Source organism: Mycobacterium hubeiense (genome assembly GCF_002838065.1).
GTDB classification, from domain to species: domain Bacteria; phylum Actinomycetota; class Actinomycetes; order Mycobacteriales; family Mycobacteriaceae; genus Mycobacterium; species Mycobacterium hubeiense.
This window is the reverse complement of record NZ_PIZU01000003.1, coordinates 1-225056: the sequence shown is the minus strand read 5'-3', so window position 1 is coordinate 225056 and position 225056 is coordinate 1. Positions and strand designations below refer to the sequence as shown.

At 66.7% G+C, this 225056-nt stretch carries 237 protein-coding genes, 1 tRNA gene and 7 pseudogenes (1 of these 245 running past the window's edge); 120 read left to right on the top strand and 125 right to left on the bottom strand.

What is annotated here, in order from left to right:
* Together CWS39_RS04435 and mhuD are read right to left on the bottom strand one after the other, a co-directional pair.
* Positions 1–1290 carry the 5' portion of a serine hydrolase gene (locus CWS39_RS04435; protein ID WP_199177953.1) on the bottom strand. The gene continues 66 nt to the left of window position 1, outside the view, so only the first 1290 of its 1356 coding nucleotides appear in the window; the start codon lies at positions 1288–1290; its stop codon lies off the left edge, out of view.
* The gene (gene mhuD / locus CWS39_RS04430; protein ID WP_102141682.1) at positions 1265–1582 is read right to left on the bottom strand and encodes a mycobilin-forming heme oxygenase MhuD; all 318 of its coding nucleotides are present in this window, start codon (positions 1580–1582) and stop codon (positions 1265–1267) included. The genes CWS39_RS04435 and mhuD overlap by 26 nt, the downstream gene beginning before the upstream one ends.
* Positions 1583–1704: 122 nt before the next feature.
* Here mhuD and CWS39_RS04425 point away from each other — a divergent pair, with 122 nt between their 5' ends.
* Positions 1705–2475: an alpha/beta fold hydrolase gene (locus CWS39_RS04425; protein ID WP_102141681.1), complete on the top strand. Its 771-nt coding sequence runs from the start codon at positions 1705–1707 to the stop codon at positions 2473–2475.
* Here CWS39_RS04425 and CWS39_RS04420 read toward each other — a convergent pair.
* Positions 2449–2697: a hypothetical protein gene (locus CWS39_RS04420; RefSeq protein WP_102141680.1), complete on the bottom strand. Its 249-nt coding sequence runs from the start codon at positions 2695–2697 to the stop codon at positions 2449–2451. The genes CWS39_RS04425 and CWS39_RS04420 overlap by 27 nt on opposite strands.
* Before the next feature lie 71 nt (positions 2698–2768).
* Between CWS39_RS04420 and CWS39_RS04415 the strand changes: the two genes are divergently transcribed.
* Entirely contained in the window at positions 2769–3773 is a 1005-nt protein-coding gene (locus CWS39_RS04415) for a GlxA family transcriptional regulator (RefSeq protein ID WP_102141679.1), read from the top strand.
* Positions 3774–3873: 100 nt separating this feature from the next.
* Here CWS39_RS04415 and CWS39_RS04410 read toward each other — a convergent pair whose 3' ends face one another.
* Positions 3874–4779 carry an HhH-GPD family protein gene (locus CWS39_RS04410; protein WP_431306082.1) on the bottom strand — a complete coding sequence of 302 codons (906 nt, stop codon included), beginning with the start codon at positions 4777–4779 and terminating at the stop codon, positions 3874–3876.
* On the opposite strand from CWS39_RS04410, the gene CWS39_RS04405 reads away from it, so the two are divergent.
* Positions 4778–5398: a carbonic anhydrase gene (locus CWS39_RS04405; RefSeq protein ID WP_102141678.1), complete on the top strand. Its 621-nt coding sequence runs from the start codon at positions 4778–4780 to the stop codon at positions 5396–5398. The genes CWS39_RS04410 and CWS39_RS04405 overlap by 2 nt on opposite strands.
* 60 nt (positions 5399–5458) lie before the next feature.
* Positions 5459–6232, top strand: coding sequence for a hypothetical protein (locus CWS39_RS04400; RefSeq protein WP_199177952.1), 774 nt, complete (start codon positions 5459–5461; stop codon positions 6230–6232).
* 58 nt (positions 6233–6290) lie between these two features.
* Here CWS39_RS04400 and disA read toward each other — a convergent pair whose 3' ends face one another.
* From disA to CWS39_RS04385, 3 genes are read right to left on the bottom strand one after another with little or no spacing between them, the layout of a single operon-like run.
* Positions 6291–7370, bottom strand: a complete 1080-nt coding sequence (gene disA / locus CWS39_RS04395; RefSeq protein ID WP_199177964.1) for a DNA integrity scanning diadenylate cyclase DisA — start codon at positions 7368–7370, stop codon at positions 6291–6293.
* 29 nt (positions 7371–7399) lie between these two features.
* Positions 7400–8827, bottom strand: a complete 1428-nt coding sequence (radA, locus tag CWS39_RS04390) for a DNA repair protein RadA (RefSeq protein ID WP_102141676.1) — start codon at positions 8825–8827, stop codon at positions 7400–7402.
* Positions 8828–8860: 33 nt separating this feature from the next.
* On the bottom strand, positions 8861–9457 hold the full coding sequence (locus CWS39_RS04385) for a copper chaperone PCu(A)C domain-containing protein (protein ID WP_102141675.1): 597 nt from the start codon (positions 9455–9457) through the stop codon (positions 8861–8863).
* Between the two features lie 284 nt (positions 9458–9741).
* On the opposite strand from CWS39_RS04385, the gene carD reads away from it, so the two are divergent.
* The 9 genes and pseudogenes from carD to CWS39_RS29445 all read left to right on the top strand — a co-directional run bounded on the left by carD (position 9742) and on the right by CWS39_RS29445 (position 16466).
* The gene (gene carD, locus CWS39_RS04380; RefSeq protein WP_003921720.1) at positions 9742–10230 is read left to right on the top strand and encodes an RNA polymerase-binding transcription factor CarD; all 489 of its coding nucleotides are present in this window, start codon (positions 9742–9744) and stop codon (positions 10228–10230) included.
* On the top strand, positions 10230–10703 hold the full coding sequence (ispF, locus tag CWS39_RS04375; protein WP_102141674.1) for a 2-C-methyl-D-erythritol 2,4-cyclodiphosphate synthase: 474 nt from the start codon (positions 10230–10232) through the stop codon (positions 10701–10703). Before carD ends, ispF begins: the two co-directional genes overlap by 1 nt.
* A 34-nt stretch (positions 10704–10737) precedes the next feature.
* Positions 10738–12129 (top strand): cysteine--tRNA ligase, encoded by a 1392-nt coding sequence (gene cysS / locus CWS39_RS04370; RefSeq protein WP_102141673.1) that lies wholly within the window; start codon positions 10738–10740, stop codon positions 12127–12129.
* Positions 12130–13074: a 23S rRNA (guanosine(2251)-2'-O)-methyltransferase RlmB gene (gene rlmB / locus CWS39_RS04365; protein WP_102141672.1), complete on the top strand. Its 945-nt coding sequence runs from the start codon at positions 12130–12132 to the stop codon at positions 13072–13074.
* Positions 13075–13149: 75 nt separating this feature from the next.
* Positions 13150–13368 (top strand): annotated as a pseudogene (locus CWS39_RS30250) (hypothetical protein); the annotation flags it as partial.
* Positions 13369–13377: 9 nt separating this feature from the next.
* Complete coding sequence (locus tag CWS39_RS04355; protein ID WP_102141671.1) at positions 13378–14523, top strand: flavin-containing monooxygenase; 1146 nt, start codon at positions 13378–13380, stop codon at positions 14521–14523.
* Complete coding sequence (locus CWS39_RS04350) at positions 14490–14780, top strand: hypothetical protein (protein WP_102141670.1); 291 nt, start codon at positions 14490–14492, stop codon at positions 14778–14780. Before CWS39_RS04355 ends, CWS39_RS04350 begins: the two co-directional genes overlap by 34 nt.
* 45 nt (positions 14781–14825) lie before the next feature.
* Positions 14826–15497, top strand: a complete 672-nt coding sequence (locus CWS39_RS29450; RefSeq protein ID WP_233213353.1) for a hypothetical protein — start codon at positions 14826–14828, stop codon at positions 15495–15497.
* Between the two features lie 45 nt (positions 15498–15542).
* The gene (locus tag CWS39_RS29445; RefSeq protein ID WP_233213352.1) at positions 15543–16466 is read left to right on the top strand and encodes a helix-turn-helix transcriptional regulator; all 924 of its coding nucleotides are present in this window, start codon (positions 15543–15545) and stop codon (positions 16464–16466) included.
* Position 16467: 1 nt separating this feature from the next.
* On the opposite strand, the gene CWS39_RS04340 is transcribed toward CWS39_RS29445, so the two are convergent.
* Genes CWS39_RS04340 through mrf form a run of 3 tightly spaced genes read right to left on the bottom strand, consistent with a single transcriptional unit; the run spans position 16468 to position 18825 of the window.
* Positions 16468–17391, bottom strand: coding sequence for an MBL fold metallo-hydrolase (locus tag CWS39_RS04340; protein ID WP_102141669.1), 924 nt, complete (start codon positions 17389–17391; stop codon positions 16468–16470).
* Positions 17392–17401: 10 nt separating this feature from the next.
* Complete coding sequence (locus CWS39_RS04335; RefSeq protein WP_102141668.1) at positions 17402–17650, bottom strand: type B 50S ribosomal protein L31; 249 nt, start codon at positions 17648–17650, stop codon at positions 17402–17404.
* Positions 17647–18825: a ribosome hibernation factor-recruiting GTPase MRF gene (mrf, locus tag CWS39_RS04330; protein WP_102141742.1), complete on the bottom strand. Its 1179-nt coding sequence runs from the start codon at positions 18823–18825 to the stop codon at positions 17647–17649. The genes CWS39_RS04335 and mrf overlap by 4 nt, the downstream gene beginning before the upstream one ends.
* 65 nt (positions 18826–18890) lie before the next feature.
* Here mrf and rpmB point away from each other — a divergent pair, with 65 nt between their 5' ends.
* From rpmB to CWS39_RS04305, 5 genes are read left to right on the top strand one after another with little or no spacing between them, the layout of a single operon-like run.
* Positions 18891–19127 carry a 50S ribosomal protein L28 gene (rpmB, locus tag CWS39_RS04325; RefSeq protein WP_102141667.1) on the top strand — a complete coding sequence of 79 codons (237 nt, stop codon included), beginning with the start codon at positions 18891–18893 and terminating at the stop codon, positions 19125–19127.
* Entirely contained in the window at positions 19127–19291 is a 165-nt protein-coding gene (gene rpmG / locus CWS39_RS04320; protein WP_059101657.1) for a 50S ribosomal protein L33, read from the top strand. The genes rpmB and rpmG overlap by 1 nt, the downstream gene beginning before the upstream one ends.
* Positions 19291–19593: a hypothetical protein gene (locus tag CWS39_RS04315; protein WP_102141666.1), complete on the top strand. Its 303-nt coding sequence runs from the start codon at positions 19291–19293 to the stop codon at positions 19591–19593. Before rpmG ends, CWS39_RS04315 begins: the two co-directional genes overlap by 1 nt.
* On the top strand, positions 19590–19844 hold the full coding sequence (gene rpsR, locus CWS39_RS04310) for a 30S ribosomal protein S18 (RefSeq protein WP_102141665.1): 255 nt from the start codon (positions 19590–19592) through the stop codon (positions 19842–19844). The genes CWS39_RS04315 and rpsR overlap by 4 nt, the downstream gene beginning before the upstream one ends.
* Positions 19844–20104 (top strand): WhiB family transcriptional regulator, encoded by a 261-nt coding sequence (locus tag CWS39_RS04305; RefSeq protein WP_102141664.1) that lies wholly within the window; start codon positions 19844–19846, stop codon positions 20102–20104. Before rpsR ends, CWS39_RS04305 begins: the two co-directional genes overlap by 1 nt.
* Here CWS39_RS04305 and CWS39_RS04300 read toward each other — a convergent pair.
* Complete coding sequence (locus tag CWS39_RS04300; protein ID WP_233213351.1) at positions 20094–20918, bottom strand: CobW family GTP-binding protein; 825 nt, start codon at positions 20916–20918, stop codon at positions 20094–20096. The genes CWS39_RS04305 and CWS39_RS04300 overlap by 11 nt on opposite strands.
* A 3-nt stretch (positions 20919–20921) precedes the next feature.
* Between CWS39_RS04300 and CWS39_RS04295 the strand changes: the two genes are divergently transcribed.
* Genes CWS39_RS04295 through CWS39_RS04285 form a run of 3 tightly spaced genes read left to right on the top strand, consistent with a single transcriptional unit; the run spans position 20922 to position 23163 of the window.
* The gene (locus CWS39_RS04295) at positions 20922–21320 is read left to right on the top strand and encodes an ATP-binding cassette domain-containing protein (RefSeq protein ID WP_199177967.1); all 399 of its coding nucleotides are present in this window, start codon (positions 20922–20924) and stop codon (positions 21318–21320) included.
* Complete coding sequence (locus tag CWS39_RS04290; RefSeq protein ID WP_102141662.1) at positions 21317–22438, top strand: ABC transporter substrate-binding protein; 1122 nt, start codon at positions 21317–21319, stop codon at positions 22436–22438. The genes CWS39_RS04295 and CWS39_RS04290 overlap by 4 nt, the downstream gene beginning before the upstream one ends.
* Positions 22438–23163 (top strand): (2Fe-2S)-binding protein, encoded by a 726-nt coding sequence (locus tag CWS39_RS04285; protein WP_102141661.1) that lies wholly within the window; start codon positions 22438–22440, stop codon positions 23161–23163. Before CWS39_RS04290 ends, CWS39_RS04285 begins: the two co-directional genes overlap by 1 nt.
* Here the strand turns inward: CWS39_RS04285 and CWS39_RS04280 are convergent.
* The 4 genes and pseudogenes from CWS39_RS04280 to bluB all read right to left on the bottom strand — a co-directional run bounded on the left by CWS39_RS04280 (position 23157) and on the right by bluB (position 26309).
* A pseudogene (locus CWS39_RS04280) lies at positions 23157–23869 on the bottom strand (TIGR03943 family putative permease subunit). The gene CWS39_RS04285 and the pseudogene CWS39_RS04280 overlap by 7 nt on opposite strands.
* Positions 23866–24864, bottom strand: a complete 999-nt coding sequence (locus CWS39_RS04275; protein WP_233213350.1) for a permease — start codon at positions 24862–24864, stop codon at positions 23866–23868. Before CWS39_RS04275 ends, CWS39_RS04280 begins: the two are co-directional and overlap by 4 nt.
* Positions 24865–24893: 29 nt before the next feature.
* Positions 24894–25652 (bottom strand): LamB/YcsF family protein, encoded by a 759-nt coding sequence (locus tag CWS39_RS04270; protein ID WP_102141660.1) that lies wholly within the window; start codon positions 25650–25652, stop codon positions 24894–24896.
* Between the two features lie 9 nt (positions 25653–25661).
* Positions 25662–26309, bottom strand: coding sequence for a 5,6-dimethylbenzimidazole synthase (bluB, locus tag CWS39_RS04265; protein ID WP_102141659.1), 648 nt, complete (start codon positions 26307–26309; stop codon positions 25662–25664).
* 14 nt (positions 26310–26323) lie between these two features.
* Here bluB and CWS39_RS04260 point away from each other — a divergent pair, with 14 nt between their 5' ends.
* Positions 26324–27121 carry a sulfurtransferase gene (locus CWS39_RS04260; protein WP_102141658.1) on the top strand — a complete coding sequence of 266 codons (798 nt, stop codon included), beginning with the start codon at positions 26324–26326 and terminating at the stop codon, positions 27119–27121.
* 55 nt (positions 27122–27176) lie between these two features.
* Here CWS39_RS04260 and CWS39_RS04255 read toward each other — a convergent pair whose 3' ends face one another.
* Genes CWS39_RS04255 through CWS39_RS04245 form a run of 3 tightly spaced genes read right to left on the bottom strand, consistent with a single transcriptional unit; the run spans position 27177 to position 29706 of the window.
* Positions 27177–28031, bottom strand: a complete 855-nt coding sequence (locus CWS39_RS04255) for a metal ABC transporter permease (protein WP_102141657.1) — start codon at positions 28029–28031, stop codon at positions 27177–27179.
* On the bottom strand, positions 28024–28812 hold the full coding sequence (locus tag CWS39_RS04250; protein ID WP_102141656.1) for a metal ABC transporter ATP-binding protein: 789 nt from the start codon (positions 28810–28812) through the stop codon (positions 28024–28026). The genes CWS39_RS04255 and CWS39_RS04250 overlap by 8 nt, the downstream gene beginning before the upstream one ends.
* A 3-nt stretch (positions 28813–28815) precedes the next feature.
* Positions 28816–29706 carry a metal ABC transporter solute-binding protein, Zn/Mn family gene (locus CWS39_RS04245; protein ID WP_102141655.1) on the bottom strand — a complete coding sequence of 297 codons (891 nt, stop codon included), beginning with the start codon at positions 29704–29706 and terminating at the stop codon, positions 28816–28818.
* An 87-nt stretch (positions 29707–29793) separates the two neighbouring features.
* Between CWS39_RS04245 and CWS39_RS04240 the strand changes: the two genes are divergently transcribed.
* The gene (locus CWS39_RS04240) at positions 29794–30894 is read left to right on the top strand and encodes an Rv3575c family transcriptional regulator (protein WP_102141654.1); all 1101 of its coding nucleotides are present in this window, start codon (positions 29794–29796) and stop codon (positions 30892–30894) included.
* A gap of 49 nt (positions 30895–30943) precedes the next feature.
* Here CWS39_RS04240 and CWS39_RS04235 read toward each other — a convergent pair whose 3' ends face one another.
* From CWS39_RS04235 to kstR, 3 genes are read right to left on the bottom strand one after another with little or no spacing between them, the layout of a single operon-like run.
* Positions 30944–31876: an aminoglycoside phosphotransferase/kinase family protein gene (locus CWS39_RS04235; protein ID WP_102141653.1), complete on the bottom strand. Its 933-nt coding sequence runs from the start codon at positions 31874–31876 to the stop codon at positions 30944–30946.
* Entirely contained in the window at positions 31873–34413 is a 2541-nt protein-coding gene (gene otsB, locus CWS39_RS04230; protein ID WP_102141652.1) for a trehalose-phosphatase, read from the bottom strand. The genes CWS39_RS04235 and otsB overlap by 4 nt, the downstream gene beginning before the upstream one ends.
* Positions 34414–34416: 3 nt before the next feature.
* On the bottom strand, positions 34417–35022 hold the full coding sequence (kstR, locus tag CWS39_RS04225; RefSeq protein WP_199177950.1) for a cholesterol catabolism transcriptional regulator KstR: 606 nt from the start codon (positions 35020–35022) through the stop codon (positions 34417–34419).
* Between the two features lie 276 nt (positions 35023–35298).
* Between kstR and CWS39_RS04220 the strand changes: the two genes are divergently transcribed.
* The gene (locus CWS39_RS04220; RefSeq protein WP_102141650.1) at positions 35299–37416 is read left to right on the top strand and encodes an acyl-CoA dehydrogenase family protein; all 2118 of its coding nucleotides are present in this window, start codon (positions 35299–35301) and stop codon (positions 37414–37416) included.
* Here the strand turns inward: CWS39_RS04220 and CWS39_RS04215 are convergent.
* The 7 genes and pseudogenes from CWS39_RS04215 to CWS39_RS04185 form a co-directional block, all read right to left on the bottom strand.
* Entirely contained in the window at positions 37413–38264 is an 852-nt protein-coding gene (locus tag CWS39_RS04215) for an FAD binding domain-containing protein (RefSeq protein WP_102141649.1), read from the bottom strand. The genes CWS39_RS04220 and CWS39_RS04215 overlap by 4 nt on opposite strands.
* Positions 38261–40643 (bottom strand): annotated as a pseudogene (locus CWS39_RS04210) (xanthine dehydrogenase family protein molybdopterin-binding subunit). Before CWS39_RS04210 ends, CWS39_RS04215 begins: the two are co-directional and overlap by 4 nt.
* Complete coding sequence (locus tag CWS39_RS04205; RefSeq protein WP_102141648.1) at positions 40640–41116, bottom strand: (2Fe-2S)-binding protein; 477 nt, start codon at positions 41114–41116, stop codon at positions 40640–40642. The pseudogene CWS39_RS04210 and the gene CWS39_RS04205 overlap by 4 nt, the downstream one beginning before the upstream one ends.
* A 54-nt stretch (positions 41117–41170) precedes the next feature.
* Complete coding sequence (locus tag CWS39_RS04200) at positions 41171–42268, bottom strand: vWA domain-containing protein (RefSeq protein ID WP_102141647.1); 1098 nt, start codon at positions 42266–42268, stop codon at positions 41171–41173.
* Between the two features lies 1 nt (position 42269).
* Positions 42270–43157, bottom strand: coding sequence for an AAA family ATPase (locus tag CWS39_RS04195; RefSeq protein WP_102141646.1), 888 nt, complete (start codon positions 43155–43157; stop codon positions 42270–42272).
* Positions 43158–43177: 20 nt separating this feature from the next.
* Positions 43178–43747, bottom strand: coding sequence for a hypothetical protein (locus tag CWS39_RS04190; RefSeq protein WP_102141645.1), 570 nt, complete (start codon positions 43745–43747; stop codon positions 43178–43180).
* A gap of 21 nt (positions 43748–43768) precedes the next feature.
* Positions 43769–44827, bottom strand: a complete 1059-nt coding sequence (locus CWS39_RS04185) for a ferredoxin--NADP reductase (RefSeq protein WP_102141644.1) — start codon at positions 44825–44827, stop codon at positions 43769–43771.
* A gap of 153 nt (positions 44828–44980) precedes the next feature.
* Here CWS39_RS04185 and hsaA point away from each other — a divergent pair, with 153 nt between their 5' ends.
* The 4 genes from hsaA to hsaB are packed head-to-tail and all read left to right on the top strand — an operon-like array spanning position 44981 to position 48503.
* On the top strand, positions 44981–46165 hold the full coding sequence (hsaA, locus tag CWS39_RS04180) for a 3-hydroxy-9,10-secoandrosta-1,3,5(10)-triene-9,17-dione monooxygenase oxygenase subunit (protein WP_102141643.1): 1185 nt from the start codon (positions 44981–44983) through the stop codon (positions 46163–46165).
* Positions 46166–47038 (top strand): 4,5:9,10-diseco-3-hydroxy-5,9,17-trioxoandrosta-1(10),2-diene-4-oate hydrolase, encoded by an 873-nt coding sequence (hsaD, locus tag CWS39_RS04175; RefSeq protein ID WP_102141642.1) that lies wholly within the window; start codon positions 46166–46168, stop codon positions 47036–47038.
* Positions 47035–47940, top strand: coding sequence for an iron-dependent extradiol dioxygenase HsaC (gene hsaC / locus CWS39_RS04170; protein WP_102141641.1), 906 nt, complete (start codon positions 47035–47037; stop codon positions 47938–47940). The genes hsaD and hsaC overlap by 4 nt, the downstream gene beginning before the upstream one ends.
* Complete coding sequence (gene hsaB / locus CWS39_RS04165; protein WP_102141640.1) at positions 47937–48503, top strand: 3-hydroxy-9,10-secoandrosta-1,3,5(10)-triene-9,17-dione monooxygenase reductase subunit; 567 nt, start codon at positions 47937–47939, stop codon at positions 48501–48503. The genes hsaC and hsaB overlap by 4 nt, the downstream gene beginning before the upstream one ends.
* 79 nt (positions 48504–48582) lie before the next feature.
* On the opposite strand, the gene CWS39_RS04160 is transcribed toward hsaB, so the two are convergent.
* Genes CWS39_RS04160 through CWS39_RS04150 form a run of 3 tightly spaced genes read right to left on the bottom strand, consistent with a single transcriptional unit; the run spans position 48583 to position 50046 of the window.
* The gene (locus tag CWS39_RS04160) at positions 48583–49356 is read right to left on the bottom strand and encodes an alpha/beta fold hydrolase (protein WP_102141639.1); all 774 of its coding nucleotides are present in this window, start codon (positions 49354–49356) and stop codon (positions 48583–48585) included.
* Positions 49357–49382: 26 nt separating this feature from the next.
* Positions 49383–49811, bottom strand: a complete 429-nt coding sequence (locus tag CWS39_RS04155) for a type II toxin-antitoxin system VapC family toxin (protein ID WP_102141638.1) — start codon at positions 49809–49811, stop codon at positions 49383–49385.
* Positions 49798–50046, bottom strand: coding sequence for a type II toxin-antitoxin system VapB family antitoxin (locus CWS39_RS04150; protein ID WP_102141637.1), 249 nt, complete (start codon positions 50044–50046; stop codon positions 49798–49800). Before CWS39_RS04150 ends, CWS39_RS04155 begins: the two co-directional genes overlap by 14 nt.
* A 314-nt stretch (positions 50047–50360) precedes the next feature.
* Between CWS39_RS04150 and CWS39_RS04140 the strand changes: the two genes are divergently transcribed.
* On the top strand, positions 50361–50555 hold the full coding sequence (locus CWS39_RS04140; RefSeq protein WP_102141636.1) for a hypothetical protein: 195 nt from the start codon (positions 50361–50363) through the stop codon (positions 50553–50555).
* 5 nt (positions 50556–50560) lie between these two features.
* On the opposite strand, the gene CWS39_RS04135 is transcribed toward CWS39_RS04140, so the two are convergent.
* Positions 50561–51514, bottom strand: a complete 954-nt coding sequence (locus CWS39_RS04135; RefSeq protein ID WP_102141635.1) for a LysR family transcriptional regulator — start codon at positions 51512–51514, stop codon at positions 50561–50563.
* 96 nt (positions 51515–51610) lie between these two features.
* Between CWS39_RS04135 and CWS39_RS04130 the strand changes: the two genes are divergently transcribed.
* From CWS39_RS04130 to CWS39_RS04120, 3 genes are read left to right on the top strand one after another with little or no spacing between them, the layout of a single operon-like run.
* Positions 51611–52987 (top strand): MFS transporter, encoded by a 1377-nt coding sequence (locus CWS39_RS04130; RefSeq protein ID WP_102141634.1) that lies wholly within the window; start codon positions 51611–51613, stop codon positions 52985–52987.
* Positions 52984–53730, top strand: a complete 747-nt coding sequence (locus tag CWS39_RS04125; RefSeq protein ID WP_102141633.1) for a 3-hydroxybutyrate dehydrogenase — start codon at positions 52984–52986, stop codon at positions 53728–53730. The genes CWS39_RS04130 and CWS39_RS04125 overlap by 4 nt, the downstream gene beginning before the upstream one ends.
* Positions 53727–55619, top strand: coding sequence for an acetoacetate--CoA ligase (locus tag CWS39_RS04120; protein WP_102141739.1), 1893 nt, complete (start codon positions 53727–53729; stop codon positions 55617–55619). The genes CWS39_RS04125 and CWS39_RS04120 overlap by 4 nt, the downstream gene beginning before the upstream one ends.
* Here CWS39_RS04120 and CWS39_RS04115 read toward each other — a convergent pair.
* The 5 genes from CWS39_RS04115 to fadD3 form a co-directional block, all read right to left on the bottom strand.
* The gene (locus tag CWS39_RS04115; RefSeq protein ID WP_102141632.1) at positions 55616–56770 is read right to left on the bottom strand and encodes a pyridoxal phosphate-dependent aminotransferase; all 1155 of its coding nucleotides are present in this window, start codon (positions 56768–56770) and stop codon (positions 55616–55618) included. The genes CWS39_RS04120 and CWS39_RS04115 overlap by 4 nt on opposite strands.
* 149 nt (positions 56771–56919) lie before the next feature.
* On the bottom strand, positions 56920–57861 hold the full coding sequence (ipdE2, locus tag CWS39_RS04110; RefSeq protein WP_102141631.1) for an acyl-CoA dehydrogenase IpdE2: 942 nt from the start codon (positions 57859–57861) through the stop codon (positions 56920–56922).
* Positions 57858–58823, bottom strand: coding sequence for an acyl-CoA dehydrogenase family protein (locus CWS39_RS04105; protein WP_102141630.1), 966 nt, complete (start codon positions 58821–58823; stop codon positions 57858–57860). Before CWS39_RS04105 ends, ipdE2 begins: the two co-directional genes overlap by 4 nt.
* The gene (locus CWS39_RS04100; protein WP_102141629.1) at positions 58820–59953 is read right to left on the bottom strand and encodes an acyl-CoA dehydrogenase family protein; all 1134 of its coding nucleotides are present in this window, start codon (positions 59951–59953) and stop codon (positions 58820–58822) included. Before CWS39_RS04100 ends, CWS39_RS04105 begins: the two co-directional genes overlap by 4 nt.
* Positions 59953–61473 (bottom strand): 3-((3aS,4S,7aS)-7a-methyl-1,5-dioxo-octahydro-1H-inden-4-yl)propanoate--CoA ligase FadD3, encoded by a 1521-nt coding sequence (gene fadD3, locus CWS39_RS04095; protein WP_102141628.1) that lies wholly within the window; start codon positions 61471–61473, stop codon positions 59953–59955. The genes CWS39_RS04100 and fadD3 overlap by 1 nt, the downstream gene beginning before the upstream one ends.
* 114 nt (positions 61474–61587) lie before the next feature.
* Here fadD3 and ipdE1 point away from each other — a divergent pair, with 114 nt between their 5' ends.
* From ipdE1 to fadA6, 4 genes are read left to right on the top strand one after another with little or no spacing between them, the layout of a single operon-like run.
* Entirely contained in the window at positions 61588–62736 is a 1149-nt protein-coding gene (gene ipdE1, locus CWS39_RS04090; protein WP_102141627.1) for an acyl-CoA dehydrogenase IpdE1, read from the top strand.
* The gene (ipdF, locus tag CWS39_RS04085) at positions 62736–63524 is read left to right on the top strand and encodes a (5R,7aS)-5-hydroxy-7a-methyl-1-oxo-2,3,5,6,7,7a-hexahydro-1H-indene-carboxyl-CoA reductase (protein WP_102141626.1); all 789 of its coding nucleotides are present in this window, start codon (positions 62736–62738) and stop codon (positions 63522–63524) included. Before ipdE1 ends, ipdF begins: the two co-directional genes overlap by 1 nt.
* Positions 63521–64129 carry a TetR family transcriptional regulator KstR2 gene (gene kstR2 / locus CWS39_RS04080; protein WP_102141625.1) on the top strand — a complete coding sequence of 203 codons (609 nt, stop codon included), beginning with the start codon at positions 63521–63523 and terminating at the stop codon, positions 64127–64129. Before ipdF ends, kstR2 begins: the two co-directional genes overlap by 4 nt.
* Entirely contained in the window at positions 64122–65270 is a 1149-nt protein-coding gene (fadA6, locus tag CWS39_RS04075; protein ID WP_102141624.1) for a steroid 3-ketoacyl-CoA thiolase FadA6, read from the top strand. The genes kstR2 and fadA6 overlap by 8 nt, the downstream gene beginning before the upstream one ends.
* 21 nt (positions 65271–65291) lie before the next feature.
* Here the strand turns inward: fadA6 and CWS39_RS04070 are convergent, their stop codons facing one another.
* The 6 genes from CWS39_RS04070 to echA20 form a co-directional block, all read right to left on the bottom strand.
* Positions 65292–66029 carry a hypothetical protein gene (locus tag CWS39_RS04070; RefSeq protein WP_102141623.1) on the bottom strand — a complete coding sequence of 246 codons (738 nt, stop codon included), beginning with the start codon at positions 66027–66029 and terminating at the stop codon, positions 65292–65294.
* Positions 66026–66667, bottom strand: coding sequence for a SatD family protein (locus CWS39_RS04065; protein WP_102141622.1), 642 nt, complete (start codon positions 66665–66667; stop codon positions 66026–66028). Before CWS39_RS04065 ends, CWS39_RS04070 begins: the two co-directional genes overlap by 4 nt.
* Before the next feature lie 135 nt (positions 66668–66802).
* Positions 66803–67864, bottom strand: a complete 1062-nt coding sequence (ipdC, locus tag CWS39_RS04060; RefSeq protein WP_102141621.1) for a (3aS,4S,5R,7aS)-5-hydroxy-7a-methyl-1-oxo-octahydro-1H-indene-4-carboxyl-CoA dehydrogenase — start codon at positions 67862–67864, stop codon at positions 66803–66805.
* A 2-nt stretch (positions 67865–67866) separates the two neighbouring features.
* Positions 67867–68616, bottom strand: coding sequence for a cholesterol ring-cleaving hydrolase subunit IpdB (ipdB, locus tag CWS39_RS04055; protein ID WP_102141620.1), 750 nt, complete (start codon positions 68614–68616; stop codon positions 67867–67869).
* A complete protein-coding gene (ipdA, locus tag CWS39_RS04050; protein ID WP_102141619.1) occupies positions 68613–69491 on the bottom strand; it encodes a cholesterol ring-cleaving hydrolase subunit IpdA in 879 nt (292 codons plus the stop codon). Before ipdA ends, ipdB begins: the two co-directional genes overlap by 4 nt.
* Positions 69488–70243: a (7aS)-7a-methyl-1,5-dioxo-2,3,5,6,7,7a-hexahydro-1H-indene-carboxyl-CoA hydrolase gene (gene echA20, locus CWS39_RS04045; protein WP_102141618.1), complete on the bottom strand. Its 756-nt coding sequence runs from the start codon at positions 70241–70243 to the stop codon at positions 69488–69490. The genes ipdA and echA20 overlap by 4 nt, the downstream gene beginning before the upstream one ends.
* A gap of 53 nt (positions 70244–70296) precedes the next feature.
* Here echA20 and CWS39_RS04040 point away from each other — a divergent pair, with 53 nt between their 5' ends.
* From CWS39_RS04040 to CWS39_RS04025, 4 genes are all read left to right on the top strand, one after another.
* Positions 70297–71061 (top strand): SDR family oxidoreductase, encoded by a 765-nt coding sequence (locus tag CWS39_RS04040; protein ID WP_102141617.1) that lies wholly within the window; start codon positions 70297–70299, stop codon positions 71059–71061.
* A gap of 13 nt (positions 71062–71074) precedes the next feature.
* Positions 71075–71980: an SDR family oxidoreductase gene (locus tag CWS39_RS04035; protein ID WP_102141616.1), complete on the top strand. Its 906-nt coding sequence runs from the start codon at positions 71075–71077 to the stop codon at positions 71978–71980.
* Between the two features lie 73 nt (positions 71981–72053).
* Positions 72054–73058: a TAXI family TRAP transporter solute-binding subunit gene (locus CWS39_RS04030; protein WP_102141615.1), complete on the top strand. Its 1005-nt coding sequence runs from the start codon at positions 72054–72056 to the stop codon at positions 73056–73058.
* Positions 73055–75061 (top strand): TRAP transporter permease, encoded by a 2007-nt coding sequence (locus CWS39_RS04025; protein ID WP_102141614.1) that lies wholly within the window; start codon positions 73055–73057, stop codon positions 75059–75061. The genes CWS39_RS04030 and CWS39_RS04025 overlap by 4 nt, the downstream gene beginning before the upstream one ends.
* Here the strand turns inward: CWS39_RS04025 and CWS39_RS04020 are convergent.
* The 6 genes from CWS39_RS04020 to CWS39_RS03995 form a co-directional block, all read right to left on the bottom strand.
* The gene (locus CWS39_RS04020; RefSeq protein WP_102141613.1) at positions 75005–75472 is read right to left on the bottom strand and encodes an SRPBCC family protein; all 468 of its coding nucleotides are present in this window, start codon (positions 75470–75472) and stop codon (positions 75005–75007) included. The genes CWS39_RS04025 and CWS39_RS04020 overlap by 57 nt on opposite strands.
* Positions 75469–75789: an ArsR/SmtB family transcription factor gene (locus CWS39_RS04015; protein WP_102141612.1), complete on the bottom strand. Its 321-nt coding sequence runs from the start codon at positions 75787–75789 to the stop codon at positions 75469–75471. Before CWS39_RS04015 ends, CWS39_RS04020 begins: the two co-directional genes overlap by 4 nt.
* 107 nt (positions 75790–75896) lie before the next feature.
* Complete coding sequence (locus CWS39_RS04010; protein ID WP_102141611.1) at positions 75897–77252, bottom strand: histidine phosphatase family protein; 1356 nt, start codon at positions 77250–77252, stop codon at positions 75897–75899.
* A 180-nt stretch (positions 77253–77432) separates the two neighbouring features.
* Positions 77433–77891, bottom strand: coding sequence for a nitroreductase family deazaflavin-dependent oxidoreductase (locus CWS39_RS04005; RefSeq protein WP_102141610.1), 459 nt, complete (start codon positions 77889–77891; stop codon positions 77433–77435).
* 9 nt (positions 77892–77900) lie between these two features.
* Positions 77901–78278 carry a DUF8021 domain-containing protein gene (locus CWS39_RS04000; RefSeq protein WP_102141609.1) on the bottom strand — a complete coding sequence of 126 codons (378 nt, stop codon included), beginning with the start codon at positions 78276–78278 and terminating at the stop codon, positions 77901–77903.
* Positions 78279–79442 (bottom strand): steroid 3-ketoacyl-CoA thiolase, encoded by a 1164-nt coding sequence (locus tag CWS39_RS03995; RefSeq protein ID WP_102141608.1) that lies wholly within the window; start codon positions 79440–79442, stop codon positions 78279–78281.
* 127 nt (positions 79443–79569) lie between these two features.
* Here CWS39_RS03995 and CWS39_RS03990 point away from each other — a divergent pair, with 127 nt between their 5' ends.
* From CWS39_RS03990 to CWS39_RS03955, 8 genes are all read left to right on the top strand, one after another.
* A complete protein-coding gene (locus tag CWS39_RS03990) occupies positions 79570–80844 on the top strand; it encodes a cytochrome P450 (RefSeq protein ID WP_102141607.1) in 1275 nt (424 codons plus the stop codon).
* The gene (locus CWS39_RS03985) at positions 80844–81857 is read left to right on the top strand and encodes an acyl-CoA dehydrogenase family protein (protein ID WP_102141606.1); all 1014 of its coding nucleotides are present in this window, start codon (positions 80844–80846) and stop codon (positions 81855–81857) included. Before CWS39_RS03990 ends, CWS39_RS03985 begins: the two co-directional genes overlap by 1 nt.
* Positions 81842–83005 (top strand): acyl-CoA dehydrogenase FadE29, encoded by a 1164-nt coding sequence (gene fadE29, locus CWS39_RS03980; protein ID WP_102141605.1) that lies wholly within the window; start codon positions 81842–81844, stop codon positions 83003–83005. Before CWS39_RS03985 ends, fadE29 begins: the two co-directional genes overlap by 16 nt.
* A gap of 28 nt (positions 83006–83033) precedes the next feature.
* Positions 83034–83972 (top strand): bifunctional MaoC family dehydratase N-terminal/OB-fold nucleic acid binding domain-containing protein, encoded by a 939-nt coding sequence (locus CWS39_RS03975; protein ID WP_102141604.1) that lies wholly within the window; start codon positions 83034–83036, stop codon positions 83970–83972.
* A gap of 8 nt (positions 83973–83980) precedes the next feature.
* Positions 83981–84382 (top strand): MaoC family dehydratase, encoded by a 402-nt coding sequence (locus tag CWS39_RS03970; RefSeq protein WP_102141738.1) that lies wholly within the window; start codon positions 83981–83983, stop codon positions 84380–84382.
* Complete coding sequence (locus CWS39_RS03965; RefSeq protein WP_102141603.1) at positions 84382–85542, top strand: lipid-transfer protein; 1161 nt, start codon at positions 84382–84384, stop codon at positions 85540–85542. Before CWS39_RS03970 ends, CWS39_RS03965 begins: the two co-directional genes overlap by 1 nt.
* A gap of 71 nt (positions 85543–85613) precedes the next feature.
* Positions 85614–86750 carry a hypothetical protein gene (locus tag CWS39_RS03960; RefSeq protein WP_102141602.1) on the top strand — a complete coding sequence of 379 codons (1137 nt, stop codon included), beginning with the start codon at positions 85614–85616 and terminating at the stop codon, positions 86748–86750.
* Between the two features lie 14 nt (positions 86751–86764).
* On the top strand, positions 86765–87478 hold the full coding sequence (locus tag CWS39_RS03955) for a PE domain-containing protein (protein ID WP_102141601.1): 714 nt from the start codon (positions 86765–86767) through the stop codon (positions 87476–87478).
* Between the two features lie 6 nt (positions 87479–87484).
* Here CWS39_RS03955 and CWS39_RS03950 read toward each other — a convergent pair whose 3' ends face one another.
* Both CWS39_RS03950 and kstD read right to left on the bottom strand, forming a co-directional pair.
* The gene (locus tag CWS39_RS03950) at positions 87485–88345 is read right to left on the bottom strand and encodes a MaoC family dehydratase (RefSeq protein ID WP_102141600.1); all 861 of its coding nucleotides are present in this window, start codon (positions 88343–88345) and stop codon (positions 87485–87487) included.
* Between the two features lie 2 nt (positions 88346–88347).
* Complete coding sequence (kstD, locus tag CWS39_RS03945) at positions 88348–90030, bottom strand: 3-oxosteroid 1-dehydrogenase (RefSeq protein ID WP_102141737.1); 1683 nt, start codon at positions 90028–90030, stop codon at positions 88348–88350.
* 73 nt (positions 90031–90103) lie between these two features.
* Here kstD and CWS39_RS03940 point away from each other — a divergent pair, with 73 nt between their 5' ends.
* The 3 genes from CWS39_RS03940 to dmpG are packed head-to-tail and all read left to right on the top strand — an operon-like array spanning position 90104 to position 92910.
* Positions 90104–90889 (top strand): 2-keto-4-pentenoate hydratase, encoded by a 786-nt coding sequence (locus CWS39_RS03940; protein ID WP_102141599.1) that lies wholly within the window; start codon positions 90104–90106, stop codon positions 90887–90889.
* A gap of 12 nt (positions 90890–90901) precedes the next feature.
* Entirely contained in the window at positions 90902–91861 is a 960-nt protein-coding gene (locus tag CWS39_RS03935; RefSeq protein ID WP_102141598.1) for an acetaldehyde dehydrogenase (acetylating), read from the top strand.
* Positions 91858–92910 carry a 4-hydroxy-2-oxovalerate aldolase gene (gene dmpG / locus CWS39_RS03930; RefSeq protein WP_102141597.1) on the top strand — a complete coding sequence of 351 codons (1053 nt, stop codon included), beginning with the start codon at positions 91858–91860 and terminating at the stop codon, positions 92908–92910. Before CWS39_RS03935 ends, dmpG begins: the two co-directional genes overlap by 4 nt.
* 71 nt (positions 92911–92981) lie before the next feature.
* Here the strand turns inward: dmpG and CWS39_RS03925 are convergent, their stop codons facing one another.
* The 3 genes from CWS39_RS03925 to CWS39_RS03915 form a co-directional block, all read right to left on the bottom strand.
* A complete protein-coding gene (locus CWS39_RS03925; RefSeq protein WP_142386803.1) occupies positions 92982–93386 on the bottom strand; it encodes a hypothetical protein in 405 nt (134 codons plus the stop codon).
* Positions 93387–93500: 114 nt separating this feature from the next.
* Positions 93501–96611, bottom strand: coding sequence for a BTAD domain-containing putative transcriptional regulator (locus tag CWS39_RS03920; RefSeq protein WP_102141595.1), 3111 nt, complete (start codon positions 96609–96611; stop codon positions 93501–93503).
* A gap of 207 nt (positions 96612–96818) precedes the next feature.
* Entirely contained in the window at positions 96819–97751 is a 933-nt protein-coding gene (locus CWS39_RS03915; protein ID WP_102141594.1) for an IclR family transcriptional regulator, read from the bottom strand.
* A 139-nt stretch (positions 97752–97890) separates the two neighbouring features.
* Between CWS39_RS03915 and CWS39_RS03910 the strand changes: the two genes are divergently transcribed.
* From CWS39_RS03910 to CWS39_RS03900, 3 genes are read left to right on the top strand one after another with little or no spacing between them, the layout of a single operon-like run.
* Positions 97891–99018: a hypothetical protein gene (locus CWS39_RS03910; RefSeq protein WP_102141736.1), complete on the top strand. Its 1128-nt coding sequence runs from the start codon at positions 97891–97893 to the stop codon at positions 99016–99018.
* Positions 99019–99020: 2 nt separating this feature from the next.
* On the top strand, positions 99021–99794 hold the full coding sequence (locus tag CWS39_RS03905; protein ID WP_102141593.1) for an SDR family oxidoreductase: 774 nt from the start codon (positions 99021–99023) through the stop codon (positions 99792–99794).
* The gene (locus CWS39_RS03900; protein ID WP_102141592.1) at positions 99791–100933 is read left to right on the top strand and encodes a sulfotransferase family protein; all 1143 of its coding nucleotides are present in this window, start codon (positions 99791–99793) and stop codon (positions 100931–100933) included. The genes CWS39_RS03905 and CWS39_RS03900 overlap by 4 nt, the downstream gene beginning before the upstream one ends.
* 21 nt (positions 100934–100954) lie before the next feature.
* Here CWS39_RS03900 and CWS39_RS03895 read toward each other — a convergent pair whose 3' ends face one another.
* Positions 100955–101413 carry a hypothetical protein gene (locus CWS39_RS03895; RefSeq protein WP_102141591.1) on the bottom strand — a complete coding sequence of 153 codons (459 nt, stop codon included), beginning with the start codon at positions 101411–101413 and terminating at the stop codon, positions 100955–100957.
* Positions 101410–102552: a 3-ketosteroid-9-alpha-monooxygenase, oxygenase component gene (locus CWS39_RS03890; protein WP_102141590.1), complete on the bottom strand. Its 1143-nt coding sequence runs from the start codon at positions 102550–102552 to the stop codon at positions 101410–101412. The genes CWS39_RS03895 and CWS39_RS03890 overlap by 4 nt, the downstream gene beginning before the upstream one ends.
* A 131-nt stretch (positions 102553–102683) precedes the next feature.
* On the opposite strand from CWS39_RS03890, the pseudogene CWS39_RS03885 reads away from it, so the two are divergent.
* Positions 102684–103209, top strand: a pseudogene (locus CWS39_RS03885) (gamma carbonic anhydrase family protein).
* Positions 103206–104186, top strand: coding sequence for an MOSC domain-containing protein (locus CWS39_RS03880; protein ID WP_199177949.1), 981 nt, complete (start codon positions 103206–103208; stop codon positions 104184–104186). The pseudogene CWS39_RS03885 and the gene CWS39_RS03880 overlap by 4 nt, the downstream one beginning before the upstream one ends.
* A 24-nt stretch (positions 104187–104210) precedes the next feature.
* On the opposite strand, the gene CWS39_RS03875 is transcribed toward CWS39_RS03880, so the two are convergent.
* The 12 genes from CWS39_RS03875 to CWS39_RS03825 form a co-directional block, all read right to left on the bottom strand.
* Positions 104211–105710 (bottom strand): aldehyde dehydrogenase family protein, encoded by a 1500-nt coding sequence (locus tag CWS39_RS03875; RefSeq protein ID WP_102141589.1) that lies wholly within the window; start codon positions 105708–105710, stop codon positions 104211–104213.
* Positions 105707–107185, bottom strand: coding sequence for a long-chain-fatty-acid--CoA ligase (locus tag CWS39_RS03870; protein WP_102141588.1), 1479 nt, complete (start codon positions 107183–107185; stop codon positions 105707–105709). The genes CWS39_RS03875 and CWS39_RS03870 overlap by 4 nt, the downstream gene beginning before the upstream one ends.
* Entirely contained in the window at positions 107182–108666 is a 1485-nt protein-coding gene (locus CWS39_RS03865) for a WS/DGAT/MGAT family O-acyltransferase (RefSeq protein WP_102141587.1), read from the bottom strand. Before CWS39_RS03865 ends, CWS39_RS03870 begins: the two co-directional genes overlap by 4 nt.
* Before the next feature lie 6 nt (positions 108667–108672).
* Entirely contained in the window at positions 108673–109497 is an 825-nt protein-coding gene (locus CWS39_RS03860; RefSeq protein ID WP_102141734.1) for a lysophospholipid acyltransferase family protein, read from the bottom strand.
* A gap of 241 nt (positions 109498–109738) precedes the next feature.
* The gene (locus tag CWS39_RS30140) at positions 109739–110890 is read right to left on the bottom strand and encodes a PucR family transcriptional regulator (RefSeq protein WP_102141586.1); all 1152 of its coding nucleotides are present in this window, start codon (positions 110888–110890) and stop codon (positions 109739–109741) included.
* A 16-nt stretch (positions 110891–110906) separates the two neighbouring features.
* A complete protein-coding gene (locus tag CWS39_RS29435) occupies positions 110907–111647 on the bottom strand; it encodes a GMC family oxidoreductase (protein ID WP_233213348.1) in 741 nt (246 codons plus the stop codon).
* A 16-nt stretch (positions 111648–111663) separates the two neighbouring features.
* Positions 111664–111786, bottom strand: a complete 123-nt coding sequence (locus tag CWS39_RS29985) for a hypothetical protein (protein ID WP_255412952.1) — start codon at positions 111784–111786, stop codon at positions 111664–111666.
* A gap of 141 nt (positions 111787–111927) precedes the next feature.
* Positions 111928–112332 (bottom strand): nuclear transport factor 2 family protein, encoded by a 405-nt coding sequence (locus tag CWS39_RS03845; protein WP_102141585.1) that lies wholly within the window; start codon positions 112330–112332, stop codon positions 111928–111930.
* Positions 112329–113207 (bottom strand): TIGR03619 family F420-dependent LLM class oxidoreductase, encoded by an 879-nt coding sequence (locus CWS39_RS03840; protein WP_102141584.1) that lies wholly within the window; start codon positions 113205–113207, stop codon positions 112329–112331. The genes CWS39_RS03845 and CWS39_RS03840 overlap by 4 nt, the downstream gene beginning before the upstream one ends.
* Entirely contained in the window at positions 113204–114379 is a 1176-nt protein-coding gene (locus CWS39_RS03835) for a thiolase domain-containing protein (protein WP_102141583.1), read from the bottom strand. The genes CWS39_RS03840 and CWS39_RS03835 overlap by 4 nt, the downstream gene beginning before the upstream one ends.
* Complete coding sequence (locus tag CWS39_RS03830) at positions 114379–115434, bottom strand: thiolase domain-containing protein (protein ID WP_199177948.1); 1056 nt, start codon at positions 115432–115434, stop codon at positions 114379–114381. Before CWS39_RS03830 ends, CWS39_RS03835 begins: the two co-directional genes overlap by 1 nt.
* A gap of 9 nt (positions 115435–115443) precedes the next feature.
* Positions 115444–116436 carry a Zn-ribbon domain-containing OB-fold protein gene (locus CWS39_RS03825; RefSeq protein ID WP_102141581.1) on the bottom strand — a complete coding sequence of 331 codons (993 nt, stop codon included), beginning with the start codon at positions 116434–116436 and terminating at the stop codon, positions 115444–115446.
* 49 nt (positions 116437–116485) lie between these two features.
* On the opposite strand from CWS39_RS03825, the gene CWS39_RS03820 reads away from it, so the two are divergent.
* The 4 genes and pseudogenes from CWS39_RS03820 to CWS39_RS30440 all read left to right on the top strand — a co-directional run bounded on the left by CWS39_RS03820 (position 116486) and on the right by CWS39_RS30440 (position 119958).
* On the top strand, positions 116486–117517 hold the full coding sequence (locus CWS39_RS03820) for an LLM class F420-dependent oxidoreductase (protein WP_102141733.1): 1032 nt from the start codon (positions 116486–116488) through the stop codon (positions 117515–117517).
* A gap of 43 nt (positions 117518–117560) precedes the next feature.
* Positions 117561–118289 carry an acetoacetate decarboxylase family protein gene (locus CWS39_RS03815; protein ID WP_102141580.1) on the top strand — a complete coding sequence of 243 codons (729 nt, stop codon included), beginning with the start codon at positions 117561–117563 and terminating at the stop codon, positions 118287–118289.
* Positions 118286–119506 (top strand): cytochrome P450, encoded by a 1221-nt coding sequence (locus CWS39_RS03810; protein WP_102141579.1) that lies wholly within the window; start codon positions 118286–118288, stop codon positions 119504–119506. Before CWS39_RS03815 ends, CWS39_RS03810 begins: the two co-directional genes overlap by 4 nt.
* Before the next feature lie 117 nt (positions 119507–119623).
* Positions 119624–119958, top strand: a pseudogene (locus tag CWS39_RS30440) (hypothetical protein).
* On the opposite strand, the gene CWS39_RS03800 reads toward CWS39_RS30440, so the two are convergent.
* Entirely contained in the window at positions 119945–120745 is an 801-nt protein-coding gene (locus CWS39_RS03800; protein ID WP_102141578.1) for a crotonase/enoyl-CoA hydratase family protein, read from the bottom strand. The pseudogene CWS39_RS30440 and the gene CWS39_RS03800 sit on opposite strands and share 14 nt — an antisense overlap.
* A gap of 33 nt (positions 120746–120778) precedes the next feature.
* Between CWS39_RS03800 and CWS39_RS03795 the strand changes: the two genes are divergently transcribed.
* Together CWS39_RS03795 and CWS39_RS03790 are read left to right on the top strand one after the other, a co-directional pair.
* Entirely contained in the window at positions 120779–122467 is a 1689-nt protein-coding gene (locus tag CWS39_RS03795) for an acyl-CoA synthetase (RefSeq protein ID WP_199177947.1), read from the top strand.
* Entirely contained in the window at positions 122467–123588 is a 1122-nt protein-coding gene (locus tag CWS39_RS03790; RefSeq protein WP_102141576.1) for an NAD(P)H-dependent flavin oxidoreductase, read from the top strand. Before CWS39_RS03795 ends, CWS39_RS03790 begins: the two co-directional genes overlap by 1 nt.
* 30 nt (positions 123589–123618) lie before the next feature.
* On the opposite strand, the gene CWS39_RS03785 is transcribed toward CWS39_RS03790, so the two are convergent.
* Positions 123619–125172, bottom strand: coding sequence for a succinic semialdehyde dehydrogenase (locus CWS39_RS03785; RefSeq protein WP_102141575.1), 1554 nt, complete (start codon positions 125170–125172; stop codon positions 123619–123621).
* A 391-nt stretch (positions 125173–125563) separates the two neighbouring features.
* On the opposite strand from CWS39_RS03785, the gene CWS39_RS03780 reads away from it, so the two are divergent.
* Positions 125564–126013, top strand: a complete 450-nt coding sequence (locus tag CWS39_RS03780) for a DUF6036 family nucleotidyltransferase (RefSeq protein ID WP_102141574.1) — start codon at positions 125564–125566, stop codon at positions 126011–126013.
* A 73-nt stretch (positions 126014–126086) separates the two neighbouring features.
* Here the strand turns inward: CWS39_RS03780 and fadD17 are convergent, their stop codons facing one another.
* Genes fadD17 through CWS39_RS03765 form a run of 3 tightly spaced genes read right to left on the bottom strand, consistent with a single transcriptional unit; the run spans position 126087 to position 129909 of the window.
* Entirely contained in the window at positions 126087–127592 is a 1506-nt protein-coding gene (fadD17, locus tag CWS39_RS03775; RefSeq protein ID WP_102141573.1) for a long-chain-fatty-acid--CoA ligase FadD17, read from the bottom strand.
* Between the two features lie 40 nt (positions 127593–127632).
* Positions 127633–128718, bottom strand: coding sequence for an acyl-CoA dehydrogenase family protein (locus tag CWS39_RS03770; protein ID WP_102141572.1), 1086 nt, complete (start codon positions 128716–128718; stop codon positions 127633–127635).
* A gap of 9 nt (positions 128719–128727) precedes the next feature.
* Complete coding sequence (locus tag CWS39_RS03765) at positions 128728–129909, bottom strand: acyl-CoA dehydrogenase (RefSeq protein WP_102141571.1); 1182 nt, start codon at positions 129907–129909, stop codon at positions 128728–128730.
* Positions 129910–130064: 155 nt separating this feature from the next.
* On the opposite strand from CWS39_RS03765, the gene CWS39_RS03760 reads away from it, so the two are divergent.
* The 12 genes and pseudogenes from CWS39_RS03760 to CWS39_RS03705 all read left to right on the top strand — a co-directional run bounded on the left by CWS39_RS03760 (position 130065) and on the right by CWS39_RS03705 (position 141832).
* Positions 130065–130256, top strand: coding sequence for a ferredoxin (locus CWS39_RS03760; protein ID WP_102141570.1), 192 nt, complete (start codon positions 130065–130067; stop codon positions 130254–130256).
* A gap of 4 nt (positions 130257–130260) precedes the next feature.
* Positions 130261–131190, top strand: a complete 930-nt coding sequence (locus CWS39_RS03755) for a 3-oxoacyl-ACP reductase (protein ID WP_431306085.1) — start codon at positions 130261–130263, stop codon at positions 131188–131190.
* Between the two features lie 261 nt (positions 131191–131451).
* Positions 131452–132216, top strand: a complete 765-nt coding sequence (locus CWS39_RS03750) for an MlaE family ABC transporter permease (RefSeq protein WP_102141568.1) — start codon at positions 131452–131454, stop codon at positions 132214–132216.
* A 31-nt stretch (positions 132217–132247) separates the two neighbouring features.
* Positions 132248–133090, top strand: a complete 843-nt coding sequence (locus tag CWS39_RS03745) for an MlaE family ABC transporter permease (RefSeq protein WP_102141567.1) — start codon at positions 132248–132250, stop codon at positions 133088–133090.
* 10 nt (positions 133091–133100) lie between these two features.
* Positions 133101–134303, top strand: coding sequence for an MCE family protein (locus CWS39_RS03740; RefSeq protein ID WP_102141566.1), 1203 nt, complete (start codon positions 133101–133103; stop codon positions 134301–134303).
* Positions 134303–135337, top strand: coding sequence for an MCE family protein (locus CWS39_RS03735; RefSeq protein WP_102141565.1), 1035 nt, complete (start codon positions 134303–134305; stop codon positions 135335–135337). Before CWS39_RS03740 ends, CWS39_RS03735 begins: the two co-directional genes overlap by 1 nt.
* Positions 135330–136388 (top strand): MCE family protein, encoded by a 1059-nt coding sequence (locus CWS39_RS03730; protein ID WP_102141564.1) that lies wholly within the window; start codon positions 135330–135332, stop codon positions 136386–136388. The genes CWS39_RS03735 and CWS39_RS03730 overlap by 8 nt, the downstream gene beginning before the upstream one ends.
* A complete protein-coding gene (locus tag CWS39_RS03725) occupies positions 136385–137803 on the top strand; it encodes an MCE family protein (protein WP_102141563.1) in 1419 nt (472 codons plus the stop codon). Before CWS39_RS03730 ends, CWS39_RS03725 begins: the two co-directional genes overlap by 4 nt.
* Complete coding sequence (locus tag CWS39_RS03720; RefSeq protein WP_102141562.1) at positions 137803–138972, top strand: MCE family protein; 1170 nt, start codon at positions 137803–137805, stop codon at positions 138970–138972. Before CWS39_RS03725 ends, CWS39_RS03720 begins: the two co-directional genes overlap by 1 nt.
* Positions 138972–140645, top strand: coding sequence for a virulence factor Mce family protein (locus CWS39_RS03715; protein ID WP_102141561.1), 1674 nt, complete (start codon positions 138972–138974; stop codon positions 140643–140645). Before CWS39_RS03720 ends, CWS39_RS03715 begins: the two co-directional genes overlap by 1 nt.
* Positions 140645–141338, top strand: a pseudogene (locus tag CWS39_RS03710) (mammalian cell entry protein). The gene CWS39_RS03715 and the pseudogene CWS39_RS03710 overlap by 1 nt, the downstream one beginning before the upstream one ends.
* A complete protein-coding gene (locus CWS39_RS03705; RefSeq protein ID WP_102141560.1) occupies positions 141338–141832 on the top strand; it encodes a mammalian cell entry protein in 495 nt (164 codons plus the stop codon). Before CWS39_RS03710 ends, CWS39_RS03705 begins: the two are co-directional and overlap by 1 nt.
* Here CWS39_RS03705 and CWS39_RS03700 read toward each other — a convergent pair.
* The 4 genes from CWS39_RS03700 to CWS39_RS03685 form a co-directional block, all read right to left on the bottom strand.
* On the bottom strand, positions 141819–143279 hold the full coding sequence (locus tag CWS39_RS03700; protein WP_102141559.1) for an alpha,alpha-trehalose-phosphate synthase (UDP-forming): 1461 nt from the start codon (positions 143277–143279) through the stop codon (positions 141819–141821). The genes CWS39_RS03705 and CWS39_RS03700 overlap by 14 nt on opposite strands.
* Positions 143280–143444, bottom strand: coding sequence for a hypothetical protein (locus CWS39_RS03695; RefSeq protein ID WP_102141558.1), 165 nt, complete (start codon positions 143442–143444; stop codon positions 143280–143282).
* Positions 143445–143491: 47 nt separating this feature from the next.
* Positions 143492–143863 (bottom strand): intersectin-EH binding protein Ibp1, encoded by a 372-nt coding sequence (locus CWS39_RS03690; RefSeq protein WP_102141557.1) that lies wholly within the window; start codon positions 143861–143863, stop codon positions 143492–143494.
* 116 nt (positions 143864–143979) lie between these two features.
* Positions 143980–144342: an intersectin-EH binding protein Ibp1 gene (locus CWS39_RS03685; protein WP_102141556.1), complete on the bottom strand. Its 363-nt coding sequence runs from the start codon at positions 144340–144342 to the stop codon at positions 143980–143982.
* A gap of 150 nt (positions 144343–144492) precedes the next feature.
* Here CWS39_RS03685 and CWS39_RS03680 point away from each other — a divergent pair, with 150 nt between their 5' ends.
* From CWS39_RS03680 to CWS39_RS03670, 3 genes are all read left to right on the top strand, one after another.
* Positions 144493–145386, top strand: a complete 894-nt coding sequence (locus tag CWS39_RS03680; RefSeq protein WP_102141555.1) for an enoyl-CoA hydratase — start codon at positions 144493–144495, stop codon at positions 145384–145386.
* 2 nt (positions 145387–145388) lie between these two features.
* Positions 145389–146225, top strand: a complete 837-nt coding sequence (locus CWS39_RS03675) for an SDR family oxidoreductase (RefSeq protein ID WP_102141554.1) — start codon at positions 145389–145391, stop codon at positions 146223–146225.
* A gap of 126 nt (positions 146226–146351) precedes the next feature.
* Entirely contained in the window at positions 146352–146597 is a 246-nt protein-coding gene (locus CWS39_RS03670; protein ID WP_142386802.1) for a hypothetical protein, read from the top strand.
* A 66-nt stretch (positions 146598–146663) separates the two neighbouring features.
* On the opposite strand, the gene CWS39_RS03665 is transcribed toward CWS39_RS03670, so the two are convergent.
* The 9 genes and pseudogenes from CWS39_RS03665 to CWS39_RS03625 all read right to left on the bottom strand — a co-directional run bounded on the left by CWS39_RS03665 (position 146664) and on the right by CWS39_RS03625 (position 153853).
* Positions 146664–147140: a (2Fe-2S)-binding protein gene (locus CWS39_RS03665; protein ID WP_102141552.1), complete on the bottom strand. Its 477-nt coding sequence runs from the start codon at positions 147138–147140 to the stop codon at positions 146664–146666.
* Positions 147133–148008 (bottom strand): FAD binding domain-containing protein, encoded by an 876-nt coding sequence (locus CWS39_RS03660; RefSeq protein ID WP_102141551.1) that lies wholly within the window; start codon positions 148006–148008, stop codon positions 147133–147135. The genes CWS39_RS03665 and CWS39_RS03660 overlap by 8 nt, the downstream gene beginning before the upstream one ends.
* Positions 148005–148658 carry an SRPBCC family protein gene (locus CWS39_RS03655; protein WP_102141550.1) on the bottom strand — a complete coding sequence of 218 codons (654 nt, stop codon included), beginning with the start codon at positions 148656–148658 and terminating at the stop codon, positions 148005–148007. The genes CWS39_RS03660 and CWS39_RS03655 overlap by 4 nt, the downstream gene beginning before the upstream one ends.
* The gene (locus CWS39_RS03650; RefSeq protein ID WP_102141549.1) at positions 148658–150985 is read right to left on the bottom strand and encodes a xanthine dehydrogenase family protein molybdopterin-binding subunit; all 2328 of its coding nucleotides are present in this window, start codon (positions 150983–150985) and stop codon (positions 148658–148660) included. The genes CWS39_RS03655 and CWS39_RS03650 overlap by 1 nt, the downstream gene beginning before the upstream one ends.
* Before the next feature lie 127 nt (positions 150986–151112).
* Entirely contained in the window at positions 151113–151265 is a 153-nt protein-coding gene (locus CWS39_RS03645; protein ID WP_431306080.1) for a hypothetical protein, read from the bottom strand.
* Between the two features lie 62 nt (positions 151266–151327).
* Positions 151328–152401: pseudogene (gene arsB, locus CWS39_RS03640) on the bottom strand (ACR3 family arsenite efflux transporter); the annotation flags it as partial.
* Positions 152398–152772, bottom strand: coding sequence for an ArsR/SmtB family transcription factor (locus CWS39_RS03635; RefSeq protein ID WP_102141547.1), 375 nt, complete (start codon positions 152770–152772; stop codon positions 152398–152400). The pseudogene arsB and the gene CWS39_RS03635, both read right to left, overlap by 4 nt.
* Before the next feature lie 42 nt (positions 152773–152814).
* A complete protein-coding gene (locus tag CWS39_RS03630; RefSeq protein ID WP_102141546.1) occupies positions 152815–153327 on the bottom strand; it encodes a DinB family protein in 513 nt (170 codons plus the stop codon).
* Between the two features lie 58 nt (positions 153328–153385).
* Positions 153386–153853, bottom strand: coding sequence for an ArsI/CadI family heavy metal resistance metalloenzyme (locus CWS39_RS03625; RefSeq protein WP_102141545.1), 468 nt, complete (start codon positions 153851–153853; stop codon positions 153386–153388).
* A 101-nt stretch (positions 153854–153954) separates the two neighbouring features.
* On the opposite strand from CWS39_RS03625, the gene CWS39_RS03620 reads away from it, so the two are divergent.
* The 4 genes from CWS39_RS03620 to CWS39_RS03605 all read left to right on the top strand — a co-directional run bounded on the left by CWS39_RS03620 (position 153955) and on the right by CWS39_RS03605 (position 156149).
* On the top strand, positions 153955–154308 hold the full coding sequence (locus tag CWS39_RS03620) for an Rv2640c family ArsR-like transcriptional regulator (RefSeq protein ID WP_102141544.1): 354 nt from the start codon (positions 153955–153957) through the stop codon (positions 154306–154308).
* Positions 154308–154913, top strand: a complete 606-nt coding sequence (locus CWS39_RS03615; protein WP_102141543.1) for a M15 family metallopeptidase — start codon at positions 154308–154310, stop codon at positions 154911–154913. Before CWS39_RS03620 ends, CWS39_RS03615 begins: the two co-directional genes overlap by 1 nt.
* 25 nt (positions 154914–154938) lie before the next feature.
* Complete coding sequence (locus tag CWS39_RS03610) at positions 154939–155295, top strand: Fe-S protein (protein WP_102141542.1); 357 nt, start codon at positions 154939–154941, stop codon at positions 155293–155295.
* An 86-nt stretch (positions 155296–155381) separates the two neighbouring features.
* Positions 155382–156149 carry a cutinase family protein gene (locus CWS39_RS03605; RefSeq protein ID WP_102141541.1) on the top strand — a complete coding sequence of 256 codons (768 nt, stop codon included), beginning with the start codon at positions 155382–155384 and terminating at the stop codon, positions 156147–156149.
* Positions 156150–156161: 12 nt separating this feature from the next.
* On the opposite strand, the gene CWS39_RS03600 is transcribed toward CWS39_RS03605, so the two are convergent.
* From CWS39_RS03600 to CWS39_RS03590, 3 genes are all read right to left on the bottom strand, one after another.
* Positions 156162–156509, bottom strand: a complete 348-nt coding sequence (locus tag CWS39_RS03600; RefSeq protein WP_142386801.1) for a hemophore-related protein — start codon at positions 156507–156509, stop codon at positions 156162–156164.
* Positions 156510–156598: 89 nt separating this feature from the next.
* Positions 156599–156669: transfer RNA gene (locus tag CWS39_RS03595), tRNA-Thr, on the bottom strand.
* Between the two features lie 23 nt (positions 156670–156692).
* Positions 156693–157490, bottom strand: a complete 798-nt coding sequence (locus CWS39_RS03590) for a hypothetical protein (protein WP_102141539.1) — start codon at positions 157488–157490, stop codon at positions 156693–156695.
* A gap of 95 nt (positions 157491–157585) precedes the next feature.
* On the opposite strand from CWS39_RS03590, the gene CWS39_RS03585 reads away from it, so the two are divergent.
* Positions 157586–158305 carry a response regulator transcription factor gene (locus CWS39_RS03585; protein WP_102141732.1) on the top strand — a complete coding sequence of 240 codons (720 nt, stop codon included), beginning with the start codon at positions 157586–157588 and terminating at the stop codon, positions 158303–158305.
* 4 nt (positions 158306–158309) lie between these two features.
* A complete protein-coding gene (locus CWS39_RS03580) occupies positions 158310–159752 on the top strand; it encodes a sensor histidine kinase (RefSeq protein WP_233213347.1) in 1443 nt (480 codons plus the stop codon).
* Here the strand turns inward: CWS39_RS03580 and CWS39_RS03575 are convergent.
* The 12 genes from CWS39_RS03575 to CWS39_RS03520 form a co-directional block, all read right to left on the bottom strand.
* A complete protein-coding gene (locus CWS39_RS03575) occupies positions 159712–160128 on the bottom strand; it encodes an HIT family protein (protein ID WP_102141731.1) in 417 nt (138 codons plus the stop codon). The genes CWS39_RS03580 and CWS39_RS03575 overlap by 41 nt on opposite strands.
* 43 nt (positions 160129–160171) lie before the next feature.
* On the bottom strand, positions 160172–161017 hold the full coding sequence (locus CWS39_RS03570; protein WP_102141537.1) for an SDR family NAD(P)-dependent oxidoreductase: 846 nt from the start codon (positions 161015–161017) through the stop codon (positions 160172–160174).
* Between the two features lie 4 nt (positions 161018–161021).
* Positions 161022–161462, bottom strand: a complete 441-nt coding sequence (locus CWS39_RS03565; protein ID WP_102141536.1) for a nuclear transport factor 2 family protein — start codon at positions 161460–161462, stop codon at positions 161022–161024.
* Between the two features lie 12 nt (positions 161463–161474).
* Positions 161475–163472, bottom strand: coding sequence for an NAD(P)/FAD-dependent oxidoreductase (locus tag CWS39_RS03560; protein WP_102141535.1), 1998 nt, complete (start codon positions 163470–163472; stop codon positions 161475–161477).
* Positions 163469–164545, bottom strand: a complete 1077-nt coding sequence (locus CWS39_RS03555) for an NAD(P)H-dependent amine dehydrogenase family protein (protein WP_102141534.1) — start codon at positions 164543–164545, stop codon at positions 163469–163471. Before CWS39_RS03555 ends, CWS39_RS03560 begins: the two co-directional genes overlap by 4 nt.
* A 4-nt stretch (positions 164546–164549) precedes the next feature.
* Positions 164550–165677, bottom strand: coding sequence for an NDMA-dependent alcohol dehydrogenase (locus CWS39_RS03550; protein ID WP_102141533.1), 1128 nt, complete (start codon positions 165675–165677; stop codon positions 164550–164552).
* A gap of 69 nt (positions 165678–165746) precedes the next feature.
* Entirely contained in the window at positions 165747–166301 is a 555-nt protein-coding gene (locus CWS39_RS03545; RefSeq protein ID WP_102141532.1) for a Cif family virulence factor, read from the bottom strand.
* Positions 166301–166546 carry a ferredoxin gene (locus tag CWS39_RS03540; protein WP_102141531.1) on the bottom strand — a complete coding sequence of 82 codons (246 nt, stop codon included), beginning with the start codon at positions 166544–166546 and terminating at the stop codon, positions 166301–166303. The genes CWS39_RS03545 and CWS39_RS03540 overlap by 1 nt, the downstream gene beginning before the upstream one ends.
* A 12-nt stretch (positions 166547–166558) precedes the next feature.
* Entirely contained in the window at positions 166559–167911 is a 1353-nt protein-coding gene (locus CWS39_RS03535) for a cytochrome P450 (RefSeq protein ID WP_102141530.1), read from the bottom strand.
* The gene (locus CWS39_RS03530; protein WP_102141529.1) at positions 167908–168732 is read right to left on the bottom strand and encodes an SDR family oxidoreductase; all 825 of its coding nucleotides are present in this window, start codon (positions 168730–168732) and stop codon (positions 167908–167910) included. Before CWS39_RS03530 ends, CWS39_RS03535 begins: the two co-directional genes overlap by 4 nt.
* Positions 168732–169928, bottom strand: a complete 1197-nt coding sequence (locus CWS39_RS03525; protein ID WP_102141528.1) for a cytochrome P450 — start codon at positions 169926–169928, stop codon at positions 168732–168734. Before CWS39_RS03525 ends, CWS39_RS03530 begins: the two co-directional genes overlap by 1 nt.
* A 15-nt stretch (positions 169929–169943) precedes the next feature.
* Positions 169944–170549 carry a TetR family transcriptional regulator gene (locus tag CWS39_RS03520; protein WP_102141527.1) on the bottom strand — a complete coding sequence of 202 codons (606 nt, stop codon included), beginning with the start codon at positions 170547–170549 and terminating at the stop codon, positions 169944–169946.
* Positions 170550–170701: 152 nt separating this feature from the next.
* On the opposite strand from CWS39_RS03520, the gene CWS39_RS03515 reads away from it, so the two are divergent.
* The 5 genes from CWS39_RS03515 to CWS39_RS03495 are packed head-to-tail and all read left to right on the top strand — an operon-like array spanning position 170702 to position 175432.
* A complete protein-coding gene (locus CWS39_RS03515; protein ID WP_102141730.1) occupies positions 170702–172171 on the top strand; it encodes an aldehyde dehydrogenase in 1470 nt (489 codons plus the stop codon).
* A 10-nt stretch (positions 172172–172181) separates the two neighbouring features.
* Positions 172182–172934, top strand: a complete 753-nt coding sequence (locus CWS39_RS03510; protein WP_102141526.1) for an SDR family oxidoreductase — start codon at positions 172182–172184, stop codon at positions 172932–172934.
* Positions 172931–173785 carry an NAD(P)-dependent oxidoreductase gene (locus CWS39_RS03505; protein ID WP_102141525.1) on the top strand — a complete coding sequence of 285 codons (855 nt, stop codon included), beginning with the start codon at positions 172931–172933 and terminating at the stop codon, positions 173783–173785. Before CWS39_RS03510 ends, CWS39_RS03505 begins: the two co-directional genes overlap by 4 nt.
* A 2-nt stretch (positions 173786–173787) precedes the next feature.
* Positions 173788–174216 carry a carboxymuconolactone decarboxylase family protein gene (locus tag CWS39_RS03500; protein ID WP_102141524.1) on the top strand — a complete coding sequence of 143 codons (429 nt, stop codon included), beginning with the start codon at positions 173788–173790 and terminating at the stop codon, positions 174214–174216.
* Entirely contained in the window at positions 174206–175432 is a 1227-nt protein-coding gene (locus CWS39_RS03495) for a hypothetical protein (protein ID WP_102141523.1), read from the top strand. Before CWS39_RS03500 ends, CWS39_RS03495 begins: the two co-directional genes overlap by 11 nt.
* 110 nt (positions 175433–175542) lie before the next feature.
* On the opposite strand, the gene CWS39_RS03490 is transcribed toward CWS39_RS03495, so the two are convergent.
* Together CWS39_RS03490 and CWS39_RS03485 are read right to left on the bottom strand one after the other, a co-directional pair.
* Positions 175543–176157 carry a TetR/AcrR family transcriptional regulator gene (locus CWS39_RS03490; RefSeq protein WP_102141522.1) on the bottom strand — a complete coding sequence of 205 codons (615 nt, stop codon included), beginning with the start codon at positions 176155–176157 and terminating at the stop codon, positions 175543–175545.
* Positions 176158–176166: 9 nt separating this feature from the next.
* Positions 176167–177432, bottom strand: a complete 1266-nt coding sequence (locus CWS39_RS03485) for a cytochrome P450 (RefSeq protein WP_199177946.1) — start codon at positions 177430–177432, stop codon at positions 176167–176169.
* Between the two features lie 90 nt (positions 177433–177522).
* Between CWS39_RS03485 and purD the strand changes: the two genes are divergently transcribed.
* Positions 177523–178791 (top strand): phosphoribosylamine--glycine ligase, encoded by a 1269-nt coding sequence (gene purD / locus CWS39_RS03480; protein WP_102141521.1) that lies wholly within the window; start codon positions 177523–177525, stop codon positions 178789–178791.
* Here the strand turns inward: purD and CWS39_RS03475 are convergent.
* Positions 178788–179612 (bottom strand): alpha/beta hydrolase-fold protein, encoded by an 825-nt coding sequence (locus CWS39_RS03475; protein ID WP_199177959.1) that lies wholly within the window; start codon positions 179610–179612, stop codon positions 178788–178790. The genes purD and CWS39_RS03475 overlap by 4 nt on opposite strands.
* Before the next feature lie 91 nt (positions 179613–179703).
* Here CWS39_RS03475 and CWS39_RS03470 point away from each other — a divergent pair, with 91 nt between their 5' ends.
* Together CWS39_RS03470 and CWS39_RS03465 are read left to right on the top strand one after the other, a co-directional pair.
* Complete coding sequence (locus CWS39_RS03470) at positions 179704–180336, top strand: TetR/AcrR family transcriptional regulator (protein ID WP_199177945.1); 633 nt, start codon at positions 179704–179706, stop codon at positions 180334–180336.
* Between the two features lie 8 nt (positions 180337–180344).
* Entirely contained in the window at positions 180345–181769 is a 1425-nt protein-coding gene (locus CWS39_RS03465; protein WP_102141520.1) for an APC family permease, read from the top strand.
* On the opposite strand, the gene CWS39_RS03460 is transcribed toward CWS39_RS03465, so the two are convergent.
* Positions 181766–182620 (bottom strand): DUF429 domain-containing protein, encoded by an 855-nt coding sequence (locus CWS39_RS03460; protein WP_102141519.1) that lies wholly within the window; start codon positions 182618–182620, stop codon positions 181766–181768. The genes CWS39_RS03465 and CWS39_RS03460 overlap by 4 nt on opposite strands.
* Before the next feature lie 55 nt (positions 182621–182675).
* Here CWS39_RS03460 and purB point away from each other — a divergent pair, with 55 nt between their 5' ends.
* The 3 genes from purB to CWS39_RS03440 all read left to right on the top strand — a co-directional run bounded on the left by purB (position 182676) and on the right by CWS39_RS03440 (position 186281).
* Positions 182676–184094, top strand: coding sequence for an adenylosuccinate lyase (gene purB / locus CWS39_RS03455; RefSeq protein WP_102141518.1), 1419 nt, complete (start codon positions 182676–182678; stop codon positions 184092–184094).
* Positions 184091–185287 (top strand): cytochrome P450, encoded by a 1197-nt coding sequence (locus CWS39_RS03450; RefSeq protein ID WP_102141517.1) that lies wholly within the window; start codon positions 184091–184093, stop codon positions 185285–185287. The genes purB and CWS39_RS03450 overlap by 4 nt, the downstream gene beginning before the upstream one ends.
* A gap of 91 nt (positions 185288–185378) precedes the next feature.
* Positions 185379–186281 (top strand): tellurite resistance/C4-dicarboxylate transporter family protein, encoded by a 903-nt coding sequence (locus tag CWS39_RS03440; RefSeq protein WP_255412951.1) that lies wholly within the window; start codon positions 185379–185381, stop codon positions 186279–186281.
* Here CWS39_RS03440 and CWS39_RS03435 read toward each other — a convergent pair.
* Together CWS39_RS03435 and CWS39_RS03430 are read right to left on the bottom strand one after the other, a co-directional pair.
* Complete coding sequence (locus tag CWS39_RS03435; protein ID WP_102141516.1) at positions 186256–187116, bottom strand: type IV toxin-antitoxin system AbiEi family antitoxin domain-containing protein; 861 nt, start codon at positions 187114–187116, stop codon at positions 186256–186258. The two genes, CWS39_RS03440 and CWS39_RS03435, sit on opposite strands and share 26 nt — an antisense overlap.
* A 103-nt stretch (positions 187117–187219) precedes the next feature.
* A complete protein-coding gene (locus CWS39_RS03430) occupies positions 187220–187840 on the bottom strand; it encodes a hypothetical protein (RefSeq protein ID WP_102141515.1) in 621 nt (206 codons plus the stop codon).
* A 30-nt stretch (positions 187841–187870) separates the two neighbouring features.
* On the opposite strand from CWS39_RS03430, the gene CWS39_RS03425 reads away from it, so the two are divergent.
* The gene (locus CWS39_RS03425; RefSeq protein ID WP_102141514.1) at positions 187871–188764 is read left to right on the top strand and encodes a phosphoribosylaminoimidazolesuccinocarboxamide synthase; all 894 of its coding nucleotides are present in this window, start codon (positions 187871–187873) and stop codon (positions 188762–188764) included.
* Positions 188761–190860, top strand: coding sequence for a S9 family peptidase (locus CWS39_RS03420; protein ID WP_102141513.1), 2100 nt, complete (start codon positions 188761–188763; stop codon positions 190858–190860). The genes CWS39_RS03425 and CWS39_RS03420 overlap by 4 nt, the downstream gene beginning before the upstream one ends.
* Here the strand turns inward: CWS39_RS03420 and CWS39_RS03415 are convergent.
* Positions 190828–191283 (bottom strand): DoxX family protein, encoded by a 456-nt coding sequence (locus tag CWS39_RS03415; protein ID WP_102141512.1) that lies wholly within the window; start codon positions 191281–191283, stop codon positions 190828–190830. The genes CWS39_RS03420 and CWS39_RS03415 overlap by 33 nt on opposite strands.
* Before the next feature lie 82 nt (positions 191284–191365).
* Here CWS39_RS03415 and CWS39_RS03410 point away from each other — a divergent pair, with 82 nt between their 5' ends.
* Genes CWS39_RS03410 through CWS39_RS03395 form a run of 4 tightly spaced genes read left to right on the top strand, consistent with a single transcriptional unit; the run spans position 191366 to position 194851 of the window.
* Positions 191366–191926: a TetR/AcrR family transcriptional regulator gene (locus CWS39_RS03410; RefSeq protein ID WP_102141511.1), complete on the top strand. Its 561-nt coding sequence runs from the start codon at positions 191366–191368 to the stop codon at positions 191924–191926.
* 10 nt (positions 191927–191936) lie between these two features.
* Entirely contained in the window at positions 191937–192431 is a 495-nt protein-coding gene (locus CWS39_RS03405; RefSeq protein ID WP_102141510.1) for a glutathione peroxidase, read from the top strand.
* A gap of 56 nt (positions 192432–192487) precedes the next feature.
* Positions 192488–193192, top strand: a complete 705-nt coding sequence (locus CWS39_RS03400; RefSeq protein WP_102141725.1) for a DUF2334 domain-containing protein — start codon at positions 192488–192490, stop codon at positions 193190–193192.
* A 15-nt stretch (positions 193193–193207) separates the two neighbouring features.
* On the top strand, positions 193208–194851 hold the full coding sequence (locus CWS39_RS03395) for an FAD-binding dehydrogenase (protein WP_102141509.1): 1644 nt from the start codon (positions 193208–193210) through the stop codon (positions 194849–194851).
* Here the strand turns inward: CWS39_RS03395 and CWS39_RS03390 are convergent.
* A complete protein-coding gene (locus CWS39_RS03390) occupies positions 194848–195498 on the bottom strand; it encodes an MBL fold metallo-hydrolase (protein WP_102141508.1) in 651 nt (216 codons plus the stop codon). The two genes, CWS39_RS03395 and CWS39_RS03390, sit on opposite strands and share 4 nt — an antisense overlap.
* Here CWS39_RS03390 and CWS39_RS03385 point away from each other — a divergent pair.
* The 6 genes from CWS39_RS03385 to CWS39_RS03355 all read left to right on the top strand — a co-directional run bounded on the left by CWS39_RS03385 (position 195484) and on the right by CWS39_RS03355 (position 201001).
* Positions 195484–196197: an ATPase gene (locus tag CWS39_RS03385; protein WP_431306079.1), complete on the top strand. Its 714-nt coding sequence runs from the start codon at positions 195484–195486 to the stop codon at positions 196195–196197. The genes CWS39_RS03390 and CWS39_RS03385 overlap by 15 nt on opposite strands.
* A gap of 10 nt (positions 196198–196207) precedes the next feature.
* Positions 196208–196447 (top strand): phosphoribosylformylglycinamidine synthase subunit PurS, encoded by a 240-nt coding sequence (purS, locus tag CWS39_RS03380; protein WP_199177944.1) that lies wholly within the window; start codon positions 196208–196210, stop codon positions 196445–196447.
* The gene (gene purQ / locus CWS39_RS03375) at positions 196444–197118 is read left to right on the top strand and encodes a phosphoribosylformylglycinamidine synthase subunit PurQ (protein ID WP_102141505.1); all 675 of its coding nucleotides are present in this window, start codon (positions 196444–196446) and stop codon (positions 197116–197118) included. Before purS ends, purQ begins: the two co-directional genes overlap by 4 nt.
* A gap of 511 nt (positions 197119–197629) precedes the next feature.
* The gene (locus CWS39_RS03365) at positions 197630–198457 is read left to right on the top strand and encodes a hypothetical protein (RefSeq protein WP_142386800.1); all 828 of its coding nucleotides are present in this window, start codon (positions 197630–197632) and stop codon (positions 198455–198457) included.
* A gap of 577 nt (positions 198458–199034) precedes the next feature.
* Entirely contained in the window at positions 199035–199646 is a 612-nt protein-coding gene (locus CWS39_RS03360; RefSeq protein WP_102141502.1) for a hypothetical protein, read from the top strand.
* A 65-nt stretch (positions 199647–199711) separates the two neighbouring features.
* The gene (locus tag CWS39_RS03355; protein WP_233213346.1) at positions 199712–201001 is read left to right on the top strand and encodes a hypothetical protein; all 1290 of its coding nucleotides are present in this window, start codon (positions 199712–199714) and stop codon (positions 200999–201001) included.
* Between the two features lie 92 nt (positions 201002–201093).
* On the opposite strand, the gene CWS39_RS03350 is transcribed toward CWS39_RS03355, so the two are convergent.
* Both CWS39_RS03350 and CWS39_RS03345 read right to left on the bottom strand, forming a co-directional pair.
* Positions 201094–201891: a family 1 encapsulin nanocompartment shell protein gene (locus CWS39_RS03350; RefSeq protein ID WP_102141501.1), complete on the bottom strand. Its 798-nt coding sequence runs from the start codon at positions 201889–201891 to the stop codon at positions 201094–201096.
* Positions 201891–202958 carry a Dyp-type peroxidase gene (locus CWS39_RS03345; RefSeq protein ID WP_199177943.1) on the bottom strand — a complete coding sequence of 356 codons (1068 nt, stop codon included), beginning with the start codon at positions 202956–202958 and terminating at the stop codon, positions 201891–201893. Before CWS39_RS03345 ends, CWS39_RS03350 begins: the two co-directional genes overlap by 1 nt.
* On the opposite strand from CWS39_RS03345, the gene CWS39_RS03340 reads away from it, so the two are divergent.
* Positions 202957–204201 carry a M18 family aminopeptidase gene (locus CWS39_RS03340; RefSeq protein ID WP_102141723.1) on the top strand — a complete coding sequence of 415 codons (1245 nt, stop codon included), beginning with the start codon at positions 202957–202959 and terminating at the stop codon, positions 204199–204201. The genes CWS39_RS03345 and CWS39_RS03340 overlap by 2 nt on opposite strands.
* 14 nt (positions 204202–204215) lie before the next feature.
* Positions 204216–204566 (top strand): VOC family protein, encoded by a 351-nt coding sequence (locus tag CWS39_RS03335; RefSeq protein ID WP_102141499.1) that lies wholly within the window; start codon positions 204216–204218, stop codon positions 204564–204566.
* A gap of 3 nt (positions 204567–204569) precedes the next feature.
* Here CWS39_RS03335 and CWS39_RS03330 read toward each other — a convergent pair whose 3' ends face one another.
* Complete coding sequence (locus CWS39_RS03330; protein ID WP_102141498.1) at positions 204570–204803, bottom strand: hypothetical protein; 234 nt, start codon at positions 204801–204803, stop codon at positions 204570–204572.
* 101 nt (positions 204804–204904) lie between these two features.
* Between CWS39_RS03330 and purL the strand changes: the two genes are divergently transcribed.
* Positions 204905–207202, top strand: a complete 2298-nt coding sequence (gene purL / locus CWS39_RS03325) for a phosphoribosylformylglycinamidine synthase subunit PurL (RefSeq protein WP_102141497.1) — start codon at positions 204905–204907, stop codon at positions 207200–207202.
* Entirely contained in the window at positions 207199–208923 is a 1725-nt protein-coding gene (locus tag CWS39_RS03320; protein WP_102141496.1) for an alpha/beta hydrolase, read from the top strand. Before purL ends, CWS39_RS03320 begins: the two co-directional genes overlap by 4 nt.
* Positions 208924–208933: 10 nt before the next feature.
* Here the strand turns inward: CWS39_RS03320 and CWS39_RS03315 are convergent, their stop codons facing one another.
* Positions 208934–209356, bottom strand: coding sequence for a PPOX class F420-dependent oxidoreductase (locus CWS39_RS03315; RefSeq protein WP_102141495.1), 423 nt, complete (start codon positions 209354–209356; stop codon positions 208934–208936).
* Positions 209357–209413: 57 nt separating this feature from the next.
* Here CWS39_RS03315 and CWS39_RS03310 point away from each other — a divergent pair, with 57 nt between their 5' ends.
* The 3 genes from CWS39_RS03310 to purM all read left to right on the top strand — a co-directional run bounded on the left by CWS39_RS03310 (position 209414) and on the right by purM (position 212631).
* The gene (locus CWS39_RS03310) at positions 209414–209809 is read left to right on the top strand and encodes a sterol carrier family protein (protein ID WP_102141494.1); all 396 of its coding nucleotides are present in this window, start codon (positions 209414–209416) and stop codon (positions 209807–209809) included.
* Positions 209810–209988: 179 nt separating this feature from the next.
* Complete coding sequence (gene purF / locus CWS39_RS03305; protein WP_102141493.1) at positions 209989–211512, top strand: amidophosphoribosyltransferase; 1524 nt, start codon at positions 209989–209991, stop codon at positions 211510–211512.
* A gap of 45 nt (positions 211513–211557) precedes the next feature.
* Positions 211558–212631 carry a phosphoribosylformylglycinamidine cyclo-ligase gene (gene purM, locus CWS39_RS03300; RefSeq protein WP_102141492.1) on the top strand — a complete coding sequence of 358 codons (1074 nt, stop codon included), beginning with the start codon at positions 211558–211560 and terminating at the stop codon, positions 212629–212631.
* Between the two features lie 9 nt (positions 212632–212640).
* Here purM and CWS39_RS03295 read toward each other — a convergent pair whose 3' ends face one another.
* Together CWS39_RS03295 and ygfZ are read right to left on the bottom strand one after the other, a co-directional pair.
* Entirely contained in the window at positions 212641–212823 is a 183-nt protein-coding gene (locus tag CWS39_RS03295; protein ID WP_102141491.1) for a DUF3073 domain-containing protein, read from the bottom strand.
* Between the two features lie 133 nt (positions 212824–212956).
* Positions 212957–214024, bottom strand: a complete 1068-nt coding sequence (gene ygfZ, locus CWS39_RS03290) for a CAF17-like 4Fe-4S cluster assembly/insertion protein YgfZ (RefSeq protein WP_102141490.1) — start codon at positions 214022–214024, stop codon at positions 212957–212959.
* Between the two features lie 33 nt (positions 214025–214057).
* Here ygfZ and CWS39_RS03285 point away from each other — a divergent pair, with 33 nt between their 5' ends.
* Positions 214058–214924: an aminodeoxychorismate lyase gene (locus tag CWS39_RS03285; protein ID WP_102141489.1), complete on the top strand. Its 867-nt coding sequence runs from the start codon at positions 214058–214060 to the stop codon at positions 214922–214924.
* A gap of 264 nt (positions 214925–215188) precedes the next feature.
* Positions 215189–216040 carry an ABC transporter substrate-binding protein gene (locus tag CWS39_RS03280; protein WP_102141722.1) on the top strand — a complete coding sequence of 284 codons (852 nt, stop codon included), beginning with the start codon at positions 215189–215191 and terminating at the stop codon, positions 216038–216040.
* Here the strand turns inward: CWS39_RS03280 and CWS39_RS03275 are convergent.
* The 9 genes from CWS39_RS03275 to lmeA form a co-directional block, all read right to left on the bottom strand.
* A complete protein-coding gene (locus tag CWS39_RS03275; RefSeq protein WP_102141488.1) occupies positions 216037–216288 on the bottom strand; it encodes a hypothetical protein in 252 nt (83 codons plus the stop codon). The genes CWS39_RS03280 and CWS39_RS03275 overlap by 4 nt on opposite strands.
* Complete coding sequence (locus CWS39_RS03270; protein WP_102141487.1) at positions 216288–216917, bottom strand: heme-binding beta-barrel domain-containing protein; 630 nt, start codon at positions 216915–216917, stop codon at positions 216288–216290. Before CWS39_RS03270 ends, CWS39_RS03275 begins: the two co-directional genes overlap by 1 nt.
* A 141-nt stretch (positions 216918–217058) precedes the next feature.
* Positions 217059–217460: a DUF732 domain-containing protein gene (locus CWS39_RS03260; protein ID WP_102141485.1), complete on the bottom strand. Its 402-nt coding sequence runs from the start codon at positions 217458–217460 to the stop codon at positions 217059–217061.
* 51 nt (positions 217461–217511) lie between these two features.
* Positions 217512–217814, bottom strand: coding sequence for a DUF1416 domain-containing protein (locus CWS39_RS03255; protein ID WP_102141484.1), 303 nt, complete (start codon positions 217812–217814; stop codon positions 217512–217514).
* Between the two features lies 1 nt (position 217815).
* The gene (locus CWS39_RS03250; protein WP_102141483.1) at positions 217816–218649 is read right to left on the bottom strand and encodes a sulfurtransferase; all 834 of its coding nucleotides are present in this window, start codon (positions 218647–218649) and stop codon (positions 217816–217818) included.
* A complete protein-coding gene (locus CWS39_RS03245) occupies positions 218636–218848 on the bottom strand; it encodes a DUF4395 family protein (protein WP_431306078.1) in 213 nt (70 codons plus the stop codon). The genes CWS39_RS03250 and CWS39_RS03245 overlap by 14 nt, the downstream gene beginning before the upstream one ends.
* 89 nt (positions 218849–218937) lie before the next feature.
* Positions 218938–219054 carry an Ms5788A family Cys-rich leader peptide gene (locus CWS39_RS30240; protein WP_431306077.1) on the bottom strand — a complete coding sequence of 39 codons (117 nt, stop codon included), beginning with the start codon at positions 219052–219054 and terminating at the stop codon, positions 218938–218940.
* A gap of 5 nt (positions 219055–219059) precedes the next feature.
* A complete protein-coding gene (locus tag CWS39_RS03235; protein WP_102141481.1) occupies positions 219060–219482 on the bottom strand; it encodes a thioredoxin family protein in 423 nt (140 codons plus the stop codon).
* A complete protein-coding gene (gene lmeA / locus CWS39_RS03230; protein WP_158240317.1) occupies positions 219479–220294 on the bottom strand; it encodes a mannan chain length control protein LmeA in 816 nt (271 codons plus the stop codon). The genes CWS39_RS03235 and lmeA overlap by 4 nt, the downstream gene beginning before the upstream one ends.
* A gap of 185 nt (positions 220295–220479) precedes the next feature.
* Here lmeA and CWS39_RS03225 point away from each other — a divergent pair, with 185 nt between their 5' ends.
* Positions 220480–221259 carry a winged helix-turn-helix transcriptional regulator gene (locus tag CWS39_RS03225; RefSeq protein WP_199177958.1) on the top strand — a complete coding sequence of 260 codons (780 nt, stop codon included), beginning with the start codon at positions 220480–220482 and terminating at the stop codon, positions 221257–221259.
* Complete coding sequence (gene mshD / locus CWS39_RS03220; RefSeq protein ID WP_102141480.1) at positions 221256–222167, top strand: mycothiol synthase; 912 nt, start codon at positions 221256–221258, stop codon at positions 222165–222167. The genes CWS39_RS03225 and mshD overlap by 4 nt, the downstream gene beginning before the upstream one ends.
* Here the strand turns inward: mshD and CWS39_RS03215 are convergent.
* Positions 222159–222506 carry an ArsR/SmtB family transcription factor gene (locus tag CWS39_RS03215; RefSeq protein ID WP_102141719.1) on the bottom strand — a complete coding sequence of 116 codons (348 nt, stop codon included), beginning with the start codon at positions 222504–222506 and terminating at the stop codon, positions 222159–222161. The genes mshD and CWS39_RS03215 overlap by 9 nt on opposite strands.
* Before the next feature lie 86 nt (positions 222507–222592).
* On the opposite strand from CWS39_RS03215, the gene CWS39_RS03210 reads away from it, so the two are divergent.
* Both CWS39_RS03210 and CWS39_RS03205 read left to right on the top strand, forming a co-directional pair.
* Positions 222593–223876, top strand: a complete 1284-nt coding sequence (locus tag CWS39_RS03210) for an NAD(P)-binding domain-containing protein (protein WP_233213345.1) — start codon at positions 222593–222595, stop codon at positions 223874–223876.
* A partial coding sequence (locus CWS39_RS03205) for an MFS transporter (protein ID WP_102141478.1) occupies positions 223873–225056 on the top strand: 1184 nt, incomplete at its 3' end. The genes CWS39_RS03210 and CWS39_RS03205, both read left to right, overlap by 4 nt.

Here is a 225056-nt window from a genome sequence, read left to right as displayed (position 1 = left end):
GCTGCGGTAGCGCGGCCAATTCAACTGGAAGCTGACCACCCACGGCTGGCCGGTGTGGTCGACGGCGTACCAGCTGAACGTGAGGTCGCCGGGCAGGTTGCCGCCCTTGGCGCCGATGTAGGTCCACTTCGACGGGTCCAAATCGATCCCGGGCAGCGCGGACAAGATCTTCTTGACGGGCGCAGCCTCGCCCACGGCACCGGCCTGCAGCGCGGCGTGCACGCGGCAGATGTCGGCGGCGCTACCGTACCACTCGGCGCCGATATCGGAGGCCGGCGTGTGCGTGCGGTTCGGATCAGGTTCGTACGGACGGGAATTGGTCTGCTTGAGCAGCTGAGCGCGGCCTTCACGCGAGGCCTTCTGCCATTGCTCGCGCAGATTGGGTTTGCCCCAGCCGACCGAGAACAGTTCGTGCATGGTGGGAAACGGCGTCATGCTGGCCGGGTCGTGGTGTCCGGCGCTCACCAGCGCTTGTTCGACCGCGCGCGTGCCCAAGCGTGCGATCAGCAGATCGGTGGCCATGTTGTCGCTGGCCGAGATCATCTGCTGCGCGGCCTCGCGCACCGATACCTTTGCGCCCGAAGGTAATTCGTCGAGACCCGCCGAACCCACGGCTTTGGCACGGTCGGTGATGGTCAGCTGGTCGTCCCAGCTCACGGTGCCGGCCTTGACGGCGTCGGAAACCGCCAGCAGCACATAGAGTTTGAATATCGACGCCAGTGGCAGCGACAGCTCGGTGTTGGTGCCGGCGACCACTTCGCACTTGCCGTTGGTGACCTTGGACAGTTGATAGGAGTACCGCGCACCGGACTTGGTCAGCTCGGCGTCGATGTCGGACCACTTGTTGATGACCGGGGGCACCAGTGTGACGTCGAAGCGGTCGACCTCGCCGGCGTCGTTGGTGCGCAATTCAATGCGCTGCTTGACGCCGTACGACGTGAGCAGATGCACCGTCGCCTCGCCGGCACCGATGTCGACACCGGCGACGGTGAACGGCCGATCCCACCACATCCGGTCCATCGTCACGCCGACGTCTTCCACCGCATCCGGCGCCGCCAGCGTGCGGATGCCGACCTCGCCGATCGGCCAGTCGGAGTTGAGCATGTCGACGACCTGTTTGGCGCGCAGACCCTGCGGCGTGTTGGTGTCGATCTGGCCGGCGTGGGCGGCGTCGGCCACCTTGGGGCCGGTGTTCGTACAGCCGCAGGCGAAGGCGACGACGACGAGCGCGACCGCGGCCGTCAGCCTCCTCGCCCGGCCTGCGTCACGCCTTGGAGCCGGTCCCCGCAACGTCCAACACAACCTCGAACTCCAGCAGGGACGCTCCGGTGGCGACGGGGTTGGCCCGCTGTCCGGCGTGCGCCTCGATGGCCGGGCCGGTGGCCCAGGCCTGGAACGCCTCTTCGGACTCCCACTGCGTCACCACGAAATAGCGGTTTTCGCCTTTGACCGGTCGCAACAGCTGAAAGCCCAGGAAACCGGGCTGATTGTCCACGGCGTGCGCACGGTTGGCGAACCGCTTCTCCAGTTCCGGGCCGGCGTCGGGCGGGACCTCGATTGCGTTGATCTTCACGACGGGCATGCGGCCAGGCTACAGTCCTTCCCCGCGTCGCTTCGCTCCTGCCCGCCGGCCTGTCCTTCCCCGCGTCGCTTCGCTCCTGCCCGCCGGCCTGTCGGCCCGGTGCGCCCCGGCAAGATAACGGCATGGCCGCAGAACTCCTCACCCACCGCGGCGGCGCCGGCGAGCCGTTGGTGTTGGTCCACGGCCTGATGGGGCGGGGCAGCACCTGGTCACGCCAACTGCCGTGGCTGACCCGGCTGGGTGAGGTGTATACCTACGACGCGCCGTGGCACCGCGGTCGCGACGTCGCCGACCCCTTCCCGATCAGCACCGAGCGCTTCGTCACCGACCTCGGCGACGCAGTGGAGACGCTGGGAAGGCCCGCCGTACTCGTCGGGCACTCCATGGGCGCACTGCACGGCTGGTGCCTGGCCGCGTCGCGGCCCGAACTGGTCACGGGCCTGGTCGTGGAGGATATGGCACCGGACTTCCGCGGTCGCACCACCGGGCCGTGGGAGCCATGGCTGCATGCGCTGCCTCTCGAATTCCATTCCGCCCAACAGATTTACGACGAATTCGGACCTGTCGCGGGGCAGTATTTTCTGGAAGCCTTCGACCGGACGGCGACGGGCTGGCGGTTGCACGGCCACACCCGGGTCTGGATCGACATCGCCGCCGAGTGGGGCCGCCGGGACTACTGGCAGCAGTGGCAGGCGGCTCGAGTGCCGGCCCTGCTGATCGAGGCGGAAAATTCGGTCACTCCGCCCGGGCAGATGCGCCGAATGAATGAAATCGGCTACCGCACAACGTATCTGTATGTGCGTGGCGTCGGGCACCTGATCCACGACGAGGCGCCGCAGGTGTATCAGGCGGCGGTGGAGTCGTTCCTATCGACGCTCGCCGACCGCTCCTGAGGAAGGCCAGGCCGGCTGCTGCTCGAACCGTGTCCGGACGGCGTCGACGTCGTGCTCGACGCGGAACGCGTCACGGTCGTCGAAAAGCCCGCCGAACGGCGACCCGACCCGGAACTGCGCGAGGCGCAACTGCAGCGTGCCGGAACGGTGGGCGGCCCAGCTGAGCGCCGCTGCCACCGCGAAGGGGGCGATCAGGATCAAGAGTGCGAGTGCAGTGGTCATGGCAGTAATCCTTCGCCAAAAAAGATCCCGCCAACAGTGGCAGATGTGACACCTTACGTTAAAATGCTGCCATGGCAATCAAGAGCGTATCGGCCCTGGTGCTGGACGGTCTAGCGATTTTTGAGTTCGGCGTGATCTGCGAGGTCTTCGGCATCGACCGCTCCGCCGACGGCGTCCCCAACTTCGACTTCAAGGTCTGCGGACCGGAGCCGGGCCAGCCGGTGCAGACGTCGGTCGGCGCCACGTTGACCCCGGAGTACGGTCTGGATGATCTGGTGGGCGCAGACCTGGTCGCCATCCCGGCAATCGGCGGCTCCGACTACTTGCCCGAGGCGTTGAAGGCCGTGCGGGCAGCGGCCGAATCCGGGTCGATCATCTTGACGGTGTGCTCGGGGGCATTCGTGGCGGGGGCCGCGGGACTGCTGGACGGACGCGCATGCACCACGCACTGGATGCACGCCGAGGAGCTGGCGCGCAGATTTCCGACAGCCAAAGTCGACCGCAATGTGTTGTACGTCGACGACGGTGACCTGATCACCAGCGCAGGCACTGCCGCGGGCATCGACGCCTGCCTGCACCTGGTGCGCAGGGAGTTCGGCGCCGAGGTGACCAACAAGATCGCACGCAGGATGGTGGTGCCGCCGCAACGCGATGGCGGTCAACGGCAGTACATCGACCAGCCGATCCCGGTGCGCTGTTCGGAAAGCTTTGCGCCGCACCTCGACTGGATACTCAGCAATCTCGACAAGCCGCTCACGGTCGCGACCCTGGCCCGCCGGGTCAACATGTCGACGCGCACATTCGCCCGCCGGTTCGTCGAGGAGACCGGCCGCACACCGATGCAGTGGGTGACCGACCAACGGGTGCTATACGCCCGACGCTTGCTCGAGGAAACCGACCTCGACATTGACCGCATCGCCGACCGCTGCGGTTTCGGCACGGCGACACTGCTGCGCCATCACTTCCGGCGCATCATCGGGGTGACGCCATCGGATTACCGACGCCGGTTCTGTTGCAACGAGCCTGAGAAGAGGCGACGGCCTAAAGTCTTCGCCGAAACTGCGGTGAGAGCGTGAATTTCGACCGAAACACGATCTGTGCGCAGTCTCGGCGAGCTAGTCGCCTAGCGGCCCGCATCGTCGCCTTCGCCGTTGGATGCTCGGCTCCTCCTCGGGCCTAGCGGCCCGCATCGTCGCCTTCGCCGGCCAGCGCAAACCGCCCGTCCTCCGTCTGCTCCACCAGTCCGTCAGCCAGCAGCGAGCCCAGCGCCCGGTCGCGCTGTGCGGTGTCGGACAACCACGCGACGTCCAGCTCGGCTCGTGTGACAGGGGAGTCGCTGCCGCGCAACACATCCAGTAGACGGCCGCGTACTTGACGGTCCGTGCCGGCGTAGCGCTGCACCCGCCGAGCGGTGGCGGCCGCGGGCTGACCCGCGGCGCGCCACGCGCACACACTGAGCGGGCACACCCCGCACTTCGGCGACCGCGCGGTACACACCGTCGCACCCAGCTCCATCAGGGCAACCGAAAACCGCGGCGCCTCATCACCTTCCGGCAACATCGCGGCCACCTCTTCGAGGTCGCGCGAGCTCACGGGCGCATCGGCGATGCCGTGCACAGCCCGCACCACCACGCGGCGCACGTTGGTGTCGACGACCGGAACCCGTTGCCCGTAGGCAAAACACGCGACGGCGCGCGCCGTGTAGGCCCCGACTCCCGGCAGCGTCAGCAGCGTTTCCACATCCGACGGCACCACGCCGTCATATTCACTGGCGATCACGCCCGCGCACTCGTGCAATCGCTTGGCCCGTCGCGGATAGCCCAGTTTGCCCCAGGCGCGCAGCACGTCGGCTGCGCTGGCTGCCGCGGTCGCCGACGGCGTGGGCCACCGCGCGATCCAATCCGTCCAGATCGGTTCCACCCGCGCGACCGGGGTCTGCTGCAGCATGAACTCGCTGACCAGGATCTGCCAGGGCGTCACGCCCGGCCGCCGCCACGGCAGATCTCGCTTCGCGCGGTCGTACCAGCGCAGCAGTTCGCCCGATTCGATGCTCATGAGTCTCTCGGGCACAATGTCTGCCATGCCGAACACCAGTCCCGTGACCGCATGGAAGTCACTCAAGGAGGGTAACGACCGCTTCGTCGCGGGCGAGCCGCAGCATCCCAGCCAGGGCATCGCGGATCGGGCTCGCCTGGCCTCCGGACAAAAGCCCACCGCCGTGTTGTTCGGCTGCGCCGACAGCCGGGTGGCCGCCGAGATCATCTTCGATCAGGGCCTGGGCGACATGTTCGTGGTGCGCACCGCCGGCCACGTCATCGACTCGGCGGTGCTGGGCTCGATCGAATACGCCATCACCGTGCTCGACGTGCCGCTGATCGTGGTGTTGGGCCACGACAGCTGCGGTGCGGTGAAGGCGACCATCGATGCGCTCGATGACAACGTGGTACCCAGCGGGTACGTGCGCGACATCGTGGAACGGGTGACGCCGTCGATCCTGTTGGGCCGCAACTCCGGGCTCACCCGTGTCGACGAGTTCGAGGCACGCCACGTCAACGAGACCGTCGCACAACTGCGGACCCGCTCCGTGCCGGTGGCGCAGGGCATCGCGTCAGGCACGCTCGCGGTCGTCGGCGCGACCTACCATCTGGCCGACGGCCGGGTCGTGTTGCGGGACCATCTGGGCGATATCGGCGAAGGCTGAGTCGCGACACGCCGAGTCACCTCGGACGAGCCGGTGTGACCTGGGCTTACCGTGAAGGCCGTGTTGGATCTGGAACCGCATGGCCCGCTACCCGCGCAGATTTACTGGCGACGTAGGGCGCTGGCGGTCGGTATCGCCGTCGTTGTCATCGGTGTCATCGCCGCCGTAGTGCTCATGCTGGTCAACAGCGGATCCGGGGCGGAGACCAAGAACGCGGACAACGCCGCCACACCCGCCGCCGCGCCGACACCGCTGCCGGGAGAAAACCCCGAAGTCAAGACGCCTGTGGTGCCGCCGGCCCAGCAGGCTCCCGCGCCGACGCCCACTCCTACCGCGGCCGTCACCCCGCCGCCGGTGCTGCAGGAGGGCGACGACTGCCCGGACTCCACGCTCGCCGTCAAGGGCATCACCAGCCAGCCGCAGTACGTCGTCGGCGACCAGCCGAAGTTCACCATGGTCGTCACCAACATCGGGCTCGTCGCCTGCCAGCGCGATGTCGGCGCCGCGGTCCTGGCCGCCTACGTGTATTCCCTCGACAACACGCGGCTGTGGTCCAACCTGGACTGCGCACCGTCCAACGAGACGCTGGTCAAGACGTTCAACCCCGGCGAGCAGGTGACTACGGAGGTCACCTGGACCGGGATGGGATCGGCGCCGGGCTGCCCGCTGCCGCGTCAGCCGATCGGCCCGGGCACATACAACCTGATCGTGCAGTTGGGCAATCTGCGGTCGGCGCCCGTGCCGTTCATCCTCGCCGAGACGGCACCGCATGCCCAGACACCGCCGCCCACCGAGGGGGCGCCGCTGCCGGGGCCTGCCGAGGCCGGCAACTAAAGCGCCGACACTGCGTCTACGTCGGAAAGTTCGAGCGCCATAGACGCTGAGAGGACGCTTAGGCCAGGCGATCCGCGATCGTCGACTCGGCCAATTGCGACAGACCTTCCCGGATGTGGTGTGCCCACATCGAGCCGATACCCTCCACGGACTGCAGGTCGCTCGCGCTGGCCGCCAGCAGTCCCTGCAGCGACCCGAAGGATCGCACCAGCAGGTCGACGTGGGCGAACTGCAACCGCGGGATGCCCGCCATCGCGCGGTAGCCGCGTGAACTCATCGCCGAGTCTTGCGCCGCCAAAGTAGACGGATAGCCGAAAACCCTTGCCAGCGTGGTGAAGTCGAGCAGCTCGTTGTCGCTCAGCCCGTCGAGCTCGTCCAGCGTCGCGCTGACCTGCGCGGCGGTCGGCGGGTCGGGGTTGGCGTGGTAGTCCCGCACGATCAGCTCGCGCGCGGTGTCGTTGTCGCCGACGAGCTCCTCGAGCTGCAGTTTGAGCTGGCGCCCGTCGGTGCCCAGCTCCACCACGTCGGCGTCGATCTCCAGGCTGATCCTGCGCACCATCTCCAGCCGCTGCACCACCGTCATCACGTCGCGCAGCGTCACGAAGTCCTCGATCTCGGCGGCCGACAGCTGCCGGCTGACCTCGTCGAGGCGGCTCTTATAGCGCTCCAGCGTGGCGATGGTCTGGTTCGCCCGCGACAGGATGGTCGACGAATCGGGCACCACGTGCCGCTCGCCGGCGACGTACACGGTGACGATGTTCATCGAGTGGCTCACTGAGATCACCGGGTAGCCGGTCTGGATGGCGGTGCGCTCGGCGGAGCGGTGGCGGGTGCCGGATTCGTCGGTGGGAATCGACGGATCGGGCACCAGCTGCACGTTGGCCCGCAGGATTCTGCTGCCGTCGCTGGACAGCACCAGTGCGCCGTCCATCTTCGCCAGCTCGCGCAGCCGCGTCGGCGCGTACCGCACGTCGAGCGAGAAGCCGCCGTCGCAGATCGCCTCGACACTGTCGTCGTAGCCCAGCACGATCAACGCGCCGGTACGGCCGCGCAAGATGCGCTCCAGCCCGTCGCGCAGCGGGGTGCCGGGGGCCAGGCGTCCGAGAGTCTCACGCAGCGTCGGGCGGGCAAGGTGCACCACGTTGCGCCCGGACCTGCGGGTCCCCTTTACGGCCATCCCGCCTCCTCGGAGCCGCTCCTTGCGCAATCTTTGCTGATGTCCTTGAGTACCCGCAACGCCGCAACGATGTTGTCCGCGGTGACGGCCCGCAACCCGGCCGGCACCGATTTCACGCCGGGCGGCACAACTGCGCAGGTGAAACCCAGCCTGGCCGCCTCGGCCAGCCTGCGATCCATCCCGCTGACCCGCCTCAGATCGCCCGCGAGACCGACCTCGCCGATCGCCACCGCCGTGGTGGGCAGCGGCAAATCGGCGTACGCCGACGCGATCGCCAGGGCGACCGCCAGATCCGACGACGGATCGGTGAGCCGCATGCCGCCCACCGTCGACAGATAGATGTCGCACGGGGCGACCCGTAGCTTCGCGCGCTTCTCCAGCACCGCGGCGATCATCGCGGCACGCGCGGAATCGATGCCGCTGACCGCGCGCCGCGGCGTCGACACCGGCACCCCGATCAGCGCCTGCACCTCGCCGATCAGCGGCCGCTTGCCGTCGAGCGTCACGGTGACCGCAGTGCCCGACACCGGTTTGGGCCGCTGATCGAGGAACAACCCCGACGGGTCGGCGACACATTCGATTCCGTTGTCGTGCAACAGAAAACAACCCACTTCGTCTGCGGCGCCGAAGCGGTTCTTCACGCCACGGACCATCCGCAGCGCCGACGTCCGGTCGCCTTCGAAGTGCAACACCACGTCGACCAGATGCTCCAGTGAGCGCGGGCCCGCGATGGCGCCGTCCTTGGTGACGTGGCCGACGAGAATCATTGCGACGCCGGAGGTTTTCGCCGCCATCGTGAGCGCCGTGGTAACCGCCCGCACCTGAGTGACCCCGCCGGTGACGCCGTCAGTCTCCGTCGTGGACATGGTTTGCACGGAGTCGACGACCACCAGGCTGGGCCGCACTTCGTCGATATGTCCAAGTGCCACTTGAAGATCCGACTCCGCGGCCAGATACACCTCGTCGTGTGTGCAGCCGGTGCGTTCGGCCCGCAGCCTGATCTGCCCGGCCGATTCCTCACCCGACAGATACAGCGCGCGCCGCCCCGCCGCGGCCCAGCGGTGCGCAACCTCGAGCAGCAGCGTCGATTTGCCGACGCCGGGATCGCCGGCCAGCAGCGTCACCGAACCGGGGACCAACCCGCCGCCGAGCACCCGGTCGAGTTCGCTCACGCCGGTGTGGAAGTGACGGGTGGATCCGGGATCGATCGAACTGATCGGAACCGCCGGAGACGTCGGCGCCACCGCCCGCCGCGCCGATGCGCCGTTGACGGTGCTCAGCACCGCGACTTCGTCGACCGTGCCCCAGGTGCCGCAGTCGGGGCAGCGGCCGACCCATTTAGGGGTGACGTGGTGGCATTCCGAGCAGCGGTATTGCGAACGCGCCTTGGAATTGGGCCGGGCGCCACCTCGAGTCACGAAGTGACGGTATCCGCCGCCACCGACAGAAACTCAGTGATGGCCGCCTGTGTCGCCGCCGGATTCGCCGGATCCGCCGTACTCACCGTCGCGGCGCGGAGTTTCGCCCGCCGAGATAGGTACCCCGACCGTCGTCTCGCCGGCCTTCTCGAAGTTGAACGTGAATTCGTAGGTCAGCCCGTTGGTGATCGGCTTCGTCAGCGTCACCTGCGCCTCGGCCGCTTCGGCCGCCTCGACGCTTTCCAGCGGCTGGGTCTGACCGTCGGGGGCGCCGACGACGAGCACGCCGCCCGCCGGCACGGTGGTGTCGCCGGTCAATGACACCGTGCCGACGTCGGAGGTGATGGACACCAGCTTGTCGTCGACATCGGGGGAGTCGTTGGACGCCACGAACAGCAACTCGACGTCGGTGCCCGGCTCGATGTAGTCGGCGGTCTGGCTGCCGCGCAGGTGGATGTTCTGGATCGAGATCTTGCCCGCGGTCGCGCGGGTGCCGTTGACCGCCGGCTCCTGGGTGGCGGTTTGGGACACCTGCCCGGCGCCGCAGCCGGTGAGCGCGACGGCGGCTGCGAGCCCGCACGCGGCGAGCGACGAGGTGACGGCAGACCTGCGCAGTCCGAAGCGGTTCACTACAAGCCTCCTGCTCGGCGGACGAGACAGCCCCTCCCGGGTGACGGGCGGCGTCGCTGTGGTTCGACTATGCACAGTAGTAGGTCGGCGTTGACGGTGGTAGCACAGGGCTCGAAGGGGGTTGCGGGCCAACAACTAAGCACCCGGCCAACGCGTGCGCATTGCACGAAATGGCCACTCTGTCAACCCCCACTCTTCACCTGCGGTGCCCCTGACCTGCACCGTTGTTCCGCACCTGTCTGAGCGCCGTGTTAGCATTGAGTGGCGAAAGGGGCTCGAATCAGATGATTTTTAAGGTCGGAGACACCGTTGTCTATCCACACCACGGTGCTGCGTTGATCGAGGCGATCGAAACCCGGACCATCAAAGGCGAGCAGAAGGAATATCTCGTCTTGAAGGTCGCCCAGGGAGATCTCACCGTTCGAGTACCCGCCGAAAATGCAGAGTATGTCGGCGTGCGCGACGTGGTTGGGCAGGAGGGCCTGGACAAGGTCTTCCAGGTGCTTCGTGCCCCGCACACCGAGGAGCCGACCAACTGGTCGCGCCGCTACAAGGCCAACCTCGAGAAGCTGGCCTCGGGCGACGTGAACAAGGTCGCCGAGGTGGTTCGCGACCTGTGGCGTCGCGATCAGGAGCGCGGCCTGTCGGCGGGGGAGAAGCGGATGCTGGCCAAGGCGCGGCAGATCCTCGTCGGTGAGCTCGCGCTGGCGGAGAACACCGACGACGCCAAGGCTGAGACCATCCTCGACGAGGTGTTGGCCGCCGCCTCCTAGTGGCGCTGCCACGCGTCGGGCTCGGTACCGACGTCCATCCCATCCAGGCCGGCCGGCCGTGCTGGCTGCTGTGCCTGTTGTTTGCCGACGCCGACGGCTGCGCTGGCCATTCCGACGGTGACGTCGCGGCTCATGCGCTCTGCGACGCGTTGCTGAGCGCTGCGGGCCTCGGCGATATCGGCGACGTGTTCGGCACCGACAAACCCGAGTGGCGCGGCGTCAGCGGTGCCGACATGCTTCGCCATGTGCACAGCCTGCTGCGCGCCGAGGGCTATCACGTCGGCAACGCGGCGGTGCAGGTGATCGGCAACCGGCCCAAGATCGGCCCGCGCCGCGCCGAGGCCCAGCGGGTGCTTTCCGAACTGCTCGACGCGCCGGTGTCGGTGTCGGCCACCACCACCGACGGGCTGGGGCTGACCGGGCGCGGCGAGGGTTTGGCCGCCATCGCGACCGCGTTGGTGGTTAACGCTTAATAGGCCGGTAAGCTGGCGCGTCGTGACCGATAGCATGCGGCTTTACGACACCATGGCGGGCGCCGTGCGTGACTTCGTGCCGCTGCGCGACGGTCATGTGTCCATCTATCTCTGCGGCGCCACCGTGCAGGGCTTGCCGCACATCGGCCACGTCCGCAGCGGCGTGGCGTTCGACGTGCTGCGGCGGTGGCTGATGGCCAAGGGCTACGACGTCGCCTTCATCCGCAACGTCACCGACATCGACGACAAGATCCTCAACAAGGCCGCCGACGCGGGCCGGCCGTGGTGGGAGTGGGCCGCCACCTACGAGCGGGCGTTCACCGCCGCCTACGACGCGCTGGGTGTGCTGCCGCCGTCGGCCGAGCCACGGGCGACCGGGCACATCACGCAGATGGTGGAGCTCATCGAACGGCTGCTGGAGCGCGGCCACGCGTATACCGGTAACGGCGACGTGTACTTCGACGTGTTGAGCCTGCCTGAGTACGGCAAGCTCTCGGGCCACCGGATCGACGACGTCCATCAGGGTGAGGGCGTCGCGAAAGGCAAACGCGATCAACGCGATTTCACGCTGTGGAAGGGCGCCAAACCCGGCGAACCGTCCTGGCCGACGCCGTGGGGGCGGGGCCGCCCCGGCTGGCACACCGAATGCGTCGCGATGTGCGAGACCTACCTCGGCCCGGAGTTCGACATCCACGCCGGCGGAATGGATCTGGTGTTCCCGCACCACGAGAACGAGATCGCGCAGGCCGTCGCGGCAGGTGATCCGTTCGCCCGGTACTGGCTGCACAACGGCTGGGTGACCATGGGCGGCGAGAAGATGAGCAAGTCGCTGGGCAACGTGCTCGCCATTCCCGCTGTGCTGCAACGGGTTCGACCCGCCGAGCTGCGCTACTACCTGGGTAGCGCGCACTACCGGTCGATGCTGGAGTTCTCCGAGACGGCGCTGCAGGATGCCGTCAAGGCCTATTGCGGCATCGAGGAGTTCTTGCACCGGGTGCGTAACCGAGTGGGCGCGGTGGTGCCGGGCGAGTGGACGCCGCGGTTCGCCGCCGCGATGGACGACGACCTATCGGTGCCGATCGCACTCGCCGAGGTGCACGCCGCGCGCGCGGAGGGCAACCGGGCGCTCGACTCCGGCGACCACGAGGCGGCGATGGCGCAGGCGCGGGCGATCCGCGCAATGACGGGCATCCTCGGCTGCGATCCGCTCGACGAGCGGTGGGAGTCGCGCGACGAGACCTCGGCGGCGCTGGCGGCCGTCGACGTGCTGGTGCAGTGGGCGCTGGAAAGCCGTGCCGAGGCCCGGGCCCGGCGCGATTGGGCGACCGCCGACCAGATCCGCGACCGGCTCAAGGAAGCGGGCATCGAGGTCACCGACACCGCAGACGGACCGCAATGGTCGCTGATCGACGGGTCAGGCAAGTAGGTGGCCGGCAATTCGCGACGCCGCGGCGCGGTGCGCAAACCGGGGACGAAGAAGGGGCCGACGGTCGGCTCCGGCGGCGTGCGTCGGCGCGGGCTGGAGGGCCGAGGCGCCACACCGCCCGCGCACATGCGGCCGGGCCATCCCGCCGCCAAGCGCGCGGCCAAAGCCGCCAAGGCCGCCAAGGGCCGGGCCGCCAAGAAGACCGACGACACCGAAATCGTGCTCGGCCGCAACCCGGTGCTGGAATGCCTGCGCGCAGGGGTGCCCGCGACGGCGTTGTATGTCGCACTGGGCACCGAGGCGGACGAGCGCCTGACCGAATCCGTAAGGATCGCAGCCGATTCCGGCATCTCGATTCTCGAGGTGGCCCGTCACGACCTGGACCGGATGAGCGCCCACGGGTTGCATCAGGGCATCGCGCTGCAGGTGCCGCCGTACCGCTACGCCCACCCCGACGATCTGCTGGCGGCCGCCAACGAGGCCGCGGAGCCGGCGCTGCTGGTGGCGCTGGACAACATCTCCGACCCCCGCAACCTCGGCGCGATCGTGCGTTCGGTGGCGGCGTTCGCCGGTCACGGAGTGCTGATCCCGCAGCGACGCTCCGCATCGGTGACCGCGGTGGCGTGGCGCACCAGCGCGGGCGCGGCGGCCCGGGTGCCGGTGGCACGGGCAACGAATCTCAATCGCGCACTGAAGAATTGGGCTGACGCCGGTCTGCAGATCGTCGGGCTGGACGCCGACGGGGACACCACATTGGACGAGCTGGACGGGACCGGCCCGCTGGTGGTTGTCGTCGGCTCGGAGGGCAAGGGGCTCTCGCGGCTGGTGCGAGAGAACTGCGACGCGATCGTGTCGATTCCGATGGCCGGGCCGATGGAGTCACTCAATGCATCGGTGGCCGCCGGTGTGGTGCTGGCCGAAATCGCCCGCCAGCGCCGGGGTTAGCTTTCAGGGCGTTCAGAGCCGCTCGACCTTGCCGGCGTACGACGCCCCGGCCTCGATCAGCGTCGGGTCAACGTCGACTTTCCCTCGTGGATGACCGAATCCTTGGACCTCGAGGCGAAACGCCTGGGGGTCAGACGCCAATCAATCATCAAGGTCTGGATCGCCGAACGCCTCGAACAAGGACGCAATCCGGCGGCCAAAGAGCGGCGGGCACGTGGCTGCGGCAATTCACCCATGCCACACCATCGAAAATGGGTAATCCGCCCGACGCGGCTGATGGCCCCAGCTTCCTAGCCTTGCGGCATGACAGCACAGCACATCGAGACGCTGATCATCGGAGCCGGGCAGGCCGGCCTTTCCACCGGATACCACCTGCAGCGGTTCGACCGGCCGGTCCTGATCGTGGACGGGAACGAGCGGATCGGCGACAACTGGCGCCGGCACTACGACTCGCTGCGCCTCTACTCGCCGGCAAAATACGACGGGCTGCCGGGCATGGCGTTCCCGGCGCAGGATCGGTGGAGCTACCCCGGCCGCGACGATGTGGCCGAGTTCTTAGAGCGGTACGCGCTTCGTTGGAATCTGCCGGTTCGCATGAGCACCCGCGTCGACCGGTTGACGCCGCGGCCGGCCGGCGGCTACGCGGCGTTCATCGGCGACGACGTCATCACCTGCGACAACGTCGTCGTGGCAACCGGCACTTTCGGCCGCACGCCCAAAGTTCCCGACTTCGCCACCGAGCTGGATCCCGTTATCCGGCAACTACATTCGAGCGAGTATCGACGCCCTGAGCAACTACAGCCGGGCGCGGTGCTGGTAGTGGGCGCTTCTCATTCGGGCACCGACATCGCCTACGAGACCGCGCTGACACACCAGACCATTCTCTGTGGGCGCGACTGCGGTCAGATCCCGGTGCGATGGGACTCGCGACGGATCCGCATCGTATTGCCCGTCTTGATATTCGCGTGGCGCCACATCGTCACCAGACGGACGCCGATCGGCCGAAAGGCGATGCCGCACATCCGTTTCCACGGCGGACCGATGCTACGGGTCAAACGCCAGGATCTTGCGGCCCGTGGCGTGCGGCGCAACACCTCCCAGGTTTCCGGGGTGACCGGTGGCCAGCCGGTGCTTGCCGACGGCACCGCGCTTGACGTTCGAAATGTCATCTGGTGCACAGGGTTCAAACAGGTCTTCGACTGGATCGAGGTACCGGTCTTCGGTGCCGACGGGTGGCCGCGCGAGTACCGCGGGGTGTGCAACGAGGCGCCCGGGTTGTTCTTCTGCGGTTTGAGTTTCCAGTACGCGTTCAGCTCGATGATTTTCCCGGGCGTCGGCCGCGACGCGGAGTTTGTTGCACGCAAAATCGCATCGCGCACCGCGGCGCGGACGGGTGTCAAGGAAGCGGTCTCATCATGGACACCAACAAGATCCGGGCGGCGACCGTAGCCATAGCCCCGGTGGTGCTTGCCGCGGCATTACTGTGGCATCCGCCGATTCCAGGCCGACTGCCCGACGACGCTGCCGTCGCCGAGCACGTCGCCCACGATCCGACGCGATGGGGACTGGCGCATCTCGCGGCGGCCGTCGCCTCCGCGTTTCTCATCCTCGGGTTCATCGCGGTCCGCGGGTACCTGCGTGACGCGGGAGACGCGTGGGCGATGTGGAGCCAGCGCGGCCCAGATGACAGGTCGACAACGGCCTGAGATCTTCCACCTGCGCGTAATCTCCTTCTAGGGGTGATGCGCGCGGTGGGTGTCGTCGACGATTTGCTCCGGGCTCGCGAGGCGTACGAGCGTCGCGAGTGGGTGGCGGCCTACGAGGCCCTGTCCGGTCTTGGCGATGCCAGCCGGGATGCCGCCGCGCTGGACGGCGACGACTTTGCGCGCCTGGCGACGGCCGCATATCTGACTGGTCGAAAAGACGATTGCGTCCAGGCGTTGCAGCGCGCCTACCAGATCCATCTGGACGGCGGCGACGCCCTCGCGGCCGTTCGGTGCGGGTTCTGGCTCGCCCTGGTGCTATCGACCACCGGCGAACCGGCGGTCGCCGGCGGTTGGGTGGCCCGGGCACAGCGACTGCTCGACGACATTCCGGGCGACGTGGTCGAGCGCGGCTACATGCTCATCCACCTGATGTACAGGCATATTTTCGCCGGCGAGTACGCGCCCGCCCACCGGTGCGCCGTCGAGATCACCGAATACGGCCGACGCTTCGGTGATCCCGACCTGGTGGCGATGGGCATCTGCAGCCAGGGACGGCTCGCGATGTATGACGGGCGCGTTTCTGAGGGGCTGGTGCTCTTGGACGAGGCGATGGCATGCCTCGCAACCGGCGCCGTGTCGCCGATCTTCGCGGGCAACGTCTACTGCACAATGATCGAAGGCTGCCAGGAGGTTTCGGACTTCGGTCGGGCCGCCTAATGGACGACGGCGCTGACCAGGTGGTGCGATGAGCAGCCGAGTTTGGTGCCATTCACCGGGCAGTGCGCGGTGCACCGCGGCCAGATCATGCGGCTGCGGGGCGCATTCGACGAGGCGATCGAGGAGTTCACGAAGGCCGTCGAACGCTATGTCGAGGCGGATACCGTGCAGGCCGCCGGGCTCGCGGCGGCCGAACGCGGAGACGTGCTACGGATTCGTGGGTGGTTCGATGCGGCGGAGGCCGTGTACGAGCAGGCGCGTGGTTACGGTCATGAGCCGCAGCCGGGTCTGGCGCTGCTGTGGCTGGCCCGGGGTCGAGTTGCGGCGGCGGTCGCCGCCATCAAGCGACTCCTGGCCGAGCCCCGCGACGTCGTGCACCGTTCGCAGCTACTTCCGGCCGCAGTCGAGGTTTTGCTGGCCGCCGGCGAGACGGACTTGGCGGCCGACACCAGTGCCGAATTGTCGGAGATCGCAGGCGGTTTCGGCTGTGTCGCGTTACGGGCGATGGCGAACCGCGCGGCCGGACACGTTGCGCTGGCGCGCGGCGATCATGCCGGCGCCATCGGAGAACTCCGAGGTGCGGGTCGGCTTTGGCACGAGCTCGGCGCACCGTACGAGTCCGCCCGCTGCGCCCTGTTGCTCGGCCAGGCGCTACGCGGGCTCGGTGACGAAGATTCCGCGGTCGCAGAGCTGACCAACGCGCATCGGACCTTCGCCGCACTCGGCGCCATACCCGCGGAGCGGGAAGCCGCGGCGTTGCTGCACCCGTGTGCACCCGGCGGGCTGAGCGCCCGCGAGGTCGAGGTATTGCGATTGGTGGCCGCGGGCAAGACCAACTCGGAGATCGCAGCCGGCCTGTTGCTCAGCGAAAAGACCGTCGCCCGGCATCTGTCCAACATCTTCGCCAAGGTCGACGTCACCTCTCGGACCGCCGCTGCCGCGTACGCCTACGAGCACGGGTTGGTTTGACTCAACCGCGCCACGGGTCTTCGCGCTGCCACAGCGTCGGCAGGTGCAGCGCCACGCCGTCCTCGTCGGCCAGCCGGCTGAGCACCTCCATCGTGATGTCCAGGTCGTCGCCGGCGTAGGGCAGTGCCCGCAGCGGCTTGTGCAGCGGCCGGAAGAAGTCGTCCCAGTGAATGAGCACGACACGGCGGGCGCCGACCGCGCGCACGGTCTCTGTCCAGTAGTCGACGAGGTAGCGCTTCGCCTGCAGACCGAGTTGCCCGACGCCGAGATACACAACCTCGGCCCGCTGGCCGGCCAGCGCGCCTGGGACAAAACCTGCGCTGCCGACGATCAGCATCCGCTTTTCCGTAGGCCGGTGGCAGACGAGCGTCGACCAGGCCTCGCCACATTTGTAGGCCGACGCCTTCGCCGGCGGGACGACCGGCTCGGTGATGACGCCCGGAAAGCGGTCGGGCGGGCAATGTTCGGATTCGACGAGTGTGACGTCGTAGGCGCCGAGCGTGACCGGTTCGCCAGGTGTGGCGACGACGAGGCGATCCTCGGGCAGGCCGCCACCGCGGCCGATCTGCGACGCAGATTCTCCGCCAACGACTTTCGCGCCGGTGCCCTCGGCGACGACGACGGAGTCCATCGCGTGGTCGAAGTGCGTGTGCACCGGCAGCACGGCCTCCAACCGATCCACAGCGAGCCGCGACAGGCAGCCGTCGATTCGCGGCGCGGACGGCTTGAGCGGGCGCACCCCGACCGTCAAAAGGCCCGGCCGCGAGAAGAACCCGTCGGTCATCAGCGCCGACGAACCGTCGTCGATCAGCAGCGTGGTGACCCCGGCCCAGGTCACCGTCAACGGTGCGCCCGGTTCGGCGTTCGGCGCGTCGAAGTAGCCCGCATAGTCGGCCAAGTCCGGCCTGCCGAGCTTGAGGCGCATAGCGCCAACCTTAAGCGCGGTCTCCGTAGCGCCGCCGAAACTTCTCCACTTGCCCCGCCGAGTCGATGTGGCGTCGCGAACCGGTCCAGAACGGATGAGACGAGGCACTGATGCCGACAACGACGAGTGGATAGACGCGACCGTCCTCCCACTCGATCGTGCGCTGGCTCGTGATCGTCGAACGCGTCAGGAACGCCTCGCCGGTGGTGGCGTCCTGGAAAACCACGCCATGGTAGTCGGGGTGGATACCGGGTTTCATCGGTCCTCTTCCTGCTGTCCGATCGGGTGCGAGGCCATGTCATCCATGTCATCGCATGGGTCTTCATGCCAATCACCGAACGGATCGCTGTACGAGCGCCATTCGTGTGGCCGGGCTATTTCGTCGTCGGTCAGAAGCGCCTCACGCAGGCCCTCCACGATGTCTTCGGGTTCCGCACCGCACACCAGCACGGTCAACGACACGTGGCGATCGCCCACCTCGTCATCCCAGTCGGCCGCGGCCAGAGCGCGCCGTTGCGGATCGACATAGGCCAGCTCGCTGGAACTCATTGCGGCCAGCCACTTTCCGGCGTGCTCGGACCGCAGGCCACCGCCCGCCGACTCCACCCACATCGCGTCGTCGAACCGATTGGCGAGCCATAACCGGCCCCTGGCCCGCACCACGCCGTCGAGCAGGAGATCCAGCGCGGCGTGCAGTCGCCCGGGATGGAAAGGACGTCGGGCCGAAAACACGAGGAGGCCAACGTCGCCGTCCGGATACAGCGACGGCTCGCCGGCAAGCAACGGATCGTGCGGATTGTCGCTGCGGCCGCGGCGGCTGTCGGGTTCGAGATTGGCGAGTGCCATCTCGACACGAGCTGACCCGACCGTCAGCCGGGCCCGAGGTGCGAGGCGACGGAGCACCGCCAGCGTTCTCGGCTCCGGCTCGGTGAGCACCAGCGCGTCGGCGAACTCGGCCTGCCCGACGACCACCTGGGCGACCGTGCGCCCGTCGTCGAGTTCGTCGTCGCCTAGGGCTTGAGTCAGCCAGTGCGTCGGGTCGACGCACGTAACGACCGCCTCGATGTGCACGTCGCGCGCCGCCGGTCCGTCGATGTAGCCCGGCCCGACGCGCACCCGAACGTTGTTGATCGCCCAGCAGACCGGCTCGGGTTCGAGCCAGGGCATCAGGTGAATGACGACGCGACGGACATCGCTGCGACGGTGCAGCCGTCGCAACAGCACCAGCAGGTCGTCGCGCACGGTACAGGCGACGCAGCCCTTCTTGAGCTCCAGAGGCCACTCCGACGTCTCGCCTCGCGCAGTGACGCTGCGCAGGACCACCTGGCCGTCGAACCGGTGAGTGACGACCACCGTCCCCTGCCGTTCGGTCAGGACGTCGACGACGCCGCCGGTGTCGCCCTGGCCACACACGAGGACTACCGGAGTCCGCATGACCACCCCTCCTCCGAAATGAAAACGATTATCATTTTCATTAGCGTATGAACGGAAGGGGACCCATGACCGCACGCTGCCAGGTGACCGGCCGAGCGCCAGGCTTCGGCAACACGGTGTCGCACTCGCACAAGCGCACCCGCCGACGCTGGAACCCGAACATCCAGACCAAGACGTACTACCTGCCGTCCGAAGGCCGACGGGTCAAGCTGCGCGTCAGCGCCAAGGGCATCAAGGTCATCGACCGCGACGGGATCGAGGCCGTCGTCGCACAGATGCGTCGTCGTGGAGAGAAGATCTGATGGCGCGCAACGACATCCGGCCCATCGTGAAACTCCGATCAACGGCCGGGACCGGCTATACCTACGTCACACGTAAGAACCGGCGCAACGATCCGGATCGACTCGTTCTGCGAAAGTACGACCCAGTAGTGCGACGGCACGTCGATTTCCGCGAGGAGCGTTGATGGCCGTCGACGGTGGACTGGACACCACCCATCGCCAGGTGACGGCCTCGAACGGTGTTGAGGTAGATGAAGGCATCCGGGATCTCCTCGAGGCGTTGTGGTCGCGTGGCATGGCAACGGAGTTCTCCTGCCAGGGCGGCCCCGACGAGCTCGCCCACATCTGCTTCACTCGCGCCGCGGATGCACGCCGCTTCATGGAGGCACCTGGCGACTTCCTTGTCACGTTCGGCGAAACCCGTGCGTGGGTTGACTTCCCGGCGCACCAAATCGATCCACTCACAACCTATTGGGCGAAAACATGAGCAAGAAATCACGGACGCGTCGGCCGCCGTCGCCAGAGATCAAGAAGCAGAAGAAGAATCCGCTCACTGCACTGGGAGTGACGACCGTCGACTACAAAGACGTCCACCTTCTGCGCACGTTCATCTCGGAACGCGGCAAGATCCGCTCTCGGCGGGTCACCGGGCTGACCCCACAGCAGCAGCGGCAGGTTGCGTTGGCGATCAAGAACGCGCGGGAGATGGCGCTGTTGCCGTTCGTCGTATCGCGCTGATGCGGGCTCGCCGGGCACCACGCCCTGATGAATGGGAATGGCGTCTGCGCGCCCGCTGCCGTGGCCTGCCGACTGAGATCTTCTTTGCGTCGGAGGCCGAGAAAGGCAGGCGGAAGGCTGCGCGGGAGGAGCTCGCCAAGCGGATCTGTCGCGACTGTCTGGTCCGGCCGGAATGCCTGGCCTATGCGGTGCGATCGGGTGAGGCGTATGGGATCTGGGGTGAAACCACCCCGCGAGAACGGAACCGCATCAGAAGCTGAGGCGCCGATACCGCTGCAGCCGGCGCACTGCGCCGGCGGGCGCAGGCCCGTCGTGAGGGCGCAACGCAGCGTCAAGCTTGTCGCGCACGTCGTCGGTGTCGAGGTGCATGCCGATGGCGACGAGACAGTTCGGTGAGGCTGTCGGGGGAGCGGTCGCGATATGGATTGACGGGCCAACCAGATTCACGAGATAGTTCCGCACGGCGTTGCGATACCGCACGGCAACGGTTCCCTTGAGCCGGTAAAGCCCAGACGGCGGATTCTCGAGCAGGTCAACAAGTCTGCCCGGATCGATACAACCGGTACTGGTCACCGTGACCGAGTCGGCGTGGGCATGGTTGTCGTTCGCATGCGCATTCGGGGCGGCGTCCGTCGTCGCGTCAAAGAACAGTTCCCGCAACGAGAGTTGGCCTGGCTCATTGTCAGTCTCGGATCGGTCGAACAGCAATGCGGGATCGATTCGCCCGCCGACCGTACCGACGATATGGGCGTGCGGGTTCCGTTCGTGGACCCGTTGTCGGACGCGTTCGAGCGTCGCAGCGCGGTCGGCGTCCGGTATCAGGTCGAGCTTGTTGACGACGACCAAGGACGCCGCGCCGTAGCGTGCCGGCGGCGTCGAGCCGCGGTCCACGACGTCGAAGTGGGTGACGGCGTCGAGCACATCCACCACCCCACCCGGCCGCACACCTGCGACGCCGCTGAAGCGGATCAGTCGGCCGAGTGCGACCGGGTCGGCCAAGCCGCTGGCCTCGACGATGATGGCGTCGAGGTCGAGCCGTGAGTTTGGTCCACGCTGTCCGGCGGGGAGAAGCAACGGGTGCTGTTGGCCCGTGCGCTGGCCCAAGACGGGCAGGTGCTCGTGCTCGACGAACCGACCAACCATCTCGACGTCCGCCACCAGTTCGGACTGCTGCGCCTGGTCCGTCGGCTCGGGGTCACGACGCTGGCCGCGTTGCACGATCTGAACCTCGCCGCCGAATTCTGCGACGAGGTCGTCGTGCTGAAGGACGGGGCGGTCGTCGCCGCAGGCCGCCCGGCCGACGTGCTCGTCGACGAGGTCGTGCGTCCGGTGTTCGGCGTGCGCGTCGACCAGGTTTCCCACCCGCGCACTGGCGACCTGCGTCTACTGCTGTCCTCACCGGACGAGATCCACTTCACCGGAGCGCCATTCGGCGACGACCCATCCACCACCTCGAACCAGGAGCACTGTGCATGATTCGCACCTCGGCCGCCGCGTTGCTCGCCGCAGTCCTCGCCATCGGCGGCTGCGCCTCTGACGGATCGGACCCCCAGGACGCGGCGGCGGAAACAAACCGTCGCAGCGCCACCGCCGTCGCCGACCTGCCTTCTGTCACATCGGATTTCAGCTGGCCGCCCGCCGACACCCCGCCCGGGCATTACCCGGTGACGGTGTCGTCCTGCGGTAAGCCGGTGACCTTCGACAAGGCGCCGGAACGCGCGGTCGTCAACGACGACAACATGATTGAGCTGATGTTCGCACTCGGTCTCACGGATCGGATGGCCGGCTACGCCGCGGCTGGGGAGCGGCTGCGGCTGGCGGCGTTCACCGACGACTATGCAGCGGTGAAATCCCTTGGGCCGGATTACTTCACGCTGGAACCTCTGCTTGGGCTGCAGCCCGACTTCGTCTTCGCCGGCTGGAATTACGGCTTCGATGCCGCCGGCATCAACCCAGACAGCCTGGCCGAGTTGGGGATCCCCAGCTACGTGCTGTCCGAGTCCTGCCGCCGCGTGGACGACACGCTGGCCCCGGCCACCATCGAGGAGTGGTTCGGTGATGTGCGCGCGATCGCCGACATCTTCGGCGTGCCCGAAAGGGCCGAGGCCCTCATCGCACACTGGCAGCAGCGGTTGGACCGCGTCGCTGACCGCATTCCCGCGGACGCGGAGGCGGTGCCGGTCTTCTGTTGGGATTGGGGTACCGACACTCTCGGCACCGGAGCGGGGCTGACCATCGTCCCGGAGCTGTACCGGCGCGCCGGCGCAGTCAACGTGTTCACCGACCTGAAGGAAATGTGGGAGGACGTCTCCTTCGAGGCCTTCGTCGAGCGCGCGCCGGAACTGATCGTGGTCACCGACTACGGCCGCGGGCCCACGGGGCAGCAGAAGATCGACACTCTCAAGGCGATGGACGGGATCGACACGGTCCCGGCCGTGCGCAACAACCGATTCCTGATCCTGCCGCAGGAGGCGGTCAACCCGGGCATCCGCATCGTCGACGGCATCGAGGCACTCGCTGCGGAGCTGCACCCGCAGCACTTCGGTGACCTTGTCGACACTCCCGGCTTCGGGCTGGCACCGACGGAGGGCTGATGCGTACCGAAGCCGACCCGCAGCCTCTCTCGGCAGATCGCCACCGCGTGGAGGCGGCGCTGGCGGTCGCCGCCGAGGTTGGCCCATTCTTCGCGCAACACCGCGATGCATCGGCAGTTCCCCTGTCCCCTGAACAGTTGTACGAACCGCGTCGGCTCAACTCGGTGCTGGACGCGATCGGCCACCAGCTCGGCACCCGCGAAGGTCGAGTCGCGGCTTTCACATTGCAATACGGTGTCGCCGCGCGATGCTGGTCGCTGATCTTGGGTGCATGGCAGTGCGGGCGTGTGATCATCGATATGCGCGGGCTCGGCTTTGTCGTCGCCGCCCCCGGGACGGTCGAACTGACACTCACCGATGTGCGCGCGTGGGACAGCGCCTCCCTGACTGCCGACGAGGTGGCCGAGCTCATCGCTGACACCGTGACCGGCCACGTATTGGCCGATCTGCACACGGCACTGCGCACCGTTCTGCGTGTTGCCGATGGTCTGCTGTGGGGGAACGCGGCCTCGGCGTTGGTCTCCGCTACTCGCACGCTCTATGCCAGACAACCGAGCGAGGAGCTCACCGCGGTGACGACAGCGATCCTGTCCCGGGCACCGCTTGCTGACCGGCTCGTCCGAACGTCGGGCGGAAGTGTTCTGCGTCGAAGCTGCTGCCTGTGGTATCGCACGCGGCACAGGGACAACTGTGGGGACTGCCCACTGTCGGCAGCTCGTCAGTAGGCGTAGGGGTTGGCGGGGGGATCGATGCGCGACTCGCTGAAGACTTCCATGACAGGAATGGCGCCGCCACGCGACCAATCTTGTCCTGCAGGGACTTTGCCCTCGACACGCAGCCAGGTGTTGTGAGGATAGTTCGCAATCTTCGGCGCGGCGGGTCCGCTGAGCCGGATGCGCGCGAGAGTCGCGTCGGCCGCGCAGCAGATGATGACCACGCGCGCCAGGTCGGTGCGCCCGTCGGCCTTGTATGTGAACCCCGTTACGGTGATCAACCTGCCGTCGAGGGTGCGCGCCGAATCCCGCGCGATCCGTACCAACACTTCGGGCAACGGCACTGACGGGGCTCGCTCGTCGGGCAGCGGCGGGAACGGACGCCGTAGCACCTCTGTCGATACCTCGACGACCGACGGCGCGGCAGCTTCCGGAGCGATGGCAGGGGGAACGATGAAGCCGAGCACTGCGATTGGCACGACGAGCAGCCAGGCCGCTCGATGGGCGTGGCCGTCATCGTGTGATGCGTGAGCTGATCCCTGCCGGATATCCCGAACGATCGAAACCAATGCCAGCACGATCAGCAGGATCGCCGAGCCCGCAAGCCACGGCAGCAGCGTCGGCTTGACGTACCTCGTGTAGGACCCGGTGGTGCCGTGATGATCGCGGTGATGATGCCGACCAGCAGCAGAATGGCGTTCTCTGTCTCCCGAGTCATTGCGAGCCCACCATCAACAGCCCGACGCCGGTAGCGACGAGCGTCGCCACCACGAATGTGGCCGGCGCGAACCGTACAGCGAAGGCGCGACCGAACATGCCGGCTTGCATCGCGAACAATTTGAGATCGACCGCCGGGCCGACGACCAGGAAGACCAAACGCGGGAGCAGCGGAAGCATCGTCATACTGGCGGCAACGAAGGCGTCGGCTTCCGAACACAGCGACAACACCACCGCGAGCAGCGCCATCGTCAGAATGCCGAGCACGATCTGACCGGCGAGATGTTCGTAGACCCACGGCGGGACGATGACGCGGAGCGCGCCCGCGGCGGCCGCTCCGATCACGAGATATGAAGCGGCCTGCAGGAAGTCGTGCCGGGCGGCCTCGGTGAAGACTGTCCACCGCGATCCCTCGCCATGGTGTGGCTGCGGCAGACGGCGGGTGATCCACTCGGCGCGGCCGAACTTCGCCCATGCGGCGCCCATGATCACCGCGGTCAACAGCGACGCCGCACACCGTGCCGCCACCATCTGCGGCTGACCGGGAAACGCGACAGCTGTTGCCACGAGTACCACCGGGTTGATCGCGGGCGCCGCCAGCATGAACGTCAGCGCGGCCGCCCCGATCGCGCCGTCTCCATACAGCCGTCGTGCGACCGGTACGGAGCCGCATTCGCAGCCGGGCAGGGCCGCCCCGCCGACGCCCGCGGTGAGGATCGCCGCACTCGGCCGTTTCGGCAACCACCGCGCCAGTCTCTCGGTGGACACGAATGTCGCGACCAGGCCGCTGATGACGACCCCGAGCGCCAGAAACGGGATGGCCTGCACAAAGATGCCGGAAAACACCGTCGCGGCCGTCGCGAGATCCTGCTGCCCGATCACGGAGCGACGCAACGCCTCGCCCGATAACGCCAGCACGACGACCCCGATGACCAGGATCTGCATCGAGCCCAGCCGCCAGCGCGCTGTCTGCTGGTTCACGGCCACGTCGGCCATTCTGCCTCAGCGACGCGCGCTGGGCCCCGCTACGCGAACGCCTTCAGTTCGACGCCTTCGGACACCAGCCGGTCGCGCACCGCATGCGCGATCTGCACCGCACCCGGCGTATCGCCGTGCACGCAAATGGATTCCACGGTAATCAGGATCGGTGAGCCGTCCACTGCGAACACCCGTCCGGACTTGACCATCGACGCCACCCGGTCGGCGATGTCGGCAACGTTGTGCAACACCGCATTCCGCTCCCGACGCGAAACCAGTTGCCCGTCAGGACGATACGCGCGGTCAGCGAATGCCTCCGGTACGGTGCGCAGACCCAGCCGCTGTGCCTCCGCGAAGAACTTCGAGCCCGACAGTCCCAACACCGGAAGCGATGGGTCAACAGCGTGTACGGCCTCGGCGACGGCGCGGGCCTGTGCGTCGTGGTTGACGATCGTGTTGTACAGCGCGCCATGAGGTTTGACATAACTAACCGTCGACCCCGCGGCGTGCGCCAGCGCCTGCAACGCACCGATCTGGTACATCACGTCGGCGGACAGGTCCTCCGCCGTCACATCGATGAAGCGGCGGCCGAACCCGGCCAGGTCCCGGTACGAGACTTGCGCACCGATCCTGACGCCGCGCGCCGCCGCAGCCTTGCACGTCCGCAACAGCAGCGCCGGGTCGCCGGCGTGGAAACCGCACGCCACGTTTGCGCTGGTGACCACCTCGAGCATGGCCTCGTCGTCACCGAGCCGCCACACCCCGAAGCTTTCGCCGAGGTCGGCGTTGAGGTCGACGCTCACCACGGGCCCAGCCTATGAGGCCCATCCGTTTTCGGAGACAAACTCGTCCAACGGCCGCCCGAGGGCCCACCGATCCAATTCGAGCTGCGGGCGGTCCGGAAACTCGGGCACCGGACCCAGACAAAGGATCGCGACGGCCTCCGCGTCCGCCGGCAGCCCGAGCAGCTCACCGAGTGCGCGCGGATCGAAAATCGACACCCAGCCCATGCCCAGCCCTTCGGCACGCGCGGCCAGCCAGAGGTTCTGAATCGCGCACGACACCGACGCCAGATCCATCTGCGGTAGCGTGCGACGACCGAACACGTGCGCCTGCCGCCCCTCGCCGAGCGCCACCACGAACAATTCCGCGCATTCGAGGATGCCCTCGACCTTGAGCGCCAGGAACTCGTCGCACCGCCGCCCCAGCGCGTCCGCGGTGCGCAACCGTTCCTCGTCGACCAGCGCGTGGATGCGGTGCCGCAATGTGGTGTCGGTGATCCGGATGAACCGCCACGGCTGCATCAATCCGACGCTCGGAGCGGCGTGCGCGGCCTGCAGCAGCCGGGCCAGCACGTCGTTGGGCACCTTTGCGCCCTGCACGAAACGGCGCATGTCGCGTCGCTCGGCGATCGCCCGGTACACCGCCCGCCGCTCCGCATCGCTGAACGCATGCTCCGTCATGGCACCATCATGTCGTGGCGTGCGCGGACGTCTTGATCAGCCCAGCGGAACTGGCCCAGCGCCTCGATACCGGCTTGCCGGTGACGATCCTCGACGTGCGCTGGCAGCTGACCGAGCCCGACGGCCGCGCCGCGTATGAAGCCGGTCACCTGCCCGGCGCGGTGTACGTGTCGCTGGAGGACGAGCTGACCGACCACAGCGTGACCGGGCGAGGGCGTCATCCGCTGCCGTCAGGCATGAGCGTGCAGGCTGCCGCGCGACGGTGGGGCGTGCGGCGCGGCGTGCCGACCGTGGTGTACGACGACTGGAACCGGGCCGGGTCGGCGCGCGCGTGGTGGGTGCTGACCGCCGCCGGCATTCCCGATGTGCGCATCCTCGACGGCGGGCTGAGCGCATGGACCGGAACGCTCGAAACGGGCACTGTCACAACGGAACCCGGCGACATCGCGGTCGTCCACGACGACCTGTATCACGGCGCACTGCCCGTCTTGACGGCTGAGCAGGCGGCGTCTGGGCCACTGCTCGATGCGCGGGCGCCCGAGCGGTTCCGCGGTGAGGTCGAACCCATCGACCCGGTCGCCGGGCACATCCCTGGTGCCAGGAACCTGCCGAGCACCAGCGTGCTCGACAACGGCCGATTCCGGCCCGACCTCGAGGTCGACGGCCCCGTCGGCGTCTACTGCGGATCTGGCGTCACCGCGTCGGTCGTCGTCGCCGCACTCGCCGCGCAGGGTGTGGACGCCGCGGTGTATCCGGGCTCGTGGTCGGAATGGTGCTCTGACCCGACGCGTCCCGTGGCTCGCGGCGCCTAAAGCCCTCCGAAAATGAACTTATGTGCGAGATTTCGCAGAAATATCGAACACAAGCTCAGTTTCGGCGCGCAGACTGGATCGCCCAGCACACCAGGAAGATCGCGAACGAAATCGTCGTGACGAACACCGACACCGGAACGCCCGGCGCAAGCGACAGCACGATGCCGCCCACCGCCGAAATCTCGGCGAACACCACCGACGCCGTGATCGTGCCGACCGGTGAGGCGAACACCCGCACCGCCGCCGCGGCCGGGGTGATCAGCAGCGACATCACCAACAGCGCTCCCACGATCTGCACGCCCTGCGCGGCGACGACCCCGACCAGCGCGGCGAACACGATACCCAGCGCACGCACCGGAACACCGCGGCCTGCGGCCACCTCGGGGTCGACGGTCGCGAACAACAGCGGGCGATACGACACCGCCAACACAGCCACCACCGCCACGACCACCACGGCCAGCAGCGCCAGCCCGGTATAGCCCACGCCCACGATCTGCCCGGTCAGCAACGCGAAACTGGTACCGGTACGGCCGGGGTAGAGATGGATGAACAACACCGCCAGGCCGAGCCCGAATGCCAGCACCACGCCGATTGCCGAATCCCGTTCGCGCGCACGCTGACCCAGCACACCGAACAGCACCGCCGCCAGCGCGCAGCCGACCAACGCGCCGACGCCGACGTTGAATCCGGCCAGCAGCGCGAAAGCCGCTCCCGTCAAGGACAATTCGCTGGACCCGTGCACCGCGAACGACATCTGCCGCATCACGATGAACGGCCCGATCAGCCCGGCCACCAACGCCAGCAGCGCGGCGGCGAGCAATGCCTGCTGCACAAAGTCCCGGCGCAGCAGGTCGGCGGTGATGTCGAAGGCGAACAGATTGGCGAAAAGCTCACTCAGGCGCTCAGTCATGGGAGTGCCCGCTCGCGTGACCGGAGTGGTCGACATGTTCACCGACGACGACGTACTGCTCGCCGACCTTCACCACCGCGATGTCGGTGCCGTACAGCTCCGACAGCGTCGCCGACGTCATCACGTCCTCGACGCTGCCCAGCCGGAAGCGCCCGTCGACCAGGTAGAGCACCCGATCCACATACGGCAGAACGGGATTGATCTCATGGGTGACGAACAGCACCGCGGTACCGGCCTCGCGGCGGCGTGCATTGATCAGCGCGGCCACCAGCCGCGCGTTTGCCGGGTCGAGGTTCAACAGCGGCTCGTCGCACAGCAACAGCGCCGGGTCGGTGGCCAGCGCCTGGGCGATCCGCATCCGTTGCAGTTCGCCGCCGGACATCACGCCGACCGACACGTCGGCCAGCGCGCCGCCGTTGACCTGTCCCAGCGCCCGTTGCACCGCGGCGCGTTTGGCCGAACGGCCGCGGACCGTCGCCATCCCCCAGCGGTGCCCGTCGAAGCCCAACCCGACCAGGTCCCGTCCGCGCAGCGACAACCCCCGGTCCACGCCGCGATGCTGCGGAATGTATCCGACCTGTCCGTCGACGCTCACGTCGCCGGCGCTCAGCGGCAACTGGCCGAGCAGCACCTTGAGCAGTGAGGTCTTGCCGGTTCCGTTGGGCCCCAACACCGCAACGAAGTCACCGGCACGTACCGTCAGGTCGAGGCCGTCCCACAGCACCCGGTCGCCGAAGGCCAGCCGGGCGCCGGACAACGAGACGACTTCGCGGCGCGACACGGCTTATCGCGCGGTCTGCAGCGCGCCGGCCAACTGCTCGACGGTCTGCCGCTGCCAGCCCAGGTAGTCGGTGCCCTCGGGCAGGGTTTCGGACACCACGACCACCGGAACCGACGCGCGACGTGCGGCGTCGGAGATCTGCTTGGTCGCCGGGGTCTCGGTCTGCGGATTGAACAGCAGCGCCGCGACCTGACGCGAGTTGATGAGGTCGAGCATGGCGGCCACGTCGGCGGGCGAAGGGTCGTCACCCTCCTCGACCGCGGAGGCGAAGCCCGGAGGGGTGCGGTCGGTCAGCCCGGCGTTGCGTACCAGGTAGAACGCCACGGGTTCGGTGGCGACGACGGCCGCGCCGGGGCGCTGCTTGGCGATGGACCGTTCTGACTCCAGCAGGGCGTCGGCCTGCCGGCCGAATGCGGCCGCGTTGGCGCGGTAGTCATCGGCGTGCGCTTCGTCGACGCCGGCCAGCTGATCGGCGATGCGGGTGGCGACGGCCTTGGCGGCAGCGGGGTCGTAGAAGACGTGTTCGTTGGCCGGGTCACCGGCGTTCACCAGGGCATACGCGTCGACGGACGCGATGTCGGGGTGGTTGGCCAGCACGTCTTCGACCCAGTGGTCGTAGCCGCCGCCGTTGTAGACGACGAGTGACGCGTCGGTGATGGCCGCAGCGTCGGCGGGGCTGGCCTCGAAGGAATGCGGGTCGGCGGCGGGGCCGGACAGGATCGACTTCACCGTCGCGTGATCGCCCACGACGGCGCCGGCGACACTGCCCCACACGTCGGTGGATGCGACCACCGTGACGGTGTTCTCATGCGCGTGTTCGTGCGGAGGCTGGGCGCAGCCGGCGATCCCCAGCGCAAGCACCGCAATGCCGACAGTTGTCTTGACCGTGCGCATCGTCCACCCTTCTTACAAATGAAAACCGTTTCCAATAACTGTAGCCGACGGCCGGTGTGGCGTGCCAATCCGCTAACCTCACAGAGCATGTCCAGGAGTCCCGCACCCCGGCGGCGGGCGACACTGGCTTCGTTGGCGGCCGAGTTGAAGGTGTCGCGCACCACGATTTCCAACGCCTACAACAGGCCCGACCAGCTGTCGGCGGATCTGCGGGAACGTGTGCTGGCCACGGCCAAGCGGATGGGCTATCCCGGCCCGGATCCGGTGGCCCGTTCGCTGCGCACCCGCAAGGCCGGTGCCGTCGGCCTGATGATCACCGAACCGCTCAACTATTCGTTCAGTGACCCGGCGGCATTGGATTTTGTTGCCGGACTGGCGGAATCGTGCGAGGAGGCCGGGCAAGGGCTGTTACTGGTGGCGATCGGGCCGAATCGCAGCGTCACGGACGGGTCGGCCGCCGTGCTCGCGGCAGGCGTGGACGGTTTCGTGGTGTACTCCGCGTCGGACGACGACCCGTATCTGCCGGTGGTGCTTCAGCGACATCTCCCGGTGGTCGTCGTCGATCAGCCCAAAGACGTGCCCGGCACGTCGCGGGTATGCATCGACGACCGTGACGGCATGCGCCGCCTGGCGGAATACGTTGTCGGCCTTGGCCATCGGGACATCGGCCTGCTCACCATGCGGCTGGGGCGGGAACGCCCGCGCGGCAGTCCGGCGCCCTCGGTGGCCGATCCGGAGCGCGTCGCGTCGCCGCATTTCCATGTGCAGCGCGAGCGCATCGGCGGTGTGTGCGACGCGATGACCGCTGCGGGCCTTGACCCGAAATCCCTGACCGTGGTGGAGAGCTACGAACACGTGCCGACCTCCGGCGGGGCGGCCGCCGAAGTCGCGTTGGCCGCCAACCCGCGCATCACCGCGCTGATGTGCACGGCGGACCTGCTGGCCCTTTCGGCGATGGACTACCTGCGCGGGCGCGGCATCTATGTCCCCGGGCAGATGACGGTGACGGGGTTCGATGGCATTCCGGAGGCGCTGCGTCGAGGATTGGCGACGGTGGTGCAGCCCAGTCTGAAGAAGGGTCGGCGCGCGGGCGAGCTGCTGCACAACCCGCCGCGGTCGGGTCTGCCGGTGATCGAGGTGCTCGACACCGACGTGGTCCGCGGCCGCACAGCGGGCCCACCCGTATAGGCGATTTCGGCGCGCTCAGTCGCGCTCACCGTGACCCAGCGCGCCGAAATCACTGGCGTGCACGCCATTCGTCGAGCGCCGGTGCCACCGACTCGACGAGCATCGAGAGCTGAGGCGCCATCGACAGACACGCGACCACCGCGAGATATCCGGCCGACTCCATGACCCGCAGCACCCGCTCGTCCAGCGGGCGCAGTCCCAACCGCGGGGCGGCTTCGTTGTAGGCCGCCTGCCCCTCGGCGCCCACCAGCGCCAGATCCGCTTCGACGGGCCCGAGGGTGACGAGCTCGAAGTCTGACCAGAGCTCGCCGTCGGTCGTGACGATGATGTTGTAGTAGGGCGCGTCGCCGTGGATTGGCTGGATGTTCGCGTCGGGGAACGCGGCCTCGAAAGCGGCGCGCGACGATATCAGCGGACCGATGAGCTGCCATTCCCGTTGGGCGCGTTGCAGATCGGCGGCATCGAGCAGGTCGGGGCGGTGTTCCAACTGCGCGAGCGCGTCCGGGACGAAATTGAACTGCGTCAGGAACTCCAGCTCGCCGGGGTAATCGCGCAGAGCGGCGTGCAGCCGCGCGGTCAGCTCGAACGGCCGCCGCGGCTCGGTGTCGGGCACCTGCTCGACGAGCTGCCAGAATGTCATCGAAAACCCGTCGCGGCGAACGGGTTCCCGCGGCACAAGCGGGCTTGGCGGCACCACCGGATGCCCACGGTCGGCCAGCCACCCCGTGGCCGCGAGTTCCCGCCGCTGCTGCGCCGTCTGGGCCTGCGGGTCGGCGGCCAACGACTGCGGCAACACCGTCGGCACGCGCACGACAACCGGCGAGGGCGCCAAATGGACGATCACCGAGAACACGTCGTACAGCACGCGCGGCTCGCAAACACGCAGCCCGAGATCTGTGCCGGCGGCGGTCGCGGCGGCAACCGCGCGATTTCGGCGCGCCTGGTCGCGCTGAGCGCGACCAGCCACGCCGAAATCACTCATCGGTCGAGCAGCTGCGCGCAGCGGAGCAGTCCGATGTGACTGTAGGCCTGCGGGTGATTGCCCAGTGCGCGTTCGGCGACCGGGTCGTACTCTTCGGACAGCAGCCCCGTCGGCCCCGCCGCGCTGACCAGCCGGTCGAACAGCGCCTGCGCCTGCGACCGCTGGTCGGTGAGCAGATACGCCTCCACCAACCACGCCGCACAGAGGTGAAACCCGCCCTCGGTACCGGGCAGCCCGTCGTCGCGGCGATAGCGGTAAACGGTTGCGCCGCTGCGCAGTTCGGCCTCAGTTGCGATGACCGTGGCAACGAACCGGGGGTCCGACGGGTCGATCAGGCCGGACAATCCGGTGTGCAGTGTCGCCGCGTCCAGGTCGGTGCCGTCGTAGGCGGCGGTGAACGACTTCACCTCGTCGTTCCAGCCGCGCTCGCAGACCTGCGCGGCGATGGTGTCGCGCAGCGTCGCCCAGCCCGCCGGCGCCTCGCGCCCGAACTCGGTGGCCAGCTTCAGCGCGCGGTCCACCGTCAACCAGCACATCACCTTGGAGTACACGTGATGCCGTGGGGCGCCGCGAATCTCCCAGATGCCATTATCCGGTTCCTGCCAACGGCTTTCGACGGCAAACACCATCTCGCAGACCAGGTTCCAGTCCGCATCGGTGAGCGGCTGTTCGACGCCCCGGCGCTCGCGGCTATGCACCAGGTCAGAGATCAGCTGCACCACCGGCCCGAACACGTCGAGCTGCACCTGGATGTTGGCCGCGTTGCCGACCCGCACAGGCCGCGACCCGGCGTATCCCGGCAGCGAGTCGATGACCGCCTCGGGTCCGAGCAGCGTGCCCGCCAATGTGTACAGCGGATGCAGCCGCTCGGGGCCGTGCATCGTCTCGATCACGCCGTGCAGCCAGTTCAGATACCCCTCGGCCTCGGTGAGCGAGCCCAGCGACACCAGCGCAGAAGCGGTCAGCGCGGCATCGCGGACCCAACAGTAGCGGTAATCCCAATTGCGCACGCCGCCAATCTCTTCAGGCAGGGATGTGGTGGCCGCGGCCATGATCGCCCCGGTGTCCGCGTGCACCAGACCGCGCAGCGTCAACGCCGAACGCTTCATCAGATCGGGTTTGATCGACGGCAGCGTCAGGGTCTTCACCCAGTCGCTCCAGTAACTCTCGGCGCGGGCGCGACGGGACTCGTCGTCGACTGGGCTCTCGGAAAGATCTTCGGTGCCGCAGCGCAATTCGAGTACAACAGGTCCCGATGACGGGTCGATGACCGCACGCGCCGTTTCGTGGATGCCGTCGGGGACGATCTCCCACTGGACGCCTGGCGCCCGCAGGACGAAAGGCTCGTTGGTGGCGAACACGCGCAGCCCGCCGTCGTCGACCTTCAGGTGCACCGGCGCCTGGGCGAACTCCGGACGCGGCGCGAACGACACCACGGCCTTGGCCTGACCGCCGATCGTCCGGATCAGGTCGGTGCGCCCGGCGCCGACATCGTGTGACAGATAGTCGGTCACAACCAAACTGGCCCAACGGGTTTCGACGGACATTGTGCCGTCGACATAGCGCTGGGACAGCGGCAGCGCCGCACGCTGCGGGCCGATCGAGAAGTGTCCGGAGTTCGCATCGCCGAGCAGTCGGGAGAACACCGCAGCGGAATCACCGGTCGGATGGCACATCCACACCACATCGGCGTCGGGGGTGAGCAGCGCGACCGTGCGGGTGTTCGACAACATGGTCAGCCGCTCGATCGGCGTCGAATGCCCGCCCAGCAGCCACGTCCGTCGCGCCTCGAGCAGGAAGTTCAATGCGTCGGCGACGTCCTCGGGGCAGTCGACGCGATATTCGGCCAGCGTTTCGCCGGGGCCGACCTTGATACCGATGTCGGGTCCGTGCAGGCGGCGGAACGCCTTCTCGTCGGTGACGTCGTCGCCCAGGAACACCGCCGCCGAGGCGCCCTGCTGGTGGCGCAGGATGTCCAGCGCCTGACCCTTGTCGGTCTGGATCACCGCGACCTCCAGCACCGCCTTGCCCTCGGTGATCTGGGCGTCCCAGGCGGCTGCGGCGCTGCGCGCCTTCTTCAGCGCCCCGTCGGCGTCGGCCGGGTCGGCGTTGCGGACGTGCAACGCGATGCTGGCGGGTTTGATCTCGATCGCGACACCCGGGTATTCGGCGGCGATCGCGCTGAGCGTGTCCTTGATCCGGCGCAGCAGTGCCTTGGCCGCATCATCGATCGCGTGCACGAAGCCGGTGTCGAACTCGGACCCGTGGCTGCCGACGAGATGCACTTCGGCGGGCATGCGCGACAGCGTGGCCAGGTCCCGCAACGCGCGCCCGGAGATCAGCGCCGCTGCGGTCGAGGGCAGGCCGGCCAGCTCGCGCAGGGCGGCCGCGGATTCGGTGAGCGGGCGGGCGTCGTCGGGGTTCGCGACGATGGGCGCCAAGGTGCCGTCGTAGTCGCACGCCACCAGCAGCCGCGGAACACGCGCGACGGTGCCGAGCGCGCGCTTCAGCTCAAGGGGTAGCTCTCTTGAAGCCACCCGCTAAATCTTAGGGTGCTCCCCATCCCCGATGAGCAAACGGACCGCGAGGTCCAGTCGCTTGCTGACGTCGGTTGCCGACGCTCGGCGGGTTAGCCAGGCCAACAGGTTGGACAGCCAGACATCCGAGATCACGCGGGCGATGTGGTACTGATCCTCGGTCGGTTCGCCGTCACTCATCGCACGCGCGAACATCGAATCCATCAACTTGCCGACGTGATCAACCTCACCGGCGGCCGAGGCGTCGGCGAACACGAACGCGCGTGTCATGGCCTCGGTGAGCAGGGGATTGCGCTGCATGGCCCGGTTGAGCTTGCCGACCATGAAGCTGAGCCGCTGGTACGGGGTGCCGCCGGTCAGCGAGGCCCGGTCGGTCTTGGCGTCGATGCGCTCGAACTCACGGCCCAGCGCCGAGACCAGCAGGTGCACCTTCGACGGGAAGTACCGGTACAGCGTGCCCACCGCAACATCGGCGCGTTCGGCGACCGCTCTCATCTGGACGGCTTCATAGCCGCCCTTGGAGGCAATGGCCAGCGTGGCGTCCAGAATTCGCTTGCGCCGCTCACGCTGCGCTTCGGAACCGAGCTCAGACTCGGCCAGTACGGCCACGTTCATCACCTCACGTGGTCGTGACTCCGACCCCTGGTTGGGGGTCGCGTGTGCTGGCTGTGACATGCCGGACATGCGGCGGGCAGCTCCTTCATCTCGGGCTCTAGAGGCAAAACGATACGCATGCCGATCCCTATTTTCTCACCTCCGTGCCCTGGTGACACCGAACGTGTCCTGCTGCGATGGCGGTCGACTTGACGGTCGAACACTGGCACCATTAGAACACGTTCTAGTGAGAAGTATGCCCTTCTCGCCCGAAGCCGAGGGAGGCCGGAGATGTCTGGCGCGTCAGCGACCATCACTGACGAGCAGTTTGCTGCGCGCGAACTGGTCTCGAGCTGGGCGGAGGGCTCCGGTGCGCTGGCGGCCGTCCGCAACGTCGAGCAGGGCGATCCCGCCGCCTGGCGCGCACCCTACGCCGGTCTGGCCGAACTAGGGACCTTCGGCGTCGCGGTTCCCGAGGACCTGGGCGCCGGCGGCACGGTGGCCGACCTGTGCGCCATGGTCGACGAGGCCGCCGCGGCGCTGGTCCCCGGCCCGGTGGCGACGACGGCGTTGGCCACCCTGGTGATCACCGATGACTCCGATGCTGGCGTGCTCGAGGCGCTGATCTCGGGGGAGCGCACGGCGGGCGTCGCGCTGGCCGCCGACCTGACCTATCGGGACGGCGTGGTGTCGGGCACCGCCGAGTACGTGTTGGGCGCCGACACCGCCGGGGTGCTGCTGCTGCGCACCGGCGATGAGGTCTTGCTGGTCGACGCTGCCGCCGAAGGGGTTTCGGTGCAACCGCTCAAGGCCACCGACTTCTCCCGCCCGCTGGCCCGCGTCGAACTGACATCGGCACCGGCACAGGTGCTGCCGGTCTCCGGGCAGCGGTTCGACGATCTGGCCGCGACGGTGCAGGCGGCCGAGGCGGCCGGACTGGCCCGCTGGATGCTGCGTACCGCAACGGAATACGCCAAGGTGCGGGAGCAGTTCGGCAAGCCGATCGGCAGCTTCCAGGCCATCAAGCACATGTGCGCCGAGATGCTGTTGCGCTCGGAGCAGGCCTCGGTGGCCGCGGCCGACGCCGCCCGGGCGGCTGAAGAGTCCGACGAGCAGCTGTCGATCGCGGCGGCGGTCGCGGCCGCCACCGGCATCGCCGCCGCCAAGGCCAACGCCAAGGACTGCATCCAGGTGCTCGGCGGCATCGGCATCACCTGGGAGCATGACGCGCACCTGTATCTGCGTCGGGCATACGGCATTTCACACTTTCTCGGAGGTTCGTACCGCTGGCTGCGCCGCGTAGCCACGCTGACCCAGGCCGGGGTGCGGCGCGAGCTGCGCATCGACCTGGAATCGGTGGAGCATCTGCGCCCCGAGATCGCCGCTGCGGCCGCCGAGATCGCCGCGCTGCCCGTCGAGAAGCGCCAGATCGGGTTGGCGGAGGCGGGTCTGCAGGCACCGCACTGGCCGAAACCGTTCGGCCGCAACGCCTCTCCGGCCGAACAGCTGCTGATCGACCAAGAGCTGGCCGCCGCGGGAGTGGAGCGGCCCGACCTGGTGATCGGATGGTGGGCAGCGCCGACCATCCTCGAACACGGCAGCCCCGAGCAGATCGAGCGGTTCGTACCGCCGACGCTGCGCGGTGAATTGATCTGGTGCCAACTGTTTTCCGAGCCCGGCGCAGGCTCCGACCTGGCGTCGCTGCGCACCAAGGCAGTTCGTGTCGACGGCGGCTGGCGGCTCACCGGGCAGAAGGTGTGGACGTCGGCGGCGCACAAGGCGCACTGGGGTGTATGCCTTGCCCGCACCGACCCGGATGCGCCAAAGCACAAGGGCATCACGTACTTCCTCGTCGACATGAAATCGCCGGGCATCGAGATTCGCCCGCTGCGCGAGATCACCGGTGACGACCTGTTCAACGAGGTGTTCTTCGACGACGTGTTCGTGCCCGACGAGATGGTCGTCGGCCAGGTCAACGACGGTTGGCGGCTGGCCCGCACCACGTTGGCCAACGAGCGGGTCGCGATGGCGCACGGCACCGCGCTCGGCAACCCGATGGAAGAGCTGCTGCGTACGGTGACTGAACTCGACCTCGACCCGGCGCTGCAAGACCGGCTCGGCGAACTGATCGTGTCCGCGCAAGTGGGTTCGCTGCTCGACCAGCGGATCGCGCAGTTGGCCGTCGGGGGACAGGATCCGGGCGCGGAATCGTCTGCCCGCAAGCTGATCGGCGTGCGCTACCGGCAGGCGCTGTCGGAGTTCCGGATGGAGCTGTCCGAGGGCGGCGGCGTGGTCGAGAACAAGACCGTGCACGACTTCCTCAACACGCGATGCCTGACCATCGCCGGCGGCACCGAGCAGATCCTGCTGACGCTGGCCGGCGAACGCCTGCTCGGCCTGCCGCGCTAGGACGCCGCGGCCATCACTGCGCGGCGCGTCAGCACCTTGGCCAGGTGTATCCGGTACTCTGCGTCGGCGTTGTCATCGCTGATCGGATTGGTGCCCTCCGCGGCATGCTCGGCCGCCGCGCGGATCACATCCGACGACGCTTCTTGACCGGTCAGCGCTTCCTCCACGGCGCGGGCCCGCACCGGCACCGACGCCATATTCGTCAACGCGATACGCGCCTGCCGGATCATTGTGCCGTCCATCTCGACCGTGGCCGCCGCGGCGACGATCGACCAGGCCTGCGCAACCCGATTGAACTTCTCGTAGCGCGCACCCCAGCCGGTGTGTTTGGGAATCCGCGCCTCCACGAGCACCTCATCGGGCTGCAGCGCGGTGGTGAAGTAGTCGACGAAGAACTCCGCGACCGGAATCGTCCGGCGACCCGCCGGCCCGACGGCCGTCAGCGTCGCCTCCAATGCCAGCACCGGCGCACACAAGTCACCGGCCGGATCGGCGTGCGCCAACGCGCCGCCCAGCGTGCCGCGGTGCCGGATCTGCGGGTCGGCGACGGTTCGGGTCGCCTCGATCAGCAGCAGTGCGTGCTCGTGCACCAAGGGATTTCGCAGCAGATCGTAATAGGTGGCCATGGCGCCGACGACGAGATCGTCGCCGTCCTCGCGGATTTCGCGCAACTCCGCGATGCGCGTGAGGTCGATCAGCGCCGTCGGCGCGGCGAGCCGCAGCCGCAGCATCGGCATCAGACTCTGCCCGCCGGCGATGACCTTCGCGTCCTCTCCGGCATCCGCCAGAGCCCGCACCGCGTCGTCGACCGTGGTCGGGGCGACATAGTCGAATGCTGCCGGGATCACTGCGCACCTCCGCGGGCCGATTGGATGGCTCGCCAGACCCTCATTGGCGTACACGGCATTTCAATGTCGCGTACCCCGAGATGGCGCACCGCATCCAGCACCGCGTTGACCACCGCCGGGGTGGAAGCGATGGTGCCGGCCTCGCCAACGCCCTTGACGCCCAACGGGTTGTCGGTGGCCGGAGTCTCCGTGCGCCCCGTCACAAAGGACGGCAGGTCGACCGCCGACGGCAACAGGTAGGAGGCGAACGACCCGGACAGCAGCGTGCCGGACTCGTCGTGCACGGCCTCCTCGTACAGCGCCTGCGCGATGCCCTGCGCCAACCCGCCGTGCACCTGTCCGTCCACGATCATCGGGTTGACCACGTGGCCGACGTCGTCGACACACACATACGAGCGAATCCGTCTGCCCCGTCTCGGTGTCGACTTCGGCGGCGCACAGGTGGGTGCCGTGTGGGAACGAGAAGTTCTCCGGATCGTAGGTCGCCTCCGCATCGAGGTTGGGTTCGACGCCGTCGGGCAGATCGTGCGCGGCGAACACGGCCTGCGTCACATCTGCGAGCCCGACGGCCTTCTCTGTTCCCTTTACCCGAAATCGCCCTTCGCTGAACTCGAGATCGTCCTCGGCGCACTCCATGAGATGCGCCGCAAACGGTTTCGCCTTCGCGACTACCTTCTCGGCGGCCTTGACCACCGCGATGCCGCCGACCGCCAGCGACCGTGACCCGTAGGTGTCCAGACCCTTGGGCGAACTCTGAGTGTCACCGTGCAGCACCTCGACGTCTTCGAACGGCACCCCGAGCGTGTCGGCGACAATCTGACTCCACGCCGTCACGTGCCCCTGCCCGTGCGGCGACGAGCCGGTGACCACCTCGACCTTGCCGGTGGGCAGCATCCGGATCGCCGCATGCTCCCAACCGCCCGCGCCGTAGGACAGCGAACCGAGCACCCGCGACGGCGCCAGCCCGCACATCTCGGTGAACGTCGATACCCCGATGCCCAGTTGCACCGGATCGTCGCTTCTGCGTCGCGACGCCTGTTCGCGACGCAGGCCGTCGTAGTCGAACAACTCCCGCGCCTTCGCGGTGGCGGCCTCGTAATTACCCGAGTCGTAGGTCAGGCCCGCGACGGTGTCGAACGGAAACTCTTCGTGCGCAATCCAATTGCGCTCGCGCAGCTCCAACGGGTCCACCGCCAGTTCGGCGGCCAGTTCGTCCATCATCCGCTCGATGGCGAAGGTGGCCTCCGGGCGTCCGGCACCGCGATAGGCGTCGGTGGGCGTCTTGTTGGTGAAGACGTTGGTGCAGCTGAAGTGATACGACGGGAATTTGTAGATGCCGTTGAACATGAACGCGCCCAGGATCGGCACTCCGGGCGTGACCAGTCGTAGGTAGGCGCCCATATCGGCGAGCAGCTCGACCTTCAGACCGGTGACGGTGCCGTCGCGACGGGCGGCCAGCGTCAGTTTCTGGATCTGGTCGCGGCCGTGATGGGCGGCGAGCATCGACTCGCTGCGGGTTTCGGTGTACTTGACCGGCTTGCCGAGTCGCCGCGCGACCAGCAGGGTGATCACCTCCTCCGGCGTCACCTGCAGCTTGCCGCCGAAGCCGCCGCCGACGTCCGGGGCGATGACGCGCAGCTTGTGTTCGGGGATCTCCAGCGTCGTCGCCAGCATCAGCCGCAGGATGTGCGGGATCTGGGTGGCCGACCACATGGTGAGCTGCGGGCCCGTCGGGTCCACCACCACCGAGCGCGGCTCCATAAACGCCGGAATCAGCCGCTGTTGCCGGAAGGTGCGCTCCACCAACACTTCTGCGTCACGGATGGCCGCTTCGACATCGCCCCCGGTGCCGGCCTCGGCCGAATCGAAGGTCCAGGTGGCGCTGACGTTGGTACCGAGGTCGGGATGGACCAGGTCGGCGTCGTCGGCGGCCGCGGCTGCGAGGTCGAGGACGATCGGCAGATCCTCGTAGTCGATGTCGATCGCCTCGAGCGCGTCGTAGGCCTCGTACGCGCTGCGGGCCACCACGACGGCGACGGCCTCGCCGGCGAAGTTGACGGTGTCCACCGCCAGCGAGGGGGCGGTCGGCGCCTGCATGTCTTCGGTGATGGGCCACGCGCACGGCAGGCTGCCCTGCTCGTCGGCAAAGTCGGCACCGGTGAACACCGCCACCACGCCGGGCATATCGCGCGCGGCGCTGACGTCGATGCCGGTGATGCGCGCGTGCGCCAGCGGGCTGCGCAGGATCGCCAGGTGTTGCATGCCGGGCAGCACCAAGTTGTCGGTCCACCGGGTGCGCCCGGTGATGAGGTGTTCGTCTTCCTTGCGCCGACGCGCCTTACCGATCTCGCGTTCTGGGCTGGCGACGGGCGCGGTCATCGGGCACCGCCCGCGCGCAGCCGCTGCGCCGCATCCTGCACGGCAGTCACGATGTTCTGGTAGCCGGTGCAGCGGCACAGATTGCCTTCCAGCCCGTGCCGCACGGTGTCGTCGTCCGGATCGGGTTCTTCGGCGAGCAGGTCGAGCGTCTGCATGATCATTCCGGGTGTGCAGAACCCGCACTGCAAACCGTGTTTGTCGCGGAACGCCTCCTGGATGGGGTGCAGCGTGCCGTTCGCCGAGAGCCCTTCGACGGTGAGGACCTCGCAGCCGTCGGCCTGAACGGCCAGTACAGAGCAGGACTTGACGCTGTGCCCGTCGAGGTGGACGGTGCACGCGCCGCAATTGCTGGTGTCGCAGCCGACGACGGTGCCGACTTTGCCGAGCCGGTCGCGCAGGTAGTGCACGAGCAGCAGGCGCGGCTCGACGTCGTCGGTATACGAGGTCCCATCGACGGTGAGGTTGATGCGCATGGTCCTACTCTGGCGTGTGCGACGGGCACTGACCGGCGAAATGGTGAAACCGGTTCAGACTGTACGCATCTGGGCCAGCAGTTCCTGCAGCGTGGCCAGGCTGTGGCCGGCCAGCAGACCGTCGAGGTACGGCAGCGCAGCGGCGATCCCGGACTGCACCGGTTCGTATCCCTTCCCACCGGCATGCGGGTTGACCCACAACACCGCGTGGGCGAGGCGGCGCAGCTGGGCCATCTGCTCGGCGAGCAACGCCGGGTCGCCGCGCTCCCAGCCGTCGGAGAAGATCACCACGACGGCACCGCGGGCCAGGCCGCGACGGCCCCAGTGGTCCAGGAATGCGCGCAGCGTCTCACCGAGCCGGGTGCCGCCGGCCCAGTCGGGCACCGTGCGGCCGGCGGCGGCCAGTGCCAACTCGGGATCGCGGCCCCGCAGCGCTCGTGACAGCCGCGTCAGCCGCGTCCCCAGCGAGAACACCTCGGTGCCCAGCGGATTGCTGCGTGCGACGATGTGGGCGAACCGCAGCAGCGCATCGGCGTACGGGCTCATCGATCCGGACACGTCCAGCAGCAACACCACTCGGCGGGGCCGGGTCGCCTTGCGGTGGTGGCGGGGTTGTACCGGTTCGCCACCCGCGGCCAGCATGCTGCGCACGGTGCGGCGCGGGTCGACGGGGCCGCGGCGCGACGGACGCAGTCGCATGGCCGGGCGTGTCGGCGGGTGGGGTCGCAGTGCCGCGACGAGCTCGGCCAGATGCGCACGTTCGGCCGCGGTGAGGTCGGCGATGTCTTTGTGGCGCAGGATCTCGGTGTCGTCGGCCGCGACCCGCAGCAGGGGCGCATCACCGTCGGCCCGGGTGTCGCTGGACGGCTCCAGTGCGGCGATGCGGCCCTGGCGTGGTTGTGTGTGCGGCGTGGTCTGCACCAATGCCGTTGAGCCGAACCAGTTCTCGAACACCTGGTCGTAGTACGGAATGTCGTCGGGCGCGCGGCAAAGGGTGGCGCGGCCGACCCAGTACACCTGCCTCGGATCGGCGAGTTCGACGAGTTGGAGTGCCCGGGTGAAGGTTTCGACGCCATCGGAGGTGACGGGCAGGCCCGCGGCGGCCAACGCGTGCGCGAATCCGGCGACGCCGACCTCAGGCCCGGTGGACATCTCAGCCCGCCAGCAGGCGGTCCAGTCCGCTACGGGTCACCCGGTCGAGATCCTCGCGGTACTTGAGCACCGCGCCGAGCGTGGCCGCGGCCGTCTGCGCGTCGAGCACGTCGCGGTCGAGTTCGGCCAGAGCGCGGGCCCAGTCCAGCGATTCGGCCACGCCCGGCGGCTTGAGCAGTTCCATTTCCCGCAGGGCGCGCACGGCGTGTGCGACCTGGTTAGCCAGCGTCACTCCGATACCCGGGATGCGGCGGCGCAGGATCGCGACCTCGCGTGCCAGATCGGGATGTTCGAGCCAGTGGTAGAGGCAGCGACGTTTGAGCGCGTCGTGCACGTCACGCGTGCGGTTGGACGTCACCACCACCAGTGGGGGTGTGGTGGCGCGCACTTCACCGAGTTCGGGGATGGTGACGGCGTTCTCGTCGAGCACCTGCAGCAGGAACGCCTCGAATTCGTCGTCGGCGCGGTCGATTTCGTCGACAAGCAACACGCACGGTGCTTCGGTGAGGGCCCGCAGCAACGGACGCTCCAACAGGAACCGCCGGGTGTAGAGGGAGCGTTCGGCGGCGTCGGGCTCGAGATGTCCGTCGCTGGCGGCCTCCAACGTCCGCAGATGCAGCAGTTGGCGCGGGAAGTCCCAGTCGTAGAGCGCCTGTGCGGCGTCGATGCCTTCGTGGCACTGCAGCCGGATCAACGGCAGTCCGAACGCCTCGGCCAGCGCCGCCGCCAGCGACGTCTTACCGGTGCCGGGTTCACCCTCGCAGAACAGCGGACGCCCCATCCGCAGAGCCAGGAACGCGGCCGTGGCCACGCCGTCATCGGCGAGGTAACCGGTGGCCTCGAGTGCTTGCGCCAGTTCGGCCGGCGAGCCGACGGTGGGCGTGCTCACGTCCTCGAGCCTAGGCCCAGCTAGTTGAATGTGGTCTGCGCGCAGGCCTCCGGCGAGGTCAGGTTCACGCCGCCGTACACCACCTGGATATGCGAGCATGCGAAAAAGGCTGCGCGGGTGTCCGGTTGCCCCGTGCCCCAGTCGACGGGCATCGACTCGCCGTCGACCGTGAAACGCTCGATCGGCCCGCCACCGAAATAGGTGACCGAGATCTGGACGGCTGCGGGCTCTTTGAGCATCCGCGACAGCACATTGTTGTGATTGGCGCCCTTGGTCTCACGCGGCACACCGGCCGGCGCGCTGTAGGAGGCTTCCTGCCACACGTCGCGGTCGTTGCTGCGCAGTGTGATGGTCTGCCGCGCCCAGGTGTCGCCGGGAAAACCGGTAGGGCCGTTGGGAGTCAGCAAGTTGGCGCTGGTTTTGAAGTAGCACCTGGCGCCCGCGCAGTCGGCGGTGACGTGCATCTCGATCTGGGTGGCCGGATCGACCGCGATCGAGGAATTGGCCGAGTTGGACGCGGCGGTTGCCGGGGCGGGATGCACGAGCGCCGCGGACAGCACTGCCGCAGACGCTGCTAGGAGCCTGTTCATCGCAAGAAAGGTATCCGCTCGCTATTCGTCGTAGGTGACTTCGACCGAATCGGACCGCGGGCGCGCCTGGCAACCAAGGATCAGGCCCTCGTCGAGGTCGGATTGCTCGAGCACGTCGTTGACTTCCATCTCGACCTCGCCGCTCTTTTTGAGCACCGCGCAGGCCCCGCAGTGGCCCTCGCGGCAGGAGAACGGCGCGTCGAGACCCTTGTCGAGCAGCACGTCGAGCAGCTTGGCGTTGCGCGGCCAGCGGATCTCGTGGGTCTTCCCGTCGAGCGTGACCACGGCCGTGGCCGGGCCTTCGTCGCTGTCGTCCTCCTCGATCACCACCGCCGCGAACGGATCGGACTCCAGCGATTTGAACACTTCGATGTGGATGCGCTCCGGGGGCACACCCGAACTTTGAAGCGCCTCTTCGGCGGCGGCCATGAACGGCCCTGGGCCGCAGATGTATCCGTCGTGTCCGGTGTACGGCGCCGCGAGTCCGGCCAGCGCCGCCGCGCTCGGCAGCCCCTGCACCGTCTCCAGCCAGTGCACGACGGTGAGCCGGTCGGGGTATTTGGCGGCCAGCTCGCGCAGCGCCTCGGCGAAGATGATCGAGTTCTCGTCGCGGTTGGCGTAGATCAGCACCACCTTGCCGCTGCCCTCGGCCAGCGCCGACTTGCAGATCGCCATCATCGGGGTGATGCCGCTGCCGGCCGCCAGCAGCAGAAAGTCGGCATCCAGGTTCTTGGGCACGAAGGTGCCCGACGGGGCCAGCACGTGGATCTTCATGCCGACGTGCGCGTGGTCGCACAGCCAGTTGGAGGCATACCCGTCGGCGGTGCGCTTGACGGTGACGGTCATCGGGTCGCCGGTGAACGGTGAGCTGCACAGCGAGTAGCAGCGGGCCACCGATCCGGTGCGGTCGCTGGGCACGCGCAGTGTGAGGAACTGGCCGGGCGAGTACTGGAGTCGTTCGGCGGGGATGTCGGCGTCCTCGGGCACGCTGAACACCAGGGACCGAGCGTCGGCGGTCTCTTCGACGACGTCGGCCACCTGCAGTTCCAGCACGTGGCTGCCGAGCGGCTCGTCGGTCACGAGGTGCCCTTCCTGTCGTTTTACCCGGGTATAACTAGAACAGGTTACAGAAATGCACTTGCCCTGGTCCAGCCGCCGCAGGCATGGGCTGCTCGACTTAAATCGTAACGTGTTCTAATCTTGCGCTAAGCCCACACCCTTGGAGGGAAAGCAGTGACGTCCATTCAACAACGCGACGCGCAGTCTGTCTTAGCCGCCATCGACGACCTTCTGCCGAAGCTGCGGCAGCGGGCCCAGGAGACCGAGGATCTGCGGCGTCTGCCGGACGCCACCGTCAGCGAACTCCAGGAGATCGGGTTCTTCCGGCTGCTGCAGCCCGAGCAGTGGGGCGGCCTGCAGTGCGACCCGACGATCTTCTACGAGGCCGTCCGGCGGCTGGCCAGCGCATGCGGCTCCACCGGCTGGGTGAGCTCGATCGTCGGCGTGCACAACTGGCATCTCGCGCTGTTCGACCAGCAGGCCCAGGAAGAGGTCTGGGGCGAGGACACCAACGTGCGGATCTCCTCGTCGTACGCCCCGATGGGCGCCGGTGAGGTGGTCGACGGCGGCTACCTGGTGAACGGGTCGTGGAACTGGTCCTCCGGCTGCGATCACGCCACGTGGACGTTCGTCGGCGGCCCGGTGATCAAGGACGGCCGGCCGGTGGACTTCGGCAGCTTCCTGATCCCGCGCACCGAGTACGAGATCGACGACGTGTGGCACGTGGTCGGACTGCGTGGCACCGGCAGTAACACGCTGGTGGTCAAGGACGTGTTTGTGCCGCGGCACCGCTTTCTGTCGTACAAGTCGATGAACGACCACACCGCCGGCGGGCTGCAAACCAACACCGCGCCGGTGTACAAGATGCCCTGGGGCACAGTGCATCCGACGACGATTTCGGCGCCGATCGTGGGCATGGCCTACGGCGCGTACCAGGCGCACGTGGAGCACCAGGGCAAGCGGGTGCGCGCCGCGTTCGCCGGCGAGAAGGCCAAGGACGATCCTTTCGCCAAGGTCCGCATCGCCGAGGCGGCCAGCGATATCGACGCCGCGTGGCGTCAGCTGATCGGCAATGTCGCCGAGGAGTATGCGCTGCTGTCCGACGGCAAGGAGATCCCGTTCGACCTGCGCACCCGGGCCCGTCGCGATCAGGTGCGGGCCACCGGCCGCGCCATCGCCTCCATCGACCGGCTGTTCGAGGCGTCGGGCGCCACGGCGCTGGCCAACAGTGCGCCGATCCAACGCTTTTGGCGCGATGCGCACGCCGGACGGGTGCACGCTGCCAACGACCCGGAGCGGGCGTACCTGATCTTCGGCAACAACGAGTTCGGTTTGCCGCCGCAGGACACGATGGTCTAGATGACTGCCGTCGAAGAGATCACCTTCGAATCCACCTCGCGGTATGCGCAGGTCCGCGATGACATGCGGCTGCACTATCACGAGGCCGGCGATCCCAGCGCGCAGACCATCGTGCTGTTGCACGGCGGCGGACCCGGAGCGTCGAGCTGGTCGAATTTCGGCCGCAATATCACGGTCCTGGCGCAGCACTTTCACGTGCTGGCCGTCGACCAGCCCGGGTACGGACACTCCTCCAAGCACACCGAGCACGAGCAGTACAACCGCTACAGCGCCAAGGCGTTGCTCGGACTGTTCGACCATCTCGGCTTGCAGGGTCGCATTCCGCTGCTGGGCAATTCGCTGGGCGGCGGCACCGCGGTGCGTTTCGCGCTGGATTACCCCGACCGCGCGGGCAAGCTCGTGCTGATGGGACCGGGTGGGCTTTCGGTGAATCTCTTCGCGCCGGATCCAACCGAGGGCGTAAAGCTGCTGGGCAAGTTCACCGCCGAGCCGACGCGCGAGAACATGGAGAAGTTCCTGCGCATCATGGTCTACGACCAGAAGCTGGTGACTCCGGAGTTGGTCGAGGAGCGGTTCGCGATCGCCAGCCAGCCCGAATCGCTGGCCGCGGCCCGTGCCATGGGAAAGTCGTTCGCCGGCCCAGACTTTGAGCTCGGGATGATGTGGCGCGAGGTGTACAAGCTGCGTCAGCCGGTGCTGCTGATCTGGGGTCGCGAAGACCGGGTCAACCCGCTCGACGGGGCACTGGTTGCGGTGAAGCAGATTCCGCGGGTACAACTCCACGTCTTCGGGCAGTGTGGACATTGGGCTCAAGTGGAGAAGTTCGACGAGTTCAACAAGCTCACGATCAATTTCCTAGGAGGCGGGTCATGAGCATCCGGTCACTGGGCTACCTGCGCATCGAGGCCACCGACGTCGGCGCCTGGCGCGAATACGGGTTGAAGGTCCTCGGCATGGTCGAGGGCAAGGGCACCACTGAGGGTGCGCTGTATCTGCGGATGGACGACTTCCCGGCCCGGCTTGTGATCGTCCCCGGCGAGCATGACCGGCTTCAAGTGTCGGGCTGGGAGACCGCGAACGCCGAAGAGCTGCAGGACATTCGCAAGCGCCTCGAGGCGGAGGGCACCCCGTACAAGGAGGCCACCGCCACAGAGTTGGCCGACCGCCGGGTCGACGAGATGATCATCTTCGACGACCCCTCGGGCAACACCCTCGAGGTGTTCCATGGTGCGGCGCTGGAGCATCGCCGGGTGGTGAGCCCGTACGGGCACAAGTTCGTCACCGAGGAGCAGGGCCTGGGGCACGTTGTGCTGACCACCCGTGATGACGCTGAATCGCTGCACTTCTACCGCGACGTACTGGGATTCAAGCTGCGCGATTCCATGCGGCTGCCTCCGCAGCTTGTCGGCCGGCCCGCCGACGGCCCGCCGGCGTGGCTGCGCTTCTTCGGCGTCAACCCGCGCCATCACAGCCTGGCGTTCATGCCCGGCGAAACCCCCAGCGGCATCGTGCATCTCATGATCGAGGTGGAGAACAGCGACGACGTGGGGCTGTGCCTGGACCGGGCGCTGCGCCGCAAGGTGCCGATGTCGGCCACGCTGGGCCGGCACGTCAACGACAAGATGCTGTCGTTCTACATGAAGACCCCCGGCGGATTCGACATCGAATTCGGTTGTGAGGGACTGCAGGTCGACGACCACGACTGGATCGCCAGGGAATCGACCGCGGTCAGCCTGTGGGGTCACGACTTTTCCATCGGGTTCCAGAACAAGTGACGACCGCAGAAATCGATCCGCGCACATTCCGAAATGTGCTCGGGCAGTTCTGCACCGGGATCACGGTGATCACCACCGTGCACGAGGGCGCACCCGTCGGGTTCGCCTGCCAGTCGTTTGCGGCGCTGTCGCTCGAGCCGCCGCTGGTGCTGTTCTGCCCCACCAAGGTGTCGCGGTCCTGGCAGGCCATCGAGGCCAGTGGCAAGTTCTGCGTGAACGTGCTGCACGAGAAGCAGAAGGATGTCTCGGCGCGCTTCGGCTCGAAGGAGCCCGACAAGTTCGCCGGAATTGACTGGAGCCCTTCGAAGCTCGGATCGCCGGTGATTGACGGGTCGCTGGCCCACATCGACTGCACGGTGCATTCGGTGCATGACGGTGGCGACCATTTTGTGGTGTTCGGCGCGGTGCACTCGCTGTCGGAGGTGCCGAAGCGAAAGCCGCGGCCGCTGCTGTTCTATCGCGGTGAGTACACCGGCATCGAGCCGGACAAGAACAGTCCCGCGCAGTGGCGCGACGATCTGGAGGCGTTCCTCACCGCCACCACGCCCGACACCTGGCTGTAGCTCCGCCGCTCGACTGTGCGGTTTCGTACGCGAAGCGCCGCGGGATGCGTATGAGATCGCACTCTCGTGACGACATTGCTCACCCCTCGACTTGTTCGCCGATGAACTCGATGATGGCCGCGGCGACCTCGCGGTGCAGGGTGTCGTTGAGAATGTCGTGGCGACCGCGAGGGAATTCCTTGAGCTGCAACGCATCTATCTGCTCGGCGTAGGCGCGCACCGCACTGATCGGCGCGATGGGATCCGCACCGCCGTGTACCGCGAGTGTTGGCACAGTCAGCTTCGGAAGTTCGGAACCGAACCGGTCCCACGCCTTGTCGAGCTCACGCGCCAACGGGGCGCCGTCAGCATCCACGAATGCCAACGGATCATTCTCCAGCATGTCGAGGTAAAACGGATCCTTTGACAGCCAGCCCGGTTCAAGTTCGAAAGATGTGTCGGCGTCGAGCATTTCGGGTGTCGGAACTACAGGTGCGCCCGATATGACGCCGGCCCGATACCGGTCGGACCGTTCGAGAAGCCGGAAGAGGGTGACCACGGCGCCGAACGAATGGCCTTGCGCGATCAACGGCACACCGGCGTGCTCGCGCTCGACAAGGTCGGTCAACTGATCGGCCAACGCCGAGCTGTCGTCGATAGAACCGAAGTCGCCGCGCGGACCCGGACTGAGGCCGTGGCCGAACTGGTCGACGGCCCACAGGTCGATACCGGCCGCGTTGAGCGCGAAGCCGTAGCGGTGGTAGACGCCGGTGTGCTCGCCAAAACCGTGCAGGAAGACGACGGCGGCACGCGGTTCGGCGGTGGCCCAGTGCCGGTAGTACGCCTTGCCCCGCGGGTGATCGATGAATGGCATGCCACGACGCTATGCGACTTGTGGCGTCAGTCGAACGGAAGCCGCCAGCGCAGACCGGGAAATCTGGCAAACGACCGGTCCGTGGTGATCCATGTCGCGCCGTTTTCCATAGCGAGTGCGGCGTGGAACGCGTCTGGCACCGTGTTGGCCTTCGCTCCGACTTCGGCACAAAGGGACTCGAAGATGGCCCAGTGTCGTGGCCCGGGGCGCAACGGGACAGCGGCGGGCGCCGACCGAAGCGCGCTGCATGCCTCAAGCGCCTGCGCCGTCGTACTCGGTTGGCGAAACACCCGATGGTTCGTGATGAGCCGAATAGCCGCCGACAGCACGAGTTCGCTCATCCCGACGGGTTCGTCGCCACGCAGCACTGCCTCGACCCAATCGCGATAGCGCTCGTGCTCAGGGCTGTCCTCGCGAATGGCGTAGACACAGACGTTGACATCAAGGACCAGCATTGTCGCCCAGCAACTCGGCCAGAGCTTCTTTGTCCTCTAGATCGACGCCGGGCTGTAGACCGCCGCTGCCATGCGTTGGCAGGCGAAACTCGCCACGACCGCGCTCCTCTGCGTCGCGCCGCAGCATTGCGCGCAAGGCGTCCTCCATCACCGACCCGAGCGACCTCGATGTCCGGGCGGCGACGACCTTGGCCTCAGCCAACAGGCTGTCGTCGATGTTGACCGTCGTGCGCATGGAAGCATCATATCATCAGCAACACGCATCATGATGCTAGCTGTCGGTGCGCCTTGGTATGTTCGCTTGTATGTTCGAATCAATTGTCGCACCGTCGGCGTGCTCATCACCTGGCAGCAAAAGAACAATGCGGACCGTCGGTCGGAGTGGTGGCGACGCGCCGCCTGGGCGGTAGAACGAAGCCTCGGTGATGACGATGTGGAAGCCGAGCTGGGATGGAAGCTTCGGGGCGCTCGTGGAGTCTAGGCTCGTAACAAAGGGTGACTTCGGTGTCCTGCAGGTGATCGCCGGGTACGTGGCACTTAATGACATGAGTGACGACCAAGGAGGGCATCGTGGTGGAGGAAGCCAAGAAGACGAAACCACGTAGCCTCCGAGTGCGCATTGCTGCCGCGCAGTTCGCGGTCAAGGCGAGCAAGGTAACCGGCATCCCTGTCGATCCCAGGGTGAAGGAACTTGCGGAGCTCGAAGTGACGGCTACCGGGATCGTCGATCCTCGGCACCACTGACAGACTTAACGCACCCCGAGCAGCACGTCGCGCTGGTCGAGCATGCGGGCCTGGATGGCGTCGACGACGGCGGCCACCTCGGGCCGGCGCAGAGTCTCGGCCCGCGCGACCAGCCAGTACGTCAACCGCACCGCCACGCTGTCGGCCAGCACGCGCACCAGATCCGCGTGCCGGTCGGCCATGAAGCACGGCAGCAACCCGAGGCCGGCGGCGGCGCGCGTCGCTTCGACGTGCACGAAAACGTTGGTGGAGGACACCGATTCGCGCATCGCAGGCGCGAAACTCGTCGCCAGATCGAGGTCGTCAACCTGCAGCATGGAATCGATGAAATACACCAACGGAAAACGGGCCAGGTCGTCGACGGAGGCCGGCGTGCCGTGCTCGGATAGGTAGTCGCGGGCGCCGTAGAGCCCTAGGCAATAGTCGCCGAGACGGATCGCCTTCGCGCGGTGGACTTTTGGCTCACCGACTACTACCTCGATGTCAAGACCGGAGCGCTGCTGGGAGGCGCGACGGGTGGCGGCAACGATCTCCACGGCGACGTTCGGATGATGCCGCTGCACCTGGGCGGCGGCGGGTGCCGCGATGTACGCGCTGAATCCGTCGGTCGCCGAGATCCTCACCACGCCTTCGAGTGCGCGTTCGCCTGCCGGGTCGACGGTCAATGACCGCACTGCCGATTCGACCGCCTCGGCCGCCGCCAACGCCTCACGCCCGAGGTCGGTGAGCTCCCAGCCGCCGGCCCCTCGGGCCAGCACCCGGCCGCCGATCGACTCCTCCAGCGCGGCGATGCGACGCGAAATCGTCGTGTGGTTGATCCCGAGCTCCTCCGCCGCCGTCACGTACCGACCCGAACGTCCGACCGCCAGCAAAACCAGCAGGTCGTCCGCACTCGGCCGCTTGCCGGGTAACAGGCTCATGTCTGCATTTTCGCAGACGCCAAGTGCACGTTTGGCCATTGCGGGTACTCGCGCGTGCATGAATACTCACAACCACCTGTGGGCGCTGCCACAATCACGCGGCCCATATGGCCGCCGTCATGTTAGGAGTAGCCGATGACCACGAGCAGCGAGCCTCAGCCCGCGGCGAGTGAGCCCGGCGCCATCCCGACCGGGCTCAAACGGGTTGTCGTCGCGTCGATGGCCGGCACCGTCGTCGAGTGGTACGAGTTCTTCCTCTACGGCACCGCCGCCACGCTGGTCTTCAGCAAGGTCTTCTTCGCGGAGAGCACCAGCGAACTCGACGCCATCCTGGCGGCATTCCTCACCTACGCGGTGGGCTTCGCCGCGCGCCCGCTCGGCGGTGTGGTGTTCGGCCACTTCGGGGACAAGTACGGCCGCAAGAAGCTGCTGCAATTCAGCCTGCTGCTCGTCGGCGCCGTGACCTTCCTCATGGGCTGCCTTCCGACGTTCAACCAGATCGGCTATTGGGCACCGGCGCTGCTCGTGGTGTTGCGGTTCCTGCAAGGTTTCGCCGTCGGCGGCGAGTGGGGCGGCGCGGTTCTCCTTGTCGCCGAACACAGTCCGAACCGCAGTCGCGCCTTCTGGTCGAGCTGGCCGCAGGCCGCCGTCCCCGTCGGCAACATGCTCGCCACGGTCGTGTTGTTGGCATTGACCGCGACGTTGTCGGAGTCGGCGTTTCTGTCGTGGGGCTGGCGAGTCGCGTTCTGGCTGTCGGCCGTGGTGGTGTTGATCGGCTACTACATCCGCACCAAGGTCAGCGACGCGCCGATCTTCCTCGCGGTGCAAGAAGAGGTCGAACGGGTCAAAGCCGTGTCCTACGGCGTCGTCGAGGTGCTGAAGCGTTATCCCCGCGGCGTTTTCACCGCGATGGGTCTGCGCTTCGCCGAGAACATTATGTACTACCTGGTGGTCACCTTCTCCATCACGTACCTCAAGGTCCACGTCGGCGCCGACACCAGCGACATCCTCTGGTACCTGATGGCCGCACACGCTGTGCACTTCCTGGTCATCCCACAAGTGGGCCGCCTCGCCGACCGCGTCGGGCGTCGGCCCGTGTACATCGTCGGTGCGATCGCGGCGGGCACCTGGGGCTTCTTTGCCTTCCCGATGATGGACACCGCCAACTACGCGTTGGTGATGGGCGCGGTGATCATCGGCTTGGTGATCCACGCGATCATGTACGCTCCGCAGCCGGCGATCATGGCCGAGATGTTCCCGACGCGCATGCGCTATTCCGGTGTGTCCCTTGGCTATCAGGTCACCTCGATCGTCGCTGGATCGCTGGCGCCGATCACCGCGGTGCGCCTACTCGATGTGTTCGATTCGTCGGTGCCGATCGCGCTGTACCTTGCCGGCGCCGCGGTCGTCACGCTCATCGCGGCGCTGGTCATGCGGGAGACCAAGGGCATCGACCTGGCCACGGTCGACCAGGCCGACCGCGAGGATCTCGCGAGGGCCGGCGTGGCATGACGGAGCTGAGCGGACGCACCGCCCTGGTCACGGGTGGAGCGAGTGGAATCGGCGCGGCCTGCGCCCGTGAGCTCGCAGCCCGTGGTGCCACGGTCACCGTCGCCGACGTCGACGAGGTGGCAGCCAAGACGGTGGCCGACGACATCGGCGGAAAGGCTTGGGCGGTCGACCTTCTCGATGTCTCTGCGCTGGAAGATCTGACACTCGAGGCCGACATCCTGGTCAACAACGCGGGCGTGCAGAGCATCAACGCAATCGAAACATTTCCGCCGGAGAAGTTTCGCGCGATGATGGCGCTGATGGTCGAGGCGCCGTTCCTGCTGATCCGCGCGGCGCTGCCGCACATGTACGCCCACGCGTTCGGCCGGGTCATCAACATCTCGTCGGTACATGGTCTGCGCGCATCGGAGTTCAAGGTGGCCTACGTGACGGCCAAACACGCGTTGGAGGGTCTGTCCAAGGTGACCGCACTGGAGGGCGGGCCGCACGGGGTGACCAGCAACTGCGTGAATCCCGGCTATGTGCGCACACCGCTGGTCACCAAGCAGATCGCCGACCAGGCGCGCACGCACAACATTCCCGAGGACGAAGTGGTGGGGGAAATCCTGTTGAAGGAGAGCGCAATCAAACGGCTGGTGGAACCGGAAGAGGTTGCCGCACTGGTAAGTTGGTTGGCATCGCCGAGTGCCGGGATGGTGACGGGCGCCTCGTACACCATGGACGGGGGATGGAGCGCCCGATGACCGAACCTCAATGGGTGCCGACGGAGCAGGACATCGCCCAGGCCCGGGTCACCGATTTCGCGCGCTTCGTGCAGTCGCGCACCGGCCTCGCGATGCCGGATTACCAGACGCTGTGGCAGTGGTCGGTGGACGATCTGGCCGGCTTCTGGGGTGCGCTGTGGGACTACTTCGAACTCGGTGAGCAACCCGCAGAAGTCCTGGCGAGCGCCGACATGCCGGGGGCACGATGGTTCCCCGGCGCGCGGCTGAACTACGTCGAGCAGGTGGTGCGCAATGCGCGCTCGGATCGGCCGGCGATTCTCTACGTCGCCGAGGACGGGCCGATCACCGAGGTGTCGTGGGCCGAGTTACTTGGCCGGACTGCAGCTTTCGCCCACAGGCTGCGCTCGCTGGGGGTAGGTGCGGGCGACCGGGTGGTCGGCTACCTGCCGAATATTCCTCAGGCAGTCATCGCGTTTCTGGCCACGGCCAGCATAGGGGCGATCTGGAGCGCCTGCGGCCAGGACTACTCCGCGAAAGCCGCGCTGGATCGGCTCGGACAGCTGGAGCCGACGGTGCTGGTCACCGCCGACGGATATCGATTCGGCGGCAAGAAACACGATAAGCGCGACGAAATCCAGGCGCTGCAAGCCGGTTTACCGACGCTGCGAGCCACGATCATGGCCTCGGAGCTCGGTGCGATCGAGGACCGCGAGCTCGATATCGAGCCGGCCGGCTTCGACCATCCACTGTGGATTCTCTACTCCTCGGGCACCACGGGCCTGCCCAAGGGCATCATGCACGGGCACGGCGGTGTCCTGCTGGAGCACCTGAAAGCGATTGCACTGCAGTCCGATATCGGGCAAGACGACACCTTCTTCTGGTACACCAGCCCGAGCTGGATGATGTGGAACTTCCAGGTCGCCGGGTTGTTGGTGGGAGCGACGATCGTCTGTTACGACGGCAGTCCGACATATCCCAAGCCGGATGCGTTGTGGGACATCGCCGCTCGCACCCAAGCCACTATCCTTGGTACCAGTCCCGGCTATGTGCTGGCCTGCGCCAAGGCAGGGGTGGTGCCGTGCAAAGAGCACGAGTTGTCGGCGCTACGCACGGTCGGCATCACCGGGTCGTCATTGCCGCCGTCGTCGTCGCTCTGGCTCCGCGACAACGTCGGCGAACGCGTCCAGGTCGCCTCGATCAGCGGTGGCACCGACGTGGTGTCGGCATTCATCGGCGGTGTACGCACCGTACCGGTGTGGCCGGGCGAGCTGTCCGCGCCGTATCTGGGCGTGGCGCTCGATGCGTGGGACGAGTCCGGGAAACCGGTCCGCGGTGAGGTCGGTGAGCTCGTCATCACCAAACCCATGCCGTCCATGCCGGTGGGATTTTGGCACGATGCCGATGGATCTCGGTACCGCGCAGCCTATTTCGAGATGTTTCCCGGGGTGTGGAGACACGGCGACTGGATCACCATCACCGATCACGGCAGCATCGTGGTGCATGGCAGATCTGATTCCACGCTGAACCGCCACGGCATTCGGATGGGCAGCGCCGACATCTACCAGGCCGTCGAACGCCTGCCGGAGATCGCCGAGGCGCTGGTGATCGGTGCCGAGCAACCCGACGGCGGGTACTGGATGCCGTTGTTCGTCGTGCTCGCCGAAGGCGCGGAACTGACCGACGACCTGCGCGCGCGGATCAACGACACCATCCGCACGGAAGTTTCACCGCGCCATGTGCCCGATGAGATCATCGTCGCCCCAGGTGTTCCGCACACCCGCACCGGCAAAAAGCTCGAGGTGCCGATCAAAAAGCTGTTCCAGGGCGCGGACGCGGCTCGGGTGGTGGAACGCAGCGCCGTCGACAACCCGGACCTGCTGGACTGGTACGCCGAGATCAAGCGTTAGCCGAGCCAGGACCCCATGCGGCGCAGTGCCTCTTCGATGTCGGACGTCGGCCCCGCGAAGGACAGTCGTACAAACGAATTGCCGTGTGCGGTGTCGAAGTCGATGCCAGGCGCAATCGCGACACCGGTGTCTGCCAACAACTTCGAGCAAAATGACAGCGAGTCGGCGGTCAGGTGCGACACGTTGGCGTAGACGTAGAATGCCCCATCGGTCGGCGCCAGCCGGTCGATGCCCAATGCGCGCAGGCCATCGAGAAGGAGCCGACGATTGTCCGCGTAGTGCTCCAGCAGGCCGTCGGCCTCGGCGATCGAATCCGGGGTGAACGCCGCCACCGCAGCATATTGCGGCAGTACGGGCGGACAAATCGTGAAGTTGCCCGTCAAACAGTCCACCGCGCGAAGCAGTTCGCGTGGTACCAGCAGCCAGCCCAGCCGCCAGCCCGTCATCGCGAAGTACTTCGAAAAACTGTTGACCACCATGGCATCTCGCGATGTCTCCCAGGCGCAACTGGTCGCGGGCGCGCCCTCATAGACCAAGCCGTGGTACACCTCGTCGCTGATCAGCCGAACCCCGGCCTCGGCGCACCACGACGCGATCGCGGCCAGCTCTTCCGGCGGGATCACCGTGCCGGTCGGGTTCGCCGGGCTCGCGACGATCACGCCCTGGACCGGCGGATCCAGTTCGGCGAGCATCTGTGCGGTGGGTTGGAAACGAGTTTCGGGGCCGCAGTCGAGTTCGACGACGTCGCAGCCGAGGGCGGAGAGGATGTTGCGATAGCAGGGGTATCCGGGACGGGCGATGGCGACCCGATCGCCGACGTCGAAGCAGGCCAAAAACGCCAGCAGGAAACCGCCGGACGAGCCGGTGGTGATGACGACGTCGTCGGGATCCACATCGAGGCCGTGACGGGTCGCGTACGTCTGCGCGATGGCGATGCGCAGCTCGGGGATACCGAGCGCCACGCTGTAGCCGAGCGGGCCGCTATCGAGGGCTTGCTTGGCGGCTTCGCGCACCGCCTTGGGCGCTCCCGCGCTGGGCTGGCCCGCCGACAGGTTCACCAAATCGCCATGTGTGCGTTGGCGCTCGGCGGCCGCCAGCCAGACATCCATCACATAGAACGGCGGGATGCCTGCCCGTAACGAGACGCTCATCTGAGTCAGGCTAACAACCGGCGGGTGCGGCAGAGGTCGAGTGTGCGGACACCGCGGCGAGTGTGCGGCCACCGCGCCAAATCGGCCGCGATCCCGCAGTGAGTGCACAGTCGGCGCGGTGATTGCACAGTGGACGCAGCCGCGAGCAACTAGAACACTTCGGATTCGAGTCGACGCAGATGCTCCCGCGGCGGGCCCAGCAGCTGCGCCGTGGAGTGCGCCCGCTTGAAGTACAACTGGATGTCGCTCTCCCACGTGATCGCGATGCCGCCGTGCATCTGGACGGCCTCGGCGGCCACCGCGGAGAACGCTTCGCTGGCCGAGACGCGGGCCAGCGCCGCCGACGTCGACGACGGCGACGCGACCGCATCGTCGACCACTGCGCGTGCCGACTGCACCTTCACATACAGATCGGCCATCCGGTGCTTTAGCGCCTGGAAGCTGCCGATCGGCCGGCCGAACTGCACTCGATCCTTGGTGTAGGCGACGGTCAGATCCAGGCAGCGCGTCGCCGACCCGATCTGCTCGGCCGCCAACAGGATTGCGGCCGTATCAGCCAGACCCGGGTCGGCGCCCAACGGAGCGGTGCCCTTCGGTTCGACCCGCGCCAGCCGTCGAGTCATGTCCATCGTCGGCTTGGGCTGCGCGCTGAACGTCGTCCACCGCGTCAGCCGTGAGCCGTCGGCGGCGATGACGACGTCGGCAATGTCACCGTTGACGACGAACTCCGGATCGAACACCACCGCGCCGATCGATTCGCCCGAGGCCAGCCGTTCCAGCGCGTCGGCGTCGGGGTCGTCGGCGGCCAGCAACGCCAGCTCGGCGAGCGTGGTGCCCAGCAGCGGCGTCGGCACCAACGCTTTCCCGAGTTCCTCGAGCACCACCGCGGCGTCGGCCAACTCACCGCCGGCGCCGCCCATCTCCTCGGGCACTACCAGCGCGGCCGCACCGACCTGCTCGCACAACAACTTCCACAGCGTCTCGTCGTAACCGCGTTCAGACTCCATCGCCTCCCGCACGGCGCTCGGGGCGGCATGCTTGTCGACGAGTGCCGCGACGGTGTCGCGCAGCAGTTCGCGTTCTTCACTCACAATGCCTCCAAGACTCGTCGCCGATGCACGGTCGGGTCGCCCCACGCCGAACGCAGCGCCTGCACCCGCAGCAGCCACAGCGACAGGTCGTGCTCCTGCGTAAAGCCAATCGCGCCATGGGTTTGCAGGGCCGACCGCGCCGCAAGCAGGGCCGCCTCCGACGCCGCGACCTTCGCCGCGCTCACATCCCGTGCGGCCTCCGCAGCCGCCTCTCCTTTATGGCTGGCCAGCGACAGCGCCGCGCCGTAGACCAGCGGCCGGGCCAACTCGACCGCGATGTGCACATCTGCGAGCTTGTGCTTGATGGCCTGATAGGAACCGATCGGACGACCGAATTGCGAACGCTGCTTGGCGTATTCGACCGACTGGTCGAGCATGGCCTGGCCGGCGCCCACCAATTGCGCTGCGGTGGCCAGCACACCGAACTCGTAGGCGCGCGCCACGTCTGCGGATTTCGCGGCACCGGTTGCGCTGACGTCGAACAGTTTGCGGCTGGGGTCGACGGATTCGTGTCGCTCGCCCGCAGTGCCGTCGGACACCTGACCGTCGGCAGCCACCAACACCAGCCCGGCAACATCGGCATCCACCGCCCGCGGCACCTGCGGCGGCAGCGCTACCGTGGCGATCAGCTCACCCGACGCCAGAGCGGCCGACCGTTCGTCGTCGGCGAGCAACACCGGTGCGACGGCGATGGATTCCGCGACCGGCCCCGGCACACACCAGCGGCCCAATCGCTCCGCGGCGACAACCAGGTCGGCCGGGTGCGCGTCGATGCCGTCGAAGCGCTCCGACACCATCAGTGCGGTGACGCCCAAGTCGGCCAGTTGCGCCCAGACCTTGCGGCCGGCGGAGGTATCGCCTGCCGCCCACGCCCGCACCGCGCCCGGCACATCGGCGGCGCCCAACGCCGCGTCGATGCTCGCCGCGAAATCGCGCTGCTGTTCGTCCAGATCGAATCTCATGCCTTTGCCTCCCGGGGCAGACCCAGCAGCCGCTCGGCGATGATGTTGCGCTGAATCTCGTTGGTACCGGCGTAGATCGGGCCGCCCAGCGCGAACAGCAGGCCATCCAGCCACGAGTCGGCGAGCTCGCCGTCGGCACCGCGCAGGTCCAGTGCGGTCTGATGCAGCGCGACGTCGAGTTCGGACCAGAACACCTTTGTCACCGACGACTCGGCGCCCAGTTCGCCGCCTTCGCTCAGCCGCGTCACCGTGCCGAACGTGTGCAACCGGTAGGCCTGCGCCTTGATCCACGCATCGGCCACCCGGTCCAGAAACGCCTCATCTGGATTCGACTTCCACTGCGCCACCAGCCGTTCCGCGGGCGCCAGGAATCGCGCCGGGCTGCGCAGCGACATGCCACGCTCATTGCTCGAGGTGCTCATCGCGGCGCGCCAGCCGTCGTTGACGGCGCCGATCACGTCGTTGTCGGGCACGAACACGTCGTCGAGGAAGATCTCGCCGAAGCCGGTGTCGCCGCCGAGCTGCGCGATGGGCCGCACCGTGACACCGTCGGCTTTGAGGTCGAACATGAAATAGGTCAGGCCGCGGTGCCGCTCGGCGGACGGGTCGGAGCGAAACAGCCCAAATGCCCGCTCGCCGAACGGTGCTCGTGAGCTCCAGATCTTCTGCCCGTTGAGTAGCCAACCGCCGTCGGTGCGGGTGGCCGTGGACCGCAGCGACGCCAGGTCACTGCCCGACTCCGGCTCGGACCACGCCTGCGCCCAGATCTCTTCACCGGACGCCATTTTCGGCAGCACGCGGTCCAGCTGCTCGTCGGTGCCGTGGGCGAACAGCGTCGGCGCCAGCATCGAGGTCCCGTTGGCGCTGGCACGTCCGGGCGCTCCGGCGCGGAAGTACTCCTCCTCGAACACGATCCACTGCAGCAGGGTGGCGTCGCGGCCCCCGTACTTCTTGGGCCACGCGATTACCGACAGGCCGGCGTCATAAAGCACTTTGTCCCAGCGCCGATGCTGCTCGAAGCCCTCCAACGTGTCGTACGACTTCGTCGGGAACGAGTCTTTGTTCGCCGCCAGGAATTCGCGTACCTCGGCTTGGAACTCGAGGGTGGCATCGTCGTAATGCAGGTCCATCAGGCCCTCTCACGCAGTAGCGGTTTGACCACTTTGCCGCCCGGATTCCGGGGCAGCACATCGAGGAACTCCACCGAGCGGGGCGTCTTGAAGTTCGCCAAATGCTCACGGGTGTAGGCGATCACCGTTTCCTCGTCGAGCTTATGACCGGGCTTCACCACGACGAACGCCTTGCCGACCTCGCCGAGCCGTTCGTCGGGCACCCCGATCACCGCGGCTTCGGCGACGCCGTCCAGTCGGGCCAGCACCTGCTCGATTTCCGCGGGGTATACGTTGAACCCGCCGCAGATGTACATGTCTTTGAGCCGATCGGTGATCTTGAGGTTGCCGCGCTCATCGATGGTGCCGACGTCACCGGTGTGCAGCCAGCCGTCGGCGTCGATCGCCGCGGCCGTCGCCTCGGGGTCGTCGAGGTAGCCGAGCATGACGTTGGGTCCGCGCAACAGCACCTCGCCCGCCTCTCCGATCCGCAGTTCGAATCCGGCGATCGGACGCCCGCACGTGGTGGCGACGGTGACCGCGTCGTCGTCCGCGCGACACATGGTGCCGAAACCGCTTGCCTCCGTGAGGCCGTAGGCGGTGAGCACGATGTCGATGTCCAATTCGGTCTGCATGCGTTCGATCAGCACCACCGGGATGACCGCAGCCCCGGTGACCGCGAACCGCATCGAGGTCAGGTCGTACTCAGCGCGGCGAGGGTGGTCGAGCAGCGACTGGTAGATCGTCGGCGGACCCGGCAGCACCGTGATGCGGTGCTCCTGCACGGCGGCCATCGCCTTCTCCGGGTCGAACGTCAACTGCGGGATCAGCGTCGCGCCCGTCTGCAGGCAGGCCAGGATGCCGGCCTTGTAGCCGAAGTTGTGGAAGAACGGATTGATGCACAGGTAGCGGTCCTCGCTCGTGAGCTGACCGCACTCGGCCCACGCGGCGGGCGCGTCGAGTGACTGGCGGTGCGCGCACAGCACGCCCTTGCTACGTCCCGTGGTGCCAGACGTGAACAGGATGTCGGACACGTCGTCGGGTTGGACGGCCGCGGCCCGGGCGTCGACCGCGTCCAGGTCGCGTCCCCGCGCCATGAAGTCGTCCCAGGTGCCGTCGTTGGCATCGATCGGCACCCGCACGATGTGCCGCAGTGCGGGCAACGCGGACCGATCCAACTCGGCGGTCTTGTCGGCGCCCAGAAACTCACCCGCCGCCACCAGTACCGGCGCGGCCGTGCGGGCCAGGATGTCGGTGGCCTCGCTGGCGGTGTAGCGGGTGTTCAGCGGCACCAGCACGCCGCCGGCGTAGTGCGTGGCCAGGCACGCCACCACCCAGTGCCAGGTGTTCGGCGACCAGATCGCCACCCGATCGCCGGCCTGCACTCCCAGGTCGATCAGCGCGGCCGCGGCGCGGCGGACCTCGTCGCGAAGCTCGCGGTAGGTGAACCGTCGCCCCTGGCTGACCAGCGCGTCGTGGTCCGAGAACTGGTCCGCGACTCGGTCCAGCACCGCGGGAATGGTGCGCAGATCGGCCGTCATCGATGCTCCTCTGGATTGGTTCGCCCGGCTTCTCCTCACGCCGTTCTGCAACCTTTACGGCGTTCATCGTCGACCGGGCACCAAAGCAAGTGCTTGGTAGGTTAGCCTACAAGGGTGATAGGGGTCCAGGAGTTCCGGGCCGAGGTCCGTGAGTGGCTCGCCGACAACCTCGTCGGCGAATACGCCGCGCTCAAGGGCCTGGGCGGACCGGGGCGCGAGCACGAGGCGTTCGAGGAACGGCGGGCATGGAATCAGCATCTCGCCGCGGCGGGTTTGACCTGTCTGGGCTGGCCCGAGGAACACGGCGGCCGGGGCCTGTCGGTGGCACACCGGGTGGCATTCTACGAGGAATATGCGATCGCCAACGCGCCGGCCAAGGTCAACCACTTTGGTGAGGAACTACTCGGGCCGACGTTGATCGCCTACGGGACGCCCGAGCAGCAGCAGCGGTTCCTGCCGAAGATCCTCGACGTGACCGAGTTGTGGTGTCAGGGCTACTCCGAGCCGGGCGCGGGCAGCGATCTGGCGAACGTGTCGACGACGGCCGAACTCGTCGGCGACCAGTGGGTCATCAACGGGCAGAAGGTGTGGACATCGCTGGCGCACTGGGCGCAGTGGTGTTTCGTGGTGGCCCGGACCGAGAAGGGCTCCAAACGTCACGCCGGACTGTCGTACCTGCTGGTGCCGCTGGACCAGCCCGGTGTCGAGATTCGCCCGATCGTCCAGCTGACCGGCGACTCCGAGTTCAATGAGGTGTTCTTCGACGACGCCCGCACCGACGCGTCGCTGGTGGTCGGTGAGCCCGGCGACGGCTGGCGAGTGGCGATGGGAACCTTGACGTTTGAGCGTGGGGTCTCAACGCTCGGGCAGCAGATCGAGTACGCCCGTGAGCTCAACGGTGTCGCAGAGTTGGCGAAGCGCACTGGCGCCGCTGATGATCCGCTGATCCGTGAGCGTTTGACCCGGTCGTGGGTCGGTTTGCAGACCATGCGGTCGTATGCCATGGCGACGATGGACGTGGAGCAACCGGGCCAAGATAATGTTTCGAAGCTGTTGTGGGCCAACTGGCATCGCGAGCTCGGGGAGATCGCGATGGACGTGCTTGGGCGAGAAGGCCTGACGCTGACCGACGGCGACTTCGACGAATGGCAGCGGCTCTACTTGTTCTCCCGGGCCGACACCATCTACGGCGGATCCAATGAGATCCAGCGCAACATCATCGCCGAGCGGGTGCTCGGCCTACCGCGAGAGGTCAAGGGCTAATGAACCTAGCTGAGGCCCCGAAAGAGATTGAGGGACACGGCCTCCTGAACGGCAAGGTCGTCGTGGTCACGGCCGCCGCGGGCACCGGCATCGGCTCGGCGACCGCGCGGCGGGCGCTGGCCGAGGGTGCCGACGTCGTCATCTCCGACCATCACGAACGGCGGCTCGGCCAGACGCGGGACCAGTTAACCGAATTGGGTTTGGGGCGGGTGGAAAGCGTGGTGTGCGACGTGACGTCGACCGCCCAGGTGGACGCGCTGATCGCATCGACCACCGCGCGGATGGGCCGGCTCGACGTCCTGGTCAACAACGCCGGACTGGGCGGTCAAACCCCGGTGGTGGACATGACCGACGAGGAGTGGGACCGCGTCCTGAACGTCACGCTGACGTCGGTGATGCGGTCCACCCGCGCAGCGTTGCGGTACTTCCGCGACGCCGACCACGGCGGCGTGATCGTCAACAACGCCAGCGTGCTGGGGTGGCGGGCGCAGCACTCGCAATCGCATTACGCGGCCGCGAAAGCCGGTGTGATGGCGTTGACCCGATGCAGCGCAATAGAAGCCGTCGAATACGGTGTGCGGATCAATGCGGTCTCACCGAGCATCGCGCGGCACAAGTTCTTGGAGAAGACCAGCTCGGCTGACCTGCTGGACCGGCTTTCCTCCGATGAGGCATTCGGGCGCGCCGCCGAGCCGTGGGAGGTGGCCGCCACCATCGCGTTCCTGGCCAGCGATTACTCCAGTTACTTGACTGGAGAAGTGATTTCGGTTTCGAGTCAGCACCCATGACCACTCCAGCCAGCAGACGCGACGAGCTTCTCGAGCTCGCCGCAACGATGTTCGCCGAGCGCGGGTTGCGCGCGACCACGGTGCGTGACATCGCCGACTCGGCGGGCATCCTCTCCGGCAGCCTGTATCACCACTTCTCGTCCAAGGAGGAGATGGTCGACGAGGTGCTGCGTGGCTTTCTCGATTGGTTGTTCGGCCGCTACCAGGAAATCGTGGCCACCGAACCGAATCCGTTGGAGCGCTTCAAGGGTTTGTTCATGGCGTCGTTCGAAGCCATCGAACACCGGCATGCGCAGGTCGTCATCTACCAGGATGAGGCGAAACGGCTGTCGTCGCAGCCACGGTTCTCCTATGTGGATGAGCGCAACAAAGAGCAGCGCAAGATGTGGCTGGACGTGATCAACCAGGGTATCGAGGAGGGCTATTTCCGGCCCGACCTCAACGTCGACCTGGTTTACCGGTTCATCCGCGACACCACCTGGGTTTCGGTCCGCTGGTATCAGCCCGGTGGGCCACTGACGGCCGAGCAGGTCGGTCGGCAATACCTCGCCATCGTTCTCGGCGGAATCACCGCCGGTGAGACAAAGGAGTCAACCAATGCCTGAGGCATACATCATCGACGCGGTGCGCACCCCCGTCGGCAAGAAGAACGGGTCGCTGGCGGCCATTCACCCAATTGACCTGGGCGTGCACGCTTTTCGCGGCATCTTCGACCGAGTGGACGTCGATCCGGCTGCTGTGGACGACGTCATCGTCGGCTGCGTCGACGCGATCGGCGGGCAGGCCGGCAACATCGGCCGCAATGCGTGGCTGGCCGCCGGCTACCCCGAGGAGGTGCCCGGCGTCACCGTGGACCGCCAGTGCGGCTCGAGCCAGCAGGCGATTTCGTTTGGCGCGCAAGCGATCATGTCCGGGACCGCCGACGTGATCCTGGCCGGCGGCATGCAGAACATGAGCCAGATCCCGATCGCCTCGGCCATGGTGGTGGGCAAGGAGTTCGGCTTCACCTCGCCGACGGGCGAATCGGAGAACTGGCGGCATCGCTATGGCGACGAGGAGATCTCGCAGTTCCGCGGTGCGGAGCTGATCGCCGAGAAGTGGAACATCTCGCGTGAGGAGATGGAGCAGTTCGCCCTCACCAGCCACCAGCGGGCGTTCGCCGCGATCCGCGGTGGGCATTTCGACAACGAGATCATCGGCGTCGGCGACTTCCGCATCGACGAGGGTCCCCGCGAGACCACGCTGGAGAAAATGGCGGCCTTGCAGCCGCTGGCCCCCGGCGGTCGGCTGACAGCCGCTGTGGCGAGCCAGATTTCAGACGGTGCGAGCGCGGTGCTGCTGGCTTCGGAGCAGGCCGTCAAGGATCACAAGCTGACTCCGCGTGCGCGCATCCACCACATCAGCGCCCGCGGCGCCGATCCGGTGTTCATGCTGTCCGGGCCGATACCCGCGACGCGCTACGCACTGGAGAAGACGGGCCTGTCGATCGACGACATCGACACCGTCGAGATCAATGAGGCGTTCGCACCCGTGGTGATCGCCTGGATCAAGGAGATCAAGGCCGACCCGGAGAAGGTCAACCCGAACGGCGGCGCGATCGCGTTGGGCCATCCGCTGGGTGCGACGGGCGCCAAGCTGTTCGCCACGATGCTCAACGAATTGGAGCGCACCGGCGGGCGCTACGGCCTGCAGACGATGTGCGAGGGCGGCGGCACCGCCAACGTCACGATCATCGAACGGCTGTAGGGCGCTCGTCGCGGGGTTCGCCTACTGCGCCAGCGCCAACCCACCGAGTGCGACGATCCAACTCGCGAAGCTGCCGACGAGGAAGTATTCGGTCACCTCGTCGATGCCGATGCCGCCGTTCTCCCTTGCCTTCTGAGCGTTGATCTCGGGGAACCGGATGATGCTCTTGGCGGCGACGACGGCGGTGGCGGCGGCGAGCTGGCCGGCCAGCCCGAGGCCGAGGATGAGCAGCCGCTCCATCGGTCCGAGCAGCCGGCCGCCTTTGAGTTTGTCCGACGGCTGCGGCTCACCCGCCGGCTTGACCGCGCCCACCTTGCCCAGCACGAGCCTCACCAACTGGTTGCCCGTCACCAGTTGCAGCAGTACCACGCCGACGACCATCAGCAGCCGGTTTGGGTCGACGTCGCCAAGCCCCGGCAAGTCCACCCACGTCGACCACCGCTGCACAACGCCCGCGACGTCAGACCCCCAGCCGGACAGCACAATCAAGACCGCGACCGCCACCCCGAACACCACCAGCGGCGCCACCTCGTGCTCGCCGGTACGCTCGGCCCGGGCACATAGGACCACCCAGGCGACGCTGGAGGCGGCGGCGATGACCAACGGGGCGATGTCGCCGACGTGACACAACCCCGCCAGCAAGGCGCAGCCGCCGACGGCGACGAGCGCCAGCACGATCGGTGCCCAGAGGCGACGGGTCAGTCGCCGGCCCACATCGGCCAGGCCGATCGCGATCAGCATCACGGCCAACGCGCTCACGAGACACCCCTGAGGTATTGCGATGCCTGCACGATCAGATCCAGGCCGTCGCGCCCGGCGCGCTGCGACACCGCCGAGGCGCTGATGCCCTCCGCGGCGGCGATGTCCTTTTTGGTGTTGTTGCTCAACAGGCCCTTCAGTATTCGTATCGATCGGTCATCGAGTGATCCAATCAGATGGTCCCGACACAACAGGGCGGCGTTGATCGCGTCGGCGTCAGCGCGTGCTTCGTGCGCCCGAAACGAGGTGCGCACCAGCGCCAGACCGGGTTGCCGCTGCGCCGCCGCGGTCCACTCGATGGCCTCGCGGGCTGACCACCATCCCGGGCCGTCCTGGATGCCGGCGTCGGCATCGAGCATCATGAATGCACCCCAGCCGATGCCGAAGCGGACATCGATGCCGGGCGCGACGGCCAAGCGCACTGCGAGCGCGGCGTCGATCGCCTGGCCGACCGTGGCATAGCTGCCCTGGAACTCGTCGCCAACCGTGAACGCGGGCGGATCGACGGCGTCGGTGGCGACGGTGCGGAGAGCGCGGTTGAGGATCCTGTGCTGCTCGGTGCGGTCGGCGATCAGCCGCGAGCCGACCACGTCACCGATGATCGTCGCGACTGAAGCTTTATCCTTCACTACAGTCATATGAAGACTATAGCTTAATTTTCATCAAGTGAAGCTATAGCCTTCATGACATGCTGGAGCTGGACCGCGAAATTGCAACCAGGATGGGAAAGTGCGAGTAAGGACCTGCCGGAATGCAATCTCGCGACGGCTGGGCTACTCCACCAGCGCGGCGGCCGCCTGCAGATGTTTGATCGCGTCACTGACGATGGTCTCGATCAGCTCGGCACACGACGGCAGATCGTCGAGGATGCCCGCGACCTGACCCGACGCCAGCACGCCGGCGTCGGTGTTGCCCTCGACCAGGCCCGCCTTGAGCAGCATTGGCGTGTTGGCCGCCATCACCACCTGCGACCAGGTCAGCTCCTTGCCGTGGCGCATGGCCAGCCCGTCTTTGACCATTGAGCGCCACGTCATGCCGGACATCTTCTTGAACTTCTGCGCGTTGCGCAGCGCCGCGGTGAATCCCCTTACCCGCGAACCGCTTTCCAGCTTTTCTACGAGCCCGGTGCGCAATACCCGATGCGGCATGCCGTCGACCCGGGTGGACACCACGGTGCCGTCCAGCCCGGCTTGCAAATAGCGCTGTTTGACGGCGTCGGGCACGGTCGAATCGGATGTCAACAAGAAGCGGGTGCCCATCGCCACGCCCGCCGCGCCGTAGGACAACGCGGCCGCCAGCCCGCGGCCGTCGAAGAAGCCGCCCGCCGCCACCACGGGAATGTCAACCGCGTCCAGCACCGACGGCAGCAGCAGCGTCGTCGCGATCGGACCGGTGTGCCCGCCGCCCTCGCCGCCCTGCACGATCACCGCGTCGGCGCCCCAACCCGCGACCTTCTTCGCGTGCTTGGCCAGTCCGACCGACGGAATGACCACCACGCCGGCCTCTTTGAGCTTCGCGATCAGGTCCGGCTTCGGGGCCAACGCGAACGACGCGACCTTCACGCCTTCGCGGATCAGCAGGTCGATTCGCTCGTTGGCGTCTCCCGCGTCGGAGCGGATGTTGATGCCGAACGGCTTGTCCGTGGCGGCCTTGACCTTGGTCACCGCGGTCTGCAGCTCCTCCAGCGTCATAGTCGCCGAGGCGAGAATGCCGAGCCCGCCGGCGTTGGCGGTGGCCGATACCAGCCGCGCACCGGCCACCCAGCCCATGCCGGTCTGCACCACGGGGTGCTCGATGCCGACGAGTTCGGTAAGGGGAGTGCGCAATCTGGCCATGGTTACACCTTGACTTCCTTGTCCCGCAACGCCTTCGGATCGATGACCTCGCGGATCAGCTTCTGCTCGTCGCCGGTGGGCAGGCGCGTGGTATCCGCGGTCTCCAGGCCGTGCACCTCGAACGAGGTGTTCTCGGCCACGTCGTCGGCGGAGACCCCCGGATGCAGCGACACCGCGCGCATCTGATGGTCCGGGCCGTTGAAATCGAACACCCCGAGATTCGTCACCACGCGGTGCACGTTGACGAACCGGAATGCCGGGTTCGACGGATCCACCTTGTCCCATCCGACGCCCGACACCACGTCGACGCTGTCGCAAAACACCCGCTTGGAGTGGTTGCCCACCCAGTAGCTGGTGATGTGGTTGATGGTGTTTCCCGGCGCCCCGCGCACACCGAACATCTGCCGGGTGGGGTGCTGCAACGGCCCGAACGCCGACAGGTTCTGGTTGCCGTACCGGTCAATCTGGTTGGCGCCCATGACGACATGGCGGCGGCCCCAGGTCAGCGTCTCGAACACCCGGCCGAAGGGCATCCACCCTTCGATGGCGCCGGCCGCTCCGATCGCCGGGGTGTCGGCCAGCAGCTGGGCCTCGCCGTCGGTGAGCAGGATGTCGGGGGAGAAGGTCAGCCGGGCCAGGCGCGCGCCCACGGATACCACCGTCGTCATCGGGCTGACCATGATTTCGCCGGCATCGCGGAACAATTCGGCGCAGGCCACCACGCAGACCTCGGCACGGCTCACGGAAATCACTTGGCGTCCTCCTGGAATCGACGCACCGCCGCCTGATAGTCGGCTTCGCTGCCGGACAGATAGGTCTTGACGAAATCGGCCCAGGTCTCCTCGGAGCCGGCGGCTTCGGCATAGTGGCGTTGGAACTTCTCGTCGCGGCCGTAATCCGGTGCGGCCGTGGTGAAGTGCGCGCCGTTGGGGGCCTCGACGACGGAGTCCACCATCATCCGGTTCACCAGCAGCGCCTGCGGCGGCACGGCTTTGACCAATTCCTCGGTCGGAACGACCTGCTCCACCGACAGGTAGCGCCGCTCGGCGGCCATCAGGTAAAGGTCGTCGAAGTAGGGGTCGATGCCGGTGTAGGCCGCATTACCTTGGGCGTCACCGAGATTCATGTGAACGAACGCGGCATCCAAGCGCAGCGCCGGCATGGCGATCAGCGTCTCGTACGCCCCGTCGGTCGGATAGGGCGACTGCACCGTCTTGAGTTCGTCGCCCCAGAAGTCGAGCACCGAGCTGCCCAGCCCGGCGCGGGTCGGCAGGAACGGCAGCCGCTGTGCGGCCGCCTGCAAGCCGGTACGCAGCATGCCCTCGTCCATTTCGCGGGCCTCGATCGCCCCCGAGGTGCGGGCCTTGGCGAACCACGGATCGTAGAACGGCGGCGAATCCAACGACACGAAGCCGTAATACACGCGCCGGACCTTGCCGGCCGAGCACAGCAGCCCGATGTCCGGGCCGCCATAGGTCACCACCGTCAGATCCTTGACATCGGTACGCAGAATCGCCCGCACCCACGCCATCGGCTTGCGCCGCGAGCCCCATCCGCCGATGCCGATTGTCATCCCGTCGCGCAGCTCGGCGGCGGCCGCATCCAACGTTGTTCTCTTATCGCTCACTTCTTGCCCTTCGCCGTCCCCGCAAAAGCGTCACGATGTTCGTCGGCCACACCCGCGAGGTTGAGCTCGAACGTAAAGCCTTGCTCCATGCGATAACTCGCGTTGACCCGCTGCACGTCGATCAGGTTCAGCGCCTCCTTGGCCGCCCGGATCACCCGGGTGTCCTTGGCGGCGATGTCGCGGGCCACCTTCAAGGCCGCTTCGTCGAGCTCGTCGCGGGGCACCACCTCGTGCACCGAACCGAAGTGGTGCAGGGTGGCGGCGTCGACGGTGGCGGCGGTGAAGAACAGCCGTCGCATCATGTGCTGGGGCACCAGCCGCGACAGATGCGTGGCCGCGCCCAGCGCGCCGCGTTCCACCTCCGGGAGGCCGAACTTGGCGTCGTCGGAGGCGACGATGACGTCGGCGTTGCCGACGAGCCCGATGCCGCCGCCCACGCAGAAGCCGTTGACCGCCGCGACCACCGGCACGGCGCATTCGTACACCGCCTTGAAGGCCGCGAAGCAGCCGCGGTTGGCGTCGATCAGGGCGGTGAAGCCCTCGGTGTTCTGCATCTCCTTGATGTCCACGCCGGCGTTGAAGCCGCGGCCGGTGGCCCGAAGGATCACCACGTGCGTCTCGGGGTCCTGGCCCGCCGCCGTGATGGCGTCGGCGAGCTCGAACCAGCCGCGCGAGGGGATGGCGTTGACCGGCGGATAGTCGACGGTGACCGCGACTATGCCCGGTTCGATGGTGCTGGACGTGATTGGCATTTGACTTCCTGGGGTCGGTACCTAAGCAAGCACTTGCTTGGTACGCTAGCACAGTGAGCGACACGATCAACCTCGGACTGAGCGGCAGGATTGTCCTGGTGACCGGGGGAGTCCGCGGCGTCGGCGCGGGCATCAGCGCGGTGTTCGCCGACCAGGGCGCGACGGTGGTGACCTGCGCCCGCCGCCCCGTCGAGGGGTTGCCCTACGAATTCCACTCCTGCGACGTCCGCGACGACGACGCCGTGGCGGCGATGGTCGAGGCGATCGTCGACAAACACGGACGCCTCGACGTCGTGGTGAACAACGCCGGCGGCTCGCCGTACGTGCTGACGGCGGACTCCAGCGCGAAGTTCAATCGCAAGATCGTCGAGCTCAATCTGTTCGGGCCGCTGTCGGTCTCGCAGCACGCCAACACCCACATGCAGAAGCAGGACGGTGGCGGGTCGATCATCAACATCTCCAGCGTCAGCGGCCGCCGGCCCACGCCGGGGACCGCCGCATACGGTGCAGCCAAGGCCGGTGTGGACAGCCTGACCAGCACGCTGGCGGTGGAGTGGGCGCCGAAGGTTCGGGTCAACTCGGTCGTCGTCGGCATGGTCGAAACCGAACAATCGGAACTGTTCTACGGCGACGCGGAGTCGATTGCGGCGGTGGCCGCCACCGTGCCGCTGGGCCGGCTCGCCAAGCCGGCCGATATCGGTTGGGCAGCAGCATTTTTAGCGTCTAACGCAGCGTCATACATCAGCGGCGCCACGCTCGAGGTGCACGGGGGCGGCGAGCCACCGTCGTACCTGGAAGCGTCGAGCGCCAACAAGTAAGGAGAAAGCGGATATGGGATTGGTCGACGGTCGCGTGGTCATCGTGACGGGCGCGGGTGGCGGCATCGGCCGCGCCCACGCGCTGGCGTTCGCCGCTGAAGGAGCGCGCGTGGTGGTCAATGACATCGGTGTCGGCCTGGACGGTTCGCCGGCCGGCGGCGGCAGTGCCGCGCAGGGTGTCGTCGACGAAATCGTCGCTGCCGGTGGCGAAGCCGTCGCGAGCGGCGCGAACGTCGCCGACTGGAACGAGGCCGAAGGACTGATCCAGACCGCGGTCGACACCTTCGGTGGGCTCGACGTGCTGGTGAACAACGCCGGCATCGTGCGCGACCGGATGTTTGCCAATACCAGCGAAGAAGAGTTCGACGCCGTCATCGCCGTGCACCTCAAGGGACACTTCGCCACCATGCGCCACGCCGCGGCCTACTGGCGTGCACAGTCCAAAGCGGGTAACGCCGTTGACGCGCGCATCATCAACACCAGCTCCGGCGCCGGGCTGCAAGGCAGTGTGGGCCAAGCCAATTACAGCGCCGCGAAGGCGGGCATCGCCGCCTTGACGTTGGTCGCCGCAGCCGAGATGGGCCGCTACGGCGTCACCGTCAACGCCATCGCGCCGAGCGCACGCACCCGGATGACCGAGACGGTGTTCGCCGAGATGATGGCGACGCAGGATGCCGAGTTCGATTCCATGGCGCCCGAGAACATCTCGCCGCTGGTGGTCTGGCTCGGCAGCGCCGAGTCCAAAGACGTCACCGGCCGGATGTTCGAAGTCGAGGGCGGCATCGTCCGCGTCGCCGAGGGCTGGGCGCACGGTCCGCAGGTCGACAAGGGCGCCCGCTGGGATCCCGCCGAGCTGGGCCCCGTCGTCAAGGATCTGCTGGCCAAGGCGCGCCCGCCGGTGCCGGTGTACGGCGCGTAGCCGAGGCGACAGCCCCTGTGCAGAAATCGGCGAATAGGCATGCTGCGCAGGCGCCAGCCACCATGATGGGGGCATGCGAAAGGCATTGGGGGCAATCACCGGAACGGCACTCCTGCTCTTGACGGGCTGCGGCGGTCAGCGTGGCGACGACACGGCGCAAGAAGCCAGCGAGCCGACGACCTGCACCGTCACCGGCGAGGAGCGACTGAGTATCGCGACCGGAAACACCACCGGCGTGTACTACACGCTCGGCGGCGCGTACGCCGAGGCGATCAGTAAAGCCACCGACGGCACGGTTAAGGCGACCGCCGCGGAGACATCGGCCTCGGTGCAGAACATCCAACAACTGGTGGCGGGTACGCATCAGATCGCGTTCTCGCTCGCGGACACCGCAGTGGATGCCGTCAACGGGGAGGCGTCGTTCGACGAACCGCAGCCGATTGCCGCGTTGAGCCGCATCTACCCGAACTACACCCAGGTCGTCGCGCGCACCGACGCGGGCATCAACTCGATCGCCGACATGCGCGGTAAGCGAGTGTCGACAGGTTCGCCGAACTCGGGCACCGAGGTTATCGCCAACCGGATGCTCACGGCCGCAGGACTTGATCCCGCCAAAGACGTGCAGGCGCAACGCACCGAACTCGGCAAGACCGTCGAGGGCATGAAGGACGGCTCGATCGACGCGATGTTCTGGTCCGGCGGTCTGCCCACCGCCGGTATCACCGACCTGTTCACCAGCGCGCGCGATCGCGTCAAGCTGCTCGACGTCACCGACACGCTCGAGGCGCTCAAAGAGGTCAATCAGATCTACGAGCGCGGCGTGATTCCGGCCAGCACGTATCAGACCCCGGCGGATGTGCCGACCGTCGTGGTGCCCAATGTGCTTCTCGTCAAAGACGATATGGACGGCAATACCGCCTGTGTACTCACCAAGGCGCTGTTCGAGCACAAGGCGGATCTGGTCAAGGCCAGCAAGGCGGCCGACGGCATCGCGCTCGACACCGCTCGCAAGACCAGTCCCGTGCCGCTGCATCCCGGCGCGGAGAAGGCGCTCGACGACCTCGGTGCACCGCGCTGAGCGAGCGCGAGGCGGCCTCGCCGTCGGTCGCGTATGAGGAGGAGAAGCCGGCCCGCGAGCTGACGGGATGGGTGGGCCACCTGGTCGCCGCTGCCTGTGTGCTGATCGGGCTTTTCACGCTCTACCAGGTGTTCTTCCCGCTGGCGCAGGGCAATCAGTTCTCGCTGATCCTGTTCCTGGCGGCGGTGCTGCCGTTGACGCTGCTGTGCTACCGCTCGGGCCTCGGGCGTCAGACCACCAACCCGACCCCTGTTGACTGGCTGCTGGCCGTGCTGGCGTTGGTGGTCTGTCTATATCCGTTGCTGCCCTTCATCATTGGCGACGGTGGCGGCGGGTTCGACGCGTTCCTCGGCCGGCAGGGCGCGCCGGGGGTGGTCGACGTCATCGCAGGGTCGTTGGTGCTCTTCCTCGTGCTGGAGGCGTGCCGCCGCACCACCGGTCTCGCGTTGCCGATCGTGTGCCTGGTCGCGCTGGCCTACGCCTACTACGGCGGTTACCTGCCGCAGAACGCCGCGATCGCGCATGCGGGCGTGGATTGGGACCAGATCATCAGCGCGGGGTATTTGCAGTCGACGGGCCTGTACGGGGTGCCATTGGACGTTGCGGCCACCTACATCGTGTTGTTCACCATCTACGGCGCGGTGCTCGACTCGTCCGGCGCGTCAAAGTTCTTCATCGACTTGTCTTTTGCCGCGTTCCGGCGGTCGCGGGCCGCGCCCGGCCGCACCGTGACGCTGGCCGGTTTCCTGCTCGGCAGCGTGTCGGGTTCGGGCACCGCGACGACGGTCAGCCTGGGTTCGGTGTGCTGGCCGGTGCTGCGCCGCGCCGGTTACCCGGCGGAGAACGCCGGAGGCATGTTGGCCGCCGCCGGGATCGGCGCGATCCTGTCGCCGCCGACGATGGGAGCCGCGGCGTTCATCATCGCCGAGTACCTCGGGGTGCCGTATCTGACGGTATTGATCTGGGCGATCGTGCCGACGCTGCTGTACTACCTGGGCATCCTGCTGGCCGTGGAGATCGACGCCCGTCGCTATGGAGCGCGCGAAGTGGAGGTGGCGACGCAGTCGACGTGGCGGCTGCTCGGCAGGTTCGGCTACCACCTGATCTCGCTGGTGCTCATCGTGGTGTTCCTCGCCGTCGGCATGCCGGCGTTCAAGGCGGTTGTCTACGCGACGGCGGCTCAGATTGTGTTGTCCTACTTGGACAAAGAGCATCGAATGACGCCCGGCCGGCTGTATACCGCGTTGGCCAACGGCGTGCGCGGCGTGCTTGCGGTGGCCGCGGTGTGTGCGGCCGCGGGTGTCATCGCCGCGATGATCACCAGGACCGGGTTGGGCCTTCAGCTGCACTCGATCCTGGTGAACGCCGCACGCGCGATCACCGAGAACCCGGCGCTGGTGTTGGTGATCACTGCGGTGTTCGCCGCGTTGGCCGTCGCAGTGCTCGGGCTCGCGGTGCCCGTGACGGCGTCGTTCGTGATCAGTTGGGTGATCGTCGGTCCGGCACTACAGGATTTGGGTGTCGTCGCACCCGCCGCGGCGATGTTCGTGTTTTACTTCGCGGTGCTGTCGGAGGTGACTCCGCCGACCGCCCTGGCCTCCGTCGCGGCGTCGGCGATCACCGGTGGACGGGTGATCCCGACGATGTGGCAGACATGGAAGTACACGCTGCCGGCGTTCTTGGTGCCGTTCGCGTTCGTGCTGACGGACAACGGCCAAGCCTTGCTCGGGTTGCGGCCGTTTGCCGAAATCGCTTGGACCACAGCAGTCGCAGGCTTGGCGGTGGCTGCGCTGGCCGTGGCCACCGGAGGCTGGCTGGTGCGTCGCGCGGGCTGGCCGGAACGCTTGCTGTGCGCCCCGGCCGCCGCGCTGCTGTTGTACTTGCGCATCGAGACCATCATCATCGGCGTCGTACTGCTCGCCGTGGCGGTGGCCGTACACCTGGTGCTACGACGCCGCGTACTCGGCGAACCGGTTGAGCCCCATTCCCCAGCCGTCGGGTGACCCGACCGCGTCGGCCATACCCTGGCCACCGTCGCCGAGACGCCAGAATTCGTTGTGTACGAGGACGACTCGGGTTCTCTCCCCGTCAGGGAGGAAGGACACAGAGACCCGCGACGCCTTCTCAATATCGGTCTCCAGCTGCCAGTTCGCGGTGATCATCCACGCGAATCCCAACTGCGACGGCGGATTCCATTCGGTGACCTGACCCCACACCGATTCGCTGCCGTCTTCGCAGGTGTCGAAGATGCGACCGCCCACGCGCGGCTCGACGGTTGTCGCTACCACGGGCGAGCTGGCCAAGTGATGGTCGGGTGGCCACCACTCGGCCATGTGGTTGGTGAACAGGTCGAACGCCCGCGCGGGCGAGCCGGCGACGATGGCTTCGCGACGGACATCGGTGGCGGTGGTCATGGTTTACCTCCTGCATCGGGGTTGTTGGCGAACTTGGCGAACGCGTCGAGGACATCGCGCCACATGACGTCAAGCCATTGGCGCAGCACCTCGAACCCGTCCGGCGTCACGGTGTAGATGCGCTTCGTGCCGTCGGGATGGGCCGCGACAATGCCTGCGGCATTGAGGATCTTGAGATGCTGCGACACCGCCGGTCGACTGACGGGAAGCTGATCGGCGAGTTCCTGTACCGAAGACGGCTTCTTGCGCAGCAGCTCGAGTATCTCGCGCCGAGTGGGATCGGCGAGCGATTCCAGAACCTCCGCGTAAGTAGTCACTTACCGTTAGTACCAACTTACGAAGGCGGTGTCAAGACGCGTCGCAGAAACGGCAATCGGCCCCCTCGGGCGGAGAGGGGGCCGATTGCTCGTCGGGTGGCGCGGCGTCAGGCGGCGTCTTTGTCGCCCGTATCGCCGGTGTCGCCACTGTCCGTCTTGTTGTTGTCGGCGTCGCGGTCGCGCCCCGCGTCGGCGGCGTTCTTGACCGCCTCGCGCACCTTGCCCAGCGATGCGGTGACGTCGTCGCGGGCGTCCTCGACGGCGTCGCGCACTCGTTCGCTCGCGCGGGTAACGGCCTTGGACACGCCCGGCCGGGCCTTGTTGCCGTCCGTCAAATCCGTTGCGCCATTGGATTTGTCGGTGTCCACCTCCGCGTTGGCCAGCGGTTCGGCCGACGTCGGCTCGTCGGCCGGCTCACCGAGGGTCGTGGCAGTCGCCGGTGACTCCTGCTGATCCAAGCTCGTCGGGATCACGCCACGCACCGAGTCGGCAATGTCGGTGATGGTGCCGGTGACGAACTCGACCGACGCCGCGCCGACGTCCCTGACGCCTTGAGCCGCCGTTTCGGCTATCGCCGGGAAGTCCGGCGTCAGAACCGGTACCCGCATGTTGTAGAGCGCTTGCTGCGGCGCGACGATCAGATCGCGCGTGTTGACGAACAGCTTGACCGGCAGCGACGGATCCTGGTCGACGGGCTGGCCGGCCCAGCTCACCAGCGTCCAGCCCTCTTCTTCGCTGCCTTCCACGACCACGACATCGGTGTTCTCCAGCGGGTGCTGGACGATCAGCAGCAGATCAGGGTTTTCGACGTTCATCATGGTCCAGAACATGATCGTCGCGCCGTGCGAGAACACCGCGGCGTTCTGCTCACCGTCCGCGCCGGCGGGGGTGTCCTCCTCGATCTGTTTCATCGCGTTGGTCATGCGCTCGTTGAACTCCAAGCCGCTCTCGCCGCCGGGGGTCCGAACGAATTGCAGGCCCAATGTCCAGGCCAACGGCGCAACGATGTAGCCGATGCGGCCGATGCCGTCTTTCTCGGGCAAGCCCTCGAAGATGCCCGCACTGAGCTCATGCACGCCGATGCGCTGGCCCGCGTTGTCGTTCTTCGGCTGGCCGATGACGACAGTCGTCAGCCCCAGATCATTCGCGAGTGGCGCAGCGGTCTGCTGGGTGCGGACCATGGTCGAGGCGTAGACGGCGTCGATGGCGCCGTACTGGTTGACAAACTCAGCGGACTGGAGCACGTCGGCGATGGTGTCTGCCTGAGCCTCGCCGGTGGGCGTCAGATCTGGCCCCGGCACGGAGGTGTCGATTCTGTTGTTGGCGTTGGCATGGGACTCGCCATGTCGAATGAAGGTCACCGTCATGGCGGCCGCGGGCAGGCCTGAGGCGACGAATAGGGCACTGGCTGTCAAGGCTGTCGCGATGACGCGCGCGGTTTTGCGTGGCGAATGACTTCGCATGTAGTACTCCGTCTGTTCACCGCCGTGTGGGCTGTCACACGTACGGCGTTAACTGTGTGCGCGCTCACTGTACACACATCGGAGAAACTGTCTACTGCGGATGCGTCAATTTCTCAGGCATGCGGCACTAAGTGCAGGATTGAAGCCACTATTTGACCTCAATCCGACACCTACGCCGGCCTAAGCGGGCTCGCAGACCACCAGTGGGATCACCCGGTCGGTCCAGGACTGATAGTCCTCGTAGGTTGGATACATCTCGACCAGCTTGGGCCAGTAGCGGGCGCGCTCCTCCTCGGTCGCGTCGCGCGCGGTCAGGTCCAGCACCTCGTCCTTGATCTGGACCTGCACCTTCGGATTGGCCTTGAGGTTCAGGTACCACATCGGGTTCTTGGCACTGCCGCCGCGCGACGCCGCCACGATCACCTTGTCTCCGTCGCGGTGGAAATACAGCGGGCTGACCCGCGGCTCGCCGCTCTTGCGCCCGATCGTCGTCAGCAGTGCGACCGGAATGTTCTGGAACGTGCCGCCCAGCCCTTGGCCGTTGTTGCGCCGGTACATCCAGGTGTTGAGTCGCGACATCCACTTGATGAAGAAATCTGAGTATCGCGAGTTCAGGAACGGCGGCGGTGACTTGGGCATGCGCAGATCCTACGAGCGCTGGATGAATGGGCGGATGCGCGCCCGGATGTGGTGGATCTGCCCGTCACTGGCCGGGATCAGGAACGTCTCGTCAATATGCGCGCACACCCGCCGCCCCGCGAGCGACGGCTTGGTGATGACGTCGAAGCGGGCACGCACCTCGTCGCCGTCGACGGTGAACTCGGGCGCGGTCGTCGCTGAGATCACCCGGTATTGCAGCCCGCGATTCAGGCTGCGGCGCAGGTGATTTCCGGAGAAGCCCGTCTTGAGCCCCACCTCGATGCGGGTGCAGTCCGGCGCGAATGGCACGTCGTCGGCCTGATGGCTGGCGAGCGAACTGATGTAGGCCTGCGCCGCCGCGATGCGCTCGGCGTCGGACACCGTCATCTAGATCCGCTCGATGATGGTGCCGGTGGACAACGCGCCGCCGGCACACATGGTGATCAGCGCCGTGCTCTTGTCGGTGCGCTCCAGCTCATGCAGGGCCGTGGTGATCAACCGGCTGCCGGTGGAGCCGACCGGATGGCCCAGCGCGATCGCGCCGCCGTTGACGTTGACCCGCGCCATGTCCGGTTCGTGCACCCGCGCCCAGGACAGCACGACCGAAGCAAACGCCTCGTTGATCTCGACCAAGTCGATGTCGCCGATCTTCATGCCGGCCTTCTCCAGCACCTTGGCGGTGGACTGCACCGGCCCGTCGAGGTGGTAGTACGGCTCGGCGCCGACCAGCGCCTGGCTGACGATGCGGGCCCGCGGGGTCAGGCCGAGCGCACGCGCCTTGTCTTCGTCCATCCACAGCACGGCCGCGGCGCCGTCGGAGATCTGCGACGACGTGCCCGCGGTGTGAATGCCGCCCTCGATCACGGGATTCAGTGCGGCCAGGCCTTCGAGCGTGGTGTCGCGCAGGCCCTGATCCCGCGTGACGATGTGGCGCTCGGCAGTGGGTTGCTTGTTCTCATCGAGCACCGGCGCCTCGATGCCGCTGATCTCCCGGTCGAAGCGGCCCTCTGCCCACGCCTGCTTGGCCTTGGCCTGCGACTCGAAGCCGAACTGGTCGATGTCCTCACGGGTGATGCCGCGGCGCTTGGCGATCCGCTCGGCGGCGGTGAACTGGTCCGGCATGTCGATGTCCCACGACTCGGCGCGGATCTTGGAGCGGTCCGGGCCGGCGTTGGCGCCCAGGCCGACGCGGCTCATCGCCTCGACACCACACGCGATGCCGATGTCGATGGCACCCGTCGCGATCAGCCCGGCGATCAGGTGGTTGGCCTGCTGGCCGCTGCCACACTGACAATCCACCGTCGTCGCGCCGACGTGCTCCGGCAAACCCGCGGTCAGCCATGCCACGCGCGAGATGTTGTTGGACTGCTCGCCGAACTGCGTGACGCAGCCGCCGATGACCTGCTCGACGTCGCCCGCGTCGATGCCGGCCTTTTCTACCAGCGCTTTCTGCACAGCGCCCAAAAGCTCGGTCGCGTGCAGGCCCGACAACCATCCGTTCCGCTTGCCGATGGGGCTGCGGGTGGCTTCAACGATGACAGGGTTACCCATTCCGTCAGGCTAGAACACGTTTCATTACTCTGACAAGCAGCGATGAAGCCGTGCCTTTGATCTGCAATGAAGGCATGTTTCAATGGTCTGAATTGGAACTAGACCAAGTTGTCTTGAGGAGCATCGCATGGCCTGCCCCAACCTGCCTGAAGGCTTCGACTTCCTCGACGCGGACCTGAACCTCAAGGGCCTGCCCGTCGCGGAACTCGCCGAGCTGCGCAAGTCCGAGCCCATCCACTGGGTCGACGTGCCAGGTGGCACCGGCGGGTTCGGAGACAAAGGCTACTGGCTGGTGACCAAGCATGCCGACGTCAAGGAGGTGTCGAAGCGCAACGACATCTTCGGTAGCTCGCCCGACGGCGCCATCCCGGTCTGGCCGCAGGACATGACGCGCGAGGCCATCGACTTGCAGCGCAACGTGCTGCTGAACATGGACGCGCCGCAGCACACCCGGCTGCGCAAGATCATCTCGCGCGGTTTCACCCCGCGCGCTGTCGGCCGACTCGAGGACGAGTTGCGGACCCGCGCCCAGAAGATCGCCGAGAAGGCCGTGGCGGCGGGCACCGGTGATTTCGTCGAGCAGGTGTCCTGCGAGCTGCCGCTGCAGGCCATCGCCGGGCTGCTCGGTGTGCCGCAGGAGGACCGGATGGAGCTCTTCCGCTGGTCCAACGAGATGACCGCCGGCGAGGATCCCGAGTACGCCGACATCGATCCGGCGATGTCGTCGGTCGAGTTGATCCAGTACGCCATGAAGATGGCCGAGGAGCGCGCCAAGAATCCCACCGACGACATCGTCACGCAGCTGGTGCAGGCCGACATCGACGGCGAGAAGCTCTCCGACGACGAGTTCGGCTTCTTCGTGGTGATGCTCGCAGTGGCCGGCAACGAGACCACCCGCAACTCGATCACCCACGGCATGATCGCGTTCTCGCAGAACCCCGATCAGTGGGAGCTCTACAAGAAGGAGCGTCCCGAGACCGCGGCCGACGAGATCGTGCGCTGGGCGACGCCCGTGTCGGCGTTCCAGCGCACCGCGCTGGAGGACACCGAATTGTCGGGCGTCAAGATCAAGAAGGGCGAGCGGGTGGTGATGTCCTACCGCTCGGCCAACTTCGACGAAGAGGTCTTCGAGGAGCCGCACAATTTCAACATCCTGCGCAGCCCGAACCCGCACGTCGGTTTCGGCGGCACCGGTGCCCACTACTGCATCGGCGCGAACCTGGCCCGCATGACCATCAACCTGATCTTCAACGCCGTCGCCGACCACATGCCCGATCTCAAGCCGATCGGTGAGCCTGAGCGGCTGAAATCGGGCTGGCTCAACGGGATCAAGCACTGGCAGGTCGATTACACCGGAAAGTGCCCAGCCGCCGGGTCGGCGAATCAGGCGGAAGCCCACTGATGGATTTCACGCCGAACCCAGAACAGCAGGCGGTCGCCGACGTCGTCACGTCGGTGCTGGACCGCGACAACAGTTGGGACGCATTGGTTTCCGGCGGGGTGACGGCCCTGCCGGTACCCGAACGGCTCGGCGGCGACGGTGTCGGCCTGCCGGAGGTCGCGACGGCGCTGACCGAGATCGGCCGCCACGGCACCGTCAGCCCGGCGTTGGCGACGCTCGGCCATGGTGTGGTGCCGCTGCTGGACCTGGCCTCCGACGAACAACAGGACCGCTACCTGGCCGGCGTCGCCAAGGGCGCGGTGTTGACCGCGGCGCTCAACGAACCGGGTGCCCCGCTGCCGGACCGGCCGGCGACGGTGTTCGCGGGTGGCAAGCTGAACGGCACCAAGATCGCGGTTGGCTATGCGGAGCAAGCGGATTGGATGATCGTTACGACCGACAGCGCCGTTGTCGTGGTGTCCCCCAAGGCCGACGGTGTGACGCTCACCAAGACACCGACGTCCAACGGCAGCGACGAGTACACGGTGACGTTCGCCGATGCCGACGTCGACGGGGTGCTGGAGGGTGCGGAGCCGCGTCGGGTGAACCAGTTGGCGCTGGCGACGATCGGTGCGTTCGCCGCGGGCCTGGTGGCCGGCGCGCTGCGGCTGACGGCGGACTATGTGGCGACCCGTGAGCAGTTCGGCAAGCCGTTGTCGACGTTCCAGACCGTGGCCGCACAGCTCGCCGAGGTCTATATCGCTTCGCGCACACTGTCATTGGCGGCGACGTCGGTGGTGTGGCGGCTGTCCGAAGGTCGCGACGCAGACGGCGACCTCGACGTGCTCGGCTACTGGCTGGCGTCGCAGGCGCCGCCGGTGATGCAGATCTGCCACCACCTGCACGGCGGTATGGGCATGGACATCACCTACCCGATGGACCGCTATTACTCGACCATCAAGGACCTGACCCGGCTGGTGGGCGGACCCTCGCATCGCCTCGATCTGGTGGGAGCGCAATGTTCATCGAACTGACCCCCGAACAGCGGCAGCTGCAAGCCGAACTGCGGCAATATTTCTCGGGCCTCATCTCTCCGGAGGAGCGAAGGGAGATGGAGGTCGACCGGCACGGCAAGGCGTACCGGGCGGTGATCAAGAGGATGGGCTCCGACGGCAAGCTGGGCGTCGGCTGGCCCAAGGAGTTCGGCGGCCTCGGCTACGGCCCCATCGAGCAGCAGATCTTCGTCAACGAGGCGCAGCGGGCCGATGTGCCACTGCCCGCCGTCACGTTGCAGACCGTCGGGCCGACGCTGCAGGTGTACGGCACTGAGGAGCAGAAGAAGAAGTTCCTACCCGCCATCCTCGCCGGCGAAGTGCACTTCGCGATCGGCTACACCGAGCCCGAGGCCGGTACCGACCTCGCATCGCTGCGCACCACCGCCGTCCGGCAGGGCGACGAGTACATCGTCAACGGCCAGAAAGTCTTCACGACGGGCGGCCACGACGCCGACTACATCTGGTTGGCCTGCCGCACCGACCCGGAAGCCGTGAAGCACAAAGGCATTTCGATCCTGATCGTCGACACCAAGGATCCGGGCTACTCGTGGACGCCGATGATCCTGTCCGATGGCGCGCACCACACCAACGCCACGTACTACAACGACGTGCGCGTGCCGGTGGACATGCTCGTCGGCGAGGAGAACGCCGGTTGGAAGCTGATCACCACCCAGCTCAACCACGAGCGCGTGATGCTCGGCCCGGCGGGACGCGTCGCCGGTGTGTACGACCGCGTGCACGCGTGGGCGTCCAAGCCTCAGGCTGACGGAACGGCGCCGATCGATCACGACGACGTGCGCCGCATCCTCGGCGAGATCCATGCGATCTGGCGGATCAACGAACTGCTCAACTGGCAGGTGGCCGCGGCGGGGGAGACCATCGACGTCGCCGACGCCGCTGCCACGAAAGTCTTTTCCACCGAACGGATTCAGTTGGTGGGTAGGCTCGCCGAGGAGATCGTCGGCAAGTACGGCAATCCGGCCGATCCGGAGACAGCTGAGCTGCTGCGCTGGCTCGACAGCCAGACCAAGCGGAATCTGGTGATCACATTCGGTGGTGGAGTGAACGAGGTGATGCGGGAGATGATCGCGGCATCCGGTCTGAAGGTCCCGAGGGTTCCGCGATGAGCGCTGGCGCGAAGAGCAGAGGGCACAGATGAGCGACCTCGCAGCGGCCATCGAAATGGTCAAGGCGGCGGGCAAGAGCAAGCCGCGGGTCGGCCGGGATCCGGTGAACGAGCCGATGATTCACCACTGGGTGGATGCGATCGGTGACACGAACCCGATTTATGTCGACGAGGCCGCCGCGAAGGCGGCGGGCCACCCGGGAATCGTCGCGCCGCCGGCGATGATCCAGGTGTGGACGATGGGCGGGCTGGGCCAGGGCCGGCCCGACGACGATCCGTTGAGCAAGATGATGCAGTTGTTCGACGACGCAGGCTATGTCGGTGTCGTCGCCACCAATTGCGAGCAGACCTACCACCGCTACCTGCGTCCCGGCGAAGTGGTCAGCGTCAGCGCCGAACTCACCGACGTGATCGGCCCGAAGCAGACGGCGCTGGGCGAGGGCTACTTCATCAACCAGCACATCGTGTGGCAGGTCGGCGACGAGGACGTCGCCGAGATGGACTGGCGCATCATGAAATTCCGGCCTCGCGATGCCGACAAGCCGGCCGTGCCCGAGGACCTGGATCCCGATGCACTGATGCGGCCGGCGTCCTCGAAGGACACGCAGTTCTTCTGGGACGGCGTCAAGGCGCATGAGTTGCGTATCCAGAAGCGCGCGGACGGTTCTTTGCAGCACCCGCCGGTGCCCGCGGTGTGGCAGGACGCGAAAAAGGAAGTGGCGCCTTCCGACTATCTCGTCTCAAGCGGTAAGGGCACGGTGTTCAGCTACGTCGTGCACCACGCGCCGAAGGTGCCTGGCCGCACGCTGCCGTTCGTCATCGCCCTGGTGGAACTCGAAGAGGGCGTGCGAATGCTCGGCGAACTCCGCAATGTCGACCCCGCGAAGGTGGAGATCGGAATGCCTGTCCGCGCAATGTATATCGACTTCGAAGATTGGACCTTGTACGCGTGGGAGCCCGTGGAATGACGGTGAGTATGAGCGCTCCGAAAATTCAGGTCGGCACGAAACTGCCGGAACTATCGCTGTACGGCGACCCGACGTTCATCGTGTCGACGGCCATCGCCACGCGCGACTTCCAGGACGTGCACCACGACCGGGACAAGGCTCAGGCCAAGGGATCCAAGGACATCTTCGTCAACATCCTCACCGACACCGGCCTGGTGCAGCGGTACATCACCGACTGGGCCGGCCCGTCAGCGCTGATCAAATCGATCGGCCTGCGCCTGGGTGTGCCGTGGTACGCCTACGACACGGTGACCTTCAAGGGCGAGGTGACCGCGATCGACGACGGGCTGGTGACGGTGAAAGTCGTTGGCAGCAACAGCCTTGGCGATCACGTGGTGGCCACCGCGACGCTTACCCTCGGAGGCGCGTGATGCTCAGCGGTAAAGCAGCGATCGTCGGTATCGGTGCGACGGACTTCTCGAAGAACTCCGGCCGCAGCGAGTTGCGACTGGCCGCAGAGGCGGTGCTCGACGCACTCGACGACGCCGGTTTGACGCCCGCCGACGTCGACGGGTTGACCACCTTCACGATGGACACCAACACCGAGATCGCGGTGGCCCGCGCGGCGGGTATCGGTGAGCTGAAGTTCTTCTCCAAGATCCACTACGGCGGCGGCGCGGCGTGCGCGACCATCCAGCAGGCGGCGATGGCTGTCGCCACCGGTGTGGCGGATTGCGTTGTGGCGTATAGGGCGTTCAACGAGCGCTCAGGTATGCGGTTCGGCCAGGTGCAGACCCGGCTCACCGAGAACGCCGACTCCACCGGTGTGGACAACTCGTTCTCGTACCCGCACGGTCTCTCGACGCCGGCGGCGCAGGTCGCCATGATCGCCAAGCGCTACATGCACCTGTCCGGTGCGACCAGCCGTGACTTCGGCGCGATCTCGGTCGCCGACCGCAAGCACGCCGCGAAGAACCCCAAGGCGTATTTCTACGAGAAGCCGATCACCATTGAGGATCACCAGAACTCGCGGTGGATAGCCGAACCGCTGCGGCTGCTGGACTGCTGTCAGGAGACCGACGGTGCGGTCGCGATCGTGGTGACCTCACCGGAGCGGGCCCGCGATCTCAAACATCGGCCGGCGATCATCGAGGCGGCGGCGCAGGGCTCCAGCCCCGACCAGTACACGATGGTCAGCTACTACCGTCCGGAACTCGACGGGCTGCCCGAAATGGGGCTGGTCGGTCGGCAGCTGTGGGCGCAGTCGGGCCTGGCACCGACGGACATCCAGACCGCGGTGCTCTACGACCACTTCACGCCGTTCACGCTGATCCAGCTGGAGGAGTTGGGGTTCTGCGGAAAGGGCGAGGCCAAGGACTTCATCGCCGACGGCGCGATCGAGATCGGCGGCCGGCTGCCGATCAACACCCACGGCGGCCAGCTTGGCGAGGCCTACATCCACGGCATGAACGGGATCGCCGAGGGAGTGCGTCAACTCCGCGGCACCTCGGTCAATCAGGTCGAGGGCGTCGAGCATGTGCTCGTCACCGCGGGCACCGGCGTGCCCACCTCAGGCCTCATCCTCGGATAAGACGCTCTGCTGACCCCGGCGGACACGGTAGGGTTGTTTCGCACAGCAAACACGTCGAAGGGGGTCGCGAGGTGGGGATCCAGCCCGATATGAGCCCGTACGGCTCGCAAACGGTGACGGGTCCGGCCTGGCCGAACGTCGATGAGGACCAACTTGGTGCCGCCGCGGCGAAGTTCGAGGCGCTGGCGGCGCGGATCACCGGCACGGTGGTTCCTCAGCAGCAGGGTCAGATGATGAGGCTGTCGGACACCTGGGAAGGCGCCGGCTCGCTGGCCGCAACCGGTGAGGCCAGCACGATCATCGCCGGGCATGAAGCCAACGGCGCCCAGGCCGCCGCGATCGCGGCCAAGCTGCGCGCCATGCAGACGGCGGTCATCGAGACGAAGATGCTCGTGAACACCATCGCCCAGGAAACGCAGGCGGAATGCGAAGCGATCCAGGCGATGCCGTTCATGAACACCCAGGAGCTGATCCAGAGCAGGATCAAGCTGGGGATGTCGCAGAACATCGCCAATGTCACGGCCAACACCACCTCCATGGCCAACACGATTGGTGTGCCGCCGAGCATTCCCGTGGTGGCGGCGGCGCCCCCGACCGGTCCGGCCCAAGAGGCCGCCGAGGAGACCAAGGACGCCGCACAGGCCGCCGGGCAGAATCCGCAGCAGGCGATGCAAATGCTCAGTCAGATGGGCGGCATGGCCGCGCAACTGCCGCAGCAGATCGGGCAGATGTTCGGCCAGCTGCCCCAACAGCTCAGCCAGCCTCTGCAGCAGCTCACGCAGCCCATCCAGCAGATGACGTCGATGTTCGGCCAGATGGGCAAGGGCGGTTCCGGCGGGGCAGGGGCGATGGGTTTCTCGTCGTTCTCCAATCACCCCTTGGCGGGTGGGTCCGGCGCCGGCAGCGGCGCGGGCATGACGAAAGCGGCCTCGACGCCGGGGTCCGGCGGCGTGCCGGCGCAGACTCCGCTGATGGCGAATCTTGTTGGTACCAAAGGTGTCTCCACTGCGCCGGCCGAGACCGGTGCAGCCAGTGGCGCCGCTGTTGGTGGGGTCGCACCGGTGGCGGCGGCCGGTGGCGGCGGCATGGGCGGAATGAGCCCGATGATGGGGCAGCGCGCCACCAGCGGAGGTTCTCACCCAGGTCTGACGGCGCCTCCGCCGCTGGAATACGACCTGGCCGAAGACGATGTTGACGACGATTGGTGAGGAGCTAGCTGCCGATGACTAGTCCGCTGCGAAAGCCCGAAGGTCTGAGCTGGGATCCGGCCGCTGTCGAGCTGCCAGAGGTGCCGATGATCCAGCCGGGCCAGGATGCGATGAGCATGACCATCGCGGCCGTGCTGCCCACGATGGCCGCCTCGCTCACGGCCAACGTCGCGTCGTTGGCGGCGAAGGAGACCACCTTCGCCGGCAAACTCGGCGCCGCCCAGGCCGCCTACACCAACGCCGACGAATCGGGTTCGCAGTCGGTCGGGCAACTCACCAGCATGCTGGGCCAGCTCGGTCAGATGGGCCAGCAGGCGGGGCAGATGAGCCAGGCGGCCGGCGGGCTCGGCGGGCAGACCGGCATGTTCGGTCAGCTGATGCAGCAGGCGATGCAGGCGGCTCAAGGCGCGGGAGGGGGCGCCGGTTCGCAAGGCGGCGGCGCAGGCAGCGGAGGCGGGCCCACTGCGGCCGGTCAGCCGACGGCCGGACAGAGCATGGCCGGGGCGGGCGCTCCGCCGCAGCAGCAGGCTCCCCGTGAGGATGCGCCCCAGCAGGACGAGGCGCGCAGGGAAGTCGAGCGCGAGCCCGAACCGAAGCTCGAACGGGCCGACGAAGCCATGGCGGGGCCGTCTACGGGGCAGGACGGCCGACCCGCCCCAGGTCCTGTGCCCGTCACCCCTCCCGAGACGTCGCGCCACGGCGACGAGGACGTCGCGCGCAGGTTGTAGACGCGGTCAGGCCGGAATCAGCTCGACGTCGGTCAACACCACGGCGTCGTCACGGCTCGGCGCGACCACATTGCCGATGTAGCGACCGTCTTCCTTCCACACGTTGGCCTTCAGCGTCTCGCCGGGGAACACCACGCCCGCGAACCTGGCGCCGTAGGAGCCGACCGCGGCCGCGTCCCCGTCCAAAACGCTGTCGGTGATCGCCTTACACGCCATCCCGTAGGTGCACAGCCCGTGCAGGATCGGCCTGGGAAAGCCTGCGGCAGCGGCGAATTCGGGATCGGAGTGCAACGGGTTGCGGTCGCCGCACAACCGGTAGAGCAGCGCCTGCTGCGGCAGCACCGGCATCGCCAGGTCGAAATCCGGTGCGCGCTCGGGCACCGTCGCCGACGACGACGGCCCGCGCTCGCCGCCGAAGCCGCCCTCGCCGCGGGCGAAGATGGACCGCTTCTGCGTCCACAGTGGCTTGCCGTCCGGATCGGTCACCGTCGTCTCGCTGACGATCACGGCGGCCTTGCCCTTGTCCCAGATCTCGGTGAACTTCTGCACCGATTGCGCTGTGCCGCTTGGCGGTATCGGTCCCGGCACCGTGATCGCCTCACTGGCGTGCAGCACCTTGGACAGTTCGATGTCGATGCCCGGGAACTTGACCGTCGGCGGCTCGGTCATGTGGAAGCTGGCCGCGACGTTGCCGAACGTCGGCAACACCTGCGGAGTGTTGTCCACCAGATACCGCAGCTCGCGCGGGTCCATCGGGTCGGCGCCGGCACCCAGCCCCAGGTGGTAGAGCTGGACATCGCTACTGGTCCAGGAGAATTCGATGGGCTCCAACTCGGCGGCGAGCGCCTCCTCGACGTTGATCGGCATGCCTATTCCTTCCCGGCCAGATGCAGTGCCGCCAGGTAGCCGAAGGTCATCGCCGGGCCGATCGTCCCGCCCGGACCGGGATAGGTGTGGCCCATCACCGGGGCGCTGACATTGCCTGCGGCGTAAAGCCCTTCGATGATGCTGCCATCGTCGCGCAGCGCGCGGCCGTGCACGTCGGTGCGGATGCCGCCCTTGGTGCCGAGGTCGCCGGGCACCATCTTGGCCGCGTAGAACGGCCCATGCTTGATCTCGCCGAGGTTCGGATTCGGCTTGTTGGTCGGATCTCCGTAGTAGCGGTCGTACGCGCTCTCGCCGCGGTGAAAGTCCTCGTCGACGCCGGAGCGGGCGAAGCCGTTGAACCGCTCCACCGTTGCGGAGAACGCGTCGATGGGCACGCCCATCTTGGCCGCCAATTCCTCCAGCGTGTCGGCCTTGACGATGACGCCGGACTCCAGCCACTTCGACGGAATACGTTGTCCCGGCTGCAATCCCGCGAAGATGTAGCGGTTGCGGTACTGCTGGTCGAAGACCAGCCACGCCGGGATGTTCTCGCCCGGACCGGGTCCCTGACCGTACTTGCCGCCGTACATGTGATGGCACGCCTCGACATATGGCATCGACTCGTTCATGAACCGCTTGCCGGCCATGTTGACGATGATCGAGCCGGGCGAGTTGCGTTCGGACAACGCGAACCACGGCGCACCGACCAGCGGCACCGTCGGGCCCCACCACGCGTCTTCCATAATGTCCAATGCGGCGCCGAGCTTTTCGGCGGCCAGGATACCGTCGCCGGTGTTGGCCTTCGCCCCGACGGTCCATTCGGTGGTGATCGGTGCACGCTGGTACTTGACCCGCATCTGCTCGTTGTGCTCGAACCCGCCGCACCCCAGGATTACGCCGCGTCGCGCGCGAATCAGTTCTGGCTCAGCCGATTCCGGCGCTGTCATGTCGCGGACGTACACGCCGCGGACGACGCCGTCCTCGATGTAGAGATCGGTCAACGCGGTGTTCAAGCGGACCGGGACGCCGGCGTCGCGCAGGCCGATCCGCAGGGGCGCGATCAACGCGCGGCCCATGCCGACCAGGTTCTTGCCGGTGGCCCTGGCCCACATCGTGCGGGCGCCGACCTTCAGGCTGCGCAGCACTCCGCGCGGGTGGCGTTTGAGCTGGTTCAGCCGCACGTAGTCCTGCTGCATCACCACAACATTCAGCGGCACCTTGCCGTACGGCGGCTCCAGGCCCTCCAGGTCGGGCCCGAGCTTCTTGGCATTGAACGGTTTGGGCTCGATCGAACGTCCCGCGGGGCGGCCGCCCGGTGTTTCGGGGTAGTAGTCGGAGTACCCGGGGACCCAGCACATCTTCAGCGGCGAGTGCTTCAACACGAACGACAACATCTCCGGCCCGCGATCGAGATAGGTGTCGATGCGTTCGGGTTCGACGACGTCGCCGATGATCGTGTGCAGGTATTTCCCGGCGGCTTCAGGGGTGTCCTTGACGCCGTCACGCCGCAGCACTTCATTGTTGGGGATCCACACGCCGCCACCTGACCGCGCAGTGGAACCGCCATAGTGCGGTGCCTTCTCGAGGACTACTGTTGAGAGGCCCTGGTGGGCGGCGGTGAGGGCAGCGTCCATGCCGGCGGCGCCGCTCCCGACGACGACGACGTCGAACTCCTGTGCTGTCATGTAGAACACGTTATAGAATTGCCCGGCGATCGAACAACCGCCCCGGTAAAACAAACGAGGGGACTTCACCTAAATGCTCAGTGTCGAGGTGCGTGACCAGCTGGCCGCCGACCTGGCCCAGGCCGAACGGAGCAGGGTCCCCATCGCCCCGCTGACCGACGGAAATCCCGATATTGACGTCGTGGATGCCTACGAGATCCAGCTGATCAACATCCGCCAGCGCGTCGCTGAGGGCGCCCGCGTGGTGGGACACAAGGTTGGCCTGTCGTCGGAGGCCATGCAAAAAATGATGGGCGTGGACGAGCCCGACTACGGCCACCTGCTCGACGAGATGCAGGTCTACGAGGACCGGCCGGTCAAAACGGCCAACTACCTCTACCCACGCGTGGAGGTCGAGGTCGGGTTCATCCTCGCCGACGACCTGCCCGGCGCCGGCTGCACCGAGGACGACGTGCTGGCCGCCACGGCGGCGTTCGCGCCGTCGATCGAGCTCATCGACACCCGCATCACCGACTGGAAGATCAAGCTCTGCGACACCATCGCCGACAACGCGTCGTCGGCGGGCTGGGTGCTGGGCGAGGCGCGGGTGTCGCCCAAGGACATCGACATCCGCAACATCGACGCGGTGCTCACCCGCAACGGCGAGGTGGTGGCCAAGGGCCGCAGCGACGCCGTGCTGGGCAACCCGGTGACCGCCGTGGCGTGGCTGGCCCGCAAGGTGGACAGCTTCGGAGTACGGCTGAAGGCCGGCGACATCGTGCTACCGGGCTCGTGCACCCGCGCGATCGACGCCCGGCCGGGCGATGACTTCGTCGCAGAATTCGACGGGCTGGGCTCGGTCCACCTGTCGTTCGAATAGGAGAAATCGTATATGCCACTGGGATCTTCCGGTAAAGCCTCCGTCGCGATCGTCGGATCCGGCAACATCAGCACCGACCTGCTGTACAAGCTGCTCCGCTCGGAGTGGCTGGAACCCCGCTGGATGGTCGGCATCGACCCTGAGTCCGAAGGCCTCGCCCGGGCCCGCAAACTGGGCCTTCAGACCAGTGCCGAGGGTGCGGACTGGTTGCTGGGCCTCGACGAGAAGCCCGATCTGCTGTTCGAGGCCACCAGCGCCTACGTGCACCGCGAAGCCGCGCCGCGCTACGCCGAGGCCGGCATCCGCGCCATCGACCTGACTCCCGCGGCCGTCGGCCCCGCGGTCATCCCGCCGGCCAACCTGCGCGAGCACCTGAACGCACCGAACGTCAACATGATCACCTGCGGCGGGCAGGCCACCATCCCGATCGTGTACGCCGTTTCTCGCGTCGTCGACGTGCCCTACGCCGAGATCGTCGCCTCGGTCGCGAGCGTCTCTGCGGGACCCGGCACCCGGGCCAATATCGACGAATTCACCAAGACCACCAGCAAGGGCGTCGAGACCATCGGCGGCGCCAAACGCGGCAAGGCCATCATCATCCTCAACCCGGCCGAGCCGCCAATGATCATGCGCGACACCATCTTCTGCGCCATCCCCGAGGACGCTGACCACGACGCGATTGCCCAGTCCATCAAGGACGTCGTCGCCGAGGTGCAGACGTACGTGCCCGGATACCGGCTGCTCAATGAGCCGCAGTTCGACGAGCCGTCAGTGGTCAACGGCGGCAACCACGTCGTCACCACATTCGTCGAGGTCGAGGGCGCCGGGGATTACCTGCCGCCGTATGCGGGCAACCTGGACATCATGACCGCGGCGGCCACCAAGGTCGGCGAGGAAATCGCGAAGGAAACTCTGGCCGACGAGCGCTTGCGCGAGGAGCAGACAAGCGGAGTAGGGGGTCCTCAGAAATGACCGACATCTTCTTCAACCCGATCTGGGACATCCGCATCACCGACACGTCGCTGCGCGACGGGTCGCACCACAAGCGGCACCAGTTCACCAAGGAGGAAGTGCACGCGATCGTCGCGGCGCTGGACACCGCGGGCGTGCCGGTGATCGAGGTCACCCACGGTGATGGCCTCGGCGGGTCTTCGTTCAATTACGGCTTCTCCAAGACGCCCGAGCAGGAGCTGATCAAGCTGGCCGCCGAGACGGCCAAGGAAGCCAAGATCGCGTTCCTGATGCTGCCCGGCGTCGGCACCAAGGAAGACATCAAGGAGGCGCAGAACAACGGCGGCTCGATCTGCCGGATCGCCACCCACTGCACCGAGGCCGACGTGTCCATCCAGCACTTCGGCCTGGCCCGCGAGCTGGGCCTGGAAACGGTCGGGTTCTTGATGATGAGCCACACCATCCCGCCGGAAAAGCTTGCGGCACAAGCCCGGATCATGGCCGACGCCGGCTGCCAGTGCGTCTACGTCGTCGACTCGGCCGGCGCGCTGGTGCTCGAGGGCGTGCGTGACCGGGTGGCCGCGTTGGTCGCCGAACTGGGTGACGACGCACAGGTCGGCTTCCACGGGCACGAGAACCTCGGGCTCGGGGTGGCCAACTCGGTGGAGGCCGTACGCGCGGGGGCCAAGCAGATCGACGGGTCATGCCGGCGGTTCGGCGCGGGCGCGGGCAATGCGCCCGTCGAGGCGCTGATCGGGGTGTTCGACAAGATCGGCGTGAAGACCGGCATCGACTTCTTCGATATCGCCGACGCCGCCGAGGAGGTCGTGGCCCCGGCGATGCCCGCCGAATGCCTGCTCGACCGCAACGCGCTGATCATGGGCTATTCGGGCGTGTACTCGAGCTTCCTCAAGCACGCCATCCGCCAGTCGGAGCGCTACGGCGTGCCCGCGCATCAGCTGCTGCACCGGGCCGGCCAGCGCAAGCTGATTGGCGGGCAGGAAGACCAGCTGATCGACATCGCGCTGGAGATCAAGCGCGAGCAAGAGGCCGAGGCGGCTGCGACGTAGGCCACTGAAAATTGCGCCCAGGGCTGTGATTTCGTCGAACCAACAGTCCTGAGCGCAAAATCGCGGCTCAGTCAGGGCATGTACAGCGTCGGGCCGCCACCCGGGCCGATCGGCACGACCTCGTAGCTCCCACCCGGCTTCGATGGCGTCTGACCGTCTGCGGCCGACCCCGCGCTGGGCGCCTGAACGACTTCGCCCGGGCTCTGCGGCGCGGTCTGCGCCGTTGCCGGTGGCGCCTCGCACTTGCCGGCCGCCGCGTTCCAGTCGCCGCCGGAGACGATGCAGCAAGCCTGCGAGTCTTGCTGCCATTGGTCATAGCTGATATCGCCGAGTTCGTACTGACGGGTAGGGATCTCGATGCAGTCGTCGAATTGTCCGACGTCCCATTCCCGCTCCGCGCCGGAGACCGCGGGCTGTGCGAGCGCACCGATGGCCAGTGCCATGACGGCGCCCACCAGAATTCGATGTGTGTGCATGTGTACCTCCAATTGCAAAGCCGGCCGCTTCCCCCGCAAACGCCGTGTTGACGTGACGAGATCTACCGTCGCGAATCGGTGTTGCAGATCCGTTGAAGCGCCGTTGCGCAGGCGTCAGCCGTCGAGCAAATAGCGGTGCATTCCGAGTTCGGCGCACTGCGCCTCGAGCGCGTCGAGCAGCCGTTTCGCTTCATCGGTGCACCCCGCGGCGCGCAGGGCGGTGACCAGTAGACGGTTCGCTTGCAGCAACGCGCGCGGGCGACCTTGAGGTTGCAGTCTTTGCACCCAGGCTTCGGTGCGTGTCAAGGCCAGATCGGGCTGCGATGCGAACAGCTTCCGGATCTCTGCCTCGTCCCGAAGCTGAGCCGTCGCCTCGCCCAATCCGCCATCTGGAAGTGGGTCGTACTCGATGCGGCCGACAACCGGCAGTCCCAGCCGCCACCTTTCATTGTCGATGTGGGCTCGCAGCCTTGGCAGCTGTAGCGTCGCCGCGACACGCGCACCTTCCTCGAGTCGGGCGGCGGCGGTTTCGCGGTCGCCGCGCGCCGCCTTGACGCGCGCAGCCACCGCATGGCGCAGGATCAGGAATTCGACCGTGCCGCCCGCCGAGCCGAACTCGTAACTCTCGTCGAGCAGCCGGTCGGCTTCGTCCACATCGCCTCGCTCGTACAACAGTTCGCCGAGAAGTGCGCCGGGAAGAAGTGCGGCATCCGAATGGCGGATGCCTCCGTATTGCTCTGCCATCGCCAGTGCCTCGCGGAAGCGGCGCTCGGCCTCGTCGACGTCGAGTTGCTCGCGTGCTGCCATACCGGCCAGGCAGTGCCCGTAAATCCGGCTGAAGGGATTCTCCGTTTGGTGGTAGGGCGCCGCCCAGAGTTGCCACCGGACGGCAGCGGCGAAATCGAACCGCCAAATCGCAACGAACGAGGCAACATTCGCGGCGACGCTGACGAGAAAGGGTGGTGCTGACTCGGGCCTTGACAGGCACTCGGCGACGAGCTCCTCGACCCGGGTCGTGCGGTCGGCCCAGCTGTTGAGCATCGCGCGAAGGACGTTGGCCTCGAGCCGCGCGCCACGAAGGCCGACCTCGGACACCCGGTCATGCCCAGCTGTGGCCTCGAAACCGTCCAGCGCGGCGTGCGCCGCCACGGGCTGCTGCAGCATCGCGTTGGCCCAGGCGACAGTGAGTTGCAGTCGCGGTCTGCGCTTCACCATGTGCGTCGGCAGCTTGGAGATGAGCGCGCGGAATGTCGACACTTTCGCCTGCCGGATCAAATCGACGCCGTGCAGCTCGATCAGTTCGACCGCTTGTTCCGCCTCGCCGGCCGCCGTCGCGTGGTCGACGGCCTCACGGAGCAGCTCATGTTTGGCGAACCACCGGGATGCGGTGGCATGCAGCCGAGTGACCCGCTCGGGATGGTCTCGCTCGAGCCGACGCTGTAAGAACTCCGCGAACAGGTGGTGGTACTGAAACCAGCTTCCTTCGCTGTCGAGCCGACGAAGGAAGAGATTGCGGTCCTCCGCCTCCTCGAGCAGCGCCCGCCCGTTGCTGACACCGGCCAGCGCAGCCGCCAGCTCAGCCGTAACCCGCTCGGTGATCGACGTGGCCATCAGGAAGTCGAGCATCGCCGGATCGAGCGCATCGAGCACGTTCTCTGCCAGGTACTCCCCGATTGGGCGGTGGCGACCGGACATATCGCTGATCAATGTGGCGGGATCGCTGCAGTCTCGCAGGGACAGTGACGCGAGCTGAAGAGCCGCGATCCACCCGCCGGTCGTCTGCTCCAGGTTGGCCACAGCTGTGTCGTCCAGACGAAGTCCGCCGAGGTCGACGAGAAAAGCTCGCGCCTCGGACGTATCGAAACGCAAAGTCGCCGCGTCGATTTCAACCAGCTCGTCGCGTACCCGCATCCTGCCGATCGGCAGATTCGACCGACTGCGACTGGTGGCGATCACCTGAAGGTGCGGGCCGCCGTGGTCGAGCAGGTAGGCCAGCGCACCAATCGATGCGGCGTCGGTCACTCGGTGCCAGTCATCGAGCACGACGGAAACCGGCTTGGCGCCGCGGTCTATCTCGTTGATCAGAGTCGTCAGCACGTAACGCTGCGCCGCCGCGCCCCGCTCCTCGAGAGCGTGCTGCAGCTCGTCCGACGGCACCGGCCGCACCACGCGTATCGCCTCTACGAGGTGTGCAAGCAGCCACACGACGTTGTTGTCTTCGTCGTCGATGGTCAGCCATGCCACCGAGGTGCCCTCCTCGATGAGCCCGGCGCGCCACTGCACGGCCAGCGTCGTCTTGCCGAAGCCCGCCGGACCGTGGATCAAAATCAACCGCCGGCGACCGCCGGCGCGCAACGGGTCGATCAAGCGGGCGCGTCGAACCAGGGCCCGTGTTGGGGTCGGCGGACGGTACTTCGTCGACGCGGCAGGCGGCGTATCGACACGTTTCCCGCCCGCGGCCGTCAGCGATGGATCCTGGCGCAGAATCGCGTTCTCCAGGTCCCGCAGCTCGGGGCCGGGGTCGACGCCGAGCTCATCGGCGAGGCGCCGACGCACAGCCGCCCCGACAGCAAGCGCGTCGGCCTGCCGGCCGGACCGGTACAGCGCCACCATGAGTTGGCAGTGCGGCCGCTCGCGGAAGGGATGATCGGCGACCACGCGTTCGAGCTGCGGGACCACCGAAAGATGCTTGCCCAACGCCAGTTCCGCGTCGACGTGGTACTCCAGCGCCACAAGTCGCAATTCGTCAAGACGCGCGACCTCCGCTTCCGCGAACTCGGGCGGCCCAAGGTCTTCGAGAACGCCGCCGCGCCATAGCTCCAGCGCTTTCATGAGCAATTGCGCCGCGCGTGCCGGCTCACTGCGACGCACCGCCTGCTGTCCGAGCCCGAGAAGATGTTCGAACTGTGCTGCATCGATCTGGTCGTCATGCACGAACAACCCGTATCCGGACGGGCGAGTCACCAGGGCGTCGTGCGCGCCGATGGTCGCCAACCGCGAGCGAAGCCGTGAGACATGCGTGCGAAGCGTGACGTCGGCGCTGGGCGGCGGCTGTCCTCCCCACAGCGCGTCGGCGATGCGGCTCGAAGGCAGCACCTTGTTCGGGTTGAGCAACAGCACCGCCAGCAATTCGCGCTGCTTGCGGCCGCTGAGACTCAGCGGTTGCCCGGAGCCTCCGCTCGCGGCGAGGGGTCCGAGTATCCCGAAGGATGGTCGTCCGCTCACACCGCCGCTCCGCCGAGTTTCACCAGGTCAGCGTATCCGTGCCACGGCCAGGCCCGACGCAGATCGTGGACATGTGGTTTCGGCCACGTCATCAAAATGATCCCTCGGTCCAGCGGCGTACCGGGGGCTTGTTTTAGCCTTCCCCGGCCATCGGTTACGCCTTCGGGAGCGGCCACCAGTGCCGCGTCGAGGTGGCGCCCACCCCGATCACCGAGGCGCTGACTGACGTCTACCTGGGTCTCGTTCGGGTTTCACGCCGCCCAGTTGTTTGGTCACCGCGTCCGCCGTTGCTACCAACGCGCGGGCGCGGTCGGCCGTCTCGTTGTCAGTCAAGGCTTTTCCGATGTGCATCGACGCCACCATGACCTGGCGCTGATAGAGGTCGTACACGGGCGCGGAGATCACGCTGATGTCCTGGCGTCTGCGCCCGCCCGAACCGTTCTCGTCGCGCAGATAGACCCGCTCGCCGATGTCGGACACCAGTTCGCCAAGCAGCGCCCGCAATTCGTCGGGCAGGTTGCTCGACATCCCGGCCATCAGCGAGTACAGCCGACGGCCGCCTGGCGTCAGGCGTTCGACCAGATACCCATCCGCGCGGCACGCCGCGATCACGCGGTCGAGGCGTTCGGAGTCGGTGCGCAGCGGGATGGTCGGCTCCTTCGACAGCCAATCGTGCAGTGCGCGGTCGTCCCACAGCACGAACATCAGGCCCACCGGCGGGGCGAACGGATAACTCTGTCCGACGCGCACCGCCGGCTTCACCTCAGGTGGGGCGACGACCTCCAGCAGCGTGATGCGGTCGTCGACGACGGCCGACAGCGCCGCGGTGGTCGAGAACGTCGTCGATAGCCGATGCAGCTCCTCACGGGCCGCGGGACTGACGCGCATCGACTCCTGGGCGGTGTGCCCGAGCGCGATGAGCGCAGGCCCCAGCCGGTAGGTCTTATCGCGGGCGTCGCGCACCAGATAGCCGGCGTCGGTCAACGTCGTCACGATGCCCAGGCACGTCGGCTTGCTCAGGTCGACGCGGCGGGCGAGCTCGGAGAGGCCGAACTGCTCATGGGGATGGCGGGCGAGGAAGTCCAGGATCGTCACCACCCGCGCGGTGGGTGGTGACGCACGGGACGACTCCGTTGGCATTGCAAAATTGTACCTGTGTGTTCCAGATATGGACCGATATGCGTCGTCGACGGCGTTGACGCGAGCTAGAACACGTTCTAGTCTTTTTTCAGAATCTCTACCGATGCGGTCCAATATTGAACCGCGAAGGGATGTGTCGATGTTCTCACAACCGCTGACCGAGGCGATCGCCGAGGCCGAGGAGCTGGTCAAGGCCGCTCCGTTCATCGAATCCGAAGCCGACCTGCTGGAGGGTCTGCAGTATCTGGCGGGGGGCATCGCCGCGTGCACCCATTTGGCTTTCGACTACGAGCGCGACCACCCGTTCCTGCAGAGCGGTACCGGGCCATTCACCAAAATGGGCCTGGACAACCCGGACACGCTGTACTTCGGCACCCGCGTCCTTGGCGGCCACGAGTACGTGGTGACGGGTAGGCGCGGCACGACAACGGACCTGAGCTTTCAGTTGCTCGGCGGTGAGTACACCGACGAGGGGGTGCCCGTCAGTGAAGCGGCCTTCGACGACCGCGAACTCGACGTCGCCGCCGACGGCACGTTCGAGTGGCGGTTCACCCCCACGGGCCCGTCGCAGTTGGTGATCCGCGAGGTCTACAACGACTGGTCGGCGCAGCGCGGAACGCTGGCCATCCAGCGCGTCGACACCGCCGGCACCGCACCGCCGCCACTGAGTCGCACGACGATCGAAAAGCGTTATGCCACAGCGGGTAAGCAACTGGTCCAACGCGTCAAAACGTGGCTTCAGTTCCCGCAGTGGTTCTACTTCAACATCCCGGTAAACACCATGGTGGCGCCGCGGCTGACACCGGGTGGTCTGGCGACGCAGTATTCGTCGGCAGGCCACTACGAGCTTGCCGATGATCAGGCGCTGGTCATCACGCTGCCGGTGACCGACGCGCCGTATCTGGGCTTCCAGCTCGGAAGCCTGTGGTACATCTCGCTGGACTACATCAACCACCAGACGTCGCTGAACGCCACGCAGGCCCAAGCAGATCCGGACGGCAAGATCCGCATCGTGGTATCCGACCGCAATCCGGGCGTCACCAACTGGTGCGAGACGTTGGGACACCGCAAGGGCTTTCTGCAGTTCCGCTGGCAGCGGGTATCGCGCGCGCTCACCGAGGCCGACGGGCCGACGGTTGAGCTCGTCGACTTCGACAAGCTCCCCGCATCGCTGCCGTACTACGAGTCCAACAAGATCTCCGAAGACGACTGGCGGAAGCGAATTGCCCAGCGCCAGTTGCAGATCGCCAACAGGATGGTGGGGTAGACATGCTGGAGAACAAAGTCGTCGTGATCAGCGGCGTGGGCCCTGCCCTGGGTACGACGCTGGCGCGACGCTGCGCCGAGGCGGGCGCCGACCTGGTGCTGGCCGCGCGGACGGTGGAACGGCTGGACGACGTCGCCAAGCAGATCACCGGGCTGGGTCGGCGTGCGGTGGCGGTGGGCACCGACATCACCGATGAGGCGCAGGTGGCCAATCTGGTGCAGCAGTCGTTGGAGGCGTACGGCAAGGTCGACGTGCTGATCAACAACGCGTTTCGGGTGCCGTCGATGAAACCGTTGGCCAACACCACTTTCGAGCACATCCGGGAAGCGATCGAGCTGACCGTGCTCGGCGCATTGCGATTGACGCAGAGCTTCACACCGGCGCTCGCCGAATCCAAGGGCTCGGTGGTCAACGTCAACTCCATGGTGATCCGGCATTCGCAGGCCAAGTATGGGGCGTACAAGATGGCCAAGTCGGCGCTGCTGGCGATGTCGCAGTCGCTGGCCACCGAACTCGGTGAACAGGGCATCAGAGTGAATTCGGTTGTGCCGGGCTATATCTGGGGCGACACACTGAAGAGTTACTTCAGCCACCAGGCCGGAAAGTACGGGACGACCGTCGAGGAGATCTACAAAGCGACGGCCGCACAGTCCGATCTCAAGCGGCTACCGACCGAGGACGAGGTCGCGTCAGCGATCCTGTTCATGGCCAGCGACCTGTCCAGCGGCATCACCGGCCAGACGCTGGATGTGAACTGCGGGGAGTACAAGGCGTGAGAACCAACGTCGGCACTGTCGAGGATTTACACGCCTCGGCCACCAAGGCCTGCGGCCTCGACGATTTCGGCCCCGACGACGACAACTACCGCGAGGCGCTCGGCGTGCTGCTCGAGTCGTACCAGCGTGACGAGGACCTCACCGAACTTGGCAGCAAGATGTCGAGGTTCTTCCTGCGCAACGCGTTGGTGGCCCGGCTGCTGTCGGAGGCGTCGTGGAAGCAGTACCCGCAGTATGCCGACGTGGCGATCGAGCGACCGATCTTCGTCACCGGGCTGCCCCGCACCGGCACCACAGTGCTGCACCGGCTGCTCTGCGCCGACCCCGCTCACCAGGGCCTAGAGCTGTGGCTGGCCGAATTCCCTCAGCCCCGACCGCCGCGCGAAACGTGGGAGTCCAACCCGGTATACGCCGAACTCGACGCGCGGTTCAAAAAGGCGCACGAAGAGAATCCCGACTACACCGGCCTGCATTACATGACCGCCGACGAGGTCGAAGAGTGCTGGCAGCTGCTGCGCCAGTCGCTGCATTCGTTGTCCTACGAGACGCTGGCGCATGTGCCGACCTACGCGCAGTGGCTGGCGCAGCAGGACTGGACGCCGTCGTATCGGCGGCACCGCCGCAACCTGCAGCTGATCGGATTGAACGACGCCGAAAAGCGTTGGGTGCTCAAGAATCCCAGTCATCTGTTCGCGCTCGATGCGCTGTTCACTGTGTACCCCGACGCGCTGGTGATCCAATGCCACCGGCCGGCCGAGACGATCATGGCGTCGATGTGCTCGCTGTCCGAACACACCACCGCGGGGTGGTCGAACAAGTTCGTCGGCGCGCAGATCGGGCAGGACGCGCTGGAAACCTGGTCACGCGGTCTGGAGCGGTTCAACGCCGAACGGGCCAAACAAGATCCGGCACAGTTCTACGACATGGACTATTTCGAGTTCATCAATGACCCCGTCGCCGAGGTGGAGCGCATCTACCGTCACTTCGGCTTGCCGTACACCGATGCCGCGCGCGCCGCGATCGCCGATAGTTACGCCGCCAGCCAACGGGGCCCCCGCGCGCCAAAGCACACCTACTCGCTCGCGGACTACGGGCTGGCCGCGGAGGTGGTCAAGGAGCGGTTCAAGGGCCTCTCCTGACATCTGCTCTCGTAACGAGCGTCAGCCGTCGCCCGGCGCGGGCGCCGACGACACTTCCTCCAAACACCCTTCGGCGACCGCATGTTTGATGCTGTCGGCCAATCGCGGGCAGGCGCGGATGCGGGCGGAATCACCGCCGGATTTACGAACCTCGTCGAAATACGCGCACCGCTGCGACGCTTCGGTATTCCACTGCACCGAGGTGTGCGCCGGGCCGAGCTTCTTGACGCCGACGGTCACATGGCAGAACCGGCAGTCCACCGGCACGAGCCCCGCGGTCAGATACCGCTCGCGGTCGCGTGCGGTGGCCTCTCGGACAGCGGCAGCGCGGTCGGGATCCGACGCGAAATCCGGTGCCTTGGACCACGATCGACGTCCGGGCTCGGCGGCGGGAGTGTCCTCGTCGTCGTGGGCGCCATGCAGGATCAGCATCGACCTCGCCAACTGGTCGACGTCGGGCTGCTCCCGCCATGCGCTCATGTGCTGGACTGCTCTGCCTTCTGACGCCTGAGGTTTTCCTCGACCTCGATGTGCCACTTCTCGTTGGCGGCCGTGGTGTCGACTTCCATCTCGAAGCGGTCCGTCATATCGGGTGTGATGTCGGCGACGTCGACGTAGAACTGCTGATACCACCGTCGCATCTGATAGACCGCGCCGTCCTCCTCGACCAGCAGCGGATTGTCGATGCGCGTCTTGTGCTTCCAGATCTCGACGTCCTGCAGGAAGCCCTTGCTGACGCCTTCGGTGAACGTCGTCGCCAGCTTCTCCGTCGTCGCCTCGTCCAATCCCTTTGGCTTCTCGACGATCACGCCCCACTGCAGTACGAACGAATCCTGCGTGACGGGGTAATGGCAGTTGATCAGGATCGACTCGGCCTTGTAGCCGCCGTAATTGTTGTGCAGCCAGTTGATCATGAACGACGGCCCGAAATACGAAGCCTCCGAATCCAGATGCGCCTCGCCGTAGGAGGTGCCGAGATCGTTGACATCCGGCCTGCCGACGTTGTGCAGGTACTGCGACGCGATGTGGCCCTCGAAGACGTTCTTGAAGTACGTGGGCAGACCGAAATGGATGTAGAAGAAGTGCGCCATATCGGTGACGTTGTCGATGATCTCGCGGCAGTTGCTGCCCTCGATCAACATCCGATTCCACTTCCAGTCCGTCCACTCCGGGTTTTCGAACTCCGGAATCTCGGGGATGCGCACCTCAGGCTGCGGAGGGTTGCCCTCGTGGTCGTGCCACACGAACAGCAGACCACCGCGCACGTCGGTGTGCCACGACCGAGTCCGTGCGAGCCGCGGCGTGCGCTTGGCGTAGGGCACCAACTTGCACTTGCCGTCGCCGCCCCAGCGCCAGTCGTGGAACGGACAGGCCACCTCGTCGCCCTTGATGGTGCCCTGGGCGAGATTGCCGCCCATGTGCCGGCAGTAGCCGTCGAGCACGTGCAGCTCATCCTGCGAGTCGGCGAACACCACGAGCATGGTGCCGAAGATCTCGACGCCGTGCGGTTTACCGTCCAGGAACTCCTTGACGGGCCCCAGGCAGTGCCAGCCTCGGGCGTACCGGTCGGGTAGGGCGCCGGTGTCGATCTCGCGGATGCCTGCTGTTTCGGTAGTCACGGTGGGCCTCCCGTTTCTGTGTCCCTAACTAGAACACGTTACAGTTTTTCCCTCCCGAGGCGCAATCCAAGCAGGTAATCCGCCTCTTCGCGCGAGCACTTATCGCTAGCCAACTGCGGTATAACCAGACGATGCCGTTGTACTCATTCGAGGGCCGATCCCCGACGATCGATCCCGGCGCGTTCGTCGCCCCCACCGCCACGCTGGTCGGCGATGTGCACGTCGAGGCGGGCGCCTCGGTGTGGTTCAACGCGGTCATCCGCGCCGATTTCGCGCCGATCATCGTCCGGCAGGGCGCCAACGTGCAGGATTGCTGTGTGCTGCACGCCCCACCGGGTATCCCGGTCGACGTCGGGCCGGGTGCCACCGTCGCCGCACGGCTGTGTGGTGCACGGGGTGCACATCGGCGCGGAGGCGGTGCTCGCGAACCACTGCACGGTGCTCGACGGCGCGGTGATCGGCGCGCGCAGTCTGATTGCCGCGCATTCGCTGGTGGTCGGCGGCACCAAGATTCCCGACGAGGTGGTGGTGACCGGCGCGCCCGCGAAGGTGCGTGGCCCGGTCGCAGGCACCGGCGCCGAGATGTGGGTGAACACCAACCCGGGCGCCTACCAGGATCTGGCGCGTCGGTACATGACGGGACTCGAGCAGCTATGACGGGCGGGCGAGTCGCGGCTTTGTGGCGCTATCCGGTCAAGTCGCTGGGCGGCGAGCCGATCGAACAGGCGACGATCGGGCCGCGCGGCGTGCTGGGCGATCGACTGTGGGCGGTGCGCGACGTGGAACGCGACGTCACCACGTCGGCTCGCCGCATACCCGCGTTGCTCACCGCGACCGCCCGCTATGTCGGCGAAGCTCCGCCGGACGCAGGGCCGGGCAATTCGCCGGAGGTCGAGATCACGTTCCCCGACGGCGCGGTCGTGTCCAGCCGCGACGACGCCGTGCACGCCAGGCTTTCCCAACTCGCCGGCCGCACGGTCCGATTGACCGCACTGCCGCCGGTCGACGACACCAGCCTGCACCGGCTGAGTCGCGCGGAACGCGCCAACACGTCGGTGACGTCGTTGCGCAGGGACTTCGGGGTCACCGATGAAGAGAAGTTTCCCGACATCTCGATGTTTCGGATGTCCGACATGGCGATGTTCGCCCGCTACTCCACGCCGCCGGGCATGTTTGTCGACCTCGCTCCCGTCCACGTGCTGAGCCAGACCAGCCTGGCGACGATCGGAGCAGAGATCGGCACCGAGTTGGATCCACGTCGCTTCCGCCCGAATGTACTGCTGGCGCTTGATGATTCCGACGAAGACCTTCCGGAGTCCGGATGGACGGGTGCGCGTCTCACAGTGGGCGGGGTGGTGCTTGACGTCGTCATGCCGACGATCCGCTGCGTCGTGCCCAGCCGCGCGCAACCGGGCATCGAGGTCGACCGTCGAGTGACTCGTGCGGTGGCCGCCAAGGCGCAACGCTGCCTCGGCGTGTACTGCGACGTCGAGAGCGCGGGCCGTGTCACGGTCGGCGACGCCGTTGCTGTCAGACAGCAGCGGCAGGGACCCTTGGCCGACGTTGCGCGGCGCTCCAAGCGGCTCGCGTTCCGCATGGCAACCTCGGCCGCGGATCGTCTGACACGACGGTGACGAGATCCCGATCCATGAGTTGGGTCAGGAAACTCCGCGGTTCAGAATCGCCAGTAGTCGCCCCAGCAGCCGGGTTCGCGTCGCCTTGTAGGGATGCATGTGAATGTCGCGGCGAGGATTGAACCGCGAGATGAGCAGCGACTGCTGGCGACAGTACTTTCGGATCCCGCCGGGGCCGTGGCGGTGGCCCACTCCGGAGCCCGGCTTGGCGCCGCCCATGGGCAGCTCGAGCGCGGTGTAGTTGATCAACGCGTCATTGACCGTGACCGCGCCGGCGTTGAGCCGCCGCGCTACGGCCTCGCCGCGCTTCAGGTCGCGGGAGAACACCGCAGCGGAAAGCCCGTACTCGGAGTCATTGGCCATCCGGATCGCCTCCTCGGCGTCGGCGACCTTCATGATCGGCAGCGTCGGGCCGAACGTCTCCTCCCGCATGCAGGCCATGTCGTGATCGACGCCGACGAGCACCGTCGGCTCGTACCAGTACCCTTTGTCGGGTCCCCGGTGGCCGCCGGTCAGCACCGTCGCGCCGCGATCGCGTGCCTCATCGACATGGCGTTCCACTGTGTCGACTTGCGGCGGGAAGGTCAGCGATCCGACGTCGATGCTGCCGGGGCCTGCCGGTACCCCCTGGCGGATCGCGCGCACCTTCTCGGTGACGCGGGCGACGAAGTCGTCGTAGACCGGCGCCTCGACGTAGCAGCGCTCGATGGAGATGCAGGTCTGGCCGCAGTTGAACATCGAGTAATACGCCGCGTGGTTGGCGGCGCGCTCGATGTTGGCGTCGGCGAGCACGATCATCGGGTCCTTGCCGCCGAGCTCCAGCGAGGCGGGGATCAGCCGCTCGGCGGCCCGCATGGCCACCTTGCGGCCGGTCGCCGTCGACCCGGTGAACATGATCATGTCGACCTCGTCGAGGACGGCCGCGCCGGTCGGCCCGCACCCCGTCGCCACCGCGAACACGTCGTCGGGCAGGCCGCACTCGGCGAGCCCCTCCGCGAGCAACAGCGACGTCAGCGGGGTGATCTCGGACGGCTTGAGGATGACGCTGTTGCCTGCGGCGAGTGCCGGGATGCAGTCGCCGAACGAGTTGGTCAGCGGGTAGTTCCACGGGCCGATGACGCCGACGACGCCGACCGGCCGGTACCGCAGCACCAGGCGCTTGCCCTTGACGAAAATCGCGGAGGACCGGATCCGTTCGTCGGCGAGGTATTTGGGCGCCTTGTCGGCCCAGAAGCCGAACGCCGCTGCACCGTAGGAGAGTTCGGCGATCTGAGCGTCCTCGTATGCCTTGCCTGTCTCCGCGCAGATCGTGGTGATCACCTTGTCGGCGTTGTCGGTCAGCCACCGCTGCATCCGCTTCAAGATCCGTGCGCGGCCATCGAAACCCATTGCCTCCCAGCCGGGCTGGGCGGCGCGGGCACGACGGGCGAGTTCGCCGACCTCTTGAGCCGTCATGTCGTCGACGTGCCCGATCACCTCGCCGGTGGCGGGGTTCTCGACGGCGATGTGCGTTTGCGTTGTCATGGTGCCTCCACCGGAATCGCGATGTCGCGCTTGAGGATCTTGCCCGTCGGGCCTTTGGGGAGTTCGTCGACGAACCAGAGCCGCCGGGGGTACTTGTAGCCGGCGACGCGATCCTTCACGAACGCTTGGATGTCCGCCACATCGGCATTCGAGCCGGGCGTCAACGTGATCGCGGCGCCCACTTCCTCGCCGAGCATGTCGTCGGGGACGCCGACGACGGCAGCCTCGCGGACCGCGGGATGCTCGTACAGGACCTCCTCGATCTCGCGGGGGTACACGTTGTAGCCGCCGCGGATGATCATGTCCTTCGAGCGATCGACAATGTAGTAATAACCCTCGTCGTCGACACGGGCAAGGTCACCGGTGCGGAACCAGCCGTCGGAATCGATTGCCGCAGCGGTGGCGTCGGGTCGGTTCCAGTAGCCCTTCATCACGTTGTGACCGCGCACGGCGATCTCGCCGACACCGTCCTCGTTGGGCTCGAGCAGCTTCATCTCGACGCCCGCGACCGGGGTACCGATCGACCCCGGTTTGCGCTCGGAGTCGGGGTGGTTGAACGACGCCACCGGCGACGTCTCGCTCAAGCCGTATCCCTCGAGCACCATGCAGCCGAAAGCGTCCTCGAAACCGCGCATCACCTCGACGGGCATTGCGGCCCCGCCCGAGACGCACACCCGCAGCGAACTGGTGTCGGGTCGCTCGTCACAATGCAGCATCGCCGCGAACATCGTTGGGACGCCTTCGAATACCGTGACACGGTCGCGCTCGACGATCTCCAGTGCCTTCGCTGGGGTGAATCGCGGGATGAGCGACAGGCACGCGCCGGCAGCGACCGCGGCGTTGAGTCCGGCGGTCTGGCCGAACGCGTGGAACAGCGGAAGCGCCCCGAGGATCACGTCGTCAGCGGTGATGTCCAGCATCTCGACAATGGTGGCGACGTTGCGTCTCAGGTTGGCGTGGGTCAGCTCGGCGCCCTTCGGCGTCCCGGTGGTGCCCGACGTGTACAGGATCACCGCGGTGTCGTCGTCGCCGCGGGCGACGGGTTCGTCGAAAGGCTCTGCGGCGCCGATCAATTCCTCGAACTCGCCCGGCGTCACCACGATGCAGTCGGCGTCGGCGGCGGCAGCACCCGCCTGGGCGGCCGGCGCGAACTCATGCCAGGCGATGACCGCCTTGGCCTGCGGGTCGGTCAGGTAGAAGGCGGTTTCGCGCTCCTTGAGCAGCACGTTCATCGGCACGACCACGCCGCCCGCGCGCAGCACGCCGTAGTAGGCGACGGCGAAGTAGGGAACGTTGGGCAGCATGACGCCGACCCGATCACCGGGCTGCAGCCCGCGCGCTACCAGCAGGCCGGCGAGGCGGGCGCTCGCGGCATCAAGGCCCGTGTAGGGCATCTCGAGTTCGTCGAGGCGCAGCGCCACCCGGTCGGGGTGACGACGGGCGGTGTCGATCAGGTTGAGGGCGAGGTTGGTCATTTTGCCTCCGTTGAGGGAGTGGTTGGTGCGACGAGGCTGTGCAGTTCGGCCAGCTCGGCCTCGAGGTGTTCGATCAGCGACCAGGCGTCGGCGACGAGATCGCGGTCGCCGACCACACCGATGTCGAGCGTGTCGCGATAGGACAGCACGGTGAGGTTGAGCCCGACGCCGTCCATGATCATCGACACGGGGTACTGCGCCTGTAGTTGCGCACCCGCGAGAAACTGCGGTGCGGGTGAGCCCGGCACGTTGGAGATCACGACGTTGATCGGCGGTGCGAGCGGGTCGCGGATCGCCAGCTGACCGACCACACGCGAGGCCCGTGCCAGCAAGGCCGGGGGGATGAAGTGGTTGGCGTCTTGCATCAGCGTGGCCGGGGTGGCGTGGTGGCGGTTCTTGGCGGAGCGCATGACGTCGTTGACGCGGACGACTCGCTGCCGCGCGTCGGGCTCGTCGGTGGGCAGCGGCACGATCATCGTCGAGACCCGGTTGCCGAACGTGCCTGCCTCTTCCGGGGTGCGCACCGACACCGGCACCATCGCCAGCAGCGGGTCGGTCGGCAGGTCGTCGTTGGCGGCCAGCCACCGGCGCAGCGCCCCGGCGCTCAACGCCAGCACCACGTCGTTGACGGTGACGCCCAACGCATTCTTGACGGCCTTGACGTCGGCCAGCGGCAGCGAGGCGAACGCGAAGCGGCGGTGCGGTCCGATGCGGCGGTTGAAATGAGTTCGCGGCGCCCGCAACGTTGTTCGCTCCAGCACGCCGCCGTCGCCCCCGCGAACCCGGGTGACCCGCCCAGTGGCCGCGGCGAGCTGTCCGATGCCGGGCAGCATGCGCACCGTGGGCACGAGGTCCAGGTGTGGGAGCGCACGCGGCGCCCCCGCGAGCGCCCGCAGCGGTTGCCGGGCGACGCCGAACAGCCCGCGCAGCAGCAGGCCGACCTGGCCGGGTACCGCTTCGCCGTGGCGCGTCTCGTTCACCGGCTCAAAGGTGGCACCGGTCGGGTCGGGGTCGAGCAACACCGACAGCAGTTCGCCGCCGGACACGCCGTCGACCGCGGCGTGGTGCACCTTCGTCAACACCGCAACCCGACCCCCGGCCAGGCCCTGGATGAGGTAGAGCTCCCAGAGCGGACGTCCTCGGTCCAGCGGCCGGGCATGCAGCCGTGCCACTTGCTCGGCGAGTTGGCGGTCGTCACCGGGCGCGGGCAGCGCCAACTCCCGCAGATGGAAGTCGAGGTCGAAGTCGGGGTCTTCGAACCAGTAGGGGTGGTCGATGTTGAACGGCACCGGCGCCAGTCGCCACCGGAACGGCGCCAACCGGGCGATCCGCTCGGCGACGACATCGCGCACCGCCTCCAGTGTCAGCGCCCCGCCTGGCGCGGTCGCGGGATCGTAGATGCCCAGTGCGCTGACGTGGCCGTGGGTGCGGCCGTCTTCGGCGGCGAGGAACTGTGCGTCGACACTGGTGAGCTGATGCATTGCTGCTCACCCGAAAACCGGGAAGCTGCGACGCTTGGCCAACCGATCCATGCCGTCCTGGATCGCGCCTTCGACCTCGCGATAGATCTTGTCGACATACACCTTGTCGTCAGCGCGCTCCGGGTCGGTGTCCACCCGGATCGGGTCGAGGATCTCGGTGCGGATTTTCGCGGGCAGCGGGATGTGCGCGGGCAGGATCTCCACGGCGAGTGGGAACGGGAAGCCCGCGATGATGGGCATGGTCGCGCCGCGCAGCCGCTTGCCCAGGCCCGTCCAGCGTGCGATGAATCGGCCCTCGGAGAGCACGAAGACGGGGTCGTGGCCACCGACGGTCGCCACCGGGACGATCGGGACACCGGAACGGATCGCTTGACGGACAAATCCCTTGCGGCCGAACAGCATTGCCTTGTCGCGGTGGCGCCAGTTGCGCATGGCGTCCTGCTCGCCGCCGGGCCAAACGACCACGTCGCGGCCGGCGGCCAGAGCGGCGGTCACGCCCTTGCGGGACGCGGGTGTCACTCCGACGGCCTTGAAGTAGTCGCCGAGGCCCGGCGCGGCCATCAGCACGTCGTGCGCGGTGCCGTGCAGAATCCTGCGGCCCTCGAAATGGCGATACCAGGAATGCACCAGCGACCACGCGTCCATCGTCAGCGAGCCTCCGGAATGGATGCCGATCACCAGGGACGGCTCGTCGGGGACCCGGTGCCACCCGTCGGTCTCCAGCCGAAAGTAGTGGTCGCACAGGAAGTTCCAGACGGGGTTCTGGAAGTACTGCATGAACTGCTCGTTGGGCCCGTCGGACGTCATCGCATCGGCGATGCGGCGCGCCATCAGCTGTTGCAGCCAACCCTGCGGTGCCCGAGTCTCTTTCGCGGTTGCCTCATTGGTGGTCGCGGTCATTTCTTCCTCTCGTAAGGCTCGTAGTCGGCGGACACGGGCGGGGTTGTCGATGGTCGACATTCAGAACTCCAGGTGGTTCGCAATTTCAAAACGTTGCGGTTAACTATTCGCCGCCGCGAAGCGTTCGACTACGGAGCCGATTCCCAGATCGCGCGTCCCGGTTTGGTGATTACTACAAGCGCATGCCCGAGAACTCGAGCGCCCACCAAAGTTCGAGGAGGACGTCGGTGTCGCGCAGACTAGAACCCGTCAGTTCTTCGAAGCGCGTCAACCGGTACCGCACGGTGTTCTGGTGGACGAACAGCCTGGTGGCAGTGCGTTCCACGTGCAATCCACAGGCCAGATAGGCCCGCAGCGTCGCCACCAGTTCGCTTGCCGAGCCGCCCGACGCCAGCGGCTCGAGGTAGCGCTTCGCAAACAGCTCGCCGACGTCTTTGTCCATCGCCACAGCCGCCCGTACGCCGAGCGAGGCGAGGTCGTGGGCGCCGCGAAGCCCACAGGCCTCCGCGGTCATCAACGCGCGCGCCGCGAGACGGTACGACTCTGCCAGTTGGTCCAACGACCTCGGCGGGCCGAACCCGATGACACCGTCAACTTCTCGGGGCGGCGGGTCGAGCATGAAACCGGCGATGTCGCCTTCGATCGTTGCGGCCAGACCACGTCGGCGTTGCCCTGGCAGTTGAAAGCCCAGTGCCTGCTCCTGCATGCGCGCCGGAACCTTCTCAACGAGTCGCGCCCGCACGGCAACATACTCAGCGGCCGGGTCCAGTCCATGCGCCTCGGCGCGAACGCGAAGCTCGCCCGCCGCGATCGTCCCGAAGAGTGCGCCGCGCACGAACGCCGCGCGTTCCTCCTCCTCTGAGAGCGCGCGGGCGAGTTCTGCCTTGCGATGCGCCTCGGCCGTCGTCACCATGGCGACGTCGGACCACGCGAGGGTCGACTGGACGAATTCGAGCACTTGGGCGTCTTCGATGCCGAGGCGACGGCCGACCTCACGCGCGTAGCCGACGACGACGTCGACGCCGATGCGCCACGCGCGAAGCATTTCGGCCACGGGAACGCCCTGGTGTGCGCGCGCCTCGCCGATGGCGGCCAGTTCGGCGACTTCGGTGTCGTCGAGCGCGGCACGGCCGGCGCGTGCGGACCGCAGCACCCGCTCGACTTCAAGCCCGACCTCGCTATCGAGGGCCCCGTCGGGCAGGTCCCGATATGTCGAAAGTCGCGCCTTGATGGCATCACGGATTTGGCGGGCAATGGCGGGCTGTTCATTCAGCAACCCGTCGAACAGCGCTTCCCAGGACCGCTCATTGCTCGCGGGCCCCATACGCCTGGGAGTCCTCTCAGTGGACAGCAGACGCCGCCGTTGTCGCCGTCTGGGCAATCGCGGTTGCCGTACGGTGCGCCATCGCCATCGTCGAGATCATCGGGTTCACTCCCGTGGCGGTCGGCAGCGCGCTCGCGTCGCCGATGTAAACGCCGGGCGTGTCGTGCAGTTCGCCCCACGGGTTTGCCACGGACGTGGCCGGGTCGGTGCCCATGCGGCAACTGCTCATCTGATGCGCGGAGAACAGCCGGTGCCCGCCGACACCCAGTGGGAGAGACTGCATCTCGGCGATGAAAGCCTCGAGGTCCTCGCCCGCACGCCAACGCCGGGCAGTAGCCGCGAACGGCACGATCTCTTGTGCGCCGGCGGCGGCGTGCAGTCGGATCTGGGCCTCGAGCGAGCGGCGCGCGATGCGCTGGTCGACCTCGTCGGTGAGCGCATAGTTGACGAGTGCGTGCATCGCCGCGGCGGCCTCGGGACCCAGCTGCGCGACGCCGCTGATCAGCTGCTCACGCTCCGCCGGCGAAGCGGCGGCGAATCCGTGTGTGTGCAGTCCGTCGAGTAGCGCGAGCAGGCCCGCGCGCTGCTGCTCGGGTAGTCCCGTCAGCGCTTGCTCGACGGCGAGGTTCGCTTTCAGGTCGCTGCCGGACAGGGACCAGAAACCCGTCGGGTCCTCCGGCCGCTGCATCGACGGCACGACGGTCTCCGCGAGGGCCCGCAGGACGGTGCGATGTGTCTGGTTGATCTGCATGGTCATCGACTCCGATCGACGGTCAGGCCGTCGCCTGCGCATTGCGGCGCCAGTCGATAACAGTGTGGAACCCGGTGATGGCGGCGGGCAGCAGAATCGGAAACAGAACCATGAGGAAAACTGCGAAGGGGGCCAGGTAAGTCATGGCGAGAAAGCTACGAGCGATCCTGGATGGAAACGACGTCCCGAACCGACCAACTGTCGCCGCGGCGTTGTCCCCGCGCAACAAAGGCCGCGGCACGACCGTGCCGAGCTGGCAAAACGTCAGGTGCGTGCGATCAACCCGTCAGAGCTTGCGCGCGCTGGCCGTGGCCTTGTCGAGTTCCCAGTAGGCGCGCAGCGCGACGATCTTGCCCTCGTCGTTGACGCGGTAGGTGAAGACGCCTTCCGCGGTGACCTCGTATCCTGCGGCCCTGATCACGATGTTGCCGACGTTGGCTTCCTCGTTGCCGCACTGGTAGGTCTTCTCGAAGTTGAACGTGATTTCGCTCGGTGCGATGGCCATGTCGTAGAACTTGGCGATCGCCTCCTTACCGCGATGGCCCTTGCCCTCCGGGTCGAAATGCGACGGCCCGATCGGATCCTCGACTATCGCGTCGTCGGCGAAGTTGTCCAGCCACGCCTGCTTGTCATGCGCCATCGCGGCTTCGCGAGAGCGCTTGCCCGCCAGATGCGCTGGGGTTTCCGTCATTTCTGCCATCCCGAGTGGATATAGGTGTCGGCGAATCGCTTCATGGAATCCTTCTTCTTGTCCAGCGGCGCATCGAAGCCCAGCCCGTCGAATATCCACGGGATGACGATGTTGTCGGTGACCCCTGCCTCGGCTAGCTCGCGATGTCCGTCGACGCCGAACTTGTCGATGCACACCGCCTGGTATTCGAAAGGCGCATCTTCGCGGCCGTACTCGGCGAGCAGCGCCTTCAGTTTGCCGATGGTCTCGGCTAGCTGCTCGCCGGTCATCATCGCGCTGGTCCACCCGTCACCCACCCGGGCCGCCCGCTTCAGCGCCACCTCGGTGTGGCCGCCGACGTAGAACGGCACCGGCTGCGACGGTGCTGGGCTCATCTGCAGCTTGTCGAAGTCGTAGAACTCGCCGTGGAACTCGACCATGCCGCCGCCGAGGACGAGTTTGATGACCTCGATCATCTCGTCCACGCGCTTGCCGCGCTTGGCGTACGGCTGGCCGCACCACTCGAATTCCTCTGGCGCCCAGCCGATGCCGACGCCGAACCCGAACCGGTTGTTGGTCAGATTGGCCACCGAGCCGACCTGCCGGGCCAGCAGCAGCGGATTGCGCGAGCCCAGCTTCATCACGTTTGTGTAGAACCGCAGCGTCGACGTCACCGCTCCCATGGCGGCCGCGGCGATCAGCGGATCCACCCACGGGGTGTCGGCGTTCCACATCCGCGAGCCGTCCGGGGTGTACGGGTAGTCCGTGGACTGCTTCTCCATGTAGAACAGCGAATCCGGCAGGGCGATCGAGTCGAAGCCGACTTCCTCAGCGGTCTTGGCGATCTCGATGAGTTCGTCGGCCGGCCCCATCGCCACGCTGCAGGTGTACTTCATCGGCTTGGCTTGTCTGCGCCGACGACCCACATCGAGTAGTACTGCGAGCCGCCACCGTACGCGTGGCCGAGCGCTTTGCGGGCGCCTTGCACTTGGTGTTCTCCGGCCTTGCCCATCACCTGGATCGCGGCCTCGGCGAACCGGATCAGGCCCGACGCCCCAATGGGATTGGACGACAGCACGCCGCCGGAGGGGTTGACCGGCAACCGGCCGCCGATCGCGGTTTCGCCCGCCTCGGTGAGCTTCCATCCTTCGCCCTCGGGCATAAAGCCGAGGTTTTCCAACCACATCGGCTCGAACCAGGAGAACGGTACGTAGATCTCGGCGACGTCGATCTCGTCGATCGGGCTGGTGATGCCGGCCGCCTTCCACAGCGCCGCAGCCGCGTCGCGGCCGGCCTGCGGGTTGACCTGGTCGCGACCGGCGTAGGCCAGCGGCTCGGTCCGCAGCGCGGTGGCGTGGATCCAGGCGACGGGCTTTCCGTCTGCGACGTGCTTGTCGGCGATCTCTTCGTCGCCGATCACCACCGCACACGCACCATCCGACGACGGGCACGTCTCGTCGAATCGGATGGGATCCCACAGCATCTGGCTGCTCAGCACCTTCTCCAGGGTGATGTCGGGCTGATGCAGATGCGCCAGCGGGTTCTTGGCGCCGTTGAGCCGGTCCTTGACCGCGACCATGGCGCCGATGTGCGTCGGCGCCCCCGAACGGCGGATGTAGGCGACTCCGTGCGGCGCGAAGTACCCGCCGGCGCCGGCGCCGACGGGTTTGGTGAACGGCACCGGAATGCTCAACGCCCACATGGCATTCGATTCCGACTGTTTCTCCCACGCCATCGCCAGCACGCGCTTGTACTTGCCCGACTGCACCAGGCTCGCGGCCACCACGCCCGTCGACCCGCCCACCGAGCCGGCGGTGTGCACCCGGATCAGCGGCTTACCCGTCGCACCCACGGCGTCGGCCATGAACAACTCGGGCATCATGACGCCCTCGAAGAAGTCCGGCGCCTTGCCGACGACGACGGCGTCGATGTCGTCCATTGTCGAGCCCGAATCCGCCAGCGCCCTGTCGATCGCCTCGCGGACCAGCCCGTTCATCGACACATCCTGGCGCTTGGCGACGTACTTCGTCTGCCCGGTGCCCAGCACGGCCGCTAGTTGCTTGCCCATCAGCGCCCCTCCAAAACGGCCACGAGATTCTGTTGCAGCGCAGGCCCGCTCGTCGCATGCGCCAGCACGCGGGAAGCGGACCCGTCGAAAATGTGCTCGGCGGCAAAGCCGATTCGCTCCAGGCCCGCCGAGAACATCGGGTTGGCCGCCAGCGTGCCGCCCGACGGGTTGATTTTCGTCGACTCGCCCAGCCCGATCGCCTCGGTGAGGATCAGGTGTTGATGAGTGAACGGCGCGTAGATCTCGGCCACGTCGATGCTCGACACGTCCCCGCCCGTCGCCGCCTTGGCCGACGCGGCGGTCGACGGTGACACCGTCAGATCCCGCGCGCCCAGCACCGGGGTCTCGATGCGGTGCTCGAAACCGGTGATCCAGGCGGGGTTTTCGCGCAGTTCGCGGGCCCGGTCACCGGCCGCCAGCACAATGGCCGACGCGCCGTCGGTGATCGGCGCGATGTCGTGCCGTCGCAGCGGATCGGCGAAGAATGGCCGCGACAGCAGTTCGTCGATGCTTTTCGCGGGCTTTTCGGAGTCCGTCCGCGAGGCCACCGCGAATGAGTCCAGCGCCACCTGCGCCATCTGCTCGTAGGTCCACTTGCCTGCGTCCAAACCGAACCGGGCCTGCAGCCCGGCCATCGACACCGAGTCCGGCCACAGCGGCGCAACGGAATACGGGTCGGTCTGCAGCGCCAGCACGCGGCGCAGCGTGCCCGCCGAGGACTTGCCGAAGCCGTACACCAGCGCGGTCTCGACCTCGCCGGTCAGCAGTTTGATGTAGGCCTCGTAGAGCGCCCAGGCGGCGTCCATCTCCACGTGCGATTCGTTGATCGGCGGTACCGCGCCGATCGAGTCGATCGCCGAGATGAACGAGAACGCCCGGCCGGCAAGGTAATCCGACGAGCCGGAGCACCAGAAGCCGATGTCGCGCTGGCTGATTCCGAGCTCGTCGTAAAGCTGCGCGAAACACGGCATCAGCATTTCGACGCCGTTGGTGGTGCCGTCGGTGCGGCGTACGTGGGGAGCGTGGGCGAAGCCGACCACTGCAACGTCAGTCATTAAGTGCCCTCACAGGTGGTGCTTGTAGGTGTCGTAGTCGGCGTCCGGTTCACCGGTCGGCCGGAAATGCGAGATGTTGTCGATGCCCAGACCCCATTCCTCGCGGGGCTTCCACACCGCCTCGACCCGCATGCCCATCCGGACCTCGGTGGCGTCGATCTCGGTGACCAGGTGCAGGAACGGGATGTCGGCGCCGTCGAGAAGCACGTAGGCCGCGACATACGGCGGCTTGATGCGCTGGCCCGCGAACGGGATGTTGATGATTGCGAACGTCGTCACCGTCCCCTTGTCGGGCAGCTCCACGAACTCGTCGAGCGGCTTCCCGGTGGCCGGGTCGGCTTCGCGCGGCGGGAAGTACACCTTGCCGTCCTTACCGGACCGCGCACCGAGCAGCTTGCCGTCCTGCAACGCGCGCAGGAACGTGCTCTCGGGCAGCGACGCGGTGTGCTGGATCTCGATCGACGACGGCGACACGAGCACGGTCACCGGATCCTTGTCGTCTTGCGCGTCGGGCACCGGTTCGGGTTCGTCCCCCAGCGCGAAGTAGGCGATGTCGGTGATCGCGCCGACCGGCTCGTTGACCCAGTGCACGTGCACCCGGGCGCCCGTGGCGATCGCGTCGGCGCTCCCTGCGTCGACCGCATGCAGCAGCGGGGTGTCCGCGCCGTCGAGTTTGATCAGCGCCCACGCGAACGGGCGGTCCAGTGGCTGGCCCGCCAAGGGCGTCGGCTGCCACGTCCACGAGACCACGGTGCCGACGCTGGCCACCGGCACTACCTCGGTCAGGGGCGCGTAGGTGACCGGGTCATACTCAGCGGGTGGCACATGCACTCGGCCGTCCGACCCACGCACGCCGACGATGCGTCGCGAGCGCAGGGCGGTGAAGAACTGGCTGAGCACAGGGCCGACTGAACGGGTGTAGTCGAAGGACAGCTTCAGCGGCGCTGAAAGGGGCGGCTCATGGGTGTCGATCTGCACCGGGCTGCTTTGGCTGGGTGTCACAGCATCGAGTAGAACAGGTTCTAAGAATGGTTTCAAGAAGGGTGTGCGGATGAAGCTCGGACTTCAACTCGGCTACTGGGGCGCTCAGCCGCCGGAGAACCACGCCGACCTGGTGGCCGCGGCCGAGGAGTCGGGCTTCGACGCCGTGTTCACCGCTGAGGCGTGGGGGTCAGACGCGTACACGCCGCTGGCCTGGTGGGGCTCGTCGACGCGACGGTTGCGGCTGGGCACCTCGGTGGTGCAGCTCTCGGCGCGCACACCGACCGCCTGCGCGATGGCCGCGCTGACGCTGGACCACCTCTCCGGCGGCCGGCACATCCTCGGCCTGGGTGTGTCAGGGCCGCAGGTCGTCGAGGGTTGGTACGGGCAGCGCTTCCCCAAGCCGCTGGCCCGCACGCGTGAGTACATCCACATCATCCGGCAGGTGTGGGCGCGCGAGGCCCCGGTGACCAGCGACGGGCCGCACTACCCGCTGCCGCTGACCGGCGAGGGCACCACCGGCCTGGGCAAGGCGCTCAAACCGATCACCCATCCGCTGCGGGCGGACATCCCGATCATGCTGGGTGCCGAGGGGCCGAAGAACGTGGCGATGGCCGCCGAGATCGCCGACGGCTGGTTGCCGATCTTCTACACGCCGCGGATGGCCGACACCTACAACGAATGGCTCGACGAGGGCTTCGCCCGGCCGGGCGCCCGGCGCAGCCGCGAGGACTTCGAGATCTGCGCGACGGCCAACATCGTCATCACCGAGGACCGGCCGGCCGCGTTCGCGGCGATGAAGCCGTATCTGGCGCTCTACATGGGCGGGATGGGCGCCGAGGACACCAACTTCCATGCTGACGTGTATCGCCGGATGGGCTATTCCGAGGTGGTCGACGACGTGACCAAGCTGTTCCGCAGCGACCGCAAGGACGAGGCCGCGGCGATCATTCCGGACGAGCTCGTCGACGACGCCGCCATCGTCGGCGATGCGGACTACGTCCGTGAACAGGTCAAGGTGTGGGAAGCGGCCGGCGTGACCATGATGGTGGTCAGTGGGCGGTCGCGTGAGCAGATCGCCGAGCTCGCCACCCTGGTGTAGACACTTCTTGCGACTTGTCTAGAACGCGTTCTAGATTGACCGGATGACGGACTCGGTCTCCCAACACACCATCGCCGGCACGGTGCTGACCATGCCGGTACGGATCCGCAAGGCCGACACCCACGTCGCGATGTTCTCGGTGTCGGCAGCAGCAGCGCAGCAGATGATCGACTACAGCGGGCTGCGGGTGTGCGAATACCTGCCCGGCCGGGCGATGACGATGCTGATGCTGGTGCGCTACATCGACGGCGACCTCGGCCAGTACCACGAATTCGGCACCGCGGTGATGGTCAACCCGCCGGGGTCGACGGCCCGGGGCCCGCGGGCGCTGGGTTCTGCGGCGGCGTTCATCCACCACCTGCCGGTCAACCAGAGCTTCACTTTGGAAGCGGGCCAACGAATTTGGGGCTTCCCGAAGATCATGGCCGATTTCAACACGCGCGAAACGCCGAAGTTCGACTTCGACGTCAGCGAGAACGGCAAGCTGATCGCCGGTATCGAGTTTGGCAAGGGGCTGCCGCTGCCGTCGTCGTTGACATCCAAACCGCAGGTGCTCACCACCTACAGCCACCGCGACGGAGTCACCCGCGAAATTCCCTGGGAGATGCGCAATTCCGGGATGCGTGCCCGTCTGGGTGGCGCGCGTCTGCGCCTCGGCGACCATCCCTACGCGGACGAACTCAGAAAACTGGGCTTACCGAAACGGGCACTGGCGAGCCAATCGTCTGCCAATGTCGAGATGACTTTCGGCGATGCCAAGGAGATTTCATGACGCAGGTTCTTCCCGAAACGAAGCCCGACGTCGACCTCACCGACGGCAACTTCTACGCCGACGGCCCGGCGGCCCGCGAGGCGTACCGCTGGATGCGCGCCAACCAGCCGGTGTTCCGGGACCGCAACGGCCTGGCCGCCGCGACGACGCACCAGGCGGTGCTCGACGCCGAACGCAACCCGGAGCTGTTCTCGTCCACCGGCGGCATCCGGCCCGATCAACCGGGTATGCCGTACATGATCGACATGGACGACCCGGCACATCTGTTGCGCCGCAAACTGGTCAACTCCGGCTTCACCCGCAAGCGGGTGATGGACAAGGTGCCGTCCATCGAAAAGCTTTGCGACACTTTGATCGACGCGGTGTGCGAGCGCGGCGAGTGTGATTTCGTCCGCGATATCGCCGCCCCACTGCCGATGGCGGTGATCGGCGACATGCTCGGCGTGCTGCCCGAGGAGCGCGGCATGCTGCTCAAGTGGTCCGACGACCTGGTGTGCGGTCTGAGTTCGCATCTCGACCCGACGTCGGCCGCGTTTCAGGCGGTGATGGACGCCTTCGCCGCATACACGGCGTTCACCATGGACATCATCGCCAAGCGGCGGGCCGAGCCGACCGAAGACTTGTTCTCCATCCTGGTGAACGCCGAGGTCGAGGGTCAGCGGATGAGCGACGACGAGATCGTCTTCGAGACCCTGCTGATCCTGATCGGTGGCGACGAGACCACCCGTCACACGCTGTCCGGCGGCACCGAACAGGTGCTGCGCCACCGCGACCAGTGGGAGCGGCTCGTCGCCGACCAGTCGTTGCTGCCGGGCGCCATCGAAGAGATGCTGCGTTGGACCTCGCCGGTGAAGAACATGTGCCGCACGCTGACCGCCGACACCGAGTTCCACGGCACCGCCCTCAAAGAGGGCGAGAAGATCATGTTGATGTTCGAATCGGCGAACTTCGACGAGTCGGTTTTTGAGAACCCTGATGCATTTCATATCGACCGAGATCCCAACAGCCACATGGCGTTCGGCTTCGGCACGCACTTCTGCCTGGGCAATCAGCTGGCCCGGCTGGAGCTGCGGCTGATGCTCACCAAGGTGCTGGCGCGGCTGCCCGATCTGCGGCTGGCCGACGAGTCGGCGCTGCCGCTGCGGCCGGCGAATTTCGTCAGCGGCCTGGAGTCGATGCCGGTGGTGTTCACCCCGACAAAGCGGGTGCTGGATTAGCGCGAGCGGTACCCCCGGAAGACAGCGTCAACAGTTGATGACGCGGCCAGGAGGCATGTGCCCGCTGGAGGCGTCAGCAGGTGTTGACGCGATCGGTGTGTACCTCTGAGTCGAGCTATGACGCGCCTCCGCGGCGGCGTATGCAATTCCGCGTCGACTTCTGCGGGAGGGTCGCTTTCGCGCGAGAAGCACAACCCTTGTGTAGAATTCGGCGCACGAAACAGGACGATCTATCAGATCAGCGATCGCCTGCGCGAAGGCCGCACCGTCCGCGTCGCAGGCCATGAGATCGCGACGGCAGTGTCCGCATGGCTGGCGGAACTGGCGCCAACAGCCCACTGGTCGACGACCTTGCCCGCGCCGTGCACGCCGGCGACTGGCCGACGGCCCGCGCCATCGGTGAGTACCTCTGCGTCGACGTGACGGTGGCGGCGTACGTTAGCGCATCTTGAAGTTCGGCGACCGCTTCTCCTTGAACGCCAGCGGGCCTTCCTTGGCGTCATCGGACAGAAACACCTTGATGCCGATCTGCGTGTCGATCTTGAACGCCTCGTTCTCCGGCATGCCCTCGGTCTCGCGGATGGACTGCAGGATCGCCTGCACCGCCAGCGGCCCGTTGTTGTTGATCACCTCGGCGATCTCCAGCGCCTTGTCCAGCGCCGTGCCGTCGGGCACCACATAGCCGATCAGCCCGATCTCCTTCGCCTCGGCGGCCGTGATGTGCCGGCCCGTCAACAGCAGATCCGCGGCGATCGTGTACGGGATCTGGCGAACCAACCGCACCGCCGATCCGCCCATCGGGTACAGGCTCCACTTGGCCTCGGAGATGCCGAATTTGGCGCTCTCGCCGGCGACGCGGATATCGGTGCCCTGCAGAATCTCGGTACCGCCCGCGATCGCCGGGCCTTCGACCGCGGCGATCAGCGGCTTCTTGAGCCGCCGGCCCTTCAGCAGCCCGTCAATGCGCGACGGGTCGTAGCTGCCGTCCTTGAACGAGTCGCCCGGCGGCTTGGCCGTCGCCGCCTTCAGGTCCATCCCCGCGCAGAAGTAACCGCCGGCACCCGTCAGGATGCACGACCGGATCTCCGGATCGTTGTCGACGCGGTCCCACGCCTCGACCATGATCGAGAGCATCTCGGTGGAAAGCGCGTTGCGCGCCTCCGGCCGGTTCAGCGTCAGGATCAGCGTGTGTCCGCGCTGCTCAATGAGGGCGTCGGGGCCTTTTTGGGACTCGCTCACGGGTGGTCGCCTTCCTGCGTCGGAGCCACAGACTTGTCACGAAATGTAACACGTTCTAGTTTAGGTGCCGTGGCCCTCAACATTGCCGACCTCGCCGAGCACGCCATCGACGCTGTGCCTGACCGTGTCGCCCTCATCTGCGGCGACGAAACGCTGACCTACGGCCAACTCGAGGAGAAGGCCAACTGCCTCGCGCACTACCTGATCGACCAGGGCGTCAAGAAGGACGACAAGGTCGGCCTGTACTGCCGCAACCGCATCGAGATCGTCATCGCGATGCTCGGCATCGTGAAGGCAGGCGCCATCCTGGTCAACGTCAACCTCCGCTACGTCGAGGGTGAGCTGAAGTACCTGTTCGACAACTCCGACATGGTCGCGCTGGTGCACGAACGCCGCTACGCCGACCGCGTCGCGAACGTGTTGCCGGAGACGCCGAACGTCAAGACGATCCTGGTGGTCGAGGACGGTAGCGACGACGACTACCAGCGCTACGGCGGCGTGGAGTTTTACTCCGCGCTCGAACAGGCCTCCCCCGAGCGCGATTTCGGCGAACGTAGCCCCGACGACATCTACCTGCTCTACACCGGCGGCACCACCGGATTCCCCAAGGGTGTGATGTGGCGCCACGAGGACATCTACCGAGTGCTGTTCGGCGGCACCGACTTTGCGACGGGCGAACCGGTCGCCGACGAATACGATCTGGCCAAGCAGGCCGCCGCGGGCCCGCCGATGATCCGCTATCCGATTCCGCCGATGATCCACGGCGCCACCCAGTCCGCCACCTGGATGGCGTTGTTCTCCGGCGGAACCGTTGTGCTGGCACCGGAATTCGACGCCGACGAGGTGTGGCGCACCATCGAGAAGCACAAGGTCAACCTGCTGTTCTTCACGGGCGACGCGATGGCCCGCCCGCTGCTGGACGCATTGACCAAGCTGCACGACTCCGGCCACGAGCCCGACCTGTCGAGCCTGTTCCTGCTGGCCAGCACTGCCGCGCTGTTCAGCCCGAGCATCAAGGAGAAATTGCTCGAGCTGCTGCCCAACCGCGTCATCACCGACTCGATCGGCTCCTCGGAGACCGGGTTCGGCGGCACCAGCGTCGTCGCCAAGGGCGAGGCGCATACCGGCGGCCCGCGGGTGACCATCGACAAGAAGACCGTCGTGCTCGACGAGGACGGCAACGAGGTCCAACCCGGCTCGGACAAGGTCGGTTTCATCGCCAAGCGAGGTCACATTCCCGTCGGCTACTACAAGGACGAGAAGAAGACGGCCGAGACGTTCAAGACCTTCAACGGCGTGCGCTACGCGATCCCCGGCGACTACGCCAAGGTGGAAGCGGACGGCACGGTGACGATGCTGGGCCGCGGCTCGCAGTCCATCAACAGCGGCGGCGAGAAGATCTACCCCGAAGAGGTCGAGGCCGCCCTCAAGGGCCATCCGGACGTGTTCGACGCGCTGGTGGTCGGTGTGCCCGACGAGCGCTACGGCCAGTGCGTGGCGGCCGTCGTCCATCGCCGTCCGGGCACCAATCCGACGCTGGCCGACCTCGACGCGTTCGTGCGCCAGGAGATCGCGGGATACAAAGTGCCGCGCAAGGTTTGGTGGGTCGACGAGATACATCGCACACCGGCGGGTAAGCCCGATTACCGGTGGGCCAAGGACGTCACCGAGGAGCGCGAGCCCGATGATGTGCACGCCAACCACGTAGGAAGCCCGTCCTGATGCGTACCGAACTGTGCGATCGCTTCGGCATCGAGTACCCGATCTTCGTCTTCACGCCGTCGGAGAAGGTCGCCGCCGCGGTCAGCAAGGCCGGCGGGCTGGGCGTCCTGGGGTGCGTGCGGTTCAACGAGGCCGACGACCTCGAGCGCGTGCTGTGCTGGATGGACGAGAACACCGACGGCAAGCCCTACGGCGTCGACGTCGTCATGCCCGCCAAGGTGCCGCAAGAAGGCACCGCCGTCGACATCGACAAGCTGATCCCGCAGTCGCATCGCGACTTCGTCGCGAAAACGCTTGCCGACCTTGGCGTTCCGCCCTTGCCGGATGACGAGCAACGCAACGAGGGCGTGCTGGGCTGGCTGCATTCGGTGGCGCGGTCGCACGTCGAGGTTGCGCTCAAGCACCCGATCAAGCTGATCGCCAACGCGTTGGGCTCACCGCCCAAGGACGTCATCGACCAGGCGCACGAAGCCGGCGTACCCGTCGCGGCGTTGGCCGGTAGCGCCAAGCATGCGCAACGGCATGTCGAGAACGGCGTCGACATCGTCGTCGCCCAGGGCCATGAGGCCGGCGGGCACACCGGTGAGATCGGCTCGATGGTGCTCTGGCCGGAAATCGTTGACGCCCTTGACGGTAAGGCCCCCGTGCTGGCCGCCGGTGGCATCGGCACCGGACGGCAGGTGGCGGCGGCGCTGGCGCTCGGCGCGCAAGGCGTGTGGATGGGCTCGGCGTTTTTGACGTCGGCCGAATACGATCTCGGTCACCGCAAGCCCAGTGGCGTGTCGACGATCCAGGAGGCGCTGCTGCGGGCGTCGTCGAGCGACACCGTGCGGCGCCGCATCTACACCGGCAAGCCGGCGCGGCTGCTGAAGACGAAGTGGACCGACGCGTGGGATGCCCCGGATGCCCCTGAGCCGCTGCCGATGCCGCTGCAGAACATCCTTGTCAGCGAGGCACATCAGCGGATGAATGAGTCCGACAACCCCGACACCGTGGCGATGCCGGTGGGCCAGATCGTCGGTCGGATGAACGAGATCCGGCCCGTCGCCGACATCATCGCCGAGTTGGTCAAGGGCTTCGAGGACGCGACGAAGCGGCTCGACGGTATTCGGGACAACTAGCCCGCGAAATCGGCGGCATCCCGCGATCCGTCAACGCCCCGGCAGGGCCTGCACCGCCCGGATCATCGGGGTCATCGCCTTCTGCCAGAAGGTCTGCGAAATTCCCAGTGGCGGATCCAGATTCAGCACCCGAGCGGTGGACACGGTCTGCGGCTCGGTGTATTTGAGGATGCCGTCCTCGCCGTGTCGCCGGCCCACGCCGGACGCCTTCATGCCGCCCATCGGGGCCGCCGTGCTGCCGAACGTCAGCGCATAGCCCTCGTCGACGTTGACCGTGCCCGCGCGGATGCGCGCCGCGATCGCCTCACCCTCGGCCTTGCTGCCCGCCCAGACGCTGGCGTTGAGACCGTACTCGGTGTCGTTGGCCTTCTCGATGGCCTCCTCGACGCTGTCGACCGGGTAGATCGACACCACCGGGCCGAAGGTCTCGTTGCGGGCGCATTCCATCTCGTCGGTGACGTCGGCCAGCACCGTCGGCTCGAAGAACAGCGGGCCGATGTCGGGCCGCGCATTTCCGCCCGCAACCACCTTGGCGCCCTTGACCTTTGCGTCGTCGACATGCCCGGAGACGGTCTTGATCTGGTCCTCGGAGATCAGGCTGCCCATGTCGGCGGTGAAGTCGTAGGCGGGGGAGAGCCGCATGTTGCGCACTTGCTCGGCGAACTTCGCAGTGAACTCGTCAGCGACCTCACGCTCGACGTAGATGCGTTCGATCGAGATGCACAACTGCCCGGCGTTGGAGAAGCACGCGCGCGTCGCGGCCTTGGCCACCTCGTCCAGATTCGCCCCCTTGGTGACGATCATCGGGTTCTTCCCGCCGAGCTCTGCGGAGAATCCGATGAGCCGACGGCCGCACTGCTCGGCCAGGGAGCGGCCGGTGGCGGTCGAGCCGGTGAACATCAGGTAGTCGCAGTTCTCCACGATCGCGGTGCCCACCACCGAGCCGGGGCCGGGAACCACCGCGAACACCTCCCGCGGCACCCCCGCCTGATACAGCAGTTCCGCATTGGCCAGCGTGCAGTACGGAGTCTGGCTGTCCGGCTTGACCACGACGGCATTGCCGGCCAGCAGCGCGGGGATGGAATCCGAAATCGAGAGCGTCATCGGGTAATTCCACGGCGAGATGACGCCGACGACACCCTTCGGGTGGTAGTTGACGACGGTCTTGACGATGCCCGGCAGTAGCCCCTGCACGCGCTTGGGCTTGAGCAGTTTGGCCGCCTGACGCGCGTAGTAGCGCGCATTGAGCATGATGTCGACGATCTCTTCCTGCGCCGCCGACCGGGCCTTACCCGTTTCGGCCTGCGCCACGTCCATCAGGAAGTCGCGATTCTCGATCGCCAGGTCGCGGTAGCGCTCGATGATCGCGCAGCGCTCCTTCACCGGACGCCTGGCCCATGCGGCCTGGGCGGTACGGGCTTTCGCCACAGCAGCGGTCACGTCCTCGGCGGTGCCGACCGGGATGGTGGTCAACTCCTTGCCGGTGAAGACCTCTTCGATCGTTCTCGACTGCCGTGCGGTGATGTCTTCGATGGCGACGAGCTGGCGCAGGCGGTCGAAGTCCGCGGCGGATGGGGCCGGCATGGTTAGCACTCCTACTGATGAGTAACAAGCGGATAGCGGCAAACCTACTCGGCGCGCAGCAGTCGCCACAATGGTGTGCGTTGTCAGGGGATGTATCGAGCGATCGCCTCGGCGACGATCGGGCCGTGGGTCGCCGCCCGACGAGGTCGATCCGAGTGATTTCGAGATCGGGTGGACGACGAACTGCGCCAAGACGGCCCGGCGTACGAAGGTGAGTACCATCGGGCTATGCCCAGTGGACAGATGCGGCGTGGCGGCCAGATGACAGTGGTCGTGCGTCGACGGGGCATTCACGACCCTGACGATGAGATCGAGTTCTGGTTATCGAGACCTGCGAGCGAGCGCATCGCCGCAGTCGAGACGATGCGGCGAAGGGTGTACGAGATCAGCGATGCATCTGGATCGAGACTTTCACGAGTTTGTCGCGTCGTGCATCGATCATGACGTTCGATTCTTGATCGTTGGCGGTTATGCGTTGGCTGCACACGGGCTCCCGCGCGCTACCGGTGACCTGGACGCCTGGGTCTGGACAGATCCATCAAACGCGCAACGTCTGCTTGCCGCACTGTCGGACTTTGGTTTCGGCTCCGTCGGGCTCAGCACCGCTGACTTAGAGCGACCCGATGCCGTCGTACAGCTTGGCTATCCGCCGCACCGCATCGACATTCTGACCGGGATTGATGGCGTCGACTTCGAAAGTGCCTGGAACAACAGGATCGAGATCGACATCGACGGCATGACTGTTTCCTTCATCGGAAAAGACGACCTCATTCGCAATAAGCTTGCGACTGGTCGACCGCAGGATATTGCCGACGTGGCGCGGCTGCGGGGCGAGGGCTGAGCTACGCGGAACGACTGCTGCGGTGATTGTTCGAACACAGCCCATGGTGGTGAGACACAAGTAGTCGGCGCCGTCAGCGCTGAATCGGATACACCGGGTCGGAGCAGGCGGTGCCTTCCGCCGATAGCTGACGCTTGAGCACCTTGAACGTCTCGGTCCGCGGAAGCGACGTGCTGATCCGCACGTACGACGGCCACTGTTTGGGCCCGAGGTCCGGCTGCTCGGCGAGAAAGGCCGCGAACTTGTCGACGTCGAACTCTGCGCCCGGTGCCAACACCAATGCCGCCATCACTTGGTCGCCCACTACGGGATCCGGCACCGGATACACCGCGACCTCGACGACATCGGGATAGCGCAACAGAATTCGCTCGATCGGCGCAGTGCCGAGATTCTCCCCGTCGACCCTCATCCAGTCGCCGAGCCGTCCGGCGAAATAGATGTAGCCCGCCTCGTCGCGGTACGCCAGGTCACCGCTGTGGTACATCCCGCCGGCCATCCGTTCGGCTTCGGCCTCGGGGTCGTTGTAGTAACCGCGGAACTGGCCGCGGCCGCGCGGATTCACCAGTTCGCCGACGACGCCCGGCGGACAGGGTTCGCCGGTGTCGACGTCGACGATGGCAACCTCGTCGGTCAGCGGGCCCAGCGCGCCGTCGGGGGTATCGGGCGTGCGCGCGATGGCTACCCCGCCCTCGGTGGACCCGAACCCGTCGACCACCACCACGTCGAAGCGCTTGGCAAAGCGCTCCAGATCCCGCGGCGCACCCTCGTTGCCGTACAGGAACTTCAGCGGGTTGTTGGCGTCGTCGTCGCGGGGCGGCGTGGCCAGGATGTAGGACAGCGGCTTGCCGACGTAATTCGCGTAGGTCGCGTGGTAGCGACGCACGTCGTCGATGAACTGCGATGCAGAGAACTTGCGCCGCAACGCAATCGACGCGCCGGCGGCCACCGCCACCGCCCATCCCGCCATCACCGCGTTGGAATGGAACAGCGGCATCGACAGATACGCAGTGTCCTCGGGCCCCAGTCCGAACCGGTCGGCCAGCATCCGGCCGGGAATCGCCACCTTCTCGTGCGTCACCCGCACCGCCTTCGGGTCTCCGCTGGTACCGGACGTGAAGATCAACATGAACAGATCGTCGGGCCCGGCATCGGTGAAGCGCACCGGCGTGCCCCGATGGGCGGCCAGCTCGGCCGCCCACTCGTCCGATTCGACGTCGATGGCGGCAATCTCGGTGGGGCTATCGGCAAGCACGAACTGGCAATCGGCGTGGTCGACATCGCGCTGCAGCGCAGCGCCGCGGCGCGTCGGGTTGAGCCCTACCGGAACGAAACCGCTCAGCGCCGCGGCGACCAACACCGTCGAGAAGAACGGGGTGTTGCCCAGCAGCACACCGACATGCGGCGGCGTGGCCGGATCGAGGCGCGCGGTGAGCGCGGCGGCCAAGTCCGCGGCCGCCTGAATGTGGTTGCGCCAGCTGGTGAACGAATCCTCGAAGTGCACACCGCGGTCGTCGACCTCGACCAGCGGACGCAGGAGCGCGGAAACCGTCCGCGAGGCTGCAGTTACCGTGCCCGTCACTCGAACTTCTCCTCGATAACTACAGTCTCGCGGTGGGCGGTCACACCGGAGTGTCGGCCAGTTCCCGTCCGATGCGCAGCAACTGCCCGGTGGCCCCGCCGACGGCGAACTCCGTCTGTTTGGCCGCCAGGAAGTAGCGGTGCACCGGGTGATCCGTATCGATCCCGACGCCGCCGTGCACGTGCACCGTGGTGTGCGCGACGCGGTGGCCTGCGTCGGCGGCCCAGAACGCCGTCGTGGCCACATCCACGTCGGCGGGCAGATCCTCGGACAACCGCCACGCCGCCTGCGTCAGCGTCAGGCGCAGCCCTTTGATGTCGATGTACCCGTCGGCCAGTCGCGACGACACCGCCTGGAAGCTGCCGATCGGCCGGTCGAACTGCTCACGTTCCCGCGCATACGAAGCGGTCAGCTCTAATGCCCGCTCCAGCACACCGAGCTGAAATGCGCTGCGCCCCAACGTCGCATGCGTCGTCAGCCACGAAAGCGCCGAGTCGTCGCCGACAACACGCCCGCTATCGACCGAAACGCCCTGCAACTCGAGGTGACCGACGCTGCCGTGTCCGGTGGTGTCCAACGCCGTCATCGTCACCCCGGGGTCATCGGCGGCGACCAGGAAAACCTTGACACCGGATTCGGTTTCGGCCGGCACCAGGAACGCATCAGCAACCGGGCCGAACGTCACCTGCGTCCGCGACCCGGTCAGCTGACCGTTGGTCGCCTGCACCGGGCCCTGGCCCATCTCGCCGTCCAGCGCGACAGTTAATACCTTGGCGCCCGACACGGCCGGCGCCGCCCAATCCTGCTGCAACGCAGAGGATCCGAAGCGGGCCAGGGCGCCGGCGCCCAGCACCACCGACTCCAGGTACGGCACCGCTGCCAGCTGACGGCCCAGCGCGACCAGCACCGCCGTCTGCTCCAGCACGCCGAAACCGCCGCCGCCCACCGACTCCGGGGCAGCGGCCGAAAGCACGTCGGCCTCGATGAGCTTGCCCCACAGATCGCGGTCGAAGCGTTGCTCCAACCCGTCAAGGGCGCGTTGATGTTCTGGCGTACACACCGACTCGGTGATGGTGCGCACCAGCCCGCCGAGATCCTCTGCGGCTTCAGTCGTCTTGAAATCCATCGCTAGTCCTTACCGGTTGACTCGGGGCAGGCCCAGGGCGACCATTCCGATGATGTCGCGCTGAATCTCGTTGGTGCCGCCGCCGAACGTCAGGATCAGGCAGCTGCGGTGCATGCGCTCCACCCGGCCGCGCAGCAGTGCACCGGGCGAATTCGGGCGGAGGGTGGCGGCGGTGCCCAGCACCTCCATCAACAACCGGTACGCCTCGGTGGCCAATTCGGTGCCGTACACCTTGGCCGCCGACGCGTCGGCGGGCGACGGCGCCGCCTCATCCGACGAAGCCAGCTCCCAGTTGATCAGCTTGAGCACCTCAGCCTTGGCGTGCACTCGCGCGAGATTGAGCTGCACCCACTCCGAGTCGATCAACCGTTTACCGTGGACGTCCTTGGTGTTCTGCGCCCATTCCCGAACACCGTTGAGCGCCAAAAAGATCGGCTGGGCCGACACCAGCGCGACGCGCTCATGGTTGAGCTGGTTCGTCACCAGCTTCCAGCCGCCGTTCTCCTCGCCGACCAGGTTGGTGACGGGCACCCGCACGTCCTGGTAGTAGGTGGCGCTGGTGTCGACGCCGGCCATGGTGTGCACGGGCGTCCACGAGAAGCCCTCTGCTGTGGTCGGCACGATCAGCATCGAAATGCCGCGGTGCTTCTTGGCCTCCGGATTGGTGCGCACCGCCAGCCACACATAGTCGGCGTACTGGATCAGGCTGGTCCACATCTTCTGACCGTTGATGACGTAGTCGTCGCCGTCGCGCACCGCGGTGGTGCGCAGCGCGGCCAGGTCGGTGCCGGCGCCGGGCTCGGAGTAGCCGATCGAGAAGTGCAGATCTCCCGACGCAATGCGCGGCAGGAAGAATTTCTTCTGCTCGTCGGTGCCGAACGCCATGATCGTCGGCGCGACGCTGTTGATCGTCAGGAACGGCACCGGCGCACCGGCGATCGCGGCCTCGTCGGTGAAGATCAACCCGTCCATGGGTGGCCGGGCCTGCCCGCCGAACTCCTTGGGCCAGGAAAGCGTCAGCCAGCCGTCCTTGCCCATCTGGGCTACGGTCTCGCGGTACACATTGCCGCGACCCATCTCACCTTCGGTGGACGACAGCGCCTCCAGCCGCTCGGGCGTCATCAACTTGGAGAAGTAGGAGCGCAGCTCGCGACGCAACTCCTCCTGCTCGGCGGTGTAACCGATCCGCATCACGCGTCCTTACGTCAGATTTGGTGGAAGCCGTCGACTGACCCGGATTCCTCCCCGGTTGTAACACGTTCTAGTCTTGGGGTCCAGCGTGCGTGGTCGTATTCTGACGGCGAAGGCAGGTGCCAGCCTGAAGAAGCCATGAAAAGGAGGCGGTCGTGCGAGTTGAAGTTGACCGTGATCGATGTGAAGGTAACGCGGTGTGCCTCGGCATTGCCCCGGACATTTTCGATCTCGACGACGACGATTACGCCGTGGTGAAGACCGATCCGGTGCCCGCCGACCAGGAAGAACTGGCCGAACAGGCGATCGCCGAATGCCCGCGCGCGGCCCTGATCCGCAAAGACTAGAGGTATTCATAAATTGACGACGAATAACGACGCGGCCGACCTGTCCGGAATGGTCGCGGTGGTGACAGGTGCGGCCGCAGGCTTGGGCCGCGCGGAGGCGATCGGGCTTGCCAAAGCGGGTGCCACCGTCGTCGTGAACGACATTGCACCCGCACTGGACAAGACGGACGTCTTCGACGAGATCGCGGCCGTCGGCTCCAAGGCCGTCGCGGTTGCCGGTGACATCAGCCAGCGGTCCACCGCCGACGAGCTGGTCGAGACCGCCGACGGGCTCGGCGGGCTGAGCATCGTCGTCAACAACGCCGGGATCACTCGCGACAAGATGCTGTTCAACATGACCGACGAGGATTGGGACGCGGTCATTGCGGTGCATCTGCGTGGCCATTTCTTGCTGACGCGCAACGCCGCGACCTACTGGCGGGCGAAGTCCAAGGAGGCGGGCGGACCCGTCTACGGCCGCATCATCAACACGTCGTCGGAGGCCGGCCTGGCCGGCCCGCTCGGACAGGCCAACTACGGGGCCGCCAAGGCCGGTATCACCGCGCTGACGCTGTCGGCGGCGCGCGGCCTGGAGCGCTACGGGGTAAGGGCGAATGCCATCGCGCCCCGGGCCCGCACCGCGATGACCGCCGATGTGTTCGGCGAGGCGCCCGAACTGGCCGACGGGCAGATCGACGAACTGTCGCCCGAGCACGTCGTCACCCTCGTCCGGTTCCTGGCCTCGCCGGCGTCAGAAGCCGTCAACGGACAACTATTTATCGTCTATGGTCCGACGGTGACCCTGGTTGCGGCGCCGACCGCCGAGCACCGGTTCACCGCCGAATCCGATGCTTGGGATCCTGCCGAGCTGACCACGACATTGCGCGACTACTTTGCTGACCGCGACCCGGGTCGCAGTTTCTCGGCCACCGAGTTGATGGGTTCGGGAGACTGACAGTCTCGGTCGACAACGACGTCGGCCGATTAGAACGTGTTCCAGGATGACCTGCGTCACACCGGGTCTGACCAGGCAAAATAGTGCAATTACGGCCGGAATTGCGGATCTTTGACACTGCGAACTTGTTCTAGTTAGTATGATCCGGCTCACGTAGAGCAACGTCCGACCAAGGGGTGGGAAAGCCGCTATGGCGAGCAGATTCGGACTCTTCGCCATGGTGAATCTCGCCGCCACCCCGCCCCGAGAACGGAGCCCAGGTTGATCGAACAGCTCGCGGCGCCGGCTCGGGCCGTGGGCGGCTTCGTCGAAATGTCGCTCGACACCTTCGTCAAGACCTTCCGGCGACCCTTTCAACTCAGGGAGTTCCTCGACCAGACCTGGATGATCGCCCGGGTGTCGCTGGTGCCCACGCTCCTGGTCGCGATTCCGTTCACCGTGCTGGTGGCGTTCACCCTCAACATCCTGCTGCGCGAGATCGGCGCGGCCGACCTGTCCGGGGCGGGCACCGCCTTTGGCACCATCACTCAGTTGGGTCCCGTCGTCACCGTGCTGGTGGTGGCCGGCGCCGGCGCCACCGCCATCTGCGCGGACCTCGGCGCCCGCACCATCCGCGAGGAGATCGACGCGATGCGGGTGTTGGGTATCGATCCGATCCAGCGATTGGTGGTGCCCCGGGTGCTGGCGTCGACGTTCGTGGCGTTGCTGCTCAACGGCCTGGTGTGTGCCATCGGGTTGACCGGCGGCTATGTCTTCTCGGTGTTCCTGCAGGGCGTCAATCCCGGCGCGTTCATCAACGGGCTGACGGTGCTGACCGGTCTGGGTGAGTTGGTGCTCGCCGAGGTCAAGGCGCTGCTGTTCGGCGTGGTGGCCGGGCTGGTGGGCTGCTATCGCGGCTTGACGGTGCAGGGTGGGCCGAAGGGCGTCGGCACCGCGGTCAACGAAACAGTGGTCTACGCCTTCATCTGTCTGTTCGTGATCAATGTGATCATGACGGCGATCGGCGTCCGGGTGCTGGTGCGGTGATTAGCGTTTACGCGAAGAACCAAGGGCGCTGATGAGCTACGACGTCACGTACCGATTCCGCCGCATGTTCCGCGGCGTGCCCAAGGCCGTCGACACATTCGGTGAGCAGGCGCTGTTCTACGGCGAGACGATGCGGTATGTCCCCAATGCGCTCACTCGCTATCGCAAGGAGACCGTCCGGCTGATCGCCGAGATGACGATGGGCACCGGCGCACTGGTGATGATCGGCGGCACCGTCGGCGTCGCAGCCTTCCTGACGTTGGCGTCCGGCGGCGTCATCGCGGTGCAGGGCTATAGCTCACTTGGCAATATCGGCATCGAGGCGCTGACCGGCTTCCTGTCGGCCTTCCTCAACGTGCGAATCGTCGCGCCGGTGATCGCCGGGATCGCGCTGGCCGCCACCATCGGCGCCGGAACCACCGCCCAGCTCGGCGCCATGCGGGTCGCCGAGGAGATCGACGCCGTCGAATCCATGGCGGTGCACTCGGTGTCGTATCTGGTGTCCACCCGATTGATGGCCGGGCTGATCGCGATCATCCCGCTGTACTCGTTGTCGGTGCTGGCCGCGTTCTTCGCCGCGCGATTCACGACGGTGTTCATCAACAACCAGTCCGCGGGCCTGTATGACCACTACTTCAACACCTTCCTCGTCCCAACCGACCTGCTGTGGTCGTTCCTGCAGGCGATCGTGATGGCGATCGCCGTGATGCTGGTGCATACGTACTACGGCTACAACGCTTCCGGCGGACCGGTGGGTGTGGGCATCGCGGTCGGTCAGGCCGTGCGCACCTCACTGATCGTGGTCGTCACCATCACGTTGTTCATCTCGCTCGCCGTGTACGGCGCGTCCGGTAACTTCAACCTCTCGGGGTAGGTGGGGGACGATGTCGGACGTTGACGCGAAGCGCAGCCACGTCAGGATCGCTGCGGCGATCCTGGCGACCCTCCTCGTTGCCGCGGTGGTGTTCACCTACCTGGCGTACACCGCGGCGTTCACCTCCACCGACACCGTGACGGTGATGTCGCCGCGGGCCGGTCTGGTGATGGAGCGTGACGCCAAGGTCAAGTACCGCGGTATCCAGGTCGGCAAGGTCAAATCGATTGACTACAACGGGGATCAGGCGAAGCTGACGCTGGCGATCGACAGCGGCGAAATGCGGTTCATCCCGTCGAACGCGGATGTGCGGATCGCCGGCAACACCATCTTCGGCGCCAAGTCGGTGGAGTTCATCCCCCCGGATGAGGCTGCCGACACGTCGTTGGAGCCGGGGGCGACGGTGCAGGCGTCGTCGGTGCAGTTGGAGGTCAACACGCTGTTCCAGACGTTGACCGACGTGCTGGACAAGATCGACCCGGTCAACCTGAACGCGACGCTGACGGCGCTGGCGGAGGGCTTGCGCGGAAACGGTGACGATCTCGGCGCCACCATGGCCGGACTGAATTATTATCTGCAGCAACTCAATCCGAAGCTGCCGACGTTGCATGAGGACTTCCGCAAAGCTGCGGAGGTGGCGAACGTGTACGCCGACGCCGGGCCGGACGTGGCGCGGATCCTGGACAGCGCGCCGACGATCAGCAACACCATCGTCGATGAGCAGGACAACCTGAACGCCACCTTGCTCGCCGCGATCGGCCTGGCCAACAACGGCACCGCCACGCTGGAGCCTGCGGCCGACGACTACATCGCAGCGGTGCAACGGCTTCGTGCACCGTTGAAGGTGGCCGGCGAGTACTCGCCGGTGTTCGGCTGCATCCTGCAGGGCACCGCCATCGCCATCGACCGGTTCGCCCCGGTGATCGGCGGCATCCGGCCGGGTCTGTTCGTGTCATCGAACTTCATCCCCGGCGTGCCCGGCTATACGTACCCGGAGAGCTTGCCGATCGTGAACGCCTCGGGTGGGCCGAATTGCCGTGGCCTGCCTAACATTCCGTCCAAGCAGTACGGCGGGTCGTGGTACCGCTCGCCGTTCCTGGTGACTGACAACGCCTATGTTCCATTCCAGCCGAACACGGAGTTGCAGTTCGACGCGCCCTCGACACTGCAGTTCCTGTTCAACGGTGCGTATGCCGAGAGGGACGAGTACTGATGCGGCGCGACAAGACCCTGCGCAACGTGACGATCTTCACCGTCGCCATGCTGCTGGTGGCGGCGATGCTGATAGTGGTGTTCGGCGAGTTCCGCTTCGCCGCGGACAACAAGTATCACGCCACCTTCACCGAGGCGTCGCGGCTCAAGCCCGGTCAGGACGTGCGGATCGCCGGGGTGCCGGTGGGCTCGGTCCTCGATGTCAAACTGAACGAGGACAACACTGTTGACGTCGCATTCGACGTCAACAACCGCTATCAGCTCTACACCTCGACGCGGGCGGTTGTCCGCTACGAGAACCTGGTCGGCGACCGCTATCTGGAGATCACCTCGGGCCCAGGCGAATTGCGCAAGCTGCCGCCCGGCGGCACGATCGCCATCCAAAACACCCAGCCGGCATTGGATCTCGACGCTCTGCTCGGCGGTCTGCGGCCGGTGCTCAAGGGCCTCGACGGCGCCAAGGTCAACGAGGTTGCCAACGCGATCATCGAGCTGCTGCAGGGCCAAGGCGGCGCGCTGTCGAATCTGCTGTCCACCACCAGCGCATTCACCCAAAACCTCGCCGCCCGTGACCAACTCATCGGCGAGGTGATCAACAACCTCAACGCCGTCTTGGGCACCATCGACGAAAAGGGCGCCCAGTTCGACGCCACGGTGGACCGACTGCAGCAACTGCTCACCGGCCTGGCCGAGGGTCGCGACCCCATCGCGGGGGCGATCGAACCGCTGGCATCGGCGGAGAACGACCTGACCGAGATGTTGGAGTCCTCGCGTCGGCCCATTCAGGGCGTCATCGAGAATGCGCGGCCGTTGGCCCAGCGGCTCGATGAGCGCAAGGGCGACGTGAACAAGGTCATCGAGCCATTGGCCGAGAACTACCTGCGGCTCAACGCGCTCGGCGCGTACGGCGCGTTCTTCAACATTTACTTCTGCTCGGTGCGGATCAAGATCAATGGTCCGGCGGGCAGCGACGTATTGATTCCGTTCGGCGGTCCGGCGGATCCGTCCAAGGGGAGGTGTTCGGAGGATGGCTAGGCCAGGGGAGAGCAACCCGCTACGCACCGGCATCTTCGGCATCGTCCTGGTGACGTGCTTGGTGCTGGTGTCGTTCGGCTACACAAATCTGCCGTTCTGGCCCCAGGGCAAGCCGTACGAGGCGTATTTCAGTGATGCGGGCGGCATTTCGCCCGGCAACGACGTCAACGTCTCAGGTATCAGGGTCGGTGAGGTCACCGGTGTCGAGCTGGCCGGCGACGCGGCCAAGGTCACGTTCACCGTGGACCGCGAAGTCAGGGTGGGCGACCAGTCGCTGGTCGCGATCAAGACAGACACCGTGCTCGGCGAGAAATCACTGGCGGTCACGCCCAAGGGCAGCGGATCGTCGACGGTGATCCCGTTGGCGCGTACCACCACTCCGTACACCCTCAACACGGCGCTGCAGGATCTCGGCCAGAACGTGTCCGAACTGGACAAGCCGCGCTTCGAGCAGGCGTTGCAGACACTGACCGACTCGCTCCGCGACGCGACACCGCAATTGCGTGGTGCGCTGGACGGAGTGGCGAACCTGTCGCGCAGCATCAACAAACGCGACGCCGCACTCGAACAGCTGCTGCTGCACGCCAAACGGGTCTCCGACACCCTGGCGCAGCGCTCCGGGCAGGTGAACAAACTGATCACCGATGGCAATCTGCTGTTCGCCGCACTGGACGAACGGCGCCAGGCGCTGAGCAACCTGATCGCCGGTATCGACGAAGTGTCCCAGCAGCTGTCGGGTTTCGTCGCCGACAACCGTCGGGAGTTCCAACCCGCGTTGGAGAAGCTGAACCTGGTGATGGACAACCTGCTGGAGCGCCGCGAGCACATCGGCGAAGCGCTGCGACGGCTGCCGCCCTACGCGACGGCACTGGGTGAGGTGGTCGGCAACGGCCCCGGCTTCAACATCAACCTGTACGGCCTGCCGCCGGTCGGCATCGCCGAGGTGCTGCTGGACACCTACTTCCAGCCCGGCAAGCTGCCGGACAGCCTCGCCGACTACCTGCGCGGACTGATCTCCGAGCGGCTGATCATTAGGCCGAAGTCACCATGACGCAAGAGAATTCGGTACGAAATCGGAGCCTGTGGCTGCGGGTCGCCCTGGCGGCGCTGCTGGTGGCGACCCTGGTGGTCGGGATCTACCAGGTCTGGCCGACGCGCGTCGGCAACAAGCTGACCGCATACTTCACCTCGGCGGTGGGCCTCTACCCGGGTGACGACGTGCGAGTGGTCGGCGTGCCGATCGGCACGATCGACTCGATCGAACCGCGGGCCCGCGATGTGAAGGTCACGATGACGTTGGACGACAGCGTCAAGGTGCCCGCGGATGCCAAAGCGCTGATCATCGCGCCGAATCTGGTGTCGGCCAGGTTCATTCAGCTCACGCCCGCCTACACCGGCGGGCCGGAGCTGGGCGACGACGCCGAGATCGGTCTGGACCGCACCGCGGTGCCGGTCGAATGGGACGAAGTCAAGGAGCAGCTGACCCAGCTCAGTTCCCAGCTCGGCCCGCAACCAGGCTCCATGCAGGGCCCGCTGGCCGGTTTCGTCAATCAGGCCGCCGATACCTTCGACGGCAACGGCGACTCGTTCCGCCAGGCGTTGCGTGAACTATCCCAAACCGCAGGACGATTGGGCGACTCCCGCACCGACCTGTTCGGCACCATTCGCAACCTGCAGGTGCTGGTCGACGCGCTGTCCAACAGCAACGAGCAGATCGTCCAGTTCACCAACCACGTCGCATCGGTCTCCCAGGTGCTGGCCGACAGCTCGACCGACCTGGACAACACGCTGGGCACGTTGACGCAGGCGCTGACCGACGTGCGTGGCCTGCTCAACGAGAGCAACGACGCGCTGATCGCACAGGTCGGCAAGCTCGCCGACTTCACCCAGATCCTCACCGACCACAGCGACGACATCGAACAGCTGCTGCACATCACGCCCAACGGGCTGGCGAACTTCTACAACATCTACAGCCCCGCCCAGGGCTCGGTGGGCGGCCTGCTGTCGCTGCCGAACTTCGCCAATCCGGTGCAATTCCTGTGCGGCGGAACGTTCGACGCCGGCGCCACCCCGGACAATTACAAGCGCGCCGAGATCTGCCGCCAACGGATGGGCCCGGTGTTCCGGCGGATCACGATGAACTACCCGCCGGTGATGTTCCATCCGATCAACAGCATTCAGGCCTACAAGGGGCAGATCATCTACGACACCCCGGCCACCGAAGCCAAGGCGGAGACACCGATTCCGTATCTGCAGTGGCAGCCGGCGCCGGGCGTCACCCCGCCGGAGATCCCCGCCGAGACGGATCTCAGCTCGCTGATCCTGCCGCCCGAGCAGGAAGGCGCGGCTCCGGCGCAGAACGGCGCGGCGGCGCCGGCGCCGCAACAGCCGACCAGCCACGTCGGTGGGCCTGAGGCCGAACCGGCCCCGGGACCGTTACCGGCCGAGGGGGGTGGTGGATCGTGATGCGCCGCATCGGGGTTCGGGCCCTCGCGATCGGCAGTGGCGCAGCGCTGCTGGCCGGCTGCCAGTTCGGCGGGCTGAATTCGCTCAACATGCCCGGCACCGCCGGGCACGGAGCGGGCTCCTACAAGGTCACCGTGGCCCTGCCCGATGTCGCGACGCTGCCGCAGAACTCGCCGGTGATGGTCGACGACGTCACCGTCGGCAGCGTGTCCGGCATCGACGCGGTGCAGCGGCCGGACGGCAGTTTCTATGCCGCCGTGGAGCTTTCGCTGGACGGCGACGTGAAGCTGCCGGCCAACGCCACCGCGAAGGTGGCGCAGACGTCGCTGCTCGGTTCCCAGCACATCGAACTCGCCGAACCCGCGACCGAGCCTGCGATCGGGGAGCTCAAGGACGGCGCCAACATCCCGATGGACCGCACCGGCCGTTACCCCACGACGGAGGAAGTGCTGTCCTCCCTGGGCGTCGTCGTCAACAAGGGCAATCTCGGTGCGCTGCAGGACATCACCGACGAGGCCTACGCCGCTGTCGCGGGCCGGGCCGGCAGCTTTGCGGACCTGGTGCCGCGGCTCGCGGAGTTGACCAGCTCGCTGGATCAGCAGACCAACGACATCATCGCCGCCGCCGAAGGCCTGAACCGGTTCGCCGCCATCCTGGCCAACAGCAAGGACAGCCTCGGGCGCACCCTGGACACGCTGCCCAACGCCTTGGAGGTGCTCAACAACAACCGGGCCAACATCGTTGATGCGTTTGGGGCACTGGGCAGCTTCGCGACCATCGCGGCGCGCATCCTGGCCGAGACCAAAGAGGATTTCGCGGCCGACTTCAAGGACCTGTATCCAGTCATCAAGGCGTTCAACGACAATGCCGATGACTTCATCAAGGGCTTGGAGTTCCTGCCGACGTTCCCGTTCCACTACAAATATCTGCGCAACGCGGTGCGTGGCGACTACCTGAACGTGTTCGTGACGTTCGACCTGACGCTGCGCCGGATCGGCGAAACGGTCTTCACCACGTCGCTGGGTCTCGACCCGAACATGAAGCACATGAGCGAGGTCGTGAATCCGCCCGACTTTTTGACCGGATCCCTCGCGAACCTGTCGGGGCAGGCCGCCGATCCGTTCGAGATTCCGCCGGGCACGGCCAAACAACACGGGGAGGCGCCGTAATGCTGGACCGGCTCACCCGTTTGCAGTTGACGATCTTTGCGATCGTCACCGTGCTCACCGTCGGGGCCATCTCGGCGTTCTATCTGCACCTGCCCGCCGCGATGGGCATCGGCACCTACGACGTCGACGCCAATTTCGTGGCCGGCGGCGGGATCTACGAGAACGCCAACGTCACCTATCGCGGTGTCACCATCGGCCGGGTCGAAGGGGTCGGTCTCACCGACGACGGCGTCGTCGCCCACATGCGGCTGAACAGCTCTACGCCGGTGCCGGAGAACGTCACTGCGACGGTCAAGAGCGTCTCGGCGGTCGGTGAGCAGTACATCGACTTGGTGCCGCCGGAGGATCCGGCGTCGGACAAGCTGCGCGACGGGGCGAGCATCAGCAAGGACCGCACCGCGATCGGCCAGGACATCGCCGGGCTGCTCCGCGAGGCCGAAAGCCTGGTCAACAGCGTGGGGGACACCCGCCTGGAGGACCTGCTGCGCGAGACGTTCAAGGCGTTCAACGGATCTGGGCCCGAGCTGGCCCGGCTGATCCAGTCGGCGCGCATGCTCGTCGACGAGGCCAACGCCAATTACGGGCAGGTCACCCAGTTGATCGACCAGGCCGGGCCGTTCCTGGACGCCCAGATCCGTGGCGGCGATGACATCAAGTCGCTGGCCGACGGGCTGGCCCGGTTCACCGGTGAGGTGGCCAACGCCGACTCGCAGGTGCGATCCGTGCTGCAGACCGTCCCCGGGGCGACCGCCGAAGCCAACGAAACGTTCGCGGGCATCCGGCCGACCTTCCCCATGCTGGCCGCCAACCTAGCCAACTTCGGTCGCATCGGCGTGATCTACAACAAGTCGCTCGAGCAGGCGCTGGTGATCTTCCCGGCGCTGCTGGCCGCGCTCAACACCGTCGCCGGCGGCGTGCCCTCGGATGAGGGCGGCAAGCTGGACTTCAAGATCTCGCTGGGCGATCCGCCGCCGTGTTCGGTGGGCTTCGTGCCGCCGACCCAGATCCGCTCACCGGCCGACACCACGCTGCGCGAACTCCCGCCGGATCTGTACTGCAAGACCGCACAAAACGATCCGAGCGTGGTGCGCGGCGCGCGGAACTACCCGTGCCAGGAGTTCCCGGGCAAGCGCGCGCCGACGGTGCAACTCTGCCGCGACCCCAACGGATACGTGCCGATCGGCAGCAACCCGTGGCGCGGGCCGCCGATCCCGTACGGCGAGCCGATCACCGACGGGCGAAACATTCTGCCGCCCAACAAGTTCCCGATGATCCCGCCGCAGGTGGATCCCGATCCGGGTCCGCCGGTGGTCGAGCTGCCGCCGGGAGTCCCGCCGGGCCCGGGGCCGGCGCCGCATGCGCCGTATCCGTTGCCGTACCCCCCGAACAAGCCCGGTCCGCCACCACCGCCGTGGCCGTTCTATGCTCCACCGGATCAGCTCGTTCCGCCGTATGGCCGGCCGGCGCCCCCGCCGCCGGCGGGTGCACCGGCTCCGCCGTTGCCCGCCGAGGCACCGCCGTTGGCCTCGGGTCCGACGGTTGCCACCTACGACCAGAACACCGGCGTCTTCGCGGATCCGGCAGGCGGAACTGGCGTCTTCGCGCCCGGCGCTGACAAACTGGCGCCTGCGGAGAACTGGGTAGACCTGATGATGGATCCAAGGCAGGCGTAATGGCAGAACAGGAGGCCTTGACACCCGAGGTGACGAGGCAACGGGGGCGTCGGCGTGCGGTGCGGCCGGCCGGACCCGTGAACGGCGCGGCCGGGGCCACCGGCACCGCGACTCTCGAGCCGCCGGTCGTCAAGGTGCGGGTGCCCAGGCCGGCGGGCCCGCCACCGCGGCGGCAGCCACATCGCCGGTTGGTGGCCATCTGCGCGTTGACCGCCGGGTTCGTGATGGCGGCCGCGCTGGCCGTGGGTGTGTTCGTGCTGGTCGACCAGCAGCGTGACGCCGAGGCGATCCAAGCCCGCAACCAGCGCTTCGTCGACACCGCGTCGCAGACCGTGGTGAACATGTTCAGCTACACGCAGGACAACATCGACGAGAGCGTGAACCGGTTCGTCGACGGCACCAGCGGCCCGCTGCGCGACATGCTCAGCCAGAACAACAACGTCGAGAACCTCAAGGCGCTGTTCCGCGACACCAACGCCACGTCGGAGGCGGTGATCAACGGCGCCGCGCTGGAGGAGGTCGATGAGATCGCCAACAACGCCGCGGTGCTGGGTGGCGGTGCGCGTCACGGTGACCGATATCGACGGCACCAACAAACCGTCACAGCCCTACCGGTTGCGGGTCATCGTGCACGAGGACGACAACGGGCACATGACCGGGTATGACCTCAAATATCCCGAGGGCGGGAACTGATGCGCAGCTGGACGGCCAGGCTGGTCGGATTCGTCGCCGTGCTCCTCGCGATCGGCGTGGTCGCGCTCGCCGGCGTCGGAGGCGCGATGTACTGGAACCGCGTGGAACTGCGCGGTGAGCAGACCACCCGGGCCACCGTCGCGCCCCTGGCGGTCGACCAGATTCCCAAGGTGTTCGGCTACGACTACCAGACCGTCGAAACCAGCCTCACCGACGCCTACAACCTGCTGACGCCCGAGTATCGCCAGGAGTTCCAGGAGCGGGCCACCAAGGACATCATCCCGCAGGCGCGGGATCGCCAGGTGATCAGCCAGGCCAACGTCGTGGGTGTGGGAGTGTTGACCGCACAACGCAATTCGGCGTCGGTGATGGTCTATATGAACCGCACGGTGACCGACAAGTCACGCCAGCCGGTCTACGACGGCAGCCGCCTGAAGGTCGACTACGAGAAGGTCGACGGCAAGTGGCTGATCTCCTACATCAAACCGATCTAGGTTTTTTCGTGTCGGCCAGCGCGTCGAGGAATGACCGCGCCCAACGGTCCACGTCGTGCGCGAGCACCTGTCTGCGCAGCGCCCGCATCCGTCGTCGGCCCTCTTCCGGTGGCTGATTCAGCGCGGCCTCGATCGCATCCTTGACGTTCTCCAGATGATGCGGGTTGACCAGGTAGGCCTGACGCAGTTCGGCTGCGGCGCCGGTGAATTCGCTGAGCACCAAGGCCCCGCCGAGGTCGCTGCGGCATGCCACATACTCCTTGGCCACCAGGTTCATGCCGTCCCGCAGCGGGGTGACCAGCATGACGTCGGCGGCGACGAAGAACGCGATCAACTCCTCACGCGGCACGGGCCGATGCAGGTAGTGCACGACCGGATGGCCGACCTCGCCGTACTCGCCGTTGATGTGGCCGACCTGACGTTCGATGTCCTCGCGCATCGCCTTGTAGCTCTCGACGCGTTCGCGGCTCGGGGTGGCCAGTTGCACCAGCACGGTGTCGTCGCGTTTGGCCCGGCCCTCGGCGAGCAGTTCGGAGAACGCGCGCAGCCGCACGTCGATGCCCTTGGTGTAATCCAGCCGGTCGACGCCGAGCAGGATTTTGCGCGGGTTACCGAGTTCGACGCGGATCTCTTTCGCGCGCTGGCGGATTGACCGCTGACGGGCCTGCGCATCCAGGGCCGTCGAGTCGATGGAGATCGGGAACGCGCCGACTTTTACGGTGCGGAATCCGACATTGATCTCACCGAATCGCGAACGCACACCCACTGACGCGCGGGAGGTGTTGGCGCCTACGAGGCGCCGGGCCAGGATGAGGAAGTTCTGCGCGCCGCCGGGCAGGTGGAACCCGACCAGGTCCGCGCCGAGCAGGCCCTCCACGATCTCGGTGCGCCACGGCATCTGCATGAACAACTCGACGGGCGGGAACGGGATGTGCAGAAAAAAGCCGATCGTGAGATCCGGTCGGAGCATCCGCAGCATCTTCGGCACCAGCTGCAGCTGGTAGTCCTGGATCCACACCGTGGCGCCCTGTGCGGCCGCCCGTGATGTGGCCTCGGCGAAGCGCCGGTTGACCTCGACGTAGCGGTCCCACCACTCGCGGTGGTAGATCGGTTTGACGATGACGTCGTGGTACAGCGGCCACAGTGTGGCGTTGGAGAAGCCCTCGTAGTATTCGGCGACGTCTTCGGCCGACAGCCGCACGGGGTAGAGCTGCAGGTCGTCTACTTCGATCGGGTCCTCGTCGGCGTCGGTGATGCCGGGCCAGCCGATCCACGCTCCCCGCCGGCGGCGCAGCAGTGGCTCCAGGGCGGTGACCAGCCCGCCGGGGCTACGCTTCCACTCCGTACTGCCGTCGGGCAGCCGCTCCATGTCGATCGGCAGCCGGTTGGCCACCACGACGAAATCGGCGGTTCCGGAGCCGGCCCCCCGGCCGCCCTCCGGAACCACTTACGCCTCGGGTTTCGACGGTCCAATGCCGAGCATCGACAAGAAGATCCGGCATTCGTCCGCGTCGGTCGCGTAGGCGGCGACAACACGCCTGGCCTGGCGCGCAGTGCTGTCGGCTAGCGGTTCGACGTCGCCGATTTCGGCGGGATCAGATTTCGCAGGCATACCCCAACTGTAGGCGACCCTGCCGGCGGCAGGGCCGCCGCCTGCGATTACGGGCCGAGATGCCCGGTCACCGTGGGGCTGGAGCCGATCGTCGACTGCGGCGCCGGCTGTGGCGCCATGGCCTGCTGTTCCTCGGCCAAGCCGACACACTCACTGACATGGCGGCCGATACAGGGAATGCCGCCGATGGTGGGCACGTCAGGGTTGCCGGGAAGGGTGGTGAACGGGGAGTTCGGCACGGTGTGCGGCACGCAGACGCCGGTGTACTGGTCCGCTTCTTCGCCGTTGGGGCAAGCGGCCACCGGTGCTGCCGGGCTGGTCGGTGTGGCAACGACGGCCATCGCCGGCGCTGCGGCGACTGCGACCGCGAATCCACCGGTAATGAGAAGTCGTCGTGCAGGAATCTGGAAGGTCGCCATCGTCACGCTTTCTGTAGTCATTACGAGCGTCGTCGTGCGTCGTCGTCAGAAAGTCTATGGAAGCTGGGAGAAATCTGCACAGCTTCTTCGGGTTCGCTGGGACGACGCTGTGCCTGTTACGGGCCGAGGTGGCCGGTGACCGTCGGGCTCGAGCCGATCGTCGACTGCGGGACCGGTTGCGGGCCTTGAGCCTGTGCGTCTTCGGCCAGGCCCACGCAGGCGGCGGCGCTGCGGCCGATGCATGGAATGCCGTCGATTTCAGGCACGTCCGGGTTGGCGGCCGTGGTGGTGAACGGCGACGGCGAATTCGGCACCAGCATTGGGGTGCAGACGACGGTGAACACATCTTCTTCTTCGCCGGGGGCGCACGTGGCAAGCGGCGTGGTGTCAGGCGAATTCAGCATGGCCGCCGCCGGGTTTACGGCCACCGCGACTGCGAATCCGCCGGCCAGGATGAGTCGTCGTAGCGTCGTAGCCATCGGGTGTGCCTTCTCTCGTTTGCTGTCCCCCCGGCCAATTGTAGGTCGGCGGGTGGCTGACGGAGGCTATACGCGTTACACGTAGTGTGCTTTTTGTCCACGGATATCCCTGGATGCTCCATACGTGGCAAGTGAACGAGGTGGTCCGCTGTGGCTGGCGAACAGGTGACCTACGAGACGCTCGACGAGGGTCGCATCGCACGTATCTGGCTCAACCGGCCGGACGCCCAGAACGCGCAATCGCGAACCATGCTGGTGCAATTGGACGAGGCGTTCGGCCGCGCCGAAGCTGACGATCAGGTGCGCGTGGTGATCCTGGCGGCCCGCGGTAAGAACTTCTCCGCCGGACACGATCTGGGGTCTGAAGAAGCGCTGCTGGAGCGTAAACCCGGGCCGGATCAGCATCCGACGTTCCGGTCGCACGGCGCGACGATGCCCGCGATCGCGGAGCGGACCTATCTGCAGGAGTGGCACTTCTTCTTCGAGAACACGCGCCGCTGGCGGGATCTGCGCAAGATCACCATCGCTTCGGTGCAGGGCAATGCCATTTCGGCCGGTCTGATGCTGATCTGGGCGTGCGACTTGATCGTCGCGGCGGACGACGCGAAGTTCAGCGACGTGGTCGCGGTTCGGATGGGCATGCCGGGCGTCGAATATTACGCCCATCCATGGGAATTCGGTGCCCGTAAGGCCAAAGAGTTACTGCTGACCGGTGATTCGATCGACGCTGACGAGGCGTACCGGCTGGGCATGGTGTCGAAGATCTTTGCCCGCGACGAACTCGAGGACAAGACACTGGAATTCGCGCGCCGTATCGCCGAGCGGCCGACGATGGCGGCGCTGCTGGTCAAGGATTCGGTGAATGCCGCAGCCGATGCAATGGGATTCACCGAGGCGCTGCGGCACGCGTTCCACATTCACGAACTCGGGCATGCGCATTGGGCGGCGCACAACGAGAACAGGTACCCGGTCGGGCTGCCGCCGGACGTGCCGGATTGGCGGACGCTGGGGGCACCGAAGCTCGCGAGGCGTGATACACCTTGACGATGCAGATCTCGTTGGCAGACCGTACATATCTGGTGACCGGCGGCGGTAGCGGAATCGGCAAGGGCGCCGCCGCGGCGATCGTCGCCTCCGGCGGGCACGTCACGCTCGTCGGGCGCAACGCCGACAAGCTCAGCGCAGCCGTCGACGAGATCCGCGCCGGGGAGGGTTCGGGGGAGGTCCGCTACGAGCCCACCGATGTCACCAACGAGGACGAAGTCGCCCGGGCGGTCGACGCCGCCACCGCGTGGCACGGCCGGCTGCACGGCGTCGTGCACAGTGCGGGCGGATCCGAGACGATCGGGCCGATCACGCAGATCGATTCCGACGCGTGGCGGCGCACCATCGACCTGAACATCAACGGCACCATGTACCTGCTCAAGCATGCGGGCCGGGAGATGGTGCGCGGCGGCGGGGGATCGTTCGTCGGGATCTCGTCGATCGCGTCGAGCAACATCCATCGGTGGTTCGGCGCGTACGGGGTGAGCAAGGCGGCGTTGGACCACTTATTGATGTTGGCGGCCGACGAGTTGGGGCCGTCGTGGGTGCGGGTGAACAGCATTCGCCCGGGCCTGACGCGCACCGAGATGGTCGGCCCGATCATGGAAGTGCCGGCCGTCACCGACGATTACCGCGCCTGCACGCCGCTGCCGCGATTCGGCGAGGTGGAGGACATCGCTCATTTGGCGGTGTTCTTGCTCAGCGATGCCGCGAGCTGGATCACCGGCCAGGCGATCAACGTCGACGGCGGGCACGGGCTGCGCCGCGGGCCGGACATCTCGGGGATGCTGGAGCCGATCTTCGGCGCCGACGGGCTACGCGGCGTCGTCTCCTCGTAATGCGCCACGCTTAGGTGGAGGATTCGAGCCACCCGAGCGCATGGCCTGCCCCGTGGCTCTCGACAACAGCGGGCCGTCTCATCGACGGGTGTCTGCTACCGCGACGTGGAGTACGCGGGACGGCTGGTGGTCGAACTCGACGGGCGGATCTATCACGACACGGCATCAGCGCGCGACGCCGATTTCGAGCGCGATCTGGACGCCGCGATCGAGGGACGATCGACCGTCAGACTCTCCTACGGCCAGGTTTTCGGACGTGCATGTCAGACAGCCGCGAAGATCGCCCGTCTTATGCAGCGACATGGAGTCGCCGTTGACGGGCATCCCTGTGGGGCGGGTTGCGAGTTCGCGACGATCGATCGCGCCGCTTAAGTGGAGGATTTGTGCCAAAAAGTGGCATCAATCCTAGGCATAAGGCCGTAAAACGCCCGGCCGCGATTAGCCCCGCATCTTCTCCGCGGCGAGGTGCACCGCGTTCACGATGCCCTGGTAGCCGGTGCACCGGCAGAAGTTTCCGGACAGTCCTTCGCGGATCTCGTCATCGCTGGGCTGCGGGTTTTCGCGCAGCAGCGCGGTGATCGACGTGACGAAACCCGGTGTGCAGAAGCCGCATTGCAGGCCGTGACACTCGCGCAGTGCCGCCTGCACCGGTGAGAGTTCACCGTCGGCCGAGGCGATGCCCTCCACCGTCGTGACCTGCGAACCCTCCGCCTGCACCGCGAACATCAAGCAGGAGCGCACGGCGTCGCCGTCGACTAGCACCGTGCACGCACCGCAGGCGCCGTGTTCGCAGCCCAGATGCGTGCCAGTCAGCCCGCACTTCTCGCGCAGGAAGTCCGCGAGCGTCACCCGCGGTTCGACGCTGGCCTCGAACTCGCGTCCGTTGACCGTTACTTGAACCGGCATCTCATGCATTGATGGCCTCCGTGGTGGCTGACGTCCAAGCCCGCGCCACCATCGCGGCGCCGACTCGGCTGCGATACGCGGCCGAACCTTGTAGGTCGGCGGGAATCTCATCGAGCCCGGACATCGCGAGCTTGCCGACCTCTTCCGGGGTGATCTCGCTGACCGGGCGTCCGATGACACCCTGCTCGGCCTGCGCGGCGCGCACCGGTGTCGAGCCCAGACCCAGCAGGCCGATGCCGCAGCGGCTCAGTCGATCATCGCCGTCGAGTTCGACCGCGATGGTGGCCCCGGCGATCGCGAAATCGCCGTGGCGACGGGCAAATTCCTCGACGGCGAAGCCGCAGCGGCCGCTCCACACCGGAAACGAGACGCCGGTAAGCACCTCGTCGGGCTCAAGCGCGGTTTCCCACAAGCCTTGGAAGAACTCCGACGCCGGTATCCGACGCGTGCCGTTCGGTGAAACGGCCTCCATCTGCGCGTCGAGCGTCAGCGCGACCGTCGGATACTCGCCGGCCGGATCGGCGTGTGCGACGGACCCGCCGAGAGTCCCCTTGTTGCGGATCTGGAAGTGCCCGATGTATGGCGTCACGCGGGTGAGCAGTGGCACCGCGGACTCGACCTCCGACGAGGCGCCGACGGCCGCGTCGGTGGTGCCCGCGCCGATCCACAGCGCGCCGTTGCGACGTTCGATGCCCTTCAATTCGTCGAGCCGCGAGATGTCGACCAGGTGGTCGAAGAACGCCAACCGCAGCGCGAGCATCGGCACCAGGCTCTGCCCGCCCGCGAGAACCTTTGCGTCCTCGCCGAATTCGGCGAGCATCTGTGCAGCTTCAGCAGTGCTGTCCGGGCGGTGGTACTCGAACGGTGCGGGTTTCATGCGCCGCGACGCCCGAGAAGCCAGCCGACCAGAAGGCCAACCGCCAACCCGCCCGCCACCGGGGCCACGCGCTTGGCGATCGGTCCGGCGACGACGCTGAGCAGGTCGACGGACCCAGTGTCGTCGGCCTGCTGGGCAGCCTTGAATTGGCTCATCGGCGCCGGCGCCTCCGATGCGTTCGACGCTGCCGCTGCCGCCGGGCGACTATCGGCCAGCACGTCGGCTTCCAGTCGGTCGGCGAACTGCCCGATCAATTTTCCGGCCACGTCCGCCAGCACTCCGCGCCCGAACTGCGCGGCCTTGCCCGTGATCGTCAGGTCGGTGGTCAGCACGCACGTCGTGCTGTCGCCCTCGTCCTTGAGTTCCGCGGTGACCAGCGCGGCCGCATTGCCTTGCCCGCGGGTCTCTTTGCCGTTGGCCTTGATCACTGCGCGGTGCGCCGCGGCGTCCTTCTCCACGAACTGCGCCTTGCCCTTGTACTGGACGGTGATCGGCCCGACCTTGACTTTGACCGCGCCGGTGAACTCGTCGCCGTCGACCGAAAGCAACTGCGCCCCCGGCATACACGGTGCGATCCGTTCGACATCGGTCAGCACCTCCCACGCCTTGTCGGCAGGCACGGGCACACGAAATTCGTTGACTAGTTCCACTATCGGGCCTCCTCGAGTAACGAGACGATCGCTGCTGGGCTGGCCGGCAGTCTGGTAATTGTGACGCCCAGCGGCGCCAGCGCGTCGTTGATCGCGTTGATCACCGCGGGTGTCGACCCGATCGCGCCGCCCTCACCGGCGCCCTTGTAACCGCCTACGCCCGGGCCGGGTATCTCGACATGGCCGTATTCGATCTGCGGGACCTCTGTGGCTGTCGGGAGCAGATAGTCGACGAACGTCGATGCCAGCGGGTTGCCGTCGTCGTCGTAGGCCAGGTTCTCCAACAGCGCGCCGCCGATGCCTTGCACTGTGCCACCGGCTATTTGGCCCTCGACCACGTTCGGGTTGATCATGGGACCGACGTCTTCGCTGACGATGTAGCGCGTCAGCGTGACATGCCCGGTTTCCACGTCGACCTCGCAGGTGCACGCGTGCGTCGCGTTGGCCCAGTGGATCGGCGCCTGGGAGACGAATCGCTCGCTGGCCTCCAAGCCCGCCGACATCCCGGGCGGCAGCTGCTGCGGCTCGTAGTACGCGCGGTAGGCGAGATCGGCGAAGCTGACTGACTTTTCGGGGTCGTCGCGGACAGTGGCCCGTGAGTTGGCAAGTTCGATGGCGTCTTCCTCGACGCCCAGGCGCGCCGCCGCCATCGCCACGATCTTCTTGCGCAGCACGGTCGCCGTCTCGTTGACGGCGCCCGCGGTCATCGGCCCGCTGCGGCTGCCCTGCGTGCCGGCACCGTACGGCGTCACCGCGGTATCGCCCTGGATGGTGGCGACGTCCTCGATGTCGGCGCCCAATGCATCGGCCGTGAGCTGAACGACGGTGGTCTCCAAACTGTTTCCCGTCGACCCGCCGTTGACATAGACGTTGATCTTGCCCGTCGGCTCGATGCGGATAGTCGCGCCCTCGCTGGCCAAGTGACCGGTCGCCGCGCCCGTCGGCTCGATATACGCCGAAAAGCCAAGGCCGATATAGCGTCCCTGCGCCAGCGCGTCGCGCTGCTCCCGCCGGAAGCCCTCGTGGTCGAGGATCTTGACTGCCTGCTCGAAGGTTTCGATCGGCGCGACATGGTCATACGGCATGCCGTTGGGGTTGAAGTAGGGCATTTCGTCTCGGCGCAGCAGATTCTTGCGGCGCAGCTCGACGGGATCCATACCCATCTTGCGAGCGGCGATGTCGAGAAGTATTTCGCGAGTGAGGGTCTCGTACTGCCAGGGCCCGCGGTATGCATGCAGGCCGGCGGTGTTGGAGAACACCGTCTTGTAGTTGAAGCTGGCCTTCGGAACGCGGTATGGGCCCGGGAAGAACATGCCGATGGCCGCGGTGGTCAACACTGGGTACGGCGTCGGATACGAGCCGACGTCCTGGGCGAAGTCGATGTCGGCGGCCAAGATGTTGCCGTCGTCGTCGAACGCCATCCGGACATTGCCGTCGACGTGCCGAGATTGCCCGGCCGCCATCAGGTTTTCGCGACGGTCCTCGATCCACTTCAGCGCGGCGGGCACCTTACGGGAGGCGAGCATGATGCACATGTCTTCGCGCATCGGGACGACCTTCTGGCCGAAGCCGCCGCCGGTATCCTTCATGATTACGCGGACATGCTGCGCCGGGATGCCCAACAGTCGTGCGGCGAACGCGCGCAGCTCATGCGGTGTCTGCGTGGATGCCCAGATGGTGAGTTCGCCTGAGGCGCCCTGCCATTCGGCGACCATGCCGCGCGTCTCGATCGGCACGGGCACATACATCTGCTGGTAGATGTTCTCTGACACGACATGCGCGGCGGTATTGAACGTCTCCTCGTCGGGTGGAGCCCCGGCCATGCCGCCGGCGACGTTGTCGGGGTATGCCTCGTGCACGACGACCTCGGCGTTGACGGCCTTACGGAAGTCCGCGACTGCCGGCAGCGGTTCGTAGTCGACGTCGACAAGTTCGATCGCGTCCTCGGCGATGTAGCGGTTCTCGGCGACGACGATCGCGACCGGGTCGCCGACGAACTTCGCCTCGCCGTCGGCGAGCGGCGGCCGCGGGGTGTCGGGGATGTCCTTGCCTGCGACGGCGTGCCACGCCTCCTTGACGTCGGGGTTGAGATCCTCGGCGGTGAACACCGCGTGCACGCCCGGCATTGCAAGCGCCGCCGAGGCGTCAATGCCGTTGATCTTGGCGCGCGCGAAGGGGCTGCGGACGAAGCAGGCGTGCAGCATGCCGGGCCGTGTGACGTCGTCGACGAAGGTGCCATGTCCGGTGAGCAGGCGGCCGTCCTCCACCCGCTGGACCCGGGTCCCGGCGTATCGGGTCGCGACGGTCCCAGAGGACTGTGAGGTCACGGCAATCGCTCCAATCCGTCGGCTGTAGAAGCGACGTTATCGTACCCAGAGAAGTACAATATTAGAAGATGAGAGTGCCATTATCGCACGTAAAACCGCTCAACCAGCGGCAATGTTGTGCGACTGCTCAGCATACTGGGTCGACGCCGAGGTCCGCGAGGAGCTGGCGGACGCGGCGTTCGATGGTTTCGGTGCCGAACGTGCCGTCGAACTCGCCGTGCAGCCGGGTCGCCGCCGTCTTTAGTGCCAGCTTCTGGTCGACGTTCAGGTCGGCGCGCAATTGGTGGTTGCCGGGCTTTCGGTCATGGGGTGGTCTCCGTTCTCGTCGTCAAGTCATCGGGAATGTGTTCGGGTGTGATGGGTGAACCGGCGCCGCAGCGCCAGGGAGACATACACCAGCGCAACGAGGACCGGTACTTCGATGAGGGGTCCGACGACCCCGGCGAGGGCTTGTCCGGAGGTGGCGCCGTAGGTGGCGATGGCGACCGCGATCGCGAGTTCGAAGTTGTTGCCGGCGGCGGTGAACGCCAGTGTGGTGGTGCGCTCATAGCCCAGTTTGAGCACGATGCCGAGTAGGTAGCCGCCGCCCCACATGATGGCGAAGTAGGCCAGCAGCGGCAGGGCGATCCTGGCGACGTCGAACGGCTGGTTGGTGATCTGATCGCCTTGTAGCGCAAAGAGAATCACGATGGTGAACAGCAGCCCGTAGAGCGCCCATGGCCCGATGCGCGGCAGGAACCGCGTCTCGTACCAGTCGCGGCCCTTGGCTTGTTCGCCGATGCGGCGGGAGAGGTATCCGGCCAGCAGGGGGATGCCGAGGAAGATGAGCACGGATTTGGCGATCTGCCAGGGCGAGGTGTCGATGGTGGTTTGTTCGAGCCCGAGCCAGCCGGGCAGCACCGACAGGTAGAACCATCCCAGGACTGCGAACATGATGACTTGGAAGATCGAGTTAAGCGCGACGAGGACGGCGGCGGCTTCCCGGTCGCCGCAGGCCAGGTCGTTCCAGATGATCACCATGGCGATGCAGCGGGCGAGGCCGACGATGATCAGGCCCGTGCGGTATTCGGGCAGGTCGGGCAGTAGCAGCCACGCCAACGCGAACATCAGTGCCGGGCCGAGCACCCAGTTCAGCAGCAGGGAGGCGACGAGGAGTTTGCGGTCTCCGGTGACGGTGTCGAGTCGGTCGTAGCGGACCTTGGCCAGCACCGGATACATCATGACCAGCAACCCGAGGGCGATGGGCAGCGAAATCCCATCCAGCGCAACGCTTTCCAGCGCCGTGTTCAGCCCGGGGATCCACCGCCCGAGCAGCAGTCCGGCGATCATGGCGGCGCCGATCCAGACCGGCAGGAACCGGTCGAGGGTGGACAGCTTGGCGACGACGGCCGGTGCTGCAGTGGCAGTGTCGGTCATGCCGGCACCCCAACGGTGTCGGTGGCCGCGCCCAGAAGTACTGACAGGCTGGCCAGGGCTTCGGGCACCACCGCGTAATACACCCACGACGCCCGACGCTCGGAGGTGAGCAGACCCGCGTCGCGCAGCACCTTGAGGTGATGGCTCACGGTGGGCTGGGAAACCTCCAGCCCGGCCGAGATGTCACAGACACAGGCCTCACCACCAGCATGGCTGGCGATCGCGGAAAACAACCGCAACCGCACCGGATCGGCCAGCGCTTTGAGTTTGACCGCCATATCCGCTGCAGCCGCAGGCGTGAGCGGCTCGCGTAGCAGTGCGCCGGGAGGGCAACACGCCGGATCAGTCAATAACCGCGGTGACTTCGACATACGTCGATATTGACAGATATCGAATCAGTTGGCAAATGAACGTTAGATGAAGCTGAGCTGGCGCGCATGGAAGTCGAAGTGGCGCCCGGGGTAGCGGTACACGTCCTCCAGCGTCATGTAATCGGTGAAAAACGGATCCCACCTGGTGGGGAAGTGCATGCCGCGGCGCAGGTCGTCGTCGGTCTCTTGAGCGAGCCTGCGCTGCAATGCGTCGATGACATGATCGAGCTTCGCGCCCATTCGCCGGCGGTTGTATACCGTGGCCGCGGCGCAGGACCCGTAGTAGTTGACCAGATGGAACGGCCGCGTCGCCGCGTTGAGCAGTCGGGCGTATGCCGCGCTGACGCCTTCGGGCAGCCGCCCCAGCAATCGCACGAGCGGCAACAACCGCTGCACGACCATGTAGCCGAACACCATGTGGAAGAGCAATTGCTCGTTCGTCCAACGGGTTCCGCGCGTGGGCCCTCCCCAGTCGTCCGGCCCGGCGGCCGCCAAGAGCTGGTGAAACCTCACACGTGCGCGCTCCAGATCGGCAGCGATCGCGTCCCGATCCATGCCCCGATCATGCGCCTACCGCGGCCATGTCGCCACGGCCGCGGTAGGTCGCGATCGGCTAGCAGCAGGACGCAGTTGCTTTGTCTGCTTCCGTAGACGATCCGCCGCAGCACACGGCGTCATCACCGTCCGCGGGATGCTGCGGGCTGGTGCCGAAGGTGTCGGAATCGGCCAGCACGGTGTAGACCTCCCACTTCTCGCCGGCCGGGCCGGTCACCCAGACCTTGTCCTGGGTGGCGAAGCAACAGGTGGTGCCGATCTCCTCATCGGTGAAGAGGCCTTCGCCCGACAACCGGGCAATTTCGGCGTGCACCTGCTCGCTGGACTCGACCTCGACGCCGAGGTGGTTGATGGTGCCGCCCCGGCCGGGGTTCTCCAACAGCACCAGTTTCAACGGGGGTTCGGCGATCGCGAAGTTCGCGTAGCCGTCCTTCACCTTGGCCGGCGCGGTGTTGAACAGCTTGGAGTAGAACGTGATCGCCTCGTCGAGGTCGTCGACATTGAGGGCGAGTTGTACGCGGGACATGTGGAACCTCCTGGAACCTGTGAGACATATATCGAACTAGCGCGCTGAGTCCATGGTCGCACCTTTTTGATATATGTCAATATCCCTGGCAAGATGGTGTCATGCCGAAGACGTTGCCCACGATCGACATCTCCGCGCCCGTGTGCTGCGCGCCCGTCGCTGCGGGGCCGATGAGCGATGAGGACGCCCTGCAGGTGGCACTGCGCCTCAAGGCGCTGGCGGATCCGGTGCGGGTGAAGATCATGTCGCACCTGTTCTCGTCCGGTGAGGAGAGCGGCGGTGAGTTGGCCGCGGTGCTCGGATTGAGCGAGTCGACCGTCAGTCACCACCTGGCGCAGCTTCGCAAAGCGGGCCTCGTCGAGTCGGATCGGCGGGGTATGAACGTCTTTCATCGCGCGCGGCACGATGCGTTGAGCGCGCTGTGCGTCGTCCTCGACCCAACCTGCTGCACGTGATGAAGCGATTGCTCACGGTCGGGGTGCTGGCGGCGGTGTACAGCGCAGGCGTCGCGCACGCGTCACCGGCGTCGGAGGCGGGTCTGGTCGACGTGCGAACCGTCGTGCCGGACGCGATCATCGACCTGCGCTATGCGACGGCGAACAACTTCGTCGGCGAACCGCTGTATCCGCCCGACGCGCGCTGCCTGGTGCATGAGTCGCTGGCCGCGGGCCTGGCTGCCGCGGCCGAGGCGCTGCGGCCCGATGTGCTCGTCTTCTGGGACTGCTACCGACCGCATGAAGTCCAGGTGAGGATGTTCGAAGCGGTGCCCAATCCGGAGTGGGTGGCGCAGCCGGGACCGTATGCGCGCAGCCACGAGGCGGGCCGATCGGTCGACGTGACGATCGCGGGCGCGGAGATGGGTACCGATTTCGACGAATTCTCGCCGCGCGCTTTGGCATTCGCGACCGACGGCATCAGCGCTGTGGCGCAAGCGAATCGGGCGCGGCTGCGGAAGGCGATGGCGGCGGGCGGGTTGACGGTGTACGAGGGCGAGTGGTGGCACTTCGACGGGCCCGGCGCCTCGGTGCCGCGGCCGATTCTCGGCGTGCCGCTGACTTAATTGGGCTGGGCTTACACTGCGAGCCATGGATCTACTACGCAACGTCGTTGTTCTGCTGCACATCGTTGGGTTCGCGGCCACCTTCGGCTCCTGGATCGTCGAGGCAGCGGCGAAGCGCTACCGCACCACGCGCGTGATGGAGTACGGGCTGTTGCTGTCATTGCTCACCGGGCTCGCGCTGGCCGCGCCCTGGCCCGCGGGAATCGAGTTGAATTACCCGAAGATTGGCGTGAAGCTCGTGATCCTCGTTGCGCTGGGCGGCGTGCTGGGCATCGCGAATGCGCGGCAGCGACGAACGAGTGAGCCCGCGCCGCGGCCGCTGTTCATCTCGGCCGGCGTGCTGTCAATCCTTGCGGCGGGCATCGCGGTGCTCTGGGTGTGATCGACGTTTAGCCCGCGCCCTTGCGCGGTATGACAGCATGGGACGCAGGCCAAGAGTCGGGATGCTACGACGCTGTGGGGGTGTGCATGAACGCCATCAAAGCAAGTCGGTTGCTGGTTGTCGCGAGCGCCGTGTTGGTGATGTGGGCGGCGCTGCTGGATCCGCCGATCCCGTCCGCGTCCGCGCAGCCGTGCCCCGACGTGGAGGTGGTGTTCGCCCGTGGCACCTACGAGCCACCCGGCGTCGGCATGGTGGGCCAGGCGTTCGTCGACGCGCTGCGCGCGCAGGCCGGCGGCCGGTCTATCAACGTTTACGGGGTCGATTACCCCGCGAGCGGCAATTTCCCGCCTCCCGGCGATCTGCAGGCGGGCCTGGAGTTCGTCAGCACCGTGGTCAACGGGATTTACGACGCGCGAGATCGCGTCCAGTTCATGGCGGAAAGCTGTCCGAACACCAAGATCGTGCTGGGTGGATACTCCCAAGGCGCGGCCTTGGCCGGCTTCGTCACCTCCGCCGAAATCCCGGAGGAAGTGCCTGCGGAGTACGTGCAGTACGTGCCCAGGCCGATGCCGCCGGAGATTGCTGACCACGTCGCCGCGGTTGCACTGTTCGGCAAGCCCTCCGACCAGTTCCTGAGCGCCTACGGCGTGCCGCCGATCAGGATCGGTCCGCTGTATGAGCCCAAGACCATCGAGTTGTGCGCCCCCGGCGACGACATCTGCTCCGGTGTCGTGGGCGGTCAGCCCGGGTTCGCGCACATCTCGTACGGCATGAACGGGATGACCAACGAGGCCGCAACCTTCGTTGTGAATCGGCTCGGGCCGGGCCCGGTACCGCCGCCACCACCAGCGTAGGCGGCTCGCCGGTTAACCGGCTGGATAGTTCTCGCAGGTGTTGGCCATCGCCACGATGACGTCGGTGTATTGCCGTACCTCGGGCGCCGAATCGATCAGCTTTTGTCGCTGCTCAACTGGCGCGTCGAGGAATGCATGCAGCCAGGTCTGCATCATCGGGGAGGCGGAGAACCCCTGGCCACCGTCCGGCGAAACGGCTTTGATCGCGGCCTCCGCCTGCGAATAAGTGCAGCTGGTGTCGAGCAACGGGCCTAGATCTGCGGCGGCGACTCCAGCTCCGGCGATCCCCGCGCCGGCCAGCGCGCCACCCGTGACAACCAGTTTTGCCAGCGTGTGCTTGACCATTCGTAACCCTCCCACCTATTGCACGCTGCGGTAACCCGACACCATCAAAAAAGCTAGCAGCGTCGTTCCTGCGGGCGGAAGCCTCTGAACGAAGTGTCCGTTTGAGCCCCCTGTCGGGATCGAACCGACGCACACGCCTTACAAGGGCGTTGCTCTACCACTGAGCTAAGGGGGCCTGCGGAAGCCGAGTTTATCGGGTTACTCGTCGGCCTCGATCACACGTTGTGACCGCACCGTACGGGCGGACGCCGACGAACGTGCACGTGGCCGCCGTCCCGGCAGCGGAATTCGATCGGCGATATTGCTCAGCGGATTGACCACCTGACTCAGCGTCACGACGGCCTCGTGCAGCGCGTCGATCGTCGGCGCCAGCGCCTCCAGCCCAGGCGCCAACCGGTTCAACGTGTCGGCCACATCGGCCAGCTTCAGCAGCGGCCCCTCAGGATCGGTCAGCGTGTCCAGCAGTCCGCCCTCGGCCAGCAGCCGGTCCGCCACGCCGTCCTCGCGCAGCACACGTTCGATCAACCCGTCGTTGGCCAACAGTTGATCCGCCAACCCGCCCGGCGCGATCACCCGTGACAGCGCTCCGTCGTCGGCCGTCATCCGGTCCATCAATCCGCCCTCGGCGGTCACCTGGTCGACGAGACCGCCCGGCGCCAGCGCGCGGGAGACCGGGCCGCTCTCCGCCGTCATGCGGTCCAGCAGGCCGCCTTCCCTGGTGAGCTGATCTACCAGCCCGCCGGGCCGCAGCAGCCGGTCCAACGGACCGTTCGGCGCCAGCGCCCGCCCCAGCGGCGCGTCGTCGTCCATCAGATGGGCCAGCCGGTTTGCCCGTTCGACGGCTTCGTCCAGGCCCAGCATCGAGGCGACGGATCCTGACCCCGACCGCGCACGCCCCAGTGCAGTGTTGGCGATGTCCAGTCCCGCGTCGGCGACGGCGAGGCCGACCTTGATGGGTGCGGTGGCCAGGTCAGCAAAGGCTTTGCCGAGGTTCATGGGCTCAGTCTATGGGCAAGCTTGTAATGAAACTCACAGGTACTGCACAGCTTGCACGCAGGCTTGCTCCCAGGCGCGTCATGGACAGTGGCGAAATGGCCATGCCTGCTACACCCGAGAACACTCCCGAAGCCCGCGTGCTCGTCGTCGACGACGAGACCAACATCGTCGAGCTGCTCTCCGTCAGCCTGAAGTTCCAGGGCTTCGAGGTGCACGCCGCCTCGAACGGACCCGCGGCGATCGACAAGGCCCGCGAAGCCCGGCCGGACGCCATCATCCTCGACGTGATGATGCCGGGCATGGACGGCTTCGGCCTGCTGCGCCGACTGCGGGCCGACGGCATCGACGCGCCGGCACTGTTTCTCACCGCTCGTGACACGCTGCAGGACAAGATCGCCGGCCTCACGCTCGGCGGTGACGATTACGTCACCAAACCGTTCAGCCTCGAAGAGGTCGTCGCCCGGCTGCGCGTGATCCTGCGCCGCAGCGGGCGTGGTGCCGAGCAGCCCAAGACGTCGCGGCTGACGTTTGCCGACATCGAACTCGACGAGGACACCCACGAGGTGTGGAAGGCCGGCGAGCCGGTGGCGTTGTCGCCCACGGAGTTCACGCTGCTGCGGTACTTCATGATCAACGCGGGCATGGTGCTGTCGAAGCCGAAGATCCTCGACCACGTCTGGCGCTACGACTTCGGCGGCGACGTCAACGTCGTCGAGTCCTACGTCTCATATCTGCGCCGCAAGATCGACACCGGCGAGAAGCGCCTGCTGCACACGTTGCGCGGCGTTGGGTACGTCCTCCGCGAGCCGCGATGAGCGCTTGCGCGAAGAGCAGAGTGCACGGCTAGTGCGCAGGGGTGTGCCCCTGAAGGTGGGGTTGGTGGCGGCGACGCTGGTGCTGGTGGCGTGCGGGCTGCTGGCTTCCGGCGTCGCGGTCACCTCGATCCTGCGGCACACGCTGGTCAACCGGGTCGATGCGGCGCTGATCGACGCCTCGCGCAGCTGGGCGCAGGCGCCACGGCGGCCATCGACCGCGCCGGCGGAAGGGCCGAATCCCGCTCGCCCGCCGTCGGACTTCTACGTCCGCGGCATCGATCCGGACGGCCGCAATTGGCTGGCGGTCAACGACCGCGAGGCCGAACCCGCGCTGCCCGCCGACAACAACGTCGGGCCCGAACCGGTCACCGTCGGATCCGTCAACCACACCAACGAATGGCGTGCGATGACGGTGCGTGGCCCCAACGGTGAGCTCACCACAGTCGCAATCGATTTGGCCGATGTGCAGTCGACGGTGCGCTCGCTGATCTACGCCCAGGCCGGCATCGGCGTCGCCGTGCTTCTCGTACTCGGCGTGGTCGGATATGCGGTGGTGCATCGCAGTCTGCGTGCGCTGACCGAGGTCGAACAGACAGCCGCGGCCATCGCCGCCGGCGAGCTCGACCGTCGCGTCCCGCAACGGGATCCTCGCACCGAAGTGGGCCGATTATCGTTGGCGCTCAACGGAATGCTGGCCCAGATCCAGCGGGCGGTGGCAGCGTCGGACGCCTCGGCGGAGCAAGCCCGTAGTTCCGAGGAGCGGATGCGCCGGTTCATCACCGATGCCAGCCATGAACTGCGCACACCGTTGACCACCATCCGCGGATTCGCCGAGCTGTACCGTCAGGGCGCCGCCCGCGATGTCGACATGCTGATGGGCCGCATCGAAAGCGAAGCCGGCCGAATGGGTTTACTCGTCGAGGACCTGCTGCTGCTGGCCCGCCTCGACGCGCAGCGCCCGCTGGAGAGACACCGCGTCGACCTGCTGACGCTGGCCACCGACGCCGTGCACGATGCGCAGTCGATCGCGCCACAACGCGACATCGCGATGGAGGTGATCGACGGGCCCGGCACCCCTGAAGTGCTGGGCGACGAGGCGCGGCTGCGCCAGGTTCTCGGCAACCTGGTGGCCAACGCGCTGCAGCACACACCGGACACGGCCGGGGTCACGGTGCGGGTCGGCACGCGGGACGACGATGCGGTCCTCGAGGTCTGCGACGAAGGTCCCGGGATGAGTCCTGACGACGCGCAACGGGTGTTCGAGCGGTTTTACCGCGCCGACTCGTCACGGGCGCGGGAAAGCGGCGGCACCGGCTTGGGGCTGTCGATCGTCGACTCGCTGGTGGCTGCCCACGGCGGAACGGTCAGAGTCGCGACCGGCCCGGGGGAGGGCTGCCGGTTTACCGTCAGCCTCCCGCGGATTGCAATTGCTCCAGCGCCGCTTTGATTTTCGCCTGTGCCTCGTCGAGCGATTCGGGCGAGGGGTTGTGGTCGGCGTTGGCGAAGCCGAAGTCGCTCAGGTTGTAGGCCGGGAAGACATGCACGTGCAGATGCGGCACCTCCAGGCCCGCGATGATCACGCCCGCCCGTTCGGCGCCGAACGCCTTGGTGACGGCCTTGCCGATCAATTGCGAGACCGCCATGATCCGGCCGAACACCGCCGGATCGACGTTCTGCCAGTGGTCGATCTCTGCGCGCGGCACCACCAGCGTGTGGCCGTGGGTGATCGGCGCGATGGTCAGGAAGGCGACGATCTCGTCGTCCTCATAGACGAATCGGCCTGGCAGTTCTCCGTTGATGATCTTGGTGAAGACGGTGGCCATGGATCTGAGCGTACTGAGCGTGTCCGTGCCGCAGTGCACAACCTCATGCCTTCGCGATCATCCCGTGCAACTCGTCGACGGTCCACGGCGGCGACGTGTGATGGTCGCGGTACGCGAGGATCGACGGCGTCGGCCGGGCGAATTCGCCGACGAAACCGCCCGCCGCGATGAAGATCCGGCCCGTCACGTTCTTCGCGAGGTCACTGACCAAGTACGCGTACGTCGGCGCAACGTAGTCCGGCGGTGCGGTGTCGAGCGCGCCCTGCGTGCTGGCGTCATCGAGCAGCCCGCGGCGGTTCAAGTCGGCGATCTGGGCTTCGTACTGCGGGCCGGTCGAAATGCGCGTCCGTGCGCCCGGGCACACCACATTCGCCCGCACGCCGTGTTCCTTCAGCTCCGCGGCGATCGCCATGGTCAACCCGTTGACAGCGCCCTTACCGGCCGGATAGCCGGTGCCGCCGTAATCCCCAAGGAACGCAAACGAACTGGTGTTGACGATGACGCCGCCGCCCTGCTCGACCAAGCGCGGCGAGGCGGCCCGGCAGGTCTCGAACGTCGTGCCCAGATGCGCGTCGAGCAGGTCACGGAACTGGGCGCTGGTGACATTGAGGATCGACGAACCCGGGGGCTCGGGTGTGCCCGCACAATTCACCAGGATGTCGATGCGACCGAATTCCTGCACGCAGGCGTTGATCAACCCATCGGCGGTCGACGGATCCGCGGGCGAGCCCGGATATGCCACGCCGGAAATGCGTTGCGCCGCTTGGGCTACCGCATCGGCATCGCGGCCATTGACCACGACGCCCGCACCCTGGGCGGCCAGTAATTCCGCGACGGCCAGGCCGATACCGCGCGAACCGCCGACGACGACCGCGCCACGGCCGGTCAGGTCGCTAATTCTGACCCGCCTGGCCGAACTCCATCATGTCCATGTTCCAGTAGCCGCGCAGGTTGGTCAGCAGGCCGTCATCGTTCACGCGATACGTGAAGATGCCGCGCACGGTGCTGGTGACTCCGTTGTCAAACTGGCTGCGCAGCACCAGGATATGGGCGATCTCGTCGGGCGAGCTGGACGGGAACGTCTCCTCGCAGGTGATGCGCAAGTTGTTCGCCGCGATGTTGGTGTCGTAGAACGCCGCCGCTGCCTCTTTACCCCGCACACCGTTGCCGTCGGGATTGGTGATCGCCTTGCCGATCGGGTCTTCGATGACGACGTCGTCGGCCATCAAACCCAGCCAGCCCTCTTTGTCGTGCGACTGGACGCAGCGCCACGAGTTCTGCGACGCCGTGAGTGCCGGTGACTGCCGAACGGTTTCGGTGTTGCCATTGGACATATCTCTCCTTCGTTAGATGCTGCAGGCGGCGCGGGCGCCGTCCTCGGTGGCTTTGCGGATCAGGCCGAGGCCGGTGCAATCGCCGGCGGCGGTCACCGTGGTCTCGGGCAGGGCGGCGACGAGCTTTTCGTACAACTCCGTGTTCGGTTTCAGGGTGCCCGCCACCACGACGCTGTCGGCGGAGAGTTGGCGGCTGGTGCCCGCGTGCGGAGTGAACACCACGCCGTCGGGCACGATCCGCTCGACCGCGGCCCGCACGTGCACCGTGACTCCCAGCCGATCCAGCCGATCCATGTGTTCGGTCTTGCGTTTGTTGCCGATCTCCGGCGCGATGGCCTTGCCCGGCTCCAGCACCGAGACCAGACGACCACGGGCGGCGAGGAATTCGGCCAGCTCGAGTGCCACCAGATCGGCGCCGACGATCGCCACCCGGCGTCCCAGCGGCAGCCAGGCGCGGCTCGCCGCCCGCACCGCCGCAGGCCGTACGAACCGCTGCCGCCATCCGCCGAGCAGTTCGCGCAGCGCGGGTCCACTGCGCACATGAGGCAGGTCCGACCCAGGGATGTCGGGCAGTTCCACCTGCCCTCCGTTGGCCACCACCACCGCGTCGGGCCGCAGATCGGCCACCTCATCCGCCGAAATCTCGTGGCCCAGTTCGACCTTCGCGGTGGTGCGAGACAACTCGTCGCGCAGCCACACCAGAAACGGCTCGTTCTCGGGATGCAGGATGGACGCCCACAACAGCGCCCCGCCGGTCTGCCTGTTGCGTTCGAACAGTGTGACGCGGTGTCCGCGGTCGGCGGCCACCCGGGCCGCCTCCATACCGGCCGGCCCACTGCCGATCACCACCACGTGCTTGCGGTGCCGGGTCGGAAGCACCGCGAGCTCACGCTCCTTGCCCGTGCGGGGATTGACCGCGCAGTCCACCGAGAAGCGTTGTTCCATGGCGTCGATGCAGTTCTCACACGAAATGCACCTGCGGATCCGATGCGCCTGTCCGGTAAGTACTTTCGCCGCCAGGTCGGGATCGGCCAGCATGGGTCGGCCCATCGCGATGAAGTCGGCGCGGCCCTCGGCGAGTATCTGTTCGGCGCGTTGTGGGTCGTGGATCCGGCCGACGGCGATCACCGGCACGTCGACGACTTCCTTGACCGCGGCCGCCGCGCCGACGTTCACGGCTTCGCCGTCATCGGCCGCATTGACCATGCCCGTGACCAGCCGGTCGATCACGCCGCCGCTGACGTGAAACGCATCCACCCCGGCGGCCACCAATTGCGGTGCCACCTGGGCGGTTTCGAAGATAGGCCGGCCGCCTGCGACCCGTTCGTAGCCGGAGATGCGCAATGTGATGGGCAGCGCGTCGCCGATCTCGGAGCGGATGGCGGCCAGCGCCTCGAGCACCACGCGGATGCGGCCCTTCACCGAGTCGCCGCGGTAGTCATCGGTGCGGCGGTTGCGTTGCGGCGCCAGGAATGATCCCAGAAACATGTAGCCGTGCGCGGCATGCAACTCGATGCCGTCGTATCCCGCTTCTGCGGCGCGCCGCACCGCCGCCTTGAACAAGTCGAAGACCTCGACGAGCTGCTGCTGGGTGACTTCGGCGGACGGCCGGCCGGTCAGGTACGACGGGATCACCGACGGGCCGATCGACATCACACCGTGCATTTCCGGGCCGAGCCCGTCGGGTCCGGCATGCACGATCTGCGGCTGGATCTTGGCGCCGTGCTCGTGCACCGCGTCGACCAGCGCGCGATGGGCGTCGACCGCCTCGTCGGTGCCGATGTGCAGCCCGCCCGGCGTTTCGGGGTGCTGCGGATCGATTCCGGTGGCGCCCACGGTGATCAGGCCGACACCGCCCTTGGCGCGGGCGGCGAAATAGTCACGTGTGCGCTCCGACGGCAGGCCGTCGGGTGTGCCGTACATGGTCTCCATCGGCGACATCACCATCCGGTTGCGCACCGACATCGCGCCAATCCTGGCCGGCGCCAACAGATGCGGGAACGTGCTCAAGACGCGAAGCGCCCCGCGAATGCGCGCAGCGGCAGGTCGGCGCTGGTGACGATGCCCGGCGGGGCGTCGACCACCGCGCGGATGGCGTTCAACGCGGGCATACCGGTCACCGTCATGCCTATCGCGGCGAACGCTTCGGGCGTCGAGAAGTCGGTGCCGGGCTTCGGAAGGATCAGGTGCTTGCTGTAGATGCAGGGGTCGCCGGTGATCTTGGTGATGTAGCAGCCCTGGATTTTCCAGCTCGGATTGGTGTGCGGGGTCATCTGCCACTCCAGGTGCAGCTCCACCCGTGGCACGCCATCGACCTCGCCGACGTATTGGAATGCGCAGCCGCCCAACGACCCGGCCGGCAATTGGTACCAGCCCAGATCGACATCTTTTGTGCATGCGCCCAATTCGTACTGGAACACCACCTCGTCGAGCTCGACGTCGAGGCAGTCGGCCATCAGCCGCACACCGTCCTCGAAGACCCGGGTGCCCAGCTCCAGCAGCCGGGGCACCTCGGGATCGTCGACGGGTCGGCCGAACCCGCAGTTGGCCCACGTTTCGGCCGAGTGGTGGCAGGACACGTCGACCGACTCGATGCAGGTGACGTTCTCGATTTCGGCGACGTCGGCCGAGTGCACGATCGTCAGGATCTGCGCCAGACCGGGATTCATGCCCGTGCCGTAGAACGTCGAATTTCCGCGCGCACAGGCGGCCTGCAGGATGTCGGATTCGGTTGTGCCATTGCGGCGGTGGTTGGTGTTTCGGTGATGGCCGGTGACCCAGTCCGCGGTGGTGACGACGTTGATCCCGGCTTCCAGCACCCGCCGGTACAGCTCGATGTCGGGCCAAACCCCGTGGAACGTCACACAATCCGGCTGGGCGGCCACGATGTCGTCGACCGAACCGGTGGCGGTGACACCGATCGGCCCGATGCCGGCGATCTCGCCGACATCGCGACCGACCTTCTCCGGTGAGTAGCAGTGCAGGCCGACCAGCTCCAGATCGCGGTGGTGGCCGATGCGCTTGATCATCTCGGTACCGACATTGCCCGACGCCACCTGGAAGACCCGCAACCGCTGACCCATGTGATTACCGATCGTCGTCGGTGTAGCGGATGACTCCGCGAATGTTCTTGCCGTCCAGCATGTCCTGGTAGCCCTCGTTGATCTGCTCCAGCTTGTACTGCCGGGTGATCATGTCGTCCAGGTTCAGCTTGCCGGTCTTGTACATCGACAGCAGCTGCGGGATGTCGTAGTGCGGGTTCCCGCCGCCGAAGATGGTGCCCTGCAGGTTCTTCTGCATCAGCGTGAGCATCGCCAGGTTCAGCGTGACCTGGGTGTCCAACATGCTGCCGATGGCCGTCGCCACGCAGGTGCCGCCCTTGGCGGTGATGTTCATGTAGGTGTCGATGTCCTGCCCGTGCAGCTCGCCGACGGTGACGATCACCTTGTGGGCCATGAAGCCCATGGTGACCTCGGCGATGCCGGCCATTGCCGCGTCCATGTCGGGATACACATGGGTGGCACCGAATTTCAGCGCCGCGTCACGTTTCCACTCCACCGGCTCGATGACGAAGATGTGCCGTGCGCCGGCGATGACGGCTCCCTGCAGCGCGGACATGCCCACGCCGCCCACGCCGACGATCGCGACGTCCTGGCCGGGCCGGATATCGGCGGTGCGGGTCGCCGAGCCGTATCCGGTGGTGACGCCGCAGCCGACCAGGCAGGCCACCTCGAACGGGATGGACGGGTCGATCTTCACCACCGAGCTCTTGTGCACCACCATGTACGGCGAGAACGTGCCCAGCAGCGTCATCGGGTAAACGTTCTGGCCCTTGGCCTGAATGCGGAAGGTGCCGTCGGAGACGGCGGCGCCGTTGAGCAGTCCGGCGCCGAGGTCGCAGAGGTTGCGCAGCCCGGCCTCACAGGACGGACACCGCCCGCAGGACGGGATGAACGACAGCACGACGTGATCGCCCGGTGCGAGATCTTCGACGCCGGGGCCCACCTCCGTGACGATGCCCGCGCCCTCGTGCCCGCCCAGCACGGGGAAGCCGCCCATCGGGATGCCGCCGGTGACCAGGTGGAAGTCGGAGTGGCACATGCCCGACGCCTCCATCTGGATCTTGACTTCATCCTTGACGGGATCGCCGATCTCGATCTCCTCGACCGACCACGGTTGGTTGAACTCCCAGATGAGAGCGCCCTTTGTCTTCATCGGAACCTGCTTTCGTCGGAGGCCTTCAAGCGACAGCGTAGTTACCTAAGTCACACAGCTGACGGCGGGTCACCAGATGGGCACCGGCGCTTTGCCCAGCGGGTAGTAGCCGGGCAGTTTCTCTCCGGCGAGGCTGCGTTCGATGCGCTTCTGCATGCCCTCGGAAAGCTTGCCGGCGTTCATCAGGTCGAGATAGAGCTTCTGCACGTGGCCGAAGTCGAAGAAGTCACGCTGCCATTCGATCTTGGCGACACCGTCCACGTCGGTCAGCCGGAACCAGCTGCCGCCGATGCCGTAGATCTCCGATTCTGTGCCATCACTATCCGTGGCGACCTGCTTCCAGAAGCCGACGACCTCGCCGATCTTGTCGTCGATGATCACCCGCTGGTAGGGGTAGCGCCAGTTGTCCAGGCCCTCCATCTCCAGGCCCAGTGCGATGTCGCGGATTTCGTCGATGCCGATGCACATCACGTCTTCCTTCGGCCCGATGTTCCAGCCGTAGGTGGCGTCGTCGGTGTAGAAGTCGGCCAGCCCCCGCCAGTCACCCTTCTGTTCGGCCTCCCGGTTGGCCTGCAGCCACCGTTCGACGAAGTCCTCCAATTGCTCGCGCGGGAATGCCGGCATTACTCATCCTCTCTATTCCCCCGGGTCGCTTCGCTCCTGCCCCCAGGGGTTCCTTTGATGGACAGGGCTTGGGTGGGACACGCCCACACGGCCTGTTCGACTTGCGGCCGATCCTCTTCTGGCACTTCGTCTTTGATAATCTCGACCTGACCGCGTTTGGGCACCTTGAAGTAGTCGGGGGCCTCCAGCTCGCACATCGCGTGCCCCTGGCACAGGTCCAGGTCGACTTCGATCTTCAAGCCCATCTTCGGCCTCCTCTAGACGCGCTTGCGGTAGCGCACCTTGGCGGGCTGGGCCAGCTGCACCACCATCTTGGAGTGGTCGTTGCGGTAGCTCTCCGACGGCTGCGCCATCTCGAAGTCATACTCCCGCAACAACACCGAGAAAATCGCCTTGATCTGCATGGTGGCGAACGCGGCGCCGACGCAACGATGCCGGCCCGCGCCGAACGGGATCCACGTCCATCGGTTGATCAGGTCTTCCTGGCGCGGTTTGTCGTACCGGTCGGGGTCGAACGCGTCCGGGTCGGGGAAATCCTCGGGGATCCGGTTGGAGATGGCCGGCGATGCGGCCACCATGTCGCCCTTGTGGATCGGATAACCCGCCACCTCGAACTCGCCCTGAGCCACCCGCATCAGGATGATCAGCGGCGGGTGCAGCCGCAGCGTCTCCTTGAGCACGTTCTCCAGCTTCGGAATCTGGCGCAGCGCATGGAAACTCACCTCCTGGCCATCGGAGTAGAGCTCATCGAGCTCCTTGATGACCTCGGCGTACACGTCGGGGTGACGCAGTAGCTCGATCAGCGTCCACGACGCGGTGCCCGAGCTGGTGTGGTGCCCGGCGAACATCATCGAGATGAACATGCCGGTGATCTCATCGGCGGAGAACCGCGGGTTGCCGTCCTCGTCCTTGATCGTGACGAGGACGTCGAGCATGTCGCGGTCGCTCTTGTCCTTCGGCGGGTTGGCGACGCGACTGTTCATGATCTCCTGCACCAGTGCCACCAAGCCCTCCCGCGCCTCGTCGCGCAGCCGGAAGCTCTCGATGGGCAGGTACGGGTCGACGTAGCACAGCGGGTCGGTGCCCTGTTCGAGCTGGTGGTACAGCCGGGCGAACCGGCCGTCGAGCTGCTCGCGAAACTTCTTGCCGATCAAGCACGCCGACGAGGTGTATATCGTCAGCTCGGCGAAGAAGTCGAGCAGATCGATCTCACCTTCGTCGCCCCAGTCGGCGATCATCCGGCGGACCTCTGCCTCGATCGTGGTGGCGTGGCCCTTCATCTGCTCCCCGCGCAGCGCGGCGTTGTGCAGCATCTCCTTGCGCCGCTCCGGATCGGTGTCGAAGACCACGCCCTTGCCGAAGATCGGCGTCATGAACGGATAGGCGGCAGCCTGGTCGAGATCGTCATCGCTTGAGCGGAAGAAGAATTCGTTGGCCTCGGCACCGGAGAGCAGCACCACCTGCTTGTCGGCGAGCTGGAAGATGCCGACGTCGCCGCATTCCTCACGAACGCGCTTCATCAGCCCGATCGGGTCGGTGCGAAATTCTTCCAGGTGGCCGTGTTCTTCGGCCCCGCCCGAAACCCGTTGTACCTCTTTGACAGCAGTCACGATGGCATTCCCTCTTCACCAAGTTGCAGCTTCTGGCGGTCCTTGACGTCGGCGAGCGGCGCCTCCGGCTGAAGTTCCATGTTGGCGATGAACCCGCCGCGCGGCGTCTCGGCGACGAACGCGATGGCCCGCGCCAGGTCGACGGCCCGCAGGAAGTAGTCGTGGCGGGCCTGACCCCACTTGGCCCAATCCTCTAAGGCGGGACCGATTTTCTCGGCGGGCAGGCTCCAACCCATGTTCGTCTTCGTCGGCCCGGGATGCACGATCGAGGCCCGCACGCCGGTGCCTTCGAGCTCCATCTGCAGGTTGGTCACCATGGCGACCAATCCGGCCTTGGCGGCGCCGTAGGCGCCCATGTGGGGACGCTGCCGCAGCGCGACGTCGGAGCCGACGAAGATCAGGTCACCGCGTCGACGCTCCACCATGCCGGGCAACACCGCGGTGGCGATCCGGTTGGCGCCGATGAGGTGGATCTGGACCTGCGACTCGAACTCGTCGGTGCTCATCTCGTGGATGCGACCGAAGTTGGTGTCGCCGGCGCCGGCGACCAGCACCTCGATGTCACCGAGAGCCTCGGTGGCGCCGTGCACGAACGACTTGACCGAGTCCGCGTCGGTGACGTCGAGTGGCAGCGCAATCGCCTCGCCTCCACCGGATTCGATCTCTTCGACGATCTCCTGGCACTTCTCCACCCGCCGCGCGCCGAGTGCGACCGGGAAGCCCCGCGAGGCCAGCTCGGTCGCGGTCGCGGCGCCGATGCCAGACGAGGCGCCGGCGACGATCGCCGGCCGGCGGTCGGGATGGGGTTCGAAACGGGGCATCAGGCGACCTCCACGGTGATCGGAAGATGAGCGAATCCGCGGACATTGCTGGAGTGGACGCGGACGGCGTTGGCCTCGTCGACCTCGTATCCGCGGATTCGCTTGAACAACTCGGCGAGTGCCACCCGGGCTTCCATCCGGGCCAGGTGCGCGCCCAGGCAGAAGTGTGCTCCGCTGCCGAAACTCACTAGCTTCGAGCCGATTTCGCGGCCGATGCGGTAGTCGTCGGGGTCGTCGAAGACGCGGTCGTCACGGTTGGCCGACCCTGGCAGCAGCAGTAGCACGTCACCGACGGGGATCGTGGTGTCGTAGAGCGTGAGCTCTTCGGCGACGGTGCGGGCCAGGATCTGGCTCGACGTGTCGTAGCGCAGTGTTTCCTCGACCCACAGCGGGATGCGGGAATGGTCGGCGAACACGCCGGCCAGCTGATCGGGGTTCTTGTAGCCCCAATACGCCGCGTTGGCAAGCAGTTTCGTCGTCGTCTCGTTACCGGCGACCACCATCAGGAACAGGAACGCCATGATCTCGTCGTCGGTTAGGTGATCGCCGTCGATCTCGGCCTCCAGCAGTGCCGACGTCAGGTCGTCGGTCGGCTTGCGGCGGCGCTGCTTGACCATGTCGGCGTAATAGACCATCAGATCGGCCGAGGCCGCCATCGCCGTGGCCGGCACGTCGGGCAGACCTTCCTCACGGTGCATGACACCGTCGGCCAGCGCGCGGATACGGGCCCGGTCCTCTTTGGGCACGCCCATCAGTTCGGAAATGACATCCATCGGCAGCTTGCCCGCGAATTCGTCGACGTAGTCGAAGCTTTCGCTTTGCAGCGCGGCTTCGAGGTGCTCCACCGCAATCGCGGTGACGCGCGGTTCCAGCTCGCGGATACGTCGCGGGGTGAAGCCCTTGGACACCAGTGTGCGCAGTCGTAGATGCGCCGGATCATCCAGCGCCAGAAACGACATCACCTTGTGCGCGTCGCGGGTGCGAGAGATCGGATCCAGTGACACGCCGTACTCGTTGGACAGTGCGGTGCTGTTGCGGAAACCCTGCAGCACGTCGGCATGCCGCGACAGCGCCCAGAAGCCGCGCTCGTCGTTGCGGTACAGCGGCGCCTCGTCGCGCAGCCGGCGGTAGTACGGGTACGGGTCTTCGTGGAAGTCGTAGTCGTACGGATCAAGCACCAGCGTGCCTGCCGTCATGAGTCTTCTCCCAGCTCAGGCATTTTGATCCTCTCCGAGGATGAGGCCGACCACATACGTCAGCCGGTCGGCGATCTGGTGGTAGGTGAAGGCGCCGCTGCCTGCATTGACCAGCGCGCCGAAGAACGTCATCTCCAACGCCGACACCGTGCGCGGATCGGCATCGGGGCCCACGGCCGAGCGGATGCGACGGTGGATCTCGGCACCGATCTGGTCGCGCACCTTGCGCACCGCCTCGTCGCTGCCGCCGCCCAGCAACGCCGTCGTACAGGCGGCAGCGACCTCGGGCTCGTCGGCGACGACCAACGTCAGCGCGCGTAGCGCCTTGTCGACGCGGGTGATCATGGAGTCATTCACGTCGGTGAAGTACGGCACTTGGCGGACCAGGTCGAGGTACACCTCGGCGATCAAGTGGTTCTTCGAGCTGAAGTACGTGTAGGCCGTCGCCGGGGCAACCTTGGCGCGTGCCGCGACCGCCCGCACGGTGAGGTCGGCATAGGACGTCTCGCGCAGCATCTCCATACCGGCGGTGAGCACCTTGCGAAAGGTCTCTTCCTGGCGGCGGTTGCGGGGCGTTTCGGCCACCGCATCCACGACCACTGGCACGGCATCACTGGACACATGTCCAAGTTATCCGACGATGTGGTGTGTGGGCAAGTATTGCTGGTAAAACCGCTGACAACTGGCCCACTCTTGCCACTCGCGGGCGTCTGGGGCTATGGTTCGACCAGGTACTGTCGGACAGTTGTCCAGAATTTGAGTGGGGAGTGTTGATGGCGCTACTGGCCGATCGCGAGAGTCGACTGCTGATCGACGGCAAGTTGGTCACGGGGAGTGCGGGCACGTTCCCGACGATCAACCCGGCCACCGAGGAGGTGCTCGGTGTGGCGGCCGACGCCGACGCGACCGATATGGGCCGTGCGATCGAGGCGGCCCGCCGCGCCTTCGACGACACGGATTGGTCGACCAACACCGAGCTGCGGGTGCGGTGCATCAGGCAGCTGCGCGACGCCCTGCGCGAGCACGCCGAAGAACTGCGCGAGATCACCATCGCCGAGGTGGGCGCGCCGCGGATGCTGACGTCTGGCGCGCAACTCGAGGGGCCGATCGACGATCTGTCCTTCTGCGCCGACACCGCCGAAAACTACGAGTGGAAAACCGATCTCGGCCACGCGACGCCGCAGGGCATCCCCACTCGACGCACCCTGGCCCGCGAGGCGGTCGGCGTTGTCGGCGCCATCACGCCGTGGAACTTCCCGCACCAGATCAACCTTGCGAAAGTGGGGCCTGCGCTGGCCGCCGGTAACACGCTGGTTCTCAAGCCCGCACCGGATACGCCGTGGTGCGCGGCCGCAGTGGGCCAGATCATCGCCGAGCACACCGATTTCCCGCCGGGCGTGATCAACATCGTCACGTCCAACGATCACGCGGTGGGCGCGCTGTTGTCGAAAGATGCTCGGGTGGACATGGTTTCGTTCACCGGGTCGACGGCGACCGGGCGCGCGGTGATGGCAGATGCCGCCGCGACGATCAAGAAGGTGTTCCTGGAACTCGGCGGCAAGTCGGCGTTCCTGGTGCTCGACGACGCGGATCTGGCCGGCGCCTGCTCGATGTCGGCATTCACCGCCTCGATGCACGCCGGCCAGGGCTGCGCGATCACCACCCGGCTGGTGGTGCCGCGGGCCCGTTACGACGAAGCCGTCGCCGCGGCCGCCGCAACGATGGCGTCGATCAAGCCCGGCGACCCCAACGACAACACCACCGTCTGCGGCCCGGTGATCTCGGAGCGCCAGCGCGACCGCATCCAGGGCTACCTCGATCTGGCGGTCGAGGAGGGCGGCACATTCGCCTGCGGGGGTGGCCGTCCGGCCGACCGCGATCGCGGGTTCTTCATCGAGCCGACGGTGATTGCGGGCCTGGATAATTCGGCGCGGGTGGCGCGTGAGGAGATCTTCGGTCCGGTGCTCACGGTGATCGCCCATGACGGCGACGACGACGCGGTGCGGATCGCCAACGATTCCCCGTACGGCCTGTCCGGCACGGTGTTCTCCGGCGACGACGAGCGCGCCGCGCGGGTGGCCGACCGGCTGCGGGTCGGCACCGTCAATGTCAACGGCGGCGTCTGGTATGCCGCGGATGCGCCGTTCGGCGGCTACAAGCAATCGGGAATCGGCCGGGAGATGGGGCTGGCCGGTTTCGAGGAATACACCGAAATCAAAGTCATTGCCACGCTGGCGAATTAAGGAGAGCTTCATGGGGCAGTTTGACGAGAAGGTCGCGATCGTCACCGGTTCGGGCGGCGGTATCGGCCAGGCCTACGCGGAGGCGTTGGCCCGTGAAGGCGCCGCGGTGGTGGTGGCTGACATCAATGCCGAGGCCGCCGAGGGAGTGGCCAAGCAGATCACCACCGACGGCGGTACCGCGATCAGTGTGCCGGTGGATGTTTCGGACATCGACTCGGCCAAGGCGATGGCCGACCGCACACTCGCCGAATTCGGCGGCATCGACTACCTGGTCAACAATGCCGCGATATTCGGTGGCATGAAGCTCGACCTGCTGCTGACCGTCGACTGGGACTACTACAAGAAGTTCATGAGCGTCAACATGGACGGCGCACTGGTGTGCACCCGCGCGGTGTACAAGAAGATGGCCAAACGCGGCGGCGGCGCGATCGTCAACCAATCGTCCACGGCCGCATGGATGTACGCGAACTTCTACGGTCTGGCCAAGCTCGGCGTCAACGGGCTCACCCAGCAACTGTCGCGTGAACTCGGCGGGATGAACATCCGGATCAACGCGATCGCACCGGGTCCGATCGACACCGAGGCCAACCGCAGCACCACACCCCAAGAGATGGTGGCCGACATCGTCAAGGGAATTCCGCTGTCGCGCATGGGAACTCCCGAGGATCTCGTCGGCATGTGCCTGTTCCTGCTCAGCGATCAAGCCAAGTGGATCACCGGGCAGATCTTCAACGTCGACGGCGGACAGATCATCCGCTCATGACCGATCTGAAGTTGGGCTACATCGGCCTCGGCAACATGGGCGCGCCGATGGCCAAGCGCTTGGTCGACTGGCCCGGCGGCGTCACGGTTTTCGACGTCCGGGCCGAGGCGATGACGCCACTGGCCGAGGCCGGCGCCACGCTGGCCGACAGCGTCGCCGACGTCGCGGCCGCCGACGTCATCAGCGTCACCGTGCTCAACGACGAGCAGGTGCGCGAGGTGGTGGGTGAGCTGGCCGCCCACGCCAAACCGGGCACTGTCATCGCAATCCACTCGACGATCAGCGACACCACCGCGGTCGAACTCGCCCGCGACCTCAAGCCGCAGGGCATTCACGTCGTCGACGCTCCCGTCAGCGGTGGCGGGGGAGCGGCGGAAAAGGGCGAGCTGGCCACCATGGTGGGCGCGGAGCGCGAGGTGTACGAGCGGATCAAGCCCGCGTTCAAGCAATGGGCATCGCTGGTGATCCACGCCGGTGAGCCGGGCGCGGGCACGCGGATGAAGTTGGCCCGCAACATGTTGACGTTCACCGGGTACGCCGCCGCGTGTGAGGCGATGAAGCTGGCCGAGGCGTCCGGACTGGACCTGCAGCAGTTGGGTCGGGTGGTGCGTCACACCGACGCGCTGACCGGCGGGCCCGGCGCGATCATGGTCCGCGAGGACATGAAACCGCTGACCCCCGATCACTGGCTGTACGACGCGTTCACCCACACCCGGGGACTCGGCGAGAAGGATCTGAGCCTGGCGTTGTCGCTGGGTGCGGCGACGGGTGTCGATCTGCCGTTGGCCGAGGTGGCGCTGCAGCGGCTCGCCACCGGGCTCGGCGTGCCACACTCGAACGAAGAGGAGTAAGCATGGACGAGCTGCGCCGCAAGGGCCTCGCGAAAATGAACGAGGTCTACGCCTGGGAGATGCCGAACATCGAAGGCGACGCGTACTTCGATCTCACCGTCGACCACCTTTTCGGCAGCATCTGGACGAGGCCGGGACTGTCCATGCGCGACAAGCGGATCATGACGCTGTCAGTGGTGACGGCACTTGGCCTGCAGGACCTGTCGGAGGTCCAGGTCAACGCCGCGCTGGAGAACGGCGAGCTCACCGAGGACGAGCTCAAGGAGATGGCGGTCTTCCTCACGCACTACGTCGGCTTCCCGCTCGGCTCGGGGCTGAACGGTGTGGTGGGTCGCGTTGCCGCCAAGCGGAAGAAGGCGTCGGGCGACAAGAAGGCCAACGTCAACGAGGCCGTGAAGATGCACACAGGTAAGACGCTCGATGACCAGTAGGTACGCCGGCCTCTCACGCGATCAGCTTGCCACGCTGGTGCCCGAACTGCTGCTGATGGGCCAGATGATCGACCGGTCCGGAATGGCCTGGTGCATCAGCAATTTCGGTCGGGAAGAGATGCTGCAGATCGCCATCGAGGAATGGATGGCGTCCAGTCCTATCTACACCAAGCGGATGCAGAAAGCCCTGCACTATGAGGGCGACGACGTCATCACGATCTTCAAGGGCCTGCAGCTCGATATCGGTGCGCCGCCGCAGTTCATGGACTTCCGCTACACCATCCACGACCGCTGGCACGGCGAGTTTCACCTCGACCACTGCGGTGCGCTGCTGGACGTCGAGCCGATGGGCGAAGAGTACGTCCGCGGCATGTGCCACGACATCGAGGATCCGACGTTCGACGCCACGGCGTTGGCCACCAACCGCAAGGCGCAGATCCGGCCGATCCACCGGCCGCCGCGGGTGCCGGCCGACCGCCACCCGCACTGCGCGTGGACGGTGATCATCGACGAGTCGTACCCCGAGGTCGAAGACATCCCGGCGCTCGACGCGGTGCGCCGGACCCGCGCCGCGAGAACCGAACTCGATCCGATCGACACCTCTGACGAGGGCCAGTCCGATTACTCGGGCCCGCTGCTGTCGGACTTCGACTTCGCGGCGTTCTCGCATTCGGCGCTGGTGCGGATGGCCGATGAGGTGTGCCTGCAGATGCACCTGCTGAACCTGTCGTTCGTGCTCGCGGTGGGCAAGCGGGCGGGCACGAATACCGAACTGGCCCGGGAGATCTGCACCAAACAGCTGATCGGTGTGGCGGGTCTGGGCGCCGAACGCATCCACCGCGCGCTGGACCTGCCCGGCGGGATCGAGGGCGCGATGCGGGTTCTCGAACTGCATCCGTTGTTCAATCCCGCCGCCTATGTGACGGCGGAGTTCGGCCCGGACGTCGTGCACGTGCGTCGGTCGCCGGCGCATGAGGACGGGGCGTGGATCTCGTTGGTGAGCCCGACCGAAACGCGTCCGCTGCAGGCGATCGTGACCGCCGTCGACAAGCACCTCGACGTCGAGGTGAGCGGCGGCGAGAACGACTGGATCGCCCGGGTGCTTGAGACCGATAGCGAGGCAAAGGAATTCCCGGAGGTGTCGGTCGCGAAGGTCAGCGGGGGCGCGACGTTCGAGTTCCAGCCGCGGAAGTCATTGCCGTTGACGGTGGTATAGCGGGCGGCTGTCACAGTAGCCACACCCGTCTCTCGCCGGATAGGTACTGACTCTGCACAGTGGTCTGTTGCCGGGACTGGTGTGACGGATGTGATCGCCGAAGCCGAGGACTAGCTACGGTGCGCCGTCGCCTCGGTGCGCACTGCCGAACCGACCCAGCGGCGCAGATAGCCGCGCAGTGCTTCACCTTCCCGCGGCGGGCGGCCGGGGTCGATGACGAACGATTGGATGATCCGCAGCAGATGTTCGGCGAGTTCGTCGAGCTCGTCGTCGGTGAATCCCAGCCCGGCCCAGTCCACGTCGAAGCGGCGCAGCATCGAGTTCGCGAACTGCTGTGCCACATCAGAAGTCACCGACTCGGTGTGGGCGTCGACGCGGCCCGGCGCGATCAACAGGCCGATGTGCTTGTCCTTCGGCAACCACTCCAGCGCCGTGGCAATCGCTTCCGCGACGGCTTCGACCGGATCGGTGATGCCCTGAAGATGAGCGGCCAGCCGGTCGAGAAATCCGCTCGCCGCGTGCACCGCCGCTTCCACCAGCAACGCGTCGGTGCTGGGGAAATACCGGTAGACAGTCTGGCGGGTGACGCCAAGCGTGCGGGCCACGTCGGCGATGCTGATGTCGGCGCCACGCTCGTCGATGGCCTTGCTCGCGGCCGTCAGAATCCGCGCGACGGCCTCTTCGTCGCTGGCGGGCGCCGAGCCGGACCAGCCGTGGGTGCGCATGCTGGCAGCCTAGCGGTAGGAGACCGCCAGCTCTTTCACGCCGTTGATCCAGCCCGACCGAAGCCGTTGCGGTTCGCCCAGTTTCGCGATGTCGGGAATCTGGTCGGCGATCTCGTTGAACATCAGCTTGATCTCCATGCGCGCCAGGTTCGCGCCAATGCAGTAGTGCGCGCCGTTGCCGCCGAACGCCAGATGCGGGTTGGGGTCGCGCAGGATATTGAACTCGAACGGCTTGTCGAATACCGCTTCGTCGTAGTTGGCCGAGCTGTAGAACAGCCCCACCCGCTGGCCCTCGCGGATCTTCACCCCGCCGATCTCGGTGTCGGCCAGCGCCGTTCGCTGGAAGCAGTGCACCGGCGTGGCCCAGCGCACGATCTCGTCGACGGCGGTCTCCGGGCGTTCCCGCTTGAACAGCTCCCACTGGTCGGGATTTTCGAAGAACGCGTTCATACCGTGTGTCATCGCGTTGCGGGTGGTCTCGTTGCCCGCGACCGCCAACAGGATCACGAAGAACGCGAACTCGACGTCCTCCAGTGACTCGCCATCGATGTCGGCCTGCACCAAGCGGGTGACAATGTCGTCGGCCGGACACCGCCGCCGCTCCTCGGCCATGTTGTAGGCGTAGCCCATCAACTCGGCATTGGCCATCGTCGGATCGCTGTCAAAATCCGGGTCGTCGGTGTTCATGATCGCGTTGGTCCAGTGGAACAACTTCTCGCGGTCGGCCTCCGGCACGCCGATCAGATCGGCGATCGCCAACAGCGGCAGGCTCATCGCGATGTCGTCGACAAAGTTGCCACTCCCCTTCTCGGCGGCCTTGGCGACGATCTCGCGGGCGGCCACAGCCAGCTTTTCCTCCAGCGTGGCCACCGACCGCGGCGTGAACAGCCGCGACACCAGCTTGCGCAGCCGGGTGTGCTCTGGTGCGTCGTGGTTGATCAGCAGCGCCTTGGTGAGATCCAGCTGCTCTTTGGTGACGCCGTCGGGCAGCCGCATGACAGCGCCCTTGCGGTTGGTCGACCACAGATCGCCGTTGCGGGAGATGGCCTTGATGTCCTCGTGGCGGCTGATCACCCAGTAGCCGCCGTCGTCGAAGATCGACTCCGGCTGCTCGTTCCACCACACCGGCGCGGTCTTGCGCAGCTCGGCGAACTCCTTGACGGGGATGCCCTGCAGCAGGACGTCGGGGTCGGTGAAGTCAATCCCTGGGGGCAGGAGCGAAGCGACTCGGGGGAAATCACTGCCGGGGCCGAAGGGGCATGTGCTCTGCGTCATAGCCTGACCATACACTGCATTGTCAAGTGTATGGCCGCGTCAGGCTGGCCGCAAAAAACAGTGGCGCGGCGCTGCCATTAGGGTGGCACCGTGCGCGTCCTCGTCATCGGATCCGGAGCCCGTGAACATGCACTCCTGCTGGCGTTGCGCCGGGACCCCGAGGTCTCCGAGCTCGCGGTGGCGCCCGGCAATGCCGGCACTGCGGTCATCGCCGACCAGTACGACGTCGACATCACCGACGGTGACGCCGTCGCGAAGTTGGCCCACAAGATCGGCGCCGACCTCGTCGTCATCGGTCCCGAAGTGCCGCTGGTGCTCGGGGTCGCCGACGCCGTGCGTGCTGCCGGTATTGCCTGCTTCGGGCCTACGCGAGACGCTGCCCGCATTGAGGGGTCCAAGTCGTTCGCCAAGGACGTGATGACCGCCGCGGGTGTGCGCACCGCAAACAGTGAAATCGTCGACAACCCAGGGCATCTCGACGCCGCTCTGGACCGGTTCGGACCCGCCGTCGGCGAACCGGCGTGGGTGGTCAAGGACGACGGACTGGCCGCCGGCAAGGGCGTGGTGGTGACGCCGGACCGCGACGCCGCCCGCGCACACGCGGCCAGTCTGCTCGACGCCGGCCATCCGGTACTGCTCGAGTCGTTCCTCGACGGCCCCGAGGTGTCACTGTTTTCGATCGTGGACGGTGAAACGGTGGTGCCGCTGCTGCCCGCTCAGGACTTCAAGCGCGTCGGCGACGGGGACACCGGACCCAACACCGGCGGTATGGGCGCCTTCGCGCCGCTCGACTGGCTGCCCGACGAGGTTATCACCCAGATCGTCGACGAGATCGTCAAACCCGTTGCAGCCGAGATGGTTCGACGTGGTTGCCCATTCACGGGCCTGCTGTACGCAGGGTTGGCGATCACTTCGCGTGGCCCAGCGGTGGTCGAATTCAACTGCCGCTTCGGCGATCCGGAGACCCAATCGGTGCTGGCTCTGCTGGAAAGCCCACTGGGGCAACTGCTTTACGCCGCGGCTACCGGCAAACTCGCGGACCAGCCTCCGCTGCAGTGGCGCGACGGCGCGGCCGTGACCGTGGTGCTCGCCGCGGAGAACTATCCGGGACGGCCGCGGGTCGGCGACGTCATCGTCGGCTCCGAGGCTGACGGTGTGCTGCATGCGGGCACGGCCCGTCGCGAGGACGGAGCGATCGTGTCGTCGGGTGGGCGGGTGCTCTCGGTTGTCGGCACCGGAGCGGATCTGGCCGCCGCCCGGGAGAACGCATACGCGTTGATCAAGTCGATACGCTTGCCCGGCAGTCACTTCCGCACCGACATCGCACTGGCCGCGGCAGAAGGCCGTGTCAGCGTCTAGGCGACCAGCAGCGGCGCGATCCACGCCAGCTCGGCGGGCAGCTGAGAACTCCAGTAGCCGGCGTCATGTCCGCCGGGGGAAAAGCCGCCCGCGGGCGGGTTCGGCAGTTGCGCGATGAACTGCCGTGTGGCCTCGGCGAACGGATCGGCGTCGCCGCAATCGATGCGGATCGGGATCGAGGCGAATTCGGGTCTGCCCCAAACGCTGTGCGCCTCATAGTCTTCGGGCCCGTCGAAGGCGTAGGGCGCCGCGGCGCCGGGCGATGTCCACAGCGCCGGGCTCACCGCGCAGATGGCCGCGGTGCGGCCTGGGCCCAGCCGGGAGCCGAGCAGCAGCGCGCCGTAGCCGCCCATCGACCAGCCGAGGAATGCGACGCGTGAGGTGTCGATCTCCTGCGTCGCCAGCATCGGGATGAGTTCGTCGAGCACCATGGCACCGGCGTCCTCGCCGGACGCCCGTTTGTGCCAGTAACTTCCGCCTCCGTCAACGGCGACCACCGCGACCGGCGGCACGCCCGCCGCGACGGCCTGGGCCAGCCCTTGTTCGACCCCGCCGGCCATCACGCCTGCGGCGCTCTGGTCCTTGCCGTGCAACGCGATGATCGGCCGCAGCGGCGCCGTCTGCCCGGGCGGACGGGCGATGGCCCAGTTGGTCGGGATGCCGCCGCGGGCCGCCGACACGAACATCCCGCCGGAGTACGTCGGGGCCGCGGCGGCCGGTGCGGTGCCCACGCCCCCCACGCCCAACGCGCAGGCGCCGACTGCGCCGACACCGAGACCGAGGAGCGCGCGACGGCTGAGTTCGGGCATGCGCGTCATCATGCCATCGGCCGGTGGGCCGTCCTCCAAATCTTCCTGAGTAAAGCCTGATGATTGGGCGAAACCGCAATGTCGCAACCCCCCGGCTGGCAGCATGCTAGACGTGACGGCAGCGGTCACTCCTAAAGGAGAACGTCGGCGGTATGCGCTGGTCAGCGCTGCTGCTGAACTGCTGTGCGAAGGCGGGTTCGACGCCGTGCGACATCGTGCCGTGGCGCGTCGCGCGGGGCTGCCGCTGGCGTCGACGACGTACTACTTCTCCTCCCTCGACGACCTGATCGCCAAGGCCGTCGAACACATCGGCGCTCGCGAGGCCGAACAGTTGCATTCGCGCGTGGCCACTCTGTCGCGGCGGCGTCGCGGCGCGGAGTCGACGGCCGATGTGCTGGTGGATCTTCTGGTGGGCGACACGCCCGAGGAGCGGGGCAGCGAGCAGTTGATCTCGCGCTACGAGCGCTACATCGCGTGCGCGCGTCAGCCCAAACTGCGCGACGTGCAGCGCCGGATTCTGCAGCAGCGCACCGACGCCGTCGTCGCCGTGGTGGAACGCTCCGGCCGATCGGTGCGCGCGGAGTTGGTCACCGCGTTGGTGTGTGCCGTGGACGGCGCGGTGGTCGCCGCGCTCGCCGATGAGGGGGATGGCCCCCGGGCCAGTGCCCGTGCGACATTGATTGACGTCATCGATGTCCTGGCGCCGGTCGACGAACGGGCGGTGCACCTAACCTAAGGAGGGGAATGACCAAGCCCGACACCGTCGAAGAGCAGCCGCAGCTGCGGCGAGTAATGGGCCCGGGCCTGCTGCTGCTGTTTGTCGTAGGCGACATTCTGGGCACCGGCGTGTACGCGTTGACCGGCGATGTCGCGGGCGAAGTCGGTGGGGCAGCGTGGGTTCCGTTCCTCGTCGCGTTCCTGATCGCGACCATCACCGCGTTCAGTTATCTGGAGCTGGTGACCAAGTATCCGCAGGCCGCGGGTGCAGCGTTGTACGCGCACAAGGCTTTCGGCATCCAGTTCGTCACCTTCCTGGTGGCGTTTGTGGTGATGTGTTCCGGAATCACCTCGGCGTCAACGGCTTCCAGATTCTTCGCGGCCAATTTCGCCACCGGATTCGGTCTCGATTGGGGCAAGGTCGGCGTCGTCGTCATCGCGCTGTTGTTCATGGCGATGCTGGCCACGGTGAACCTGCGCGGTGTCGGGGAAAGCGTCAAGCTCAACGTGATCCTGACCATCATCGAGGCGACCGGTCTGATGCTGGTGCTGTTCGTCGGGCTGTGGGCGTTCACCCGCGGCATCGATGCGGACTTCTCGCGGGTGGTGGCCTTCGACACCGCCTCCGACAAGAACGCCTTCATGGCCGTCACCGCGGCGACGTCGCTGGCGTTCTTCGCGATGGTGGGTTTCGAGGACTCGGTGAACATGGCCGAAGAGACCAAAGATCCGGTCAAGACCTTCCCCAAAGTGCTGCTGTCGGGCCTGACCATCGCCGGCATCGTCTACATCCTGGTCTCGATCGTCGCGGTGGCGCTGGTGCCCGTCGGGCAGCTGGCCGCCAGCGACACCCCGCTCGTCGACGTCGTCAAGGCCGGCGCACCCGGTCTGCCCATCGAGGACATCTTCCCGTTCATCTCGATGTTCGCGGTGTCCAACACCGCGCTGATCAACATGCTGATGGCCAGCCGGCTGATCTACGGCATGGCCCGCCAACACGTGCTGCCGCCGGTGCTGGGCGCGGTGCACCCGCAGCGCCGCACGCCATGGGTGGCGATCCTGTTCACCACCGCCATCGCGTTCGGGTTGATCTTCTACGTGTCGGCGTTCGCCAGTTCCAATGCGATCGCGGTGCTCGGCGGCACCACCTCGCTATTGCTGTTGGCGGTGTTCGCCGTGGTCAACGTCGCGGTGCTGGTGCTGCGCCGCGACGTGCAGGAGGGCGGCGGCCACTTCAAGACGCCGACGGCGCTGCCGGTGATCGGCTTCTTCGCCTCGCTGTATCTGGTGACACCGCTGTCGGGCCGGCCGATCCAGCAGTACGTGTTGGCGCTGATCCTCGTCGCCATCGGCATCGTGCTGTTCGGGATCACCATGCTGATCAACCGCCAACTCGGCATCCGCGGGCCGGGCATCGTCGACCCCACCCACCTGGCCGCACCGCCGGACTAACCGCCCAATTGCCTTCGGATAGAGGTCAATTCGCGTTGGGCCCGTTCGATCAACGCCTGCACCTGTTCGAGGCGCGCTAGCACATCGTCGGCGGGTTCCGGCGCGGCGTGCCGTCGCGGTGCGGGGGTCAGATCGCTCGGCAGCGTCGGCGTGATGATGTATCCGGACGCGTAGTCGCCGTAGGTGGTCACGTCGTCCGGCCGGTGAAACCGGTACAGCGCGATGTACGCGCAGAGCACGGCGTCGACGGGGTCCTCGTCGCGGTCGAGTTGCACCTGGCGCGTCGCCGCTGCGATCCTGTTGCGCAACTCCACCCAGGCCACGTTGTGGTTCACCCGCAGCCGAGGCGTCGCCGTGTCGAGCCCTTCGATCAGCGTCATCAACTGCAGCAGTTCGCGGCGGCGGTCGTCGACCTCGCCCTTCTTGTACTTCAGGATCTTGGGCAGGCGGAACAGCACGACGGTGGCCGGGTGCGGGAAGACCTCGATCGCCCGCCGCGGGGCCCGCGACTCGGGGTCCATGTCGAGGCCCAGTCGGCCGCAGAGCACGGCGCCGCGCGGCGGGTCGAACAACGGATTGGATCTGTTGGCAGAGTGCGCGCCCGCGTCGAACCGCGAGAAGTCCCTGCCCAACTCGATCTCCGCGATCCGTCGGCCCTCGGCGTTGGGCACGATCAGCGGGGCGTCGATACCGACCAGGCATTCGTCGCCGATGTAGGGGGCGATCGCCGCCTCGATACTGGCGTCGTCCTGCGCAACACCGAGATGCAGAAGGCGCCCGCCCTGGTCGATGACCGCCACGCCGGTGTGGTTCTTCTCGCCCCACGCAAGATCAAGCCCGACAAAGTACATGGGCCCTACTCTGCCTGATGCCGTGCACTGTGCGGTCGCCGTAAGCTGTGGGTTTGTGACCATCCCCAATGTGCTGGCCAATCGGTACGCCAGCGACGAAATGGTGGCGATCTGGTCGCCGGAGGCCAAGATCGTCGCCGAACGACGGCTGTGGCTGGCGGTGCTGCGCGCGCAGGCGTCGTTGGGTATCGACGTGCCCGCGTCGGTTATCGATGACTACGAACGGGTGCTCGAAGACGTCGACCTGCCGTCGATCGCGGACCGGGAGCGGGTGCTGCGCCACGACGTCAAGGCCCGCATCGAGGAGTTCAATGCGTTGGCCGGGCACGAGCATGTGCACAAGGGCATGACTTCTCGCGATTTGACCGAAAATGTTGAGCAGCTTCAGATTCGGCGATCCCTGGAGCTCGTTTTCTGGCACGCCGTGGCGGTGGTGGCGCGGCTGGCCGAGCGCGCGATCAGCTACCGCGATCTGGTGATGGCCGGTCGCAGCCACAACGTCGCCGCGCAGGCCACCACGCTGGGCAAGAGGTTCGCGTCGGCGGCCGAGGAGATGCTGTTGGCTTTGACGCGGCTGCGTTCGTTGATCGACCGCTATCCGTTGCGCGGCATCAAAGGCCCGATGGGCACTGCGCAGGACATGCTCGATCTGTTCTCTGGTGATACGGCCAAGCTTGCAGAGCTCGAGCGGCGGGTGGCCGAGTTCCTCGGCTTCACCGAGATCTTCACCAGCGTCGGGCAGGTTTACCCGCGGTCGCTGGACCACGACGTCGTTTCCGCGCTGGTCCAGGTCGGTGCCGGACCGTCGTCGCTGGCGCACACCATCCGGCTGATGGCCGGCCACGAGCTGGTGACGGAGGGTTTCGCACCCGGGCAGGTGGGGTCGTCGGCCATGCCGCACAAGATGAACACCCGGTCGTGTGAGCGTGTCAACGGCCTGCAGGTGGTGCTGCGCGGGTACGCGTCGATGACGGCGGAGTTGGCCGGCGCGCAGTGGAACGAAGGCGACGTGTTCTGCTCCGTGGTGCGGCGGGTGGCGCTGCCCGACGCGTTCTTCGCCATCGACGGGCAGATCGAGACGTTCTTGACGGTTCTCGACGAGTTCGGCGCCTATCCCGCGGTGATTCAGCGCGAACTCGACCGGTATCTGCCGTTCCTGGCCACCACGCGAATTCTGATCGCGGCGGTGCGCGCGGGCATGGGCCGCGAGGCCGCCCACGAGGTCATCAAGGAGCACGCCGTCGCCGTCGCATTGGCCATGCGGGAGAAGGGTGTTGAGCCCGACCTGCTGGACCGGCTGGCCGCCGATCCGAGGCTGCCGTTGGATCGTGTTGCTCTGGATGCGGCGTTGGCGGACAAGCAGGCGTTCACCGGCGCGGCGGGTGATCAGGTGGACCGGGTGGTCGACGCGGTGGACGAGCTGGTCAGCCGGTATCCCGAGGCGGCCAAGTACACCTCGGGCGCCATCTTGTGATCCCGTTCGATCTCACGGATCTGGACAACTTCGCTTCGGGTTTCCCGCACTCCATCTTTGACCTGCATCGCCGGGAGGCGCCGGTGTTCTGGCATCCGGCTTCCGAGCACACCCCGGATGGCGAGGGCTTCTGGTCGGTGGCGACATATGCGGAAACCCTTGCGGTGCTGCGGGATCCGGTGACCTTTTCGTCGGTGACCGGTGGCTCTCGGGCTTTCGGCGGGACGCTGCTGCAGGATCTGTCGATCGCCGGTCAGGTGTTGAACATGATGGACGACCCGCGGCATTCGGAGATCCGGCGGCTGGTTTCTTCGGGTTTGACGCCGCGGATGATTCGACGCGTCGAGGACGATCTGCGTTCGCGTGCGCGACGGCTGCTTTGTGGTATTTCGGCTGGCGAGCCGTTCGATTTCGTCGTCGACGTGGCCGCCGAGTTGCCGATGCAGATGATCTGCATTCTGCTGGGAGTGCCGGAGTCCGAACGGCATTGGCTGTTCGAAGCGATCGAACCAAGCTTCGATTTCGGGGGCTCTCGCAAGGCGTCGATTTCTCGGCTGTCGGTCGAGGAGGCCGGCTCGCGGATGTACTCCTACGGTCAGGAACTCATCGCGTCAAAGCGCGCGTCGCCGACTGACGACATGCTGTCGGTTGTCGCGAATTCTGATGCCAGTGACGTCGAGGTGTACCTGTTCTTCAATCTGCTGTTCAGCGCCGGTGCGGAGACGACGCGTAACGCCGTCGCGGGCGGCCTGCTGGCGCTGGCCGAAAATCCTTCGCAACTCTCGGCGTTGCGCGCCGATTTGGGTCTGTTGCCGACGGCGATCGAGGAGATGGTGCGGTGGACGTCGCCGTCACCGTCGAAACGGCGCACCGCGACGCGAGCTGCGTCCTTGGGTGGGCACACGATCGAGCCCGGTCAGAAGGTGTTGGTGTGGGAGGGCTCGGCGAACCGCGATGCATCGGTGTTTCGCGATCCCGACACGTTCGATGTGGGGCGTAAGCCCAATCCGCACTTAGGGTTTGGCCAAGGCGTGCACTACTGCCTAGGCGCGAATCTGGCGCGCCTCGAGTTGCGGGTGCTGTTCGAGGAGCTTTTGACCCGGTTCAGCTCGGTGGAGGTGGTCAAGCCGGTGGAGTGGACCCGCAGCAACCGCCACACCGGCATCCGGCATCTGGTGGTTGAGCTTCGGTGACATTCGAGCAGCTGGTGTCCGAGATGGGGCTGGTGCTACCGCCGGAGCCGAAGCTGCCGCCGGGCGTTCGGCTTCTCGTGCCGCGAGCGCCGTGAGGCCGGACGTATTCGCCGCGGTGATGGCGACCGGCATCGTGTCGATCGCGGCGGCCGATCACGGGTACCGGTGGATCACCGACATACTGGCGGTGCTGGCGGCGGGCGGACTGGTGGTGCTGGTGGTTTTGGCCGTGATCTCTTGGCGCCGTGAACCGTTGGATCTCCGCGATCCCGATGTCGTGGTGCGGCTCTTCACGTTTGTCGCGGCGTGCGCGGTGCTGGACTCGCGGCTCGCAGACATTGCAGGTGTCGGGTGGACGCTTGGAACCATCGCGCTCATCGTGTGGATGGTGCTCGTCGCTGTGGCGGTTCGAGCCATGGCATCGCGCCGCTGGAGTGAGCTCCGCGATCAGTCGCATGGGGCCTGGGAGCTCGCGAGCGTGGGAACGTCCGGTCTGGTGATCGTGTTGGCGCAGCTGGATCGCCTACGGGTGGTCGCGATGGTCCTATGGGTGGTGGCGATCGCCATCTACTGCCTGATGACGGCGTTGATCTTGGGCCGGGCATTCGCGGCCCGACTGGATCCCAACGGGTTCGAGCCTGACGGCTGGATCCTGATGGGCGGCTTGGCGATTGCCACTCTCGCCGCCGACCGTCTGCACAGCGGATTCGCGGTGGTGACGTGGATCGCGGCGACGCTGTGGATTCCGCCGCTGCTGTACTACGGGATCCGGCATCTTCAGCGGCCGCAGGCGCGCCGGTTCGACGCCGTGTGGTGGGGGATGGTGTTCCCGCTCGGAATGTATTCGGCGGCAACGTATGCGACCGCGGTCAACACGGGCTGGGCATCGCTGCGGGAAGTGTCGCTGGTGTTCTTCTGGGTCGCGTTCGCCGTATGGCTGGTGGTCGCTGTGGCGGGCCTCGTGCAGCTCACGACCACCCGATCGCGTACTTGATCTCGGCGATCACCCGCTGCGGGTACTCGGTCAGGTCCAGCCAGGTGAAGCGCAGCACCTGCCAGCCGAGCAATGCGATGGTGTTCTGTCGCTTGCGATCTTGTTGGAAGTCCTCGTGGTCGCTGTGGAAAGCCCAGCCGTCGGTTTCGATGGCCACCTTGTGCACTGGGAATCCGACGTCAACCTTGTAGCCGCCGACTGGATAGTTGGCTTTCCAGCCGGTGATGCCGGCGTCCTTGAGCAGTTTGACGAGCAGCCGTTCGGCTTCCGAGCGCGCGCCGTCGGAGGCCGCCTGCAGGAGTCGGCGCGCGGCGGGCGCGCCATGGCGGCCCTTGTTGCGCAGATGCGCACGCCAAAGCTGCGGGAGTTCGGTATGCCGTTGCAGAGCGGTGTCCATGATCGCCGGCCCGCCGCCACGCCTGACCGCAGCTTCGACGACGGTGAGAGCCAATTCGGTTACCCGCAGGGCTTTCCGCTCGACGACGTCTGCTCGATGCAGGTCACGCCGCCGGACCCGCGACCCTGTTCGACTGCGGCCGTTACAGTTGCGCGGCACTGTCACTTCGACGGTGCGAGGCGCAAACTTCGTCAAGCTGTGCCACCAGGCAGCGGCCAGTCCGCTGGCCGCGGCGCTTGGCCCGTAGCTCCACACCGCCGACCGGATTCGTGCCGCATCGGTGAAAGGCCTGTCATTGACGAAGTAGACGCCTGGGCCGCACCTACGCCAGTGGCCGGAGCGCAGGCGACGGAGCACCGCGTGTTCACTGAGGCCACACGCCTCTGCCTGAGCGAGCGTGATGACGCCGTCATGGCGGCGCAATAGGTCGTCGAGCACCAAATTATGACGGCGCTACCCCGCCCGACGGTTCCCTTCCCAGCGATTTGGGCGTGAAAACCTGCGGCAATCGCCGGTTATCACGCCCAAATCGCCCGGCGGCTCAGCGGCGGAGCCGCTGGACGCCTGCCGCGCGCAATTCCAGAGCGGCCAAGCCGTGGATGGCGGCGGCATCCTGCCGCCGCCAGGCGCCGACCGGATCGTCGGACACGGCCGCGAGCTTGGCCAGCGGTCGATTGGCCAGCGCCCGCAGGGCCAGCAACTGCTCACCGGCCGGCGTCGCGGCCAATGAGATCGCGGTCCACTTGCGCCGGAAGAAGCGCAACCGCAGAAACAGCCACGGCATCGCGACGAACAGGATCGGCGGCGCGGCCACCGCGATCGCCAACACCCATGCCAGCCAACTGGCCGTGTTGTCGAGGCTTTGTCCCGCCCCGGCGATGTCGAGTGCGGCCTCGCTGGCTGCGCGCAGCGGCGTGGCCAGCGCGTCGCCGAACAGCGGGACATCGTCGGTGCTGTTACCGGCCGAGTCCAGGTTCTCCGCCACACCGTTGGCGCCGGTCTGCACCTGGCGGCCGACGTCGGCGATCGTGGACACCGCGGCGTGCACCGCCATCCCGACGAGCACCCAGATGACGACCCAGATAGCGACCACGATGTCGCTGGTCAACTGCCGCAGCAGCCGAGCGGGCGTGGTGGCATAAGGCACAAACCGCGATGTCATGGCTCTGATGCTGCCCGATAGGCTCACGTAATGCGCCCCGCTCTGTCCGACTACGAACATCTGACCAGTGGCAAGGTTCGCGAGCTCTACCGCATCGACGACGAGCACCTGCTGTTCGTGGCCACGGACCGGATCTCGGCGTTCGACTACATCCTCGAATCGGAAATCCCCGACAAGGGCCGCATCCTGACCGCGATGAGCGTGTTTTTCTTCGACTACGTCGATGCGCCCAACCATCTGGCCGGCCCACCCGACGACGAGCGGATCCCCGACGAGGTGCTGGGCCGCGCGCTGGTGGTGCGCGAGTTGGAGATGCTGCCGGTGGAGTGCGTGGCCCGCGGCTACCTCACCGGCTCCGGGCTGCTCGACTATCAGAAGACAGGCACGCTGTGCGGGCTCACGTTGCCGCCGGGACTGGTCGAGGCGAGCAAGTTCGCCCAGCCGATGTTCACCCCGGCCACCAAAGCCGAAATCGGGCAGCACGACGAGAACATCACGTTCCAGGACGTCGTCGATCTGGTCGGTCCGGTGCGCGCCAACCAGCTACGCGACCGCACGCTGCAGACATATGTTCAGGGCGCCGACCATGCGTTGACGCGGGGAATCATCATCGCCGACACCAAGTTCGAGTTCGGCGTCGACAAGCACGGCAACCTGATCCTCGCCGACGAAGTGTTCACCCCGGATTCGTCGCGGTACTGGCGCGCCGACGAGTACCAAGAGGGCGTGGTCCAGCAGAGCTTCGACAAGCAGTTCGTCCGCAACTGGCTGACCGGTCCCGAGTCCGGCTGGGACCGTGACAGCGGCACACCACCACCGCCGCTGCCAAGCGAGATCGTCGCCGCCACCCGGTCGCGCTATATCGAGGCGTACGAACGCATTTCGGGGCTGACGTACGACGACTGGATCGGCCCTCTGGCATGAAACCACCACAGGCCAAGCGCGTCGAGACACGCCGCGAGCACCACGGCGATGTGTTCATCGACCCTTACGAGTGGCTGCGCGCCAAGGACGATCCCGAGGTGATCGCCTATCTCGAGGCGGAGAACAACTACACCGAAGAAGCCACCGCGCACCTGGCGCCGCTGCGACAGAAGATCTTCGACGAGATCAAGGCCCGCACCAAGGAAACCGACCTGTCGGTGCCCACCCGCCGCGGCAACTGGTGGTACTACGCGCGCAGCTTCGAGGGCAAGCAATACGGCGTGCAATGCCGTTGCCCGGTCAAAGATCCCGACGACTGGACGCCGCCGCAATTCGACGAGAACACCGAGATTGAGGGCGAACAGGTGCTGCTCGACGAGAACGTCGAGGCCGAAGGGCACGATTTCTTCGCCCTGGGCGCCGCCAGCATCAGCCTCGACGGCAACACTCTGGCGTATTCGGTGGACGTCAAGGGCGACGAGCGATACACCCTGCGGTTTAGGGACTTACGCACCGGCGAGCAATATGACGACGAGGTCGTCGGCATCGGCGCTGGCGTCACGTGGGCCGCCGACAACCGGACCGTCTACTACACCACCCTCGACGACTCCTGGCGCCCCGACACGGTCTGGCGCTATCGCCTCGGCGCGGGCCTGCCCGCCGAACAGGCGTACCACGAACCCGATGAGCGGTTCTGGCTGGCCGTCGGGCGTACCCGCAGCGACAAATACGTCGTCATCGCGGCCGGCAGCGCCGTCACGTCGGAGGTGCGCTACACCGACGCCGCCGACCCGCAAGGTGAGTTCACCGTTGTGTGGCCGCGCCGCGAACTGGTCGAGTACTCCGTGGAGCACGCTGTGGTCGGCGGCGAGGACCGGTTCCTGATTCTGCATAACGACGGCGCCGAGAATTTCGAGCTGGTCGAGGCTCCGGTCAACGACCCCACCGCTTTTCGCACACTCGTTGAGCACCGTGGGGACGTTCGGCTGGACTCCGTCGACGCGTTCGCCAGCCATCTCGTGGTCAGCTATCGCAGCGAGGCGCTGCCGCGGATCCAGCTGTGGCCGATCCATGCAGATGGCGCCTACGGGCGGCCCGAGAACATCACCTTCGAGACGGAGCTGACATCGGCGGGGTTGGGCGCCAATCCCAATTGGGCGGCACCCAAACTGCGTGTCGGTGCGACGTCGTTCGTCACACCGGTGCGCATCTACGACATCGACCTGGCCACCGGAGAGCGCACGCTGCTGCGTGAGCAGCCTGTGCTCGGCGACTACCACCCCGAGGACTACGTTGAGCGTCGTGACTGGGCGGTCGCTGAAGACGGTGCCCGCGTGCCGATTTCGATCATCCACCGCACCGGCCTGCAATTCCCCGCTCCGACGGTGCTGTACGGGTACGGCGCTTACGAGTCGTGCGAAGACCCCCGCTTCTCCATTGCCCGGATCTCGCTGCTGGACCGTGGCATGGTGTTCGCCATCGCGCACGTCCGCGGTGGCGGCGAGCTCGGCCGACAGTGGTACGAGCAGGGCAAGCTCCTGCGGAAGAAAAACACCTTCACCGACTTCATCGCGGTGGCAAAGCATCTCATCGCCACCGACGTCACCCGCCCGGAGAACCTGGTCGCGCTCGGTGGCAGCGCCGGTGGGCTGTTGATGGGCGCGGTAGCCAATATGGCACCTGAGTTATTCGCCGGCATCCTGGCCCAGGTCCCATTCGTCGACCCGCTGACCACGATCCTGGACCCATCGCTGCCACTGACCGTCACCGAATGGGATGAATGGGGAAACCCGTTGGCCGACAAGGATGTCTACGACTATATGAAGTCGTACTCGCCGTATGAGAACGTCGAGCCCAAGAGCTACCCGCCCATCCTTGCCATGACATCGCTGAACGACACCAGGGTGTACTACGTCGAGCCGGCGAAATGGGTTGCTGCGCTTCGACATAGCAACCCCGACGGAAACCCGGTATTGCTGAAGACAGAGATGAACGCGGGGCACGGCGGCATCAGTGGACGCTACGAGCGGTGGAAGGAAGCCGCCTTCCAATACGCGTGGCTGTTAGACGCCGCCAAGGCTGACGGCACCAACTAGCAGCGCGGCTCCCAGGTAGACCACTTCTTCGGCGGTCCTGACCCCCAGCCGAGACGTCATCGACTTGGGCGGGTTGGGCATTCGGGCGGCGTACACATTCGCCGGGAACATCGCCAGCATCAACACGAACAGACATACCGCGGCGGCCGCCCGGGTCGGCGGAAACAGCAGCCCGGCGGCACCGAGCAGTTCGAGCACCCCGGTCACCGTGACCAGCAGCGCCGGGGCGGGCAGCCGCGGCGGGACGATCGCGATCAGGTCGCGTCGCAACGGATTGACGAAATGCGCGATTCCGGTGAGAACGAACATCGCCGCCAGCCCGACCGCGATCGCCTCCGGCCAACTGCCCACGTAGTCCACGCCCAGCCAGCCGACGGCACGCGCGATGACGCTGACGACGACCAAGGTGATCAGCGGAGCCATCACGCCCTCCTATCTTGACAGTGACAAGATCAAGGCTAACCGGGGATCTAGGCACTGTCAAGATTAGGGGTATGATCGAGCGATGAGCAGCAAGGACCGGTATCACCACGGCGACCTGAAAGCGGTCATCCTCGCCGAAGCCGCCGCCCTGGTGGCCGAACGCGGCGCCGACGGGGTGTCGCTGCGCGAGCTGGCCCGCGCCGCAGGCGTCTCCCACGCGGCGCCGGCGCACCACTTCACCGACCGGCGGGGCCTGTTCACGGCGCTGGCCGCCGAGGGCTTCCGCCTCTTGGCCGACGCGCTCGCAGGCGCCAGGCCCGACTTTCTCGATGCCGCGCTGGCGTACGTGCGATTCGCGGTCAACCATCCCGGCCACTACGCGGTGATGTTCGACAAGTCGCTCTATGACTCCGCCGATCCCGAACTCGTCGCCGCCGAGGCCGCCGCCGGTGCCGAATTGCGAGCGGGCGTCGGCACTCTGGACGATCCACGCGCCAAAGCGGATCCGCAGGCGGCCGCCCTTGCGGCATGGTCTCTGGTGCATGGCTTTTCGCTGCTGTGGCTCAACAACGCCATCGATACCGATGCCGATCCGATCGCGACCGTCGAACGCGTCGCCCGCATGCTTTACACGAAGAGGTAGCCTGCGAGCCATGACCGCTTCGCTCACCGACATCTCCCTGACCACCCTCGACGGCAAGCCGACCTCGCTGGCCGAATACGCCGACGGCGCAGTGCTCGTCGTGAACGTGGCCTCGAAATGTGGTCTGACACCGCAGTACAGTGCGCTGGAGCGGCTCGCGCAGGAGTACCGCGATCGCGGGCTGACCGTGATCGGCGTGCCCTGCAACCAGTTCATGGGGCAGGAGCCGGGCACCGCGGAGGAGATCCAGACGTTCTGCTCGACGACGTACGGCGTCACCTTCCCGCTGTTGGCCAAAACCGACGTCAACGGTGCGAACCGGCATCCGCTGTACGCGGAATTGACCAAGACACCGGACGCCGCCGGCGAGGCCGGTGACGTGCAGTGGAACTTCGAGAAGTTCCTACTCGCGCCGGGCGGACGCGTGGTCAACCGGTTCCGACCGCGCACCGAACCCGATGCGCCCGAGGTCATCGCCGCAATCGAAGCCGTCGTGCCGCGATAACCCGACGTCCGGGTGTTGGCAACCGTTGCGACACCTCGTGTTGCCACAGTGTGGGTGTGGCTGGACAACTGATCGTCTCGATCTCGCAGATCAGCGAGCGCACGCTGGCTGACGTCGAATCGTTCTGTGCGGAGTTGGACGCCCGGGGTGTGCCCGTGTCGTTGTTGGTCGCGCCCCGCCTGAAGGGCGGCTACCGGCTGGACAGCGATGCGCCGACGGTCGAGTGGTTGACCCAGCGGCGCCGCGGCGGCGACGCGATCGTGCTGCACGGATACGACGAGGCGGCCACCAAGAAGCGGCGCAGTGAATTCGCCACGCTGCCTGCGCACGAGGCGAACCTGCGGCTGATGGGCGCCGACCGCGTCCTCGAGCATCTTGGCCTGCGCACGCGGCTGTTCGCCGCGCCGCGTTGGACGGTGTCGCAGGGCACCGAGAAGGCACTGCCGCGCAACGGGTTTCGATTGCTTGCCGGGCTGACCGGTATCACCGACCTGGTGCGTCAGACCACGGTGCGAACCCGGGTGTTGGGCGTCGGGGAGGGATTTCTGACCGAACCGTGGTGGTGTCGCACTCTGGTGCTCTCCGCCGAGCGCACGGCGCGACGCGCGGGCATCGTGCGGATTGCGGTGGCGGCCCGCCAGCTGCGCCGTTCCGGCCCGCGCCAGGCCATGCTCGACGCCGTCGACCTGGCGCTGATGCACCAGTGCACGCCCGTGGTCTACCACTGGCGGCCCTACCCCGCATTGTCCGACGCCGCCTGAGTTACCGTGCGTCTCATGGCAGACGCCGACGTCATCGTGGTAGGGGCGGGGCTGGCCGGACTGGTCGCCGCGTGCGAACTGGCCGACCGGGGCCGGCGGGTGCTCATCGTGGACCAGGAGAACGCCGCGAACATCGGCGGGCAGGCGTTCTGGTCGTTCGGCGGCCTGTTCTTCGTCGACAGCCCCGAGCAGCGCAGGCTCGGCATCCGCGACAGCCACGAGCTGGCGTTGCAGGACTGGTTGGGCAGCGCCGGATTCGACCGGCCGGAGGACCATTGGCCGCGGCAGTGGGCGCACGCCTACGTCGATTTCGCCGCGGGCGAGAAGCGCAGCTGGTTGAGGGCGCGCGGGCTGCAGAGCTTCCCGCTTGTCGGGTGGGCCGAGCGCGGCGGCTATGACGCTCGCGGGCATGGCAATTCGGTGCCACGGTTCCACATCACCTGGGGGACTGGTCCGGCGATCGTCGAGATCTTTGCGCGGCAGCTGCGGGACAGGCGGTCGGTACGGTTCGCGCATCGGCATCGTGTCGACGAGCTGATCGTGGAATCCGGTGCGGTGACCGGCGTGCGCGGCTCGGTGCTGGCGCCGTCGTCAGCGCCGCGTGGGGTCGCCTCGTCACGAGACACAGTGGGCCAGTTCGAGTTCCGTGCGGCTGCGGTGATAGTGGCCAGCGGGGGTATCGGCGGCAACCATGACCTGGTCCGCAAGAATTGGCCCACGCGGATGGGTCGTGTGCCCGAGCAGTTGCTCAGCGGCGTGCCCGCCCATGTCGACGGCCGGATGATCGGCATCACCGAATCCGCAGGCGCCCATGTGATCAACGGTGATCGGATGTGGCACTACACCGAGGGCATCGCCAACTATGACCCGGTGTGGCCGGACCACGGCATCCGTATCCTGCCGGGCCCGTCATCGCTGTGGGTGGACGCGCACGGCCACCGACTCCCCGCGCCGCTGTACCCGGGCTTCGACACCCTGGGCACGCTGGAGCACATCGCACGGACCGGTCAGGACTACACGTGGTTCGTGTTGAACGCGCGCATCATCGCCAAGGAATTCGCGCTGTCGGGCCAAGAGCAGAATCCGGATCTGACGGGCCGCAGCGTGCGGGACGTGTTGGGCCGGGTTCGGCCGGGAGCGCCGCCGCCGGTGCAGGCCTTCGTCGACAAAGGGGTCGACTTCGTCAGCGCTGATTCGTTGCGGGACTTGGTATCCGCGATGAACTCGGTGCCCGACGTGCTGCCGTTGGAGTACGCCACCGTCGAGGCGGAGGTCACGGCACGCGATCGCGAGGTGGCCAACCGGTTCACCAAGGACACCCAGATCACGGCGATCCGCGCCGCGCGCGGCTACCTTGGCGACCGGTTCACCCGCGTCGTTGCCCCACACCGGCTCACCGATCCGAAAGCCGGTCCGCTGATCGCGGTCAAGTTGCACATCCTGACGCGAAAATCGTTGGGCGGGCTGGAAACCGACCTCGACTCACGGGTGCTCAAACCCGACGGCACCGTGTTCGACGGGCTGTACGCAGCCGGTGAAGCGGCCGGATTCGGCGGCGGCGGCGTGCACGGCTACCGGTCGCTGGAGGGTACGTTCCTGGGCGGCTGCATCTTCTCCGGCCGGGCTGCGGGCCGCGCCGCCGCGCGCGACGTCGCCTAGAACGTCGTCGCCGATTCCTCAGGCAACACCTGGAAATCGGTATCGGTCATCTCCGACAGGCGGCCGTAGAAGATGCCGCGGGCGCTGGGGTCGATGATCGCCTGGTGGATGGGCACCGCATGCGTCGGCGCAACCGCCCGCAGATAGTCCACCGCCTCGGAGATCTTCATCCACGGCGCGGCGGCGGGGGTGGCGAGCACGTCGACCGGCTCGCCCGGTGTGAACAGCGCGTCGCCGGGATGCATCAACCGCGCCGGATGGTCACCATCGCCGACCAAGTACGAAATGTTGTCGATCACAGGGATTTCCGGGTGGATCACGGCGTGACGGCCGCCGACGCCGCGAATCGTCAAGTGCCCGATGGTGAATTCGTCGCCGACGTGCACCGCCCGCCACGGATCCCCCAATTGGGCCGCGGTCTGCGGATCGGCGTACAGCGCCGCCTGCGGGTTGGCGTCGACCAATGCGGGCAGCCGCGCGGTGTCGGCGTGGTCGGGGTGCTGATGGGTGATCAGGATCGCCGAGAGCCCGGTGGTGCCCTCGAAGCCGTGCGAGAAGTTGCCCGGGTCGAACAGCACGGTGGTTTCCGTCGAATCGTCTTTGAAGCTGGCGAGTAGGCATGAATGGCCGAAATGCGTCAATTGCATACCTATATTGTGGCGCGAAGGGGGTGCGTTCCATTGCGAATGATCCTGGCTTCGGTGCTGGCTGCGTGCGGGATGGCCGTCGCGCCGGTCGCGCCCGGTCCGGCCTGGGCATTGCCGGGCGACTGCCCGCCGTTCTGCGACCGCATCCCCGATTCGGCCTGGATCGCACCGACGGCGATACCGCTATCCGGCCAGTATCGCTGGCCGGATCTGGCTGGATTGGCCGTCACGGCACCCGCTCCGCGGTTCAAGTTCGAAGAGGTGTGCGCGTCCCTGCCCATGGCCAACGATGCGCGTGATTACGCGGTGGCCGCCCGGGCCGTCGTCAGCCACGCCATCGGCCAGTGGCAGCTTCAGGCGCAGGTTGTGCACTGGCGCGGCGAGCGGTGGCGCAGCGGCCCGCTCGCGGAATCGGTATTCGACGTCGCGGTGGGCCGGCTGCGGGCCTGCCAGGCGACGGCGCCGCTGCAGTCACCCTCGATCACCACCGGCGAGCTCGACCGATTGGCCGCCGTGATCAGCGGGCCCGTGATTGTGCACCAGTATTTGCTGGCCGACCCGGGCAGCGGCACCGTCGTCGAGCTGGCGTTGTGGTCGACGACGCCGCCGCTGGTGGCCTGGCCGTCGGTGCCGGACGCGCAGGTCCTCGACGCGATGGCGGCCCCGCTGTGCACGGCTTACATCGGGTCGTGCCGGTAGAGTGTGCGCCGTGGCAAGGGTGGTTGTGCATGTGATGCCCAAGGCCGAGATCCTCGACCCGCAGGGTCAGGCGATCGTCGGCGCGCTGGGTCGTCTCGGTGTGTCCGGCGTGTCAGATGTGCGCCAGGGCAAGCGATTTGAGCTCGAGGTCGACGACAGCGTGTCCGATGAGACGCTCGCCGAGATCGCCGAATCGCTATTGGCCAACACGGTTATCGAGGACTGGTCGGTGAGCAGGGAGCAGTCGTGACCGCACGAGTCGGGGTGATCACCTTTCCGGGCACGCTGGACGACATCGATGCGGCGCGGGCGGTGCGGCTCGCCGGCGCCGAGGCGGTGAGCCTGTGGCATGCCGACGCCGACCTGCGAGACGTGGATGCCGTCGTGGTGCCGGGCGGCTTTTCCTATGGCGACTATCTGCGCGCCGGGGCGATCGCGAAGTTCGCGCCGGTGATGGGCGAGGTGATCGCCGCCGCGGGGCGTGGCATGCCAGTGTTGGGTATTTGCAACGGGTTTCAGGTGCTGTGTGAATCGGGACTGCTGCCCGGCGCGCTCACTCGCAATGCCGGTTTGCACTTCATCTGCCGCGACATCTGGCTGGAGGTGGCGTCGAACTCGACGGCGTGGACGTCGCGCTATGACCTCGGGGCGGACATCTTGGTGCCGCTGAAATCGGGGGAGGGCCGCTACGTCGCTTCCGAGCGGGTGCTGGACGAACTCGAAGGCGACGGGCGGGTGGTGTTCCGCTATCGGGAGAATCCCAATGGCTCTCTGCGCGATATCGCCGGGATCAGCTCGGCCAACGGCCGCGTGGTGGGCTTGATGCCGCATCCCGAGCATGCGACGGAGGCGCTGACCGGCCCGTCCGACGATGGGCTGGGCATCTTCTACTCGGCGTTGGATTCGGTGCTGACGGCATAGCGCGCTTGTCCGTGAGATTGCACTCACGGCTGTGATCTACGCGAATTCACAGCCCTCGCGCAACCTCAGTGTGGTGAATTCGTGTCATGAACTCGACGCAGCCGATGTTAGGTTCAAATGGACTGAATAACTGCTGTCCTGGTACGGAAGAGGTTGAACGACTATTCGGAGGCTCCGTGTTAGTTGATCCAGAAGTATTGCGCGCCTTCGCCGCGGAGGTTGACGCCGTGGCAGTGACGCTAAGCCGACTCGACGTCGGTAGTGTTGCGCCCACTTCGGCCGACGGGTTGCCTGGGTCAGAGACGCAGTGGGCCGCGCGCCAGATTGGGGGGCACCTGGCGTTGGCGGCAAAGGACATTCTCAATGACGTCGCCGCAATGGGTTCAGCTGTGCGGGGTGCGGGTGACCGGTACGAAGTGGATGACACAGCCCTGGCGGGAACGTTCAAGGGCTTGTTTTAACAGTGTTGCCGTCGCGTTCGCGGCTGCAGAGCTGGAATCCCGATTCGCTCTTGGCACCCGCGTCGACAATCAGGGCCGCTGGTGAATCGGTCTACGCAGGCGTCGTCGGCCTTGACAACCGCATCGATGCGATGCCCGAGGCGCGGGGGTGGGCCGGGCAGGCGCACGACGCAGCCACCGGCATGTTCCGCAAGGCCACCGACAGGTCGTCAGTGTTCAAGAACTACGCGGAGGCGTTCGCGGGCGCTCTGGAGAGCGGTAGCGCATCTATCGGCAAGGCCAGGGCGGATCTGTTGGGCCTGGCCGAGGACATCGACAGCGGTCCACTAAATGTCACCGACCAGTGGGTCGTCATGATTGACCCGGCGGCGATGTCCGCGGAACAGGCAGCCGAACTGCAAAAGCAGGCAGTGGCCTTGCAAGGTGAGGTCAACGAACTATTGCTCGCGGTGGGCGAAGCCGACAGTCTCACCGCGCAACAGTTGCTAGTGGCCAGGGCAGGCACTGAAGGCGAGTTCGAGAACCTTGTGTATGGGCCACCGAGTCCGGTGCCGCCGGTCCCCGGGGATGAGGTGCCAGATCCCTCGACGGAGGAGGGCAAACAGTTTCAGGAGGCGGCGCGTGCACAGGATATGGCGACCACCGTTCGCGAGGTGAGCGAATCCACAGACCGTGACGGCAACCGGATCACTACCAAAACCATGCTCGATGGCAGCACACATGTGGCGACCGAATACGTCGATCAAGGTTTGCCTAGCGAACAGGTCTATCCCGCAGGGACATTGAAGTCGGTGCACACCGACAAGAACGGAAACTTCATATCGGAAACGATGACCATCCCGCGTCGGGATGGTGGCAAGCTCACACAGGTGGTGTGAGCCGACGGAACGCGTATGGACATCTCGGAAACCGCCGACGGGACCCGCACCGGCAGTTGTACCACGCCAGACGGCAGACACAATGTGTTGCCGGAATCCTTCTTCAACGACCCGGTCCCGACCATGGCCGGCGCCGCGCTTTCGGGGCTTGAGGTGCAAGCCGGTCGAGGCATTCCCGCGTTGAGCGCCGATGCGCTCGAGGGGATTAAGGCAGCGCAAAGTACGGCGGACCGGCAATGGGACTCGCGACTATGGCCTACAACATTGTTAGTGCGGAGACGCTGCATGAGCGCTGCGTGGCCGCTTGGTCCGGAGGCGTTGGGTTAGCTGGGGGCGTTCTCACGACTGTTGCGGTGGGTGCCGTCCCCGGCGTCGGCCCGATCGCTGCGATGGGCGCTAACGCCGCCGGAGGCTTTGTCTTCGGATACGTAGGGCAGTTGGTCGGCAACGTGGTGTGCCCGCGATGAGGTCTGCCGTCGCAGTTGCCTTCTTATCCGCAGTCGTAGGTGTTTTCGGGGCACTTTGTACCGCATGGGTTTTCGTTTCTCTGGCGGGAGGGGAGTACCTTTCGGCCCTTGTGGCAATGGGGTTCGCCGTTTTCTCATTCGGAATTATCACGATGATGGCCATTGTCGCGATGCGCAAAGTGACGCCTCGCGTCATCCGCGACGACGCCGGGACGACGTTTCGGCCCGATCGAAAAGTGGACCACCTCCTCACCGCTTCAACAATCGGAGCTTTTCTCGGGATGGCCCTCTACGCGGTATGCGCGCCGCTTGGCATGCTTGACATACCTGTACCGAGCGGCAATCGGCAGTACTTTGTGTTCGTGTGTGCTGCCGGGGTTGTCGTGGGCGTCTTCAGTCTGCGGCAGATACTTGCACAACGAGGGATGAGTCATCTGCGGATGACCGTCGACGGCGTGGAGACGGGAAGCGCGTTGTCATCAAAGAGCCGGGACTGGGACGAGGTGACAGATGTCGCGGACACATCACAAGACGGTGGCAAGCCCAGCGGCACCACTTACATCAAAACAGCTGACGGGCGCACCCTGACTTTGCCCTCTGACTGGTACACGCCGGGTGGTAACGCTTTACGTGAGTTAGTCCGCTTCTATTGGCAGAATCCAGAGCACCGCCAGGAACTCATTAACGGTCAGGCTGTGGAACGACTCGAAGCAGGATCGTGAAGGACAAGACAACCTTGCAAAGGTCACCCCGGTCTCGGCATTGGCGGTGCGCTCTTATCGGAGTCATGTTGCTTGCGTTAGTCGGCTGCAGCGGGAACACGACCGAGGGTGAACCGCAGGCCGATTCAATGCCCGGGTTGCCAAAACAGACTCTGCTGACTTCCTCCATGCGTCAGCAGCCCGGGCCGGGATGGACGGTTACTGTCGGTGAACTCGGTCTTCCGCCCGGCACCGTCGTGCGGCCGGTCGACAATATCGGTGACCGAGGCATTTTCATTGGCATCACCGGCGAAGGCTGGTGGTTGCTCGGCCTCGACGTGAACAGTGGTCAGCGGGTTTTCGGGCCGGTAAGACTTGGATCGGCCGGTGATGCAACGGATTTCAATTGTTACGTTAACGGCCCACCCTTGGTCCTTTGCGTACGGCAGGGGCCCAACCTGAGCGTGCCGTCGACGGCATGGGTGGTCGACACCTCGACGGGCAAGGTGACCTTCGACGGCCCCACAGATCTGCGCATAGCGGGAACCCAAGATCAACCACGCATTGAGCACGTCGGTGATTACGTGATTGCAGGAGTCACCGGGAAGGGCATGTACGGCGTTGGATCGCGTGGCGAGCTGACCTGGTTCGTGCCTGGCAACGGCATACTGCCAGCTCAATTCACTGTGGAGCAACGCGATTCCGTTCCTTCGACACTCGCGGTTCAAGGCAGCGGCCGCGTCGACGACGTGGTGTTCTCAGTCGTCGATGGCAAAGTCGTGAAACCGGAAGTCCCAGAAGAAATTCAACTCGGACAAGCCGTCATCTATCCCGGTGGCATCGGGTACGAATACACGTCGTCGGGAGACCTGTCCGAGCGAGTGGCCTTCTTTGACAACACCGGGAAGAAGCTCAGTGAGCCCAGTTCGGGTGGCACGCTTGAAACACGCTCGCTTGATCTGCCCATCGTTGCGTCTGAGTCAAAGAATCTCGTCATGACTGTCGATGGCCGGCAGCTTCTCGAACTGGCACCATCGGGTCCATCGGCCGATGCCCGCCTAATCGGATCGCGATTTTTCATTGCCACCGATCCGGACCACCGGGAGTGGCAGCAGTTCGATCTGCGAACTGGCGATCAAGGAAAAACGTGTGTGGGCGAGGACCTTTGGACGTACTACATCGCTTCCGACGGTGACGTGGTGGTTGCCCTCGACGAAGGCGATGGGCTCGTCCGCGGTGTCGATCTGACGACTTGTGACGTGTTGTGGACGATATCGGGTTCTGCACCAAACGAAGCGAAAGAGGTGTGGAAGGTGCACACCAGCCTTATACAGCGCACCGACGACAAACTCTTTTCGTTGGTATCGCCGAAATAGATTCGCAACCCTCACCGCCCGCGAGCGACCCCAAAATGCCCGCAATTCCCCGCGTGTCGGCGCGCAAACACGGTCGCTCGCGGGAGGCGGGGTCAGGTGGTCAGTGCGACTGATGCTTCCGCCGTGTAGCAGAGGAACGTCATCGTCTCCTGTAGATACAGCAGCACCGACTCAGCGTCGTGCGACAGGTAGCCGATCGACACGTCCGTCCCCAACTGCAGGTCGAAATCGCCACCGCGGGTGGACAATACGAACGCTCCGTCGATCGCGGGCGCCCAAATGATCTCGCCGTCGACCAGCCGGTTGAGGTGTTCGCGGATCGGATAGCCGTGCTGCGTCGTCTCACTGACCTTGGTGTATACGTCGGCCGACAGCAGCACCGAGTACGGGCCGTCGACGCCGGCCAGCCGCAACTCCGACAGCGCCTGTGAGATCACATCGGGAATCTCGGTCGCATCGTCGGGCAACGCCAGCGCCGGGTTGGAGCTGGCTGCGCGGATACCCTCGATCGACGCCGCCCCGTAGCCCTCGAAAATCGCCCGGTCCTCAACGAATGCCAGCTTCTTCGCCGCCTCTTTGACCGGATCCCAGTCGGAGTCTTTGGATCCGCGCTCCACGTCGTCGATGTCTTTGCGCATCACCGTGAACGGGACTCGCAGCCGCACCAGCGGTTGGGCGTCGCGCAGATGCGCCACCACACCGTCGCCGGGCGGATCGACGTCGAGCAGATGACCGGTGCTGACGGCCGCGGTCACCGGGCCGCCCGGCCCGCTGACATCCACCACCCGCCGGCCGGCGTTGTGCCGCTTGAAGGTTCGGCTGGCCTCCAATTCGATTTCCGCCCAAGCGGCTTCGGTGATCGGTGCCAGATCGCGATACAGATTGTTCATCAGGTTCCTTTCAGACTGCCGATCGCCAGAGAGCCGTCATAAACCGCTGAGGCTGGGTCTTCTTCATCGGACACCGAAACAGCAAGGGGCGGTGGATCATCCAGAAAGTCGACGGTGGGGGTGAAGAACAGCCCGCCGGTCACCGCGGTGGAGAACTCCAGGATGCGGTCGGTGTTACCCGGCGGATCGCCGATGAACATGTTGTTCAGCATCTGCTCGGTCACCGCCGGTGTGCGCGAATATCCGATGAAATACGTGCCGAACTCGCCTTTGCCGATCTCACCGAACGGCATGTTGTGCCGCACGATCTTCAACTCGGTGCCCTCGTCGTCGGTGACCACGTTCAATGCCACATGCGAGTCGCTGGGTTTGACGGAGTCGTCCAACTCGATGTCGTCGAGTTTGGTGCGGCCGATCACCCGCTCCTGCTCCTCCACGGACAACGCATTCCACGCCGCCATGTTGTGGGTGTACTTCTGCACGTGCACATAACAGCCGCCGGCGAATTCGGGGTCTTCGTCGCCGATCTGGGTGGCGCTGACCGCCAGCGGACCGTCCGGGTTCTCGGTGCCGTCCACGAACCCGAGCAGATCCCGATTGTCGAAGAACCGGAAACCGTGTACCTCGTCGACGATCGTGATCACCCCTGCCATCGCTTCGGCCAGCTTTCCGGCCAATTCGAAGCAGACGTCCATCGTCTCGGCCCGGATGTGGAACAGCAGATCGCCCGGCGTGGCGGGCGCGTGGTGGCGCGGCCCGTCGATCTCGATGAACGGGTGCAGCTCGGCGGGGCGCGGCCCGGAGAACAGCCGGTCCCACGCATCCGAGCCGATCGAGGTGATCACCGACAGATGCTTTGTCGGATCGCGGAACCCGATCGCGCGCACCAGCCCGGAGATGTCGGGCAGCGCATCGTGCACGGTCGGCTCACCGCCGTCGTTGATCGTCGCCACCAGGAAGATGGCCGCCGGCGTCAGCGGCGACAGAACCGGTTGCGGCAGCGGAGCGGGCACTCTTGAGACCCTAACGTCAACCCGGGTCACCGTTGCGGCGAAAATGGCCAGCATGTCTGCCACAGCACAGGGCCTGTGCGAGTTCATCGACGCGTCCCCGTCACCGTTCCACGCGTGCGAGACCGTCGCTCAGCGGCTGCGCGACGCGGGCTTCACCGAACTCGCCGAGGCCGACGCCTGGCCGGCCGACGGGCGGTACTTCACGGTGCGGGCGGGGTCGCTCATCGCTTGGCATTCGGGTGACGCGCCGTTTCGCATCGTCGGCGCCCACACCGACAGCCCGAATCTGCGCGTCAAGCAGCGCCCAGACCGGTTCGTCGCTGGCTGGCAGGTGGTCGCGCTGCAGCCCTACGGCGGTGCCTGGCTCAACTCTTGGCTGGACCGCGACCTCGGCCTCAGCGGCCGGCTGTCGGTGCGCGACGGGCAGAGCGTCAGTCATCGACTGATCCGCATCGACGATCCGATCCTGCGGGTGCCGCAGCTGGCGATCCACCTCGCCGAGGACCGCAAGTCGGTCAGCCTGGACCCGCAGCGGCACGTCAACGCGGTGTGGGGCAGCGGCGAACCGGGGTCGTTCCTCGCGTACGTCGCCCAACGCGCAGGCGTGGACCAGGACGACGTGCTCGGCTTCGACCTGATGACCCACGATCTGACGCCGTCAGCGGTCACCGGCGTCGGCGGCGACTTCGTCAGCGCGCCGCGACTGGACAACCAGGCCACCTGCTACGCGGGCCTGGAGGCGTTTTTGGCCTGCACACCGGGGGAGTATGTGCCGGTGCTCGCCCTGTTCGACCACGAGGAGGTCGGGTCGACGTCCGATCACGGCGCTCAGTCCGAGCTGCTGCTCACCGTGCTGGAACGCATCACGCTGGCCGCGGGCGGCGGCCGCGAGGATTTCCTGCGCCGGCTCGCGGGCTCGACGGTGGCCTCGGGCGATATGGCGCACGCCACCCATCCGAACTATCCCGACCGGCACGAGCCGGGCCACCTGATCGAGGTCAACGGCGGCCCGGTGCTCAAGGTGCAGCCGAACTTGCGGTACGCCACCGACGGCCGTACCGCGGCGGCGTTCGCGTTGGCATGCGCGCAGGCCGGTGTCCCGCTGCAGCGCTACGAACACCGCGCGGACCTGCCCTGCGGATCGACGATCGGGCCGATGACATCCGCGCGCACCGGGATCCCGACCGTCGACGTGGGTGCGCCGCAGCTGGCGATGCATTCGGCGCGCGAGCTGATGGGCGCGCATGATGTCGCGGCCTACGCGGCGGCTTTGCAGGCGTTCTTGTCACCGGCCTGACTTAGGGTGCGGGAATGACCCTCAATGTGGAGATGATCACGTTCGACTGCGCCGATCCAGAAGGTCTTGCGCAGTGGTGGGCGAAAGCGCTCGGAGGCGACGTCAACCCCGTCGCCGTGGAGCAGTATGTCGTGCTGATTCGGCCGGACGGACCGCGGTTCGGCTTCCAGCGGGTGGATACCCCGACACCGGGCAAGAACCGGGTTCACGTCGACTTCGCGGTGGCCGACGTCGAGGCGGAGGTGAAGCGCTTGATCGGGCTGGGTGCCACCGAGGTCGGTAGGCACAGCCTCGGGCAGGAGTACAACTGGGTGGTGCTGGCCGACCCCGACGGCAACGCGTTCTGCGTCGCTGCCGGGGAATGACCGCTACTTGGTGATCCGCTGTGCCAACAGCTGCTTGGCCAATTCGGCGCCCTTGCGGCTGTCGGCCTGCGCCTTGCGGAAGAGCTCCACCACCTCGTTGTCGCCGTCGCGTTCGGCGTCGTCGATGTAGGTCTCGAGACGTAGCGCGTTCTCGAGGCACTGCTCGAGGTACCAGATCAGGTCGTAGTTCTTGTCCTTGGTCCCGGTCACATGGCCGGATTCGGCTGTCGTGCTCACGTGTCACCTTCCCTCAGGTCGTGATTGCGTGACACCGATCGCCTACCCGCGTGTTCCGGTGTCGAAACGCAGCGGGGCGGGACCCAAACTAAACTGTCTGCGTGACGTCCGGGCTGACCCATGAGGTCGATACCGTTGAACGCGCCGCCGCCACCCCTGACCAGCCGCAACCGTTCCGCGAACTCGGCCTCAAGGACGACGAATACCAGCGCATCCGCGACATCCTCGGCCGTCGCCCCACCGACGCCGAGCTGGCGATGTATTCGGTGATGTGGAGCGAGCACTGCTCCTACAAATCCTCCAAGGTGCACCTGCGCTACTTCGGCGAGACCACCACCGAGAAGATGCGTGAAACCATGCTGGCCGGGATCGGGGAGAACGCCGGCGTCGTCGACATCGGCGACGGCTGGGCGGTCACCTTCAAGGTCGAATCGCACAACCACCCGTCGTATGTCGAGCCGTATCAGGGCGCGGCCACCGGTGTCGGCGGCATCGTGCGCGACATCATGGCGATGGGCGCCCGTCCGGTCGCGGTGATGGATCAGCTGCGGTTCGGGGCCGCCGACGCGCCCGACACCCGCCGGGTGCTCGACGGTGTGGTGCGCGGCATCGGCGGCTACGGGAATTCGTTGGGGCTGCCCAACATCGGCGGTGAAACGGTGTTCGATCCGTCGTATGCCGGCAATCCGTTGGTGAACGCGTTGTGCGTCGGCGTGCTGCGCAAGGAGGATCTGCACCTGGCGTTCGCGTCGGGCACGGGCAATAAGATCATTTTGTTCGGCGCACGTACTGGGCTGGACGGCATCGGGGGCGTGTCCGTGCTGGCCAGCGAAACCTTCGGCGGCGACGAAGGCTCCGGACCCGGTCGCAAGAAGCTGCCCAGCGTGCAGGTCGGCGACCCGTTCATGGAGAAGGTGCTCATCGAGTGTTGCCTGGAGCTGTATGCGGCCGGCCTAGTGGTCGGCATCCAGGATCTCGGCGGAGCCGGATTATCCTGCGCCACATCGGAACTGGCGTCTGCTGGCGACGGCGGTATGCACATCGAACTAGACAAGGTGCCGCTGCGCGCCGCCAATATGACTCCGGCAGAAGTGCTGTCGAGCGAATCGCAGGAGCGCATGTGCGCGGTGGTGGCACCGGAGAACGTCGAGAAGTTTCTCGAGGTGTGCCGCAAGTGGGAGGTGCTGGCCACAGTCATCGGTGAGGTCACCGACGGCGACCGGTTGCACATCACCTGGCACGGGGAGACCGTCGTCGACGTGCCGCCGCGCACCGTCGCCCACGAAGGCCCGGTGTACGAGCGGCCCGTCGCCCGCCCCGAGTCCCAGGACGCGTTGAACGCCGACACGTCGGCCAAGCTGCCACGGCCGAAAGCCGGCGACGAGCTAAAGGCGACTTTGCTTGCGCTGCTGGGCAGTCCGCACCTGTGCAGCCGCGCATTCATCACCGAGCAATACGACCGCTACGTGCGCGGCAACACCGTGCTGGCCGAACACGCCGACGGCGGCGTGCTGCGCGTCGACGAGGAAACCGGCCGCGGCATCGCGGTGTCTACCGACGCGTCGGGCCGCTACACCGCGCTCGACCCGTACACCGGTGCGCAGCTCGCGCTCGCCGAGGCGTACCGCAACGTCGCGGTCACCGGCGCCACTCCCGTGGCCGTCACCAACTGCCTGAACTTCGGCTCGCCGGAAGACCCCGGGGTCATGTGGCAGTTCTCCCAGGCGGTCCGCGGGCTGGCGGACGGCTGTGCGACGCTTGGCATTCCGGTCACCGGTGGCAACGTCAGCTTCTACAACCAGACCGGCACCACCGCGATCCTGCCCACGCCGGTGGTCGGCGTGCTCGGCGTCATCGATGACGTGAAGCGGCGCATCCCCACCGGCCTTGGCACCGAACCCGGTGAGACGCTCATGTTGCTCGGCGACACCCGTGATGAATTCGACGGGTCGGTCTGGGCGCAGGTCACCGCCGACCATCTCGGCGGCCTGCCGCCGCGGGTCGACCTCGCGCGCGAGAAGTTACTCGCCGACGTGCTCGCCGCGGCGTCGCGTGACGGGCTGGTCTCGGCCGCGCACGACCTCTCCGAAGGTGGACTGATCCAGGCCGTGGTGGAATCGGCGTTGGCGGGTGAAACCGGTTGTCGCCTCGTGCTTCCCGAAGGCGCCGATCCGTTCGTCATGCTCTTCTCCGAATCCGCGGGCCGCGCCCTGGTCGCCGTGCCACGCACCGAAGAGAGCAGATTCCGCGCGATGTGTGAGGCCCGCGGACTGCCGGCCACCCGAATCGGTGTGGTGGACCAAGCGAGCAACGCGGTAGAAGTGCAAGGACTTTTCACGGTGTCATTGGAGGACCTGCGCAGCACGTCGGAGGGCGTGCTTCCCGGGTTGTTCGGGTGAGCGCGGCCACCCACGAAGGACATCCGTTATACGTTTGGGCGTGGAGCCTGGTTCGACTCGACTTCGTCGGTGTTGCATTCGGTGCACTGTTCTTCTGTCTGTCACTGACGCCGTCACTGTTGCCGCGTGACTGGCTGTTCCAAGGCCTGATCGGTGGAATAAACGCCGGCATCGGTTACGGCATCGGCGTATTTACCTCAAAGATGCTGCACCGCTTTGTGTTACGGCGTCGCGAATGGTGGCCGCCGCCCAAGCGAGTGCTGTACGCACTGAAGGCCGTCACAGTGGCGGGTTCGGCGGCAGCCTGCGTGCTGATGCTGATTCCCGCAGCCGCGTGGCAGCGACAGGTGTCGGCGTTGATGGGCATCGAAGGCCCGGCGACGCTGGGTTACCTGCGCACGCTGGTCATTGCGCTGCTTGTCGGCGGCACGCTGGTGGGCACCGCACGCGTGCTGCTCGACGTGATCAAAACCCTGGCAAGGTATTTCATCAGGCGATGGCGTCTGCACGACGAGGTCGCGCTGTTCATCGGCACCGCGATCATCGTGGTGCTGGCGATCACCTTGATCAACGGCGTGCTGGTGCGTGGCTTCCTGGCCGGCGCGAGCCGGGTTTTTCAGCCGCAGAACAGCACCACCCGTGCCGGCATCACGCAGCCGATGGAAGCCGAAAGATCCGGTAGCCCAATGTCGTTCGCGGAATGGGACACGTTGGGCTTCCAAGGGCGCAACTTCGTCGCCACCGGTCCTGATGTCGAGGAGCTGACCGAACTCAACGGGGCACCGGCCAAAGAGCCCATCCGCGTCTACGCGGGCCTGCAGACCGCCGACACGGATGAGGCGCGGATGGCGGTGGTGCTCAGCGAGCTCGAGCGCACGGGCGCGTTCGATCGCAAGCTGTTGGTGATCATCCCCACCACGGGGACCGGATGGATCAATCCGGTGGCGGCGAGGTCGCTGGAGATGATGTACAACGGCGACACCGCGCTCGTCGGCATGCAGTATTCCTATCTGCCGAGCTGGATTTCGTTTCTGGGCGATCAGAAGAAGTCGATGGAATCCGGTCGGCTGATGATCAACGCCATCCACGCCCGCTGGGAGCAATTGCCGCCCGACCGGCGACCCAAGTTGGTGCTCTACGGCGAGAGCCTGGGGTCGATGGCGGGGCAGGGCGCATTCAGCTGGCTGCCCGACATCGCCCGGATGGGATTCTCGTCGGTGCTGTGGGTCGGCCCGCCGAACGCCAGCCCGCTGTGGCGGGGCCTGACCGTGCGGCGCGATCCGGGCACGCCGGAAGTCGAGCCGCGCTACGACAACGGCCGCACCGTGCGGTTCTCGCAGGCCACCGACGCCGAGGAGATCGCCCGCGACACCGCGCCGCCGTGGGAGGGCACTCGGGTGCTGTTCCTGCAACACCCGTCGGACCCGATCATCTGGTGGTCGCCCGATCTGCTGTTCTCCCAGCCGGATTGGCTGGAGGAACCGCCCGGCCGCGACCGCACGGCGTCGATGCGCTGGTATCCGATCGTGACGTTCTGGCAAGTCAGCGCCGATATGACCAACGCCGCCAGCGTGCCGGGCGGACACGGGCACAACTACGGCGACTCGGTGCTGGACGGTTGGGCGGCCGTCGCCCCGCCGGACGGTTGGACCCCGGATGACACCGAGCGGATCCGAATCGCGTTGAACAAGTCCGCATCAAACGACGGGCCCGAGTATTAGCGCAATAGGGCTACACGTCGCGGATGTCCGGGACCAGTTGATGCGGTTCGGTTTCGGTGTCGTCGATGCCGAAGCTGATGATCCGCCGCGGCGTGATGCGGATGATCGCGGTGTCCAGCTGGTCGCCCGCTCCTCCGATTGACGGTGGGATCTGGGCCTGTTCGGCGGTGCCGCGAATCTCCAGGCAGCGCACCCGCCACGGATTGCGCGAGACGATGTCGTCGACGACGCACGCCACCCGGTTGTTGTGTGCGATGTTGCGGAACTTCTGGCTTTTCGACATCCGGTAGCCGGCGATGTCGATGGTGCCCAGCTGTTCGTTGTAAGCGAACCCGACCGGACTGTTCTGCGGTGTGCCGTCGCGCTGAATGGTGGCCAGCCGGCCCAGCTCGGCCTCACGCAGGAAGGCGATCTCGTGCGGTTTGAACGTCATGGCGCCACCGTAGAACCTCAACAAATGTTCATGTCAACGGTTTGAGATCCTGAAGCCATGGCCCGTACCGCTGATCCGGCGAAGACGCGTGCCGCCGTGGCCGCCGTCGCCGACTGGCTGCGAGACCAAACCCAACCAGCGCCGGCGCGCGCGCAACTCGCCGAGGCGGTTCGTTTGACCGCGCGGACCCTGGCCGCCCTGGCCCCGGGCTCCAGCGTTGAGGTGCGGATACCGACATTCGTTGCAGTGCAATGCATTTCGGGCCCGAGGCATACCCGCGGCAATCCACCCAACGTGGTGGAGACGGATCCGCGCACCTGGTTGCTGTTGGCCACGGGCCTACAGCGCCTTGACGACGCGAAGGTGAGCGGGGCGCTCCAACTCTCCGGGTCGCGGGCCGGCGAAATCGCGCAGTGGCTGCCGCTGGTGAAGATCGATTCCGCGAGACTGTAGTTACCGAGGCCGTCACTCGAGAAAGGTCGCGGTAACGACAGTCTCGCGGAGAACACGGCGCCCGCAATTGAGACGCGGCCCACATACGCCGAGGCACACGGGCCGCGCGATTCCGTGAATGTCCCGTGATGCCCGTAGACTGACGTCGTCACCAACCGCGCCCTGGGAGCAGCCCTATCGTGACCGGCCAGCAGACCGAGACCGAACCCCGCGAGGAGTGCGGCGTATTCGGAGTCTGGGCGCCGGGCGAAGAGGTTGCCAAACTCACGTACTACGGCCTCTATGCGCTGCAGCATCGCGGCCAGGAAGCCGCGGGCATCGCCGTCGCGGACGGTTCGCAGGTCCTGGTGTTCAAGGACCTCGGCCTGGTCAGCCAGGTTTTCGATGAGCAAACTCTCGCCGCGATGGAGGGCCACGTCGCCATCGGGCACTGCCGCTACTCCACAACCGGCTCCACCACGTGGGAGAACGCGCAGCCGGTATTCCGCAACACCGCCGCGGGCACCGGTGTCGCGCTGGGCCACAACGGCAACCTGGTCAACACCACCGAACTGGCCGCTCGCGCCCGCGAAGCCGGGCTGATCAACAACCGCGAGGCGCCGACGGCCACCACCGACTCCGACATTCTGGGCGCGCTGCTCGCCCACGGGGCGGCCGACGCGACGCTCGAACAGGCCGCGCTGGAGCTGCTGCCCACCGTGCGCGGCGCGTTCTGCATCACCTTCATGGACGAGAACACGCTGTACGCCGCCCGCGACCCGTACGGCGTGCGGCCCCTGTCGTTGGGCAGGCTCGATCGCGGCTGGGTCGTCGCCTCCGAGACGGCGGCGCTGGATATCGTCGGCGCGTCGTTCGTCCGCGACATCGAACCCGGTGAGTTGCTGGCCATCGACGCCGACGGGGTGCGCTCCACGCGCTTCGCCAACCCCGAACCCAAGGGCTGCGTCTTCGAGTACGTCTACCTCGCGCGGCCCGACAGCACGATCGCCGGCCGCTCGGTGCACAAGGCGCGCGTCGAGATCGGCCGCCGGCTCGCGCGCGAACGGCCCGTCGACGCCGACCTCGTGATCGGTGTCCCGGAGTCGGGCACCCCGGCCGCGGTGGGCTACGCCCAGGAGTCCGGCATCCCCTACGGACAGGGCCTGACCAAAAACGCCTACGTCGGACGCACCTTCATCCAGCCGTCGCAAACGATTCGGCAATTGGGTATTCGACTCAAGCTCAACCCGCTCAAGGAAGTCATCCGCGGTAAGCGGCTGATCGTCGTCGATGACTCCATCGTGCGCGGCAACACCCAGCGCGCGCTGATCCGGATGCTGCGCGAAGCCGGCGCCGTCGAGGTGCACGTGCGCATCGCGTCCCCGCCCGTGAAGTGGCCCTGCTTCTACGGCATCGACTTCGCCACCCCGGCCGAGCTCATCGCCAACGCCGTCGAGCACGAAGACGAGATGCTCGAAGCCGTGCGTCACGCCATCGGCGCTGACACCCTGGGCTACATCTCCCAGCAGGGCATGATCGCGGCCACCGAGCAGCCGGCGTCGCGGCTGTGCACCGCCTGCTTCGACGGCAACTATCCGATCGAGCTGCCCGGCGAAACGGCGCTGGGCAAGAACGTCATCGAGCACATGCTGGCCACTGCCGCACGCACCGGCATCCCGGTGCAGCCCGACAACGACAACGTCTCCGCGCTGCGGCGTCCCTGACAGGCGCATACCGTGGCGTGGCGCTGAACGGTAGCCTTGGTCGCGATGACCGATCGCGCCGAACAACACGGCATTTCTTACGCATCGGCCGGAGTGGATATCGAAGCCGGCGACCGCGCAGTCGAACTCTTCAAACCACTGGCCAAGAAGGCAACCAGACCGGAAGTGCGCGGCGGGCTCGGCGGATTCGCGGGATTGTTCGCGCTGCGGGGCGGCTATCGCGAACCGGTGCTGGCGGCGTCGACGGACGGGGTGGGCACCAAGCTGGCGGTGGCCCAGGCGATGGACAAGCATGACACCGTCGGGCTGGACCTCGTCGCGATGGTCGTCGACGACCTGGTGGTGTGCGGTGCCGAGCCGCTGTTTCTGCAGGACTACATCGCCGTCGGCCGGACTGTCCCGCAGCGCGTCAGCGAACTCGTCTCGGGCATCGCCAACGGCTGCGTCATCGCCGGCTGCGCGCTGCTCGGCGGCGAAACCGCCGAGCACCCCGGGCTGATGGCGCCCGACCACTACGACATCTCGGCCACCGGTGTGGGCATCGTCGAGGCCGACGACGTGCTCGGCCCCGACCGGGTCAAACCCGGCGACGTGATCATCGCGATGGCCTCGACCGGACTGCACTCCAACGGCTACTCGCTGGCCCGCAAGGTGCTGCTGGAGATCGACCGGATGAACCTGGCCGGCCACGTCGAAGAGTTCGGCCGCACTCTCGGCGAGGAGCTACTCGAGCCCACCCGCATCTACGCCAAGGACTGTCTGGCGCTGGCCGCCGAGACCCAGGTGCGCACCTTCTGCCATGTCACCGGCGGGGGGCTGGCCGGCAACCTGGACCGCGTCATCCCGCACGGCCTGACCGCCGAGCTGGACCGCGGCACCTGGACACCCGCCCCGGTGTTTCAGATGATCGCCCAGCGCGGCCGCATCCACCGCGACGAGATGGAGAAGACGTTCAACATGGGGGTCGGCATGGTGGCCGTGGTGGCCCCCGAGGACACCGACCGCGCGTTGGCGATTCTGACCGCCCGGCATCTGAACTGCTGGACGCTGGGCACGATCAAGAAGGGCGGCAAGGACGGGCCGCGCGCTCGACTCGTGGGTCAGCACCCACGGTTCTGAGGCGACGGGTCAGCGGCGCCAGTCGTCGTCGTCGACGTATTCGCCGTCATCGGCAAATCCGTCCGAACCATTGATGTCGTCGGTAGCGCCCGACAGCTCGCGCTGAAGCCGCTCGAAATCGGTCTGCGGTGAGCTGTACTTGAGCTCACGAGCAACCTTGGTCTGCTTTGCCTTCGCCCGGCCGCGGCCCATGGGGGAACCCCCTCGCGCAATAACGGAGCGGCCCAACAAGCAGGCGGCTCCGATCTGTGTGTCTTTATTGTCCTGCCAACACTTTACCGTGCCCGTCGGCCATGCGCTGGCAGCCCCCAGCGTGGCCGCCGTCTCACCGCGTTCCGCCGCGCAGCCGTTCGACCGCCAACCGGCCCGCGCCGGTGCCCGTGTCGGGCGGGATGGAGTCGGCGTCGATGCTCGCCGCGACCTCCGCCTCGCCGCCGGTGGTCAACGCGGTGTCGGTGGGCAGCCCCCGCTTGAGCAGCGCCAGAGCGATCGGACCGAGGTCAACGTGGTCGACGACGGTGCCCAGGCGCCCGACCGCCCGCCCACCGGCCAGCACCGGATCGCCCGTCGCCGGCCGGTCCGTCGAGCCGTCCAGGTGCAGCAGCACCGTCATCCGCGGCGGTTTGCCCAGGTTATGCACCCGCGCGACCGTTTCCTGGCCGCGATAGCAGCCCTTGTCCAGGTGTACCGCCGACCCGACCCAGCCCACCTCGTGCGGGATCGTGCGTTCGTCGGTGTCCACGCCCAACCGCGGCCGCAGCGCCGCGACCCGATGCGCCTCGTACGCCCACACCCCGGCGGGACGCACGCCGGCCGTCGTCAGCCGTGTTCGCATGTCTTCGGCCTGCTCGCGCGGGACAACCACGTCCATCTCGGCGGCCGCCAGCCGGCGTACGAACCCGCCTCCGGGCAGCGCTACCGCAGTGGATTCCGCCGGCGGCGAGCCCACACCCAGGACGTCGAGAATTGCGGGGTCGGCCAGCCGGGGCCCGAGCATCGACAACACGGCCAGCTCGGCGGGCTCGACCACCACATCGGACCAGAACACCATCTTGCGCAGGTACTCCAGCAGCGGTTCGCCACGCCACGGCTCGGTGTCCAGGTACGTGATGCCGTCGATCTGCGTCTGGATCCAGTGATCTTCGACACGGCCCTGCCCGTCGAGGCTCAAATTCTCCGTGACGGCGCCGTCGGGCAGCTCGCTGACGTGCTGGGTGGAGATGCTGTGCAGCCACGCCCGCCGCTCACTTCCGGTCAGCGCGAGCGCCGCCCGGTGCGAGCGATTTACCACCACCGCCCCGTCGGCAGCGGCCCGCTGTTCGCCGAGGGGATCGCCGTAATGCCACACGGCGCCGGCGTCTGGCCCGGTATCGGGTGCGGGAACTGCTGCCATAGCACCAACTTTACGGCGCTACGCTGATTGCCCATGGCCGGCCAACCCGCTGTCGTCGTCACGCTCGACGGGGAACTCCGCGACCCGCAAGCGCCGCTGTTGCACGCCGACGATCTGGCCGCGGTCCGTGGTGACGGCGTCTTCGAATCGTTGCTGGTCCGCGACGGCCGACCCTGCCTGCTCGAAGCGCATTTGACGCGGCTCACCCAGTCGGCGCGGATGACCGATCTGCCCGCCCCCGATCTGCCGCGGTGGCGGGAGGCGGTGGCGGCCGCGGCACGGCAATGGGTCGACGAAGGCGGCGACGAAGGCGTGCTGCGGCTGATCTACACCCGGGGTCGGGAGGGCGGGTCGGCGCCGACGGGCTACGCGATGATCGGCGCGCTGCCCGCGCGGGTGGCCGCGGTGCGCCGCGACGGGCTGGCGGCGCTGACGCTTGCCCGCGGGCTTGCGTCCGACGGCACCGCCGACATGCCCTGGCTGTTGGCGGGCGCGAAAACGCTGTCGTATGCGGTGAACATGGCCGCGTTGCGGCACGCCGAGCGGCACGGTGCCGGCGACGTCGTTTTCGTCAGTTCCGACGGCTTCGTCCTGGAAGGACCCCGGTCGACGGTGGTGATCGCCCTCGACGGACAACTCCTGACCCCGCCGCCGTGGTATCCGATCCTGCGGGGCACCACCCAGCAGGCCTTGTTCGACGTGGCCCGCAGCAAGGGCTACGACTGCGACTACCGAGCGCTGCGCCCCGCGGATCTGCTTGCTGCGCAAGGAGTTTGGCTGGTGTCCAGCATCACGTTGGCGGCCCGGGTGCACACGCTGGACGGTAAACCGTTGCGGCGGGCGCCGATGGCGGCCGAATTCGCCGAGCTGGTCGACGCGGCCATCATCAGCGACCGGTAATTCGCTTGTCGGCGCGCCGGTGCGCGGGTACGGTCGCTCGTACACAGGGAAGGAGGTGGTCCGACAAATTGATTGACTTATGGACTTGTGAGGTGGCTGCCCGCTAGCAGCATCAGGCGAGGAATCACCTGCTTGCGCTGGCGAATTCCCCGCAGTCACCCGGCCCCCGAGCCCCTCGGTCTGTCCAACCAGGTACTACGGCTCGGGGGCCGCCCCATCTCTGGGCCCTGGTGTCCTCTGGCCGATTGCGCGATGATGCCCACGATGGGCAACGGGGCCAGGTTCGCCGCGGTGGTGTGTGTGACCACCTTGGCGGCGCCGATGGCGTGCGCGGCCCCCGCTGCCACTCCGCCACCGCCGACGGCCCAGCGTTGCGCCAGGGATGCGTTGGAGACGCAGTACCGCGGCATCTTCACCTTCGGCACCGACCAACCCGTGTATCCGCCGTGGTATATCGGCGACAACCCTTCCAACGGCGAGGGTTTCGAAGCCGCGCTCGCCTACGCGGTGGCCGGCAAGTTCGGGTACACCGGTGACGAGGTGAGGTGGGTGCGAGTGCCGTTCAACGCCGCGCTGGCCCCGGGGCCAAAGACGTTCGACGCCAACCTTTCTGAGTTCTCGATCACCGAGCAGCGCAAGGCTGCCGTCGACTTCTCCGCGCCGTATCTCGATGTTACGCAGGCCGTCGTCACCGTAAAGGGTTCACCGGCGGCCGGCGTGCGCACGATCGAGGAGCTGAAGTCGCTGCGTCTCGGCGTGCAGGTGAGCACCACCAGCTACACCGCGGCCACCGCGGTCGACGGCATTGTGCCGGTGGAGGTCTACGAAACCAACGGCGACGCCAAGCTGGCGTTGGACAAGGGTGAGATCGACGCGCTCGTGGCGGATCTGCCCACCGCCTTCGCGGTTGCCGGCGAATTGAGCGACGGAATGATGGTGGGCCAATTGCCCGCTGCGGCAGGCGATGTCGAGCAATTGGGGATCGTGCTGGCCAAGGACAGCCCGCTAACCCGTTGCGTGTCCTGGGCGATCGAGGAGCTGCAGGCCGACGGCACCTTGGATCGGCTCAAGCAGCGGTGGCTGACCGACGCCGGCAGGGCGCCGGTGTTGACCTAACCGGCCGGGCCCGGTGCCAGCGTCGAGCACGCCTGCATGGCCTTCTGCCACGTGTCTGCGTCGACACCCGGCGGTGGGCCTGCAGCGCTGGGGGCGGCCGGCACGCCATGCTCGGCGAGGCACGCCGCTAATCCGCCGTGGCCGGTCGGGGCGTCCGGGGTCGGCGACTGCTGCGGCGGTTCGTTGTTCGACGAGCACGCGGCAACCAACCCGACAGCCGCGACCGCCACCGCTATACGCGCCCGCATCAGCCGACGAACCTCGACAACCGGGCCGACAGATGCGGTACCAGACCGCCGTCGGCGTCGACTCGTTCCTCGACATAGGCCAGATCGCCGCCCTCGACGATGCCGTACAGCCGTTTGGCGCCGCCGACCAGCATCCCGGACTTGCTGCGCGCCAGCGCGTCGGTGACCAACTCCCACGAGGACTGGTTACGTGGACGGCCGTAGAACAGCTCCACGTAGCCGGCGGAATGAGCGAGCAGCAATTCGATGGCCTGCGATTCGGTCGGATCGTTGGGGTCGTTGACGAACCGCCAGAAGCCCGTCTCGCGCAGACCGGGGGATTCGTATTCGCCGGTTTCGGTCAGCCGCCATGAACGGGCTTCCCAGTTCAGGTAGTCGCCCCCGTCGTGGGAGACGATGATCTGCTGGCCGAAACGGTAGTCGCCGTGCGCGCCGCGGCCCTCACCCTCGCCGCGCCACACCCCGACCAGGGGGAGCAGGGCCAGCAGCGAATCGTCGAGGTCGGCGCCCTGCCGCAGATTGGCGGTGTCGGCCGGCAGCGGAAGATCTTGGAACACAGGGATATTGCGGGCGGCGGTCGTCTTGGCTCGTTCGGCTGCTGCTGCGACGGCCTCGTCGCCGGATGTCATTCCCGGGTCGCTTCGCTCCTGCCCGCCGGAACTCACGACTCGTCAGTGATGAGCCGGTACAGCGCGTACAGCGCGAACCACGTGATGACCACGACGGCCGCGATCAGCAGGATCTCGAAGAACAGCACCACGGCGACGAGTCTAGCCGCCGAGCCCCTCCGTATCTTCCATCACCCTGCCCGCCTGTTCGGGGCAGAACTGGTTTGTCGCCGCGCCGATGAAGAACCCGACTTGGGTCTGCGACCAACCGGTTTCCGCTGCACCCTGCGCGATCATGTCGCCTACCCGAGCGCCCGTCGCGAGTTCCTGGCACACGCCACGCCCGAGGTCGACCAGCGCCTGCGCGGCCGCATCGTCGGGCCAGGTGAAGCCGCCCTGCTCAAGGGTGGCGAGGAAGTTCTGATCCGGATCGGCGGACGCCACCGGAGCGCTGGCCAGAGCAACGAGGGCGAATGCGGACGCGACGGCGGGGAGAAGATGGACCTTCATCGGCCGGTCCTGTTCGTGGTGGTCCCGCGCCACAGCGGCGCGGGAGATCACCACATCATTCGCCGCAACGGCAAAGCCCGCAGCGTTTTGACAGCCAGGATGCCGCTAGGCGACCTTGACGTCGACCTCGTGGATGCCCGCGCCGGACGGGGCGATGGTGGCGTCGCCGTTGCCGACCTTCGACAGCGCGCGCAGCGTCCACGTCCCCGGTGCGGCGAAGAACCGGAAGTCACCGGTGGCCGATGCGACGACCTCGGCGGTGAACTCGTCGGAGGCGTCCAGCAGCCGCACGAACGCGCCGCCGACCGCCTGGCCGGAGCCGTCGACCACGCGGCCGGTGATCACCGTCTCCTTTTCGAGGTCAACGCTGGCAGGCAACGTCAGTCCTTGCTTCGGTGCAGAGCACATATCAACTTCCCAACTCGATCGGGACCCCCACCAGGGAGCCGTATTCGGTCCAACTGCCGTCGTAGTTCTTCACGTTCTGGTGTCCGAGAAGCTCACGCAGTACGAACCAGGTGTGCGACGAACGCTCACCGATGCGGCAGTACGCGATGGTCTCCTTCTGCCCGTCCAAGCCGGCCTCGGCGTACAGCTTGGCCAGGTCCTCGTCGGACTTGAACGTGCCGTCCTCGTTCGCGGCCTTGCTCCACGGAACGTTGATGGCGCTGGGGATATGCCCGGCGCGCTGACTTTGCTCCTGCGGCAGGTGCGCCGGGGCCAGGATCTTGCCGGAGAACTCGTCGGGGGAGCGCACGTCGACGAGGTTCTTCTGGCCGATCGCGGCGATGACCTCGTCGCGGAATGCCCGGATGCTGTTGTCCGGCTGCTTGGCCGTGTACGTGGTGGCCGGGCGGTTCACCGGTTCGGTGGACAGCGGACGGCCGTCGAGCTCCCACTTCTTGCGGCCGCCGTCGAGGAGCTTGACCTTCTCGTGGCCGTAGAGCTTGAAGTACCAGTAGGCGTAGGCGGCGAACCAGTTGTTGTTGCCGCCGTAGAGGATCACGGTGTCGTCGTTGGAGATGCCGCGCTCGCTGAGCAGTTTGGAGAACTGCTCGGCGTCGACGAAGTCGCGCCGCACGGGATCCTGCAGGTCGGTCTTCCAGTCCAGCTTGACCGCGCCGGCGATGTGGCCGCCGTCGTAGGCGGAGGTGTCCTCGTCCACTTCGACGAAGACGGTGTTGGGCGCGTCGAGATTACTCTCGGCCCATTCTGCTGTGACGAGTACGTCAGAGCGAGCCATTGACGAAATCCTTTCGGTTGCTTGCTATTTGAGACGGTTGCGAGACGAGCGGGTAGAGCCGGCAGCCCAGGCACATGCCGAAGGCCGCGTTGAGAAGCGCTGCCACCAGCGCCAAACCGGTGGCGAGGAGACCGAGCAGTGGGTGCCCCGCGACGAATCCGACCACCCCGTCGTCCACCTGGTCGGTACTGCTCGGCATAGATCTACTCCTGTTGCGTGGATGGGCTGGTCATGAGCAAGCCGAAAGGGCTGCTCGGGAGCGAGCGCGCTCAGATCGCGCGGCTGCGCTCAGCAGCTACAACAACAACAGCAAGAACCCGCAACGCGGCACAGATCGACTGCGCGGCGCTTGGTGAGCATGGGCTCGAGGCGGGCGGACACGCCCGACAGCTTACCCAATGACATGGTGATCAAGCCAACAGCGCTTTCACCGCCGAGCGCAGGTCAGCCGCGCTGGGCACACCCGTGGTGCGGTAGCGCGGCCGGCCGTCGGCGTCGAAGATCAGCGTGGTCGGCAGCGACAACACCGAAAGCCGCCGGGCGGCCTCGGGATTCGCGTCCACGTCGATCTCGACGTGCGTCGCCCCGGGCAGCTCGGCGCAGACCTCGTCGACGACTCGCCGCACCCCGGCGCACGGCCCGCACCAGTCCGCGGAGAAGTGCAGGATCGTCGGCCCGGTGTCCGAGAGGCCGAGATCGCTGGTGTCGACGTTGGCCGCCTCTTCCGCGGCGCGCAGCATCCCGGAGCGCAGGGTGAGCAGCTTGCCGACCACATACGCCAGGCCGAAGGCCCCGATCAGCACCGCGATCACCGCGACCACCGAGGAACTCATGCTTGTCGGAACCCATCCATCGCAATGGTTAGTCCCTCGGCGATGCCTTCGATGATGACGTCGGAGCCGCGCGCGCCCTCGCTGGTCGGCGTCAGCCCGAACGGCAGCTTCTGACCGGGCAGGCTGGTGCTGAAGGCCGCCAGCACGGCGTCCGTCTTGTCCTGCGGAACAAGCTGGTCGGCCGTTCCGGCCCCGGTCAGCACATGTGTGGCGGTGAGCACCATCGTGGTCTGATCTTCTCCGGCGATGGACAGGTCGACCGCGACGCTGACCTTCTCGAAGTAGTCGGCGGCCTTCGGGGTGCCGGTGAACACCAGGCCGCGGTTGCTGGAAATACCGGATTCGGTGGTCCCGCCGGTGGCGTCGTTGGTTTCCCGCGACGGCGCTTCGACCAGCAGATCCGGGATGTCCATGAACCGGCCCAGATGCGTGGAGTCGATGATGATGCGGCTCTCCACCTTGTCGACGGCCAACGTTGCGTCCGGCCGGAGCAGCCACGATGCATCGGTCAGGTCGATCCCGTGCAGGGTGGCTTCCAGTGAGACTTTGCCCACGATCGGGTGGCCGACGCCGTTGGCGCGGATTTCGACCTCGTCGTAGCGGTGGCGCATCGCCTGGGTGACGAACGGGAAGCCGAGGATGGCCACCGGCGGGTCGAAGTGCAGGTCAGCGACGCTGCGGATGGCTCGTGACCACCGGTATTCGGCGTAGATCGCCGCCCCGAAGTCGGCGCCGACGGCACCGACAATCGTCGCGAGAACCGTCGCCGTCACTCCGATCAGCAGCTTGCGCACCGGGTCATTCTGGCCCACCTGCCCGCGCCGGAGGGCAGGAGCGCAGCGACCAGGGAACGGGCAAGTTGCCTCGGCGCGGCTAATCAGCAGGTGGCGCGCTATCGTTAGAGGACCGCTGGCCGGTAACGGCCAGGTGTCAGCCGTGGATCTGGGACGTCACCGGACGATGAAGTCCAGGGATGTATCAGCCGGCGCTGGAGGGCCTGTTGGATCTTTTGCTACTGACCGCCGACCCACATCCCGAGTCGGTGCTGCCGTCGTTGGCGCTGCTCGCGCACAACGTGCGATCGGCGCCGACCGAGGTGTCGTCGCTGTTGGAGGCGGGTAGCGCGGACGTGGCCATCGTCGACGCCCGCACCGATCTGGCGGCCGCCCGCGGGCTGTGTCGCCTGCTGGGCACCACCGGCACGGCGGTTCCCGTGGTGGCCGTGGTCAACGAAGGCGGGCTGGTCGCCGTCAATGTCGAATGGGGTCTGGACGAGATCCTGCTGCCCAGCACCGGCCCCGCCGAGATCGACGCCCGGCTGAGGCTGCTGGTGGGGCGCCGCGGTGGCGTCGCCAACCAGGAAAGCGCGGGCAAGATCACGCTGGGCGAGCTCGTCATCGACGAGGGCACCTACACCGCGCGGCTGCGGGGCCGCCCGCTGGACCTGACCTACAAGGAATTCGAGCTGCTGAAGTACCTCGCGCAGCACGCCGGCCGGGTGTTCACCCGGGCGCAACTGCTGCAAGAGGTATGGGGCTATGACTTCTTCGGCGGCACCCGAACCGTCGACGTGCACGTGCGGCGGCTGCGCGCCAAACTCGGCACCGAATACGAGTCGTTGATCGGCACCGTGCGCAACGTCGGGTACAAGGCGGTGCGGCCGGCCCGCGGGCGCCCGTCGGCCCCGGACGCCGAGTACGACGACGCCGACGACGCCGGGTACGACACCCCGGACAGCGTGCCGGATTCGCTTGGCGACCCGCTACAGACTCAGTGACGAGTATCGACTGGCGTGCGGGTCTGTCCGGCACCGAGCAGACGCGCATCCGCGACCTCATCTCCACCGCCACCGCCCATGACGGCGTCGCGCCCGTCGGTTCCCAAGTGCTGCGCGAACTTTCGCGCGACGACACCAAGCACCTGCTCGCGGTCGACGCCGGTGACGTCGTCGGCTATCTCAATCTCGCGCCGGCCAGCGAGCAGGGCCCCGCGATGGCCGAACTCGTTGTGCACCCGCAGCACCGGCGCCGCGGCATCGGCTCGGAGATGGCCCGCACGGGTTTGACCGAGGGTGGCGACGGGGCGCGCATCTGGGCACACGGCGATCTCGTACCGGCGCGGGCCACGGCGGCGGCCCTTGGCTTGGTCGTCGTGCGGGAGCTGCTGCAAATGCGCCGGCCGCTGACCGACCTGCCGCCGGTGACGGTGCCCGACGGCGTGGTGATAGAGACGTACTCGGGTCCGGCCGACGACGCCGAGCTGCTGCGGGTGAACAACGCCGCATTCGCGTGGCACCCGGAGCAGGGCGGCTGGACGACGGCCGATATCGTCGAGCGCCGCGGCGAGCCGTGGTTCGATCCCAACGGGCTGTTCATGGCCCTCGACGAGGAGACCGGCAAACTGCTCGGCTTCCACTGGACCAAAGTGCATTCCGCCGACCTCGGCGAGGTGTACGTCGTCGGCGTCGACCCCGCCGCCCAAGGACGCGCGCTCGGCGCGACGCTGACGCTGGTCGGGTTGCACCACCTCGCCCAGTGGCTGTCGGAAAGCGCACAACCGACGGTGATGCTGTACGTCGAGGCAGATAACTCGGCAGCGGTAAAGACCTACCGGCGGTTGGGTTTCGAGGTGTTCGGCGTCGACGCCGCATACGCACTGCCGACTGCTCGACACAGCTTACGTTGAGGACGTGAGCGCCTGGCCGAGGCGTTCGAGCGTCGCTTCCTCGACGCGGTAGTACGCCCACTTGCCCCGTTGTTCGCGCGTGACGAGTCCTGTATCGACAAGCTGCTTCATATGATGCGACACAGTGGGCTGCGAGAGCCCGAGCGGCCCGGTGAGGTCGCAGATGCACGCCTCGGCCCCCTCCGCTCCGGCGATCAGGGACAGGAGCCTGACGCGGGCAGGGTCCGCCAACGCTTTGAAGACGCGGGCAAGCCGCTCGGCGGCTGCCGGATCGAGGCTGCTCCGCAGCGGAACACAACACACCGCGGCGTCCTCCGCCAACTCGCTAGCGCCAGACATAAAGAAAGTCTGGCACATACATTGACAAATGTCGATGCATCGAAGATAGTCGATACATTGAACTACATCGATATGAGGAGATGACGGTGGCACGGTTGCCTGTTGCAGTGATTGGTGCGGGACCACAGGGGCTGGCTGCGGCCGCCCATCTCTTGGAGCGCGACATCGAGCCAGTGGTGTTGGAAGCGGGTATGAAACCCGCTGCCGCGGTGCGCGAGTGGGGCCATGTGCGAATGTTCTCGGCGTGGGATGAGCTTGTCGACGCCGCAGCTGCCCGGCTACTTGCGCCGACCGGATGGACGGCGCCACAAGGCGGGTACCCGACTGGACAGCAGTGGATAGACGCCTACCTTGCGCCGCTGGCCGCAGCGCTAGGTGAGCGAATCCACTACGGCGCTCGTGTCAGCGGGGTGTCGCGGCGCGGCCGTGATCGGCTAGTCAGCGCCGACCGCGATGGCCAGCCTTTCGTGATCCACGTAATGGACCGCGACGGCACCGAGTCACGATTCGAAGTCAGCGCGGTTATCGATGCGTCAGGGACGTGGTATCAGCCCAATCCTGTTGGTGCAGACGGATTACCTGCTATCGGTGAGCGTGAAGCCGCCACAGCCGGCGTGCTGTCCTACGCGCCGCCGACGGCGGTCCAAGCGGCAGCGTTTGCGGGCAAACATGTTGTGATTGTGGGTAGCGGGCATTCAGCGATGACTGCCGTGATCGAAGTCGCCGCAGTGGCCCAGCGGAATCAGGGCACCCGGCTTACCTGGGTCATGCGCCGCGGCGAGGTGGGCAACGCATTTGGCGGTGGTGCGGCCGATGCGCTGCCGCAGCGGGGCGCGCTGGGGCAGCGTGCTCGCGAAGCCGTCGACGCCGGGCTGGTCGAGCTGGCAACCGGCTTCCGGACGGAGGGCGTGCGGCTGGTCGACGACACCGCAGTTCTGGTCGCCGAGGATGGCCGTCAGTTGCCCGCCGCCGAGCATGTAGTGGCACTTACGGGGTTTCGGCCCGACTTGTCGTTTTTGACCGAGATGCGGCTCGACCTTGATCCTGTCTTGCAGGCACCCGTCAAACTCGCACCGGAAATCGATCCGAATGTGCATTCGTGTGGCAGCGTGCCACCGCATGGCGCACAGGAATTGGCACATCCGGAAACTGGGCTGTACCTGGTCGGGATGAAGTCCTACGGTCGTGCGCCAACCTTCCTCGCGATGACCGGATACGAACAGGTCCGCAGTGTCGCGGCCGAACTCGCAGGTGATTACGATTCGGCTCGCCGTGTCGGGCTGGTGCTGCCAGAGACCGGGGTGTGCAGCGGTGGGGGGCTGTCCGCCGACGCGGAACTGACCTTGTCTGGCAACGCCTCTCCGCAATGACCTCGGTATCGTCGAGCACCCGGCGCAGCCTGCCGGTCGACAGCGGGTTGCGCCGGGTGCTGGTGGTGTTATGCATTACCGAGATCACCAGCTGGGGAGTTCTCTACTACGCCTTCGCCGTGCTTTCCCCATCCATAACCAGAGAGACCGGCTGGTCACAGCCCGCCGTGACAGCGGCCTTCTCCGCCGGACTGGTCACCTCTGCGCTGGTCGGGATCGGCGTGGGCAGATTGCTGGACCGACACGGACCTCGTTGGATTATGACGGCGGGATCCGGGCTGGCCGTCGTGTCCCTGGTCGGCGTGGCCACCGCACACAACATCGGCTGCTTCGCGGGGGCCTGGATCGCGGCCGGGGTGGCGATGGCTGCGGTACTGTATCCGCCCGCGTTCGCTGCATTGACCCGCTGGTTCGGGGTGCGCAGCGTGACCGCTTTGACAACACTCACCTTGGTGGCTGGATTGGCCAGCACCGTGTTCGCCCCGATCACCGCCGGGCTGGCGCGCCAACTTGACTGGCGTGGAACATATCTCGTATTGGCGGCGGTGTTGGCTGTCGTCACGGTTCCTGTCCACTTTCTGGGACTCCGTCGACCATGGCCGATAGTATCCAATGCGAAACCTGTGGAGCCACCGACTCGCACCGTGCGAAGTCGCCAATTCATAGCGTTAACAACAGCTTTCGCACTATCGGCGTGCGCATCGTATGCAGTGATTGCGAACCTGGTTCCACTGATGGCTGAACGCGGCATCAGTACCGAGGCGGCCGCGATCGCGCTGGGCCTTGGCGGCGCGGGTCAGGTTGCAGGTCGGCTCGCATATGGCACTTTGGTCAGGCGTATCAGCATCGTGCCGCGGACAGCGTTGGTGGTCACTGGTGTCGCGGTCACGACGGCCCTGTTGGGCGTTGTCACTTCGCTGGCGGCGTTGGTAATCGTCGCGATTCTTTCCGGCGTGGCCCGCGGGATCAAGACGCTGCTGCACGCCACCGCTGTCACTGAGCATTGGGGTGCAACGCATTACGGATACCTCAGCGGCATATTGTCCGCGCCGGTGACGCTTGCCACGGCGCTGGGCCCATGGGTGGGGGCCGTGCTGGCGAGTATTCTTGGCGGCTACGCCCCGATGTTCTTGGCTCTGGGGAGGAATGATCAGAACCTGTGGATGAGCCTCGGTGTGGG

Bases quoted from the DNA above. Each gene is read 5' to 3' on its own strand.
- mhuD (WP_102141682.1), bottom strand. From the start codon at position 1,582: ATGCCCGTCGTGAAGATCAACGCAATCGAGGTCCCGCCCGACGCCGGC.
- CWS39_RS04425 (WP_102141681.1), top strand. From the start codon at position 1,705: ATGGCCGCAGAACTCCTCACCCACCGCGGCGGCGCCGGCGAGCCGTTG.
- CWS39_RS04420 (WP_102141680.1), bottom strand. From the start codon at position 2,697: ATGACCACTGCACTCGCACTCTTGATCCTGATCGCCCCCTTCGCGGTG.
- CWS39_RS04415 (WP_102141679.1), top strand. From the start codon at position 2,769: ATGGCAATCAAGAGCGTATCGGCCCTGGTGCTGGACGGTCTAGCGATT.
- CWS39_RS04405 (WP_102141678.1), top strand. From the start codon at position 4,778: ATGCCGAACACCAGTCCCGTGACCGCATGGAAGTCACTCAAGGAGGGT.
- CWS39_RS04410 (WP_431306082.1), bottom strand. From the start codon at position 4,779: ATGGCAGACATTGTGCCCGAGAGACTCATGAGCATCGAATCGGGCGAA.
- carD (WP_003921720.1), top strand. From the start codon at position 9,742: ATGATTTTTAAGGTCGGAGACACCGTTGTCTATCCACACCACGGTGCT.
- cysS (WP_102141673.1), top strand. From the start codon at position 10,738: ATGCGGCTTTACGACACCATGGCGGGCGCCGTGCGTGACTTCGTGCCG.
- CWS39_RS04355 (WP_102141671.1), top strand. From the start codon at position 13,378: ATGACAGCACAGCACATCGAGACGCTGATCATCGGAGCCGGGCAGGCC.
- CWS39_RS04350 (WP_102141670.1), top strand. From the start codon at position 14,490: ATGGACACCAACAAGATCCGGGCGGCGACCGTAGCCATAGCCCCGGTG.
- CWS39_RS04340 (WP_102141669.1), bottom strand. From the start codon at position 17,391: ATGCGCCTCAAGCTCGGCAGGCCGGACTTGGCCGACTATGCGGGCTAC.
- CWS39_RS04335 (WP_102141668.1), bottom strand. From the start codon at position 17,650: ATGAAACCCGGTATCCACCCCGACTACCATGGCGTGGTTTTCCAGGAC.
- mrf (WP_102141742.1), bottom strand. From the start codon at position 18,825: ATGCGGACTCCGGTAGTCCTCGTGTGTGGCCAGGGCGACACCGGCGGC.
- rpmB (WP_102141667.1), top strand. From the start codon at position 18,891: ATGACCGCACGCTGCCAGGTGACCGGCCGAGCGCCAGGCTTCGGCAAC.
- rpmG (WP_059101657.1), top strand. From the start codon at position 19,127: ATGGCGCGCAACGACATCCGGCCCATCGTGAAACTCCGATCAACGGCC.
- CWS39_RS04315 (WP_102141666.1), top strand. From the start codon at position 19,291: ATGGCCGTCGACGGTGGACTGGACACCACCCATCGCCAGGTGACGGCC.
- rpsR (WP_102141665.1), top strand. From the start codon at position 19,590: ATGAGCAAGAAATCACGGACGCGTCGGCCGCCGTCGCCAGAGATCAAG.
- CWS39_RS04305 (WP_102141664.1), top strand. From the start codon at position 19,844: ATGCGGGCTCGCCGGGCACCACGCCCTGATGAATGGGAATGGCGTCTG.
- CWS39_RS04290 (WP_102141662.1), top strand. From the start codon at position 21,317: ATGATTCGCACCTCGGCCGCCGCGTTGCTCGCCGCAGTCCTCGCCATC.
- CWS39_RS04285 (WP_102141661.1), top strand. From the start codon at position 22,438: ATGCGTACCGAAGCCGACCCGCAGCCTCTCTCGGCAGATCGCCACCGC.
- CWS39_RS04275 (WP_233213350.1), bottom strand. From the start codon at position 24,864: ATGGCCGACGTGGCCGTGAACCAGCAGACAGCGCGCTGGCGGCTGGGC.
- bluB (WP_102141659.1), bottom strand. From the start codon at position 26,309: ATGACGGAGCATGCGTTCAGCGATGCGGAGCGGCGGGCGGTGTACCGG.
- CWS39_RS04255 (WP_102141657.1), bottom strand. From the start codon at position 28,031: ATGACTGAGCGCCTGAGTGAGCTTTTCGCCAATCTGTTCGCCTTCGAC.
- CWS39_RS04245 (WP_102141655.1), bottom strand. From the start codon at position 29,706: ATGCGCACGGTCAAGACAACTGTCGGCATTGCGGTGCTTGCGCTGGGG.
- CWS39_RS04240 (WP_102141654.1), top strand. From the start codon at position 29,794: ATGTCCAGGAGTCCCGCACCCCGGCGGCGGGCGACACTGGCTTCGTTG.
- CWS39_RS04235 (WP_102141653.1), bottom strand. From the start codon at position 31,876: ATGAGTGATTTCGGCGTGGCTGGTCGCGCTCAGCGCGACCAGGCGCGC.
- CWS39_RS04220 (WP_102141650.1), top strand. From the start codon at position 35,299: ATGTCTGGCGCGTCAGCGACCATCACTGACGAGCAGTTTGCTGCGCGC.
- CWS39_RS04205 (WP_102141648.1), bottom strand. From the start codon at position 41,116: ATGCGCATCAACCTCACCGTCGATGGGACCTCGTATACCGACGACGTC.
- CWS39_RS04200 (WP_102141647.1), bottom strand. From the start codon at position 42,268: ATGTCCACCGGGCCTGAGGTCGGCGTCGCCGGATTCGCGCACGCGTTG.
- CWS39_RS04190 (WP_102141645.1), bottom strand. From the start codon at position 43,747: ATGAACAGGCTCCTAGCAGCGTCTGCGGCAGTGCTGTCCGCGGCGCTC.
- hsaD (WP_102141642.1), top strand. From the start codon at position 46,166: ATGACTGCCGTCGAAGAGATCACCTTCGAATCCACCTCGCGGTATGCG.
- hsaC (WP_102141641.1), top strand. From the start codon at position 47,035: ATGAGCATCCGGTCACTGGGCTACCTGCGCATCGAGGCCACCGACGTC.
- CWS39_RS04160 (WP_102141639.1), bottom strand. From the start codon at position 49,356: ATGCCATTCATCGATCACCCGCGGGGCAAGGCGTACTACCGGCACTGG.
- CWS39_RS04155 (WP_102141638.1), bottom strand. From the start codon at position 49,811: ATGCTGGTCCTTGATGTCAACGTCTGTGTCTACGCCATTCGCGAGGAC.
- CWS39_RS04150 (WP_102141637.1), bottom strand. From the start codon at position 50,046: ATGCGCACGACGGTCAACATCGACGACAGCCTGTTGGCTGAGGCCAAG.
- CWS39_RS04135 (WP_102141635.1), bottom strand. From the start codon at position 51,514: ATGGCCAAACGTGCACTTGGCGTCTGCGAAAATGCAGACATGAGCCTG.
- CWS39_RS04130 (WP_102141634.1), top strand. From the start codon at position 51,611: ATGACCACGAGCAGCGAGCCTCAGCCCGCGGCGAGTGAGCCCGGCGCC.
- CWS39_RS04125 (WP_102141633.1), top strand. From the start codon at position 52,984: ATGACGGAGCTGAGCGGACGCACCGCCCTGGTCACGGGTGGAGCGAGT.
- CWS39_RS04120 (WP_102141739.1), top strand. From the start codon at position 53,727: ATGACCGAACCTCAATGGGTGCCGACGGAGCAGGACATCGCCCAGGCC.
- CWS39_RS04115 (WP_102141632.1), bottom strand. From the start codon at position 56,770: ATGAGCGTCTCGTTACGGGCAGGCATCCCGCCGTTCTATGTGATGGAT.
- CWS39_RS04105 (WP_102141630.1), bottom strand. From the start codon at position 58,823: ATGAGATTCGATCTGGACGAACAGCAGCGCGATTTCGCGGCGAGCATC.
- CWS39_RS04100 (WP_102141629.1), bottom strand. From the start codon at position 59,953: ATGGACCTGCATTACGACGATGCCACCCTCGAGTTCCAAGCCGAGGTA.
- fadD3 (WP_102141628.1), bottom strand. From the start codon at position 61,473: ATGACGGCCGATCTGCGCACCATTCCCGCGGTGCTGGACCGAGTCGCG.
- ipdF (WP_102141626.1), top strand. From the start codon at position 62,736: ATGAACCTAGCTGAGGCCCCGAAAGAGATTGAGGGACACGGCCTCCTG.
- kstR2 (WP_102141625.1), top strand. From the start codon at position 63,521: ATGACCACTCCAGCCAGCAGACGCGACGAGCTTCTCGAGCTCGCCGCA.
- fadA6 (WP_102141624.1), top strand. From the start codon at position 64,122: ATGCCTGAGGCATACATCATCGACGCGGTGCGCACCCCCGTCGGCAAG.
- CWS39_RS04065 (WP_102141622.1), bottom strand. From the start codon at position 66,667: ATGACTGTAGTGAAGGATAAAGCTTCAGTCGCGACGATCATCGGTGAC.
- ipdC (WP_102141621.1), bottom strand. From the start codon at position 67,864: ATGGCCAGATTGCGCACTCCCCTTACCGAACTCGTCGGCATCGAGCAC.
- echA20 (WP_102141618.1), bottom strand. From the start codon at position 70,243: ATGCCAATCACGTCCAGCACCATCGAACCGGGCATAGTCGCGGTCACC.
- CWS39_RS04035 (WP_102141616.1), top strand. From the start codon at position 71,075: ATGGGATTGGTCGACGGTCGCGTGGTCATCGTGACGGGCGCGGGTGGC.
- CWS39_RS04030 (WP_102141615.1), top strand. From the start codon at position 72,054: ATGCGAAAGGCATTGGGGGCAATCACCGGAACGGCACTCCTGCTCTTG.
- CWS39_RS04020 (WP_102141613.1), bottom strand. From the start codon at position 75,472: ATGACCACCGCCACCGATGTCCGTCGCGAAGCCATCGTCGCCGGCTCG.
- CWS39_RS04010 (WP_102141611.1), bottom strand. From the start codon at position 77,252: ATGCGAAGTCATTCGCCACGCAAAACCGCGCGCGTCATCGCGACAGCC.
- CWS39_RS04005 (WP_102141610.1), bottom strand. From the start codon at position 77,891: ATGCCCAAGTCACCGCCGCCGTTCCTGAACTCGCGATACTCAGATTTC.
- CWS39_RS04000 (WP_102141609.1), bottom strand. From the start codon at position 78,278: ATGACGGTGTCCGACGCCGAGCGCATCGCGGCGGCGCAGGCCTACATC.
- CWS39_RS03995 (WP_102141608.1), bottom strand. From the start codon at position 79,442: ATGGGTAACCCTGTCATCGTTGAAGCCACCCGCAGCCCCATCGGCAAG.
- CWS39_RS03990 (WP_102141607.1), top strand. From the start codon at position 79,570: ATGGCCTGCCCCAACCTGCCTGAAGGCTTCGACTTCCTCGACGCGGAC.
- CWS39_RS03985 (WP_102141606.1), top strand. From the start codon at position 80,844: ATGGATTTCACGCCGAACCCAGAACAGCAGGCGGTCGCCGACGTCGTC.
- fadE29 (WP_102141605.1), top strand. From the start codon at position 81,842: ATGTTCATCGAACTGACCCCCGAACAGCGGCAGCTGCAAGCCGAACTG.
- CWS39_RS03975 (WP_102141604.1), top strand. From the start codon at position 83,034: ATGAGCGACCTCGCAGCGGCCATCGAAATGGTCAAGGCGGCGGGCAAG.
- CWS39_RS03970 (WP_102141738.1), top strand. From the start codon at position 83,981: ATGAGCGCTCCGAAAATTCAGGTCGGCACGAAACTGCCGGAACTATCG.
- CWS39_RS03965 (WP_102141603.1), top strand. From the start codon at position 84,382: ATGCTCAGCGGTAAAGCAGCGATCGTCGGTATCGGTGCGACGGACTTC.
- CWS39_RS03955 (WP_102141601.1), top strand. From the start codon at position 86,765: ATGACTAGTCCGCTGCGAAAGCCCGAAGGTCTGAGCTGGGATCCGGCC.
- CWS39_RS03950 (WP_102141600.1), bottom strand. From the start codon at position 88,345: ATGCCGATCAACGTCGAGGAGGCGCTCGCCGCCGAGTTGGAGCCCATC.
- kstD (WP_102141737.1), bottom strand. From the start codon at position 90,030: ATGACAGCACAGGAGTTCGACGTCGTCGTCGTCGGGAGCGGCGCCGCC.
- CWS39_RS03940 (WP_102141599.1), top strand. From the start codon at position 90,104: ATGCTCAGTGTCGAGGTGCGTGACCAGCTGGCCGCCGACCTGGCCCAG.
- CWS39_RS03935 (WP_102141598.1), top strand. From the start codon at position 90,902: ATGCCACTGGGATCTTCCGGTAAAGCCTCCGTCGCGATCGTCGGATCC.
- dmpG (WP_102141597.1), top strand. From the start codon at position 91,858: ATGACCGACATCTTCTTCAACCCGATCTGGGACATCCGCATCACCGAC.
- CWS39_RS03925 (WP_142386803.1), bottom strand. From the start codon at position 93,386: ATGCACACACATCGAATTCTGGTGGGCGCCGTCATGGCACTGGCCATC.
- CWS39_RS03915 (WP_102141594.1), bottom strand. From the start codon at position 97,751: ATGCCAACGGAGTCGTCCCGTGCGTCACCACCCACCGCGCGGGTGGTG.
- CWS39_RS03910 (WP_102141736.1), top strand. From the start codon at position 97,891: ATGTTCTCACAACCGCTGACCGAGGCGATCGCCGAGGCCGAGGAGCTG.
- CWS39_RS03905 (WP_102141593.1), top strand. From the start codon at position 99,021: ATGCTGGAGAACAAAGTCGTCGTGATCAGCGGCGTGGGCCCTGCCCTG.
- CWS39_RS03895 (WP_102141591.1), bottom strand. From the start codon at position 101,413: ATGAGCGCATGGCGGGAGCAGCCCGACGTCGACCAGTTGGCGAGGTCG.
- CWS39_RS03880 (WP_199177949.1), top strand. From the start codon at position 103,206: ATGACGGGCGGGCGAGTCGCGGCTTTGTGGCGCTATCCGGTCAAGTCG.
- CWS39_RS03875 (WP_102141589.1), bottom strand. From the start codon at position 105,710: ATGACAACGCAAACGCACATCGCCGTCGAGAACCCCGCCACCGGCGAG.
- CWS39_RS03870 (WP_102141588.1), bottom strand. From the start codon at position 107,185: ATGACCAACCTCGCCCTCAACCTGATCGACACCGCCCGTCGTCACCCC.
- CWS39_RS03865 (WP_102141587.1), bottom strand. From the start codon at position 108,666: ATGCATCAGCTCACCAGTGTCGACGCACAGTTCCTCGCCGCCGAAGAC.
- CWS39_RS03860 (WP_102141734.1), bottom strand. From the start codon at position 109,497: ATGGCGCGCCGCATCGCCGATGCGATGACGTCCGACGGGCCCAACGAG.
- CWS39_RS30140 (WP_102141586.1), bottom strand. From the start codon at position 110,890: ATGGGGCCCGCGAGCAATGAGCGGTCCTGGGAAGCGCTGTTCGACGGG.
- CWS39_RS29435 (WP_233213348.1), bottom strand. From the start codon at position 111,647: ATGACCATGCAGATCAACCAGACACATCGCACCGTCCTGCGGGCCCTC.
- CWS39_RS29985 (WP_255412952.1), bottom strand. From the start codon at position 111,786: ATGACTTACCTGGCCCCCTTCGCAGTTTTCCTCATGGTTCTGTTTCCG.
- CWS39_RS03845 (WP_102141585.1), bottom strand. From the start codon at position 112,332: ATGACGGAAACCCCAGCGCATCTGGCGGGCAAGCGCTCTCGCGAAGCC.
- CWS39_RS03840 (WP_102141584.1), bottom strand. From the start codon at position 113,207: ATGAAGTACACCTGCAGCGTGGCGATGGGGCCGGCCGACGAACTCATC.
- CWS39_RS03835 (WP_102141583.1), bottom strand. From the start codon at position 114,379: ATGGGCAAGCAACTAGCGGCCGTGCTGGGCACCGGGCAGACGAAGTAC.
- CWS39_RS03830 (WP_199177948.1), bottom strand. From the start codon at position 115,434: ATGACTGACGTTGCAGTGGTCGGCTTCGCCCACGCTCCCCACGTACGC.
- CWS39_RS03820 (WP_102141733.1), top strand. From the start codon at position 116,486: ATGAAGCTCGGACTTCAACTCGGCTACTGGGGCGCTCAGCCGCCGGAG.
- CWS39_RS03815 (WP_102141580.1), top strand. From the start codon at position 117,561: ATGACGGACTCGGTCTCCCAACACACCATCGCCGGCACGGTGCTGACC.
- CWS39_RS03810 (WP_102141579.1), top strand. From the start codon at position 118,286: ATGACGCAGGTTCTTCCCGAAACGAAGCCCGACGTCGACCTCACCGAC.
- CWS39_RS03790 (WP_102141576.1), top strand. From the start codon at position 122,467: ATGCGTACCGAACTGTGCGATCGCTTCGGCATCGAGTACCCGATCTTC.
- CWS39_RS03785 (WP_102141575.1), bottom strand. From the start codon at position 125,172: ATGCCGGCCCCATCCGCCGCGGACTTCGACCGCCTGCGCCAGCTCGTC.
- CWS39_RS03780 (WP_102141574.1), top strand. From the start codon at position 125,564: ATGCATCTGGATCGAGACTTTCACGAGTTTGTCGCGTCGTGCATCGAT.
- CWS39_RS03770 (WP_102141572.1), bottom strand. From the start codon at position 128,718: ATGGATTTCAAGACGACTGAAGCCGCAGAGGATCTCGGCGGGCTGGTG.
- CWS39_RS03765 (WP_102141571.1), bottom strand. From the start codon at position 129,909: ATGCGGATCGGTTACACCGCCGAGCAGGAGGAGTTGCGTCGCGAGCTG.
- CWS39_RS03745 (WP_102141567.1), top strand. From the start codon at position 132,248: ATGAGCTACGACGTCACGTACCGATTCCGCCGCATGTTCCGCGGCGTG.
- CWS39_RS03740 (WP_102141566.1), top strand. From the start codon at position 133,101: ATGTCGGACGTTGACGCGAAGCGCAGCCACGTCAGGATCGCTGCGGCG.
- CWS39_RS03735 (WP_102141565.1), top strand. From the start codon at position 134,303: ATGCGGCGCGACAAGACCCTGCGCAACGTGACGATCTTCACCGTCGCC.
- CWS39_RS03730 (WP_102141564.1), top strand. From the start codon at position 135,330: ATGGCTAGGCCAGGGGAGAGCAACCCGCTACGCACCGGCATCTTCGGC.
- CWS39_RS03725 (WP_102141563.1), top strand. From the start codon at position 136,385: ATGACGCAAGAGAATTCGGTACGAAATCGGAGCCTGTGGCTGCGGGTC.
- CWS39_RS03720 (WP_102141562.1), top strand. From the start codon at position 137,803: ATGCGCCGCATCGGGGTTCGGGCCCTCGCGATCGGCAGTGGCGCAGCG.
- CWS39_RS03715 (WP_102141561.1), top strand. From the start codon at position 138,972: ATGCTGGACCGGCTCACCCGTTTGCAGTTGACGATCTTTGCGATCGTC.
- CWS39_RS03705 (WP_102141560.1), top strand. From the start codon at position 141,338: ATGCGCAGCTGGACGGCCAGGCTGGTCGGATTCGTCGCCGTGCTCCTC.
- CWS39_RS03695 (WP_102141558.1), bottom strand. From the start codon at position 143,444: ATGCCTGCGAAATCTGATCCCGCCGAAATCGGCGACGTCGAACCGCTA.
- CWS39_RS03690 (WP_102141557.1), bottom strand. From the start codon at position 143,863: ATGGCGACCTTCCAGATTCCTGCACGACGACTTCTCATTACCGGTGGA.
- CWS39_RS03685 (WP_102141556.1), bottom strand. From the start codon at position 144,342: ATGGCTACGACGCTACGACGACTCATCCTGGCCGGCGGATTCGCAGTC.
- CWS39_RS03675 (WP_102141554.1), top strand. From the start codon at position 145,389: ATGCAGATCTCGTTGGCAGACCGTACATATCTGGTGACCGGCGGCGGT.
- CWS39_RS03665 (WP_102141552.1), bottom strand. From the start codon at position 147,140: ATGCATGAGATGCCGGTTCAAGTAACGGTCAACGGACGCGAGTTCGAG.
- CWS39_RS03660 (WP_102141551.1), bottom strand. From the start codon at position 148,008: ATGAAACCCGCACCGTTCGAGTACCACCGCCCGGACAGCACTGCTGAA.
- CWS39_RS03635 (WP_102141547.1), bottom strand. From the start codon at position 152,772: ATGTCGAAGTCACCGCGGTTATTGACTGATCCGGCGTGTTGCCCTCCC.
- CWS39_RS03630 (WP_102141546.1), bottom strand. From the start codon at position 153,327: ATGGATCGGGACGCGATCGCTGCCGATCTGGAGCGCGCACGTGTGAGG.
- CWS39_RS03625 (WP_102141545.1), bottom strand. From the start codon at position 153,853: ATGTCCCGCGTACAACTCGCCCTCAATGTCGACGACCTCGACGAGGCG.
- CWS39_RS03620 (WP_102141544.1), top strand. From the start codon at position 153,955: ATGCCGAAGACGTTGCCCACGATCGACATCTCCGCGCCCGTGTGCTGC.
- CWS39_RS03615 (WP_102141543.1), top strand. From the start codon at position 154,308: ATGAAGCGATTGCTCACGGTCGGGGTGCTGGCGGCGGTGTACAGCGCA.
- CWS39_RS03610 (WP_102141542.1), top strand. From the start codon at position 154,939: ATGGATCTACTACGCAACGTCGTTGTTCTGCTGCACATCGTTGGGTTC.
- CWS39_RS03605 (WP_102141541.1), top strand. From the start codon at position 155,382: ATGAACGCCATCAAAGCAAGTCGGTTGCTGGTTGTCGCGAGCGCCGTG.
- CWS39_RS03590 (WP_102141539.1), bottom strand. From the start codon at position 157,490: ATGAACCTCGGCAAAGCCTTTGCTGACCTGGCCACCGCACCCATCAAG.
- CWS39_RS03585 (WP_102141732.1), top strand. From the start codon at position 157,586: ATGGCCATGCCTGCTACACCCGAGAACACTCCCGAAGCCCGCGTGCTC.
- CWS39_RS03575 (WP_102141731.1), bottom strand. From the start codon at position 160,128: ATGGCCACCGTCTTCACCAAGATCATCAACGGAGAACTGCCAGGCCGA.
- CWS39_RS03565 (WP_102141536.1), bottom strand. From the start codon at position 161,462: ATGTCCAATGGCAACACCGAAACCGTTCGGCAGTCACCGGCACTCACG.
- CWS39_RS03555 (WP_102141534.1), bottom strand. From the start codon at position 164,545: ATGGGTCAGCGGTTGCGGGTCTTCCAGGTGGCGTCGGGCAATGTCGGT.
- CWS39_RS03550 (WP_102141533.1), bottom strand. From the start codon at position 165,677: ATGAAGACAAAGGGCGCTCTCATCTGGGAGTTCAACCAACCGTGGTCG.
- CWS39_RS03545 (WP_102141532.1), bottom strand. From the start codon at position 166,301: ATGCCGGCATTCCCGCGCGAGCAATTGGAGGACTTCGTCGAACGGTGG.
- CWS39_RS03540 (WP_102141531.1), bottom strand. From the start codon at position 166,546: ATGGGCTTGAAGATCGAAGTCGACCTGGACCTGTGCCAGGGGCACGCG.
- CWS39_RS03530 (WP_102141529.1), bottom strand. From the start codon at position 168,732: ATGCCCCGTTTCGAACCCCATCCCGACCGCCGGCCGGCGATCGTCGCC.
- CWS39_RS03525 (WP_102141528.1), bottom strand. From the start codon at position 169,928: ATGACGGCAGGCACGCTGGTGCTTGATCCGTACGACTACGACTTCCAC.
- CWS39_RS03515 (WP_102141730.1), top strand. From the start codon at position 170,702: ATGGCGCTACTGGCCGATCGCGAGAGTCGACTGCTGATCGACGGCAAG.
- CWS39_RS03510 (WP_102141526.1), top strand. From the start codon at position 172,182: ATGGGGCAGTTTGACGAGAAGGTCGCGATCGTCACCGGTTCGGGCGGC.
- CWS39_RS03505 (WP_102141525.1), top strand. From the start codon at position 172,931: ATGACCGATCTGAAGTTGGGCTACATCGGCCTCGGCAACATGGGCGCG.
- CWS39_RS03500 (WP_102141524.1), top strand. From the start codon at position 173,788: ATGGACGAGCTGCGCCGCAAGGGCCTCGCGAAAATGAACGAGGTCTAC.
- CWS39_RS03495 (WP_102141523.1), top strand. From the start codon at position 174,206: ATGACCAGTAGGTACGCCGGCCTCTCACGCGATCAGCTTGCCACGCTG.
- CWS39_RS03490 (WP_102141522.1), bottom strand. From the start codon at position 176,157: ATGCGCACCCACGGCTGGTCCGGCTCGGCGCCCGCCAGCGACGAAGAG.
- CWS39_RS03485 (WP_199177946.1), bottom strand. From the start codon at position 177,432: ATGACGCAGAGCACATGCCCCTTCGGCCCCGGCAGTGATTTCCCCCGA.
- CWS39_RS03475 (WP_199177959.1), bottom strand. From the start codon at position 179,612: ATGATGACGCGCATGCCCGAACTCAGCCGTCGCGCGCTCCTCGGTCTC.
- CWS39_RS03470 (WP_199177945.1), top strand. From the start codon at position 179,704: ATGCTAGACGTGACGGCAGCGGTCACTCCTAAAGGAGAACGTCGGCGG.
- CWS39_RS03465 (WP_102141520.1), top strand. From the start codon at position 180,345: ATGACCAAGCCCGACACCGTCGAAGAGCAGCCGCAGCTGCGGCGAGTA.
- CWS39_RS03460 (WP_102141519.1), bottom strand. From the start codon at position 182,620: ATGTACTTTGTCGGGCTTGATCTTGCGTGGGGCGAGAAGAACCACACC.
- CWS39_RS03430 (WP_102141515.1), bottom strand. From the start codon at position 187,840: ATGACATCGCGGTTTGTGCCTTATGCCACCACGCCCGCTCGGCTGCTG.
- CWS39_RS03425 (WP_102141514.1), top strand. From the start codon at position 187,871: ATGCGCCCCGCTCTGTCCGACTACGAACATCTGACCAGTGGCAAGGTT.
- CWS39_RS03420 (WP_102141513.1), top strand. From the start codon at position 188,761: ATGAAACCACCACAGGCCAAGCGCGTCGAGACACGCCGCGAGCACCAC.
- CWS39_RS03415 (WP_102141512.1), bottom strand. From the start codon at position 191,283: ATGGCTCCGCTGATCACCTTGGTCGTCGTCAGCGTCATCGCGCGTGCC.
- CWS39_RS03410 (WP_102141511.1), top strand. From the start codon at position 191,366: ATGAGCAGCAAGGACCGGTATCACCACGGCGACCTGAAAGCGGTCATC.
- CWS39_RS03405 (WP_102141510.1), top strand. From the start codon at position 191,937: ATGACCGCTTCGCTCACCGACATCTCCCTGACCACCCTCGACGGCAAG.
- CWS39_RS03395 (WP_102141509.1), top strand. From the start codon at position 193,208: ATGGCAGACGCCGACGTCATCGTGGTAGGGGCGGGGCTGGCCGGACTG.
- CWS39_RS03385 (WP_431306079.1), top strand. From the start codon at position 195,484: ATGCGTCAATTGCATACCTATATTGTGGCGCGAAGGGGGTGCGTTCCA.
- CWS39_RS03390 (WP_102141508.1), bottom strand. From the start codon at position 195,498: ATGCAATTGACGCATTTCGGCCATTCATGCCTACTCGCCAGCTTCAAA.
- CWS39_RS03355 (WP_233213346.1), top strand. From the start codon at position 199,712: ATGTTGCTTGCGTTAGTCGGCTGCAGCGGGAACACGACCGAGGGTGAA.
- CWS39_RS03350 (WP_102141501.1), bottom strand. From the start codon at position 201,891: ATGAACAATCTGTATCGCGATCTGGCACCGATCACCGAAGCCGCTTGG.
- CWS39_RS03340 (WP_102141723.1), top strand. From the start codon at position 202,957: ATGTCTGCCACAGCACAGGGCCTGTGCGAGTTCATCGACGCGTCCCCG.
- CWS39_RS03345 (WP_199177943.1), bottom strand. From the start codon at position 202,958: ATGCTGGCCATTTTCGCCGCAACGGTGACCCGGGTTGACGTTAGGGTC.
- CWS39_RS03335 (WP_102141499.1), top strand. From the start codon at position 204,216: ATGACCCTCAATGTGGAGATGATCACGTTCGACTGCGCCGATCCAGAA.
- CWS39_RS03315 (WP_102141495.1), bottom strand. From the start codon at position 209,356: ATGACGTTCAAACCGCACGAGATCGCCTTCCTGCGTGAGGCCGAGCTG.
- CWS39_RS03310 (WP_102141494.1), top strand. From the start codon at position 209,414: ATGGCCCGTACCGCTGATCCGGCGAAGACGCGTGCCGCCGTGGCCGCC.
- purM (WP_102141492.1), top strand. From the start codon at position 211,558: ATGACCGATCGCGCCGAACAACACGGCATTTCTTACGCATCGGCCGGA.
- CWS39_RS03295 (WP_102141491.1), bottom strand. From the start codon at position 212,823: ATGGGCCGCGGCCGGGCGAAGGCAAAGCAGACCAAGGTTGCTCGTGAG.
- ygfZ (WP_102141490.1), bottom strand. From the start codon at position 214,024: ATGGCAGCAGTTCCCGCACCCGATACCGGGCCAGACGCCGGCGCCGTG.
- CWS39_RS03285 (WP_102141489.1), top strand. From the start codon at position 214,058: ATGGCCGGCCAACCCGCTGTCGTCGTCACGCTCGACGGGGAACTCCGC.
- CWS39_RS03280 (WP_102141722.1), top strand. From the start codon at position 215,189: ATGGGCAACGGGGCCAGGTTCGCCGCGGTGGTGTGTGTGACCACCTTG.
- CWS39_RS03275 (WP_102141488.1), bottom strand. From the start codon at position 216,288: ATGCGGGCGCGTATAGCGGTGGCGGTCGCGGCTGTCGGGTTGGTTGCC.
- CWS39_RS03270 (WP_102141487.1), bottom strand. From the start codon at position 216,917: ATGACATCCGGCGACGAGGCCGTCGCAGCAGCAGCCGAACGAGCCAAG.
- CWS39_RS03255 (WP_102141484.1), bottom strand. From the start codon at position 217,814: ATGTGCTCTGCACCGAAGCAAGGACTGACGTTGCCTGCCAGCGTTGAC.
- CWS39_RS03250 (WP_102141483.1), bottom strand. From the start codon at position 218,649: ATGGCTCGCTCTGACGTACTCGTCACAGCAGAATGGGCCGAGAGTAAT.
- CWS39_RS03245 (WP_431306078.1), bottom strand. From the start codon at position 218,848: ATGCCGAGCAGTACCGACCAGGTGGACGACGGGGTGGTCGGATTCGTC.
- CWS39_RS30240 (WP_431306077.1), bottom strand. From the start codon at position 219,054: ATGTCATTGGGTAAGCTGTCGGGCGTGTCCGCCCGCCTCGAGCCCATG.
- CWS39_RS03235 (WP_102141481.1), bottom strand. From the start codon at position 219,482: ATGAGTTCCTCGGTGGTCGCGGTGATCGCGGTGCTGATCGGGGCCTTC.
- CWS39_RS03215 (WP_102141719.1), bottom strand. From the start codon at position 222,506: ATGTCTGGCGCTAGCGAGTTGGCGGAGGACGCCGCGGTGTGTTGTGTT.